This is a genomic window from uncultured Gulosibacter sp., assembly GCF_963509965.1.
GTDB lineage: Bacteria > Actinomycetota > Actinomycetes > Actinomycetales > Microbacteriaceae > Gulosibacter.
Window position 1 is genome coordinate 115,343 of sequence record NZ_CAUPDE010000001.1, and the last position, 230,686, is coordinate 346,028.

The following is a 230,686-nucleotide window of genomic DNA, read 5'->3' on the forward strand; positions in this document are numbered from 1 at the left end:
TTTACGCCATCGGTGACCGCTGCACTCACGGCGATATCTCGCTATCGGAAGGTTTTGTCGAGGGGTGTGAACTCGAGTGCTGGGCACACGGTTCTCGTTTCTCGCTGACCACCGGCTGGCCACAAAACCTCCCGGCATTCGAGCCGGTACCGGTTTTCGAGATCAAGCTCGAAAACGATGACATCTTGATTGACCCGACTCCGATCTACAAGGAGAAGAAATAAATGCCTCAGCTTGTTATTGAAAACCTGCACGTTAGCGTCGAAACCGACCAGGGTCCGAAGGAAATCCTGCGCGGTGTGAACCTCACCATTAACTCGGGTGAGGTCCACGCCGTGATGGGGCCGAACGGCTCTGGTAAGTCGACTCTCGCGGCAACTATCGCCGGTCACCCGAGCTACGAGGTGACCGAGGGTTCGATCACCCTCGACGGCGAAGATGTGCTCGAAATGTCGGTTGATGAGCGCGCTAAAGCCGGTCTGTTCCTCGCGATGCAGTACCCGGTCGAGATCCCCGGCGTGACGCTGTCAAACTTCCTGCGCACCGCCAAGACCGCTGTAGATGGCGAAGCTCCCGCGATCCGCTCGTGGATGAAGACCGTGAAGGGCACGATGGAAGAACTGCGTATCGGCGACGAGTTCCTCGCCCGTAACGTGAACGAGGGCTTCTCTGGCGGTGAGAAGAAACGCGCTGAGATTCTGCAGCTGCGCCTGCTCAACCCCAAGTTCGCGATCCTCGACGAGACCGACTCGGGTCTCGACGTTGACGCGCTGCGAATCGTTTCGGAGGGCGTCAACAGTGCAAAGGAAGAGACCAACCTCGGTGTGCTGCTGATCACGCACTACACTCGCATCCTGCGCTACATCAAGCCCGACTTCGTGCACGTCTTCGTGAACGGTCGCATGGTTGAAGAGGGCGGGCCGGAGCTTGCCGAACGACTCGAAGAAGAGGGCTACGACCGCTACCTAGCTGGCCCCGGCAGCAACTAGTCGCTGGCCCCGGTAACTGGCCAGCCCGCAGCCGGCTGCCGGGGCACATCCGGGTTCTGAGAAACGGAGACAAGATGGCACTGATCACGCTGGAGCCAGCGCGATACGACGAAATCGAAGAGGCACTCAAGGATGTTGTCGACCCCGAGCTGGGCGTCAATATCGTTGATCTCGGGCTCATCTACGACCTGCACTGGGAGGATGAGCTGGATGCACTAATCATTTCTATGACGCTCACCTCGGCCGGCTGCCCGCTCACCGATGTGATTGAAGACGACACCGCCAAAGCGCTCGATGGGGTCGTGGAGCGGTTCAAGATCAACTGGGTGTGGATGCCGCCGTGGGGCCCCGAGAAGATCACCGAGGACGGGCGCGAAATGATGCGTGCGCTCGGTTTCAATATCTAGCCCGGTTGGGGTTTAGCGCCAGCATTGATATGGGCGGATGCAGCACCGATTTATGGTGCCGCATCCGCCCATTTTGTTGTTCGGAGTCGGGGTCGAGTTACTTGAGGTATTCGACCTCGATAAAAACGACATCGCTATCGCCACGGTTTTCGTTCTCGTGCTCCGAGCCGGCATCTCGCCCGTACGCTGTGCCGGGTTGCAACACCGCCTCGATGAGTTCGCCGTCGGCGGTGGTGACGTGCATCAGATTGTCGCTCAGCGGAATGACCACGTAGTCATGTTCGTGGCGATGCATCGGAATCGTGCCGCCAGGTTGAATGGTCCATTTGGTGGCGCGGAATCGATCATTTTCGAAGACAATCTCGCTCTGGCTTTTCATAGCATCATCCTAGTGCTGTGACGCGGCGCGACAAGGGGCAAATTAGCTGTTCGCGTCGCGCTCAACGGCGCGTACGAGTCGCCATACCAGCGGCAGTAGGGCGGCAGCGAGCAACCATTTCACGATGCCGCCAATGATGAACGGCGTGACTCCATACTGCATTGCCAGTGCGAAGGTCATGTCAACGCCCTTCTGCTCGAGTATGAGCCACATGTAGGGCACGCCGAAAATGAACGGGACCAGGCTCGCCCCAAAGAACGCGAGCAGTGACAGCAGTGGTCGGCGGTCCCAATTGTGCTGCGCGAGCCAACCAACAAGGGCCGCAGCGAAAACGAACCCAATGATGAACCCGAACGATTCGGTGGCGACACTAGCGATACCGCCCGAGAACCCAGCGAATACCGGCAGACCGGCAAGACCTGCGACGAGGTAGGTGAGCAGAGCCGCCGCACCACGCCAAGCACCCAGCGTGGCGCCGACGAGCATCACGCCGAGGGTTTGGCCGGTGATCGGCACCGGCCACATGGGAATTTCAACTTGAGCAAGGAGTGCAACGAGTGTGGCGCCGGCGCCGATGAGTGCGATATTCGCGACGACGGAGCGCTTGTCGACCAGGTGGTCGGCGAGCACGGTACCGGTGGTGGGGGATAGTGATGGTGCATTCGTGGTCATCGCCAGGTCTCCTTGCATCGAAATGTGATTGATGGCGTGGTTTCATTGAGCGGTTGAACACCGTTCAACAACTTGAACAGTGTTCAAGATAGCCAGTGAAGGGAATCGACGCAATGACCAAGCTCACCAGCGAGTCGGTGCTGGAAGTCGCGATGCAGCGGCTGCAAGCGTACGGGCTGTCGGGGCTGTCAATGCGCGGCATCGCCACTGAGCTCGAGGTGCAACCCGGTGCGCTGTACTGGCACTTTGCTAATAAACAGGCGATGGTGGCGGGGGTGTGCGACCTGCTGGTGGCGCCGCTAGCCACGCAACAGTTCGGTGACCCGGTGGCTGCCGGGTTGGCTATTCGTGAATGTCTGGTTTCGGTACCAGATGGAGCCGAGATGGTGGCGAGCAGTATCGCCTTTGGCCTCGGCGCCGAAGCTGCCTACACCTGTCTGCTCGATGCCTGTGCAGTCGCCGGCCACACGGAGGCGCTCGCTTCTACGGCCCTGCATCTCGTGCTGGGCGAGGTGCAGCATGAACAGCAGCGGGCCCAGGCGGTGGCCCACGGTATTGACATCGGCGCAGAATCGGTGCGCGCCAGTGCCGAAACGCTGAGTGCCGGGTTGCAGGCGCTTTTCGGCACTAGTGCAGCGCAGCGTAAATAGCATGCTATTCCTGATCGAGCAGCAATTGCATTGCCGCAACGCGTGGCTCAAGACACAGCATCAGGTCGGTAACTGCCTGGGGTGAGCGAAGCGAGACGTCTAGGGCGCGCTCAACTCGGCTGAGTCGGTAGCGCACGGTATTTGGGTGCACATACAGGTGATCGGCTGCTGTCGACACTTCCATATCGCTCGCGAGATAGACGACCAGTGTGTGCAGCAACTCAGCCTGATTGTCGAAGGCGCGCAGGATGCGCCGACGGCGGGCGGTGAGCTCACCACGGCCCGCTTCCGCCGCAATCCACTGGCGTAGTGGAAGCCGCGAATAATGTACGGGATGGTGCGCAGCGGCCTCGCTATCGAGTGATTCGTGACGCGCAACACCGAAATCTGCCGCAACTCGCTGGGCGAGTTCTGCTTCGCGTAGCGCCCGAGGCACATCTGTAAGGGCCGAGTGCGTGGCCGAAACTCCCAAGAAATGGTTGCGGCCAAGCTCCTCGAGCCATGCCTGAGCATCCGGGGTATCGGCAAGTAGGGCGTGAAACTCTTCGTCGCTCGCTGCCGAGACGAGATGATTGGCAAATAGCACGCCAAACTCACTACCACCCACGCGGGTGATGTGCTCATGGACGGCGCGCGCGGCATCCGCCTGCGGCGATGACGGCGCACCAACCACCAGCATGAATGGTGCATACGCCACGAATCCAAACTCAACCAGTCGCGGCCAGAAACGTGATTCTCGGTCGCGGGCGATTCCCTGCCCGAGGGTGCTCAATAGTTCGGCCCGTTCACGGATACGTGCGGAGTCAAGTCCATGCAACGCTGCGAGCACGGCAGTTATAGCGGTGCTGGCGATGAGCCTGGTTGCGTCGTCAATCGCACGATCATCGAGAGCGGCGAGCACGAGCACATGCGCGGCGGCGTGACTTCCGGTGATGATCGGATGCAGCTGCCAGCGCCCCACCCGCAGGCGCAGATCAGTGCCGGAGCTCGAGAGCAGCTCGTCGTGCAGATGTGGAAGGAGTGATTCCCAGATCAGCCGCGCGGGTGCGTGACCGACCGCCGCCCGCATTTCGCCAACGGCATTGAACAGCACCACCGAGGTGCCAGTTCGCTGCGATATACGCTGCAGCACGCTTGGTAGCTGGTGGCGATCGGGCAGGTGCGAAAGGGTTTCGTGCAGCCAGTCGAGTGAGAGTGCGGCAGGCATGAAAATGAACCTCTTTCAACTCGGCATGGGGGCGGGGAATTGGCTGAGTGAACGCTGAAAATACAGGGCGTTCATCTCCATCGCTGACCAGCCCGTTTTTCGAGTTCTTGTAGATACTACAAGTGCATCCGGTGCGAATCTGGACTTTCCGCAATAGATTTTTCGAAACGGCCAATCCAAGCTTGTCGACAAGTTCAACGACGAACCCCCTGGAGGAAGCAATGACGCAACTTCGAGTCGCCGTCGACGTGGGTGGCACGTTCACCGACGTATGCATTTTCGACGAAGACGAAAAGACAATGAGGGTAACCAAGGTGCCCTCAACCCCGCACGACCCCATGATCGCCGTTATGAACGGCGTCAAACGGGCCGAGATCAATCTCGCGGATGTCGAGCTGTTCTCGCACGGTACGACCGTCGCGACCAACGCCCTCATTACCCGCAACTTCCCACAGGCCGCACTGGTCACCACCACCGGCTTCCGGGATGTGATTGAAATCCGTGACGGCACCAAAGATGATCTCTGGGACGCCTACCGCGACGTACCCGGCCCGTACATCCGCCGCCGTGACCGCTTCGAAGTAACCGAGCGCATCGACTACCGAGGAGAGATCCTCACCCCGCTCGATGAAGACGAGGCTCGCAAGCTGGCGGCACTGCTACGCAAGCGCGGCACCAAGACCATCGCCGTGTGCTTCGTGAATTCGTTCGCCAACGCCGCCAACGAGATCCGGATGCGGGAAATTCTTGAAGAAGAAATTCCCGATGCCACCATCTCGACATCAGCGGAGATTCTCCCCGAGATGTTTGAGTACAACCGGTTCAATACCGCGGTGGCTAACGCGGTGCTGGCGCCGCTGGTATCTGGCTATGTGAACCGGCTCGAAAAGCAACTCAGCGACGGCGGCTACCAGGGCGACCTGCTGCTGCTGCACTCTGGCGGCGGCTCGATGACTCCGCGCATGGTCGACCGGTTCCCGGTGCGGTTGGCCGCCTCAGGTATCGCCGCCGGTGCAATCTCGGCTCAGCACATCGCCTCACAGTGTGGCTACGCCAACGCGGTGAGCCTTGACATGGGCGGCACCTCAACCGACATCGCCATGGTCGCCGACGGTGAACTGCGCGTAACCCAGGAGTGGGAGGTCGAATACGGCCACCCGATCATCTTCCCCTCGATCGAGGTGCTCACGATCGGCGCCGGCGGTGGGTCACTTGCTCACATCGACGTCGCCGGTTCACTGCGCAACGGCCCCCAATCAGCCGGCGCCGACCCTGGCCCCGCCTGCTACAACACCGGCGGTGACCAGCCCACCAACACCGACGCCAACGTGGCGCTCGGACGCCTCGGCACCTCGCTCGCCGGTGGTGCGAAGTCACTGCAGCGCGACCTATCGATCGAAGCCATCAACCGGGTAATCGCCGAGCCGCTCGGGCTGTCACTCGAAGAGGCCGCCGAATCAATTCTCAAGGTCGCCAACGCCAATATGGCAGACGCCGTCCGGCTCATCTCGATTAGGCGAGGCTACGACCCGCGTGATTTCGCACTGCTCGCCTTCGGCGGTGCCGGTGCGCTGCACGGTGTGGACGTTGCCCGCGAGCTCAGCATCCCCACTGTTGTGGTACCACCGAACCCGGGTGTGACCTCAGCAATGGGCTGTCTGCTGGTCGATATTCAGCACGACCTGTCACAGATGCACACCGGTGCACTCTCGAATATCGCCACTGAAAAAATTGAAGATGTCTTCCGCCGCCTCGAAACCGAAGCACGTGACCGCCTGCGTCACGAAGGCGTCAGCGAAAGCGACACTGTGTTGCAACGACTGATCTCGATGCGATACGCAGGCCAGTGGCGCTCACTGGTCGTTCCGGTGGGCAACGGTCCCGACTTCCTCGACGCCGCGGTGGAGGCCTTCCACGAGCGTCACGAGCGGGAGTTCGCTTTCCGCAACGATGAGGCGCCCGTAGAAATCTATGAGGTACAGGTCAAGGCCGTCGGTAAAGTCAACAAGCCCTCGTTCGTTCCCGCCACCAAACAAGACACCGACGCTGGTGAGCCGGTTGAGGTGCGACCCGTCTACTTCGACGGTGAATGGATCGAAACCCCCGTGTACGACCGCGACAACATTCCTGCTGGCGCCCAATTCGAGGGCCCGGCCATTATTAACCAGCTTGACGCCACTACCGTCGTGCCGCCGAACACTCGCGCCGAGATTGATGAGTGGCTCAACATCCGCATCCACCTGGAGGGGAGCGCGAAATGACCACCAAGGTAAATACTGCCAGCCGCAAACTCGACCCGGTCACTTTTGAGGTGCTAAAGAATGCCTTCGCGACCGCAGTCGACCTGATGAGCGAACAGATTCTGCGCACCTGCTATTCGTTCGTGATCTACTCACGCGACTTCTCGTCGGCGCTGTGTGACGCACAGGGCAACACGGTAATGCAGGGTTCGGCCGATATCGCCGTGCACGTGGGCACACTGCACTTCCAGGGGCAGGCCGTGCTGCAGGAGTTCGGCGACGACATCCACCCCGGCGACGTGTTCATGATCAATGACCCTTACCGCGGTGGCACCCACTTCAACGATGTGTCGTTCGTGCGCCCCATCTTCGTGGACGGCGAAATCATCGCATTCTCGCAAAACAAGGGCCACTGGGCCGACATCGGCGGTGTGGTGCCAGGATCGTTCTACGTCAATGCCTCCGACCACTTTGGTGAGGGTGTACGCATCCCGCCGGTGCGAGTCTGGCGCAAGGGCGAGTTCTTGCACGATGTTGCACAGCTGATCGTTTCGAACACCCGCTCGCCCGAGGTCGCCATGGGTGACCTGCACGCGCAGTCGGAAGCAACCGCAGTGTGTGAGCGCGAGGTGCTCCGACTGGTCGACCGCTACGGTAAAGACACCGTGGTCGATGCCATGCAGGAGACCCAAGACTACGTCGAGCGCACCGTACTGGCTCGCATCGCCGAGCTGCCGAAGGGCACCTGGGAGACCGTCGACTACATCGACAATGACCCCTCGACGCCCGAAGGTATGATTCCGATCCGGATCAAGCTCACCGTCGACGACAAAGGGATCCACTACGACCTCAACGGCTCAGCCCCCGCCGTCGCCACGTTCTTGAACTCGGCCTACGGCACCACCCATTCATCGCTGTACTCGGGCACGAAGACCTTCTTCCCCGAAGTGCCGCTGAACTCGGGATTCTACCGTGCGGTCACGGCCGATATCGGCCCAGAAGGTACCGTCGTTAACGCCGGGTGGCCCAACGCGGTGACGGGCTTCTGCTCGGGCCCGCACGAGAAGATCATGAACGCGGTGTTCGAACTGTGGTCGCAGATCATGCCCGAGCGCGCAATGGCCTGCGCCTTCAACCTCGAATACCTGCTCGTTGGTGGCCGCGATGCACGCACCGAAACCAAGCCCTACTTCATGTGGTACGACTGGATGGCAGGCGGCTGGGGTGGCCGAGCAACTAAGGATGGCTCGGATGCCACCGCCCCGGTGTTCGGCGCGGGTCTGGCAGTGCAACCGCTTGAGGGTCAGGAACGACTCTCACCGGTACTCACCACCGAACACGCCATCCAGACCGACTCGGGTGGCCCCGGCAAGTTCCGCGGTGGATGCGGTATCCGCAAGGGCGGCGTGCTCACCGACGGTGAGTCGACGGTGATGAGCTACTGCTGCGACCGTTCACGCTCACTCACCTGGGGTATTGAGGGTGGTCTACCGTCGATTCCGCACGGTGTGTGGCTCAACCGCGGTAGCGACGACGAACGCTTCCTCGGCAGCGTCTTCTCATCCGTAGCGATCCAGCCCGGTGACCGTTTCGAGCGTCCCTCGGCCGGTGGTGGTGGTTTTGGTGACCCGCTCGAACGCGACCCCCAGCAAGTGCTCGACGACGTCATCGACGGTTACGTTTCGCTAGAACGTGCCGAGCGTGACTACGGTGTGGTGATTACCACGGGTGACATCGAACTCGACGAGTACTATCTCGACGAAGCTGGCACCGAAAAGGCACGTGAACACATTCGCGCTAACCGAGCGGAGTGGTTCACCGCCGATGCTGAAGAAATCGCCGCGGGGTACCGCAGCGGTGACATCGATATGCTCGACGTCATCCGCCGCTACGGTGTGATCCTCGACTGGGGAACTGGCGAGCTGCTCGCCCGCTCCACCGAACAGTTCCGCGAGTCGATGCGGCGGCGCAGTGTCGATCACTGGAGCTAACTGAACGCGCTTCTTAGGAAATCTGAAGTGGCGTCGCGGGTAGTGGTATCCCGCGACGCCACTTTTGCGTGTTCCGATGGCGGGAGGATCGTCCAATAGCCTCGACAGCTACCGGACGTTTAGAATTGGCAGGTTGTTTATCACCATCCAAGGAGCCTGCGCATGATTGCCGTGCACGATCTCGAGATCACCGTGGGCGCGCGCACCCTCATGAGCGAGGTCAACTTCCGGGTTGGAGCCGGCGACAAAGTTGGGCTTGTAGGGCGTAACGGTGCCGGCAAAACCACGCTGACAAAAGTGCTTGCCGGGTGGATTCAACCCAGCGACGGTCGCGTCGACCGCTCCGGCGAGATTGGCTATCTGCCTCAGGATCCACGTGCCGGTGATCCCGACCAAACCGCGCGTAACCGCATTCTGGATGCGCGTGGGCTCGGTGAGGTTCGTAGCCGACTTGCCGAGTCGGCAAAGCTGATTGCCGACGCAAAAAATGACGCCGACCGTGATCGATATATGCGCCGATATTCGCGACTTGAAGACGAGTTTGCGATGCTCGGCGGTTATGCAGCCGAGTCGGAGGCCGCGGCAATCGCATCGAACCTGTCACTACCAGATCGCATCCTCGATCAGCCGTTGCGAACACTCTCTGGTGGTCAGCGACGCCGCGTGGAACTTGCCCGCATCCTGTTTTCTGATGCCGGCACGATGATTCTCGACGAACCGACTAATCACCTCGACATCGACTCGGTGGTGTGGCTGCGCGAGTTCCTTAAGAGCTATCGAGGCGGGCTTATCGTCATCTCGCACGACGTCGAACTGATCGGCGAGACCGTGAATCGCGTGTTCTATCTCGACGCCAACCGGCAGCTCATCGATATCTACAACATGGGCTGGGCGAACTATCTCAAGCAGCGCGAGGCTGACGAAGAGCGACGGCGCAAAGAGCGTGCCAATATCGAAAAGAAAGCGACTGCGCTACAGCAGCAGGCGGCAAAGTTCGGGGCAAAAGCCACCAAGGCAGTTGCCGCACATCAGATGCAGCGCCGTGCCGAGCGGATGCTCGCAGGTCTCGAGGAGGTGCGCCAAACCGATCGCGTGGCAAACCTCCGGTTTCCTACTCCGGCCCCGGTGGGGAAGACCCCGATTCAGGCGAAAGGGCTGTCGAAATCGTACGGTTCGCTTGAAATTTTCACCGGCGTTGATTTCGCCATCGATCGTGGCTCGCGAGTGGTGGTGCTAGGGCTTAACGGTGCCGGTAAAACCACGCTACTGCGCATATTGGCGGGTGTGGATGAGCCCGACACTGGCGAGATTATTCAAGGTCACGGCCTAAAAATTGGCTACTACGCGCAGGAACACGAGACACTCGATACCCAGCGTTCGGTGCTCGAAAATATGATCTCGGTGTCGCAACACCTCACCGAGACTGAGGCGCGCAAGGTGCTCGGTTCGTTCCTGTTCACCGGCGACGATGTGCACAAGCCCGCCGGGGTATTGTCTGGTGGCGAAAAAACTCGGCTCGCACTGGCGATGCTGGTGGTTTCTAGTGCCAATGTGCTGATACTTGACGAACCGACAAACAACCTCGACCCGGCCTCCCGCGAACAGATTCTCGGGGCGCTGACACACTACGAGGGCGCCGTGATCCTGGTTTCGCATGATGAGGGGGCAGTGGCGGCGCTCAACCCCGAACGCGTACTGGTCATGCCCGAGGCAATTGAAGACCTCTGGAACTCCGACTATTTCGAACTCATCGGCATGAACTAGCAGTCGGCAGCTGCGTGACTCATTGCGGCGACACAATCGCAAGCGGTGTCGTTGTGTCAGTCAGTGGTGCAGCGCCTCGTCGATGATCGCATCCTCGATCTCAGCATCGCTGGGCCCGTGACGTTCGCGGCGACGCTGCGCGCGCACTCGCTCACGACGTTTGGCCGCCAGTACCCGCGGATCATCGGCGTTTCGTTCGCGGAACTCGGCCCGCACGCCATGGATCAACCCGACCGCCGCGATCACTGCGAAAATGATCCACTGCACTGCGTAACTGAGATGGTTACCCTCGGAGATTTCTGGTTTGGAGGTGAGTATCCCGGTTTCGGCGCCTCCGCTTTCGCTTCGCAGCAGGCCATAGGCTGCGGTGTAGACCTCACCATCAAGCTGCTCGGCAATCCCGGGCAGATAAACTGTTGGCACCTGTCCGGCTGGTGCCTCGCGTCCCGGGATTTGGGGTTCAGTTGGTTTCAGTCGTGCCGTCAACACGACCGGTCCCGACGGGGGGGTCGGGATGTGGTCTGGCAGGTCGCCGCGTTCGCCCGTGGGTAACCAGCCGCGGTCGACGATGAAAATCTTGCCCGTTTCGGTACGGAAGGGCGTCAAAATTTCGAAACCTGGTTGACGCTCATATGGACGGTTGCGCACCAGCAGCTGTTGATCGACGAGATATTCTCCGCGAACCGCTACCGGGAGCCACTCTTGCTGCGGGTCGAATGAGTCGAGCTGCGGAAGTGCTTGTTCGAGTGCCACCGGGTCGTGATCAAAGTTCGCGACCACTTTGTGATTCTCGCCAAGGCGCCAGTCACGGCGTTCAAACTGCCAGTGCGAAAGAAATCCGCAGGCGATCGCGAAGACAACCAGCAGCACGAAGTAGCTGATCCAGCGGCGCGATAGGAGGAAACGCCACCCACCGTGTGCACGATTCTCGGGCGATTCACTCACTCAATTGGCTCCTCATTGACCGGGTCATCAACCGCGTGCAACCGTACCGGGAAGCCGCGCGACTTCAGAAATCCCAGTAGAAACTCGAGGTGCTCGTCGCACGTCAACCAGATCTTGATTCGGTCTTCACTGTGGATGCGCGGGTTGCGCCACTCAATCCGCCTGGTGGCGGCTGCTTCACACTTGGCCCGTGAACAGGTGGCCTCGGGTGCAAACGCTTCCATGCCGATGCGCGTGCGAAGATCAAACTCACCGGAACTCATCATTGCGCTCCTGTCGTTGTTGCTGTTGCGAGTGCGCGGCTTCACGCCAGGCGTCCTGATTCACACTCGGACGGGTGGTGACCAACGGCTTATCTTCGGGGCTGGTCACTTTGCCGCGGCGACGTTGCCGAATATGGTTCGCGAACACTACGGCGATCCAGGGAAGCACGATGGCACCCGCTGCGAATGCCCAAATCATTGGGCCCCGTACAACCACCATGCCAATAACACAGAGCGTGCGAATCAACATGGTGATGGCATACTGACGCAAGCGCGACTCGCGCTCTTCATGCACAGAATCAGCCATCGAGGTGATAGTGGTCACCTGATCGCCCATGCGTATCCCCGCCTCCTGTCTATCAGTTCAGGATAGTCGGTTACCGCATAGGATGTCAGCGCTGAGGCGGAGAGTATCCGCTAGTTATTCTGCAACCACACGCCGAGCAAAGGAGCACTATGACGCAATCGCAAGTCGCACTCGTAACCGGTGGAAATCGTGGAATTGGTCGAGCAATCGCGGAGGATCTCATCGCGACGGGCTATCAGGTTGCCGTCACCTCGCGTTCGGGCGAGGGCGGCCCCGAGGGTGCGCTCACAGTGGCCGCCGATGTGACCGATAGTGCATCCGTTGACGCAGCTTTTACCCGTGTCGAACAAGAGCTGGGGCCGATTACCGTGGTGATTGCGAATGCCGGAATCACCCAAGACACGCTGTTGCTGCGGATGAGCGAAGACGACTTCGCGAGCGTGATTGACACGAATCTCACCGGTGCGTTCCGGGTGATTAAGCGCGCTGCCAAGGGGATGCTGCGAGCCAAGTTCGGTCGCGTGGTGCTGATCTCGTCGGTAGTGGGCCTATATGGCTCACCCGGCCAGATCAACTACGCCGCGTCGAAGGCAGGGCTGGTGGGCATCGCCCGTTCGCTGACGCGCGAACTTGGCAGCCGCGGGATTACCGCGAATGTGGTGGCACCCGGTTTCATCGAAACTGAAATGACCGCAGTGCTGCCAGAATCAACCCAGCAGCAATACCTGGCGTCAATTCCCGCAGGCCGGTTCGGTCGCGTGGATGAAATCGCCAAGACTGTCCGCTGGCTCGTATCCGACGACTCCGGTTATATTTCCGGCGCGGTCATCCCGGTTGATGGCGGCCTGGGGATGGGGCACTGACCGGGCACTCGCGCGAACGACACTCTTTTTGAGGAGCGTGAGCGTGCACTGCGTGAGGACTAGGGCAGTAGCGGGATGAGCTGAGAAAGGTCGCGATCGGGCATCGAGATCGATGCCTGTTCGCGCACCACCGGTTTGGCGTCGAAGGCCACCGATAGGCCCGCGACCGACATCATCCCGAGATCATTCGCACCGTCACCAACGGCGATGGTGCGCTGCGCCGGCACGCCGAGTGAGTTCGCCCACGACCGCAGGGTGAGCAGTTTTTGCTGCTTGCCGATGATCGTGCCCTCGACTTCACCGTTGAGCACGCCGTGCTCGTCGGCAGCGAAGCGGTTGGCGCGCCAAAGATCCAGCTGTAGATCGCGAGCGAGCTCGTCGAGCACCTCATGAAACCCGCCCGACACCGCCGCCACGCGGCCACCGCGTTCGTGTACCGCGCGCACCATCTCGGGCACGCCGGGGGTGACCGTGATGCGTTCACGCACCTTGGCGATTTCGCTCAGTGTCACTCCGCGCAGCAACGCTACCCGCTCGCGCAGCGATCCTGCAAAGTCGAGTTCGCCGCGCATGGCGCGTTCGGTTACTTCCGCGACGCGGTCGCGTACGCCGGCATAATCTGCGACGAGCTCGATCACCTCGTCGTTAATCAATGTCGAGTCAACATCGAGTACGACAAGGAACCGAGCACCGGGGGTGATGTCGCCGCTACCGACGACCGGATCGAGACGGAGTTGAGAAGTGGTCACCGTTCGATGATCGCATTCTTCGGCACCACTGTGATGCCGCTTTCGGTGACAGCAAATCCGCGAGCCTCATCCTGAGCGCGGTCAACGCCAACCTGGGCGCCATCACCGACAACGACGTTCTTGTCGAGGATCGCGCGACGCACCACCGCTCCCTCACTGACCACGACTCGGTCGAAAGTGACTGAATCTACCACTAGCGCACCGCTACGCACATTGGTCCAGGGGCCGAGTACCGAACGCTCGATATGAGCGCCCGAAATGACCGAACCGAGCGAAATGATCGAGTCGATCATGGTGCCGGTAGAGCCGCGGGCGTCGCGCACGAACTTCGCCGGCGGCGAGTTCAGCTGCTGCGACATGATGGGCCAGCGTTCGTTATAGAGGTTAAAAATCGGCAGTGTGGCAATGAGGTCCATGTGGGCGTCGTAGAACGAGTCGATCGTTCCCACATCGCGCCAGTAGTCACGGTCACGCGGGGTTGAACCGGGAACATCGTTGTTCTTAAAGTCGTAGACACCGCAATCGTCCTGGTCGACGAAGTAGGGGATGATGTCACCGCCCATATCGTGCCGCGACTCATCATCGAGCGAGTCGCGCGATACCGCTTCGACGAGCTTGTCAGCATCGAACACGTAGTTACCCATCGAAGCGAGAATCTCGTGCGGGCTGTCGGGCAGCCCCTCGCACTGTTCAGGCTTCTCGAGAAACTGCCGGATGCGCCACGGGTTTTCGGGGTCAACATCGATTACCCCAAACGACTTCGACATTTCGAGGGGCTGGCGAATCGCCGCAACCGTGGCACCAACGCCCGACTCGACGTGCTGCTGCACCATCTGCGCAAAGTCCATCCGGTAGACGTGGTCTGCGCCAACTACCACGACAATGTCGGGTTTTTCGTCGTGGATCAGGTTCAGTGACTGAAAAATTGCGTCAGCCGAGCCCGAGAACCAGTGTTTACCGCGACGCTGCTGCGCCGGCACGGTCGACACATACGAACCGAGAATGGCCGGTAGACGCCAGGTTTGCGAAACGTGACGGTCGAGCGAATGCGATTTGTACTGCGTGAGCACCACGATCTTGCTCAACCCCGAGTTGATCAGGTTCGCCAGCGCGAAGTCGATGAGACGATACTGTCCCGCGAACGGCACCGCGGGCTTTGCCCGGTCGGCCGTGAGCGGCATCAGGCGCTTGCCCTCGCCGCCAGCAAGTACGATTCCGAAGACCTTTTTCTGCGCCATTACCATGGGCTCACAATAGCTCAGTCAGGTAAGCAAATCTGACGAAAATTGGGAGGTTCTTTGGCGGTTGTGTTCACCCGATTCGCATAGTCTGGATACATGCGTGTTGACGTGATTTCTCGTGAGTACCCGCCGGCCGTCTACGGGGGAGCGGGGGTGCACGTCACTGAGCTCGTCAAGGCCATGCGACGCGATATTGACGTTGTCGTTCGCTGTTTCGGTGCCGAACGCGATGAGCCCAATACCTTCGCCTACGATGTTCCGGTCGACCTGCGTGAAGCCAATGCTGCGCTGGGGTTTCTCGGTACCGATCTGCGTATTGCCGCGGATGTGGCCGGTGCCGATATCGTCCACTCGCACACCTGGTATGCGAATCAAGCTGGCAATATTGCAAAGCTGCTGCACGGCATTCCGCACGTGATTTCAGCCCACTCACTCGAGCCGCTGCGCCCCTGGAAGGCCGAACAGCTCGGTGGCGGCTACCGACTGTCGAGCTGGATGGAGCGCGACGCCTACGCCAACGCCGATCGCATCATTGCCGTGTCAAACGGAATGCGTACCGACATTCTGCGCGCCTACCCGCAGCTGAACCCCGAACGGGTCGTGACGATTTACAACGGCATTGACACTTCAGTGTGGCAGCCGGTGAACGACCCCGACTATGTGCGCTCCCACGGCATTGACCCCGACCGACCCAGCGTAATTTTTGTCGGTCGCATCACACGCCAAAAGGGGCTGCCGTATTTGCTGCGGGCACTGCGTTCGCTACGCCCCGAGGTGCAGGTGGTGTTGTGCGCGGGTGCGCCTGACACCCCCGAGATCGAGCGTGAGGTGCGTGAGCTTGTCAACGAGCTGCGCACCCAGCGAGACGGGGTGTTCTGGATCTCAGAGCACCTACCCAAACAAAAGCTCATGGCGCTGCTCACGAACGCGGATGTGTTTGTTTGCCCGTCGATTTACGAACCTCTTGGGATCGTGAATCTTGAGGCGATGAGCTGCGGCACCGCCGTGGTTGGGTCGGGCACCGGCGGCATCCCCGAGGTGGTACAAGACGGGGTGACCGGCACCATTGTTCCGATCGACCAGGTCCAAGACGGCACCGGAACCCCGACCGACCCCGAGCGCTATGTCGCCGACCTGGCCGCCGCAATTAATGATCTGCTCGCCGATCCCGAACGCACCGCAGCCTATGGCCGTGCCGGTCGCGAGCGGGTCGAGGCCGAATTCACCTGGGAGCGGATCTCGCAGCAGACACAGCAGCTGTATCGCGAGATTCTCGAAGAGTCGGCGGTAGCGTAGCCATCATGAGCGAAGTGCTGCGATTTGAAAACGTCAGTGTTGTTCGTGACGGTAAGTCGATTCTCGACGGGGTCAGCTGGTCGGTTGATGAGGCAGACCGCTGGGTGATACTCGGCCCCAATGGGGCCGGAAAATCGACGCTCCTCATTCTGGCAGCCGGTTTTATGCATCCCACGCGCGGAAAGGTGACCGTTCTCGGCGAACAGCTCGGTCGCACCGATGTCACCGAGCTGCGCACCCGCGTGGGGCTCGCCGCATCCCGTCAGAGCCAGCTGCTTCCCGAGAACGAGACCGTGCTGAACTGCGTAATGACCGCGAGCTACGGCGTATCGGGCCGCTGGCGGGAAGAATACGACGAGATCGACTTGGCTCAGGCACATGCGGTGCTCGAGGCCTGGCAGCTCGATGGCCTTGCCGACCGCAAGTTCGGCACGCTTTCGGATGGCGAGCGTAAGCGCACGCTTATCGCTCGAGCGGTGATGGCCGACCCCGAGTTGCTGCTGCTCGACGAGCCGAGCGCGTCGCTCGATCTCGGTGCGCGGGAGGCGCTGCTGGCATCACTGCGCGAATACGCGGCCAGCGAGCTCTCGCCGGGAATCATCATGGTGACCCACCACGTCGAAGGAATTCCCGTGGGGGTTACGCACGCGCTACTGCTGCGCGACGGTAAAGTCGTGGCGGCCGGGCCACTGGCAGACACGCTTACCTCGCAGAACCTCACCACCACGTTTGGATTGCCGCTGCAGGTGATGGTGCAATCGGGCCGCTATTCGGCACGCGCCAGCTGAGATCGCCGCGGCAAATCAAAGTTTGGTGCGAAACGCGCCCGATTGGATGCTGGATTGCTGCGAGCCTGCGTGGTAAGCTCAATGCTTGGCTTGTCACGTCCGAGCGTCCACGTTGGCGCCTGTGGCGCAGTTACCTAGTTCAACCGTTTCCAGAAGAGGAACCCGATGAAGGCAGATATCCACCCGGACTACCACTACGTGGTGTTCAACGACCTCGCGTCGGGCGAGAAGTTTATCACCCGCTCGACCATCACGAGCGACAAGACCATCGAGTGGGAAGACGGCAACACCTACCCGGTGGTTGACGTCGAAATCTCGAGCGCATCGCACCCGTTCTACACCGGTAAGCAGCGCATCATGGACTCGGCCGGTCGCGTCGAAAAGTTCAAGAACCGCTACGCGAAGTTCGGCAAGAGCAACTAAGTTCGCTTACGCAAATGGCGGGCATCACTCTTGTGGTGCCCGCCATTTCGTATGTGCGGATGCGCACAGCGGCTAATCGAGAGCGCGCGTCGGCCAGCCGCGATCGGCCGTGAAATTCGCGTCGCGGGTGCGGCGCATATAGTCCTCAAAACTTGCCACCTGCGTCTGCGCCCACTCGCGCTGTTTTTCATGCAGCGTCGGCAGATCGACCAGGAGCTCATCGGGATAGCGCTGAGCCAGGGCCAGCGCGAGCCGGCCCGAGGCCACTGCATCAGCACTGGCATCGTGTGCGTCGAGCAGCTCAACGCCGTATTCAACAGCGGTATCGGTGAGCGTGCGTTTACCGCGCCGATAGCGGTCGACTGCCCGGTCGATCACTAGCGGATCAACCACCTGCGGGCCGAGCACCGGCGCATCCAGGCCGTGGCGGCGGCACTCGGCGGCAACCAGCGTCAGATCGAACGGTGCGTTGTACACCACCAGCGGCAGTTTGTTTCTGGCGATCCAATTGAGCGAATCACGGATGCGTTCCACAACATCACGTGCCGGTTCGCCGTTTTCTTGCGCCATCTCGGTTGAGATTCCGTGCACGTCCGCCGCCTGGTCCGGGATCGGCACGCCCGGGTCAGCGAGCCAATCCGAGCCACGCTCGACCTCGCCATTGGCGTCAATAATGCCCACGAACGCGGTGACAATGCGGTCGCTCAGCGGGTTCGTGCCGGTGGTTTCGGTGTCAAATACCGCGAGGCGTTCGGTCCAGCTCATGCCGCATCTCCGTCGTTTGCGCCGCCGAGTCCACGAATAATTGGGATGGCACTCGTTGCGGCGCTCACCGTGTCGGGTTCAGCCAGCAGCAGCCAATAGAACTGTTTTGACCCAAAAGTGAGTGTGATCGTGCCCTCATCCGAGACGGGTTCAAATTCCTGCCAACCAAAAATGTCGAATACTCGCCGGCCCTCATTACCGGGCAGCGAAATTGTTGCTTGGGTGGGAGTTTCGGCGAATGAAAACGCGCAGAGGATGCGCTCGGGTTTGTCTCCGCTGTGGGGGTGTTCGGGCTCTCCCGCATAGTCGCGTAAATAGGCCAGCACCGATTCGTGAGTGGTGTCGCGCACGTGCAGGTCACCAAGACCGAAGGCGGGATGCTGGCGGCGCACCTGCATGATGTTGCGCACCCAGCGCAACAGCGATGAGGGCTGTGCCATCTGCGCCTCAACATTGACGTGCTGGTAGTTGTAGACGAGCGACTGCACCACCGGGTGACGGAGTTTGCCCGGGTCGGCCGTCGAAAAGCCGGCATTGCGGTCGGGCGACCACTGCATCGGGGTGCGGGATGCATCCCGATCGGGAAGCCAAATATTGTCGCCCATCCCAATTTCGTCTCCGTAGTAGAGAATTGGTGAGCCCCTAAGCGACATCAAAATTGCGTTGGCGAGTTTGATTTCGCTGAGTGAGTTTTCAAGCAGTGGCGCGAGGCGTCGGCGGATTCCGACATTCGCTCGCATCCGCGGATCGTAGGCATACCAGCCGTACATGGTTTGGCGATATTCCTCATCCACCATTTCAAGGGTGAGCTCGTCGTGGTTGCGTAGGAACACACCCCAGGTGGCATCCCGGGGAATTTCGAGCTGCTCGCGCAACACCTCTTCGAGTTCGGCCTTGTATTGTGAGCGCAGCGCATAGAAGATGCGCGGCATAGTTGGGAAATCGAACGCCATGTGGCATTCGGGATCGTCGTCGGTGCCAAAATATTCGACCACCTCGTGCGGCCACTGGTTCGCTTCGGCGAGCAGCACGCGGCCGGGATATTCCTCGTCAACCATGGCGCGCAGCCGGCGTAGGAACTCGTGCGTCGCGGGTTCGCTTTCGCCGTTGCCCTCTTCGCTTTCGAAAAGGTAGGGAACCGCATCCAATCGAATACCGTCGACGCCGAGGTCGAGCCAGTAGCGAATTACGTCGAACACCTCTTGCTGTACGGCCTCGTTTTCGAAATTGAGGTCGGGCTGGTGCGAGAAGAACCGGTGGAAAAAATATTGGCGTCGCTCAGGATCGAAGGTCCAGTTCGACTCTTCGGTGTCAACAAAAATGATGCGGTAGTTTTCGTACTTCTCGTCGGTATCGCTCCACACGTAGTAGTCGCCATAGGGACCGTCGGGGTCTTGTCGCGATTGCTGGAACCATTCGTGCTGGTCGGAAGTGTGGTTGATCACGATGTCGATCAGCACGCGCATATTGCGGGCGTGTGCCTGTGTGACCAGTTCGCGGAAGTCGTCGAGGGTGCCGAAATCTTTGAGCACCTCGCGGTAGTCGGCGACGTCATAGCCGCCGTCGCGCAGCGGTGATTCATAAAACGGCGGCACCCAGATCACGTCGATGCCGAGCCACTGCAGATAGTCGAGTTTCGAGATCAGGCCCTGAAAATCACCAATGCCATCACCGTCTGAGTCGGCATAGGAGCCCACCAACACTTCGTAGAAAACGCCCCGTTTGTACCAGTTCTCGTCGCGCTGGAGCCCGGGCAGGAGGTCTGAGCCACCAAAACTCATCGCGTTTCTCCTCTCGGTTATTCGGCTAGCAACCCATACACTCTTTCACGATGAGCCTGCACAACCCCCTCGAACGGCGCCTGGCTGATATTCCGGTGCGTGAACAACACGTGACGGTTCGTGGCAGCGAAACTCGCGTGTGGACCTACGGCCCGGAAACTGCGGACCACACCGTGTTTTTGGTGCACGGCTTTCGCGGCACCCATCACGGCCTGCTATCGCTCGTGGCGGCGATGCCCGAAACTCGCTTTATCTCGCCTGATCTGCCCGGGTTTGGTGATTCTTCGCCGCTGCCGAGGCCGCACACACTGGATGCTTACGCCGAATGGCTACAGGATGCGCTCAATCAGCTCGATCCAGCTGGCACCGCGATTGTGCTCGGCCACTCGTTCGGGTCGCTGATCGTTGCGCGTCAGGTGCGGCGGTTGCGCGACCGCCGCATTGTGTTGGTGAATCCGATCAGCGAAAATGCCCTGCGCGGCCCCGAACGAATCGGAACCGCGATTGCGGTGGGCTACTACCGTTTGGGAGCGGTTTTGCCGGCACCGCTCGGTCAGGCATTGCTCTCGTCGCCGCTGATCACCCGCATCATGAGTGAGGTGATGGTGACCACGCATTCGTCTGGGCTGCGCCGCTGGATTCACCACCAGCATCACCGCTATTTTTCGCGGTTCACCGGGCGCGAGGTGCTGCTTGAAGCGTTCCAGGCCTCGGTTTCAGATGCGGTCAGCGCGCACGCGGCAGACTTCCCTCCCGGCACCCAGCTGGTGGTGGGGGAGCACGATGCAATTGCGCCGCTTGCGGCATCACGCCGGCTGCACGAAACGATACCGGGTTCGCAGCTGCACATTGTTGGTGGTGTGGGGCACCTTATTCACTATGAAGCCCCGCTGGCATTGGCTCGCATCCTGCGCGAGTGGCTCGGTTGATCGGGCCGCGGCCCGACGCGCGATAATTGCACGATGCACATCATCAGCGTTACCGAGCTCGATAGTTCGCAGCATCCAGGGCTCGACGACTATCTCAACCTGACCGATGTGGCTCTGCGCAAAAAACTTGAACCCGCCGGTGGCCTCTACCTGGCCGAATCAGAAAAAGTGATCACCCGGGCGATTGCAGCCGGTCACCGTCCGCGGTCACTACTGACGCAGCCAAAGTTTCTCGAGCAGGCCGAGCGATTGCTCGCGAACTGGCCCGAAACACCCGTGTACGTGGCCGCAGAAGAACTCCTCACCGAACTGACCGGCTATCGGATGCATCGCGGAGTGATCGCGGCAATGCATCGCCCCGCGCCCACCGATCCGGGCGAGCTATTGCAGAACGCGAGCACGGTGCTGGTGCTCGAAAATATTGTCGACCACACCAATGTTGGCGCGGCATTCCGCAATGCCGCCGCACTCGGTGCCGATGCGGTACTGGTCAGCGAAGAGTGTGCCGATCCGCTGTACCGACGCAGCGTTCGAGTTTCGATGGGGACGGTGCTGCAGATTCCATGGGCACGGCTGCCAAACTGGCAGCGAGCCGGTGACCTATTTCGCCGGCACCACTTTGAAACGGTGGCGCTGGCACTCGACCCGCAGGCGATTCCGATTCGTGAGTATGCGGCCAAGCGCGCGCCGCGAGTTGCCCTGATGCTCGGCACCGAGGGGCACGGGCTCAGCCGGGCGGCACTCCAAACCGCCGACCAAACGGTGATCATCCCGATGCAGCACGGCGTCGATTCACTGAACGTCGCGGCAACGAGCGCTGTCGCGCTCTACGCGCTGCTTAACGAAACATGAGATGTGTCGGTGGCACGGGCTACCGTAGTGGGGTGACTGAAGTGCAACCGTTCCGTATTGAAGACCTGCTGCCCGCATCCCTGCTGCAACAAATTCATGAGCGCGCCGCAGGAGTTGATCGAAAAAATGTTTTTCCCGATGAAGACCTCCGGGCGCTGAAAGACACGGGTTATTTGCGAATGCTCGTGCCGAGCGAGCTTGGCGGCGGGGGAGCGACGTTGCTGCAGGCAGCTCAGGCGCAAATGGAACTCGCCAAAGCCGCGCCCGCAACGGCACTGGCGGTCAATATGCACCTGATCACTACCGGTATCGCGCGTAACTTCTATCAGCGGGGTGATCACAGCCTCGACTGGCTCTCACGGGAGGCAGCGGCTGACGAAGTTTTCGGGCTTGCTATCTCTGAGCCGGGCAATGATGCGGTCACCTTCGACTCAACCGTGACGGCCGCTCCGCAGCCCGATGGTGGTTATTGCTTTACCGGCACCAAGATTTTTACCTCGCTTGCGCCAGTGTGGACCCGGCTGTGGGTGTTTGGCCGTGACGAGCACAACGAAGATCCGCGTGTGGTGCACGCCGTGCTGCGCCGTGAGGATGGTGGCACACGCAGCCACGATGACTGGGACACGCTTGGCATGCGCGGCACCCAATCGCACACCACGAGCCTCGAGCAGGCGTACGCCGCGCCTGAGCGCGTGGTGGGCTACGCCCCGGCAGGGCCAAACGCATCGCCGATTGTGTTCGGCATTTTCGCGAACTTCTTGCCGCTGATCGGTGCCTGCTATCTGGGCATGGGCGACCGGGCCGTTGAGCTTGCTGCCGAGGCCGCACACCGACGTCACAGCCGGGTCAACGATGCCCCCTATGCCGCCGACCCCGGCATCCGTGAACTCATTGCGCAGATGGGCACGCGGCAGCTGTCAGCTCGCCTACAGATCGAGTCGGTGTGCCGGTCGGTGGATGAACAGGAAGACCTGGGAGCGGAGTGGTTCCCGCGGCTGACGCTTGCGAAATACATCGGCACCCGTGCAGCCCGTGAAACCGGGACCGAGGCGCTCGAAGTGGTGGGCGGCAGCGCTTATCGTTCAGGACACGAACTGGGCAGGTTGTATCGCGATATCACCGCGGGAATATTCCAGCCCTCGCAAGACCGCGGGGTACGGGCGGGGATCGCCAACTGGGTGCTTGATGCAGCTGCCGAACGTCTAACAACCGAGCCACCGACACCTCGGGGCGGCCGCGAACAGGCATGACTCAGCCCACATTCGATTCACACTCGGCGGATGGAACACATCGGGCTGACGGCGAAGCGCAGCTTGGTAGCTATGCCGCCGAGCATCTATCACCATCGTTTCCCCGCCGCGCGCCTTGGGGCACCGCATCCAATTTGCGAGCCTGGCAGCAGGAGGCACTCGAGCAGTATTTCGCCACCGAGCCGCGCGATTTTCTCGCATCCGCAACGCCCGGAGCCGGGAAAACCACGTTCGCGCTGCGCTTGGCGAGCGAGCTGCTGCGCCGCGGCACAGTCAATCGCGTCATCGTGGTTTCGCCAACCGACCATTTAAAAACGCAGTGGGCGGCTTCAGCGGCGCGCGTGGGCATCCATCTCGACCCAAAATTTCGCAACTCGAGCGGCGCGCTTTCGCGTGACTATCACGGCGTTGCCGTGACCTATGCGCAGGTCGCGCTGAAGCCCTATGTGCATGAGCACCTGTGTTCTTCCGCACGGTCGCTGGTGATTTTGGACGAAGTGCACCACGGTGGCGATTCGCTTTCGTGGGGTGACGGGCTGCGCGACGCGTACCAGTATGCCGAGCGCCGGCTCTCACTCACCGGAACGCCGTTCCGCTCTGATACCGCGCCAATTCCGTTCGTGCGGTACGAGTCGGATGCTTCTGGTGTGCGGGTGTCGAAGGCCGACTACAACTACGGCTACGGTCGGGCCCTGCGTGACGGGGTCGTGCGGCCGGTGATGTTCATGTCGTACGCCGGGTCGATGAACTGGCGTGACACGAGCGGCGAACAGATGAGCGCCGGTCTTGCCGACGACAACACCAAAGACATCATTTCGCAGGCGTGGCGCACGGCTCTGGATCCCGAAGGCGACTGGATGCAGCAGGTGCTGCGAGCCGCAGATAGACGGCTTACCGAGGTGCGTGAGCAGGTTCCGGATGCGGGCGGCCTGGTAATTGCCACCGATCATCAGGCTGCCCGCGGCTATGCAAAACTGCTCGAATACATCACCGGCACCGCGCCGGCGCTGATTTTGAGCGATGATCCCGGAGCTTCTGCCCGCATCGATTCGTTCTCGGCAAACGGAAGCGAGCGGTGGATGGTGGCCGTGCGGATGGTTTCTGAGGGCGTCGACGTGCCCCGGCTCGCTGTCGGCGTGTATGCCACGAGCTCATCGACGCCGCTATTTTTTGCACAGGCGATCGGCCGCTTTGTGCGGGCGCGTCGCCGGGGCGAAACTGCCACCGTGTTTTTGCCGTCGGTGCCAAAGCTCTCGGCTCTGGCTCACGAACTCGAACTTGAGCGCGATCACGCGCTCGACCGTAAAGACGGCAGCGACAGCGACGATGCGCCCGGGATGACGCCAGAGGAGCGCGAACTGCGGGAGGCAGAGGCCGAAGATCGAGCCTCGGAAGAGCTCACCAAATACAAATTTGAAGCGCTGTCATCCGAAGCACAGTTCGACCGGGTGCTTTACGACGGCGGTGACTACGGATATGCGGCCGAAGTGGGGTCGCTGGAAGAGCTCGAATTTTTGGGTTTGCCGGGAATTTTGAACCACGATGAGGTCGCCGCGGTGCTTGAACAGCGCGCCCAGCGGCAGCATCGCATCCAGGATGCGCGTGCGCGGGGATCACTGAACGACGGTCACCAAACCGTGCAGCCGATGCACCGCTCGTTGAAAGAGCAGCGAAACCTGTTGCACTCGCTGGTGGGGCTCTACGCGCGACAATCAGGTCAGCCGCACGGGGCCATTCATTCGCAGCTGCGTGTCACCTGCGGGGGCCCTGCGGTGGGGCAGGCAACCGCCCACCAAATTCAACAGCGCATCGACTATCTGCGTCGCAAATTGCACTAGCTGGGCCAGTTGCACTGGCAAAGCCGGTGTCTCGCAACTGCTGCTGACCCGCGCGGGCGCGTGGGTTTCGATAACACCGGGAAAACAATGAGGCCGAACCGGATTTTTCCGATTCGGCCTTCCTGTGCGCGAAGGGGGACTTGAACTGACCTCGACCCCCTCGCACCGCGAATCTCGGCGGCCCGTTCTGCCGCATAAAAACAACGATCTACGGCATGTGCCCTGTGGATAACTCCACCGCGATACCCCGACCTACGGGTTGCTTAGCACTTTCGTTAGCACTCTCGCGGCCGTGGAAGCCATCGATTCTCACTTCAGTGACTCTCGCAGTGGGCCTAGGTGTTCTTCCCCGACACGTTGTGATCGTGTGAGGTAAGGCGAGGGCCTCCGGGGACGATGTGGGTTACCACACTCAGAACGTCGCCACGGAGGCCCTCGTGACTCACGCTAACGCGCCTTTGACGCCGGAGGGGCGTCGTCGTCTTGCTTCGCTGATCGTTGATGAGGGCTGGGCGGTGAGACGGGCGGCGGAGCGGTTCCAGTGCTCGCCGGCGACGGCGTCGAGGTGGTCTCGCCGGTATCGGGCGGGCTTGCCGCTGACGGATCGCAGCTCGCGCCCGCACCACTCGCCCAGTCGAGCGTTGCAGCATCTGGAACACAGGATCGTCAACCTGCGGTTCACGCGCCGCTGGGGACCGCATCGCATCGGCTACCACCTCGGAGTCCCTCGGTCGACGGTCGGGCGGGTGCTCGCCCGCTACCGGATGCCGCTGCTGGCGCATCTGGATCAGGGCACTGGGCTGCCGGTCCGTAAGCCAACACCGGTCCGCTACGAAAAGCAGACACCGGGCGAGCTGGTCCATGTCGACATCAAGAAACTCGGGATCATCCCGGACGCGGCGGCTGGCGCGTCCACGACCGCGATTCCGCTCAAGCCCGCCGCGTCGGCGTGGCATCTGATCGCGCGCCCCGTCAGGGCGCGTCCCCCTCCAGGGGATACGCGTTCCTACACCACGCAGTCGATGACTGCACCCGACTGGCCTATTCCGAACGCTTGCCCGACGAACGCAAGGACACCGCTGCCGGGTTCTGGGAGCGCGCAAACGCGTTCTTCGCCGAGCACGGCATCATCGTCACCGCAGTGATGACCGATAACGGTTCCTGCTACCGATCGCACACGTTCGCCGCCGCGCTCGGGCCACGGATCACGCACCGCCGCACCCGCCCGTTCCGACCACAAACTAACGGCAAGGTCGAACGCTTCAACCGCACCCTCGCCGCCGAATGGGCCTATGCACGGCCCTACCGATCCGAGATCGAACGCGAAGCCGCCTACGCGACCTGGCTCCATCACTACAATCACCACCGACCCCATACCGGACTCGCAGGCTCAGCCCCCGCCCAACGAGTTCACAACCTCACGGGGAAGAACACCTAGTACGGCGTAGCCGGCAGGCGTTTCGCAGCCGCGCCGGTAGACCAGAGATGCTCCCTGCCGGAATGCGTCGCGACGCGGACTCGTCTCATTGTGCATATCGATGTGCATGTTTCATGTACGATGATGACGTGAAGAAGAGCTGGCAGGTGTTCGCGCGCGACGTCGGCCGACTCGCCCGCGTACGCAAGGCGTGGATCATCGTGATCGGGGTTCTCATCACCCCGGCGCTGTACGCGTGGTTCAACATCAGCGCCTTCTGGGACCCGTATTCGAACACGGAGAACGTCAACGTCGCCGTGGCGAACCTCGATGAGGGCGCGACGTCCGATCTGACAGGTGCTGTCAATATCGGGGATCAGGTCGAGGAGCAGCTCAGGGGGAACGACGATCTCGGCTGGGACTTCATGACCGACGAGGAAGCCCTCGAGGCAGTCCAGCGCGGCGACGCGTATGCGGCGATCGTCATCCCAGCAAGCTTCAGCGAGGACCTCCTCAGCATCACGACCAGTGATTTCGCCCAACCGGCGCTGCAGTACTACGTCAACGAGAAATCCAGCGCTATCGCGCCGAAGATCACCGACGTCGGGGCCACGGAGCTGGACAGGCAGATCACGTCCGCCTTCGCCGAAGAGGTCGCGTCCGCCGCGAGCGAGGCGGTCAGGGACGCCGGCGACGATGCGCAGCAGCGACTGCTGAACGCACAGGATCGTGCACTGAACACCTTCGACAGCACGTCGCAGAGACTCGCCTCCGTACGGGAGAGCATCGACGATCTGCAGCAGGGGATCGACTCGTCCCGCGAGTCCCTCTCGTCGACCCGGCGAACGCTGGGCGACATCGACGCGACGCTGGGAGACGTGCAGCAGGCGATCGACGAGACGCAGGGGATCATCGCGGAGGCGCGGACCCAGGTGATCGACTTCACAGACGCAGCGACGGCCGCGTACCTGCAGGGTACGACTTTGCTCGCAGACGCCTCGTCGAGCGCGAACACCTCGGTCACGCAGCTGACTCAGAGCCTCGACGCCGCGGGTGTGCGGGTGGAAGCCGCAATCGAGGATCTGCAGGGGGTTCTGGAGTCGAACGAGGCGGCGATCGCCGAATTGCGGACGGTTCTCGACGACGCAAACCTCGATCCGGACACGGCGGAGCGGCTGTCCGGTGTGATCGAGGCCCTGGAAGAGCGCAACGCGGCCGATCAACAGCTCGTCTCAGAACTGTCTCAGCTCAGCTCCAGCGCGGCCGAGACCGTTCAGGCGCTTCAAGCGGCCGCGGATGCCGTGGACGGCGCCATGCAGGACACAAAGTCGGCCGCCGTCGACCTACGCGTGGCGCTCACCGAGAACCTGCCCGCGCTCAACAGCGCGATGTCGCAGTTGTCGGAGAGCGCCGGCGAGTTCTCGACCGCCGTGGGGTCGCAGCGTCGGGTGCTGGCGCAGGCGGGGGAACTGCTGCTCGAGGTTGATACACAGCTGGCGTCGACCTCGGTGGCGCTCGGCAGCTTCGACGACGACATCGCGAACATCGAGTCGAGCGTTCAGACGGCGCGCACCGACGTCGAGGCGCTCGTCGCCGCGTCGGAGTTGGGGGCGTTGAGCACCCTCACCGGTCTGGACCCCGACGACATCGCGCAGTTCATCGCCTCGCCGGTCGAGGTCGATGAGCAGATCCTCTTCCCGGTGTCGTCATACGGATCCGCGATGGCGGCCCTCTTCACGAACCTCTCGCTGTGGATCGGCTCCTTCGTGCTCATGGTGATCTTCAAGATTGAGGTCGACGCCGAGGGCGTCGAAGGCGTGAGCGTGCGCGAGGCCTATCTGGGGCGTTTCGGTCTGTTCGCAATGCTCGCCGTCGCCCAGGCGTTGATCGTCTCGATCGGCAATCTCATTATCGGTGTGCAAACGGCGAGCGCTGTTGCGTTCGTCGGCACGGCCGTGCTGATCGGGCTGGCCTACGTGAGCATCATCTACGCCCTGTGCGTCGCCTTCGGGCATGTCGGTCGGGGGCTGTGCATCCTGCTGGTGATCATGCAGATTCCCGGTGCGTCGGGCCTGTATCCGATCGAGATGATGCCGGACTTCTTCAGAGCCATCTATCCTCTTCTGCCCTTCTCGTACGGCATCGATGCCATGCGCGAGACGATCGCGGGCTTCTACGGCAACCACTACTGGCGGTTCATGGGCGCGCTCGCGGTGTTCGTCGCCCTCGCGTTCCTGCTCGGCCTCGTGTTGAGGCGTCGCCTGGCCAACCTCCACATCCTGTTCAACAAGGAGATCGCCTCGACCGACCTCCTGATCGGTGAGAAGGTGCAAGTCACCGGAACCGGTTACCGCCTGAGCCAGGTGATCCACGCGCTGTCGAACCGTCGGGAGTACCGCGACGAGCTCGCCCGTCGGGCCCGGCCGTTCACCCGGCACTATCCGACGCTGTTGCGGTTAACGCTTGTCGTGGGTCTTGCGGGTATACTGCTGCTGGCGGTCGTCGCATGGCTGTTCCCGGAGGCCAAGGCGCTTCTATTGGGGCTGTGGAGCCTGTGGTGCCTGCTCGTCATCGGGTTCCTAGTCGCCATCGAGTACGCCAAGCGGAGCTTCGCCCAGGCCTACGCGGTTGCGGCTCTGGAGGATGCCGAGCTGCGAGAGGTCGTCCTCGCCGGGGACGCCGGCCGCCTCTCGGAGGAATCGGCGCAGACATCGGCGCAGACATCGGCGCAGACAACGAGGATCGATGTGCCCGCGCAGACGCTCGAGATCGACGAGATCGATGAGGGAGATGCCCCCGCGGGGCCGGACGAGGAGGCCGATCTGCTCGACGAGATCTTCACCCTCGGCGAGCCCGCCGAACGGGACGAGCCGGATCCGGATGCGGAGACGACCGAACTCGATGTGGTCGACGAGCAGGACGAGACCGACCCCGCCGACGACGGCGAGGAGCGCGCGTGAGAGACATCTTCGCCCTGGCGCTCCGCGACATGCGTCATGCGACCCGGAACGTGATGGCCGGTATCGTCATCTTCGGCCTCGTCGTCATTCCTTCGCTCTTCACCTGGTTCAACGTAATCGCGACCTGGGATCCGTTCGACAACGCAAGCAATCTGAAAGTCGCCGTCGCGAGCACCGACGAGGGATACGAGAGTGACCTCGTGCCCATCCGCATCAACGTCGGCGAACAGGTGCTGTCGGAGTTGCGGGCGAACGACGACCTCGACTGGGTCATCACCGACGAAGAGGATGCGATCGACGGAACCAGGTCGGGCGACTACTACGCGGCGATCGTCCTCCCGCCGTCGTTCAGCACCGACATGATGACGTTCTATGTCGACGGCGCAGATCACACGGACATCGCGCTGTACACCAACGAGAAGAAGAACGCGTTGGCTCCGAAGATCACCGAGCAGGGCGCCGAGGGGGTCTCCTCCCAGATCACCCAGACACTCACACAGACGCTCAGCGAGATCGCCCTGGGCCTGATCTCCTCGGTCTCCGACTACCTCACGGACGCGGATACCCAGGCTGCTCTCACCCGCCTGGAAGCGCGTGTCGCGAACGTGTCCACGCAGCTGCGTTCCAGCGCGCAGACGGCGGACATGTTCACGGCGCTGATCGAGTCGAGCATTCCGGTGGTGAACAGTGCGTCGAGTCTGGTCGATGGCGCCGGCGACGCGTTCGACGACGCATCGAACGCGGTCGGCAGCGGGAGCAAGGCCGTGGACGAGCTCCGATCGACGCTGCGTACCGCGACGCAGTCGGTGACGCAGGCGCTCTCGGCGACCGCGTCGAGCTACGACACGGTGGGGGATCGCATCGATGACCTCTACTCCGAACTCGACACGCTCAGCGGAGAGCGTGTGACGGTGCTCGGGACCCTCGCCGATCGCGTACAGGACCAGATCGACCGGTATGAGTCCCTCCGCGACACCGTCGAGACGGACATCGCCCCCGCTCTGCCGGAGTCCGCACAGGGCAGCCTCGACGCGTTCGTCGACGCGCTCGACGATGCGATCGCACGTCAACAGGCGGTGCACGACCGTCTCGAACAGGCCGCGCGCGACGTCGAGGAGGGCAACGAATCTACGCAGAGCTCCCATCAGGAGATCAAGGAGGCGATCGCGGACGCCCAGAGCGCGATCGGGGACGCCCAGAGCGCCTACACGAACGGGTTGAAGCCGCAGCTGGACCAACTGTCGTCGACACTCGGAGACATCGGATCCGACATCTCCGAGTTGCGTGCGGACATCGACGAGATGTCATCGAGTCTTTCGGGTGCATCCGGTTCGGTGCTCTCGACGATGAACCGCGCGAAGACCGTGACGGAGGGGCTCTCCGACTCGCTCGACGACACTGCCGACAGATTCGACGAGATCGAACGGGCACTGGGCGACGCGGCCGACACCGGCGATCTGAGTGAGCTCAGCGAGATCATCGGCTCCGATCCTGGTATCCTCGCCGCGTCGCTGGCCGACCCCGTGCGCGTCGACCGCATCGCCGTCTTCCCGGTCGGGAGTTTCGGCGCGGCCATGGCTCCGCTGTACACGATCCTCGCCCTCTGGGTGGGCGCTCTGCTGATGACGGTGACGATCCGCGTCGACGTCAACAGCGAGACGCTTCCCGACCGTGCCGAGCTCACCCCGACGCGGAAGTACCTCGGAAGGTACGGCATCTTCGCGCTCGTCGGCCTCGCGCAGAGCACGCTTGTCACGCTCGGGCTCATCCTCTTCGTCAGGATCGAACCTGCGCATCCGCTTCTGATGATCCTGGCGGGTTGGGTCACCTCGCTCGTGTTCACGCTCATCGTCTACACGCTGGTGGTCGCCTTCGGCAACGCCGGGAAAGCATTGTCCGTGCTGCTGCTAGTCATCCAGATCTCTGGTTCGGGAGGAGCGTATCCTCTGGAGCTCGTGCCGGAGTGGTTCCAGAACATCAGTCCGTTCCTTCCCGCGACATACGCGATCGGAGCCATGCGATCGACCATCGCGGGCGTCTATGCAGCCGACTTCTGGATCTCACTCGGGATGCTTGCCCTGTTCGTACTTCCCGCGCTCCTCCTCGGGCTCGTTCTGCGACGTCCGCTGGTGGCCTACAACCGTGGCCTGACTGAGGCCCTCGAGTCGACGAAGCTAATGTGAGTGGCGATATGAGCGTTCACATGCCCACAGACGACTCTCCGTCGCCGAGCGCCACGCCGCCACCACGCACCCGCCGTCGCGACGCCGCCACCAACCACGAAGCGCTGCTCCACGCCGCACAGGCGGTTCTCGCCGAGAATCCGCACGCCTCGCTGGACGCGATCGCACACGCGGCGGGCCTGTCCCGGCGTGCACTCTACGGGCACTTCGCCGACCGTGAAAGCCTGCTGCGCGAAGTCATCGCCATCGGCGCGGAACGCTTCAACCTCATCGCCGAGGCCACCGCGGACACGGATCCGCGTATCGCCCTCGCCCGCATGGCCGCGCGTCTGTGGCACGAAGTCTCGACGGTGCGCGCCCTGGCGAACATCACGCTCGACGACCACCACGTCGCCGACACTGCTCGTGCTCTCGAGCCGCTGCGGCGTCGCGTCCGCGAGATCACCAACGACGGTGTCCGGTCGGGCGTCTTCCGTCAAGACATGACGCCAGAGGTGCTCGCCTTCCTCATCGAAGAAACGGCACGCTCCGTGCTGCGCGGACTCCGCCTCGAGACGCACGACGCGGGGGCCATCGTCGCCAAGGTCATCTTGAGCGTCGCCGGCTTGTCCTGGGCGGAGCAAGCGGAGCTCGACGGGGATGCCCAGCGAGTGCAAGCCGGAGGAGATTGATCGGTGGATGCGCGGGGAACTCGTGCTCACCGATGAGGGGCTGTTCAACTACTGGCAGCAGGAATGGGTGATCTGCACCGATCGCATCCACCATCTCGAAACCACCCTCGCGGGCATGACCGCCCCGAGCAGAGACGACCCCGAGAAGCCGAGTGCGCACCCCAAGACCATCGCCGCCTACCAGGAACGCCTAGAGACGGCAAGGAGCACCCTGTCATGACGAAAAATCCACAGTCCGCAGGGCAGGGCGGCGCGGATGAGAAGCAACAGCGGCGCTCCCGCTCGCGGCAGCCCGGCTCGATCCAGTCCTACGACACCGACACGGGGAAGCGGTGACGGTTCCAGATCTACGTCCTGAAAGACCCCGAATACCCCGAGATGGGATCGCGCAGGCTCACCCGCTCCGGGTTCACCAGCACCGACGAGGCCAACGACGCCTTGCAGGAAGCGCTCAAGCAGCGCAAGCAGAACGAGAAGTTCGGCAACAAAGTACCCACCGTCGGAACCTACGCGGATGAGTGGGTAGCGGGACTCAACCTCGCGGCGTCCACGATCACCGGGTACAAGAAGATCATCCGCAACCACATCCGCCCCAGCTCGGCACGATCCGGCTCGACAAACTCACCGCCACCCGCATCGCCCGCCACTACCGCGACCTCGAAGACCACGGCCGCAACGACGAATACGGCATAGGACAGCCCCTCTCAGCCAACAGCGTCCACAAGGTGCATGTCGTGCTCGGCGCGATCCTCGACGCTGCGATCGACGACGGGCACCTGACCGTGAACCCGGCGAAGAAGAAGCGCACGGTGAAACCCCCAAGACCCAGCGAGGTGCGGGCACAGAAACCAGAAATCGCCACCTGGACGGCCGAACAGTTGCAGACCTTCCTCGCTTGGAACCGCGACACGCTCGAAGACGAGCTGTTCACGCTATGGCGGCTGATCGCCTACACCGGCATGCGCTGCTCGGAAGCCCTTGCGCTCAGGTGGTCGGACATCAATACCAAGACCATGCGGATCAGCATCCGCCGCGCCGTCGATACTGACGACTGGACGAAGACCAAGACCACGAAAACCGGACAAGCCCGCGTCATCGACGTCGACGCCGAGACCCTGAAAGTGCTCGCCTCGTACAAGGTCGCTCGCACCGAACTCTCGTTCGAGCTGGCGAAAGCCGACGCCTATGTGTTCGGAGACGGCGACGGCAAGCTGCGCTCACCCGACGCCATGACCGGCCGCTGGGATCGCCGCTTGAAGTGGGCGACCGCGAAGTTCGACAGTCTGCACCGCGTCACGATCAAGGGGCTGCGTCAAACCCACGCCACGCTGCTGCTTGAACTCGGGGAACACCCCAAGGTCGTCCAAGAACGTCTAGGACACTCAACGATCACCACGGCGATGAACATCTACTCCCACGTCACCCCGTCCATGCAGAGGCCGGCAGTAGACCGCTTCGCCGCCCATCTTCGCTCGTAAGTAGCGTTGTGAGCCCCTACGCAGACGACTCGGAGTCCTCTGCGTTCGAGCCGATACGGTCTACTTTCTCCGAAACAACATGTGCGCGAGGAACTGGCACACCAACGCGGCAGGGATCAGGAGAGCTGCCCCAGCGGCGTAATCTTTCGCACGAAGCGGCTCGCCAGAGTAGCGAAGCTCCCGACGAGCGGACTCTGCGCCGGGCAACATGACCGGTAGCGCGGTTGCGACGCCAGCCGTGTACCGACGTTGCAGCACCGAAGCCAACAGGTGCGTACCGACGTGCGCCTGGAGGCCCGCGACCATCGCCCGATAGAACCGCGACTGCCCATTCGATACCGCGCCTCGGTGACAGGCGAGAGCGACGAGAACTGCCATCAACCCAACAGCCAGCCATGACTGACGCTGATCCATGCGCAACGCATTGATACCAGTCCGATTGGCCAAGACATCACAGGTACTCGGAAAAGCCAGAGCCTCCTCGACGTCGTGAACGGCCCACGCAATGAAGAGATGGGCGGGGCCATGAATGTGCATGCAATCACTCTACCCAGCGCGCTATTTCGAGGCCGGTCGGGCCCGCACGCCGCGAGGGCGCAGCGACATCGAGCCCCGTACAGACACTCCGTGCGCGGCCCGCCGTACTGGGCCTTAGCATTTTTTCTAGCACTTCAACACGAAATGACCCCCAACCCGAGAGATAAAATCCCAGGTCAGGAGCCAATTCATTCCTGTGCGCGAAGGGGGACTTGAACCCCCACGACCTAAAAGCGGTCACTAGCACCTCAAGCTAGCGCGTCTACCAATTCCGCCACCCGCGCAGGTGTCGTGTTGCGGCGCCAAGCGCCGCGGCACGAATGATCACTTTACTGCACGCGTTACGTAATGTGCAAGTCGAGGCTCTTGGATGCGACCAAAGCTCCTAGAGTGGTGCCATGACCGACCTCGAACACGACGCTACCGTGCGCACCGCTCAAGATTTGATCCGCATCGACACCACCAACTGGGGTAATGGTCGGGCGAGGGGAGAGCGCGAAGCCGCTGAGTATCTTGAGGAACGGCTCACGGCGCTGGGGAGCCGCGTACACGTGTTTGAGGCCGCACCGCGTCGCACGAGCATCGTGGCACGCATCCCCGGCCGTAATCCCGAGTTGCCGGCGCTGGTGGTACACGGCCACACCGATGTCGTGCCGGCAGATGCCGATGACTGGCAGGTCGACCCGTTCGCTGGTGAAATTCGTGACGGCATGCTGTGGGGGCGCGGAGCGGTCGACATGAAAAACGTCGATGCCATGATGATCACCGCCCTCGAACAGCTGCAGGCGTCCGGTGAACAGCCCGCTCGGGATCTGATTGTCGCGTTTTTTGCCGACGAAGAAGACGGCGGCAAACTGGGCGCCCACTGGCTGGTAGAACAGCATCCCGAACTCTTTACCGGCGCAACCCAGGCGATCAGCGAGGTCGGTGGCTATTCGATCAACGTCGATGGTCGCCGTGCCTATCTATTGCAAACCGGCGAAAAGGGGATGATTTGGGCCAGGCTGCAGGTGCGCCGCCGTCCGGGACACGGCTCTAAACACATTCATCGGGATGACAACGCGATTCAAGTACTCGCCGCAGCTATTGTGCGCCTGGCCGAGCACGAATGGCCGATGCATTTGGGGGACACGAGTCGAGAAATGGTCGCTGCCCTGTGCGAGCTGACCGGTGAGGATGCCGAGCGAATCGGTGCCGACCAGCTTGCGCTTCGCTGCGGGTCGGCTGCCGCCTGGCTCACGGCATCGCTACGAACCACCGCGAACCCCACGGTGCTTGAAGCAGGTAGCAAACAGAACGTTGTGCCAGCCACCGCAACCGTCACGCTAGATATTCGTCCGCTACCAGGCGACGAGGATGCGGTGCTCGAAAAATTGCAGCAGATCGTTGGCGACGATGTAGAGATCACCCTCGACTGGCGGTTCAACGGCGCCGAAGCGCCGTCGAAATCAGATCTGGTAACGGCTGCAACCCGGGCGCTGCGCAGATTTGACCCGGATGCTTTGGTGGTGCCCTATCTGCTTCCGGCAGGTACCGATAACAAATCACTCGCGCGTCTCGGCATCGACGGTTACGGTTTCGCACCGCTGCTACTGCCTGAAACGCTTGACTTCCCGGCGCTGTTTCACGGTATTGATGAGCGAGTACCACTTGGGTCGCTCGTGTTTGGCAGGGAAGTGCTCGCCGCATTCCTTCGTGATTTCGACAGTTCGCCGCTCTAACCGGCGCGCCGAAACGCGTGTGGGTGGTAGCGGCGTAAACTCGCTGCGTTCATGAGCAAATATTCACTGCTGACAGAAAGCGGGTCAATGAACTGGTTTGAGGCGTTTGTGCTGGCGGTGGTACAGGGGCTCACTGAGTTCTTGCCAATCTCATCCAGCGCTCACCTGCGCATCGTGGGTGAGTGGCTCGGTAGCGGTGACCCGGGCGCGACCTTCACCGCCATCATTCAGATCGGCACCGAAGCAGCCGTGCTCGTGTACTTCTGGAAAGACATTGTCAGAATCATTCAGCGCTGGTTCGGTTCACTGCGCGGAACAGTGCCCAAAAATGATCCGGATGCGCGAATGGGCTGGTGGATCATTCTCGGCTCAATTCCGATCGTTGTGCTGGGTGTGCTCTTCCAAGACCTGATCCGCAGCCAGTTCCGGTCGCTGTGGATAGTTGCCACCACACTGATTGTGTTCGGCATCATCCTGGGACTGGCAGATGTGCTCGGTAAGCGGCAGAAAAATCTCACCAACCTCGACGCTAAAGACGGCCTGGTCTATGGGTTTGCGCAGGCCCTCGCCCTTATCCCGGGCGTATCCCGCTCTGGTGGCACGATCACTGCCGGGCGGCTGCTCGGATACGACCGTGCGTCCGCTGCGCGCTACGCCTTTCTGCTCGCGATTCCGGCGGTGCTGGGTTCGGGGCTGTACGAACTCTACGGTGCGATGAAAGAGCCCACCGAAGTGAACGCGATCGAGTTCGGACCCACCGTGCTCGCCACGATCATCTCGTTTGCGGTCGGCTGGTTGGTGATCAAGTTCCTCATGAAGTGGGTTGAACAGCGCAGCTTTATGCCGTTTGTGCTCTACCGCATCGCGCTTGGAACACTGCTGATGGTGCTGCTCATCATCGGTGCACTCGACCCCCTGGCCGGGGCTCCGACCGGCTAGTGGTGCAGCGCACGAGTGCAGCGAATCAGTCGGCGACGAGCGCACACGATTCGAACTAGACTCGAATCGTGCAGTTCGTCAATTCTTGGCCTCGAGTGCAAGTTCCGCCGCTAGCGGGCGAGCGTGTTCCGGTGATGCTCTACGACGCCGTAGCCGACTCGGTGCGCGAAGTGGCACCCCCCGACGGGATTGCATCGCTGTATGTGTGTGGCATCACGCCCTACGACGCCACCCACCTGGGACACGCTGCCACCTATCTCGCGTTTGACACGCTCAATCGGGCACTGCGTCAGTCGGGCGCCGAGGTGCGCTTCGCCGAGAACATCACCGATGTTGACGATCCGCTACTTGAGCGTGCCGAGCGCGACCGGGTTGACTGGCAACAGCTTGCCCAATCACAGACCGATCTATTTCGATCGGATATGGAGCAGCTGCGCATTATTGCCCCCGATAGTTTTGTGCGGGTACAGGATGCGATATTCGAGATTGGGCAAGCTGTTGCGCAGCTGCTGGGCGATGGTTTCGCATATTCGGTACCAACCACAGACGCGGCCGATGACGATATTTATCTCGACTTGCAGGCCGTGCAGGCACGCACCCCGTACGAGATCGGCGCGATCAGTCATTTCTCGCCGGAGGAGCTGGCCGCCGCATTTGTCGAGTTTGGCGGCGACCCGAACCGGCCGGGTAAGCGCTGCCCGCTCGACCCGCTACTGTGGCGTGCTGCGCGCGTGAACGAACCCAGCTGGAAGGCTGCTGACGGTATTCCCCAGGGGCGACCCGGTTGGCATGTGGAATGCTCGGTCATCGCCACCGGCACACTTCCGGTTGCCACGCAGGGCGCGCTCATCACCATCCAGGGCGGTGGCCGCGACCTGCTGTATCCGCACCACGAAATGTCGGCAGCGCATGTTTCGGCACTCACGGGCCGTGAGTTTGCGGGTCATTTCACGCACGCCGGCCTCGTTGCATACCAGGGTGAGAAGATGTCAAAGTCGCTCGGCAACCTGGTGCTGGTGTCGAAACTCGTGGCCGAGGGGCACGATCCGATGGCCGTTCGACTGGCGGTGTTGGCGCATCACTACCGCAGCAGCTGGGAGTGGTTTACCGCCGATCTTGATGCTGCGCACTCGCGTCTGACGCGCTGGCGGGTAGCGGCACACCGCGCTGCGGCCGCTGATGTGGCAGCGGCCGCCCAGTCGACGCCTCGACGACAGTTGCGAACTGCCATCGCCAACGACCTCGACACGCCCGCCATGATCGAGATTGTAGATGCCTGGGCTGAGCAGGCACACCCACAGGCGGATGTGATCGAAGCGGTGGATGCGCTGCTCGGTGTACAACTATTACCCGGCAACTGAACCGTGCTGAGCCAGAATGCGCGGCAGACCAGACCTCGTGCGGCAGGGGATTAGTTGCGGTCGCTATCGCTGTCGTCACCAAAATCGCGACCGTCTGTGTGGTCGTCGCGATCATCCGCATCCGTCGACAGGAACGCTTCAAACTCGGCCGCGATTGCTTCACCGCTTGCCGCCTCAGAATCGACCATGTCTCGCGTCTGTTCGAGAAATTGCACGTACTGACCGAGGTCTTCGTCACGTTCCACGGCCTGTGTCACCCGAATCTCCCAGGCATCGGCCGCTTCCCGAAGCGCTTCGCGGTCAAAGTTGAATAGCAGCAGCCCTGATAGTTCTTCGGTCAGCGCCAGGGTGGCCTTCGCTGCAGGCAGGTCGGGTGCCTGCGCATAGTGCGGCACCGAGGCCCATAGCGCAACGCTGCGAATCCCCTCAGCTGAAGCAGCCTCGGCAAATACCGACAACACTCCCAGCGGCCCCTGGTAGCTCGATAGCTCGAACGAGTAGTGCAGGCGCAACTCGTCGTCGTCACAATAGGTGTGCACCTGGATATCGCGGGTGTGCGGAGTGTCAGCGAGCAGCGAACCCACCTGCACGATCGCAGTAATGCCCTCCGTGACACACAAATCGAGCAGCATTTCTACGTAGCTTTGCCACTGCAATGCTGGCTCGTCGCCAATCAACACATAGATGCCGTGGTCATCTTCAGGTCGCGGGCCATAAATCACCGTGTGCGGCCATTCGATGCGGCGCTTACCGTTGGTAATCGACACCCAGGGGCGGGTTGCCGAATAGTCGTAGAAGCGCTCATCATCGATACCGTCAACAATGTGATCGAGACCGAGGGTCTTGCGCACTTCAACCACCGCGTCTGAGGCGGCGTCTCCCGCGTCGCTCCAGCCACGCATTGCGCACACCAGCACGCGTTCTCCCTTGAAGAGGCGACCTACCGACATAGTTGAGTTGCTCCTGGAGGTTTTGACTACAGAATCAGATGCGCTGATGTGGGTTTCGGAACCGTAACCGTTCACGACTCAGCCCCGGCAGCACAGTATCGACAAGCCTACTTGCAGCTAGCCTTACAATGACCTCTTGTGACGACACGGCCAGAATCGAGCGCGAATCATCGCGGCACCGCAACACTCCAGGCGGTGCTTTGGGATATGGACGGCACGCTTATCGATAGCGAGGTGGAGTGGACTCGCGCCCAGTCGGCGCTGCTCGAGAAGTTTGGGTTGCCACCGCTGAGCCTCGAAGCCGAAGAACAATTCGTTGGGGTCGCGATTGAACAGGCAGCGCTACGCTTCCAAGAACTCGGTGTGCCGCTGTCAACTGTCGATATCGCGCGCGCTATCACCGAGGATGTTGCCGCCCGCGTCGCCGCCGGGGCCAGCTGGCGACCGGGAGTTGCGCAGTTACTTGCTGAACTGCAAGCGGCACAGATTCCGATGGCTGTGGTCACTAATTCGAGCCGAAGCATCGTCGACGCCATGCTCACACATCTGCCCGGGCACAGTTTTGCATCCATTGTCACTAGCGAACGGGTTGGCACCCCCAAACCACATCCCGAGCCCTATCAGCTGGCCGCCGCAGACCTGGGTATAGCAACCCGATTTGCGATCGCAATCGAAGACTCATCGACGGGTGTGACCAGCGCGCTTCGCGCCGGCTGTAACGTGCTGGCAGTTCCCCACGGTGTGAGTGTTCCAGACAGTGACCGCTATCACGTGCGACGAACACTTGCCGGTATAGGAATTGCCGAACTTGAGCAGCTGTTGCCCACTGCGAAGCACTGAGCTTCGACGACGCACCGCAGACTCAACGGTGCTTGCTCCGGTAGTCATAACGAATGAGGAAAATGACCGAGTCTCATCCAGATGAAGCCCTCGCAGGCAGCTTCGATGTGGTTTACCCACCCTCGGGGCCGCTGCGCGATGGTGAGCGCGTGCAACTGACCGGTCCGAAGGGCCGAATGAACACCATCTGGCTCGCTGCGGGTGAGCACTTTCATTCAACCAATGGCTCGATCGCACATGACGAACTCATTGGTGCTCCCGATGGCTCGGTAATCACTTCTACAACCGGCGATAGTTTCTTGGCATTGCGACCCCTGCTGGAAGACATCATTTTGTCGATGCCACGCGGCGCCGCGGTGATCTACCCGAAAGACGCCGTGCAGATCCTTGCGCGTGCTGATATCCGGCCCGGATTGCGGGTGGTTGAAGCCGGTGTCGGTTCGGGCGCCCTCTCACTGTGGCTCCTGCGAGCTCTTGCCGGCCGCGGTGAGTTGCTGAGCTTCGAGCGCCGCAATGATTTTGCGGATGTGGCACACGGCAATGTTGCCAGCTACTTCGGCGGTGCACCCGATAACTGGCAGATTCACCTCGGCGACCTCGGTGAGCAACTGCCGAGGCAGTGTCAACCCGCAAGCGTTGATCGCATTGTGCTCGATATGCTCGCACCCTGGGAGTGCCTGGATGCAGTCACCGAGGCGCTTGTGCCCGGTGGCGTACTCGTGTGTTACGTGGCCACCGCCACCCAGCTCTCGCGCACCGCCGAAGCAATCCGGGCCACCGGTGTGTACACCACTCCGAGCGCCGATGAGACGATGGTTCGCGGCTGGCACCTTGAGGGGCTTGCGGTGCGCCCCGAACATCGGATGGTTGGCCATACCGGCTTCTTGCTCACCGCACGCCGGCTTGCGCCCAACACCCAAACTCCGCGACAAGCGCCCCGGGTTAATAAAGCGGTTGGCTCGAGCGCCGATTGGGAAGCCTGGACTCCGTCGGATCCAAGCGAGTGGACCGAGCACGCGGTGGGCACCCGTACCGTGAGCGACAGGGTGTTGCGCAAACGCGCCCGCGAAGCGCAGCGCGCCGCCGCCCGGGCAATTGCGGCAGCGGCGATCGCCAATGGTGAAACGCCCTCCGCCGTAAACACAAGTGCTATGACCAAATCGGTGGCTGGCTCGACCTCAACAAGACCTGACACAATGACTAACGCCGCCATTCAAGCCAGCGGCGAATCGTATGAATCCACCACTGAGAACGGGGACAACCAGTGACCGGTAGCCCAAATCGTGCTATTCGAACAGCCACAGCGGCAACCATGATGCTCGCCGCTGTGTCGCTGGTGGGATGCTCGCAGATACCAGCCAGTGACAACGCCAGTGCCTGCATCCCCACTGATCGGTTCCCAGTAGAACGATCCGGGGACGGTTCCGGCCCGGTCATCACCGATAATGGTATCGCCACCTTCACGATCGACCTTTACGATGACAAAGGCCAGCTCGTTGCCGAAAACCAGGCGGTGCGCACCGATCCGGCAACCGGTGACCCTGCACCCGTACCGATGGCCGGACTCAACCCGAGTTTGAACGAGATGCTGCGCTGTGCCCAGGCCGGGCAGACCGTCAGCGCCGACATCCCAAACCGTGAGTTCTACGCTGCAGACGCCATTGCCAGCGGCCAGGTTTCGGGTGACGCTTCACAGCATCTAACCGTGCACGTGTCGAAGGTCTACCACTCGGCAGCTTCCGGACGTATCGCTCCACAGCGCAATGGCATCCCGGCAGTGGTAAACGCACCCGCCGGCGGACACGGCGTGACCATGCCGAAAGAGCCGGCACCCATCGACCGGCGCGTCGCTGAAACGATCTCTGGCTATGGCGAGCCGATACAGCAGGATGACCAGGTCGTCGTACAGTTGACGGCCTATACCTGGGGAACCGGTGAACCGCTGTTCGATAGCTGGAGCAATGTTTCAGAAGCAATGGTGCTTCCAGCCACTCCGGGTCAGGTCTACACGCTCGGAGATGCAATGGTTGGCCGACGCATCGGCACTCAGCTTGTTGTGGTGGTGCCTGCCGCCACACTTCAAGAAGAAGCAGGCGAAGGTCGCCAGCCACTCGGTTATGGAGACGCCGTGGTGTTTGTGGTTGATCTGCTCGGAAAGGTGTAGCGAATTGTCGAAACGGTATTCCGCTTTTCTCCGTCATTTTGGGCGTGTTGTTACCGGCTGTGCTGCCGCTGTGCTTGCGCTCTCTCTCAGCGCGTGTGGTGGTGCAGATGCCGGAGGTGAAGCTAACGGTACCGCCGCGGCGCAGGGCACTCCCGCCCTTGACTCGGCCACCTTTACGGGCAGTTTCGGCGAAGCCCCCGAAATGACCGCGGGTGACTTGACTAAGCTCACCGAACATGTTGAACGCAAGGTGCTCGTCGAGGGCGATGGTGCGCCGCTGACCGCAGACATGTACCCGGTGCTAAAGGTGGCTACCTTCGATTTTGGTAGCGGCGAACCCATCGGCGAGTACGCTTCGCTGCCGGTGCAGGGCACGCTCAGCGAGCTGCAGCTACCGCAGGCGATTCACGCGGGTCTGCTGAACACGCCTTCAGGTTCACGCATCGCCCTATTGCCACCGGTGACCGACACCGCACAGAAGCCGGGTGCGCAGCAGACCCCCGTGTACGTTATCGACGTCATCGCAGTCGAGAAAAACCAGGCGGCAGATGGCAAACCGGTTGAGAACACTATCGATTTCATTGAGGTGACTGAGGGCGATGACGGTTCACCTCAAGTGAAGATCGCCGCCGATGCCCCCAAACTTGATGAACAGCTCATCAGCACTGTGTTGCAGGGGGATGGCCCCGAAATCGGCGCCGGCGATGAGGTCGTGGTGCAGTATCGGGGTGTACTGCTTGACGGCACCGAGTTCGACTCGAGCTGGTCTCGTGCAGGTGCCCCCACCATGTTTTCGACCGACGGTGTGGTGACCGGATTCGCTGACGCACTCGTGGGGCAGCAGGTCGGTTCGCGAGTGGTGACTGTATTCCCGCCCGAACTCGGTTATGGTGACCAAGAATCGGGGTCGATCCCGGCGAACTCTCACCTCGTGTTTGTGGTCGATATCCTCGCGGTTTATCCGAAGACCGCTACCGAGGGATGATGAGCGTGGGGCGGTAATGTCAGACGCGGTCGCTCCAAACAGTCAGCGACATCTGCGCCTACTGATGTTGCTCAGCGGTGCCGCAACACCGCTGAGCAGCGAGGAGATTTTTAATGCGGTTGCGGGCTATCGTGCCGAAGCGGGTAAGCCGGCGGCTAGTGCGGATGCGCTCGAAAAACGGTTCGCACGCGACCGCGAATCGCTCGCAGCGCTGGGCTTTCCGGTAGTTACGGTGGTTGATCCCCAGGCTCCGGGCGACCGGACCCGGTGGCGTTTCTGCCTCGACCGCGAGTCGGTCACCGCTCAGGGTGCTGCGGCTTCACAAGACCCGGTGACGATTACCGCCGAACAGCTGCTGCTACTTGATGCCGCCTCACGAATCTGGCAAGAAGCGGGAGTTGCGGCCGATGCGCGTCGCGCCTACCTGAAGCTACTCGCCAGCAGCGGCGATAGCGATCCGGCAGTAGCCCAGCTGCCCCAAATCACCCATGTGCGACGCACCGGGGGTTCGTTCACGGCGCTGCGCGATTCGATCGCACAACGCCAAGATGTGCGGTTTCACTACGCAAAACCCGGCGCCACGCACGCAGAAGCACGTTTGGTTGCACCCCTGCAGCTGGTGCAGGTAGAGGGCCACTGGCTGTGCAATTGCTACGACTATCTGCGTCGCAGCGAACGCAACTTTCTGCTGCGTCGCATCGTCGGCGACGTGGAAGTGACCCGCCCCCGACAAACCACTCACGAAGCAACGACTGATCTTGCTGCCGAGCTGCGTGCCCTGGGGGAGCGGCAGGCCGTGACAATCACGGTCGCTGATGGGTCGCGAGCTCAGCAATCGCTGCAGCGACGGGCTCTCGAAGTGGCCGAGCATCCTGCTGGTGTCGTGCTTCGCGTCCCGAGCTGGGATCACGAGTTGCTCGCTGATGAGTTAGCCGCACTTGCCGCGGATATTCGGTTGATTGAGCCCGGGTCGCTGCGTGACCGGGTGCGGTCACGCCTTATGCGTGTTCTACAAACCCACAGCGACGGAGACGACAGTGGCGAAGTTTGATGCACTCACTGCAGCGGCTGTTCTAGAGCTGCTGCAGCGTCACGAGGCGGGGCTACCACTGCCCGAGCTGGCACGGCGAATCAACACCAGTGTCGATACCACCCGCAAACTCATCGACTATCTGTGGACGCTCGGTATTCCCGATCCGGATGGCTTTGAAGACCCGTACACAATGTTCGACTTCGACTACGACGACTACGAGCGTGACCACATCCGACTGACGCACAGTCCGGTGGCGACGTTTGAACTTCAACTGTCACCAATTGAGCGCACGACGGCGCTTTTGGGGCTCCTACAGCTGCAACCGTTCACTGATTTCACCCAGCACGAATCGATCACGCAGCTCGTACACAAGCTCGATCCGGCGCTCAACCTGCAACCCGATAGCGCGGTGACCGCCGAAGTCAGCGCCATTACCGCTGCCATCGCGCGAGGGCATCAATTGCGGCTGCAGTACCGGGCCGAATCGTCGAATCGGCTCACCGAACGCAGTGTTGATCCGCTGCGCATCGAAGCTCGAGACCGGTACGTCTACTTGAATGCCTGGTGCAATTGGCGCAATGAGCAACGGTGGTTTCGAGTTGACCGCATCGTGTCACTCACCGAACTTGAGAAACCGATCGCTCAACATTCCAAGCGCGTGCGCGAAACACCGCTCGTGGTGAACTCATCACAGCTGATCGACGTAGAGTTCGCTGCCACGCCGCTTGGGCTTGAAATACTTGCTCCCTACACGGTGTCATCGACGCGGGCACATGCAGCTGCAGATGGCCGCAGTCACCTCGTTGTCGGGATGCGCAACCCGCAGCTTGTCACACGGCTGGTGTGCGAAAACTCCGGCGAACTCGAGGTGCTTGGACCGGCAGATATTCGCCGGGCCGTGTTTGAGGCCGTTACCGAATTGCTGGCTTCCGAGGCTTTCGATACCGGCATGCCACTCGCACCCAGCGGCCACACTCGCGTAGACTGAGCAGACTATGGCCTGGTGGATGTGGCTTTTGATCTGGCTGGCGCTTGCGGCGCTGCTCATCACCGTGCTCTTTTTTAGCGGCCGGACGCTCGTGCGTGAGGCCATGGGAGTCGGAACTGAGGCGAACCGTCTCATCGACGCCGTCGCGGCACTCGACATTGCTGATGATGGGGCCGAAATAGAGCCTCCTCCCAACGCCATAGTGCGTGGCCGCGCCGCTGTGGCAGCTGAACGCCGAGCATTTGTCGCCAAACGTGATGCCCGACGAGAACGACGCCGGGAAGCTAGAATTGCCAGGGCGCGTGCACTCATCACCGCAGACGCGATGCAGTATGCATACCTAACCGAGTACAAACGGCGAGAGGCTTAGATCGACTATGTTCCAAGGATTGTCTGGCGCACATTTTCTGGTGCTGCTGATCATCATCCTGCTGCTGTTCGCCGCACCGAAACTTCCTTCGCTTGCCAAAAACCTCGGCCAGTCGATGCGCATCTTCAAGAAGGAAGTTCGCCAGATGCGCGATGATGACGCGCCCGCCGGTGGCACCGTCAACGACGAGGCCGACAAATCCGACAGCGACCGCAGCGGCGCAAGCGATAACACGCAGAACTAACGTTCGTGAGCGACACGGCGCGCAAAACGCGGCGGTCGGCATCCAAACGCCCGCACTATTCGCGTAAACGGAACCCCGAAGGCCGGATGAAACTGGCCGATCACCTCATTGAGTTCCGCAACCGATTCATTATCTGCCTGATCGCCATTGTGATCACGATGGTGGTCGGGTTCATCCTGTCGGAACCGGCGCTCGATCTGATCCGTCGGCCGATTCTCGAGATCGCGCAAGACCGCGGCGGTCGCGTATCAATCAACTTCACGAACGTCACCACCGGTTTCGATTTGCGTCTGCAGATGGCGCTCACTCTCGGCGTGGTGATGGCCTCACCGGTCTGGCTATACCAAGTGTGGATGTTCCTGATGCCCGGGTTGAAGAAAACCGAGCGGCGCTATGCGCTGGGATTCCTGGGCACCGGTATTCCGTTATTCCTTGCCGGTGTGGTGACGGGCCTGGCAATCCAGCCACGCATCGTGCAGGTGATGACGAGCTTTGTGCCGTTTGAAGACACCGTTTTTTACGATGCGAAGACGTACTACTCGTTTGTGCTGACACTGTGCCTCGCCGTTGGCATTGCCTATATTGTGCCGGTGCTGCTGGTGATGCTTAATCTTGCCGGGGTGATAACCGGTAAACAGATCTTGGCGGGCTGGCGCTGGGCGGTGTTGATTACCGCCCTCTTTGCTGCCATTGCCACTCCGGCTGCGGATGTGATCAGCATGCTGCTGCTGATGGTGCCGATGGTGCTGCTGTACTTCTTGGCGGCAGGAGTGGCCTCACTATTCGATCGTGCGCGCATGAATCGGCGCAAGAACGTCGAGGCTGAAATCGAGGCCGAGATCGCGGCCGGGGCGAGCCCGCTACCCGACCCCAAACCGACCGATATTGATGCCGCCAACAGTTCCAAATCGCAACCGGGTAGGTTCGAAGCGTGAACCTCAGCCCCTCCGAACGCTACGCTAGGGCCGCCGAGCGGGCCCGCTTCCCAGAAACCGAACTGTTTCGTTCGGGGCAGCGTTTCGATCTTGACGAGTTTCAGATAGCCGCCTGCCACAGCCTCGAATCCGGCAATTCGGTGCTCGTTGCCGCTCCCACCGGTGCCGGCAAAACCGTGGTCGCCGAGTTTGCGGTGTTTCTCACCATGCGTGACCCGCACGCGAAAATCTTCTACACCACCCCAATCAAGGCGCTGTCGAACCAGAAATATCAGGAACTCGTAGCCGAATATGGCCCCACCGAAGTCGGCCTACTCACCGGCGACACGAGCATCAACCCGCAAGCTCGCGTGGTGATCATGACCACCGAAGTGCTGCGTAACATGATCTATGTTGGCAGCGAGCTGCTCACCGACCTCGCCTATGTCGTCATGGACGAGGTGCACTACCTCGCCGACCGTTTCCGCGGCGCGGTGTGGGAAGAAGTCATCATTCATCTGCCGAGCGAAGTGCGCCTGGTTTCGCTGTCAGCGACGGTTTCGAATGCGGAAGAGTTTGGTGATTGGCTGCAAACGGTGCGCGGCGACACTGACGTGATTGTCTCGGAGCATCGCCCAACGCCGCTGTATCACCACGTGCTGGTCGGCTCACGATTGCATGACCTCTACGCCGAGGGAAGCGGCAAGAAGAAGCGGCGCGTGAATCCAGATCTGCTGCGAGCTGTCGGTGCATCACGCACACCGAGTAGTAGGCGCGGACACCGCCGCTTCGCGGCGAAGCTTGATCGCGGCCCCTTCGTTGAACTGCTTGATGAGGCGCAGCTGCTGCCGGCCATATTCTTCATTTTCTCACGGAATGGCTGTGATGATGCGGTTCGGCAGGTGTGCAGCTGGGGTATCCAGCTCACCACGCGCACCGAGCGTGACGAAATCCGCTGGATCATCGACGACTACACCCGCACACTTCTTGATGAAGATCTTGGTGTGCTCGGCTTTTACCAGTGGCGTGATGCGCTCGAGCGGGGTGTGGCTGCCCACCACGCCGGCATGCTACCGATTTTCAAAGAAGTGGTTGAGGTGCTCTTCCAGCGCAAGCTGCTGAAAGTGGTTTTCGCCACCGAAACGCTTGCCCTGGGCATCAATATGCCGGCACGCACCGTGGTACTTGAACGGCTCGAAAAGTTCAATGGTGTCTCCCGGGTACCGATCACCCCCGGCGAGTTCACGCAGCTGACTGGTCGCGCCGGCCGGCGAGGCATCGATGTAGAGGGGCACGCTATCGTTCAGTGGCGTGAGGGGATGCAACCAGAATCGGTTGCGGCGCTGGCCTCCAAACGCACCTACCCGCTCAACTCGTCGTTTCGCCCGACCTACAACATGACAGTGAATCTCATCAGCCAGTTCGGACGTGAACGAACGCGGCGGGTGCTCGAATCGTCATTCGCTCAGTTTCAGGCCGACCGCGCGGTGGTTGATCTTGCCCGCCGGGTGCGACAGCAACAGGATGCACTGGTCGGCTATGCCGAATCCATGCGTTGTGAACGTGGCGATTTCATGGCCTATTCGGCAATCCGTCGCGAGCTCACCGATGTTGAGCGCCAGAAAGTATTACCTGGCGACCACGGCGCTCGTGATGCACGCAGTAAGCGACTGGCCGAGTTGCGCGACCAGCTGCGCACACATCCCTGCCACCGCTGCCCAGAACGAGAACAGCATGCTCGCTGGGCCGAACGTTATTGGCGGCTCCGGCGCGACACCGAGCATCAGCTGCGCGAGATTGATCGCCGCACCGGTGCTGTTGCGCGCGTGTTTGACCGGCTCACCGAACTTCTCTTGCGCCGCGGCTATCTCGAATCAACCAGCGGCGCCGTCGGCGAGCCCACGATTATTACTGCCACCGTGCATGGCGAGCTTTTACGACGTATCTTCGGTGATCGTGACCTACTGGTGGCTGAATGCATTCGCCGTCAACTGTGGCTCAATCTGGATGCGCACCAGCTGGCGGCCATGTGCTGTGTGCTCACCTATGAGCCGCGGCGCGACGAGGTGAATCCGCCCGAGAGGCACCTCCCCAAAGGCGAGTTCCGCACGGCACTGGCACGCACAGAGTCGCTGTGGGAAGAGCTCGACGAGATCGAAGACGAACTCCACGTTCCTCGCACAATTCCCCTAGCGACCTCGCTCGCCAAGCCAATGTTCAAATGGTCAAACGGTGCACCGCTTGAGCGCGTACTCGAAGATGCCGAAATGTCGGCGGGTGATTTTGTGCGCTGGAGTAAACAAACACTCGATCTGCTCGACCAGATCGGCACCGTTGCCTCGGGGAGTCTGGCTCGCACCGCCCAGCAGGCAGCAGACCATGTTCGTCGCGGTATTGTCGCCTACACGGGGATGGAGCAGTAGTCAGCATCGTGTCAGCCGCCATGAAGTCACGATTCGTTGTGCCCACTGCCACGCCGCTCGCGTCTCTGTTCGCCGCCGCCTCCGCTGCACTGCTACTTGCCGCTGCTTTCCCCGAGCCGGGAGTGTGGGTGTTTGTGCTGCCGGCAATCATGCTCAGCTTGTGGTCGGTGCGGGGGCGTTCGATTGCGTCCGGCGCGGCGCTGGGATTTGTTACCGGCCTGCTGTTTTTCCTCGTACATGTTTCATGGACCAGCGAGTTTCTCGGCCCGGTACCGTGGATTGCGCTCTCGGTATTCATGGCTGCCTGGTGGGCGGCCGGCCACGCGCTGATCGCACTGCTATATCGACGCCGTCGCGGCCGAAACAGTGCGGTGACCAGTGCCGGTGTTGCTGGTTTGTGGATTGCAAGAGAGACTCTTGCCGCCACCGTGCCCTATGGCGGATTTGCCTGGGGACGCATCGCCCAATCGCAATCGGCCGCACCAAGTGTCGAATGGGTCTCATGGCTGGGGCTCGCAGGGCTGGGCTTCATCGTGGTCGCCTTCAGCGCGCTCACCGTCGAGCTGTGTATGCTGCCGACAACCTCCGAGCACAGCTTTGATGCGTTCGGTAAGCCCGTGCGGCAACCTACCGGTTGGGCGACGCGCGGCGCAGTTGTAGCGGTGCTGGGGCTGGTGATCGTTGCGCTACCGCAGTTTCCGCTGCCCCAGACGGGTTCGGTGCGGGTGCTGGCAGTGCAGGGAGATACGCCAGGCGCCAGCTACTTCATCCCGTCGAATCCTGGCGAGATCATGGATGCGCACGCCCGGGCAATGTCGCAGCTCCCGGAGGACATCAGGGTGGATGTGATTCTCTGGCCGGAAGGCTCGGTGGATATCAGCCCGTTTGAGTCGGCGCGAGCCGCGTCCTGGCTTAGCGAGCTATCGGCCTCGTACGATGCCCCGATCGTGGCAAATACCGTCACCCGCACCGGCGAATGGACCGACCCAGAAACCCGGTATTTCAACACCCAGTTCGTCTGGGGCGCCGATGGTGCCGACGCCCAGCAATATGACAAGGCGCATCCGATTCCTTTCGGTGAATATGTACCTCATCGCGAGTTTTATGCGCTGCTGGCGCCGGATCTTGTCAACCTCATTCAGCGTGAGTACACGCCGGGTTCCCGCCCCAATGTGTTGGTGGTGGCCGGGCACCGATACGGCGTGTTTATCTGCTACGACATCGTCGACGACCGCCTCGCCCGCGAGGCAATCGGAAACGGTGCTGAGGTGCTTTTGGCACCGACAAATAACGCTGACTTCGCCCGCACCCACGAATCAGCACAGCAGTTGGCGACCGCTCGGCTGCGCGCGGTTGAGTCTGGCCGCACGCTCGTACAGGCGTCCACGGTGGGCTGGAGTGCAGCCTACGCACCCGACGGCAGTGAACTGGTGACACTCGATTGGTACCAACCGGGAATTATGGTCGTGGATGCGCCCATCACTACCGGTGTGACGCCAGCGATCGCGCTCGGGCCGGCAGTTGAGCTCTTGGTTGGGGGAGTGGGGGTGGTACTCACCATCATGAGCAGGCCGCACCCAACCTACGCAGTTAAGCGCTCAGCGCGACGCCGCCCGCAACGCCATTAGTCGTACGAGCGAATCTGCGGCGCGTTTGCCGTGACGGCGTGGCCAGGAGACTTGGCGGCACTACTTCTTCTTTTTCTTCGCAGCCCTGGCTTCGGCTTCTTTCTCGGCGCGCGTCTGTGCCTGCGGGCGTCCTTCAATGTCGATAACTCGAGTGGGAGTTTCGCCGCTGCGTCCGGTGGTCTGTGGTGCTCCGGCGGTCGGTTCGCGCTGCTCGCGTGCCTTAGTGCCGCGTCGCTCGCGGAGATAGTCGAGGCGAACCTGCAGCACCTCTTCGAGGTCTTCTTTCGTGCGGCGCTCAAGCAGCATGTCCCAGTGGGTACGCTGCGGTTTCTGCTCCGGGGGGGTGTAGGGAACCTCATCACCATCGGCATCCAGCAGGCGGCCTTCATCACCGGTCTTCGGTGATTCCCACACTTCGGGAGCCTCGGCGTCGGCTGCAAAGGTGACGATAAAGCGCTCGCCGTTTTCGGTCTGATAGGTGCGCAGCTGGTGATCAACCAGCACCACACCCTCATCGCTCTGCAGGCTTTGCGCTCCCAGGCGCATTCCACGAAGACTGCGGTCTGCCATCGTTCCGGATCCTCTCCGCCTCAAATCATGCTTTGGATCACCCGATCTAATACGAAGCGATCCGACGTCCAAGCCTACCTGGCTTTCGCTCAATACCGGGTTAGCAAGGCGCAACCAGGATTGGCAACTGGCCCCACCTCCGATTTATTCCTGGGCACCGGCGCCGTCTTCGACCCGGTCGATTACCTGTCGCGCCAGAGCCGGCTGATCGGTGATGATGCCCGCGACCCCCACTACCAGTAGTCGCTGCATCAGTTCAGCATCGTTCACTGTCCACACGTGCACCTCCCTGGCATGCCTACGGTAAGCGTCCATAAGCCGAGGCGACACGAGACTTAACCCGCGCACCGCCGCCGGGATCTGCACTGCATCCGCACCATCAAGGGCACGGCGCAGCAGTCGCTTCGAACGAAGCGCCACTGCGATCACCGCTTGCATTACAGCCTGCTGACCGGTGCCGAAGAACGAGTCAGGAACGAGCGCGCGCAACGCATCAATTGTGCGCTGATCAAAAGACGTGAGCAGCACGCGGTGGCTGGCGCCAGTCTCACGGATGGCAGTAGCAGTGGCCGCGATCGCGGCGGGAGTTTTGACGTCAATATTGAAGCGGGTGCGTGGGAACTGTGCGAGCGCTTCCCCAAGTTCAAGAATATGGTGTGGGCCGCGGCGGCGTGACTGCAGCTGCGCGAGTGTGAGCGAGCTGATCACGGTTGGAGTGTCGTCCCAGCGAGCTAGAACGGGGTCGTGCCAGAGCACCGCGCGGTTATCGGCAGTGACGTGGATATCGGTTTCGAGCACGTCAGCACCGAGCTCGAGTGCCGAGTGAAAGGCTGCCGCAGTATTTTCGGGAGCCGTGGATGATTCGCCACGGTGAGCGATGACTCGCGGAGTTTGCTGATCAAAATAGTGCACGCCACCAGTGTGCCGCGGCCAGATGAGAGGTCGGTAGACTCCCGCTATGGAATCAATTGCGACCAATCCACTGGCCGGCCATAACGTTGCCGGAAAACGCGTACTTGTTACCGGCTCTTCGCGCGGTGTCGGCGCCGCCACCGCCCGCTATTTTGCGCAGGCTGGCGCGAGCGTGGTGATCAACTACCGAAACAAGGCAGCTCGTGCGGAAAAGCTCGTGGCCGAGTTTGCCGAGTACGAGGGTGACAGCTTCGCGGTAGGTGCTGATCTGACTGATGGCAACTCGGTGGCAGCGATGCTTGCCGAGGTGAAAGATCGACTCGGTGGCCTCGATATTCTCGTGTTGAACGCCTCAGGCGGTATGGAACAGAACATGGGTGCCGACTACGCGCTGCGGCTTAACCGTGACGCACAGGTTGGGATGCTCACCGCCGCCCGTGAGCTCATGGGTGCCGGCGGCAGGGTGGTTTTTGTCACCAGCCACCAGGCGCACTTCATCCGCACAACTCCAACGATGGAGGCCTATGTGCCGGTGGCCGAGTCGAAGCGCGCCGGTGAGGATGCGCTGCGTGAGTTGATCCCGTCGCTTGCCGAGCAGGGCATTGACTTCGTGGTCGTTTCGGGCGACATGATCGAGGGCACAATCACGGCAACGCTGCTGAACCGGCTTGAGCCTGGGGCGATCGAGGCGCGCCGGGAAACTGCCGGTCGGCTTTACAACGTCGCCGAGTTTGCTGCCGAGGTGGCGTTGGCCGCGGTTGAGCCGGTTCCGGCAGATCACACGCGCCTCGTCGGTGACGTGTCGAGCTTCAACGCCGAGTAGTTGCCGGCTATGCGGCTTTACTGAGCGCGTATTAGAAGCACCTCGACTGCTTGCGGTTGCCCGAATCAGTCGTCGCGGATGCGGCGTTCGATTCGGGCAACTGTTTTGTTATCGGCGAGGTACTCGCCCAGTGCGCCGAGGAACTCGCGCCAGCCATCACGACATTCAGCAATAATGCGGTGCGGGTCTTCGACCGAAGCGAATCCCTGTTCAACCACGCGCACACGGGTTTTGTGAGACAGCTGGGTCACGGTGATGGTGACCTCGGAGTGCACGCCGCGTGGCTGCGACAGCAGGGCAAGTTGGATCTGTTCGCCCTTCGACACACGCACGACTCTGCCGGTTGCCACACGCGGACGCTTCTTGCGTGGTCGGGGAGTTTGGAAGGATGCGCGCGCTCCTGAACGCTTGGGTAAATCGAGTGAGGGCCACCACTCGCTCGTGTAGCGGTGTTTGGTGATCACCGCCCAAACAATGTCGGCACTCACCGGAAATCGGGTGGAGATATCGACTGTCGGAGTGAAAGACATGACTATTCCAGTTGTGGAAATACGAACCGCCCCCGGTATTTCGGCCGGGGGCGGTGCAGCTTAGTGCCTGCGGCGGTTATTTGCGGCTGTGACCGATGACCTGCCATGGCAGGAAGAATGCGAGGCAGCTGAGGAAGATCCCGGCGAGGAAGATCAGCAGGCTTCCAACACCCTGATCTTCGTGGAATGCGAGTCCGAAGCAGAAGAGGCCGGCAGCAAAGATTGCCAGGCACAGGATGGTGAGGATCCAGCGCATGAATAACTCCCTAGTTGGCAAAGACCATAAATCGTGGCGCAAACGGCACTGAGAACACTCTACGCGATTTCGAGGGTGTGTGCGTCCGCCTCGCGTGTTTTTCGTCTGAAGTTGCGCTACGACCTACAGCACGGCGAACGAAGCGCACTGGCGAAGCCATACGCGCCGAAACAGCGTAACGAACTTGCTGGATGCGTCTCACGGTGCGCCCAAGACCACTGTTTGCGATCCGACGCGCTGTGCGGTGATGGAAGATTTGTGTTCCGACTGCACCCCGCCGACACTATCGCTATCGGAGTTCCGTGCTGACCGACCCGCCCACGGCTTGGTCCCGATCAGAAAAATGAGGAATCGCGAACAATGCCCGAGTACCGCACTGCACCCGCCAGCGTCCTCGCTCGTCGCGAGCACGTGCTGGCCGGCACTTACCGTCTCTTTTACGATGAGCCCGTCACGGTGGCACAGGCTCATGGCGTTCGCGTCACCGACGCCACCGGTGCGGAATATCTGGATGCCTATAACAATGTGCCGTGTATCGGACATTCCGATGCTGAAATTGCCGATGCGGTGCACGCCGAACTGCTGCGCGCCAACACGCACACCCGCTATGCCGATGAGGCAGTGGTGGCGTATTCCGAGGAGCTACTCAAGCATTTTCCACCGCGTCTCAATCGCGTGGCGTTCACCTGCTCTGGTAGTGAGGCGAATGATCTTGCCCTGCAACTGGCCAGGCACACAACTGGCGCAAGGGGCATCATTGTCACCGAGCATGCCTATCACGGCACCACTACGGCGGTGCGTGAGGTGTCTCCCAGTCTCGTCGGGGTTGAGGGCCTCGCCGACTGCGTTGTAGCGGTGCCAATTCCCCCGCAGGCGTCACCTCAGCGGCGCGCTGACGCCTTTGCGCAATCGGTCGCCGAGGCGATGGATGTTTTGGTCGCCCGCGCAGACGGGGTTGCGGCGCTGCTCGTCGATACTGCGGTGACAAGTGACGGCATTTACGCGCCGGCCGCGTTCATCGCAGAGGCTGCTGCACTCGTGCAGCAGCGCGGTGCACTCGTGATCGCAGACGAGGTGCAGGCGGGTTTCTGTCGCACGGGACGTTGGTGGGGCTTCGAACACGCCGGTATTGTGCCCGACCTCGTAACGCTTGGAAAACCCATGGCGAACGGTCTGCCGGTGGCCGGGGTTGTGGGATCGGCCGAGTTATTTGAGCAATTTGGGCGTGAGTTCCGCTATTTCAACACCTTTGCCGGTACGGCTGCACCGATTGCTGCAGCGAGTGTTGTTTTGCGTCGGCTTGAAGCGATGGATGCACCGGCCCGTGTCACCGGGCTCGGCGAGCAGCTGCGTTCGGGGCTGAGCCGCATCTTTGCTGATCATGGCATCCCGGTGGCGGTGCGCGGGGCCGGCTTGATGATTGGCGTCGATCTTGATCCAGCTGGTAATCGGCCGACTACTGCCAGTGCGCAGGTTCGAACACTCATCAATGAATTGCGGCGGCAGGGAGTGCTCTTCAGTCACACCGGCCGAAGTGGCGAGGTGCTGAAGATCCGCCCGCCACTGTGCATCCAGTCGAACGAGATTGACGAGATTCTCGCTACGGTTGACCGGGCACTGCACGTGCTTTCGGGGGATCGCGCATGAGTGGCGTACCGGCACCAGTGCTTACCATCGAGGAGCTGGTACCGCTGCTGTGGGGGGAGTATCGGCTCACTGTGCGGCAGCCGCGCTGGCTCGAAGGCGAATACGATCGCAATCTGCGTATCACCGACGACGCTGGGGCCTATTGGGTGGTGAAGATCAGTGATGCCTCGGCCGCGGCAGCGGTTGCCTGGCAGGAAACGCTGCTCACGCATGTCGAACAGCAGCAACTCGACTTCGCAGTACCGCGCATCTTGCCCACCCATACCGGTACCAGGCACCTCAAGTTTGCGACAGCCACCGGTCAGACCGCGATTATTCGTATCCTCAGCTGGGTCGATGGGTCGCTGCTGAGTGATGTGCCGCGGGTTTCACCGACACTGCTGCCATCAATTGGGGCGACTTGCGCGCAGCTGACCGGTGCATTCGATGGCCTGACACCCGAAGTGATGCCGCCTCGGCACCACTGGCTCATTGCCGATGCTCTCGACTCGTACGATTCGGTTCGGCCGCTGATCACCGGCCCGGCTGCCGATTTTGCCGCCGAACTTGATGTGATTCGCGATGCATTTGACCTGATCAAACCGGTATTTTCTGCTCTGCCACAGGGAGTTGTACATCAGGATCTGCACGATCAAAACCTGATGGTCAACCTCGAAGTCGGCCGGGTATGTGGCGTGATTGACTTCAATGACTCGTATCCCACGGCTCAGGTGGCAGATCTCATAGTCGCTGCCGCATACGGGATGCTCCGCCAGGCAGACCCAGTTGTTGCACTTGCTGAAGTCGTACGTGGCTATCGAGGGTTCCGCTCACTCGATGCCGATGAGTTGCGGGTGCTGGTGCCATCGGCGGCGATGCGGCTGGCAATCAATTGGCTTACCTGGGCTTCGCGTGGCGCGGCTGGGGGAGAGGGGTATGCGCAGACGCGCTCACTTCACACGAAGCCGACGCTCGAGCTGCTGCTTGCAGAAGGGATTCCCGCGGCGACGCAGCGGCTGGCGCGGTTACTGCAGACAGAAGCGGCATAGCGGACTCGTCACGCGGAGTGGCTCGCGAAAGAGCTACACAGACAGCGGGAATGCGTGACGATATTCAATATTTGGCTATATTATGTCATTCTAATTATGACCGGCACCGAAACTCACCGCGCAGCAGAAGCTGTGCCGTGGGTGATCACTGTTCGAACTGTAGCTGGGCAACAGTGGCAACCCGCAGTCGACTGTGAGGGTTAATGAAATTGCGCACCGAGCATCAACGCCGCTGGGCTGACCGAGCTGCCGCCAGCGATTCGGCAATTGCACCGCAGTGCGAGTCGGCCGCTGTCAAACAATCACACAGGAGCATTCCTGCGCGAGAAAGCGCATCCCAACCGCGTAGGCTGCTGGCGTTACCGGTAGCTACTGGCGTTACCGGTAAGCATGCAGGCAGAGCGATCTCACAGGTCACACCATACCCGACCACCAGCATGAGACGCCGATAATGTACATTATGTCATTTCAGCAATCATGATGCAGGCAAGTGTCACCACTCGCCCAGTGGCCGCACTCTCACCCATCCGGCTGAGTATCGTGGGAGCATGCGCTGGCCATTAGCAGTGACGACCACCAAATCTCGATGAGCTTCAGCTTGTTTCCAGCGCCCAGATCACAAGGTAGACGAGTGGATAATCGGAACAACTTCAACCTCGAGCACGATGATTCGAAAGCCGACACGACCGCGCTCGATCGGCCGTGCACTGAGCTGTGTGAAACCCTGCCGCTTCCCAGTGACGTTTTTAATGCTCAGCCCCGGGCGCTACCCGCGCTACCACCGCATGATTCCGTACCCCAAAAATCGGTTCCGCAGGCTCCGGCGTCGACAGCGGCCGATACGATTCCTACCATCTCCCCTCTACCCCAGCTGCCGCCGTTGCCAGGCAAGTCATCGTCCGACACCCCCACTCGGGCTGTCATGCGCCCGGCACAGCCACGCACTGCGTGGATAGCAATCGTCGCAACGGCCGCCGCAACCGCTCTCGTGGCGGGATCTGTTGGAGCATTCATCACCAGCCACCTGATTGGCGAACACGAAACTTCGGTGCAGCACGCTGCGCCGGCCACCACGCCGGGCGACTGGAGCTCGGTAGCGCAGCAAGTAGCGCCGTCAGTGGTCGCCATCCAGGTGGTTGACGGCGACTCTCGCGGCAGTCAAGGTTCAGGTGTCGTTTGGGACGACCATGGCCATATTGTCACGAACAACCACGTGGTTGAGGGCGCCGCAGCACATGGCGTGGTGGTGATTGTGGGGAGCAACACCTATGCGGCCAGCATTGTCGGTGGTGATGCCGCAACCGATATCGCGGTGCTCAAGCTTGACCGTGTGCCGGATGGAATCACCCCAATCGAACGCGGTGACTCAGACTCGCTTGCAGTGGGGCAAGACGTGGCTGCAATCGGTAATCCGCTTGGACTCTCGGGCTCGGTCACCACGGGTATCGTCTCGGCACTCAACCGGCCCATCGCCACGGGTGGCACCAATACTAAACCGGTAATCACCAACGCGATTCAGACCTCCGCGGCGCTCAACCCAGGCAACTCGGGCGGGGCACTCGTTGATCGCAATGGCCGGCTGATCGGTATCAACTCTGCGATTGCCAGTGTTGAAGCTACCGCCCCCGGGCAGCAGAGTGGGAATATCGGTATTGGCTTTGCAATACCGGTGTCTCTCACCGAGAACATTGCGGGTCAGCTCATCGACAGCGGCGAGGTAGCCCACGCCTTTTTGGGAACTGCCACCATCGACGGTGCGGTAAACCTTGACGGTGAACAACGACTCGGCGCCGAAGTGAAATCGCTTGTCGCGGACGGCCCCAGTGAGCACGCTGGCTTGCAGGTGGGTGATGTGATCGTCACGCTTGACGGGCAGGAAATCCTCGGTTCGCAACATCTGGTCGGCACGGTGCGCACGCTGAAAGTCGATCAACAGGTCACCATGCAGGTAGTGCGTGATGGTAAACAGATCGATCTCGACGTCACGCTCGGCGCTGCCCCCGATCTGTAGACCATCGCTAAAAAGTGAATTAACACATATCGCTACGAAAATGTCACCTTATGGTCGACTGTGCATCAGACTCGTCAACTAGTGTCAACCACATGACCCACGCCCAGTTAACTGTTCGAGACGGCTCACCCGCAGTTCGCCTTTCGGCCCAGTTCCCCATTCCGGCCGGCAAGCTGTGGGCACAGGCACTCACTCCGAAGGGGCTTGCTACGTGGTTCCCGTTTCGGATGGAGTTCACGCCTGAAATCGGTTCGAGTATCACCTTTACCGACACGAGCATCGACGCGCCCGCAAACTTTACCGGTGAGATCACGAATCTGCGCGACCCGGAAGAGTTCGCGTTCACATTTGGTGAACACAGTCATGTCACCTTGACGCTAAATAGCGACGGCAAAGAAACGACTTTCGCGATGGTTGAACGCCTCGCCAATGAGAACGAGGCTGCGCGCAATGCTGCAAGCTGGCATGCGGCAGTGTCGAAACTCGAGCGGCTGCACGGGGTCGACTCCCCCGAGCTTGACTGGCGCACCATCTACCACCGCTATGTCGACGAGGGGTTCCCCACCGGCGCTTCGGTGCCCGGCATCGACGAGACAACGCTCGTCTAATCCGCTGTCGCTTTGACGGCGAGTGAAGGTAGCACAACACCATGGCCTTGCGGCACATCATCTGGGATATGGGTGGCACACTCATTGATACCTATCCGAGTGTGGCGAATGCCCTCAGGGCAGTCATCCAGAAAGCTGTCGGTGCCGCACCCGACCAGCAGACACTCATGCTTCGGATGCGCGCGAGTTCAATTGCTGAAACCATTGCCTCGCTCGCGGCTGAATACGATATCGCGCGCTCGACACTCGAAGATGCTTACCGTGCACTAAAAGCATCGTGGCAACACGGCACCACTCCCCCGGTGATGCCAGCTGCGCAAGAACTCATTCAGCGCGTGCAGGCAGCAGGCGGCAAAAACATCGTCGTCACCCACCGCGACCGCGAAAGTGCCAGCACGCTCCTGGCCGGAACCGATCTGGTCATCGACGGCATGATCACGGTGTCCGATGGATTTGCGCGCAAACCCAACCCGGCGATGTTCCTTGCGGCGCTCGCACGCTTCGGACTTGCCCCGTCTGAGACGCTCGCGGTCGGTGACCGCATCATCGACATTATGGCTGCGCAGGCCGCAGGCTGCACAGCTGTGCTGCTTGCGCATCCCGGTGACCGCGTCCCTGATGTCGCAGCGAGCGGAACCAACCAACCGGTAAACCGCATCCACGCGCTAACCGACGCTATCGAGCTGATTCCCCTCAACTCAGCACACGCCCGCATGATTGCCGGACAGCCGTACCGCGCGGATGAGCCGACACTTGCGGCTGATCGGATGCGGGCCCGTACACTGTGCCAACAGTTGAACAGCCCACCACCGGAGGACGTTGCGTTGCGCGCAGAACTGCTCACAAAGTTGCTCGGGCGTAGCGGCGAGGTTGCTCTGCAGCCACCGTTCCAATGTGACTACGGCACAAATATTCGGTTTGGCGACGACTGCTTTGTCAACTTTGGTGGCATTTTTCTTGATGTCGCCTCGATCACCATCGGTAACCGAGTGCAATTCGGCCCGGGCGTGCAACTGCTGACCCCGACGCACCCACTCGATGCAGCTCAACGAGCCACCGGGATTGAGTCGGCCGCACCCATCACAATCGGCGACGATGTGTGGATCGGCGGTAATGTAACCGTCCTGGGCGGCGTCACGATCGGTGCACGCACCATCGTCGGCGCCGGATCGGTGGTGACGCGGCCACTGCCTGAAAACGTGATCGTGGCCGGAAATCCAGCGCGTATTCTGCGCCAGGTTCCGGCCGCCAGACTCGACCAGCCAGCACAGATGTAGACAGCTTCACGAAAGAACTGTCAGAATCCCCGGGCACGCAGCCCTCCCCTGATCGAACGCGCTAGCTCCAGTCATAGAACCCTTTGCCGCTTTTGCGTCCGAGTTCACCGCGTTCGACCATCTCGCGCAGTAACCGCGGCGGCGCGAACCGCTCCCCCAGCTGATCCGACAGATACTCGGCAATACCGAGGCGCACATCCAGTCCAATGATGTCGGTGCTCTTGAGCGGACCCAGCGGGTGCCGGCAACCAAGCTCCATGGCAGCATCGATATGCTCCGCGCAGGCAACGCCCTCTTCAACCATTCGGATCGCCTCGAGCGCGATGGCGACTTCAAGACGCGACGAGATGAACCCCGGCGAATCGTTCACCACTACCGGAGCTTTCGCGAGTTGTTCGACCCACTTTGGGGCAGCTTCGACAAGCTCCGAATCGGTTTTCGGCGCGATCACCACCTCGATGAGATTCGAGGCCGACACCGGATTAAAAAAGCGAAGCCCGAGAAAGCGTTCGGGGCGCTTGAGGTGCTCAGCTAAATCGGTGAGTGACAGCGATGAAGTGTTCGATGCCAGAACCGCCCGCTCATCGACTACTGCTTCGGCAGTGGCGAGTGCCTCGAGCTTCACGTCAAAGTCTTCGAACACGGCTTCAACGGTGAGTCGGCAGTCACGCAGCTGGTTATAGTCGAGCACCACCTGCAGTCGCCGCGTTACCTCATCGAGGTTTACGTCGGCAGCGCCAAGTTCAATCGACCTCGCTGCCAAACGTTCGATACGCTCACGTGCCGCCTGCAGTGCAATGGGTTCACGCTCGATTACCGTGACGCGACAACCTGCCATGAGGAATGCGTGGGCGATTCCAGCACCCATGCGGCCGCCGCCGATAACGCCAACGTGTTCGGGAATCCTGGTCAGATCTGACATGGTCACCGTTCCTGTGCGTTTGGATTTGCTTCGTCGGGTTTTCCCGGCGCTCGTGGTGTCGTCAGTGCCGCACGCCTGTCGAGGAAAGGGCATGCGCCGCCGGCCGCGGGTCGTGGCTGTCGTGCACCTCGGCGAGTGCGGTCACTCCGGATACGCGCGCCCGCCGAGAGTGTAAACCGGAACGCTCAGTTCAACGCTTTTGTCGCTTACCGGCAGCCCCCACAATGGCCATCACGATGACCGCACCAAGCGTCGCGAAGATCCACATGAAGGGGTTCCAAAATCCCCAATTTGCGTCACCCGGTAGCAGTAACCCGGCGAGGAAGCCGCCGAGGGCGGCACCCAATACACCCAGCACGAGTGTGAGCCACCACGGGTAGCGCTGCTTCATGATTGCAGAGGCAATTAGCCCGACGACTACACCAACAATGATCCAAGAGATGAATCCCAACTCGAACATGTGCAATACCTTTCGTGTCTGCGGCAGTAGGGCCAACCATTATCGCCGACAATCGCGAAATGAAGCTGATAGCCACTGCTCAATGCCCACGCAGGGCCGCAATTTCACGCCAGCGGGCAACATAGCGCGGCTGCAATTGCGAAAATGTGAAGCACACTCCAACCACCATCACCCAAGTAAAGAAGAGAAAGAGCTCCGATACGGTAACAGCTGGTAGGGCACTAATCACCAGCCCGCCACAGGCGCTGGCAAACGCATCCCCAATGCTCAGCCTAGTGACCTCACGCTCACCGAACATTCTGCTGCCGCCAGTGAGCGCGAGCATGATTCGGTAGCCAAGGGTGTACCCGGCAGCTATCGCAAACGACATCACCACCCACCCGAATAGAACCGGGATGAAACCAATCCGATGCAATTGGAAATCAAGCATTCCGGTGGCGAAGTAAAACAGGAAGAACGACAACAGCCAGGCGGTGAACGTCACCCAGAAAATAGGCTGCATCAGCTCGCCAGGTTCACCGCGCACCTCATAGGCTCGGATCCGGAAAACGTCATTTTGACGTTTGTGGCGATGAAAGAGTCTCACTCGCGCCCGCTGTAGTTCTGAGTGGCGCTCACGAAGCGTTCGAGCTGTGCAAGCGCGCGCCCCGACTCGATCGTTTCGCGAGCCACCGCAATTTTTGCAATCAGGCGGTCACGGATAGGATCTTCCACGCTGTCGGGGTTGCGGGCCAGATCGTAGGCCACCATGCCTGCAGCTGCATTGAGCAAGACAATGTCGAGCACAGCACCCGTAACATTTCCAGCGAGTGTCTCGCGGAAGATTTGCGCGTTGTCTTCTGGCGTGCCGCCGATAAGTTCCTGCATTCGGTAGGTGCCAAGACCGACATCGCGCGGATGGATATCATGCTCTGAAACATCGCCGCGGCACACCTCCCAGATACGCGAGTAACCGGTGACCGTCAACTCATCCAAGCCATCATCTCCGCGAAACACCAGTGCTGCCGCACCCCGGTTACGAAACACGCCGACAACCAGCGGAATACCCTCCCGCTTGGCGCATCCAACCGCGCTGGCCTCAGCTCGCGACGGGTTTGTGAGCGGGCCCAGATAGTTAAAGATGGTCGAAACCCCGAGCTGCTTGCGCACCGGAGCCACGTGACGGAAGCCGGGATGAAACAGCGGTGCCGCCAGGAAGGTCATCCCAGTTTCGTCGAACACTCGAGTGAGTTCATCGGAGTTATTACCGTGACGAGCCCCGAGTGCCGTGAGTACATCGGTCGCGCCCGACTTCGCTGATGCGGCGCCACCGCCATGTTTAATCACCGGTACGCCGGAACCGGCGATCACCATCGAGGCCATAGTCGAGACGTTGACGGTTCCGACCATGTCACCACCGGTGCCGACAATGTCGACAGCCCAGGGAGTAATTTCGATCGGGGCCGCGTTAGCCAGCACAGCGTCGCGAAAGCCGACGACCTCTTCTACGGTCTCGCCTTTCGCACGCAACGCAATCAACCAGCCGGCCAGCGAGGCTTGTGACACCTCACCGGTCATGATCTGTTCCATCGCCCAGGTGGCCTGGGCAACCGACAGGTCCTCACCGCGCAGTAGCGCCTCGATCATTTCTGGCCAAGTCTGAAGTTGCGTCATGCGCATCAGTGTACGCGCCGTTGCGAACGGCTCAGTGTCATGGTTCGCCGAGAAACACGCCGCACTATTCGTCCGCGCGCCGTGTGCGAACTTGGCCAAACTGAGAAATCGGTCATAATGGACAGGTGACTTCAGCAACAACCATCTCCGGCGCTCCGCGCGTCCATCGTCCAAACACCCTCGCGATCGGCACGATCGTCTGGCTTGGCTCGGAAGTTATGTTCTTCGCGGGCCTGTTCGCGATTTACTTCACGCTCCGCGCAATGGCGCCCGAGCAGTTTGCGGCCGGCCACGACGTGATGAACATTCCGTTCTCGACGGTCAACACGCTCATCCTGGTCTCCAGCTCGGTGACCTGTCAGTTCGGCGTTGCTGCCGCCGAACGTGGGCAGCGTCTGCGCGAGAATGGACGTCTCGGGGTGATCGAGTGGTTCTACATCACCGTGCTGCTCGGCTCAATCTTCGTTGGTGGTCAGGTGTTTGAGTACGCCACACTCGTCAGCGAAGGCTACGTATTCAACCTCAACCCGTTCACCAGCGCCTTCTACATGACCACCGGCTTCCACGGTCTCCACGTGATCGGCGGTCTATTCGCGTTCCTACTCACCATCGTGCGCATGTATGCCGTGCGCCGGATGGGCAAACGCGAAGCCTCGATGGCAATTGCAGTCTCGTACTACTGGCACTTCGTTGATGTTGTGTGGGTCGGGCTGTTCTTCGTCATCTACATCCTTCCGTTCATCTCTTAGTCGCCAGGAGAGCTCCACATGTCACTCGTCACTAAGAAGGCTGCGAAGAAGTCACGCAAGCGCAGCCGCCGCACCCCGCTCGCATCCGCAGCGCTGCTCGGCATCGGACTCCTGGTCGCCGGTAGCGCATACGCGGCCGTAGACACCGTCACCGCTGCTGAGGGCGACACCGCTGTCCCCCTCGACAGCGCCCAGACCATTGCAGCCGGTGAAGCACTGTTCAACGCCAACTGTGCCACCTGCCACGGTGTGAACGCAGTTGGCACCGAGAACGGCCCGAGCCTGATCGGTGTTGGCGCGGCGGCCGTCGACTTCCAGGTGGGTACCGGCCGGATGCCGATGCAGATGCACGGCCCCCAGGCACCCAAAAAAGACCCGCAGTTCGATGAGGTGCAGACCCATCAAATGGCTGCCTACGTCGCATCGCTCGCTCCCGGCCCCGACATTCCCAGCCGAAAGTGGCTAACCGAATCGGAGGCCGACATCGCTCACGGTGCCGAACTCTTCCGCATCAACTGCGCCATGTGCCACAACGTTGGTGCTGCCGGTGGTGCGCTCACCGAAGGTAAGTTTGCTCCCGAGCTACAGACCGTTGATCCGGTACACCTCTATGAAGCCATGGTTACCGGCCCTCAGAACATGCCGGTGTTTAACGATGCCAACCTCACCCCTGAGGACAAGCGCGACATTATCGCCTCGATCCGCTGGATGACCGACAACACCTCAGCGGTCGGTGGCTACAACCTCGGCGGTATCGGCCCGGTTGCTGAGGGTCTGTTCATCTGGATCTTCGGTATCGGTAGCGCCACCGCTGCTGCCATCTGGCTCACCTCGCGCCCCAATTAGGCACCGCGAATCCAATAACTTCTGATTTCTGCTGCACCTCCTTCTAGAAAGGGAATTCCTCATGGCTCAAGACGAACACGGCGGGGAGCTTCGCACCGCCCATTCGTCGGACCGGTCGGTGAGTTCGGGGGCCGCAATCCTGCCGGATAGCGAGTTCACGAACCCCGGACTGCCCGACCACCACGAGCGGGTAACCGACACGCACCCCAAGAAAGAAAAGACCGCTGAGCGGGTAATCACCATCCTGTTCTGGGTATCACTCGCTTCAGCGCTCTTTGCAACGGTTGCCTACTTCGCGTGGCCGATCGACCGGAACGACATCACCTCGGTTCGCGGTAACAACTTCTTCCTTGGGCTCGGCATCGCACTCAGCCTGCTGACGCTCGGTATCGGCACCGTTGCCTGGGCGAAGTACCTCATGAAAGACAATGAGATGGCCGAGGCACGGCACCCCATTGGTGCCAATCCCGCCACTCGCCAGCGCGTGAGCGAAATCTTCGCGCAGGCCGACGAAGAGTCGGGTTTCTCGCGCCGCAAGATGCTGCGCAACTCGCTCATCGGTGCACTGGTGGCACTGCCGCTGCCTGGCATCGTGATGCTGCGTGACTTCTACAACGCCAACAACGAGAAGCCGGTGAAACTGCTCCACCAGACACTCTGGGGCGAGGGTGTGCGCCTGGTTCGTGACCCCTCCGGCACACCGATCAAATGGGCAGACATCACCATCGGTTCGGCATTCCACGTGATCCCCGAAACGCTCATCGAGCTCGAGGAAAACCACGACCCGAACTTCTTGAACGAAAAGGCCAAGGCAGTTGTGCTGTTGATGCGTCTGCCTGAAGAGCGCCTGAAGATCGACCCAGCTCGCAAAGACTGGTCATTCAAGGGCATCGTCGCCTACTCGAAGGTCTGCACCCACGTGGGTTGCCCGGTGGCACTGTACGAGCAGCAGACGCATCACCTGCTGTGCCCCTGCCACCAGTCGCAATTCGATGTGACCGAGCACTGCAAGGTGATCTTCGGCCCTGCCGGCCGTCCGCTGCCGCAGCTGCCCATCGCGGTCGACGACGAGGGTTACCTCATCGCCACCAGCGACTTCCACGAACCTGTTGGACCGACTTTCTGGGAGCGTCGTAATGACTACAACGTATAGTTCGCCCGTGGCCGAGGGCTCCCGGCTGGCAAAGGCGTCAAACTGGATTGATGAACGCACCAGTATCTCGGGTGCCGTTAAGGAATTTGGTCGCAAGATCTTCCCTGACCACTGGTCGTTCATGCTCGGTGAGGTGGCGCTCTATAGCTTCATCGCCATCCTTATTTCGGGTACCTTCCTCACCTTCTTCTTCGACCCGTCAATGACACACATGGTCTACGACGGCCAGTATGTGCCGCTCAAGGGCATGGGCATGTCGGCAGCCATGGCCTCCACCCTCGACATTTCGTTCGACGTACGCGGTGGTCTGCTGATGCGCCAGGTGCACCACTGGGCTGCACTGCTATTCGTCGCTTCCACCATGATGCACATGGCCCGCGTGTTCTTCACCGGAGCTTTCCGTAAGCCGCGTGAGCTCAACTGGCTCATCGGTCTGGTGCTATGGATCATCGCCATGCTCGAGGGTTTCAGTGGTTACTCGCTCCCCGACGACCTGCTCTCGGGTAACGGTCTGCGCATCGTCGACGGCATGATCAAGGCGATCCCCGGTATCGGCACCTGGATGTCATTCTGGCTGTTTGGCGGCGAGTTCCCAGGCGACATGATCGTTGGCCGGCTGTACTCACTGCACATCATGATTCTCCCGGCGGCACTCATCGCGTTCCTAGCCATGCACCTGCTGTTGATGGTCGTGCACAAGCACACCCAGTGGCCCGGTGCTGGTCACACTGAAAAGAATGTGGTCGGTAACCCCGTGCTGCCTGTGTTCGCCGCAAAGGCAACCGGCTTCCTGTTTATCGTGATCGGCTTCATCTACCTGATCGCCACGTTCTTCCAGATCAACCCGATTTGGAACTATGGCCCCTACGACCCCTCACCGGTGTCGGCCGGCACCCAGCCTGACTGGTATATCGGGTTCGGTGACGGTGCGCTGCGTCTGATCCCGCCGGGTTGGGAGGTGCCACTGGGTAACTACACGCTGAGCCTTGCGATACTCGTGCCGTTCCTGCTGATGGGTATCTTCGTGATCGGTCTGTTTGTGTACCCGTTCATGGAGTCGTTCATCACCGGCGACAAGCGTGAGCACCACCTGCTCGACCGTCCGCGTAATGCTCCCACTCGCACTGCTCTCGGTGCTGCCTGGGTGAACTTCTATGCCACGATGTGGGCTGCTGCTTCGTCAGACCTCATCGCCACCCACTTCCACATGGCGATGGAGCACGTGATTCACTTCCTGCAGTTTTGGCTCATCGTTGGCTCGGTGATCGTGTTCATCGTGACCAAACGCTGGTGCCTCGCTCTGCAGCGTCGTGACCGTTCATTGGCGCTCCACGGTATTGAGTCGGGTCGAGTGATCCGTCTCCCCCATGGTGAGTTCCAAGAGGTCGAGGTGCCTCTTGAACCGCACGACCAGTGGCAGCTTGTCTCGTATGAGTCGTATGCGCCGATCATCGCGCAGCCCGACCCGAAGACCGGAAAGGTGCGTGCCGGACAGAAGCTTCGCGCCACCCTCTCGCGTTGGTTCTACAGCGACCGTGTTGAAGCGCCAACGGCGGCTGAGATCGAGGCGGCACGCGCTGCACACCACGGTGAGATTGAGCAGTAGCTTGAATCACACCTGATGGCGGGCGGGATACTTTCGGGTATCTCGCCCGCAGTCGTATCCGGTTCGACCAATCAGTGCCTAGCCTGAGACGGTGTAAATGAACTACTTGGTTCGATCTCCGGCTTTGTTCAGACGCCCGGTGGATGTCATCGTCAATTCGCACTTTTGTTCGGGGGTGCGGTATTGTTTCCGACAGCGGATCTGTAGCTCAGTTGGTAGAGCGCCACGTTTACACCGTGGATGTCGTCGGTTCGAGCCCGGCCGGATCCACCACTTCTTTTCAGGGCCTGCTCGGCTTGTCGAGGGGATCTTCTGGCCCGCTGAACACACCCGCTATCTCAACCAACGGTCGCCACCTGGAGGCGCTATGAGTTCCACCCCTATGCCGGATGCCGAACGCCTTACCTCTGGTGCAGACACCGATCGGTATCAGTACCAGCAGCCGATTGCGCAATATTCAGACGCGCAGTGGCAGCAGCCTGGTGGCCACTGGCAGTATCAAGGTGCTCCGGGCACCGGTTACCCTCCGCAGTATGGGCCCGGCAATCCCACCAACCAGCCGATGAACCCCTACCACATTCAACCTCCGTCGGGCGGGAACGAAACCTGCCTGGGCTGCGGTTCAATCGGCTGCTTTGTCGTGCTAATCCTGTTGACGATGATAGTTGTCGGGGTGGCAGGGAGTATATTTTTTGTGTTCGCAACGGGTGGATTTTAGGCTGATTCGATGGCTGCACCCGCAGTGCGTGGTCACCGGCGCGACCGTCGTGTGGGTTAACTGGTTTTCCCGCAGGGAAGATCGATGTCGATCGTGGTTCTCACCGAGTAGTCAGTGCCAGAGCGCACCTCGCCACTAACGCGCAATCCGGTCTCATCAAACCGAAACTCCAAACCCTCGGCCTCCGAACCCGCCCACGAATTGCCTTCCTCGGTCAGTAGCAGCAACCACCGATCACCAGCCTTCCCGTGACCGGCAGTCAAACTCGGATACTGTTCTTTCGAGTTAACCGGCGACGCGATCAACCACGGCTCGTCCATGCTCAGCTTGCACCGCACCGACCAGCCGCTGCGTGGTTGGTGACTCGTACCGTTCACGCTGACCCGACCCGCAGCGACCGCCGCCTCAGTCACCTCGTGATTTTTCACGGTCGGATCGGCTCCGGACACTTCCCTACCGCAACCGGTAAGTGCGCCCAGCGCCATAACAGCGATAACCACTGCGGCAACACGGTTGCGATGCATCACGATCCTTTCGCTGAGTCGATCCTGACAGTAGAGCCAGTTTAGTTCGCGGCATCTGCGGCTATGCGCACCCCCCGTTCGTGGTCATGGCGTGACCTCGATACGCCGGCCGCGCTAGCCGCCACCTGTTTGACCGCACCAGCTGCGGTGATCGCGAAACTGCGACGTAGGGCCGTGCCCGCAACCTCGTCAAACGCGGCAAAACGCCGAGCAACAAGCCCGTGCGGCCAGTGGTCACTCAGCCCGATAAGCTCACCTGCGGGGTCTATCTGCCCGAGCCAGGCTCGCAGTGTGGCCGCGGTATCACAACTGATAACGAGCAACCGCACACCGAGTCGCTGAGCGAACTCATGAAGTTCAGCGAGCTCACGCACTTCGGAACCACATACGGGAGTGAAGGCAGCCGGAACAAACACCAGCACAGACGGCTTCCCCGGTTCGAAAAGATTGACCGTATCGCCGCGGTGCGTGCGCACCAGTAATGGCGAAACGACACCGGTTGACTCAATCAACTCCATCTTGGTTGCGCCCACCTTTACAACGAAAAATGCAGGGTCTGTTTGTTGAATGTGGCTAAGCTTGCAGCCGCATACTCTCACAACAGCGAGAGACCCCGTCAACTCTGACTCCGCTTCATGAAAGAGGTCACCAGTGGCTGTACACACGCAGGATCCCTACTCGGAAGATTTTGTCGATACCGATCCGCAAGAAACGGCCGAGTGGAAAGAGTCGCTCGACGCGCTCATCGACGAGCGTGGTCACCAGCGCGGCCGCGACATCATGCTCGCACTGCTCGAGCGCTCCCGCGAACGCCTATTGGGCGTCCCGATGGTCCCGGTTACCGATTACGTCAACACCATCGCTCCCGGTGATGAACCCGACTTCCCCGGTGATGAACAGCTCGAACGCACCTACCGCCGCTGGATTCGATGGAATGCCGCGCTCACCGTCCAAAACTCCCAGGATCCGGGCATCGCCGTGGGGGGCCACATTTCGTCGTATGCCTCACAGGCGACACTGTACGAGGTGGGTCTCAACCACTTCTTCAAGGGCTACGACCACCCGGATGGCCCCGACCAGGTGTATTTCCAGGGTCACGCATCCCCCGGTAACTACGCGCGAGCATTCCTTGAGGGGCGGTTGACGTCCGAGCAGCTCAACGGATTCCGGCAGGAGGCTTCTAAGTTCCCCAACGGGCTTCCCTCCTATCCGCACCCGCGCCTAATGGAAGACTTTTGGCAATTCCCCACCGTGTCGATGGGTATCGGCCCGATGAATGCCATCTGGCAGGCGAACTTCAACAAATACCTCACCAATCGCGGCATCAAAGATGTTTCGGGTTCGCATGTGTGGGCGTTCCTCGGTGACGGCGAGCTCGACGAACCCGAGTCGCGCGGCCAGCTGCAATTCGCCGCAAACAATGAGCTCGACAACCTCACCTTTGTCATCAACTGCAACCTGCAGCGCCTCGACGGCCCTGTTCGCGGTAACGGCAAGATCATTCAGGAGCTCGAATCGTTCTTCCGCGGAGCCGGTTGGAACGTGATCAAGGTGATCTGGGGTCGTGAATGGGATGATCTGCTTGCCCGTGACGAGCACGGAGCCCTGCGCCGGCTCATGAACGTCACTCCTGACGGTGACTTCCAGACTTACAAGGCCGAGTCGGGCAAGTTCGTTCGCGATAACTTCTTCGCTCGTGATCCGCTCGCCCTCAAACTCGTCGAGAACTACACCGACGACCAGGTGTGGGGTCTCAAGCGCGGTGGCCATGATTACCGCAAGATGTACGCCGCCTACAAGGCAGCACTCGAGCACAAGGGACAGCCCACGGTCATCCTTGCCCACACCATTAAGGGCTACGGACTGGGCACCCACTTCGAGGGGCGCAACGCCACGCACCAGATGAAGAAGCTCACCATCGATGACCTCAAGCGGTTCCGCGATGGTATGCAGATTCCGATTTCCGATGCCGAGCTCGAGCGCGACATCTACGATGTGCCGTTCTACCGACCCGACGACAACGATCCCGCGCTCGAGTACATGATTGAGCGCAGGCGCGCCCTGGGTGGCCCCATTCCCGAGCGCCGCTCAAAGTACACCCAGATCGACCTGCCCGACGACAGCACCTATGCGATCACCAAGAAGGGCTCGGGACACCAGGAGATCGCCAGCACGATGGGCTTCGTGCGCCTACTCAAAGACCTCATGCGTTCCGGTGAGTTTGGACGCCGAATCGTGCCGATCATCCCGGATGAAGCCCGCACCTTTGGTCTTGACTCGTTCTTCCCCACGGCGAAGATCTACAACCCGCGAGGACAGCACTACATCGCGGTCGACCGCGAACTGCTGCTTGCGTATCGCGAGTCGCCGCAGGGCCAGCTTATGCACGTGGGCATTAACGAGGATGGTGCCACCTCGGCGATGATCGCTTCGGGCACGTCATACTCGTCGCACGGTGAGATCACGATCCCGATCTACATGTTCTACTCAATGTTCGGTTTCCAGCGCACCGGCGATGTGTTCTGGGCGGCAGCCGACCAGTTGACCCGTGGCTTCATCATCGGTGCCACTGCCGGTCGCACTACGCTCACCGGCGAAGGCCTGCAGCATATGGACGGCCACTCACACCTACTCGCGTACACCAACCCGGCAGTGGTTAGCTACGACCCGGCCTACGTGTACGAGATCGGGCACATTATGCGCGACGGTATCGAGCGCATGTATGGCGGCCAGCACCCCGACCCGAACGTCATGTACTACATCACCATGTACAACGAGCCGATGCTGCAGCCGGCCGAACCTGAAAACCTTGACGTTGAAGGTCTGTTGAAGGGGATCTACTACCTCAACACGCCGCTGCGCGGCGATGGCCCCGAAGCCCAGCTTATGGCCTCTGGTGTTGCGGTGCCGTGGGCGCTGCACGCTCAGCAGTTACTGAGCGATGACTGGGGTGTGCGCGCACACGTTTGGTCGGTCACCAGCTGGAGCGAGCTGCGACGCGACGGCCTGGCTGCCGAGGAGTACAACTGGACTCACCCCAACGAACCCCGGCGTGTTCCCTACCTCACCGATAAGCTCTCGAACTCGAACGGTGTGTTCTTGGGTGTGAGTGACTACAACCACTCGCTCCCAGATATGATTCGTCCGTTCATCCCGGGCGACTATGTCACACTCGGTGCCGATGGCTTCGGTATTTCCGATACGCGTCCCGCGGCACGCCGCTACTACAAGATCGATTCGCACTCGATCGTCGTGCGTGTGCTTGCCGAGCTTGCTCGACGCGGCGAGGTTGACCCCTCGCTCGTGCAGCAGGCGATTGATCGCTACGACCTGCACAATCCCGCTGCTGGCCAGTCGGGCACTGCCGGTGGCGACGCTTAGTAGCGCACTGTCTGCGAGCTCCTGGTTCGAGAGCGCAGCTGGTTGATCATCGATTGACGATCTCGCCGGTGGTGGGGATGCTGACCACTTCCCCACCACCGGCTCGGCACATGACTGAACTCACTCAAGAAAAACAAGCTGCCATCACCTGGCTACGCAGCATCACCGGCGACCTCAGCACGACGGTGCACAAGCGTATGGAGCAGCAATTGCCGTGGTTTCTCGAAATGCCCCCGGGGCGCCGCTCGGCAGTGGGCCTAGTGGCACAATCGGGGATTGCCTCGTTCGTGCAGTGGTTTGAAAATCCCGGCACCGCCACCTGGGTTGCCCGTGATGTGTTCGACTCAGCGCCGCGTGAGCTACTGCGATCGGTCAGCCTGCAGCAGACCCTACAGCTAATCCACGTGGTGGTGGATGTTTTTGAAGAGCGAACTCTGAATGCGCCACAATCAATCCGCGAGGGTGTGTTGCGCTACTCACGTGATGTCGCATTCGCTGCCGCCGACGTGTACGCCCGCGCTGCCGAAGCTCGTGGTCTGTGGGATGCGCGGCTGGAAGCGCTGGTGGTCGATTCAATCCTCACTGGCGAGCACGATAGCGAACTGCCGAGCCGCGTCGCCGCTCTCGGCTGGCACGGACATGGCGAAGTCGCCGTGCTAGTCGGCACCACGCCGCGCCAGATTGAGGTGGATCAACTGCGGCGCACAGCCCGCCATAACCAGGCAGATCTACTGGTGGGCGTGCAGGGAAGCCGACTCGTGGTGGTGATGGGTAGATCTCAACCAACCAGCGAGATGGAAACTGAACCGGTACCGTTTTTGCAGATCGCCCAGGCGCTCGAACCGGGCTTCGGTGAGGGGCGGCTCGTGCTCGGGCCCGAAGTTCCCTCGGTAGTGCAGGCCTCGCGCAGCGCCCGTGCCGCACTGGCAGGGTTTTCGATTGTAGAGGCCTATCGCCGCAGCGAGCGACCGATGCTCGCCGACGATCTTCTGCCCGAGCGGGCGCTGGCCGGTGACTCGCTCGCACGCCAGACCCTGGTGCAGAACCTCTATCGGCCGTTGGCCGATCATCAATCAGATCTATTGCTGACGCTGTGGTGTTATCTCGACAATGGCCGCTCACTTGAAGCAACCGCACGTGAGCTATTCGTGCATCCGAATACTGTGCGCTACCGGCTTAAGCGCATCACTGATCTCATCGGCTGGGATGCCACTGGTGCCCGCGAGGCGCTAGTGATGCAGTGCGCCCTCATCCTCGGGCAGATCGCCGATTCGGGCACTGCCGAAACCCACCGGCCGGTTGCCCGCCATCCGCGAGGAGAGCGATAGGCCGCTGCCGCCAGCCACTGGGCGGTCACGACCGCGATTTTGTAGCCACCCACGAAGTTTCTGCGAGATTCTTGAACCAAACCACCAAGCAATTGCCCAGATTCCTGGAAAAATAGTCACTATGACCATTGCCGTGACATTCCCCGGCCAGGGTTCCCAGAAGCCGGGCTTCCTCGAACCCTGGCTTGATGAACCGCAACACCGCGAAACTCTCGAGGTCGTCAGCGACGCGATAGACATCGACCTCATCAAGCACGGCACCGAATCTGATGCGGAAACTCTCCGCGACACGGCGATCGCCCAGCCGCTCATCGTCGCTGCCGGCATCCTGGTGTGGGATGCCCTGACCGCTCGTTTTACCGATCGACTCAACGGGGTCGTGGTTGCGGGACACTCAGTTGGTGAAATCTCGGCTGCCTACGCTGCCGGCGTGTTCGATGCGGCAACTGCCGTGCGGTTCGTTGCTCGCCGGGCTGAGCTGATGGCAGCGGATGCGGCAAGCACGCCCACTGGTATGGCGGCAGTACTTGGCGGTGAACCCGATCAGATTGTCGCCCAGCTTGAGCGGCACGGTGCCGCAGCCGCAAACTTCAACGGCGGCGGCCAAATCGTTGCCGCCGGATCTCCCGAGGCACTCGCCGCTGTGCAAGCCGAGCCACCCGCGGGAAGCCGCGTGATCCCGCTCAAAGTTGCTGGCGCTTTCCACACGCACTATATGAATCGTGCTCACGAAACACTCGCTACCGAGATCGAACAGTTCGCCGCTAGCGACCCGCAACGTGCGCTACTCACCAATTTTGATGGCACGCGCGTCAACTCTGGTACCCGCTTCCGCCAGCTACTGGTCGACCAGGTGAACCAGCCGGTGCGGTGGGATCGGTGCATGAATACCCTCAGCGGGCTCGGGGTCACCGGCCTTGTTGAAGCGCCACCCAGCGGCACACTCGTGGGACTTGCCAAACGCGGTATGCGCGGCACCCCCACGGTCGCATTGGCTTCACCGGGCGACCTCGACGCAGTTGCAGCACTGCTCGACTCCGCCGCCGAGTGATCGACAGCTTTACGAAAGGATCGTTCCGAATGAGCGCACCAACCCTGAAACAGGCCGTTGGTCACCCCTACACCCAGATTCTCGGTATCGGCGCCTACCGCGGCGATACCGCCGTCGACAACCACGAGCTTGCCGGGCCGATTGACTCGAGCGACGAGTGGATTCAACAGCGCACCGGCATCATCACCCGCTCCCGTGAACGCGGCGGTAAGAACGTTATCGACATGGGCGTGATCGCCGCTCGCGAAGCAATTGACCGGACCGGTATCGACCCCGACCAGATCGGCGCGGTGATTGTCGCAACAATCACCAATGTGATGCAGACCCCCGCTGCAGCCACGCGAATTTGTGCCGAGGTGGGTGCCGGGGATGCCGCCGCCTACGATATTTCGGCCGGTTGCGCCGGCTATTGCTACGGCATTGCGCAGGCTGATGCGCTGATTCGCTCGGGAGTGGCCGACTATGTGCTCGTGGTGGGCTCTGAGAAGCTCAGTGACATCATCGAACCGACTGACCGCTCCATCTCGTTCCTGCTTGGTGATGGTGCCGGCGCTGCCGTGGTTGGCCCCGCAGATTCACCCGGCATCTCGAAGTCGGTGCTTGGATCAGACGGCAGCAAATGGGATGCCGTGGCGATGAGCGGCGAGTTGATGGCCTACCGGCGCGGTGAGGCTGAATGGCCCTATTTGCGCCAGGATGGCCGCACAGTTTTCCGCTGGGCCGTTTGGGAGATGGCCAATGTTGCCCGCCAGGCACTGGATGCCGCGGGCATCTCATCGTCGGATCTTGCCGCGTTTATTCCACACCAGGCCAATATGCGCATCATTGACGAGTTTGCCAAGCAGCTCGAGGTGCCCGAGAGCGTCGTGATTGCCCGCGATATCGCCACCACCGGCAATACCTCAGCCGCATCCATCCCCCTGGCTACACACGCGCTGCTGCAAGAGCATCCGGAACTTTCTGGAGGACTCGCGCTGCAGATTGGTTTCGGTGCCGGCCTTGCCTATGCTGCACAAGTGGTACGTCTTCCATGACGCACCACAGCTGGCATCGCACCCGGGCAACAGCTTAAATTGCTCAACGAACCCCTGTCCCGGCCGCGTCGCGAATAGACTGGCACGGCCACAATTCCATCAAGTAAGGAGAACCCCATGGCCTTCTCGAACGAAGAGATCCTCGCTGGCCTCGCCGAGCTCGTTAACGAAGAGACCGGTATTGCAGCCGACACTGTGACCGCTGAAAAGTCGTTCACTGACGACCTCGACATCGACTCGATTTCGATGATGACCATCGTTGTGAACGCTGAAGAGAAGTTCGACGTGAAGATCCCCGATGCTGAGGTCGAGAACCTCAAGACCGTCCAGGACGCTGTCGACTTCATCGCCGCTGCGCAGTCGAAGTAGTTTTCTGCTCGGATGTGGTTGATCGCCACGGACTCGGTCGACCACATCCAGCACCGGCGGGCAAGCGCTCGTTTCCAAAAGTCCGGCTTCCATTCGATGCTGCGCAGCTGCGGCATCGTTGAGTGAATGAAAGCAACGAATGAGTAAGAAGATCGTCATCACCGGCCTCGGTGCGTTCTCGCCGCTTGGCGCCACTGCAGCTGATAGCTGGGAGGCACTGCTTCGTGGCGGCTCCGGTGCGCGCACTATCCAACCCAGGGGCGTATTCGAATCAATTGAGCTTCCCGTAACTTTCGCTGCCACCGTCGCCCACGACCCTGCCGAACACCTCGAACGGGTGATTGCCCGCCGTCTCGATCCCTCGAGTCAGTATGCGCTCATTGCCGGCCGCGAAGCATTCGCCGATGCCGGACTCAGCGACGACGCAGTCGAGCCGGAGCGCCTGCTCGTCGATTGGGCGACCGGTATCGGCGGCGTGTGGTCACTGCTCGATGCCTGGGACACACTGCGTGAGCGCGGCGCTCGGCGCGTAATGCCGCTGACCGTGCCCATGCTCATGCCCAATGCTGCCGGGGCCGCCATTGGTATGCACCTCAACGCTCGCGCCGGTATTCGCACCGCGGTTTCGGCCTGTGCGTCAAGCACCGAGTCGATTATTCAGGCTTATGACCACCTGCAGCAGGGGCTGGCCGATGTTGTCATCGCTGGCGGTTCCGAAGCGGCAATCCACCCGCTACCGGTCGCCGCGTTTGCCGCCATGCAGGCGCTGTCGAAACGCAACGACCAACCCGAGGCTGCCTCGCGACCCTACGACATCGATCGTGATGGGTTCGTGCTCGGGGAGGGGGCTGCGGCGCTCATCCTCGAAACCGAGGAGCATGCCCGAGCGCGCGGCGCGAAGATCTACGCTGAGGTTGCCGGCGGCGGCATTACTGCAGATGCTTACCACATCACCGCACCCGAGCCCGAGGGCCTGGGCGCTTCACGGGCGATTCAACAGGCGCTGCGGCAGGCGGGTGCAGGCCCCGAGGATGTGGCACACATTAATGCCCACGCCACCTCAACGCCTGTTGGAGATATTGCCGAATACAACGCGTTCAAACGCGTGCTCGGTGCCCGCGTTGATGAGGTACCGGTTTCGGCAACCAAGGCTGCCACCGGGCACCTGCTCGGTGGGGCCGGCGCGATTGAGGCCCTCTTCACCGCCAAGGCGCTCTCGGAGAGCCTGCTGCCGCCCACCATCAACCTCGACAACCAAGACCCTGAGATCGGTCTCGACGTCGTTACGAGCCCGCGCGAGGTGACTGTCGAGAGCGGTTCGTTGGCGATATCGACCTCGTTCGGATTTGGCGGACATAACGCCGTGCTTGCACTGCGCAAGGTCTAGCAGCAATCTTCCGCATGCTCTCGTGCACAGCAGTGGCTCCCACCGTATTCGGCGGGAGCCACCGAGCTTTTGACTGCGGTGCGTCTCGACCACTCGTTATCAAGTACGCAGGCGCGGCACTTTGTGCCGACGCAGCGTCATTCGGCTAACTAACCCGATGCATCCACACCACCGGGCTGTCGTCACCGGCGATCCGGAACGGCTCGAGCTCTTCGTCCCAGGCCTGCCCCATCGCTAGCCGCAGTTCGCGATGCAGTTCGGTAGCGTTACCACCGGCTACCTCCAGCGCGTATCGGATGCGTTCTTCAGGCACCACAACATTGCCAGCAGCATCGGTTTGAACAAAGAAGATTCCGAGCCCGGGTGTGTGCATCCAGCGGCCACCATCGACGCCATCGCTGGGTTCTTCGGTCACCTCAAAGCGCAGATGTTCCCAGCCGCGCAGCTCAGAAGCAATCTTGGCGCCGGTACCCACCGGCCCTTCCCAGGCGTATTCGGCACGCAGGGTGCCGCTGATTACCGGTTGTGCGATCCACGGCATGGTGGTGGGCACACCGGTGGCGCGGCCGAGCCCCCATTCAACGTGCTGGCACAGCGCGCGCGGCGCGGAGTGCACGTAGAGCACACCGCGAGTGTTCGGTGCAGTCATGTTTCCTCCAGTTTCACGGTTGGTACGTCTTCCCCTACGACCATTCCGTGACTGCAAGAATTCGATCAGCACCTGTATGAAGTTGTCGACACGCTCACGCCGGAACGTTTCTGCTGTCACCGGAATTATGCCTGACGCTACCCCCGAATGACAAGGCTGTAATCCATTCGCTCGGCGTGTTGCCAGGCGATAGCGAAAAGTGGCCGGATGCCCCCGCTGCTGGATGCATCCGGCCACCTATCGGTGTGCTTGCGTTATGAGCGCGGGAACTGCACGAGCCCCATTTCAGCAGGCGAGCGCAACAGCGTGTGCTGCGGAACAGCGCGCACAGTGAAACCGAACTTGCCAGGCACATCAAACGGTACCTGCGCGACCCAGCGTCCCGGTTCGCCCTCCTCATCGCGGGTCATCGGCAGTGCCTGCGGTTTGTCGAGGTCACCAGACTCGTCTACCTCGCCAATCAGCACCTCGACACGAACGTCCTGTTCCTGCAGCTCACCCAGCTCGACGTGAGCGCTCAGCTGCACGTTGCCACCGGTGATCGGTTGCTCAGTCTCGTTGCGCACATCCCGCACCACCACCTTCGGCCAGGCCTCACGCACCCGCTGCTGCCATTCAGCAAATTGCCGCGGGGCCGAAAGGTCGCGAACGGCACGCGATGAACGCCCGGCGGGTATATACAGCTCGGTGCAGTAGTCGCGCACCATCCGCTCTGCGGTCACCTGCGGACCGACTTCCGACATTGAGGTGCGAACGCGGCTGACCCATTCCTTCGGCAGGCCGGTCGCGTCGCGATCAAAGAACATGGGCGCGATCTCAAACTCGATGAGGTCGTAGAGCGCTTCTGATTCGAGCAGGTCGCGCTGACGCTGGTCATCGGTGGGCACATCGGGAATGGTCCAACCGTAGCGGTCATCACGCAGCTCATCCCACCAGCCGTCGGAGGTCGACAGCGTGAGGCAGCCGTTCATAACGGCCTTCATCCCCGAGGTGCCCGATGCTTCCTGCGGGCGGATGGGGTTATTCAGCCAAATATCGCTACCGGCAACCAGGAACTTGGCCATGGTCACGTCGTAGTCGGGCAGGAATACGAAACGATCACGCACACCGGCCTCATCGGCAAAGCGGATAAGTTCCTGGAGCAGCTGCTTACCACCCATATCGGCGGGGTGCGCCTTACCGGCGATGATGAACTGCACGGGACGGTCGGCGTTGGTGAGAATGCGACGTAGACGCTCGGGGTTCTGCAGCATCAGCGTCAAACGCTTATAGGTCGACACGCGGCGGGCAAAACCGATGGTGAGCGCGTTGGGGTCGAGCATCGAACGCGTCCAGCCAAGCTCGGCCTCTTCAGCACCTCGAGCGAGCCACGACTGGCGCACCAGGCGACGAGCTCGGGTAACCAAGTCGGCACGCAACTCGTTACGGATGCGCCACAGCTCTTGGTCACCGACAGCGTCGGCTTCGTGCCAGTGGTTTGCAGTGGCAAGTTCGCGGCCACCGCTCATGGCAGCAACCACCGACTTCATTGAGCCACGGGTCCAGGTTTGCGAGTGTACGCCGTTGGTGATCGAGGTGATCGGCACCTCGTCAATGTCGAAGTTCGGGTAGAGGTTGCGGAACATGCTGCGCGAAACCGCGCCGTGCAGCTTAGCCACGCCATTGGCGTACTGCACCAGGCGCAAACCGAGATGCGCCATGTTGAAACGCGAAGGGTCTTCATCCGCGCCGAGTTCGAGGATACGGTGCACCGGCACTCCCCCGGCCACCAGTTCACTGGTGCCATGATCATTACCCTGCAGGTATCGCTGCACGAGATGCAGATCGAAGCGGTCGATACCGGCCGGGACGGGTGTGTGAGTGGTGAAGATTGTCGAGGCACGCACCGCTGCCAGGGCGGTTTCGAACGATTCGCCCTGCACCATGATCTGCCCGATCCGCTCCACGCCGAGAAAACCTGCGTGGCCCTCGTTCATGTGGTACACGTCGGGATGCGGCTGACCCGAGAGTTCACAGAAGCGCTGCACGGCACGCACACCGCCAACACCGAGCACGAGCTCTTGTTTGATGCGGTGCTCAACATCGCCGCCGTAGAGACGGTCGGTGATTGATCGGAAGTCTTCGGGGTTGGTGTCGATGTTGGTATCGAGCAGCAGCAGTGTTGCATTACCAACCACGACCTTCCACACGGCTACGTCGACCATGCGATTTTCGGGGAACTGAATGCCCACGTGCAGCTGCTTGCCCCGCTCGTCGAGCACGGGTGCTACTGCGAGGCCCTCGGTGGGGTGGGTGGTGTAGTTCTCTTGCTGCCACCCCTCACGCGAGAGAGTCTGTGAGAAGTAGCCGTAGGTGTAAAGCAGGCCGATACCGATGACCGGGGCGCCCAGGTCGGAGGCTGATTTCATGTGGTCGCCCGAGAGCACTCCGAGACCGCCCGAGTAGATCGGTAGCGACTGGGCGATACCGAACTCCATCGAAAAGTAGGCGACGGTGGTGTTGGCGTCTTCGGTGCCGCGGGTCTGCTTGGCGTACCAGCGGTCTTGTTCGAGGTAGCTTTCGAGCTCTTCGAGCTCTTGCTCCATGCGGTGCAGGAAATCGGCGTCGGTGGAAAGTTCGCGAAGCCGCGACGCGGGCAACCGCTGCAGCAGCTGGATGGGGTTGTGCCCGGTCTCACGCCACAGGTGGTCGTCGATTGAACGGAACAGTCGTTCCGACTGTGGCCGCCAGGTCCACCGGAGATTCATGGCGATAGTTTCGAGGGGTTTGAGCGCTTCGGGAAGCACGCTCTGGACGTCAAGAGAATTGAATGCCTTCACACCTGTCAGGGTAGCTAATCAAGTAAACGGCGGGTGGGCAGTCGGCGGCCAGTTGCTGAACACTCCAGGACGATCGGTGCGCCGCACGCTGATCCAAGCCCGAGTCGGTTACCGCGAAAGCTGTGGTGTTGTCTGGCGGGCATCCGGAACACCGTCAAAGAAGCTGGTGGGGTGGACGGGACTTGAACCCGTGACCGATGGATTATGAGTCCACTGCTCTGACCTGCTGAGCTACCACCCCGTGGACGTGACCATATTACGCGGTCACATCGATTTGCGTACCGGCTATGGCCGCACGTGACCGTCTCCGTGCACGAGCCACTTGGTGGTGGTGAGTTCGGTGAGCCCCATCGGGCCGCGCGCGTGGAGTTTCTGGGTCGAGATGCCCAGTTCGGCTCCCAGTCCGAACATTCCACCGTCGGTGAAGCGCGTGGATGCATTCACCATTACCACCGCGGCGTCCACCTCGGCGGTGAATCGTTCGCTTGCGGCGAGCGATTCGGTAATGATGCATTCGGTGTGCCCAGACGAGTAGCTGCGGATATGCTCGATCGCCTCGTCGATAGTGTCGACCATGCGCACGGCGAGCTCATAGTCGAGGTATTCAGTTTCCCAGTCGGTTTCGGTAGCCGCCGCAACATTCGCGCCGCCGGGGATGAGATTGCGGATCGGGTCATCGGCGTGCAGACTGACGTCGCGTTCGGTGAGTGCGGCATACATGCTCGGCACAAATGCCTCAGCCACATCCGCGTGCACCAGCAGTGTCTCAACCGCATTACACACCCCCACCCGCTGGGTTTTAGCATTGACCACAATTTCCAGCGCGCGTTCAAGATCGGCACTGGCATCCACATAGATGTGCACATTGCCGGTACCGGTCTCGATTGTCGGCACGGTCGACTGTTCTACCACCGTGCGAATCAATCCCGCTCCCCCTCGTGGCACCAGCACGTCTACGAGCCCGCGAGCACGCATCAGCACCACACCGCCCTCGCGACCGTAATCGTCTACGCTCTGCACAAGCTCACGGGGCAGATTGACCTGTTCGAGCGCATCGCCCAGCACTCGCACAATAACCCGGTTTGATTCCAGCGCCGCCGAACCGCCACGCAGCACGACAGCGTTGCCCGACTTCAGCGCGAGACCGGCCGCATCAACCGTGACATTCGGGCGTGCCTCATAGATCATGCCGACCACACCCATCGGTACGCGCTGCTGACGCAGTCGGATACCGTTTGCGAGCGTCGAACCACGCACAATTTCACCAACCGGATCGGGCAGCGCCGCCACTTCGCGCAGTGCAGTGGCAATGCTCGCCACCCGCTCGCCGGTGAGTTCGAGTCGATCGAGCAGTCCGGCGCTCATACCGCTATCGCGGCCGCGCTCCAGATCGAGCGCGTTCGCGGCGATGATTTCGTCGCTAGCGGCAATCAATGCGTCGGCGCAAGCGAGTAGCGCGGCGTCTTTGGTAGTGCGGGTGGCTGTGGCGAGCGATCGAGCGGCGATCTTTGCCTGCTTGGCGATTTTGAGCACGTGCTGCTCGATCTCGTTAGCGGTCAGATCGGTTTCGGATGCGGCGGCGTTGGCGGTCATATCAGGAGTCTAGCCATACCGGCCGCCGATGCTGCTATTGCGTTGTGTGCTGATTCCGGCCGACGATGACCATGTCGTCACGGTGCACGATGGCGCGCACTTTTCGCACCCCGCGCTGCTGGCTGAGTTCACCGCTTGAGCGGCCGAGCATCTCTGGCAGTTCTTCGGCGTCATAAGCGATGATGCCGTGCGCTACGGGTTCACGATCTTCAGTAATCACTTCGATGGGGTCGCCCGCGCTGAATGCGCCTTCAACCCCTCGAATACCGGCCGCAAGCAGCGATGCGCCCCGTTCGCGCAGTGCCTCGGCAGCACCCTGATCGATAATGAGCCGCCCGTTGAGCCCGGCAGCGTGTTCGAGCCAAGCTTTGCGGCGACTGGAGCGCCCCGCCTGCGGCACAAACCAGGTGCCCACTTCCTCGCCATCAATAAGTGCGCGATGTGCATTAGCAGCGGTGGTGAGCATCACGCCAATACCCGAGCTCGTGGCAATCTCGGTTGACTGCAACTTGGTGATCATGCCGCCGGTGCCGAATGACGAACCGCGACCGGTGACCTTCACCTCGCTCAGTGCACTCAGGTCGCTTACTAGCGGGATGCGCTTCGCCCCGGCCGTCACCGGCGGGGCATCGTAGAGGCCGTCGACATCGGTGAGCAGCACCAGTGCATCCGCGTGCACGATCTGTGCGACGAGCGCAGCGAGTCGGTCATTGTCGCCAAAGCGCAGTTCGCTGGTGGCAAGTGCGTCGTTTTCGTTGACGATCGGCACCGCGCCAAGCTCGAGCAGTCGCTCCATTACCTGCACCACGTTGCGGTGCCGGTCACGGCTGACGGTGTCGCCGGCGGTCATCAGAATCTGCCCCACCGTGATGTCATAGGCCCCAAACGCGTCGGTGTAGTGCGCCATTAGCGCCGACTGCCCCACGGCTGAAGCGGCCTGTGCAGCTGCCACCTCGGTGGGCCTGGCATCAAGCCCCAGCGGCATAAACCCGGCGGCAATACCACCCGAGGTCACCAGCACCACCTGTGTGCCACGCTCCCAAACTTGGGCCAACACATCCACAAGCTTGCGCAGTGCGGGAATGTTGAGTCGCCCGTCGGGGCGGGCCAGCGATGACGAACCGATTTTGACGACCAGTCGCTGGGCCCGTTGCAAAAGTGAGCGGTCGGCCGCTGAGGTGTCGGCTGCAGCTGAGGACTGGTGGAGATGGGAGCGCTGGACGGTCACGCCTCTATTGTGCCGTGTCGCGCCGCACCGTTGGAATCGAACCGGTTACCGCCTCCACCACGTTATCGAGTGAGTGGTCCTGTTCGTTTGCCGAATCTTTTGCCACATCGTCGGCGCTTTCGCCGCGGTAGAGCCGCTCGAACAACGTCATGGTGGCGTCGATATCGTGCATATCGACCAGGTCGTACCCGGCGCGCCCCAGTGCTACGCGCTGCTCATGCGGTGCATCCAGAACCCGCTGCAGCGCTGCCGCGCAAGCATCAACATCGTTCGGCGGGAAGAGGTAGCCGTTCACGCCGTCGTGCACCAGATGCGGTAGCGCCATCGCGTTCGCAGCGACAACCGGAAGACCCGATGCCATCGCCTCCATCGTCGCGATTGATTGCAGCTCGGCCGTCGAAGCGATCGCGAACACTGTGGCGTCACGATAGATGCCGCGCAGCTGATCGTCAGATATCCGGCCGTGGAACACGACCTGGTCGGCGACACCCTGCTCTTTGGCGAGACGTTCGAGAGCGTTGCGCAGATCACCGTCGCCAACGATATCGAAGCGCAGTTCGGCGCGGCCCGGCAGTTTCGCGAATGCCCTAATGAGCACATCAATGCGTTTTTCGCCGGTTACTCTCCCCACAAACACGATGCGTTTAACCGGCTTCTCGTTCCAATCGGCGGTGTAGTCACTCTTGCGCAACCCGCACGAAATGGCCAGCACATGACCAATGCCACCGTTTGATTCGAGGAAGTCGGCGGCGCGGCGAGTGGGGGTGGTGAGCGCATCAGTGGCGGCGTAGGTTTTACGGGCATCGGCCCACCAAATCTTGGAGCCAAGCCGCTGTAGCGGCTTGATCAGCATCGTGTGTTCGAGCAGATTCTCGAGCATGAGGTGGTTGGTGCCGATAACACGCAGATTCGGATAGGCGCGGGCTTCACGCACGACGGCTCGGCCGAGCACCACCGCCGACTGGTAGTGCACCACATCGGGTTGAATCTCGGCGAGTTTCTTACGCATCCAGTGCCGCGCCCGCCAGGGCTTCACATAGCGCAGCCAATCGTGAGGCCACCAGCGGTCGGAGGGCAGGCGGTGCACGGTGAACGTCTGGCCGTCATAGGTTTCTTGACCGGTGCCGTGGTAACGGTCGGCCGAGGGAACCACCACATGCACCTCGTGCCCTCGCGCAGCCATCCCCGCGGCAAGATTCACCGTGAACTTTGCCGCACCGTTGATGTTTGGCGGGAAAGTGTCGGCGGCGATCAGCAGCCGTAGTGGCTTGTGTTCTTCATCCCGGTGCTCGCGCTGCGCAGAAGCTGCGCCACTGTCTGGAGTTTCGGGACTGGTTGGTGCTGCGGGGCTGGTGGGCACTGGGTCGGTCCTTGTCTGGTTACGGTCGCCAGTTGATCTTAGTTCACCCGTGACACCGCACGGCATCGCACCCAAGTAGCAAAGTAATCTGTCGCTATGACAATTTTTCCCATCCAGATCTATGGCGAACCGGTGCTGCACCACGATGCCGAACCCATCACCGAGATTGATGATGGGGTGCGGCAGCTGGTTGCCGACATGTTCGAGACCATGGATGCGGCACCGGGCGTCGGGCTTGCCGGCCCCCAGGTAGGTGTGAATAAGCGGCTTTTTGTCTATGCCTGGGAAGAGCCGGGACTCTCGGTGCGAGATGTGGCCATCAACCCCGAGTTGTGGCTTTCGCCGCTTGTACCCGAGTCGCTCGACGAGGTTGATCCCGACACAGAATCTGAAGGCTGCCTTTCGTTTCCTGGTGAACGATTTCCACTACGCCGTTCACATCGGGTGTTCATGCGCGCAACCAATCTCGACGGTGAGCGATACGAGCTCAAAGCGGAGGGCTGGCTGGCGCGAATCCTGCAGCACGAGCATGATCACCTCAATGGCGTGATCTACATCGACCGGCTGCACGGCAATGATTGGCGAATGGCACAGAAGATCATGCGTAAACGCCGCTGGGGCGTACCCGGCTGCTCGTGGCTGCCCGGGATTGACAATCTCGAGGATTAAGTCCGCCACCACTGGCATCACGCACACCCGGCTGTGAATGGGCTTCACGTCGGGGGATTTTAGGGCTTGTATTTGCACCTCTCACTGCTATGGTGACCGCAACCTCGACAACGTTGTCGCCGGTTACCGAACGCGAAGGAGGCGTATGCCGCTTTACGAATTCAGGTGTCCTGATCGCCACGTATCTGTGGCGCTGCTGCCAATGTCAACCACGACTCGCGAGCGAGAATGCCCCGATTGTGGCGCTGTCGCCCAGCGTCGCGTGAGCGCTCCGGCAGTGTTTACCGCGAACCGCGCGGCGGTTTCAGCCATTGATGCAGCCAAGCGGAGCGCGCACGAACCGCAGGTGGTGTCGGCGCTGCCTAATAGCGGTGTGAAAGCGCCCGCGCGCCTGACACAGAATCCTGTACACCGCGGGCTTCCCCGCCCTTAGCCCATCCCCTTCTCTACAGAATCCGCTCGCTCAAAGGAGAGACATGCCGAAGAATCTGTTCCCCCTCGACTCATCCAAAACCTTCCCAAACCAAGACGTCGTTGGCCACAACCGCTGGCACCCGGATATCCCGGCAGCGGTGACCGTGAACCCGGGAGATTCGTTCCGGATTGACTGCCGTGAGTGGTTTGACGGTCACATCAAAAATGATGACAGCGCCGAAGATATTCTCACCGCACCGGTCAGTAAGGTGCACGCGCTATCTGGCCCGTTCCATGTGAAGGGCGCCAAACCAGGTGACCTGCTCATTGTCGATATCCTCGATATCGGCGCCATTCCCCAGGAAGAGGGGCCACTGGCGGGCCAGGGCTGGGGCTACACCGGTATTTTCGCGAAGAATAACGGCGGTAGCTTCCTGGTCGACCAGTTTCCCGATGCGTATAAGGCCGTGTGGGATTTCAACGGCCAGACCGCAACCTCGCGTCACATTCCCGGTGTCTCGTTCACTGGGATTATCCACCCCGGCCTGATGGGCACGGCACCATCGCATGAGCTGTTGGCGAAGTGGAATCAGCGTGAGGGTGACCTCATCGCCACTGATCCGAACCGCCTGCCACCGCTGGCGTTGCCGCCCGAACCGCAGGATGCGATATTGGGCAGCCTCACCGGTGCCGATTACGACCGCGTAGCTGCCGAGGGCGCCCGCACCGCTCCCCCGCGTGAAAACGGCGGTAACCAAGACATTAAGAACCTGTCGAAGGGCACGCGAGTGTTCTACCCCGTGTATGTGGAGGGAGCGAACTTCTCAGTTGGTGACCTGCACTTCTCGCAGGGTGACGGTGAAATCACCTTCTGCGGTGGTATCGAGATGGGCGGCTATATCGACGTCCACGTCGACGTCATCCCGGGTGGTATGGACAAATACAACGTGAAAGAGAACGCCATCTTTATGCCGGGTAATGTCGAACCGCGCTACAGTGAGTGGCTCTCGTTCTCGGGTACCTCAGTCACGCTCGATGGTGAGCAGCGCTATCTCGACTCGCAGCTCGCCTACCAGCGTGCCTGCCTGCACGCGATCGATTACCTGACCACGTTTGGTTGGACGCCCGAGCAGGTGTATCTGCTGCTCGGTGCCGCACCGATCGAGGGACGCTTGTCCGGTGTTGTTGACATTCCGAACTCGTGCGCGACGGTGTACATCCCAACCGCGATCTTCGACATTGATGTGCGTCCGAGCGCTGGCGACATCCCGAAGATTGACCCCGGTATTGGGGCGCCAACCGCGGCAAATCGCTAGCGGCGTTTGAGTCGTGCACCACGAAGCGGCCCCGATGTGCACTCGCACCGGGGCCGCTTTAGGTGTTCGCGTTATTCCGCAGTCGGTTCGTCTGCGGCGTTAGGCGCTGTCTCTTCCGCCGCGGTCTCGGCTGCCGTGGCTCCGTCACGGTCGAGGTGTGCGCCAGCTCGCTGGTGCACACTTGCGCCTGCCGCTCCGAGCAGATCGTCAATTGTGCCCTGGGCAGTAGTGGCATGGGCGGATGCACTGCCCTCGGCCAGACCGCGCCCCACAGCGCGCCCCTGGATGACTTCGGCGAGGTCGAGACCGGTCGCTGCCTTGACTCGCTCGAGCACGCTTGCCAGCGCCAGCCCGCTCTCGTCGGCGAACTGTTCGCCGGCGCTGCCGGCACCACCAACGACGGTGATCGAGCCGATGCGTTCGTAGCCCTTCGCAAATTCGGTCATCAGCAGTGGCAGCTGCTCGAGTGCGCGCTGGGCGAGCAGCGCATCCTGGTTCTCACGCAGTGCTTCAGCTTCTGCCTTAATCTCGGCAGCCTTTGCTTCACCAGCGAGACGGATTGCGTCGGCATCTGCTTCGGCACGCAATCGCACCGCCTTCGCCTCCTGTGCGGCGACGGCAGCATCCGCCTCCGCTTGCTTCATGCGTTCGAACGCCTCGGCCTGAGCGGCCTGCTCGCGGCGGTACTTCTCGGCGTCGGCGACACGCTTCACGTCAGCATCAAGCTCGGCCTGACGGTTCTCGGCACGCTGCTGCAGCACGCGCTGCTCAGCTTCTGCCTTGGCGAGCGCTTCTGCCTGTTCTGCTTCGGCACGGGCCTTACCCACCTGAGCATCGGCATTGGCGCGGTTCGATTCGAGTGCCGTCTGCTCAACGAGGTTCTTCTCTTCGTTGGCGATTTGCTCCTTGGCGATGGCGCGTTCAGCGTTGGTCTGTGCAATCTCGGCCGCCTGGCGCTTTGCTTCAATTTCCGGAGCACCGAGCGAGGCGATATAGCCGACCCCGTCGGTGATGCCGCGGATCTGGAAAGAGTCGAGCACCAGACCCTGCTTTTCGAGCTCGGGAGTAACGATGCCCGCGATCTCTTCCGAGAACTTCTTGCGGTCGCGCATGAGACTAACCACGGTTTGCTGAGCGATGATGCCGCGCAGCACACCCTCGAGCTGGTCTCGGGTGAAATTTTCGATCGCCTTGTCCTGCGAGGCAAATCGCTGGGCAGCCTTACGGACCTGGTCGGGTTCGCTGCCAATCTTGACGAGTGCCACCGCTTCAACCGAGAGCGTCACATTGTCTTCGCTCTGCGCTTCGGCGCGCATGCTCACCTGGCGTGAACGCAGCGAGATGACTTCGTGTCGCTGTGTGAGCGGATTCACGAGCGCCTTGCCGTTGACAATGACCGACACCGGTGCCTGTCCCCCGGCTGCTCTCCGCTGCGTCTTCCCCGACACCACCAGCGCTTCGTCAGCGCGGGCAACCTTGATCCAGGCACGCATGGCAAACATCATCAGCAGGCCGCCGAAGAGCAGCACCACGAACACGACAACGATGGCGACCAACAAGCCGCCAGTGAGAAGCAATTCCATGTCGCCATATTATCGCGATGGCCGTGTCTGCCGACTCCACCGCAAGGCTGAACCTGCGGCTCTGCTCAGAAAGAAGCGAGGCCCTCACTCCGATGAGTCAGAGCCTCAGTGGCTCCCCGAGTTGGACTCGAACCAACAACCTGCCGGTTAACAGCCGGCTGCTCTGCCATTGAGCTATCGGGGAAGGCAACCACGCCAGATTAGCATGCCCGCTAAGACAAGTGAAATCACCTCGAAACGGCGTGTCGAGGCAACCCTGGCTGACATTCAGCGCAGCCCGAAACGCCGAGATCCACGCCTGCGGCGGATGGCCGCGTGTTGTTGAGCAATAGACCCTGTCGAGCTGAGACTAATAACCACGCACCGGGTCGGCGATACCGACAAACTCGCCGGTGTTGAGGAATGCGTCCACGTTCAACCGAACACGTTCGGCAAATAGCGGCGCAACCTGCTCGGGAGTATCAGCGGTGTGCGGCGTGATCAAACAGCGATCGTTCTGCCACAGCGGATGCTCGGCAGGCAGCGGCTCGGGATCGGTCACGTCAAGCCCGGCACCATAAATCTCGCCCGCATCCAGTGCTGCGGACAGCGCATCACTATCAACCAGCGGCCCACGGCCAACGTTCACCAGCACCGCCGTCGATTTCATCGCGCGCAGTCGCTCAGCGTTAATCATGTGGCGAGTTTCGTCGGTGTTTGGCGCGGCAAGCATCACCACATCCGCATCCGGCAGCACCTCGTCAAGCTCGGCAAAGGTGATCGTGCGGTCGGCACCGGGCACTTCGCCGGCACTGCGGCGCACAACTGTTGTCGTGCATCCAAATGGTGCGATCTGGTCGAGATAGGTGAGTGCAATGCCACCCGCCCCAACAATGACAACATTGTTGCCGTACAGCGACAACCCACCGTTTTTACCCCACTCGGTGGCCCGCGCCCGCTGCACCACCAGCCGCTGCATCGCCAGTGTCATCATCAGTGCATGTTCAGCCACCGGCTGCGAGTAGGCGCCCTTCGCCGAGGTGAAAATCACACCGCGTTCGGCATGCGGTACGATCCGCTTCGCGTAGGCGTCGATGCCAGCAAACGGTAGCTGCACCCAGCCGATATTCGGATGCTGTTCGAGCGTCTCAACGAGTGTGTCGACATTGCTGTATGACGTGTAGACGATGCCACGGGTTTCGTCGCTCAGCGGCCCAACAGTGCCGCCAGCCGCCGTAATCGCAGCATTCTCGTTCTGTTCACGTCCGCGTACCGGCAGCACGGCAATCGGTCCAGGTTCGGGCCGCTGGTTGTCGGGCAGCACGGTGGGCGCCACTGCGATACGGGCAGCGTGCTGTTGGGTATCAGCAGATGAGGTCACAATTACTCCTTAACGCTTCCAGTCTCGGATGCCGATTCGCTCTCGGTTTCGGCGGGGAAAAAGCGAGCAAACTCTGGACGGTTTTCGATGAGCTGTTCGCGGGCTGCTTCCTGCGCGCGCTCGCGCTCATCTTCAGCGCTGAGCTCAACGAACAGCCCCTCGACCACTCGCTCGGCGGCAGCGACCGTTTCTTTGCTGACGAGCCCCGGCAGGGGTGCCCGCGAGAACTCGCGTGCGTCGCGCAACCGGCGCAAATACCCGTCGGCCGAGCTGCCTAGCGCCACATCAATATCTCCCTGGGCAAGAACCGTTCCCTCGTCCACAACCAAAATGTTTCGGGTGAGCCGTTCGATTGTGGCCAGGTCGTTGCTGATCACGATCATGGTGAGTGCCCGCGCACGATTAAGCCGCTCCAGCAGTGAGAAAAGTGCCGGACGGGCGATAATGTCGATCCCCTGAGCGGGTTCGTCAACGATCAGCACTGCAGGCTCAACAATGAGCGCTTTAGCGAATGCCACCCGCTGACGCTGACCCCGCGACAGTTCGTGCGGATAGCGGTTGAGTACGCCCAGCTCGAGATCCACCGCGTCGATGAGCATGGCCGCCGCACGCCCCAGCGAAGCACGATCAAAGTTGCGATCGCGGCTAAGAATCGGTTCGGCAATGTTCTCGGCAACGGTGAGATCAACACGCAACTCATTCCCTGAATCTTGCGCGAGGTAGCCAATATCCAGACTCAAGCGGCGCAGATCGTCCGCGCTCGGATGACGCAGGTCGATACCCGCCACCTGGGCGCTGCCGCCCGAAATCCAGGGCCAATCAGGGTTGCGCCCCAATAGACCGCGACCGCACAGCACTCGTCCGAGTGCTGTCTTACCGCTTCCTGCGGTGCCGACGATACCGAGAATCTCACCGCGTGCGAGCTCAAACGACACCCCCGAGAGCACGCGCTGTGATGCGTTCGCACGCCTTGGGCCATAAGAAACTGACAGGTCATCGGCGATGATTGCCGTTCCGGTAGCTGCCTGAGTTGCCATGACTCGACCCTACCGGGCGCCGGTCACCTTGACCCTCAGCGAATCAACATCCGACTCTGCCGAACACCTGACAGTGTTGCTACTGCTGTTCGGCAAGCGCCCGTAGATCGCGCTTACGCTGTTCGAGTTGCACAAGCTGTTCACTCAGCTGCCGGTGCTGCTGCGGATCATCATCAATATCAGTGCGCTGCAACTCACCCATCAGTTCAGCCTTACGACGCAGCAGATCTCGCTCCACGAGTGCCGCCGCAACCGAACGCACATAGGCGGTGAGTTGCTCCTCGCCCGCCCCTGCCGGAATCGGAGCCATTGTGAGTTCGGCAACCAGTGGCAAGAAAGTACTCGGCACCTCCTGCTGCACCTGCGGCACCCAATTCGCGGTGCCGAGACTGCCGCGCGTGGCCACAATCGCGTCGCGCACGGTCTGCAGTGATGCATCCGAAAAATCAGCTGCCAAAACCGCGTCGATCTGCGCCTCGGCAAGCAGTCGCGGGTACTGTAATAGCGCGGCGAGCGCATCGCGTTCGAGGCGTGTCATTGGGTCGTTTGGAAGATCCCGCAGCCGCACAGTGGGAAGTGCGTACTCCCCCGACGGCCCCATGCCCGGCTCGAGAGCGCCCCCGTACGGATCGTTTGAGCGAGCGCCACTGTGCCGTGAAGCGGTACGCACCGCCCGCTCGACCACGTGCATGTCCATCCCCAGCCAACCGGCAAGCTGGCGCACATACTCGGGTTGCAGCGCCCGGTCACGAATCCCCGCCACAATCGGGGCTGCCTCACGAAGCGCCGCTACTCGGCCCTCAGCGGTGCGCAGCGAATGCCGCCGCAGCTGCTGCCGAATCACGAACTCGTACATCGGTTGCGGTTCGTCGATGAGTTCACGCACCGCGGCCTCGCCGTGCGTGAGCCGCAGATCGCACGGATCAAGACCGTCCGGCGCAACCGCCACAAACGTTTGCGCCACGAAGCGGTTTTCTTCGGCGAAAGCACGCATCGCGGCCTTACGGCCGGCTTCATCCGGGTCGAAGTTAAAAATCACCCGACCACGGTTTGATTCGTCATCCATGATCCGACGCAGGATCTTGATGTGCTCCACCCCAAACGCCGTGCCACAGGTGGCTACCGCGGTCGTGACACCGGCCAAGTGTGCGGCCATCACATCGGTATATCCCTCCACGACAACCACCTCATGTTGTCGGGCAATATCCCGTTTGGCAAGGTCGAGCCCGTACAGCACCTGGGCTTTGTGATAAATGTCGGTTTCGGGCGTGTTGAGGTATTTGGGCCCTTTATCATCTTCACGCAGTCGGCGCGCACCAAACCCGAGCGTCTTACCCGAGGTGTCGCGAATCGGCCAGACGAGCCTCCCGCGAAACCGGTCGTAGCTTGAACCGCGATCGTTTGTTGCCACAAGCCCCGCACCGCGCAGCTCGTCGATCGAGAATCCCTCTCCACGCAGTTGCTTTGTCAGCGCATCCCACGAGTTAGGGGCGTAACCAACACCGAATCGCGCAGCTGCTTGCGGGTCGAATCCTCGCTTCCCCAAAAAATCGCGCGCGCACTGTGCCTCAGGGCTGCCGAGCTGGCGTTGGAAAAATCGTTCGGCTGCCGCATTGGCTTCCAATAGTCGCACCCGGGTGGAGTGGTCGGTGCTCGGGCCTGCGCCCTCCTCATAGGTGAGCTGATAGCCGATCCTGCCCGCGAGCCGTTCCACCGCCTCTACGAAGGTGACGTGGTCCATCTTCTGTAGGAAGGTGTAGACATCGCCTGACTCACCGCATCCGAAACAGTGATAGAAACCCAGCTGCGGCCGCACATGAAACGACGGCGTGCGCTCGTCGTGAAACGGGCACAAGCCCTTCTTCGAACCGACACCGGCGGATTTTAACGTGACGTAGTCGCCGACAATGTCCTCGATGTTCGTCCGGGCACGAACCTGCTCGATATCGGCTTTGCTGATGCGAGCCATACGCGCCAGTTTAGATGGTGGTTTCGACTGCGCCGCCGGTAATGGCTGCGTGTAGGGCCAGGGCTGCCTGATCGGTGAGCGAGGCGACCTGATCGACAACCACTCGGCGACGCTCGTGATCGTTGGCGGCCGCGCGCCATGCCTCACCAAAGGTCGGTTCGAGATACCGGTCGCCGGTGCGCCACAGCTGTTCGAGCAGCTCGTGCAGCAGTTCGCGTTGCCGTGCATAAACCGGTTGGCGCACCGGTAGCGACATCACAAAACCCGCAACCGCTCCCTTGAGCAGCGCTATTTCAGCGGCGATTGTTCGCGGAATCACCACATCGGCCTGGTAGCGCAACAGTCGAGCCTCGGAATCATAGGCCGCGAGCGTCGCGTTGATGGCCGATTGTGCAAAACGGCCAATCAGCTGCGAGGTGAGATTTTTCAGTGCCGCACTGGCCGCCATCGAGCCGTCGAATCGATGCACCCAGTAGGGTTGCCCCACCAGCCGGTCAAGTGCCTGGCCAAGTTCGTCGGCACTGTATTTACCGCCCGACCAGTCTTCGGCACTAAACAGAATCGCGTCACGATTCTCGCTCAGCTCCAGCTCGTGAATTGGCAGATAGCCGGCCACAACCGCGTCTTCGAGGTCGTGCACCGAGTAGGCGATATCGTCACTGAGATCCATCACTTGGGCTTCGATGCATTTGCGTTCGCCGGGCGCTCCGGCTCGCAGCCACGTGAATACCTCGAGGTCGTCGTCATAGACCCCAAATTTACTGGTACCGCGCCGCTCGGCCGCCTCGCGATCCCACGGATACTTGCAGCTGGCATCGAGGCAGGCGCGGGTGAGGTTCAGGCCGAAACTGCGCCCGTTCACGATCACCTTCGGTTCGAGTCGCGCGATCAATCGGAGTGATTGCGCGTTGCCTTCAAACCCGCCGATTGCGGTCGACCATTCGGCCAGTGCACGTTCACCGTTGTGACCGAACGGCGGGTGACCGATGTCGTGAGCAAGGCAAGCAGTATCAACCACATCTGGATCGAGTGCCAGCGAGCTGGCGATCTCGCGCCCCACCTGCGCCACCTCGAGCGAGTGCGTGAGCCGGTTGCGCGCAAAGTCGAGACCAGTTGTCGGTGAGAGCACCTGGGTTTTCTGCGCCAGTCGACGCAGCCCCGAAGAGTGCAGGATACGTGCTCGGTCGCGAGCGAACTCGGTGCGCCGACGGTCTTCGTGATGCTCGGGATGGAAGCGGGCCTGAGCGTGTTCGTCATAACCGGTTTCGGGGCCGGCCAATGGGATGCGTGGCATCGTTACCCTCCCGAGTCATCCAGTTCGGCGTCGGCGAGTCCGCAACGCTCCGCATCGGCCAGTAGCGGTGATGCCAGCCAGCCGTCGGGAAGATGTGCTCGGCGAGCTCGCCCGGCTCGGCCACGCTGACCGGTGGCGCTCTTACCGGGCCACGGTTCATCCGGTAACTGTGCCACTAGCTCACCCAGCTCGGTCAGCGAATCGATCAACGCAAATTCGCGTCGCACCTCACCACCAACCGGATAGCCCTTGAAATACCAGGCAACATGTTTGCGAAAATCGCGGCAGCCACGGAATTCATCCTCAAAAAACTCCACCAGCAGCTCAGCGTGACGAATCATCGCTTCGCCAACTTCTCGCAGCCCCGGCCGGATGCGTTCGGGGCTCCCCGCCAGCGCCGCCTGCAGATCGCCAAACAGCCACGGCCGCCCCAGCACGCCACGGCCCACCATGATCCCGTCGCAGCAGGTTTCGGCCATCATGCGCACACCGTCTTCGGCTTCGAAAATATCGCCGTTACCCAGCACCGGAATCGAGGTGATGTGCTGTTTTAACGTCGCGATCGCCTCCCAATCAGCCTTACCCGAGTACTGCTGCACGAGCGTGCGACCGTGAAGAGTGACAGCCTGCATCCCGCTATCTTCGGCAATCTTGGCGGCGGTGAGATAGGTGAGGTGTTCGTCATCAATCCCTTTGCGGATCTTCACCGTCACCGGGATATTGCCGGCCCGCTTGACTGCTTCGCGGCAAATCGACGCAAAAAGATCCTGTTTCCACGGCAGCGCCGAACCGCCGCCCTTGCGAGTCACCTTCGGCACCGGGCAACCAAAGTTCAGGTCGATGTGATCAACCCGGTTCTCATCCACAAGCTGTTGGACGGCGCGCCCCACGGTTACGGGATCGACGCCGTACAGCTGAATCGAACGCAGCTTTTCGCTGGGATGGTGACGAATCAACCGCATCGTGGTCGGGTTGCGCTCAACGAGTGCCCGGGTGGTCACCATTTCGGTGACATAGAGCCCCGCGCCGTATTCCTGACACAATCGCCGAAACGCCTCATTGGTGATACCCGCCATAGGTGCAAGCACCACCGGTGAGGCAAGCTCAAGCGGCCCGATGCGTAACGGCCGGGCTGAAAACTCCGTGGTTTCGGCACTCAACGTGGCTAGCAACCCCGCAGCCGCTCAGCCAGGTAGCCGTAAAGTTCATCGATGCCAACGCGCTCCTGCGCCATCGTGTCGCGTTCCCGAACGGTCACCGCGCGGTCGTCGAGCGAGTCGAAATCGACAGTGACACAGTACGGGGTGCCGATCTCATCATTGCGGCGATAGCGACGACCGATCGCACCAGCATCATCAAAGTCGATGTTCCAGTTACCGGTGCGCAGCTGCTGCGCCACCTCACGGGCCAGCGGAGTGAGCTTCTCATTTCGTGACAGCGGCAGCACGGCTGCCTTCACCGGCGCTAGACGCGGATCGAGCTTGAGCACAGTGCGCTTGTCGACACCGCCCTTCGAGTTCGGGGCCTCGTCTTCGGTGTACGAGTCGATGAGGAAGGCCATGAGTGAGCGGGTGAGACCGAACGACGGTTCGATGACAAACGGCGTGTACCGTTCACCGGCCGCCTGGTCGAAGTAGGCGAGCTCGGTGCCCGAAGCCTTCGAGTGCGAACCGAGATCGAAGTCGGTGCGATTGGCCACGCCCATCAGCTCGCCCCACTCGCTACTTTGGAAACCAAAGCGGTATTCGAAGTCGATGGTGCGGGCGCTGTAGTGCGCACGCTCGTCTTCTGGTACGTCGAATTGGCGCATGTTCTCGGGGTTGATGCCAAGATCAATGAACCAGTTCCAGCAGGCCTCCACCCACTGGTCGAACTGTGAGGCTGCGTCCTCGGGCTTGACGAAGTATTCGATCTCCATCTGTTCGAACTCACGAGTGCGGAAGATGAAGTTCCCCGGCGTGATTTCGTTACGGAATGACTTACCCACCTGGGCAATACCGAACGGCGGTTTGCGGCGGGCGGTGGTCACCACATTGTTGAAGTTGACGAAAATACCCTGTGCGGTTTCAGGGCGCAGGTAGTGGAGGCCCTCTTCGTCATCGACCGGGCCGAGATATGTTTTCATCAGCCCCGAGAAGTTGCGTGGTTCGGTCCAGTTACCGGGCTGGCCGGTTTCGGGGTCACGAATATCGGCAAGCCCGTTCTCGGGTTCGTGGCCGTGCTTGGCAACATATGCCTCGATGAGGTGGTCCATGCGGTAACGCTTATGGGTGTGCAGCGACTCAACCAGCGGGTCGGTGAAAGTTTCGACGTGGCCCGAGGCCTGCCACACGGCGGTGGGCAGGATAATCGACGAGTCGAGGCCCACCATATCGCCACGGCCGCGCACAAAAGCACGCCACCACTGCTGCTTGATGTTTTCTTTCAGCTCCACACCGAGCGGGCCGTAGTCCCACGCCGACCTAGATCCGCCGTAGATCTCGCCCGACTGATAAACGAATCCACGTCGTTTTGCGAGCGCAATGATCTGGTCGAGTTTCGATGCCGCCATGGTGTGGTGTCTCTCCTGAGCTGTGGCCGGGCGCCGCCGGATGCGGTGCCGGAATCGGCTCTCGTTATCCTAGCTGGCGGCGGCGTGGCCAGCCGCCATCACTCGCTCGTGAGCCGCACATCTCCGACAGGATTCTCGCCCGCAAACTCGGGCTTTCGGGCCACAATACTGGCGGCTTCTTGGCGTGCTGGCTGCTCGGTGGCCAGATGCTGCAGTTCGTTCGGGATGGGCCTGCCGAGTTTGGTCATCACCTGCGCCCACAGCTTGCCCGCGCGGTACGACGAACGCACCAGTGGGCCGGCCATCACAGCCTCGAAACCCAGCTCACGCGCATAATTGGCGAGATCGATGAACTCCTGCGGTTTCACCCACCGATCAATCGGATGATGCAGGCTGCTCGGTCGCAGGTACTGCGTGAGTGTGAGGATATTGACCGAGTGGTCGCGCAGATCCCGCATCGTAGCCTCGATCTCGCCACGCTGTTCACCCATGCCAAGAATGAGGTTCGATTTTGTCACCATGCCGAGTTCGCTAGCACGAGCGAGCATCTGCAGCGATCGCTCATATCGAAACGCTGGCCGAATTTGCTTGAAGATGCGCGGCACAGTTTCGAGGTTGTGCGCAAACACCTCTGGTGCCGCGTCACAAACCGCCTTGATTGGGGCATCGCCACCGCGGAAATCGTCTACCAGTAGCTCCACTCCCGTACCCGGGCTGAGCTGACGAATCTGCCGGCAAGTTTCAGCAAAAAGCCACGATGCTCCATCTTCGAGATCGTCGCGGGCGACCCCCGTCACCGTTGCGTAGCGCAATCCCAGCTCACGCACTGATTCGGCGACCCGACGCGGCTCATCACGGTCGTAGCCGGCGGGTTTTCCGGTGGCAATCTGGCAGAAATCGCAGCGCCGGGTGCAGTGGTCACCACCGATTAGGAAAGTCGCTTCGCGGTCTTGCCAACACTCGTAGATATTCGGACAGCCGGCCTCCTCACACACTGTGTGAAGCCCTCCACTGCGGGCGATATTGCGAACTTCCTGGTACTGCTCACCCACTGCCGCGGTGGTGCGGATCCAGTCGGGTTTGCGTTCGATGGGGGTCTGTTGGTTCTGCGCCTCGATGCGCAGCAGCTTACGGCCATGCGGCTCGATTCGCCCGAGGTTCGTCGCGCTCATGCGATGTCCTTTGTTGGGGCACGGAATCGTGCCAATTGAGTTTCAAGGTGCGGTATCAATCGAGCCGCAACTTCTTCGAGGGTCTGTTCGATCCCGAGATCCCGCATCGACACCACACCCGCATCACGAATACCGCAGGGCACGATTCGGCCGAAGCCGTCCAGGTTGGTGGTGACATTGAGTGCCAGCCCGTGCATGGTGGTGCGGCGGCTAAAGCGCACCCCGATCGCACAGATTTTGCGATCAAACTCCCCGGGCCGCTGAATCCACACGCCGGTGCGACCATCGATGCGGTCGCTTTCGATTCCGTATTCAGCAAGCAGATTAATCACCGATTGCTCGAGTGCGCGCACATAGGCAACCACGTCTTGACGACCATGCACGTTAATGATCGGGTACACAACTAGCTGTCCCGGACCGTGATACGTAACCGATCCTCCGCGATCGATCTGCACCACCGGCACACTTGCATCTGGAATATCTTCCGATTTGGTGCGACTGCCCGCCGTGTACACGGGTTCGAACTCGATGAGCATGAGCGTATCCGGGGCTGTGCCAGCAGCGACGCATTCGTGCAGATCTCGCTGCCGGGCATCCACCATCGCGTAGTCGCTGCGGCCTTCGCTCAAGAGATTCTCAATCTGCACAAGACTCGACCCTAACCGCGTCGAGGCGGAAAACCCTGACCGTCTACTCGGTTTCGGGCTGATCTACCGCGCCACCAAAACGTCGATCACGCCCCGCGTACTGTTCGATGGCCCGCCAAAGATGCTCGCGAGTGAAATCGGGCCAGAGCGTATCGATAAACACGAACTCGGCATAGGCAGACTGCCACAGCAAAAAGTTCGAGGTGCGCTGTTCCCCAGAAGTGCGCACGAACAGGTCGACATCCGGTAACTGCGGCAAGTAGAGGTGCTTCTGCACCGTCCGCTCGGTAATACGGTCGGGATTGATTCTCCCCGCGGCGGCATCGGCGGCGATGGCGCGCATCGCGTCAGTGAGTTCAACCCGACCACCGTAGTTGATGCACATGTTGAGAGTCATGCGGGTGTTGCTGCGGGTCAGCCGTTCAGCCGCGCGCAGATCGCTAATCACGCTGCGCCACAGTTTTGGTTCACGCCCGGCCCACTGCACCCGCACGCCCCACTCATTGAGTTGATTGCGCTGCCGGCGCAGCACCTGCCGATTAAAGCCCATCAAAAACCGCACCTCTTCGGCCGCACGCTTCCAATTCTCGGTTGAAAAGGCATACACCGACAGGTGCTTCACCCCAACCTGCAGGGCCCCGGCAACCACGTCCAAAAGCGCTTGCTCGCCAGCTCGGTGCCCCTCAGTACGAGGTAGTCCCTGGCGATTTGCCCAGCGGCCGTTACCGTCCATCACAAGCGCCACATGCGCGGGCACCTCGGCCGCAGTGAACTCTGGTGGATAAACGCCTGTCCAGTCAACGGGCTTATACACGGATGTAGTGGGAAATGACTCGTTCATCGGTTCCTCAATTGTTCTTGAGCCAAGCCTAGTTTGGGCCGTGCCGTCGAGCAGCATCAGCGATTCTCGTGGCCCGCAAACTGTGTTCGAGATGATGCTCGGCGTAGGCGATGACCACGTCGCCCGCGCGCTCACGCACCACCGTGCCGGAAGCCAACTGCACGCGACGATTTCCTGCAAGCAGGGCCCACAGGTGTCGCATCACCTCGATATCGACGGTCACGGTGGCCCCCACCGCAATTGCGCAGCTGTCGCACACAGCACCACCGGCCGCAAACGAGATGCGAGCGTGCGGGCCGGGCACGTTGCAGCGCGCACACTCGTTGAAGCTCGGCTGCCAGCCGGCAAGTGCGAGCGAACGCAGCAGATATCCGTCCATCACCAGCTGCGCCGGAAGCTCATGTGCGGCTAGATCACGCAAGGTTCCCACCAGCAGCACCCACTGATCTGGCGCTGGAGTTTCGGTGAGCATTTGCAGTGCCGCCTCGGCCACCACCGCGGCAGCGGTGTACGTCTCATAGTCGGCAACAACCTTCGCGGCGAAAGGATGCACGGTCACCGCCTGGGTGACCGTTTCAAGGCCGCTGCGTCTACGGAGATTGCGGGCATACAGTTGCACATCAACAACATTGAAAGGTTCAAGCCGGGCCCCAAACTTAGATGAGGTGCGACGCACTCCGCGGGCGACCGCACGCACCATTCCCCGTTCGCGACCAAATAGAGTAATAATGCGGTCAGCCTCACCCAGAGGCGCCGCCCGCAGCACCACGACCTCATCCGCATACACCGGCATCTAACCAGTATCGCCCGTGGTCGTCGCGGCCGAGTAAGCCGCGCCCGATTTGCCCGCCATAGCCTGCCACTCACTGCGAGTGCCCCAACCGAACGGAAGACTGGTTTGCAACCGAATCTCTTGCACGAGCTGCCAGCGATTCCGCTGTGGCTCGACCTCACGGCGGTAGCTTTCGGTGCGCTTTCTGCCTCGGCTACCGCTGAGAGACTGCAGCGACGGGGGCGGCGAATCGACTGGCTGGGGGTCGCTATCCTCGGCGTTTCAGTTGGTCTCGGTGGCGGTTTCATGCGCGACCTGCTGCTGGGCGTACCGCCAGCCACCATCCAAAACAATTGGTATGTGCTCACCGCCGCGCTCGCGGCGCTGTGCGGTATGTGGTTGTCGCACGCACTCAAGCGCATCAATATGGTCGTCACCGTACTCGACGCAATGTCGCTTGGCGTGTTTGCTGTCGTTGGCACCTCGAAGGCAATCGGTTACGGGGTCGAACCGCTACCGGCGATCATGATCGGCACGGTGGCCGCCGCTGGTGGGGGCGCCGTGCGTGATCTCCTGCTGCAGGTACCGGTGGGCGTGTTGTACGCGGGCACGTTCTATGCCGCTGCTGCGTTCTTCGGCGCCGCCTCGTATGTTGCGCTCGATCTGCTGGGTGTTACGAGCGTTGCCGGCATGATCGTGTGTTTTGCGGTGACCGTCGCGATCCGGATGGCCAGTGTGTGGTGGGGGCTATCGCTTCCCGAACAAATGGCACTGCGACTACCTCAGCGAGCACGGGAGCACGGTCGCAATCGGGTGCTGCTGCGTGGGTGCAAACACGGCTCGACACCTTCCACGCGACCAATCACGACCACCGAATCGGTGCGTAAACGAAAGCACCGCCCCAAGACCGACTAAATGCGCCTGCCGACTGCCGTTCATGCAGTGTCTGCGTGCAATGCTGTCGATGGCGAGCGGTTGTGCTGGAACGGTAGAACCAGCACAACCGCTCGGTGGTCGAGGGCTATGCCGTTGTTTTCACCTCGACTACGCCGTCACGAATCGCGCGGTTCATACCCGAAACGATCGCTTTGAGCGACGAGGTTGAGATGTCTGGATCGATGCCCACACCCCAAAGGCGCGTGTCACCGATTTCGATCTCAACGTATGCCGCCGCAAGCGCGTCGCCAGATGCCGACAGGGTGTGCTCGACGTAGTCAAACAGGCGAACGCCATAGCCGCGCTCGTTGACCGCGTTCAAGAAGGCATTAATCGGGCCGTTACCGCTGGCGGTCACAACACGGGTTTCGTCACCGTTGCGGAGCTTGACGTCCAGCTGCGTGGTTCCGTCCATCTCGGTCGAGGTGCGGGTGCCAAAAATTTCAATCTGGCCCCAACGCTGGTCGGCAGTCTCGCTGGGCAGGTATTCGTCTTGGAAGATCTTCCAAATCTCGGCTGCCGAAACTTCGCCGCCCTCGGTATCGGTACGCTGCTGCACGAGCTGCGAGAACTCAATCTGCAGCCTGCGCGGCAGGTCGAGGTTGTGGTGCTCTTTCAGCAGATAGGCCACACCTCCCTTACCCGACTGCGAGTTGACGCGGATAACCGCTTCGTAGGTTCGACCCAGATCGTGCGGGTCGACCGGCAGGTAGGGAACCTGCCATTCGATCTCGTTGACGGACTTGCCCTCGGCTTCGGCTCGGGCTTCGATCGCTTCGAACCCCTTCTTGATGGCGTCTTGGTGCGACCCAGAAAATGCCGTATACACGAGGTCACCGCCCCAGGGCGTGCGCTCACCAACACGCAACTGGTTGCAGTATTCGACCGTGCGACGAATCTCATCGATATTGCTGAAGTCGATCTGCGGGTCGATACCCTGCGTGAACAGGTTCACGCCCAGGGTCACCAGGTCGACGTTACCGGTGCGCTCACCATTACCGAACAGACACCCCTCGATACGATCGGCTCCCGCGAGGTATCCGAGTTCGGCAGCGGCAACAGCGGTGCCTCGGTCGTTGTGCGGATGCAGTGACAGTAGAATCGAGTCACGGCGAGCGAGGTGACGGTTCATCCACTCGATCGAGTCGGCGTACACGTTCGGAGTGGCCATCTCGACGGTTGCCGGCAGGTTGATGATCATCTTGTGCTCGGGGGTGGGGTCGAACGCTTCGATCACCGCGTTGCAGACCTCAACGGCGTAATCGAGTTCGGTGCCGGTATAGCTTTCTGGCGAGTATTCCCAGTAAATGTCGGTGCCCTCGGCCAGGTGCGCAAAGCGCTGACACATGCGCACCCCCTCGAGCGCGATCTGTTTAACTCCCTCGCGGTCTTGTCGGAAGACCACTTCGCGCTGCAGCGCCGAAGTCGAGTTGTAGAGGTGCACGATGGCGCGCTTTGCGCCCCGCAGCGATTCAAAGGTGCGCTTGACCAGGTGTTCGCGGGCCTGGGTGAGCACCTGGATGGTGACATCGTCTGGAATCAGGTCTTCATCGATCAGCTGGCGGATGAAGTCGTAGTCGGTCTGGCTTGCCGACGGAAAACCGACCTCGATCTCTTTGTATCCCATCCGAACGAGTAGTTCGAACATGACCTTCTTACGTTCGGGCGACATCGGATCGATAAGCGCCTGGTTACCATCACGCAGGTCAACCGCGCACCAGCGGGGAGCCTCGGTGATCACTCGGTCGGGCCAAGTGCGATCAGGCAGGGTGACTCCGAACTGATCGTGGTACGAACGATAACGATGCACTGGCATCGTTGATGGTTGCTGAAAGTTCTGCATTTTTCACTCTCTGCACTGCCGACACGGATACCGACAGCGACTTCTCTTTCGCCGGCACCTGTAGGGCGTCAGTTAACTCGCTCCAGATGCATCTGGCTGGTTCTGTTTCCGATTGCTGTTCAAACTGGCCTAAGCCAACGACACACTCCGCGACGAGGAAGGCTTAGTTACTAAGCCTCGTCGCGGCAACGAAGAAGAAGGGTGCCGTTTCGGAACATGTCGCCATCCTAGCACTGCTGTGGCCGGGCCCACCCGCGAGGGATCTAGAGCAGGCCGTGTTCGTAGGCGTACACCACCAGCTGCACGCGGTCACGCAGCGATAGTTTCGCGAGGATGCGCGAAATATGCGTCTTAACGGTCGCTTCCGAGAGAAACTCTTTCGCGGCAATTTCACTATTCGACATGCCTTTGGCTGCCAGAAAGAACATTTCTCGTTCGCGCTCGGTGAGTGTGGCGAACTCTTCGGGTTCGCCACCGAGACGGCCCGGTGCCTGCGAAAATCGGCGGATGAGGTCGGCGGTCGCCTGTGCCGCGAACACTTCTGAACCCGAGTGCACGGTGCGGATAGCTGCCAGGAGAAACTCTGGATCAGCGTCTTTGAGCACAAATCCGGATGCACCAACGGCAACGGCCCGCACCACCGCTTTGTCGAGATCAAAGGTGGTCAGTACGAGCACCCGGGTATCGAGCCCACGCGCGACAATCTGCTGGGTTGCTTCGATGCCGTCCATATTTGGCATTCGCACATCCATCAGCAGCACATCCGGCTTCACCGTCGCAGCCAGCCGAATCGCCTCGATCCCATCACCGGCCTCACCAACGAATTTCATATCGGGCTGACTCTCAATCAGCATCCGAATACCACCGCGGAAAAGCTGCTGGTCGTCAACGAGCGCAACAGTAATTGGGGTTCCCGAAACGGGAGTCGAGGTGGTCACGTGGTTCTCCGTCCTGATCGGTACGCCGAAATATCCACGTTCATTTTCGCATGCCGACCCGCTACCTTGCAGTCGAGCCGCCTCGCTAGCGATTGTTTGTGGTGTGTTTGGGTGGTGCCTGCCGCTCGAGCGACGCCGAGATCGTGGGGGCGGCAAATCTCGAGGTTAAGTCACGGTTATCGGTGACCAGACTGGCTCCCTGGAATGGTACTCGTGCGCGCACCACGAATTGATTTCTTTCGGTACCCGCACTCACCAGTCCACCAATCACCAGGATGCGTTCGCGCATCCCGATCAATCCGTGGCCGGCACCCGAGAGCCTCGGTGCGCGAGTGGTGAGGTCATTGCGCACCGTAATGTCGAGGGCACTACCCCAGTCGAGTTGCACCGTGGTTGGTTTGCGACCGTCCCCATACTTGAGCGAGTTGGTGAGTGCTTCCTGGATGAGTCGGTACACCGCAAGCTGTGTTGCCGCGCCGAGCGACCCGCGCTGACCGGTCTCAGAAATGGTGACCTGCAAACCGGCGGTGCGTAGCCGTTCGATGAGACTGTCGAGATCGGCCATCGATTGTTGCGGGCCGCTCGGTTGCGTGTGGCGTAGCTGAGCCAACAGCGCTCGCACTTCGACAAGCGCCGAGCGCGCCGTATCGGCAATAGTGCCGAGCACCTGCGCCGACTTTGCGGGGTCGGTCTTGGCCAGGTAGCGAGCGCCGTCAGCCTGGGCCACCACCACCGCGAGCGAGTGAGCCACCACATCGTGCATATCGCGTGCAATCTGGTGTCGCTCTTGCTCGACCACAAGTTTTTCGCGGCTGCGCTCATATTCGAGTTCTACCAGCTGTGCTGCGTGGGCTGTTTCGCGGCTGAACACCTGCACCCGCTGCACGAGACCCGCGAGCCAGAACATTCCGGCAACGGCAGTAATTGGCAGCCCCAGGTACAGCAGCGACTGCACAAACTCACCGAAGTCGCCGATACCCCGGCCGGTGAAATTGCCAATCAAGATGAGGTCGGAACGCGGGAACATGGCCAGGTGCAGCGCATAGATGATCGGATAGGTAACCGATGCCAGCGCACTCGTCACAAATCCGCGGCGGTAGGCTTGCGCCGCGCAGGTGTAGTAGACCATCAACAGGCCTATGTCGTTACCGTGCGGAGGCGCACCGGTAACGAGCTTGACCAAGAAACCGATCGACACGATCGTGAACGCGATCTCGGGCGAGATTCTCCGCAGCAGCATTCCGGCTGTAAAAAACGGCCAGGTGGCGGCCACTGCCCAGTCGAAATAGAAGCTCCAGTCGCTACTGAGCACAAACGGGAAGCCCACGGTGAGCATCAATGCGAGACCGACCACAAGATCGGTGATCCATACCTCCCGCGGTTGTGGTCGGATATAGGCGCGCAGATAATCAATCATGATGTTCAGCAGCCACCATGGTTAAAAGCCGAGTTTGCCGAGCTGTTTTGCGTCGCGCTGCCAATTGTTCGCGACTTTCACGTGCAGTTGCACGCGCACTTTCTCGCCCGCAATGGCCGAAATCTGTTTCGCTGCGCGTTGCCGCACACGCTTGAGGCGACTGGCTCGGTGACCGATCACAATCCCCTTTTGGCTCTCACGTTCGACAAACAGGCTCGCATACAGCTCGAGTGCGCCGTCCTCGTCCTCGTCAATATCGTCAATCAGCACGGCAATTGAGTGCGGTAGTTCCTCGTGCACACCCTCGAGCGCGGCTTCGCGAATCAGTTCTGCCGCCCGCTGCTCAAATGTCTCCTCAGTGATCATGTCATCGGGGTATAGCTGCGGTGACTCTGGCATGGCAGCCAGCAGCTCTCCGACGAGCGGTTCGAGATTGAAATGCTCGAGCGACGATACCGGCACAATCGCATCCCAATCGCGCAGTTCTGAAACGGCCACGAGTTGTGCACCGACTTTTGCTTTTGCGACCGTGTCACATTTGGTCACAATCGCTATCTTGCGCGCCTGTTTCGCGGTATTGAGCTGTTCGTTAATGAATCGGTCACCGGGACCAATTGGTTCGCCCGCGGGTACACAAAAGCCGATCACGTCTACGTCGGGGAGCACTTGTTCAACCAGGTCGTTAAGGCGCTGCCCCAGTAGGGTGCGGGGTCGATGAATACCGGGAGTGTCGACGATGATGAGCTGCCCGTTGGGACGGTGCACGATGCCCCGCACCGTGCGCCGGGTGGTCTGCGGTTTCGATGAGGTGATGACAATCTTCTCACCCACTAGCGCATTAGTCAGCGTTGACTTTCCCACGTTCGGACGGCCAACAAAAGTGACGAACCCAGCCCGATACGCCTCGGGATTTGTTTCAGTCATAGCCCCACTCTCTGTCTGAGTTAGCAATCACTTCGGGTTGCGATGCTCGCACGCCGCGGGTGGTTCGGTGGTTATCGGTCAATTATGCGCCGAGTTCACCACTTCGCGGGTGTCGGGTGCGGCGCGGCTCGGTGGTGCCATATCCCTCATCAAGCACGTGCTCGAGCGAATCAGGCAGCTCGCCATACTCGTCGGCAGCGTCAGGGTCACCCACTGAGCGCACCAGCACGGTCGTCACGCGCCGCCGGCGACCGCTCCGCTCAGCGCGCAGCTCGAGCCCGTGCGTCACCACCGTATCGCCAGGCTCAGGCACTTTGCCGAGTTCTTTACCCAGCAGCCCACCCACCGAATCAACATCGTCATCCTCAAGCTCAATGTCGAATAGCTCCCCCAGCTCGCCGGTAGACATGCGTGAGGGCACTCGCAGCGACCCATCCGCAACCAACTCTGTCTCATCACCACCGCGGTCGTACTCATCGTCTATATCGCCAACGATTTCTTCGATCAGGTCTTCCATTGACACCAGCCCCGCTACCCCGCCATATTCGTCAATCACGATGGCGAAGTGCACGCTCTCGCGGCGCATACGCTGCAACAGGTCGTCGGCGGGCAGCGACTCGGGCACGATTAGCGCCGGTCGCAGATGCTCGGTAATCCCGGCATTACGGTCGCCCTGTTCGTCAAGCAGATAGCGCGACAGGTCTTTCTGATAGGCGATACCGCGCACATCGTCACCGTCGCGGCCAATCACCGGAACTCGTGAAAACCCGGCGTTAAACATAATCTCGAGGGCTTCGGCCACGGTTGATTCCGCATCCACCGAGACCATATCGGTGCGAGCCACCATGAGTTCGCGCGTGTAGTGATCACCAAAGGTAACCACTGAGTGGATGAGTTCACGATCATCTTCATCAAACACCGCAAGTTCGGTGGCTTCATCAACCATCGACAGCAACTGTTCTTCCGAGGTGAGCCGGCCCGCGCGCGCCGGCCGGCCGGGGGTAACCGCATCACCGATGGTGACCAGCAGGTCGGCAATCGGCCCCACCACCACTCGACAGCCGCGAATCAGCCAAGCGGTGAATCGCAAAGTAGCTTCGGGATGTGCCCGACCGATTGACCGCGGGCTTGAGCCGGTCACTACAAACCCAACCACGAGCATCACGGCGCTCGCGAGCACGAACGCCACGAGATCGTCATCGAGCGCCCTTGCCACCGCGATAGCCACGGCGACGCCGGCCATTGTCTCAAGCGCGACTCGAGTGAACACAATTGCTGTTGCATGCGCGCCAATATCGGTGGCGACGTGCTGGGCCGCTCCGGGGCGGCGCTGTAGTTCAGCAACCTCTTCAATATCTGAACGCGAAAGTGAGCCAAGCGCGGCCTCGGCTGCTGACAGCGTGGCGGTGACGGGAACCACCGCAACTGCGATCGCTGCGATCAGTATCCAGATCACCGGCGGTGCCCTCCCCGCCGCTCCGATTCGGCGAAACTAGCGAGCAGCTCTGCCTGTAGCGCAAACATTTCGCGATGTTCTTCTGGCTCGGCGTGATCAAAACCCAGCAGATGCAAGGTGCCGTGGGTCACCAGCAACAAAATCTCATCGATCGGGGTGACCCGGTGCTCAAGCGCCTGCGCTTGCGCTACCTGCGGGCACACCACCACATCTCCCAGCAGCCCCGGCGGGGTGCGACGCTCAATCGATCCGGGCCGCAACTCGTCCATCGGAAAACTCAGCACATCTGTGGGACCGGGTTCGTTCATCCACTGCACGTGCAGCTCTTCCATCGGGCCCACATCAACAAAAACAATATTGAGTTCGGCATCGGGATGGATAAAGAGCCTGTCGAGCACATGCGTGGCGAGCCGCAAAATCAGTGCCTCGTCAACGGCCATATTTGATTCATTGTTGATTTCGATACTCATCGCTAGTTCTTTCGCCGCGAACGCTGAGCGGCGGTACGCTGCTGCCGCGTATCCCATGCCGTGTAGGCATCAACGATCTCACCGACAAGCGTGTGTCGCACCACGTCCTCGCTCGTGAGCCGAGCAAAGTGCACATCCTCGATATTTCCAAGCACCGATGAGGCATGTTTGAGGCCTGAGGCACCGCCAGGTAGGTCGATCTGCGTGATGTCGCCGGTGACCACCATCTTCGACCCAAAGCCCAGCCTCGTGAGGAACATCTTCATTTGTTCTGGAGTGGTGTTTTGTGCCTCATCCAGAATGACAAACGCATCGTTGAGTGTGCGCCCACGCATATAAGCCAGTGGCGCCACCTCAACAACGTTGGTGGCCATGAGTTTCACCACAAGATCGGGGTCAAGCATTTCTTGCAGAGCATCAAAGAGCGGCCGCAGATAGGGGTCGATCTTGTCGTTGAGCGTGCCGGGCAAAAAACCAAGCCGCTCCCCCGCCTCAACCGCCGGTCGGGTGAGAATCAACCGCGCTACCTCCTTGCGCTGCAACGCTTGCACGGCTTTGGCCATTGCCAAATAGGTCTTCCCCGTGCCCGCCGGCCCAATACCGAAGGTGATGGTGTGCTCGTCAATCGCGTCAACATAGCGCTTTTGCCCCAGTGTTTTGGGGCGAATCGTCTTTCCGCGCGAAGAAACAATAGCCTCACCAAGCACCTGTGCTGGGGCCGGTGCGCCCGGAGTCGCCAACAGCTTCGCGCTGCGAGACACCTGCTCGGGCTCTACCGGAATACCTTGACGGGCCAATTCGAGCAGCTCGTCAACGAGCTGTTGGGCGGCTTTTACCTCGTCTTCGGCGCCGCGAAAGGTGAGTTCGTTACCGCGGGCCAACACGGTAACTCGAGGGTGTTCACGTTCGACCGTTTTCAGCAAACGGTCGCCGGGGCCGAGCAGCTGCACCATTGGCACACTCTCAACCACCACTGTTCGTTCGATAAGTTCTTCTTCGCGCGTGGTGAATCGCTGATTCGCAGAATTAGGCAAGTGATCCCTCTTCAAGGCCACCGGCGAGCACATGCGCGTGCACGTGGAACACGGTCTGCCCACCGCCGGCACCGGTGTTGAATACAAGTCGAAAGTCACCATCCGCGTGTTCGGTGGCGATCTGTTTGGCAACCGTAACCACGTGCGCAAGCAGCTGCGCATCGCCGCTGGCGAGTTCGGTTACGTCACGGTACTGTTCGGTTTTTGGCACCACGAGCACGTGCAGCGGCGCCTGCGGAGCAATGTCGCGGAACGCGATCACCCGATCGTCTTCAAACACGATGTCGCTGGGGATTTCGCGCTGGATAATTCGAGTAAAAATGCTGGGCTGGGTCATGGCTTCGAGTCTAGTTGGCTCCGCCATATGAACCGCAGAACGCCGATCTCGAAAGCCATTACCAGTGGCCAAGTTTGACCTGTAACACCGCGATAGCGGCCGGACCAGCCGTTGAGCTGCGTAGCACTTCATTGCCGAGACGAACTCGCTGCGCGCCAAACTGTGTAAACTCATCGAGTTCGTGCGGCTCAATACCACCCTCGGGGCCCACGACGAGCACGACATCGTCGCCGGTGCAATCAATCTCGCTCAGCCGTTTTTCAGCTCGCGGATCGAGCACGAACACCTGTGCAGCAGGCATCCGCTGCATGAGTTGCGGCACGCTCACTGCAAGTTCGGCAACGGCAGGTAGTCGTGATGCCAGTGATTGCTTCGCGGCCTCGCGGCAGATACTCGCCCAGCGATCTCGCTGCCGGGCCACCTTCTCACCACGCCACTGCGAAACCGAGCGGTGCGCCTGCCACGGTGTTACCGAACTGACACCGAGTTCTACCGCGGCCTGCACCGCCATCTCGTCACGGCCGCCTTTGGCAAGCGCTTGCACCAGGTGGATGCGCGGATTCGGCTCAGCGTCCCGCGTCACCTCGAGCACGTGCACTTCGAAAGCGCTTGGCGACACGGCAATAGTTTCACACACCGCGCGCATGCCCTGCCCGTTCAACAGTTCAATCTGTTCACCCACCCGCAGGCGCGCTACTTTCACCGCGTGTCGCGCCTCATCACCGTCAACGGTGATTTGCTCGCCGGCAGCGGTATCGGCGAGCCACTCCACCAGATACGCGTGTGCCATTAGCGCCCGAATCGTTCCCGCATCTTCGAGAACAAACCGTGTTTCGTGGCTGCGAGTTTAGGTTTGGCTGAATTGCGGTCGCGTTCGGCAAACTCGCGCAGCAGCTGCTTTTGTCGGCCATCGAGCTTCGTCGGAGTGATCACCTGCACGGTTACCTTCACATCACCGCGCTGGGTCGATTGTAGGCGGGTGATGCCGCGCCCAGCCACGGTGAGCACCTCGCCCGACTGTACTCCGGCGGGGATATCGAGTTCGATATCCCCGCCGAGTCCCGGCAGCGTAACGTGCGCGCCGAGCACCGCGTCAACCATGCCCACTTCGAGCAGGCATTCGAGATCGTCGTCCGAACGATGCCAAACCTCATGATCGCGAACCCGAATCTCAAGATACAGATCGGCATTGGTGCCACCCGCGGGGCCTGCCTCCCCCTGACCGGGAAGCCGGATACGCAGACCAGAGTCAACGCCCGCGGGAACATCAACCGGAATCGTGGTGCGCGCCCGCACTCGACCCTGGCCGTGGCAGGTGTTGCAGTGTTTGTCGATCACCGTGCCGTAGCCGTGGCAGGTGCCGCACGGTGAGGCGGTGATCACCGGCCCGAGCACCGAACGCACCTGGCGGCGCACCTCACCGGCACCGCCACATTCTGAACAGGTCTTCGGTGACACGCCGTCGGCGCAGCAGGTCCCGTCACAATCGGGGCAGCGTTCAGCGGTGTTGACCTCAATATCGCGGTGCGTGCCAAACATCACCTCGTGCAGGTCGAGATCGACGTGCACCAGCGCATCCTGTCCGCGCTGCGCACGCGACCGCGGACCGCGACCACCCGCTGCACCACCAAAGAAAGCGTCGAAAATATCACCAAAGCCGAAGCCGCCGCCGGCGCTCGGTCCGGCATCGTACTGTCGCCGGCGCTGCGGGTCACCGAGCGTGTCGTAGGCCGCGGTTACATCCTTGAACTTCTCGGCAGCTTCTGGTGACGGGTTCACATCGGGATGCAGCTGCCGCGCAAGCTTGCGATAGGCCCTCTTGATTTCGTCCTGGCTCGCATCACGGGCAACACCGAGGGTTTCGTAGAAATCTGCCAAGTTAAACGGCTCCTCATAACTGTGGTTGAAAGGGGGTGCAACGTTCGGTCTACAGTGCGGAGCGGATCAATCGTGGATGTCGTCGATCAGCCGCGAGAGATATCGGGCAACCGCACGCACCGCGGCAATATTGTTTGAGTAGTCCATTCGTGTTGGGCCCAGAAGTCCCACGCGCGCCGCACCACCCTCCGCTCGATACTGGGTCGCTACCACGCTCGCCTCTTCAAGCGTGGCGTCTTCATGTTCGTGACCGATAGATACCGCCACCTCGCGGTCGTTGATATCGAGTTCGGTGAATAGGCGAAGCAGCACCACCTGCTCTTCGATAGCTTCCAAAAGCGGCAGGATGGTCGAAAAGTCTCGTTCTGAACGTGCCAGGTTTGCGGCACCCGCGATCACTAGGCGGTGATGCTGATTCGCCAGCACCTGGTCAACGAGTGCGGCGGCCAGCGGGGTGCCCGCTGCCACATCTTCAGGTGTGAGAAACTCATCGGGGTTGCGCAGCAGCGCCGCCGCATCCCGGAGCGGTTTGCCCACCAGCTGTTCGTTGAATCGATCCCGCAACCGAGTAAGCAGCTCGGCAGTGGCGGGCGCGGGCAGTTCGGTAATACGCTGCTCGACGCGACCGCTATCGGTAATCAGCACCGTGAGCACCCGCCGCTCGTGCAGCGGCACGAGCTCAATACGGTGCACATCAGTGTTTAACAGCGACGGCAGGTGTCCAATGGCAACCGATCCCGTGAGCTGAGCGAGCATTCGCACCGATCGGTCAAGCAATTGCTCGGGGTCGAGAGTGCCGGCCATAAATTGCGAAATCGCCCGACGTTGCGCCGGTGATAGCGGGCGCACCTCGGCCAACCGGTCAACGAACACGCGGTACCCCTTGTCGGTCGGGATACGTCCCGACGAGGTGTGCGGGGCCGTGATGAGTTCAGCCTCTTCGAGCACCGACATATCGTTTCGAATCGTTGCCGCCGACACATTAAATCCGTGCCGATCAACAATCCGTTGCGACCCTACCGGTTCGCTGGTGGCCACATAGTCCCCGACAATTGCGCGCAGCACCTCGAGGCTCCGCTCGGTAATCATCAGTTCACCACCGTTCTGAGTTTGCACTCCAACACGTTGACTGCCAATTGTACGCCGCCAGATGGGTACATTGGCCGTTTCGCTGCCCGCGTAACTGACAACTGGGCTCGCTGCTCGACACACTGCTCGTGTTAGCTGTAACGAAACCGATCCGCAGCGGAAGGACAATTCAAGATGACTTCGACTCCCGACCAGTCGCAGCCCGGCAACGGCTCCCAGCCGCAGACCCCCTACGGCGTCGGCCAGCACGGTCAGCCGGGTCAACCGCCATCGACGAACCCCAATACCTCGCTCATCTGGGGCCACCTGTTGAACCTCGTCTCGGTGATCGGCCCGCTCGTGTACTGGCTCGCAACGCGCGAAACCAGTGAAGCTCACGACCGCGAGGGGAAAGAGGCCCTCAATTGGGGCATCACCGTGACAATCGCCTCGATTGCCTGCGGCATACTCTCCGTCATCCCGGTTATCGGCGGGATCATAGGCGGCATCCTGCTCAGTGCCGTGTGGCTAATCAATGTCATCTTCGCGATCTACGCGACCATTGAAACCAGCAACAACGGCGGCTACCGCTACCCGTTCACATTGAACCTCGTGCAGTAGTCACCGCACACTTCACAAAGTGGGTCGCGAACTCGACAGTTCGCAACCCATTTTTGTGTATTTCACCCCATCATTATGAGTAATGGCACGAGTATGTCTAGGCGAGGGTGCGCGCCACCACGTCTGCCAGCAGCCGTCCGCGCAGCGTCAGTACGATCCGGCCCCGCATCGCCGCCGCCGCATCCACCAACCCATCAGCAATGAGTTCTGGCACGCGCGAACGGTCAGGTAGCTCGATAACCGGCAACCCCTCGCGCAACCGGGTACGTAGCAGCACCCGCTCAAGGGTGCGTTCTTGCGCGCCGAGCACCTCCCTACCCTGAGCGGGTGAGACTCCCGCTGTGAGCCGGTCACCATATGCGGCCGGGTGCTTCACGTTCCAAAACCTTACTCCGTCAACGTGGCTGTGCGCGCCGGGCCCGAAACCCCACCAATCGGTGTCGTGCCAGTAGGCCAGATTATGTCGCGACGGATGTTTACCGCCGAGCGACCAGTTTGAGATCTCGTACCATTCGAATCCGGCCTCGCCCAATCGCGCATCAGCGAGTTCATACATATCGGCCTGCAGATCATCGCTAACCGGGGCGAGTTCGCCGCAGCGGATGCGCCGAGCCAGGGCCGTGCCGGGCTCCACGATGAGCGCATACGCAGAAATGTGGGTGGGTTCTAGGGCAATTGCCGCCTTCAGCGAACACTCCCAATCGGTGAGTGTTTCTCCGGGGGCACCGTAGATGAGGTCGACCGAGGTTTCCAATCCGGCCGCTTTCGCCGCTGCCACCACCTCGGGCACCCGTTCGGGTGTGTGCGTGCGATCGAGCGTTGCGAGCACGCTCGGCACAGCCGACTGCATTCCAAAACTCACCCGGGTTACACCGCCAGCGCGCAGTGCGGCAAGTTTTTCGGCATCCACGGTGTCGGGATTCGCTTCGACGGTCACCTCGGCATCCGAAGCAATGCCAAACGTGTCGCGCAGCGCCCACAGCACAGCAATCAGATCGTCGGCGGGTAGGAGTGTCGGTGTACCGCCGCCGAAAAAGACGGTCGAAAGCGGTTCGTGATGTCCCGCGCGTTTCAGCACACCGTGCGCCAGTGCGATCTCGCGTAGCACCGAATCAGCGTAGTTACCGCGACTCACCGAACCGAGCTCTTCAGCGGTGTAGGTGTTGAAATCACAGTAGCCGCAGCGCACCCGACAAAACGGAATATGCACATAGGCACCGAACTGGCGACCCGCCGACACTGATTCTAGCGGTAGCGCACCGTCGGCGGGTACCGGTTCTCCCACCGGCGGCGAGCTAGGGGGCAACGCGACCGTTCTTGTCGAAGGCCTCGGCCGTTACCGGCATCAGTTCGCGCCAGAACGATTCCATTTTTTCGGCCACCATCTCGATCTCTCGCTGTGGGAATGACGGGAACGTTGAGTCGTCTCGCTTGGTGCGCAGCGAGAGAAAGTTCATCAACGAACGCGAGTTCATGGTGACGTACATGCTCGAGTAGATGTTCACTGGCAATACCGAACGGGCCACCTCGCGTGCAACCCCTGCCGCAAGCATCCGCTGATACGACTCATACGAACGGATAGACGACTCGCGAATTTCGAGTTCTACCAGCTCGTGCTGTTCGGGGGTGCCGGGAAAGAATTCGTACTTACCGGGGCGCCCCTCCTGCACGAGCATACGGTCGCGGTTCGGCACGTAAAACACCGGACGCAGCTGCCGATAGCGGCCCGACTCTTCGTTATAGCTTGCCATCCGGTGTCGTTGAAACTCACGGAACACAAAAATTGGCGCGGAAACATAGAACGTCATTGAGTTGTGCTCGAACGGAGTGCCGTGCCGGTCGCGCATCAAAAAGTTAATGAGCCCGAGGTCACGTTTGGCGAGCTCTCCCGATTCCGTGGCCTGCGCATCAGTTACCAGGGTCTGCTCACCCACCGTCGAGACGCGGGCCGAGTACAGCACATCGCTATCACTTGCCTGGGCACGAACCAACTCAACAGTTACATCATCACGGAATTCAATCGCGTCACTCACGCCCACAGCCTACCCTGCCTGTTGGCGCTCGGCATGCTCCAAGCTGATCGCCTGCCGCATTGCGGCACGGGCACGATGCGAGTCACCCGCCGCTCGGTAGGCGAGCGAAAGCCGTGCCCACGCAGCCCACGCTTGTGGAGTTGCCTCTACCTCGTTCTTCCACCGTTCGAAGTCAGCATCGGCAGCTTGACGTACCACACGCCCGCTGGGGCGCTTTGGCAGGTCGTCTTCGGGCAGTTCATGGGCCTCGGCCAGCTGTTGCAACAAACGATTTCCTTGCATCGCAAACAGCAAATCGCGCGCGACAAACACCGCACCAAACAGCGGAAAAACGATAAGCGCCGCACCCATAATGATCGCGACAGGGTCGCCCGAGGTTAGGAGCCCCCAGGAGATTCCGACAACCACAACCAGATATAGAGCGGTGAGTAGCGTGACAAATAGTACGCCCCACATGGCCGGTGGCCAACGTTTCATTGGGCGTCGCTCCCCCGCGCGTCACGGCCATTAAGCCCCAGCAGTTGTTCGAGCCCGACGGTTACTCCGCGCACCTGAGGCGCAGCGTGCAGCGCCCTAGTAATGCCGTAGGCATAGGCGTCGGCTGAGAGGGTTTCATGGCGGATCTCGAGCGTTTCACCCACACCGCCGAAGATCACACGCTGGTCGGCAACAACCCCACGCAATCGTAACGAGTGAATGGGCACTCCGGCGACCACTTCGCCCCGAGCCCGCTGCTGCACAAACGGTGGCGCAAGCGGTGTTTGGCGTGCGTGAGCAATTGCCTCGGCGGTACGCACCGCGGTGCCCGAGGGCGAGTCAATTTTGCCATCGTGATGTGACTCAATGATTTCCACCGATTCAAAGAGCTTCGCCGCCACTATCGCAAGCTGAGTGCCAAGCACCGACCCGATCGAAAAATTGGGCACGATAATAACGCCTCGGTCGGCTGGCAAGCGCGATTCGAGTTCGGCAATGCGATCACTATTCCAGCCGCTGGTGCCGACAACCACGTTACTGCCGTGGTGCACTGCAAAATCGACCACGCGGCGGGATACCTCATAGTTCGTAACATCAATCACCACGTCGGCGCCGAGCATCTCATCGAGGTCACTTGAGCTATCAAGCTGCGCGTGCAGCGCAAACTCGTCGCTCTGTGCAATCAGGTCGCTGATCAGCCGCCCCATCCGTCCGGTGGCGCCGGTAATGGCAATTGAAATGGTCATGTTTTTTAGCCTAGGCCCTCACTACCTGCCGCACGGCGCACTCGACAGCACCACTAGATAGCCGGAAACCACGACAGTCCGGTTCGCTCCGTCGGCGGCAGATGAGACACGTCCCCAAATAGCACCAGCTCACTCGGTTTTCCGCTGCGCAGGCGAATCACCGTCAGCGCGCAATTACCGGTGCCGAGCGCGAGCCAGCGCCATTTGGGAAGCTCCAGGGTGCGGCGCACAAACTCACCGATGACAAAATTGTGAGTCACCAGCAGCGTGTGCCGGTCTTCTCCCGAGCGAGTCAACCAGGTTTCGGCAGCATCATGCATCTGCGCTTCCCCTGCCTCGATATCTTCCTCGCTGACCCCCGAGAAGAAAGTTTCATAAACCTCGGGTGCGCCCTCACCCGATGAAGGGATGCAGTCAAACAGCAGATTTGAGCGCTCGATCGCTGGCCCCTGCGTGTAGTTGTCTAAGATCGCGGCGGTCTCCACCGCGCGTTCCAGTGGCGAGGTAAACGCCTCATCAAAGGGCACCTGCCGCAACCGGGCGCCGAGCGCGTGGGCCTGACTCTGACCGCGCGGCGACAGCGGACCTTCATCTATGCCGAACTCGGCATTCTCCTGCTGCCCGTGACGAACCAGATACAGGTAGTGGCTCATAGTGTCTGCTCCAAACGAGTTCTTGCGGCCGCTGCGAGCGGACCGATCACCGACACCGTGCACAGATTTGCAACCAAATCTTGGGCGAGGGCCTGCACCTCTTCGCGCGTCACCGTTTCGAGCCGGGCCACCGCAACATCGAGGTCGCCAAACTCGCCGAGCACCGTTTCGGCGCGGCCCAGCCGATGCATCCGGGTGACATTTGATTCGAGTGCCAGCGCGCCGGCACCGGCGCCGGATGACACAGCATCGGCTAGCTCACTTTCACTCACCCCGTCATCGGCAATTCGCTGCAGCTCGGCAACGGCCACATCCACTGCCTCAGCGGCTCGGTCGGGACGGCATCCCACGTAAACACCGCCAATACCGGCATCGGTGTGCCCGGCGCAAAATGAATGCACCGCGTAAGCAAGCCCGCGCTTCTCGCGAACTTCTTGAAACAACCGTGAGGCCATACCGCCACCGAGTATGTGGTGCAACATCGCATTGGCGGTGCGGCGCTCATCGGTGGCGTGGATGCTGGCTCCAGCGATCACGATATTGGTCTGTTCGAGCGCGCGGTCGATATGCGTGAACCCGCCAGCCGGGCGCACGAGCGCCCCGCTACGACGCGCCACCGGCGACTGCCCGGTAGCAGACGACCATCCACCCGCTTCGAGCCCGGCAGTAAGAATCTCGAGAGCATGATCATGATCGACACGTCCGGCGATGGCGACAACGAGCCGGTGCGGCTCATAGTTGCGGCGATAGAAGTCGTAGACCTCATCGCGATTCACGGCCGAGATCGAATCGACGGTGCCAGCAATCGGGCGGCCGAGGGGATGCTCACCAAAGTGGGTGGCCCACGCCGTGTTCCAGAGCACATCAATGGGGTCGTCGTCGCTCATCGCGATCTCTTCGAGGATCACCCCGCGCTCGGTGGCAAACTCTGTCGCATCCAGCAGCGATGAGGTGATCATATCGGCGAGCACGGTCAGCGCCATCGGCAGATCGTGATCGCGCACCCGGGCGTGATAGTAGGTCTGTTCGCGCGATGTGGCCGCGTTAAAGTCACCGCCGACACGTTCAAACTCGGCAGCCACATCACGTGCGGTACGGCTGGGGGTGCCTTTAAACAGGAGGTGTTCGAGGAAGTGGCTTGAACCATACTCGGCACCCGATTCATCGCGAGAGCCAAGCGGAACAAAAAATCCGACCGTTGCCGAGGCAGCACCTGGCACATCTTCGGTGATGAGTCGCAGGCCGTTCTGCAGCACCGATCGACGCAGCCGGGCACCACCGGCAACCTCGGTGTCGATTTCGGGAAGCGAGAGCGGGAGTTCAATGGGCGTAGTCATGATGATCGGCGATCAGCCTACCCGCAGCCCTCGACATTCGCCCCATACATCTCCAGGATTCATAGATTCCCGCGTGGCAGCGTAAGCCTCAGGTATTACCGACCATTTATGACTGCGAGGTATGACGTGACTCTTCCCACCAGTAACCCTTATGAGCAGCTCCCCCAGGTAGCCAAACTGCAGGTGTCGGCAGGCTTCGCCGATGGCGACACGCTTCCCATGACTCATGTGGGTGCTACCCACGGTGGGTCCGAACGCTCACCTGAGCTGCGCTGGCAGGCCGTGCCCGGGGCAAAAAGCTACACCGTCACCTGTTACGACCCCGACGCACCCACCATGTCGGGTTTCTGGCACTGGGTGGTGTACAACATCCCCGCCGACTGTCACGAGCTGCCTGAAAACGCGGGCACCGGCGACCTTGCCGACCTGCCCGCAGGTACGAGCCTCGGCTTTAACGAGGCGCTCAGCCGCGAGTACATCGGTGCAGCTCCCCCGGCCGGTCACGGGCCGCACCGCTATTTCTTTACGGTGCAGGCGCTCAACACCCGGCTTGATCTACCCGCTGACCTGACCGCGGCTCGAGTGCACTTCATGCTCCGCGAGCACGTCATTGCCCGCGGCCACGTGATGGCGGTGTTTGAGCAGCCCGCTCAGTAGCCCTAAGTGCAACAAACTGCACCCCACCGATCCTAATGATCGATGGGGTGCAGTTCAGTGAGTAGCGGCTACGCCCCTGGCGTCGCCCGTCTCGTTTACTACTGTGCCGAATCTTCGGTTTCGGCCTTGTTGTCGGCTTCATCCTCGTCGAGCACCGGTTCGAGCGAAAGCTTGCCGCGATTATCGATCTTGGTGACGCGCACAAGCAGCTTTTGCCCCACCGAGAGCACCGACTCAACGTCGTCGATGCGCTTACCGCCGGCGAGCTTACGAACCTCAGAGATGTGCAGCAGGCCGTCTTTACCGGGCAGCAGCGAGATGAAGGCGCCGAACGAGGCAATCTTCACGACAGTGCCGAGATACTGTTCGCCAACCTCGGGAGTTTGCGGGTTGGCAATCTGGTTCACGGCATCGCGTGCAGCCTCAGCCGAGGGGCCGTCGGTTGCGCCGATAAAGACGGTACCGTCATCTTCGATCGAAATCTCAGCACCGGTGTCTTCCTGAATCTGGTTGATGACCTTACCCTTGGGGCCGATCACCTCGCCGATCTTGTCGACCGGGATCTTCACGGAGATGATGCGCGGTGCGGTGGGGGCCATCTCGTCTGGCTCATCGATCACGGCATTGATTGCCTGATCGAGGATCTGGATGCGAGCGTCGTGCGCCTGCTGCAGTGCTGCATCAAGCACCTCACTGGGGATACCGTCGAGCTTGGTGTCAAGCTGCAGGGCAGTAATGAACTCGGCGGTACCGGCAACTTTGAAGTCCATGTCGCCGAGTGCATCCTCGGCACCGAGGATGTCGGTGAGCGCCTGGTACTTCATCTGGCCGTCGACCTCTGCTGACACTAGCCCCATCGCGATTCCGGCAACCGTAGCGCGCAGCGGCACACCGGCGTTCAGCAGCGAAAGGGTTGAAGCGCACACCGATCCCATCGAGGTCGAGCCGTTCGACCCGAGGGCTTCTGACACCTGGCGGATGGCGTACGGGAACTCTTCGCGAGCGGGAAGCACCGCGATTAGCGCCTTCTCGGCAAGGTTGCCGTGACCGATTTCGCGTCGCTTCGGTGACCCCACCCGACCAGTCTCTCCGGTCGAATAGGGCGGGAAGTTGTAGTGGTGCATGTAACGCTTGCTCTCAACGGGCGAGAGCGAGTCAATCTGCTGCTCCATCTTGAGCATGTTCAACGTGGTGACCCCGAGAATCTGAGTCTCGCCGCGCTGGAAGATTGCCGAGCCGTGCACGCGCGGAACCACGTCAACTTCGGCATCGAGCTGGCGAATATCGGCGACGCCGCGGCCATCCATGCGCACTCCCTCGGCAAGGATGCGGCCACGCACCACGTCTTTGGTAACGCTCTTGTAGGCCGCCGAAACCTGTTCGAGCGAGCCCTCAGGCAGCTGTTCAGCCTCAACCTTGGCCGCGATGGCTTCTTTGACACGCTCCTTGAGCGCGTCGTCAGCGTCCTGACGCGCGATCTTTTCGGCAATCTGGTAAACGTCACGCAGCTCAACCTCGGCGAGCGCACGCACCTCATCGAGCACCTCTGGGGTGTAGGCCGGGAAGGTCGGGTACTCGGCAACCTGCTTATTCACCTGGTCGGCAACCTGTTGCTGGGCGCGGACGAGCTGGGCGATAAACGGCTTTGAAGCCTCCAGACCCTGCGCCACAACGCGCTCGTCGGGTTTCTGTGCGCCAGCCTTAATGAGGTCCCAGGCATTGTCGGTGGCCTGTGCCTCAACGGTCATGATGGCGATGTCTTCACTGCCGTCCTTGCGGGTGATCAAGCGTCCTGCCACAGTCAGCTCAAATACGGCTTCGTTCAGCTGCGAGTGCTTCGGGAAAGCCACCCACTGACCGTCGATCAGCGCGATCCGCACCGCACCAATCGGACCCGAGAACGGGACACCTGAGATCTGCGACGACATCGACGCCGCGTTTACCGCGAGCACATCATAGGTTTCGTCGGGTGCGATCGAGAGCACAGTGACCACGATCTGCACCTCGTTGCGCAGACCGTCGATGAATGACGGTCGCATCGGGCGGTCGATCAGGCGACACGCCAGAATCGCCTCGGTCGAGGGCCGACCCTCACGGCGGAAGAACGAACCGGGAATCGCGCCTTTCGCATAGGCACGCTCTTCAACATCAACTGTTAGCGGGAAGAAGTCGAAGTGATCTTTCGGCTGCTTCGAAACGCTCGTGGCTGACAGCAGCATGGTTTCGCCGTCGAGATAGGCCACTGCCGATCCCTGCGCCTGCTGGGCAAGACGGCCGGTTTCAAAGCGGATGGTACGAGTGCCGAACTTACCGTTATCAATCACGGTCTCGGCGAACTTGATTTCGGGACCCTCCAAGGTCTCCTCCTTCTGTCGCCCGCACAGTGTTGCCGTATCTCAACACCGGTCGGTGCTGAGCATCCCGCGCTGACCATCAGTAACCAAGTTCTGGAATCGGTACCAGCCCTCCGCCACCGACAATCAGCCGCGTAGGCACTGTGCGGATGGATACGGACTGACCCAGTCTACCGCGAGAAACGGCAAAACTGCCGGTGTACCGGGTAAACGTGAGTCGCCGCACAAAATTTGCGGCGGCTCAACGCCGGTGCGTCAACGATCATGAACTAGCTGCGGGCAGCATCCAGACCGCGCTGTAAATCGGTGATCAGATCAACGACTGGTTCAATCCCAACCGAGATACGCACCAACCCGTCGCTGATCCCGGCCGCCTGCCTGGCTTCGGAGGTCATGGCCGCATGGGTCATCGTTGCCGGATGCGCCACGAGCGATTCGGTACCGCCGAGCGACTCGGCAAGACTGAATAGCTGCAGTGCGTCAACAAATCTGCGTACCGCGTCGATTCCACCGTCGAGTTCGAGCGACAACATGGCGCCGAAGCCACGCTGCTGCCGAGCCGCGAGTTCATGCTGTGGATGCGCTGCAAGCCCCGGAAAATTGATGCGCTTGATTGCCGGGTGATTGGCGATTGCTGCGACAATCTCCTCTGCATTGCGCTGATGGCGTTCAACACGCAACTCGAGCGTACGCAGCCCCCGCAGCACTTGATGCGCATCGACCGGCGATGCGGTAACACCGAGCACATTGCCCCACCAATCAAATAGTTCGGCGTGCTCGGCCGTTTTTGCAACCACCGCCCCCTGCACCACGTCCGAGTGGCCGTTGAGGTACTTGGTCACCGAGTGCACAACAACATCGACCCCGAACTCAAACGGCTGCTGCAACAGCGGAGTGAGGAATGTATTGTCAGCTACCACGAGCGACTCGGCAGCGTGGGCGGCAGCCGTTACGGCCCGCAAATCGGTAAGCCGCAGCAGCGGGTTTGACGGCGTCTCAAGCCATACGAGCTGGGGTCGCAGCTGCTGCAACCGAGTGGCAGCAGCATCGGGGTCGGTGAAATCTACGGGTTTGAAGCGATAAAGCCCCTTACTTGCCAGCTGTTCAAACTGCCGCCATGAACCGCCATAACAGTCGTGCGGATAGGCCACCGTGTCGCCTGCGCGCAGCAGTGCAACGAGGGGAAGCAGCACTGCCGCCATACCGGTGGCGACAACAGTAGCGCCGGCACCGCCTTCAAGTTTTGCGATCGCCTCTCCCAGCAGTGCACGGGTCGGATTGCCCGATCGGGTGTAGTCAAACTTCCGGGGTTCGCCGAGCGCGGCGAATGCGTAGTTGGTCGAGCTGTACACCGGGGGCACGACAGCTCCGTAGTTGCGGTCGGTTTCAATTCCAGCCCGTACGGCCTGGGTTAGCGCGGTTGGCTCGGTCACTATTCGCCTCTTTCATATCTTCCAAAGCCGGCGGTTTCGGTGCCGACAGGGTGAGGCGAACCTATTTGAGGATGCGCGACAGGCGCCACTGCGGCGCAGTAGTGCGTCACACGGCGCCATATCGCGTCATATTGCAGCTCGGGCCGGTGGGTGCCGACCCGAGCTGCGCAGGTTTAGGGGTGCACGTTCGGGAACTCACCCGCGGGCTGTTCACCCTGGTCGTAAATTTCGCGCGGCGAACCGACAATCTTTGGATCGGGTTCACCAACCACACGAATGTCTTTGCCCGGATAGTCAAATAGTGATAACACGTGACGCATAGCTTCAAGCCGCGCACGCTTCTTATCGTTCGACTTCACCACGGTCCAGGGCGACTCAGCCGTGTCGGTGTAGAAGAACATTGCCTCTTTAGCATCGGTGTAGTCGTCCCATTTATCGAGCGATGCGAGGTCGGTCGGTGAGAGTTTCCATTGGCGCACCGGGTCATCACGGCGCGAGGCGAAGCGTGACAGCTGCTCGGCACGTCCCACCGAGAACCAGAACTTGATGACGTGGATACCCGAGTTCACCAGCATCCGTTCAAACTCGGGTGCTGAACGAGTGAACTCAAGGTACTCGGTGGGAGTGCAATAACCCATCACGCGCTCAACACCGGCACGGTTATACCAAGACCGGTCGAATAGCACGATTTCGCCACCCGAGGGCAAGTGCTCGACGTAGCGCTGGAAGTACCACTGGGTCGCTTCTTTTTCGGTGGGTTTCTCGAGTGCCACAGTGCGGGCGCCACGCGGGTTGAGGTGTTCCATGAAACGCTTAATCGCGCCACCCTTACCGGCCGCATCGCGTCCCTCAAAAATAATGATGATCTTTTGCCCGGTTTCTTTCACCCAGGTCTGCAATTTGAGCAGTTCGATCTGCAGCAACCGCTTCTGACGTTCGTAGACACGACGGGTCAGTTTCTTGTCGTATGGGTACCCCTGGCGCCATGCATCCGGGTCGGCACTGCTGTGGCCGCGCAGTTCGCGCAACTCGTCAACCTCGTCGGCCATATCAGGAAGACCTGCCTGATCGAGGCGATAGGTGGATGCATCGTCGGCTCGCAGCGAATCGAGCGTGGTGAAAGTAGTGGCCCGCTTTGCAGCCGCTCCGGCTGCAGCCTTCTTGTCGTGGCTCGGTTTGCTGCCCGAGGTGGACTTGGTGTTGGGCTCTTGATCCTGACTCATACCCCTAATTTTATGCCGTTCATAACCGGTCTGGAAATCGCCCACCTCGAGCAAACAACTGTGCCCCACCGATTCACCGGTGGGGCACAGCGAAACAGACTCGTTTTGCGACTAGCGGCGCAGCCCCAGACGCTCAATGAGCGAACGATAGCGCTCAATGTCGACATCGGCAAGATAGCTGAGCAGGCGACGACGCTGACCAACCATCAGCAACAGGCCACGTCGCGAGTGGTGGTCGTGTTTGTGGAATTTGAGGTGCTCGGTGAGTTCTTTGATACGCGCGGTCAGCAGTGCAACCTGCACCTCGGGGCTGCCCGTGTCGCCCTCGTGGGTGGCGTATTCGGTAATGATTTCGTTCTTCTTCTGGGCATCCAGCGCCATGGGCATCCCCTTCGTTCGCTGCGCGGCGCGCCTCACCCGTTGTGGGCGCTCTCTCTTTCCGCGGCCGGTTACACGGCAACCTCACCACTATACCCAGCAATCGCAATTGCACACAAATATCGACACTGGCAGCTCACCCGTGGTCGAGTATGAATGGGCCGGCACGCATATGCGAGCCGGCCCATTCATCGAAACAAACAACTACTTCACGCCGAGCAGGTCGATCACAAAAACCAGCGTGCGACCCGAGAGCGGGTGACCACCGCCATTGCCGTAGGCGAGCTGCGGCGGGCAGATAAGCTTACGGCGACCGCCGACACGCATGCCGGGGATACCTTCTTGCCAACCTTTCACGAGCATCGCGAGCGGAAATTCGATCGGTTCGCCACGCGACCACGACGAGTCAAACTCGGCACCTGATTCGTAATCGACACCGAGATAGTGCACGTTGACAATGCCACCGGCCTTGGCCTCGTCACCGTCACCAACAGTGATGTCTTCGATAACGAGTTCGGTGGGTGCTGGCCCCTCGGGCATATCAACTTCTGGCTTCTGCAGTTCAGTCATGCTTCGATGCAACCACACTTGTTTGGGCCGCACCTGCGTGACGCTGCTGCTGCGCACTATTGAGCACCTCGCGGTGCCGGCGAGTTGCCTCAAGAAGAGCCTGTTCGAGCGGCCGCCGCAGTGGATCTCGCTTATCGATCGCGGCGTGTTCGCGCGCGAATGCGAGTCGGGTTGCGCTGCGAATGAATCCGCGCATTGCGTCGGCGACATGCGTTGGTTGTTTGCGCGCCCAGCGAAGCGCTGCGCGGCGTGTCTTCCAATCGGTGATCATCCGCACCTCTTCGACGGTAAACCAGCCCGCTCGCCGATACTCATCGATCCGGCGCCGCAGCACTGCCACATCCCGATCTTGCAGGCGCATCAGTAGCCACACCACCACCCCAAAAAGTGGTACCTGCACGAGCAGGTAGTAGATCACCCACGAGAGCGGGTTATCGGGTTCGATGCCAAGCAGCGGCAGCACCAGCACGGCACCACCGTTCCACAGCGCGTGCAGTCCTATCGCCAGGAACAGCCCGACAGCACCGGCCACGAAAAACCGCCACAGCTCGTGATGGCGCGCCGCCCACCCCATTGCGAGACCGAACACTCCGGTAAACAGCACATGGGCAAACGGTGAGAGGATGCATCGCACCACCAGCATCCACATAAACTCGGTACCGATTGCCTCGCTCGAGGCGAAGTAAATAATGTTCTCAGTGAAGGCGAACCCGGCACCAATCATGGCCGCATAGATGAACCCATCAAGCGGGCCACTCAGCTCTCGGCGCGCGATGAACAGGATCAGCAGCACCCCGAGTGATTTCATGGCTTCCTCGAGCACTGGTGCCTGCACGAGCAGTGAAAACACCGCCTGTTGAAGTTGTTCGGTGGCGTAATTTTCGGCCACATCCACCAAGAAGTTACCGGTGAGCAGCGTCCCTGCTACCGCCGCCCCTGCCCCGTAAAGTGCCATGAGTGCAAGCAGCAGTGGTGGCTCGGGTTCCCAGCGGTCAAGGTAGGCAACTCCTGCCAGCACCAATGAGAGCGGGATAAGCGCGGGCAGCACCATGATGAGCGCGTTGACCTGCCAGGTCGACAGCAACCAACCGAGTGTGATGAGAGCAATCAACACCAATAGTGCCAACGCAATCAGCCAAGCTAGCGGCACCAATCGCGCACGGTTGCGAACTCGTCGAAGCCGTTCATCGAGTTGCATCGAACGGTCGCTGAGCTGTTGCGCGGGCATTTCTGGGGCATTCTCCTCATCGGCGGGACCGGCATCGTCCGGCTTGCTGCGGCTCACCGCATTGGCAGCATCAGGCGTGCTGCCGAATGCGTTCTAGCGTAGACCGAGCCGCCGGTATTCTCCCTGACGACTCGCACTCAGCCGACACAAGCAATCCCAAGCTAGATTTGCTGCATGGGCAACAAACGATATGTGAGCGTGCGGAGAGTTTTGTTCGTGACCGGGCTGGGTGCTGGTTATGTGCTCGGCGCACGTGCCGGGCGACAGCGCTACGAACAGATTGTCAGTCTCACCAAACGACTAGCCACCTCTGCTCCGGCACAGCGAGCTGGCGATTTTGCTCGCGAGAAGCTCGATAGCGCTTCTGAAAGCATTGCCCGGTTCACCGGTCAGCTCGAAGAAAAATCACGAGAGATCCCCGGCAAGTTGGTGCACACTGCAGAGTCGCTGCGCGCCGATCTGAAGCGCCGCGCCGCAGGGCTCAGCGACAGCATCGACGACGCCCAGGCACAGCGATTGCTCGATGCGGCCGAGCGGCACGCGGATGCGATTGACGAACTCGAGAGCGAAGAAGACTCGATGATCGACACAGCTAACGCTGACGAACGGAACCTCAACCAGCCGTAGATTGTGGCTGCGGCGACCGCAAGTTTGGCACGGCAGCAGACACCTACGGCGCGGGCCTCTCGAACTATTCGAGAGGCCCGCGCCGTGTCCGGTGGAGGGCTACCGATTAGGCCACTTCGATGCGATCAAGATCGACCATGTCGAGCGAATCGATCTGCCGCTCGAGTTCGGCAACCTCCTCATCGCTGAGCAGCTTGCGGTCACCGAGGGTTGGAATCTTGCCGGCAAGCTGCTCAGCCTGCAGCAACTGTTCGACCTGCTCACGAGTGAGCAAACCCTCTTCAACGGCAATATCAGCAACCGATTCGCCGGTGCGCTGGGCGCGCTTGGCGATCTTCGACGCCGCAGAGTATCCAATGACCGGGTTGAGCGCCGTAACGAGACCGATATTGGCGCGCACCTGGCTCTCGGTGTGCTCACTGTTCGCGGTGATGCCGTTGACACAGTTCACGCGCAGCGTGCGCAGAGCGCGACGTAGCCAGGTCGAGTTCTGCATTAGCGTGTGCAGCATGACCGGCTCGAATGCGTTCAGCTGCAGCTGACCGGCCTCGACCGCCATTGACACGGTGACGTCGTTACCGGCGACAACATACGCAACCTGGCTGACTGCCTCGGGAATAACCGGGTTGACCTTACCGGGCATGATCGATGAACCGGCCTGGCGTGCGGGCAGGTTGATCTCGTTGAAACCGGCCTGCGGGCCAGACGAGAGCAGGCGCAGGTCGTTACAGATCTTTGAGAGCTTCATGGCGGCACGCTTCATTACGCTCGAAACCGACATGAACACACCAGTGTCGCTGGTGGCCTCGATGAGGTCACTTGCGCCGCAAATATCGTCGCGTCCGGTGATTTTACGCAAGTGCGGAACCACTGCGGCGGCGTAATCGGGGTGCGCGTTAATACCGGTACCGATCGCGGTGCCACCGAGGTTGAGCTCGAGAACAAGCTTCTGAACCTCAATGAGGCGGTCAATATCTTCGCTAATGGTGGTCGCCCAGCCGTGGAACTCTTGGCCGAGGGTCATCGGCACCGCATCCTGCATCTGGGTGCGTCCCACCTTGAGGATGTGGCTGAACTCGATGCTCTTCTTGAGGAATGCGTCCTGCAGCAGGTGGTACTCGGCCACAAGGTTCTGCATCGAGTGCACGATGCCGATTTTCACCGACGAGGGATAGGCGTCGTTGGTCGACTGCGCCATGTTGACGTGATCGTTGGGCGAGATGTACTGGTATTCGCCCTTCTTGTGACCGGCCAACTCGAGAGCGCGGTTGGCGATCACCTCGTTCGCATTCATATTCGAGCTGGTGCCAGCGCCACCCTGAATAACACCCACCACGAATTGGTCATGCAGCTTGCCGTCGATGATCTCCTGGCAGGCGGCATCGATGTACTTACCGATTTCAGGGTCGAGCTGACCGATTTCAACGTTCGCTCGACAGGCAGCCTGCTTCACCTGAGCGAGCGCCACGATGAAGTCGGGGTACACGCCAATTTTGCGTCGAGCGATATCGAAGTTTTCGACCGCGCGTGCGGTGTTGACACCGTAGTACGCGTCAGCCGGGATCTTCATCTCACCGATCGAATCTTGTTCGATGCGGTAGTCCTGAGCGTCAACCATTGACCGCGACCTTTCCTCTGTCGAAGCTGTAGCCGCTACGATGCGGCCATTTGTCCCCTCAGCCTATCGCAAGATGAACCGCATTCGTTTTACGTTCGCACAGAGTTTGCTGGTAGTCGTGGTGCATGCCCGCAGCTGTGCCGGTCAGCGGCTGCGCAAAGCATCGAGCATCAGTCCAACCAGCGCATCTGCCTGTAGGTCGTCGGAGTGCACGAGGTCTTCATCGCTACCGTCAAGTGCTCGCGCGGCGAGCCCCTGCTTCGAGTCGATGAGCTCGGCCACATGCGCGTCGATCGTCTGCGAGGCGATGATGCGCCAAGCGGTGACCGGTGTTTCCTGTCCGATTCGGTGCACCCGGTCGATCGCCTGCGTCTGTTCGGCAGCCGTCCAGCTCAGCTCAGCCAACACCACGTCGCTGGCCACCTGTAGGTTGATCCCCACGCCGGCCGCGAGCAGTGAGCACACCACGATCTTCACCTCGGGATCGGTCTGAAAAGCCTTCACTGCACGGTCGCGAGCTAGCTGCGATTGCTCACCGCGAATCGACACGGTGCGAATTCCCTCGGCTGCAAATGCTGCTTCGGCACGGTCGAGTGCTTCGACATGCTTGGCGAAGTACACGACCTTGCCCACCGAGTGCGCCAGCTGGGCCGTGTACTGGGCCGACAGCTCTGATTTGGCCACCCCGATGCGGTGCAACATCGCGAAAATCGAGTCTCCGGCGCTTGATGCCTTCGATTCCTGCACCTCGTGGTGAGCCACCATCTGCAACCGTTTGAGATCGATCGTTTCGGGAGGCAGATCACTCGCGGCTAGGATGCGCGCGTACCGAGCCAGCAGCCGCTCCACCAGCGCCGCCTCGGCCTTGCGAATCGACGATCCTTCTTCACCATCGAGCTCGATCGGCATATCAATAATGCGCTTGGAGGGCAGCGATTTGGCCACATCAACTTTGCGACGACGAACGATTCCGAGGTCAATTACCGTGCGTCGCGCCGCAGCCATGAAACCAGGGTCGCATGGGACCAGGTTCGTTGCATCGAGTCGGTCAAGCAGCTCCTGTGCAGGCCGATACTCCCCCACCTGCCCTGGAATCTCTTCAATCCAACCCAGAAAATGCCAGATCGATTTGAAATCTTCCACCGAATTGATCAGTGGCGTACCGGTGAGTGCCATGAGCAGCGGCTTGTCACCCGGAATCTGGGTGCGTAGCGTGTTCGCCAACTGCGTTACCAGGCGCGAGCGTTGCGAGGTGGGGTTCTTGATGAAATGCGCCTCATCAACCACCATGCCGCGCAACCCGAGTTGTTGCAGCCAACCCACGTGCCGGTCAAGAATCTCGTAGTTGATGATGAACACGTCCGCGAAGGCATCGACATGCTCACCATCGCCCGAGATCACCGTGGCACGGCGGCCGGGAGTCCAACGCGCAACCTCCTGCGCCCAGTTAGTTTTCACCACGTTAGGCACCACGCACAAAAGCGGATAGGCCCCGGCTACCGAGGCTGCGAGAACCGACTGCGCGGTCTTCCCCAAACCGGGTTCGTCAGCGAGCAGAAACTCTCGATGCCCCAGCCGCACCGCCTCGACTAGCTGCGCCTGGTGCGGCATTAGCGCGCGCCCGGCGGGTGCTACCCGGTCGAATCGCGGTGGATCGGGCAGCTCCATCGAGGCAGCCCCGCCACCAGCACCTGTTTCAAAGGCCTTCAGGATGGGATCGATCACTTCCCAATCGTGAAGCTGTGAGTAGTGGCTTGGTGACGGTGCGAGGTTTTCGAGTTTGGGTTCGAGGAAGGGCTGCGAGCGCACGCGAGCTTTCACCCCAACCGGCATAACCTGTCGCTCGCGTAGTTTCTCGGGTACCACCGCGCCGGTGACGGGCACATCTGGTTCGTCATCCACAACCATGTCGATTCCGCCGGCAAAGAGCATCTGTTTGCGCATCGCCCGAGCCTGGGGTGTGGTGGCCGTTTCAGCTTGCAGCAGCCTGATGAGTGAAGTGTCGCGAGCGGCAGTTTTCGCCATGATTGCGGCCAGACCATCAAGTCGCTTCATCGCGTCATTGCGTTCGGCATCGCTGATGGTTTGATCGGCCTTCAAACGCGCCCGCTCTTCACGCATCAGTAGCGCAACCACCTGAAACTTGGTGCGATTTGTGGCCGACACGTGTCCGCGCATCACCGCAGCCTCGACCTCGCGAACGGCTCTTGCAAGTTGGGGGATCACACCGGTGTTGTCAACTGCGGCTCGCTTTCGACGTGCACCGTACTGCCCGCGGTGGGTATTCGACACCATGACTCCTTCACTGGCCAGGGGTGTGTGCTGCTGGCGGTTCCGATCACAGAAACTGATCGGGCGAATACATCAACGAATCGAACGGTCATCTCAGATCGATTCGAGCGCGGACGCTGAGTGTCCAGATGCTCAACCGTCGCAGGCGCACGGTTCATTCTAGCCGCACAGGCGCGGTCAGATGCAATAATGAACCGCGTGACCGCCAATACCGCCGACCCTTCCCAGCCATCAAGCTCGCAGCCGTTCTCCCGTCCGCCCGCAAAACTCAGCGGCGACTGGAGCGCGCACATTGCGACCACGCTTGACCGGCTCACCTTCATGCTAGCCGGCCTCGACAGGCAGGCATGGGATGCACCGAGCCACTGTGCACAGTGGCGTGTGCGCGATGTGGTCGGCCATATCCTCTGGCGCCTGGGCTCGAATAGTCGACAGCTGGTCAGTAGTGGCCTGGGGGCGGCACTCACCAGCGCGTTCAAACCAAACTCGGCAATAGCAAAGATCGCAATCGAAGTTGGTGCAGCACCCGAGGCCGAGTTGCTATCGGGCCTCGAGGCACTGTCTGCCGACAAGATGGCCGGTATCGGTCGCAGCACCGTTGTTGAACTCACCGAAGCGGTGGTACACGCCTATGACATCACCGATGCCCTCCAGCTACCGCTGCGGTTGAGCCCGCGCTCTACTAGCGCGGTGGCGCTATCGCGGCTGCGCGTTGGTGGCCGCAACGCGAAAATCGCCCGCAAGCGCTCACTGCGCGCTATTGATGCTGGCTGGCAGATCGGAAACGGCCCGGCGCTTGACGCCACGGCGCAAGAAATCATCATGCATCTTTTCGGCCGCACGCAGCTGGCGCCCGACCAGCAACCAGCACAGTAGCCCCAGCAGCAGCCAGCACCGCTGTCGCTCAGCGACCCGCCGTAAAGTGCCGGGTCTCAAGTGTTTCGGCCCGCATCCGCAACCGGGTGCGAGTCTCAGCAACATCGTGGCTCATCCGCTCAATGAGCGCATCCAGGCTGGGAAACTTTTCCATCCCTCGAATCCGCTGCACAAACGCGATATCCACCGACTCGCCATACAGGTCAAGATCCACGTCCAATAGATGCGCTTCGACCTGACGCTGCGGCACACCCTCGAAAGTGGGGTTATTCCCCACCGATACGGCAGTGGGGTACACCTTGCCGCCAACGCGAAACCAACCGGCGTACACACCGTCAGCCGGGATCAGTCCCTCAACTGTGGCGGGATCGAGATTCGCGGTGGGGAACCCAAGCTCGCGGCCGCGTTTTGCCCCGTGCACCACAGTGCCCGACACCACGTGATAGCGGCCGAGCATCTGTGTTGCCAGTTCGACATCGCCCGCGCTCAGGGCCTCACGCAGCCATGTGGATGAGGCTCGCCGCCCGGTGGGGCCCGGGATATCGTCTGGGATGATCACCTCGAAACCGCGTTGCCGTCCCATTCGCTGCAGCAGCTCAGCGTCGCCCGCTCCCCCGCTGCCAAAACGGAAGTCACGGCCAACGATCAGCAATTTGGTCTCGAGCTGGTTGATGAGCACACGCTCGGTAAACTCTTCTGGCGATAGCTTCGCTAGTTCGCGCGTAAACGGCAAAACGACCGTGGCGTCCACACCGAAAGCTGCCATCTGCTCGAGCTGCTGCCGTGGTGACAAAATCGGCGCCGGACAGCGCTCGGGGGCGAAAAGCGCCAACGGATGCCGATCGAAAGTTACCACCACCGCGTGCAGGCCGCGCCGATCGGATTCGCGCCGCACGAGCTCTAGTAGCGTTTGGTGGCCGCGGTGCACACCATCAAACTTGCCAATCGTCACCGCCGCGGGACGCATCGTGGCGGGAAAATCATCAGGTTCGTAAATGGTGATCATGTCGTCGACGGCTTCATTCGGGTTGCTGGGCGTGATTCGAGATAGGCAGCACCAATAAGTGGCAAGACAAAAGGAATGTACAGGTAACCGCGACCAAATCCACTCCAAACGGTATCGGCGGGAAAATACTCGGGATGCACAGCCGAAAGTGTGCCCACCGCCAGCACTCCAACAAGCTCAAACCCCACCGCTGCGGCGGCAATAGCCTGCCAGATGCGGTTGCGATGTGCCAACGCAATAGCGATTCCAGCAAGCAGATACACCGCCGCGGCAACCGCGCTTAGCGTATAGGCAACCGGTGCCACGTCGAAGTCGCGCACAATTTGGACGACGCTGCGGCCAGTTGCCCCCACAAACAGCACGATATACACGGCAACCAGCACCGGCGACGCCTGTTCGGGGCGACGCGACTTTCGCGGCTCGCCGATGCTCGTGGATTTCGGAAGCGCACCCAACGTTATTACTCCCTATCCCAATAGTGGCGCGTTTCCGAGCCAAATCTGCTGCATTCGGAACACCATTACCGAAACCGAAAGCGCCGCGATCCCCAGCACCGCATTCGCCCATCGACCGCGGTCGATGAGTGCCCACAGGATGCCGCCGAGTGGGAAAATCACCAGCGCCACCTGATACATCCAAAACTCGAGTCCATCGCCAAGGCAGGCGTTACCCCACAGCGGTGTGACGATTGCCAACACCAGCTGCACAATCGCCAACAGTGCGACGAGCGCCACCGATCCGGCGGTGAAATCGCCCGGGGGTTGATTGCGAAAGGCCTGCACCAGGCAGATGATGCCCGCAAGAGTTCCAATCCCAAACTGTAGCCAGGTATACCACTCAATCATGCAGTGCCTCCATTACGTTCGGGAAAGTTCATCAGGGTCTTCGTGCGCCCACCACGGATTTCTACCAGACCAATGGCATCTCCTGCGTCGGTGAGTGCGGCCACCGGTGTGCCTACCGGAAGTTCAGCGACTGAAAGCGTTGACAGTGGCTGATCGACCATGGGGCGTGGGGCAATAACGGTTGCGGGAGCCGGGATACGCTGCCCGTTACGCAGTGCTCGACCTCGGTCGGCGTCGCAGCGCAACTGTGGAAAACGCCGAATCATCAGTTCGGTCGGTGACAGGAGTGCTGCCTGCAATCGTCGCGATTGTTCGGCTTCAGCTTCACTGTTAGTTGCGGGACGTTTGGCAGCGATTTCAACCGCGTCGTCAACATGCAACTCACCCACGCTAGCGCGTCGCAGAAAACACAGATGCGCCGGAACTCCAAGTGCCCGCCCCAGGTCTCGACCGAGCGCCCGAATATAGGTGCCCGACGAACATGAAACCCGAACATCCACATCCACAATCGTGCGGCCGTCGACCTGGCCGTGAGCAATGCGACGCACTTCAAGCTCGTGAATCGTGACTCGACGCGGGGCCAATTCGACCTGTTCACCATCACGAACTCGCCGGTAGGCGGGTTTGCCGTTAACTTTGATGGCCGATACCGCGCTTGGCACCTGATCAATCTCGCCGATGAACTGCGGCACCACGCCCTGCACCTCGGCGGGCGTAATTGCCGAGACCGCTTCGCTACCGGCCACTTCAGTGATCTCGCCATCAGCATCCTCGGTATCAGTGGCAACGCCGAGTCTGATGGTCGCTTCATACTCTTTGTCGTCGCCAACGAGATAGGTGAGCAGGCGAGTCGCATGCCCCACCCCCACCAGTAGTAATCCGGTTGCTGCGGGATCGAGTGTGCCAGCGTGACCGACCTTGCGGGTGCCCAAAGCCCGGCGAACTCGAGCTACGACATCGTGGCTGGTGATACCGGCCGGCTTGTCAATAAGCAGCAGGCCGTGCGGGCCGGTTGGTGACGAAGACATACTGCCAAAGAGTCTACCGGCAGGCGTGGTGAAGCAGGCGATACGAACTGCATCTGGACAGGCCGGTAGGCTGGCCGGGTGCGAACGAGTGTTATCGGTGTTGGTGCGGTGGGTGGTGCTCTGGCGGCGTTACTCGATCGTGCCGGGCACGAGGTCACCGCAATCGCCCGACCGCAAGGCGCGGCGGCTGCAAGCATCGCACGCGATGGTTTGCGTTTGAGCGGCGCGCGCGGCAGGCACCTCGCCCGTGTCTGGGTTGCCGATGAGTTGCCCGACGATACCGAGCTGGTGATCGTGGCTACCCGCAGCTATCAAACCGAGCAGGCGCTGCGTCACCATGCCCGGAAGCTAGGCCCTGCTGGATCGCTTTCGAGCGTTCCAGTGGTGATCGTCCAGAACGGCCTCGACGGTCCACAACGCGCCGTCACTGCACTCGATCGCGCAGACACTGGCGGCGTATTCGGTGCCCTGGCAATGTTTGCTGCCACCCATCGAGCGCCCGGTGACATTGTGCTTACCGGTGACGGCGCTGTGCGCCTGGCTCCCGTTCACGCCCGGCAGTTCGCCATGGCTGAAAAGCTCGCCGCGGTGATTGACGATGCTTTTCCCACGCTCGCGCTGCCGCAGCTGGGCCCGGCGCTCTGGAGCAAGCTACTTGTCAATCAGGTGAATGCGCTCCCTGCCATAACCGGGAAGAGCGTGCAGTTGAGCTGCCGTCACCCGGTCACATCCACCCTCTTGGCGCGCTCTCTCACCGAAACCGTCGCAGTGGCCGATGCACGCGGCGTGCGGTTCATCAATATGGGCATCCTTGCACCGGCCCACGCGCGCATGATCCGAGCCGGTAATGCGCTGAGCGTGGTTCGTTCACGACTGGCCACGGCATTCGGTGTGCGCCCGAACCCGGCGTCGACGCTGCAGGCAATCCGGCGGGGCCAGCCCACCGAGATCGATGATCTGAACGGTGCGGTGGTTCGGGCCGCAGCCGAGGTGCGAGTAGCTGTGCCAGTGAACAGTGCACTCACCACGCTCGTACACGAGGTGAGCCACACTGGTCGGCATCTCACGGTCACCCAGCTGCAACGTCGAATCGAACTGTTCACTGGCCACGGCATTGTGCCGCCACCCGAAACGCTACCCTGCAGTGATGACCGATAACCCGCTAGTAACCGCAGTGGTCGACTGGTATCGCACCGATCACCGGTCGTTCCCGTGGCGAGACACCGATGTCACGCCCTGGGGCATTCTGGTGAGCGAGGTCATGTCGCACCAAACACAAATGTCGCGGGTGGTGCCGCGCTGGCGGGAGTTTATGCACCGCTGGCCCACACCGGCTGCGGCAGCATCAGCATCGGATGCACAGATCTTGCGGGTTTGGGACCGCCTCGGCTATCCGCGTCGAGCACTGGCGCTGCGCCAGTGCGCTATCGCCATCGTTGAGCGGCACGGCGGCCGAGTGCCAGCCGATCGTGAGGCGCTACAGGCACTTGCCGGTATTGGCCCCTACACGTCGGCGGCAGTGTGTTCGTTTGCGTTTGGGATGCGGGTGCCGGTAGTCGACACGAATGTGCGCCGGGTGATTGCTCGCGCCGTACACGGCGATGAGGTTGCCTGGCGTCCGCACGCTCGCCGTGACGAGAACGAGATGGTGGCGCTTCTACCCCGCGCGGCTGAAGACGTGCAGCCTTGGAACGCCGGGGCTATGGAGCTGGGTGCCACGATTTGCAGGCAACGAAAACCCGATTGCGCGCGCTGTCCCATCGCCGAGCTGTGTCAGTGGCGCGGTGCCGGCTATCCAGCACTGCCCGCCGCCGAGTTTGAGCGACGGCAGGTTCGGCAGGCGAAATTTGTCGGTAGCAATCGTCAGCGTCGCGGCCGAGTCATGGCGGTCGCGCGCGGTTCGCACGGTGGCCTCGCAGTCGACCAGCTCTGGGAGCGCATCCTGCTCGACACCGATTTTCGGGCACCGTCAAAGCCCGCAGAACTTTTGGTTGAACGCGAGCAGCATCTGGCAGCATTAGACTCGCTGATCGCTGAGGGGATGCTGGAGCAGCGTAACAATTGGCTCTCGCTTCCGGGTGATCCGGGCCCCCAAAATGACGAGTGCCCCGTTCACTCGAATGAGTGACGGGGCACTGCCAGAGGTTCGAAACTGTTACTCGGTTTCGGCCTCGCTATTGCGGTAGGGGTCAGACTCACCGGCGAACGACTTGCCCTCGCGTTCACGAGCCACCCGCTCATCGGCCTCACGTGCCTGCGCGAGTAGGTCATCAATGCGGCCAGCGTTTTCGGGAAGCGCATCGAGAACAAACTCAATGCTGGGGGTGAGTCGGGTGTTGAGCTGTCGGCCAATCTCTGAACGAATCATGCCGGTTGCCGACTTCAACGCTGCAGCGGTGCCCTTTTGTTCTTCTTCGGTGCCGTACACCGTGTAGAAGATCGTGGCGTGCTGCAGATCGCCGGTGACTCGCACATCCGTGACGGTGACAAAACCCAGACGCGGATCTTTCACTCCCCGCTCGAGGGTCTGCGCCACCAGGACGTGGATGCGTTCAGCGAGTCGAGCTGCACGTGGATTCTCAGTCACGGGGTTTCTCCACCATCTCAATTGTCTCGATCTCGTCGCCGACCTGGATATCGTCGAACTTACCGAGACCGATACCGCACTCAAAGCCCTCACGAACTTCGGTGACATCGTCCTTGAAGCGGCGCAGCGATTCGATAGCCAGACCGTCTGCCACCACAACACCCTCGCGAATGATGCGCGCCTTGGCGTTGCGGGTGATCGTGCCCGATTGCACCATACAGCCCGCGATATTGCCCCACTTGGATGAGCGGAAGATCTCGCGAATTTCGGCGACACCCGACTGGACTTCTTCGTACTCCGGCTCGAGCATGCCGCGCAGCGACTTCTCGATGTCTTCGATCGCCTGGTAGATGACCGAGTAGAACCGAATGTCAACGCCCTCACGGGCTGCGCGTTCGCGAGCCTTGGCATCGGGACGCACGTTGAAGCCGATGATCACCGCGTTGTCGACGGTGGCCAGCGATACATCCGACTCGGATATCGCGCCCACTGCACGGTGAATGATGCGCAGCTGCACCGAATCGTCGATCTCGATCTTGAGCAGCGAGTCTTCGAGCGCTTCGACGGCACCCGACACGTCGCCCTTGAGGATGAGATTGAGCGACTGTACCTTGCCTTCTTCGAGCGCACGCGTGAAGTCTTCCAGCGACATCCGTTTGCGGGCCTTGGCCAGCTGAGCGTTTCGCTCGGCCGCCTCACGCTTCTCGGCAATCTGGCGAGCGGTGCGGTCGTCTTCGGTCACGATAAACGTGTCACCGGCGCGCGGCACCGAGCTGAGCCCCTGCACCTGCACCGGCCGCGAAGGGCCGGCTGCCTCGACGTCATTGCCGTTCTCGTCGAGCATGGCTCGCACACGTCCGTACGCGGTACCGGCCACGATCGAGTCGCCCACGCGCAGCGTGCCCGACTGGATCAGCACGGTTGCCACCGAACCACGACCGCGGTCGAGCTTCGCTTCGATAGCGGTACCACGGGCGTCACGGTTGGGGTTCGCACGCAGGTCGAGCGCAGCGTCAGCGGTCAGTAGCACGGCGTCGATCAGCTCAGAGATGTTTTCGCCCTTCTTCGCTGAAACATCCACAAACATGGTGTCGCCACCGTAGTCTTCGGCCACCAGACCATACTCGGTCAGCTGCGAGCGCACCTTCTGCGGGTTGGCGCCGTCAACGTCGATCTTGTTGACCGCCACGACGATAGGCACGCCGGCGGCCTGTGCGTGGTTCAACGCTTCAATGGTCTGCGGCATGATACCGTCGTCGGCAGCAACCACCAGGATCGCAATATCGGTGACATTCGCTCCACGAGCCCGCATCGCGGTAAACGCCTCGTGACCGGGCGTGTCGATGAAGGTGATCGCACGGCGGACGCCCTCGTGCATGCCGGCGACCTGGTAGGCACCGATGTGCTGGGTGATGCCGCCGGCTTCGCTGGCGCCAACGTCGGCGCGACGGATCGCGTCGAGCAGCGCAGTTTTACCGTGGTCAACGTGTCCCATCACGGTCACCACCGGCGGACGCGGCTCCATATCTTCTTCATCTTCGATCTCTTCGGCCTCGAGGTCGATGTCGAACTGTTCGAGCAGCTCACGGTCTTCGTCTTCGGGCGAAACGATCTCGATACGGTAGCCGAGCTCTTCGCCCAGCACCTCGAAGGTTGCCTCGTCGAGCGATTCGGTTGCCGTTGCCATCTCACCGAGGTGGAACAGCACGGTTACCAGGTCGCCGGGCGATGCCTCAATCTTGTCGGCGAAGTCGGCGATCGAGGCGCCGCGACGCAGCCGGATGCGAGTCTCACCGTCACCGTGTGGAACTTTCACGCCACCAATAGTGGGCGCTTCCCGCATCTCGTACTCGGCGCGTTTGGCCCGTTTCGACTTGCGCGACTTCGATTTGCCACCGCCGCGACCGAAAGCACCCGCGGTGCCACCGCGCCGACCGCCGCCACCACCTGGACGGCCGCCCGGACGACCTCCGAAGCCACCACCGGGGCCACCGCTGCGGCCGCCACCGCGACCGCCGCCACCGGGGCGACCGACCTGCTGCGGTTTTTCACCGGGCAACACGCGGGGCTGACCGGGTCGCGGAGCCTGCATACCGGCAGCGTGCATCCCCGGACGCGGACGGTTACCGCCGCGGTTGCCGGGCTTAGCGCTGAACGGGTTGTTCCCCGGACGCGGCGATCCCTGCTTACTCGAGAAGGGATTGTTTCCCGGACGCGGGCCGCGCGGACGCGGCATATTGTTCGGGCCGGGTTTAGGGGCGTTAGCCGCACCGGGCTTGGGCGCTCCGGGTTTCGGCGCTGACGCAGGCTTCGCGGCTGCGCCAGGCTTCGGCGCACTAGCTGCAGGCCTTGCAGCGGGTTTTGCGCTCGGCTTCGGGTCTGCCGGTGTGGGCGTGGGCGTTACCCTCGAACGGGTGGGGCGGGCGGCTGCACCCGGCCCCGGCGTCGGTGTGGGTTTGACGCCCGAACGCTGCGGCCGAGCACCGGGGGTTGGGGTGGGTTTCACACCCGAACGCGGAGCCGGTTTTGGTGCCGCGGGCTTGGCAGTTTTACTCGCCGCCGCTGAGCGCTTCGAAGCAGCGGCAGAGCTCGGCTTTGCTGCCGGTTTAGCCGCCGGAGTCGCTGACTTGGCGGCGGGTTTGGCATCTTTCTTGTCGACCGCTGCCTCACCGTCGGCCTGTGCCGCGCGCCGCGCGAGCTCATCGCGCAGCCGGCGCGCGACGGGCGGCTCAACGCTGGAAGATGCGGTTTTTACAAACTCGCCCATCTCCTGCAGCGTCTGCAGGGCGACTTTCGATTCGACGCCCATCTCGGCGGCGATCTCATGTACGCGTGGTTTTGCCACTGTTCTCCTTCACCGGGTCTGATCCCCGGTGGGGAGCAGACCGTTTAACGTCGGTTGTGTCTCATCGTGAGCCACTCATGACTTGTCCATGGTCCGTTCAACCTTTGCTGTCGCGCCGTCGGCTGATTCCGACGACAGTTGACTGACGTACGCACGCAGTTCGTGGTCGTCGAGAGCGTTCACTCGCAGTGCACGCCGCCAGGCGCGCTGGTCAAGTGCTGCTCTCGCACATTCCGCGGATGGATGCAACCAGGCGCCTCTTCCCGGAGCCGAAGCTGATGTGTCTACCACCAGCCGATTCTCGACCACCACCACTCGCGTGAGTGCAGATCTTGGGGCGCACGATCGGCATCCAATACACGTTCGCACCCAACCCATACTACCCCTCGGTGCTGGATATTTCCGGACACCGGGCGTAGCGATGGTGCTACTCGTCGTCTTCGAGGATACTATCGGGCTGAATATCGATGCGCGCACCGGTCAGCTTGGCGGCTAACCGCGCATTCTGTCCCTCTTTTCCGATGGCGAGCGAGAGCTGGAAATCAGGCACGAGGGCTCGCACAGCCTTCGCTTTCTCATCGAGCACGAACGCACTCGAAACCTTGGCCGGGCTGAGCGCGCTCGCCACAAAGGTTGCCAGATCGGGACTGTAGTCGACAATGTCGATCTTCTCGCCGGCAAGCTCGTTTGTGACCGCGCGTACCCGAGCACCGAGCTCACCGATGCAGGCACCCTTGGCATTAATCCCGGGCTGGTTGGCGCGCACTGCGATCTTGCTTCTGTGCCCGGCTTCGCGGGCCACCGACACGATATCGACCATGCCGCTGGATATTTCCGGCACCTCCAGCTCGAAGAGTTTACGCACCAGCGCCGGGTGTGTGCGCGACACCGTGATCTGCGGGCCGCGCTTTCCGGCACCGCGCTCAACCCTGGTGATGAACACGCGCATCCGGTGCCCGTGCGGATAGTTCTCACCCGGCACCTGTTCTTCTGGCGGCAGAATACCTTCGACCGTGCCCAGATCAACGTGGATCATGTTGGGGTTCGGTCCCTGCTGAACAACGCCGGCGACGATGTCACCCTCGCGAGCCCGGAACTCACCGAACACCCGATCATCGCCGATATCGCGCATCCGCTGCGTGATGACCTGTTTGGCAGCTGTTGCCGCGATCCGGCCAAAATCTTCGGGATGCTCAATCGCCTCGCCGATGACATTGCCCTCATCGTCGAGTTCGGGAACGAACACATTAATCTCACCGGTCTGCCGGTCAAGCTGCACACGCGCCCCCTTGGGCGGCTCAATACCGAGCTCCTGAGTCGCATGCTTTTGGTAGGCCATCAGGATGGCCTGCTCAATAATGCCGGCCAGCTCTGCCTGGGGAATTTCCCGCTCTGCCTCGAGCAGCCGCAGCACTGCGAGATCGATCTTCATGTGTTCGCTCCCCTATTCAAATATGTTTCTTGTGAACCGCCTATGCTACCCGACGCCGTTCAAGCAGCGACGAGATTACCTCATCGGCGGGCAGTTCAATGCGCTCATTGGTGCGACGGTTCCAGAGCTCAACGAGGCCCTCGCCCGCTTTCTTACCCGCGATGATGATCCACGGCATCCCCAGCAGCTCAGCGTCACCGAACTTTACACCCGGTGAGGTTTTGGGCCGATCGTCGACGAGCACGTCGAGCCCGGCGGCATCTGCTTCAGCGGCCAGTTTTTCGGCGAGTTCTAACGGGACCTCACCCTTACCGGTGGCCACAATCTGCACGTCGAAAGGTGCCACCGACTCGGGCCAGATCAGGCCTTGATCATCGTGGTTCTGTTCGGCAATCAGCGCCAGGTTACGGGTGACACCAATTCCGTACGAGCCCATGGTCACCGTGACCAGCTTGCCGTTGGGGTCAAGCACTTTCAGCCCGAGCGCTTCAGCATATTTGCGCCCCAGCTGGAACACGTGACCGATTTCGGTGCCGCGCTGCGTGGTGATGACCCCCGCCCCGCCGGGAGCCGGGTCGCCATCGCGCACCTCGGCCGCTTCAATGCGTCCATCGCACTTGAAGTCGCGACCAAACACCAGCGAGGCGACATGGTGCTCGGCGCGGTTGGCTCCAACGATCCAGTTCGATCCCTCACCGATACGCGAATCGACAAAATACGGGATGCCGGTGATCGACTCGGCGCCGAAGAACTGTTCGCCGTCTCGCCACGGGCCGATAAAGCCCTTCACAATGTCGGGATGTGCGGCAAAGTCGGCCTCATTCGCAGGCTCAACCTCGCGAGGCTGAAAGGCAACCTCAAGGCGTTTCATATCGACCTCGCGGTCGCCCTCGAGCGCGATCACGGCGAGCTCGCGAGCGCCATCGTGGTCGACGAGTGCGACAACGATGTGTTTCAGCATGTCGCCGGCAACCCATTGACGTCCATCGGGGTGCGGGTAGTTCGCATTTGCCCAGTCGACGAGCGAGTCGATTGTGCTCGCGCCCGGGGTGGCCACCACCTGCGGTGCCGCATCCCCGCTGGGGTCGCGTGTCGGCGCCGCAGTGGCCCTGTAGGCCTCAACGTTTGCCGCATAGCTACCATCTTCATTGCGCACGAAGATGTCTTCACCAACCGGGGTGGGGTGCAAAAACTCTTCCGACTTTGAACCGCCCATCGCACCCGAGTCGGCGGCCACGATGACGTATTCGAGCCCGAGCCGCTGAAAAATGCGCTCATAGGCGTCGCGCTGACGCTGGTAGCTTTCGTCGAGTCCGGCGTCTGAATAGTCGAACGAGTAGGCGTCCTTCATGGTGAACTCACGGCCACGCAGGATGCCAGCGCGCGGACGAGCCTCGTCGCGGTACTTGTCTTGAATCTGGTAGATCGTCAGGGGCAGGTCTTTGTACGACGAGTAGAGATCTTTCACCACGAGGGTGAACGCTTCTTCGTGCGTCGGCGCCAGCACCATCGGCACATCCTTGCGGTCGGTTAGCCGGAACATACCGTCGCCGTAGTCGTCCAAGCGTCCGGTGGCCGCGTACAGTTCGGCCGGCAGCAACGCCGGAAACAGCATCTCTTGGGCTCCGGCAGCGGTCATCTCTTCGCGCACGATGCGTTCAACATTGCGCCGCACCCGCAACCCCAGCGGTAACCAGGCGAAAACGCCCGGGGCCTGACGGCGGATATAACCGGCACGCACGAGCAGTTTGTGGCTCGCGACTTCGGCATCTGCAGGATCATCGCGCAGGGTGCGCACGAACAGCGTAGAAAGACGTTCAATCACGGGTGTAATGCTACCCGCAGCCGTGAGCACCCACCGCAATCACTACCAGGGTTTATCGGCGCCGCCGCCGAAGTAATCGCCGTCGAGTTCGTCTTCACGCTGATCACGATTCTTTTCGAGGTCTTGCTCGATCTCGTCAAGCGAATCCGGTTTCGGGTCGCCTGGCTGCGGTTTGTCGTTACCGCCCTCCTCATTCGGTTGGGGCTGGGGTGGCGACTGTTGTTCGAGGCGGCGAATTTTTTCGCGGATGCGCGGTTCGCTCTCGCTCATCGATCCGGCCGCGGTCGAGTCGACGCAGGTGGGATCAGCCTCGGTGATCGCGGCGAGTGCTTCGACGTACCGTGCGTGGGCGTTTTCGAGATCTGACTTGAAATAGGCGTCATCACCCTGCGATTCAATGGTGATCGCCAGGTTGGCGCGAATCGGGCACTGTTCTCGAGGCGGCGCCAGATTCAATGAGCGTTCAAACGCCTCGCGCGCTTGGTCGTAGGCTTTCGCTCCCAAAAGGCTCGTTCCGGTGTTGTAGTCGGCTTTCCACGTTTCAACGACATTGAGCCAGTGCAGCTGCGAGGCCGTATTGAGCGCCCCCTCAAAGTCGCCGTGGGCATATTGCTCGGTCACCACATTCGCGACGATATGCTGCGCAATCAATTTGCACCCGGCAAACCCCATCAAGGCTGCCAACGGCACCGCCACCAACACAAAGATGCGCCGCTGACGCCGCCGCCGACGCTCGGCCGCAACTTGACGTTCGCGACGTTCGGCATCGCTCTCCCGCAGCTTGGTAAGCGCCGCCACGCGACGATCAAACTCGGTCTGTTCGTCGGCATCTTGCGTGCCGTTTTCGCGAGTCATTCGGCCACCACCTTCGCTGCTGCAAGTTCGCGCTGCTGACGCACCAGCCAGCCGCACTCCACAAGCATCCACCCGGCCGCTACCAGCGCAAACACCCAGTACACCGGGAAGGTCGTCACTCCCCCGCGCTGTGCCGCACCTTCGCCGCGCTCCGGGTGGATATCCGCTGCCTGCGGTTCACTGTCAGCGTCACGATGCTGATACTCCACGCCCAGATCGTCGGCGATGTCTTGCAGATTGTCCTCGTCAATTTTTGAAATACCGTCTTGGCCGTAGCGATCACGAATATATTCGCCCCGGCTATAGGGGTCGGAGTCACGCATCCGGCCACCGTTTTCAGTACCGTAACCAAACACTTTCCCGCCCTGGATCAGATCGGCTGAGCCACGGTACCGTTCGGGTGTGGTGTCAGAGGTGATCTCCCCATCACCGAGGTAATAGACCACCCGCAGCCGTTCGGGGTTGTAGTCGATCGAGTTCATGAGCACCTGCCGCAGCTGCTCAGCTCCGGCTCCGATAGATGATCCCTGGCTGCGAGCCGATGCCTGCGGCTGCGCCAATCGCACCGCCTGCTGGAGCGCGGTTGTATCGGTGGTAAATGGCAGTCGGTACTGGGCTTTGCTGTCGAATGTGATCAGTGCAAACCGAGCGCCGGCATGCTGCAACGCCAGTTGTTCAATATCGCTGCGCATCCCGACAAGGCGCGGTTCATTGCCGTTCCAGTCTTCGGCACCTGCCGAACCACTCAGGTCGACCACGAACACCACATCGAGTTCGGTGTTGGCGGCGCTGGTCGCCACCGACCCCACACCCGGCCGCAGCGCCGCAATGACCACCGCACACACCAGTAGCAGCCGCCCGATCCACATGCCGCGGTTATCTTTCGGGGCCGTGCACATCCCCAGCAGCACCAGGGCAACAATTGCGGCACCAATCACCAACAGCAGCAGCGGATGCACGAGCGGATTGAAGGTCATAGTCGCGACCTCCAGACAATCGTTAGATAGATCGCCGTACCCCCGATCAGCAACCACAGCCACAGCTCGGGCCGGTCGGTGACGATCAGCTGCGGCGCTCCGCGGATGAGGCTCGTCTGCTCTGAGGTAATGGTGTCGACAATAGTGTCAACCTGGGTGCCATCGGTGAGCGGGAAATACGTGCCGCCATTGTTCTCGAGTGAGATGCGGTATTCCTCCGCGTAGGCATCCTGATGTTCACTCGCATCAAGCCCGTACACCGAAATCGAATTGTGGCGTGCATATTGCAGCGCCTCGGGAAGCGTCACGGTCTGAGCGCCGTTCACCTGGTTGTCGGTGGCAAGAATGATCGAACGCGAGCGGCCGTCACTGATCGGTTCTTCCTCGTCGGAAGGCGCAGCCCCTTCAAATTGCATCACGCACGCTGCCAACCCGTCACCCACGAGCGAAGCACCGGGCCGTTCAAGTGTGCCGCTATGGATGAGCTCAGAGTAGCTGCCGAGCTCCATCGCGTCGCGCATCTGCTCGAGCTGTTCTTTCACGAATGCGTAGTCGTCGGTGAGCGGAAAAATTGGCACTGCTGACGAGTTCCACACCACCAACGACATGCGTTCACCATCAAACCCCGGCAGCATCTCGAGGTAGCGGTCGATCACCTTGGCGTCGTAGTCGACCATCGAGCCCGAAACATCCAGGCACAGCACAATGTCGCGGTTGTATTTCTCGGGCGTCACCACGTTCGTGTACACCCAGCGCGCACCGCCGATCGTCGCAACCGTGAGCGCGAGCACTGCCGTAACAAGCCCCACCCAAACCCGCTTGGATGCACGCCGCACCGCAACGCCATACTCGGGCAGCTGGGTCAGCCGCGATGAGTTCGCAATCGGGGTACCGTTTTGCCGACGGACAGGCTTGTGTAGCTGCTGGCCGATAACCACGACCACCAGCAGTGCTAACGCGACGATCGGCACCCACCACAGCACTAGTGACATCCCGACATCACCTGCCTTGCGGCGCGCACCGATTCATCAAAGTTTTCGGGCGGTTCGGCGGCAAACACCGCCGGATAAAACTTAGCCACTGCCTCGGCGGTGCCCCGCAGGGACGACTGCTGCAGCTGCGTCAGCGTCATCTTATCGGCGGGGATGCCACTGGTGGCGGCGACATACTTTCGCACTGTTCGTGAGAGCGCTTCAGTGGCCTCACGCTGACCGAGCTTGCCGTTTCGCGCTCGGTGTTCAATCGCATCTACCTGCTGTCGCAATTGCTCACTCAGCGTCGCAAGATCGGTCGGGGGTGTTTCAACCTGCTGCCGTAGCCGTGTTTTACGGCGGGTTAATAGCGCCGTCCCGGCGAAGTAAGCGACGATCAGTGCTAGTAGCAGCAACCCCAGCACCAGCCACACCGGTGAATATCCGGTAGGTGGCATCGGTGGGCTCGGTGCGGGCCAGTCACCATCTGGTTTCAGCAGTGGCACCGCTGCGAAGTTCAGTGCAAAACTAGTGCCGGTCATACTGCCTCGTTTTCAACATCTCAAGCAGTTTCGATGCCAGCTCATCACGCCGTTCAACACGCGTGTGTGAGGCGCCGCCTCGCCGCAGCAGCCCCAACAGCCGCTCATCTCGGCGCTCACTGGCACGTGATACCGCAGCTTCAAGCTCACTATTACCCCGCAGCATTCGCGGCAGCACCCACTCGCCTGACACATCAAAACTTCCCTGCCGCCGAGCGTTCTCCAGCCCCAGCGGGTGGGCATCCGCCAATTCAATCCACAGCAGCTCGTGCTGGTAGCTCAACGTAGCGATCAGCTCTTCCAGTTCGGCACTCATCGCCACCTCGTCAGCAACCACGACCAGCAGCGACCTTCGCCGCTCGCGGTCGCGCACCTGCCGCAGTAGCGAAAGCGGGTCGCTTTCGGCGGCATCGAAGCCACCATCACTGTGGATACGTTCGAGCAGCCGCTCAAGCGCACCTTCACCCACACGGAATGGGAACCGATCACTGTGCTGTGCATCCACAATCAGCGCGCCAACCTCGTCACCGTGCTGGAGCGCCAGCCAACCCAAAATCCCCACCGCTTCGACGGCAAGATCAGCTTTCCTTTCGCCGGCAGCAGATACAGCGCCGAGGTTCCGGCCACCGGTAACCGCAAACAGCAGCCGGTGTCGGCGTTCGGCGCCGTACCGCCGCACCATGACCGAGCTGTGCCGAGCACTGGCCCGCCAATCGATATCGCCCACCTCATCGCCAAACTGGTATTCACGCAGGTCGTCAAAATCGAGGCTGCGTCCCCGATGCATTGACGCGTACTGGCCTTCAAGCAGATGCGCCACCGGGCGGCGGGCACGAACATAGAGCCGTGATTTCACACGGCTCAGCAGCGATTGCGAACTCGATTGCACGGGCACTACGGAGTCCGAATTGCGCCGAGTACCGCATCAACGTAGTGGTCGGCTGTCACACCGGTGGCTGCCGCCTCATAGCTGAGCACGAGCCGGTGTCGGAGCACCCGCGGCGCAATCGAACGCACATGCTCGGGAAGCACCTGCGCGCTGCCCTCGATCAGTGCCAGGGCGCGAGCGCCGGCACTCAGTGCGATAGCCGCACGCGGCGACACCCCCACTTCGAGCAGTCGAGCAAGCTCGGGCGGCAGATACTGTTCGATGTGACGGGTTACATAGGTGATCGACACGATATATTCGGTGATCGCCGGATCGATATACACGCGCTTGACGAGTTCTTGTAGCTGCTGCACGTCGTCGAGCGTGGCAACCGGTTTTGGTTCGGCCGTGAACCGCCCCTCGTCAATGCGGCGCAGCACTTCAGCCTCTTCAGCGGGCGTCGGGTAGTCGAGCACGTCTTTCAGCATGAACCGGTCGAGTTGGGCTTCGGCAAGCACATAGGTGCCCTCCTGCTCGATCGGGTTCTGGGTGGCAATCACCATGAATGGTTTTGGTAGCGGATATTCTTCGCCGCCGATGGTGGTTTGTCGCTCTTGCATCGACTCGAGCATCGCCGATTGGGTTTTCGCGCTCGAACGGTTAATTTCATCAAGCAGCACGATATTGGCATGCACCGGCCCCAGCTGGGTGCGAAACTCGCCAGTGCGGGCATCGTAAATCTGGCTGCCGATGATGTCGCTGGGCAGCAGATCGGGCGTGCATTGGATGCGATTGAAGCTCCCATCAACTGCCGCGGCAATCGTTTCGGCAGCCGTGGTTTTTGCCAGCCCCGGCACCGACTCGAGCAGCACATGACCTCCGCAGATCAGACCCACCAGCAGCGATTCACCAAGTCGTCGTTGACCGACGACCTTGTCTGAGAAAGCCACGGCGATTCGCGAGATCGTTTCGGATGCTTCCGACAGGTCGGCCTCAGTGAGCGGATCGGCCGCGGGCTGCCGGTCGGGCTGTGCCAGCTGTTGTGGCGGCAACATCGGCAACGGTTGATTCAGCTGTTGTGACACCTGCGTTCCCTGCGGCACCGGCTGCGGCTGCCCCCAGCCAGGCCGGTCCGGTGACGAATGCCCGTACGAGCCGTAGGTCTGCGGTGCCACACCCGCATGTGCCTGCTGCCCTGCCGCCTGGGTTGGCTGCCCCTGCCACTGTTGTAGGTGTGCGGCTGTATAGGGCGGGTAAGCGTTAGCGGAACGATCAGAGGGCGAATGCATATGCCCCAGGTTACGCGATGATTTCTGGTGCGCCTTCAGCCCCTGGTGGCATTTCAGCGGCGATACGCTCAGCCTCTGCGATGAGGGTCGCTACGATCTCCGACTCGGGCACGGTCTTGATGACCTCACCCTTGATGAAGATCTGCCCCTTACCGTTGCCCGAAGCCACACCGAGGTCGGCTTCGCGTGCCTCTCCGGGACCGTTCACAATGCATCCCATCACCGCAACACGAATCGGCACGGTGAGATGTTTGAGGCCCTCTTCAACCGAGTTCGCGAGCGTGTACACGTCAACCTGGGCGCGACCGCACGACGGGCAAGAAACAATCTCGAGTTTGCGTTCACGAAGGTTCAGTGAGCGCAGAATTGCCAGCCCCACCTTCACCTCTTCAACCGGCGGCGCCGAAAGCGAAACACGAATCGTGTCGCCGATGCCATCGCCCAGCAACGACCCGAACGCCACGGCCGATTTGATGGTGCCCTGGAAGGCAGGCCCGGCCTCGGTGACGCCAAGGTGCAGCGGCCAATCGCCGCGTTCTGAAAGCATCCGGTAGGCCTTCACCATAACCACCGGGTCGTTGTGCTTGACCGAGATACCAAAATCTTGGAAACCGTGCTCTTCGAACAGGCCCGCTTCCCACACCGCCGACTCAACGAGCGCTTCAGCGGTAGGTCGGCCATATTTCTGCAGCAGTGATGGCTCGAGCGAACCAGCGTTTACACCGATGCGCAGCGCCACACCGGCATCCGAAGCGGCTTTGGCGATCTCGCCAACCCGGTCATCGAACTTGCGGATATTGCCGGGGTTCACCCGCACACCGGCACAACCGGCATCAATTGCCTGGAACACGTAGTTGGGCTGGAAGTGAATATCGGCGATCACCGGAATCGGGCTCTTCTTCGCGATGATCGGCAGGGCTTCGGCATCGTCCCGGCTGGGCACGGCCACCCGCACGATATCGCAGCCGGCTGCCGTCAGCTCGGCGATCTGCTGCAAAGTGGCGTTGATATCGGTGGTCGGTGTGGTGGTCATCGACTGCACCGTGATGGGTGCGTCACCACCGACATACAGCGAACCGAGCTTCACCTTGCGCGTTTTGCGGCGCGGGGTGATGACTTCGGGGACCTTGGGCATACCGAGATTTACTGCAGACACGCTACGAGTTTACGACGGGGTTGGCTGGCAGAGTGCACCAACTCGGTTTGCCCCTCACGAACACTACTTAAACAGCCTGATGGGATTGACGATATCGGTGAAAATAAATAGCGCACCAATCAGCATCAGCAGCCCTGCCACCACGATCGTGACCGGCAGCAGCTTCGCCGAGTCGAACGGTGCCGGCTCGGGTCGGCGAAGCACCCGCGCCCACCACTTGCGCAGCCCATCCCACAGCGCCGCGGCAATGTGGCCACCGTCTAGCGGCGGCAGCGGAATCAGGTTCATCAGCCCAAGCGCAACGTTTACCGCACCAACCATGCCAATCATGGTGGCAGCGCGATCGGCAATCGAAACATCGTGCAGCTGGGCAATCTGACCGGTGATGACCCCAACGCCGACCACGCTGACGGGACCGTTGGGATCGCGTTCGGCGCCGAGAAAACCCGCCTGGAACATCTCAACCACCCGCTGCGGCATGGTGATAATCACGTTCACCACCGCACGCGACTGCTGCACAAACATTTCACCGGCGTAGAGGGGCGACTCGTGCACCTGCTCGAATTGCGAACCGAAGCCCACAAAGCCGACCGTTTCGAGCATCGGTTTACCGGAGTCGTCTTTCACCTGGCTGCCGGTGACCTCGTCGAAAACGTAGCGTTGCGTGGGTTCGGGATGCAACACGGCCTGGTGAGTTGCCCCCTCGCGTTGATACACCAGCTCGAGGTCATTGCCCGCCGACACACGAATGATCTGCTGCACGTGCTCCCAAGAACGAAGCTGCTCGCCGTCAAGCGACACGAGCGTGTCGCCCGGACGCAGTCCGGCTGCATACGCGGGCGAGGGGGTGTCGCAGGAATTCGGATCAGCGGTGTCTTCTTGCCCGGCGGGAACCACGCAGCGATACACCGACTCAAGCGTCAACGACGGCTGGTTCACACCGAAGCCGGTGGCGACGATCATGAAGCAGATGATGGCTATGACGAAGTTCATGAGCGGCCCGCCGAACATCACCAGCAGCCGCTGCCACACCGGCAACCGGTAAAACGCACGATGCTCCTGGCCAGGCGGAATAGTCTCGGCAGATGCCTGACGACCATCCTCAATGAACTGCGAAAGAATCCCGGTGCCGCGGGCCTTAGCCCGTTCACCGGGTGCCGGCGGATACATGCCGATCATCTGCACGTATCCACCCAGCGGAATCGCCTTCACCCCGTATTCGGTCTCACCGCGTTTTGTCGACCAAATTGTCGGCCCGAACCCAACCATGTACTGAGTGGTCAGCACGTTGAAGCGCTTCGCGAAATACAGATGCCCGCATTCGTGCAACGCAATCGACAGCGCGATACCGACGATCGCGATGAGGATCCCAATAATGAACGCAACGACATCAATCACAGCGTTCAACCTTAGACCGCAATGAGCCGGGTCGCCTCGGCACGCGCCCAGCGTTCAGTTTCGGCCAGCGACTCGCGAGTGATCTCACCGGTTGTTGGTTGATAACCGTCAACAACCCGGGCAACCGTGTCAACGATGTCGAGAAATCCGAGCGCACCATCGTGGAATGCATCCACACACACCTCGTTCGCCGCATTAAACACCGCCGGGTATCCCCCACCAGCCTCGCCCACGCGCGCCGCAAGCTGAAGAGCCGGAAATGTTTCGTGATCTGGTGCGTCAAAGCTCCAGGTGTGCGCGCGGGTGAAATCAACCGGCTCCACCACCCCCGGCACCCTGGTGGGCCATTCGAGCGATAGGGCGATCGGCAACCGCATATCGGGATTCGACACCTGCGCCAGAATCGATCCGTCGACATACTCGACCATTGAGTGAATCATCGACTGTGGATGCACCACCACATCGATCTGCGAAAAAGGAATATCGAACAGCACATGTGCCTCGATAACTTCCAAGCCCTTGTTCACGAGGGTCGCCGAGTTGGTGGTCACCACCCGGCCCATATCCCAGGTTGGGTGAGCAAGGGCCTGTGCCGGGGTGACCTCACGCAGCTGTGCCCGCGTCTTGCCACGGAACGGGCCACCGGATGCTGTGAGAATGAGCCGGCGCACCTCGGCCACGCTACCACTGTTCAGACACTGCGCCAGAGCCGAGTGCTCGGAGTCAACCGGCACGATCTGGCCCGGTTTGGCGAGCTTCCGCACCAGTGGCGCTCCGACGATGAGCGACTCTTTATTGGCAAGTGCGAGCGTGCGACCGGTTTCGAGCGCTGCCAGCGTCGGCCCGAGCCCAACCGAGCCGGTGATACCGTTCACCACAACATCGGCGGCTACATCGCGCACCAGCTGCTCGGCGGCCGCAGCCCCCAGCGCGGTCTGCGCGGCGGGCACATTGAACTGTGCCGCCTGCTCGGCGAGCTGCTCGGCGTTGCGTCCGGCACTAAGCCCGACCACTTTGAACCGGTCGGGGTTCGCTCGCACAATGTCGAGGGTTTGGGTGCCGATTGAGCCGGTTGATCCCAGCACCACTACACGACGCAACTGTTCAGTCATGACTCATACGTTAGCGTCGCCGAAGCCGTAGCATGGCTGACAGTGCGCGCTCGCGGTGGCGACATTTCGTGCAATCCTGCCGCCGCAACGCACGTTCTTTACAGTAGCGAATGAGCCTGAGGAGGCGGTGCCGCGGTGGGACGTCCGGGAACTTTCAAGGCAACGGATGCGGTAGAGCTGGCGACGGTTTCGCGCGGTGGATTTATTGAGTCGCGGCACGTGGGTTCAGCCGCCGTGGTTGACGGTGAGGGCGAGCCGATTGCGTTGCTCGGCAATACTGCGGCGCCGATATTTCCGCGCTCGACCATGAAGTTTCTGCAAGCGCTGGCGGCGCTAGATGTGGGCGCGCCGCTTGACGGCGAACATCTGGCCATTGCCTGTGCGAGCCACTCCGGCACTCCCCTGCATGTGGCGCTCGTGCGGGATATTCTTGGCCGTGCGCGTCTGGATGAGACCGCGCTGCAATGCCCGCCGTCATGGCCCGCCGATCGGGCTGCTCGTGATGCACTGATCCGCTCGGGCGAACCGAACGCGCCGATCTATATGGAGTGTTCGGGCAAGCACGCCGCGTTTCTCGCCGCCTGTCGCGAGGCCGGGTGGCCCACCGATAACTATCTCGACCCGGAGCATCCCCTGCAGCGTCGCATAACCGAAACCGTGGGGCGCTTTGGTGGCGAACGCATCGACCACACCTCGGTTGATGGCTGCGGTGCACCGGTGCACACGATGTCGCTGCTCGCTCTGGCCCGCAGTATGGCCCGGTTTGCCACCGCACAGGAGTCATCACCGTTCGCCATCTTCCGCCACGCGGCGCAGATCCGTGACGCGGTCATTACTCACCCCACCGCGATGTCGGGCGCTGGTCGCCCCGACTCGGTGCTGATCGAGCAGCTTGGCATCATGGCGAAGTTTGGTGCCGAGGGCGTGTATGTCGCCGCCACCCGTGACGGAGTTTCGGTGGCCCTCAAGTACCTCGACGGCACCGGTCGCGGAGCACCGCTAGTGGCGCTGCAGTTGCTCGTAGCAGCCGGTGCTATTCAGCCTCGACAGGCCGAGCGGGTGCTGCCGCACCTCGGGTTGGAGGTGCACGGCGGTGGTCGCGTGGTCGGACATGTAAATATCGGCGCTGGTGTTCCAATCGAACTTCCCACGCACTAGTCTGTCCTCGTCGTGGCCCGGGTTGCGACAGTTGTTGCTTCACACCAATCGATGTCACAGAACTGCCAGGGAACACCTTCGTGCAAGCGCACGCGACGGAACGTCCCATCAGGGGTACGCCACAGCGCGTATTCGTGCGCATCAAGAATCGGTGGCGGCAACGGATCATCGCGCAGTAGTGTTCGCCACTGTGCCGGGTCAACACCGATTGCGAGTATCGGCAACTGTTGTGATTCTCGAGCGAGCGCTCCGTAGGTGCCCTGCCACTGTTCGGGGTCACCGACCAGTATCTGGGCGCCGCTGACCACTCGCACCTGCCCCGCCGGTGCGCTTGGCACAGCAGCACCGGGTTTTGGCACCCCGCCAACGTCATGACCAGCGTCCGTGAACCACTGCGTCAAACGGTGCACATTGCGCGCCACCACGATGCAGCCGGTTGCTGGCACTTCAAAGGGGCTGTGCCGCAGCACGGGTGCGTGCCGCTGTAGTTCGGCATCTCCCTGGCAGCTGTGCACCTGCACCAGCAGGTCGCGCCATCTTCCACGGCCTGCAATGAAGCGGCCATTGAAGTGACGGGCTTCGCCACCGTTGAGCAGCCATTCCTGCTTGGCGTGGGTGGGCAGCCGCAGCACTGCGCTCATGAGCGCGCTCAACCGCTGCAGCGACCCGCTGAGCCGGGTGCTGGCGAGCACCACGCTGCGGGTGCCCGGTTGCCGTATCAGGCGAGTGATGCGTTCGAGCAGTTCGGTGCGATGTGGTTCTTCCAGCTGCTGTTCAAGCGCATCCAGATCATCGATCAACAAGAGGTCACCGGCTCCACTGGCGGCTGGCAGTTCGGCCAGCAGTTCGAAGACGGTCTCGGCGTTATCTCCCACCCAGCGCACCGGGCGCTGTGCTGCGATTGCCGCCCGCGCCATACTCGCCAAAGCAGTCGATTTCCCCGACTTCGGGGCACCCACAATCCAGGTGTGATCTCCCGGTTTCGGCAGTGCAAGTTGCCATTGTCGCTGCCGATCGGGGTCGTCAGCGGTCGCCCACGTGCTGCCGTGTTGCGGGATGTTGTCACCCAACGCCGGTTGCCAGGGGCGCATGATCTCGGGTAGGCGGGAGCTGCGTCGGCGATGGTTTTCGCGTGCCGCGATCTCGGCGATATCGGTCGTGGTCGCACGGGCCACCTGGGCGGTTCCAACACTTCCACTACCGATGCGATACAGGATGCGGCCGCGCGGGGTGATCGGCAGTTCGGCAGCGTCTTCGATGCCCAGCAGGGTGCGTGAGTCGATAGCCTGTTCAACTCGCAGGCTCAGCCGCAGCGCACAATTGGCAAGCAATGATTCGCGAAACACCCCCGTGGGCCGCTGTGTGCACAGCACCAGGTGAATACCGAGACTGCGGCCACGTGAACCAATATCGGCGAATACCTCGGCTAACTGCGGATAGTCAGCCACGAGCGCCTGATACTCGTCAACAAACACCACTAGGCGTGCAATCTGCCCCTGCGCATCCGAAATATCACGCACTTCCAGCTGCCGCAAACGGTGTTCGCGTCGACGCAACTCCGCCTGCAGGCTGGCAAGCACGCGTAACGCTTCACCCTCGTCGAGGTCGGTGACGATTCCCATGCAGTGCGGCAATTGCTGCACCACATCAAAGGTTGCCCCGCCCTTGAAGTCGAGACAGAGAAACTGGCAGGTGTCGGCGCTGTATCTATCGGCGAGCGCGGTCACCCAAGACACCAGCAACTCGCTTTTACCCGAACCGGTGGTGCCGCCGATTACCGCGTGGGGCCCATCGCGCACGAGGTCGATCACCAGCGGCCCAGCTGCCGCGGTGGCGAATTGTGCGGCGAGCTCATTGATACTCGGCTCAGCACCGCTGCCACACAGGATGGGCGCAAGGTCACAACTGTCGGGCACAGCCGCCTGACGCTCCGCTACCTGACGCTGCGCCGGCACCACAACCGCTTGCAACCACTGACGAAGTTCGAGTACGCCGAGCGTTTCGGCCTGCGCTGCAACCCGCTTGCCGTCTGGCCACTGCACAACCGCGCTACCGTCTGCACGCACCGTCACACTCACCGCATCCGGTAGCGCGCCAATTGCCGCGATAATGACCGGTTCGGATTCGCCTGCTCGATAGTGCCGCTGCCAGTTCACCCGCGCACCCCAGCTGCGCAGCTGCTGCGCCAGCGGTTCAAAAGCTTCACCCGCCAGGTTAATGGTTTGGCCAGGGTCGTGATGAGCGCGCTGCAGAATGAGCGCATAGGCAGTGCCATACATGACCGCTTCCGCCCCGGTCACTGCAATTACCGGCTCAGTCACCGGGAGCGGTACGCCCGAGAGCTGTCCAGCGGCGCGGCGTACCCGATCGCAATCGGGGTCTGCCTGATTGCCACCCTCAATACGCAGTTCGCTCGGTACCGTGGTGGTGCCCACTACCACGGCACCTTCGACGTTGGGCAGTAGGCCACCGGCAAGTAAATCACGCGCCAGCGGATGCGCGACTCGGGCGCGTGCGCGAAGTCGTTGGTGCGCGGCCTCAATCTCTGCCTCGACAAGCTCGAGTTCGGCAGCAAACTCGGCTCGTTTGCGCCGCATCCGACGCCTGCCACCAATTTTGCGGTCGAAGGCCTGTGCCACGATGAGCACCGGCCCGAAGAGCATGAACATGAGCAGATACGGGCTGCCGATCACAAGAAAGAGTGTGAGCCCCAGCACCATCGGTGCGATCATTGCGACGGCAGGAAATTGCTGCGGCTCGGGCGGCACCGGTGCGTTCGGTAGTCGGATGGGGGCCTCGATCGCAGCCGCCGGAGTTTCAGCGATCATTGCCTCGGCTCCACCCGTACGGGGGTGTTGCAAAGCCGAATAAGTTTCGGGGTTCTTCTGCTCGAAGTGAGCCACTCGGTGATGCGCACGAGTCGTAGCTGTTGGTGACACGGTCATCCAAGCGGTTCGTTATCGATCAGCTCGTGCAGCTCAGCATCCCGCACCCCACCCATGCAACCGGTGCTGCCGATCCATCCCGGGATCACCCCACGCGCACACAGATCATCGATTTCGATGGCCAGTGGATGGGCCTGCTCCTGTCGTAGCACCTGCCGGGTGTAGTATTCGGCAGCGGTAAGGTTGCCAGTTGCCCAGTGGGTCCAGGCCAGCACCGCCAACACATCTACGCAACGGTCACGATCAAGATGCGCCGCCAACTGTCGCAATAGGCGAATCGCACGCTCACAGCGATCAAGATCTACCGCTTCGATCGCCACCCGATCAATGGCTGCCTGCAAGAAATCGCGAGCGTCCAACCATTGCGCCATCTGGTCACTCTCGCGCACCTGGTAGTCGCGGACGCATGGGAATCCCCGAGTCCACCAACCTTCGAGCGCCGCCGCTCCCGGACGCTGAACAGCCCGATCATGAGCGGCTGCAGTGTGGTGTAGGTACACCGCTAACAGTTCGTTCACGGCCTCCGGGCCGTATCCGATGTGGTGTAAGAGCAGGCCCGTCAAGGCAGCCGAGCGCAGAGCGCTAATCACCACCGCCAGCCGCAGCACATACTCATCGAGCTCTGCAATCGATGCGGCCAGTTCGAGATCGTCCCAGGTTTCGAGCAATTCGAAAGGATGCAGTCGCGGCATGACTTCATCAACCATGTGCAGTAGTCGCGCGAGCTCATCTCGGGCTTCGACAGCTGCGGGTTCGATTTGCAGCCGTGCGGTTGGTGATTGCGCCAATCGTGCGTAGTCGTGTTGCAGGCTTTCGATTGTGCCGCTTCGCGCACCGTCATACTCACACCAGCCATCGGATGCGTGAACGAGCACGGTCGTCACCTCGATTGTGGTCACATCACAGACCGCGATCATTGCCGCAATCAGCTTTGCATAAGGGGTTTCGTGCTGCCTCAGCGGCTGGCCCGTATAGATCGCAATCACAACGTTGGTGATGTCATGGAAGCGGGTGAGGTTTGCGGCGACCGCTGCCGCGTAGATTTCATATTCGTGCTCGTGTTTGGGCAGGTCAATGCGCATCAGGGCGCCACCGTGTTGCTCGGTAAATGGCAGCACCACCAGCGATTCGACGGGCATAAACCCACACAGTTCGGGAATTGTCGTCAGAATTTCAACGGGGTTGCGAAGGGTTCGTGTGTTGCTGTTCATGGCAGCAAAGCTAAGTCTGCCGCGCGGTGTGCAACGACGAAAAAGAGGTCTCTGGGGATAGTCGCCTCTGCATGCGCCTGTGGAAACTTAACAGCGGGACCGGCCGTAACCGATCCCGCTGCCAAGCAGCCACTAGAAACTCAGCGTGCTGTTAGTCACCCTACTGCGGGTTCTGCGGCTGCGAACCGTAGGGCTGCTGGCCCGGAGTGCCGGGCTGTTGGCCGTAACCCGCCTGGCCGTAACCCGCCTGGCCGTAGCCGGGCTGTGCGTAGCCGCCGGCCTGGCCATAGGCCGGTTGCCCCGGGTAGCCGGCGGCTTGGATCCCGCGGTTTGCCTCGGCCGCGCTCGGGCCGCAGACAAGTCCACCGCGCAGGCCCTGCCACTTACTGCTGTCGAAGGCGAGCACCGCGTACCAAATGATTGGCAAGAAGATGTACAGCACGATCCAGACATCATCTTTTCCGAAGCCCTGACCGATGCGGTAGGCGGCCATGATGACGAATACCAACGCGACGATGTTCCCGATCGGCAGAAGCATCAGCAGCGCGATCCACCCGGGATAGGCACCGGCCTCGAGGAAGACCCACATGTTGTAGAGCGGTACCCAGGCTTTCCATCCCTCGATGCCCATCTTGCCGTAGATTTTCATCAGCAACAGCGAGGTAACCGCGTAGGCGATCGCACCAAACAGCAACATGATAAGGAATACGACCCACAGCCCGTCCGTCGACGACGATGATCGGTAAGAGTAGCTCGCAAACAGCTGCTGCAGCGTCGGCGAGGCCGCCAGCGGCGAGATGTCGAATAGGTTCACTGAATCCTCCTCATTGGATACTTGGACGTGCCAAGTCTAGAGGTGGCAGCCCACCGAATGCGAAACGCCGCTCACGAAGTCACTAGCAGGTACGCACCACTATGCGTACTCGCTGCTCGGCTACCGGTTCTACGATGTAGTCGGGGGCGAGCGTCTCGCCCAGCTGATCGAGTGTTGTGACAGCATCATCGCAGCGTTCGGCGAGTTTGCGCACGAGTAAACCTTTGGCACGCTTATTAAAGTGGTTGAGAGAACGAAACTCGCCGTTTGGGAGCGCTTCAACCACATCTGCCCAGGCGACGTTATCGCGTCGGGCGGGTAACGGCCCGAGTGTCACGTAGCCCTTTGAGCGCAGATCGAGAATCGGGCCCGGATGCGCAGCCAGATAGTTCGTCACTGCAGCCGCCCAGCGTTCGCGCAGTGACGGGCCGGGAAGTTTCGAGTTGTATGACAGTCGATATGCCGCAATCTCAGCTCCGGCAGCCACGGGGCCGTACAGGGCCGAATGGATCAGCGCGTGCGCGTCGAGCCACTGCTTAGCGGCGTCGCTGAGCGAATCGGCATCAAGCGCGTCATAGAGCACCCCCGTATACCGCAGCGTCGCTGGTTTGCGATCGGGGTCGCGCAGTTGACGGTTGCGAGAGAGTTCTTTCTCGGCCTGGCGTGCCGAAATTTTTAGTGCTTTTGCTGCGGCTTCGGCATCGCCCGAGCTCAGGGCGATGAGGTCATCGCGAACGCGCTCGCCGATGGCGCGCAACTGTGGGTCGTCGGGCCGGAGGTTTGTGGAAAGGCGGCTACCGCCGTCCGATTTGGTTTCAGACGGCGGTAGCAGCAGGAGCAGTTTCGAGGTCACTCGGTAACGAGCGCCTCTCCGGCGATTACCGTGACCTGGTCGCCGGCAACCGACAGGAACCCGTCGTCTGCCTGCGCCGTAATCTCGGTGCCGTCAACTGCTTTCACCCGCACCTCGCCCTGCGCGAGGGCGGCAAGCATCGGGGTGTGACCGGGAAGGATTCCGATCGACCCCTCGGTGGTGAAAGCCGAGACCATGGTTGCCTCGCCCTCCCACACCTGCTCGGTGGCGTTGGTGACGTTGACGTGCAGCGTATTCGATGCGGTCGCCATCGGCTAGCCCAGTTCTTTCTGCAGCTCGGCGTACTTCTCGAGCACATCTTCGATCGGCCCCACGTTGTAGAAGCACTGTTCGGGGATGTGGTCGAAATCGCCACGGCAAATCGCGTCGAATGCCTCGATAGTGTCCTTGACGGGCACGGTCGAGCCTTCAACACCGGTGAACTGAATCGCGGTGTAGGTGTTCTGCGACAGGTACTGCTGGATACGCCGTGCGCGTGCCACAGTGATCTTGTCTTCTTCCGAGAGCTCGTCGACACCGAGGATGGCGATGATCTCTTGAAGTTCCTTGTTCTTCTGGAGGATCTTCTTCACCGTGGTGGCGACGCGGTAGTGCTCTTCACCCACGTACTGCGGGTCGAGGATACGGCTAGTTGAGGCCAGCGGGTCGACCGCGGGGTACAGACCACGCGAGGCAATCGCACGCGAAAGCTCGGTGGTCGCGTCGAGGTGAGCGAAGGTGGTTGCCGGCGCCGGGTCGGTGTAGTCGTCGGCGGGCACGTAAATGGCCTGCATCGAGGTGATGGCGTGACCGCGCGTCGAGGTGATGCGCTCCTGGAGGATACCCATTTCATCGGCGAGGTTGGGCTGGTAGCCCACTGCCGAGGGCATGCGACCCAGCAGGGTCGACACCTCCGAACCGGCCTGGGTGAAACGGAAGATGTTGTCGATGAACAGCAGCACGTCCTGCTGCTGAACGTCGCGGAAGTATTCCGCCATGGTCAGGCCGGTCAGCGCAATGCGCAGACGGGTCCCCGGCGGTTCATCCATCTGGCCGAACACCAGGGCGGTCTTGTCGAGCACGCCGGCTTCTTCCATTTCGAAGATGAGGTCGTTACCCTCACGGGTTCGCTCACCGACACCGGCGAACACCGACACACCACCGTGGTCGCGTGCCACACGGGTGATCATTTCCTGGATCAGAACGGTCTTGCCAACACCGGCACCACCGAACAGACCGATCTTTCCACCCTGCACGTAGGGGGTGAGCAGGTCGATAACCTTAATACCGGTCTCGAACATCTCGGTCTTCGACTCGAGCTGGTCAAATGCTGGCGGGTCACGGTGGATGGGCCAACGTTCAGTGATCTCGTAGGGTTCGGTGATCATCGAGTCGTTAAGCACGTCACCGGTGACGTTGAACACCTTGCCCTTGGTGACATCGCCAACGGGCACCGAGATGGGTGCGCCGGTGTCAACAACTTCCTGACCGCGGACGAGACCGTCGGTAGGCTTCATTGCGATGGCACGAACCATATCGTCGCCGAGGTGCTGTGCCACCTCGAGCGTGAGCTTGAAGGGCTTGTCTCCCATGCTCACCTCGGTGGTGAGCGCGTTGTAGATGCCGGGCATCGCGTCGTGCGGGAACTCGATGTCGACCACCGGGCCCGTAACGCGAGCGATGCGCCCGACGCCGGCAGGTGCCGTGCCTGCAGGCTGCTCGTACGTCGCATTCGTCGTCATGTGCATTCCTTTTTCTTCGTGGTTGGCGCGGATTACGAAGCGAGCGCGTCCGCGCCGCTCACGATCTCGGTAATCTGCTGCGTAATTTCGGCCTGACGCGCGTTGTTCGCCAGACGCGTGTAGTCACGCACCAGTTCTTTTGCGTTGTCGGATGCAGACTTCATTGCCCGCTGACGTGCGGCCTGCTCGGAAGCGGCCGAGTGCAGCATGGCATTGAAAAGTCGCGCTTCGATGTAGACGGGCAGCAGCGCATCCAGCACTGCCTCCGGCGTGGGTTCGAACTCGTAAAGCGGATAGAGCTCTTCGTTCTGAGGCTCCTCGCCACCCTCCACGACCTCGAGGGGTAGCAGCCGAACCACGGTGGGGTCCTGGCGCACCATGTTGATGAAGCGGTTATAGATGAAGTGAATTTCCTCTACGCCGCCATCCTCATACGAGGCCGTGAATCGGTTCACCAGTTCTTCGCCGATTTCTTTTGCGGTGGTGAACTCTGGTTTTTCAGTCGAGCCGGTCCACTCGCGATCAAAGCCGCGATCACGGAACGTGAAGTATCCAACAGCCTTACGGCCGACGAGGTAGTAGACAACTTCCTTACCCTGCTCGCGGAGCAGGGTAGTGAGTTCCTCCGCCTCTTTCAGCACATTGTGTGAGAAAGCACCGTTAAGGCCGCGGTCGCTGGTGAAGAGCACGATTGCCGCACGGCGAATCTGCTCGGGCTCGGTGAGTAGCACGTGGTCGATGTCTTCGGCGTAGGTAGCCGCCGCCGACACCGCCTGCGTGACTGCGCGGGTGTACGGGTTCGAAGCTTCCATGCGGGCGCGCGCCTTGTTGATGCGCGAGGTCGCGATGAGCTCCATGGCACTCGTGACCTTTTGCATCGTCTGGGCCGATTTGATCTTCGCCCGATATTCGCGAAGCTGTGCTCCCATGGTTCTCCTGGTCTCTCAGTAACCCGGGCGGCGCCTAGCGGCGCTTCCCGGTAACGATCTGCTCCTGATTGACGTCTTCCTCATCGGTGGCGTCAAACTCCTCGGTTCCAACCGAGAACAGCGGCTTACCGTCCGACTTCTGGAAGGTCTTCGAGAACTCGTCGATGGCCGACTCCATAGCCGACTTGGTTTCGTCTTCAAGCTTGCCGCTGTTGCGCAGGTCGTCGAGCACCGAAGTGTTGCGCTTGAGGTAGTCGAGCATCTCGGCCTCGAAGCGCTGCACGTCTTCGACGGGGACCTCATCGAGTTTGCCGTTAGTGCCGGCCCAGATCGAGACGACCTGTTCTTCGATGGGGAATGGCGAGTACTGTGCCTGGCGCAGAAGCTCGGTGAGTCGGGCACCACGCTCAAGCTGACGCTTGGTTGCTGCGTCGAGGTCGGATGCGAACATCGAGAAGGCTGCGAGGTCGCGGTACTGGGCCAGCTCGAGCTTGAGGGTACCCGATACCTTCTTAATGTGCTTGCGCTGTGCGGCACCACCGACACGCGACACCGAGATACCCACGTCAACAGCGGGGCGCTGGTTGGCGAGGAAGAGGTCAGACTGCAAGAAGATCTGACCGTCGGTGATCGAAATCACGTTGGTGGGGATGTATGCCGAAACGTCGTTTGCCTTTGTCTCGATGATCGGCAGACCGGTCATCGAGCCGGCGCCGAGCTCATCCGAGAGCTTCGCGCAACGCTCGAGCAGACGCGAGTGGAGGTAGAAGACGTCACCGGGGTAGGCTTCACGGCCCGGCGGACGACGCAGCAGCAGCGAAACTGCTCGGTAGGCTTCGGCCTGCTTCGACAGGTCGTCAAACACGATGAGCACGTGCTTGCCGTTGTACATCCAGTGTTGGCCGATTGCCGAACCCGTGTAGGCCGAGAGGTACTTGAAACCGGCCGGGTCGGATGCGGGCGAAGCGACGATGGTGGTGTACTCCAGAGCGCCTGCCTCTTCGAGCGCACCACGCACGGCGGCAATGGTTGAACCCTTCTGACCGATGGCGACGTAGATGCACCGAACCTGCTTAGTCGGGTCGCCCGACTCCCAGTTCGCCTTCTGGTTGATGATCGCGTCGATTGCGATAGCGGTCTTACCGGTCTGGCGGTCGCCGATGATGAGCTGACGCTGGCCGCGACCAACGGGGATCATCGCGTCGATGGCCTTGATACCGGTCTCGAGCGGTTCGTGCACCGACTTGCGATCCATAACGCCAGGGGCTTGGAGCTCGAGGGCGCGGCGGCCTTCGATACCGGTGATTTCGCCGAGGCCGTCGATTGGTTGACCCAACGGGTCGACCACGCGGCCGAGGTATCCCTCGCCCACCGGCACCGAGAGCACCTCGCCAGTGCGGGTAACTTCCATACCCTCGACGATGCCGCCGAAGGGGCCGAGCACGATAGCGCCGATTACGTCTTCTTCGAGGTTCTGCGCGAGACCGAGCGTACCGTCGGCGAAGCGAATGAGCTCGTTCGCCATGACCGAGGGCAGACCCTCGATACGCGCGATACCGTCAGCAGCGCTGATCACCGTGCCGACTTCGGTCGCCGTCGCACCCTGCGGACGGTACGAGTTCGCGAATTCGCTGAGCGCGACGCGGATCTCGTCCGGATTGATCGTAAGTTCTGACATTTTCTTCCCTTGTCGTCGGGGCTGAGCCCCTAGGTTCTTCCCATGTTGTGGGGGCTGAGCCCCTCGGCTGTAACCGTTCGCTACGCGAGTTGGAGGCGCAGGTCGTGGATCCGCGCCGCGGCGGTGTCGTCGATGACCTCGTCACCAAGTTCCACGCGCACACCGCCGATTACCGAGGGGTCGATGACCTGGTTGATGGCGACAGTGCGACCGAAGCGGGCAGAAAGACCTGCTTCGAGGCGTTCAAGCTGTGCCGATCCGAGCGGGCGAGCAGTTGTCACCGTTGCCACCTGGCGATTGGCTTGGTCGGCAACAGCGGCAATCGCCCGCTGCACAAAGCGACGCGGGCGGTGACCACCGGGGTTGCGCACGAGCGAACGCAGGATGCGCAGCGTGTCTTTGCCGAGTCGGTTGCCGAACAGTCGTTCCACCAGCTGAACTTTGGCTTCGGGGCTACCCAGGCGCGAGCCGAGCGTGAGCTCAAGCTCGCCGCTGGAGCTCACCGTGTCGCTGAAGCTATTCAGTTCGCTGACGAGCTGGGCATGATTCGACGTGGCCTGCGCGACCGCGCGAATCGCGGCTTCTTGCACCGCGGCGGTGAAATCATCGCCGTTATCCCAGCGCTGCGCCACCGCGGTATCGAGCACGCGCTTCGCGCCCACCTCAAGACCGGGAAAAGCGCGCGCCACGAGCGCTGATTTGGCCACAGCATCTGCGCCACGAGCCGCGAGGTCGCCGGCAAGCTCACGAACACTCGCGAGTGTGTCGGCCACGTCGAACAGCTGCCGGGCAGCAGCGACATCGCCGGGGCCAAAGCCGTCGACCTCGCGCTTGATGGCAACGAGGGCCTGATTGCTGGTCGTAGCCATTAGTTGGTCGTTCCCGCCTTCTGGTCGAGGTCGTTGAGGAACCGGTCGACGTAGGCGCTCGAACGCTGGTCGTCAGAGAGGTTCTCGCCAACCACACCCGAAGCGAGGTCGAGGGCGAGCGCACCCACTTCCTGACGCAGCGAGACCACTGCGGCCTGACGCTCGGCCTCAATCTGGTCTTTTGCTGATTTCGTCATGCGGTCGAGTTCGACCTGGGTCTCCTGCTTCTTCTCGGCCTTGATGGCCTCGCCCTCGGCACGTGCCTTTTCGCGGATTTCAGCCGCTTCGGTGCGAGCTTCGGCCAGGAGCTGCTCGTACTCATCTTTGCGAGCGTCAGCCTCGGCCTGCACGGCCGCTGCTTTCTCAATTCCACCTTCAATCTTGGCGGCACGCTCGTCGAGAGCAGAGTTCAGCTTGGGAAGGACGAACTTCCAAAAGAAAAGCAGGAGCACCACGAGCACGACGATCGACCAGAAGATGTCGTATGCCGCCGGGATCAGCAGGTCCGGCTGCCAGCCGAACTTCTCGCCGTTCTCGGCTGCGAGAATGTTGTCGTAGTTCATGATGCTCACTCCGGAATCGTCTTAGGCGCCGAAGATGAAGGGGGTGGCGATACCGATGAATGCGAGCACCTCGGCGAATGCGATACCGAGGAACATCGTGGTCTGCAGGCGGCCGGCCATCTCGGGCTGGCGAGCCATCGCTTCAACGGTCTTACCGGCGATGATGCCGATACCGACGCCGGGGCCGATGGTTGCGAGGCCGTAGCCGACGGTAGCGATGTTGCCGTTGATCTCGGCGAGAGTGGTGGTGTCCACTAGGGTTTCCTTCCGGTTGGGCGAGGAGGCCGGTTGACCTCGACGTCTTACTGGTGATTAGGGGATCAGGGGTTTTTATTCGTTCGCGAACGCTAGTGCGATTTCGCGACCGAAAGCTGGATATAGCTGGTGGTCAGCAGCGCGAACACGTAGGCCTGCAGCACCGAGACCAGCAGCTCCATGAGGGTCATGATGAACGAGCCGGCGAGTGTGAACACACCCATCACGCTCCACATGTTCATAAGACCGACAAAGAACGCGGTGGCCGAGAAGGTGATGACCAGCAGCAGGTGACCAACCATCAGGTTGAGCATGAGTCGCAGGGCGAGCGATACCGGGCGCACCAGGAAGGTGTTCACCAGCTCAATCGGGGTGAGCAGGATGTAGAGCGGCCAGGGCACACCTGCCGGGAACAACGCGTTGCGCAGGAAGGTCAGACCGCCAGCCTCGCGGAAGCCTGCGTAGATAAAGACCACATAGGTGGTGAGTGCCAGCACGAGCGGCATACCGAGCAGACCGTTACCCGAAATATTGAGAAACGGAATCGCGGTGGTCAGGTTCATGAAAAGGATGCCGAAGAACAGCGTGAGAATGTACGGCAGGTACTTTTTACCGATGCGTTCGCCGAGCATGTCGTAAACGATTTCGTCGCGAACGTAGCCAACAGCGAGTTCGATGATCGACTGGCCGCGCGAGGGAACCACCTTCGGTTTCCGCAGTGCGAGCCAGAACAGGAGCATGAGCACGACAACAGCAATCAGTCGCACCATAATGACGCGGTTGATTTCGAAGATCGTGCCATCAAACAGCAGTGCCGGTGGAAAGAATTCTTCCTGAACGGTCGGTGCGCAGTACTGGCCCTCAGGGCAGTCACCTGCGGCAACGAGGATGCCGGTCAGATTCAGGGCAGTCGGGAACAGCGCGATCTCCTGTCACTGGGCGCGAGCCGGTCGGGCTCGCGAAGGCTGGCAAGGCGGTGTCGAACTGTGCGATTTGTACGATTCGAACCGACCGTCCAACTCTATCAGGAAATGCTCGGTTTCGAAGCGCCGTTGGCCGCCCGTGTTGGTGAAGGGTTGGCAAACCATTCGCAGTTTTTAGCTACTCACCAGGCAGTTTGACATCACTCATTGAGCCGAGACGACTGCTGGCAACCACCAGCATGTCAATCACCAGGTGACCGATGATGGCAGCTACCATGCACGACCACAGCATCCAGTCGTGAGTGAAGTCGAGCTGCTTCACGATAGCGAGCACACCGAGGAATACCAGCAGTTTCAAAATCCAGGCCCCGAGGATCACGCCCATGAACATCACCGCGTCGAAACGAGCGGCCAGGATCACCGAAATCACCGTCACACCCGTGAACAGCAGCGTCAACAAGGCAGCAATCACCGCCGACCATACCCCGGCCCAACCGGCGACAAACCAGCCGACAATGCCGCCCACCAACGCGATAGCCGCGGTGAGCACGAGCGACCACCGCAACACGCGTTTCATCACCGGCACGCTGGCGGGTTGATTGGCTGAGGTCATGAATCTTTCTCCTTGATATCTGGGGTAGAGACAGTTTCTGAGACAGTGGAGGTGTCGAACTCGGCAGCTTCAGAATCGAGTTCGAGGAGCTTTTCGGATGCCGGCATCGAAACCCCCGACTCGGATTCTTCAGCTAAGAGCCTACGGATTCGATTGCGCAACGCCAGCGGTGCCGCTTGGGCGCGTCGCACACGATCCGACTCCGACTCACCCAATGCATCCAGCGGATCAAATTCATCATCGTCGTCACCGTATGGAGACAGTTGCGCCATTTTCTCAAGCCGTTTTCGTCGGCTGGCAATTGGCGACACGGTAATCGCGATGCACAGTGCCAGGCCGACTATCAGGAAGGTTCCCCACGTCCAAGGATTCGGTGCAATAAACGCGATCAGTGCGGTCACCGCAATCACACTCGCCCAGGCATAGAACACCAGCACCGCGCGGCGCTGGGTATGGCCCATATCGAGCAGTCGATGATGCAGGTGTTTACGGTCGGCACTGAATGGCGATTTACCCGCGGCGAGCCGGCGGATGACCGCCATTGTGAAGTCGACAATGGGCACGATCAGCACCGCAAAGGGGAAGATCAGCGGCATGAAGGCTGGAAAAAGTTCGTTTCGGTTGATCGCAACCGGATCGACTTCACCGGTGACAGCGATCGTGGAGGATGCCATCAGTAGCCCCACAAGCAGTGCTCCGCCATCGCCCATGAACATTTTGGACGGGTTCCAGTTCCAAGGCAGAAAACCCAAACAGGCCCCCACCAAGATCGCCGACAGGAGCGCCCCCAAACCAAACCTGCTAGTTTGCAGTTCTTCGGTGAGTAGGTACGCATAAACCAGGAACACACCGTTGGCGATGATGGTGACCCCGGCTACCAGTCCGTCGAGCCCATCGATGAAGTTCACCGCGTTCATCACCAACACGACGGCCAGCACCGAAACCAGCACCGACAGCCACTGGGATGGCACGAGCACTCCCCCGATAGGCAGCGTCGTGATTGCCACTCCCGAAAACGCCAGCACCACGCCGCCGATGATTTGCACACCGAGCTTCAGCATCCAGTCGAGATCAACAAAGTCGTCGATCACACCCATAACCACGATGATGGTGGCGGCACCGATGATGCCCCACATGCGGTCGGGTGCGGCATAGACGATGTCGAACCAGCTGATCTGTGAGGCGATGGCGAGTGAAACCAGCACGGCAATGAACATGCCGATACCACCCAACCTGGGTTTCGGTTTGCTGTGCACATCGCGGGCTCGAACCGGTGGGTACCACTCGTGGCGCATCGCGAGTCGATAAGTACCACCACAGGCTAGGAAAGACACCGCGGCGGTAATGACGATGATCAGCGCATAGAAACGCACGCTGGCTGTGCCCTATGCCTCGGGGGCCGGAGACGCTGCTTCCGACGGCTTGAAGGCTGGCAACGATCTGGTGTTCGCCTGCCGCTCAGCTCCGACAGCTGATCCGTCCGTGTCTGGTTCGGGTGCCAACAGGTCGCCCAGACGCTCAGCGAGCAGCTCACGCGTCAACGCACCCTGCCGTACGATACGCGCGGGCTGTGGTGGATTTTCACACAGCCCGGTTGCGTCGACAATGGTCGAGGCCACTCCCCCAACCTCGCCGGCATCCAGAAAGATATTCACCGCATCCGACAGCTGCACCGCAGCGGCTTCGGCCGTGGCCGGCGCTGGCCCGCCGTGCTTATTCGCACTCGAGACGGCAAGCGGCCCGGTTTCACGCAGCAGTTCGAGAGCAAGCGGATGGTCGGGGATGCGCAGCGCGACCGTGCCGTGAGTGTCACCCAGGTCCCATTGCAGGCTTGATTGGGCCGGCAGAATCACCGTGAGTGGCCCGGGCGCAAACTCTTCGAACAGTTCGGCCACCTGCTGCGGAATCTGCTCGGCAAGTGCCTGGAGCGCTGCCGTTGAAGCCACGAGCACCGGTGGCGGGGCCTGCCGGGTGCGTTCTTTTGCCGCCAGCAACGCCGCCACCGCATCGGGGTTGAAGGCATCGGCCGCGATGCCGTACACCGTGTCGGTGGGCATGACGATGACCTCTCCTCGACCGAGCGCCATGCGCGCCTCGCGCATACCCGAAAGCAGTTGCTCGGGCTGCGATAGGTCAAATACTTCCGACATGATGACGCTAGTCTAACCGCGACTTCGCCGAGGTGATGCGCTCGCGCCCCGTGAGATCGCGGTGAGTTTGCGACCGCTGCAGCCCGGCCGCGGCAAACAGTTCGCGCACTCGCTCGCCCTGCCGTTCGGTGTGTTCAACAATAATCGCTCCGCCCGGCCGCAATAGTCGCGCCGCCTCATCGGCCAGTTGCCGAATATCGTCGAGTCCGTCAGGGCCGGAATACAGCGCGGTCTCGGGGTCAAACAGTCGTACCTCTGGGTCGTGTGGAACTTCCCGCTCGGGGACATAGGGCGGGTTTGTTACCAACAAATCCACCGAGTTGTTGGCGAGTTCTGTAAGCAGCTGGTGCCAATCACCAAAATGCATCCTCACACTCGGGGCGATCGAGCTGACGTTTCGGCGCAACCACGGCCAGGCGTGCGGTGACGCTTCGACCGCCGTCACCCTGGCATCCGGAAGTTCTGTCGCAATGGCAATAGCAATCGCTCCCGATCCCGACCCCAGATCGTAAATTACTGGCACGTTATTAGAGCCGCGGGCGGTATCGACAGCGAGTGTTACGAGCGTTTCGGTTTCGGGACGCGGAATAAACACTCCCGGCCCCACAGCAAGTTCGTGCCCATAAAATCCGGCGGTGCCGGTGAGATATTGCAGCGGGATGCGCCGGCTCCGCTGTCGGATAAAACCCCGAATGCGCTGCAACTGCACCGCAGTGGGTCGGCGGTCAAGCAAGCGAGCCAGTTCAAGATCGCCCCGGCTGCATTCAAGCGCCGCGGCTATGGTGATCTCGGCTTCTTCTGGTGCAAGACCCGCGGCAACGAGCGTTGACCGAGCTTGAGAAATGAGTTCGGCAATGGCCGGGGTGGCGTCGGAAGAGCTCATGGGCATATTCTCGCAGTCGCAGCAGCTGCGTGATCGTCGCAACGTGACTTCGCGTGACATTCCACACGCGAAAAACAGTTCTGTTTGCAACCATAATGGGAACACAAAAGAAAGGTCACCCCATGGCAGCGATCTATCGCGACATTACCGAGACCATCGGCGGTACTCCGCTGGTACGGCTTAACCGCGTCAACGAGACCGACGCGAATATTCTGGCCAAACTTGAGTTTTTCAACCCCGCATCGAGCGTGAAAGACCGTCTCGCCTGGGGCATTGTCCGAGCGGCAGAACGCTCCGGCCAGTTGCAGCCGGGTGGCACCATTATCGAGGGAACTTCGGGCAATACCGGTATCGCCCTGGCGGCGATCGGCGCTGCTCGCGGCTACCGCGTAATTATCGCGATGCCCGAAACCATGTCGGTTGAACGCCGCCAGATTATGCGCGCCTTCGGCGCCGAGCTCGTACTCACCCCCGGCCCCGAGGGTATGCGTGGTGCGGTGGCAAAGGCGCAGCAGCTGCATGACGAAATCGACGGCTCGATTCTTGCTAACCAGTTCGAGAACGAGGCGAACGCCGAGATTCACCGCGAAACTACCGCCGAAGAAATCTGGAATGATACCGACGGCGAGGTTGATGTCGTGGTTGCCGGAGTGGGCACCGGGGGCACTATCACCGGTGTGGCGCAGGTATTGAAACAGCGCAAGCCGCAGGTACGCATCGTCGCCGTCGAGCCGGCCGACTCACCGCTTCTGAGCGAGGGCAAGGCAGGCCCGCACAAGATTCAGGGTATCGGTGCGAATTTCGTGCCCGAGGTGCTCGACCGTGAACTCATCGATGAGGTCATCCCGGTATCGCTGGAAGATTCGGTGCGCATCTCGCGCGATGCGGCCGTGCGTGAAGGTATTTTTGCCGGTATTTCTGCCGGTGCGAATCTCTGGGCCGCCCTGCAGGTGGCAGCTCGCCCCGAGCATGCTGGCAAAAACATTGTGGTGATCGTGCCCGACACTGGTGAGCGCTACCTGTCGAGCGTACTGTTCGACGATCTTCGCGCATCAAGTGAAAGCTAAACATGTCGATTTCTCCCCGCTGCCCGTGCACCGCAGCACCCCGTCATTCGCGCATCGATGAGTTTTTTCGACGTGTGCGCGAAGACATTTTCGCGGTGCAGCGGGCAGACCCGGCAGCGCGCAGCAAGCTGTCGATTGTCGTTAACTATTCGGGTCTGCACGCGTTATGGCTGCATCGTGCCGCTCACGCACTGTGGCGCCTACCCGGTGGCAAGCTTCCGGCTCGGATGCTCTCGCAGTTCTCGCGATTTCTCACCGGGGTCGAGATTCACCCGGCAGCTCGCATCGGCCGCAGACTCTTCATCGACCACGGTATGGGGGTTGTGATAGGTGAGACCGCCGAGATAGGCGACGACTGCGTCATCTATCACGGGGTAACTCTTGGTGGCGTATCAACCAAGCAGGTCAAACGCCACCCCACTATCGGTGATCGGGTGCTGATCGGCGCCGGGGCGAAGCTGCTCGGCCCAATCACGATCGGTGACGACTGTCGGGTGGGCGCCAATGCGGTGGTGAATCGGAATGCACCCGCGAACTCGCTCGTGGTGGGTATCCCGGCAAAGCCTCGCCCGCTCAAGCCCCGCAGCCACAGCGAGCACCGCCCGATCGTGCCCGACTCGTGGGTTATCTAGCGAGGCTGCCAGCAAGCGCGTGCAGCGCGCAAAAACACCAGTGGCCACGGTTCCGCATGGTTCCATGGCCACTATGTTCTGTGTTCAGCGGGTGTGCATCGCTAGGCGTCTTCCTGCCCCGATAGGGATGCCAGGCGAGCCTCCTCATCAGCGTGAATTGCCGATTCGATAACCGGCCCGAGCGCTCCATCCATCACCTGGTCGAGGTTGTATGCCTTGTACCCGGTGCGGTGATCGGCGATGCGGTTTTCGGGAAAGTTGTAGGTGCGGATACGTTCCGAACGGTCCATCGAGCGGATCTGTGAGGCGCGCATCCCCGCTTCAGCCTCAGCGAGCTCCTCCTGTTGTTTGGCAAGCAGTCGAGCCTGCAGCACGCGCATAGCGGCGGCCCGGTTCTGGATCTGCGACTTCTCGTTCTGCATCGAAACCACAATGCCGGTGGGCAGGTGGGTGATGCGCACTGCCGAGTCGGTGGTGTTCACCGATTGACCGCCAGGGCCCGATGATCGATAGACGTCAATCTTCAGGTCGTTGGGGTCGATGTTGATTTCTTCGGGCTCGTCAACTTCGGGGAACACCAGCACACCGGTGGTCGAGGTGTGAATGCGGCCCTGCGACTCGGTGGCAGGCACGCGCTGCACACGGTGCACGCCACCTTCATATTTGAGCGACGCCCACACACCATCGGCCGGCTCATTCGAGGTGGATTTAATTGCGACTTGCACCGACTTGTAGCCGCCAAGATCCGACTCGGCTTTGTCGAGCAGTTCGACCTTCCAGCCGCGACCTTCGGCATAGTGCGTGTACATGCGCAGCAGGTCGGCAGCAAATAGCGCCGACTCTTCGCCACCTTCGCCGCCCTTGATCTCCATGATTACGTCACGGCCATCATCCGGGTCGCGTGGGATGAGTAGACGCCGCAGCTTCTCGTGCTGCTCGTCAAGCTGCTGCGAGATGGCCTCGGCCTCATCAGCAAACATTTCGTCTTCGCGGGCAAGCTCGTTCGCGGCTTCAAGATCGTCGTGTAGCGATGACAGCTTGTCGTCGGCGGCGAGAATCTGCGAGAGTTCGGCGTAGCGCCGGTTGACCTTCTTCGCGCGGGCCGGATTGGCGTGCAGTTCGGGGTCGGCGAGTTGTTCCTGTAGCTCGGCGTGTTCGTCGCGCAGCAGGCCTACCGATTCAGCAAATTCATTCGGGGTGCTCATGCACGCACCGCCAGACTTGCTTCGCGGCTCACCGCGGCGACAAACTCTTCGTTCGTAGCAGTGGATGAAAGCCGTTCAAGCACCGATTCAAGCGACACCTGGGCATCGTCACCGAGGGCGCGGCGAATCTTCCACGTGGCCGCGAGCTCGGCGTCACTCAGCAGGTCTTCTTCGTGCAGTGTCGACGACTGCTGGATATCAACAGCCGGGAAGATGCGCTTATCGGCGATGGCCCGCGACAAACGCAGTTCCATATTTGCGGTGCCCGCGAACTCTTCGAGGATGACCTCGTCGGTGCGAGAACCGGTTTCGACCATCGCGGTGGCGAGGATCGTCAGCGAACCACCGTTTTCGACATTGCGGGCTGCACCAAAAAAGGTCTTCGGCAGATACAGCGCTGAGGCATCCACGCCGCCATCGATGATGCGCCCCGAACCGGGTGCGGCGATGTTGTAAGCGCGGCACAGCTGCGTGAGCGAGTCGAGCAGCACCACCACGTCGAGACCGAGCTCGACCAGACGCTTGGCACGCTCGATGGCGAGCTCGGCGATGGTGGTGTGGTTTTCAGCTGGCATATCAAAGGTCGACGACACGACCTCGCCGTTAATCATGCGCTCGAGTCGCGTGACCTCCTCAGGCCGCTCGCCCACCAGCACGAGCATCAGGTGCGCATCCGATTCGTTTTGCGCCACGGCGCTTGCGACGCGTTCGAGCATGATCGACTTTCCCGACTTCGGCGGCGCCACGATGATGCCGCGAGTTCCCTTACCGATCGGGGCAAACAGGTCGACCATTCGCTGTGCGGCGTGACCGCCGGGGGTTTCGAGTCGGAGCCGGTCAACCGGATACAGCGGCGTGAGTGTGTCGAATTCGGGACGCTTCGAGCTCTGTTCGGGAGTCTGGCCGTTAATCGTGTCGATCTTTGCCAGCGCGTTATATTTCTGGCGCCCACCCTGGTGTTCACCCTCCCGCGGCTGACGAATCGCGCCCACAATAGCGTCGCCCTTGCGCAGACCGTATTTTTTTACCTGGCCCAGCGAGACATACACGTCGTTGGCACCGGGAAGATAACCCGAGGTGCGCACGAACGCGTAGTTGTCGAGCACGTCGAGGATGCCCGCGATTGGCAGCAGCACATCGTCTGGTGCGATCTCTGGGTCGGCGTCGTCGCGACGGTTGCGGCTGCGTTGGCGCTGCTGGTTCTGGTTCGAGTCATCGTTGCGATTACGGCTACGGCTGCGGCTGCGCTTACGACCGTTACCAGCATGTTCCTGCTGTTTGTCGGCGTCGCTTTCAGCCTCGCCACCCGAGTCGTCATCACGTGCCGGTGGCAGCACGATGTCGTCGAGTGTCTGCGGGCTCGATGCGTCATCACCCTTCGATGACTTCGAGGTGTCGCCATCACCGGCATCACTTTGGTTGCGTTTCTTTGATTTATTCGACTTCGATTTCTTCCGACCCCGGTCGCCGCCGTTGCCGTCCTTCGCTTCGTTTTCGGCAGGCTTGTTCGCCTCGGCCTTGTTTTGCTTCGCGTCGGCAGCTGGCTGCTCAGCCGCGTCGGCTGTGTCGGGCTTGTTATCGTGCCCAGAGTGGTCGGTACGGCCGCGCTGATTCTCTGATTCGGTCTCGGCAGCGACCGTTACGCGACGGCGTGGCTGACGGGTTGAAGTCGGCTCGGCGTCGGCGCTGTGCGGCCCGGTTTTCTCGTTACCCGCTGCGGCCGCGGACTGGCTTGCAGAGCTCTGGCTCGTGTCTGGCTGGCTTTCGCCGCGCGCTTTTTCGATTACTTCAATCAGCTGGCTTTTACGCAGCCGGGCGGCACCCTTAATGCCCATTTCGGCGGCAAGTGCCTGCAAATCAGCAACTCGCATTGAGGTCAGTGCGCGTGTCTGAGTTTCGTTGTGTTCAGTCATGTGTTGGTGTTCTCGTCCTGTTATGAGGAAATGCGAGTCGGTACTCGAATGGAACGCGTCAAAGCGCCACCGGACAGATCGTCCGCAAGAACTGCGGTATCGGCCTCGCGATCAGATGTTTCGACATTCGCAACCGCTGCCGCAAGCGGCAGGGGTTACGCACCCACCGACGATGTCGTGAGATTCGAAACTACGTCTACTGTAGCACCCAGCGTGTCTACGGCGGTCATAATTGCCTGCCAGCGAGTGTCCTGTCGCTCACTCGCAATACGCTCCGCAACCAGTCTGTCGGCCGGGTCGTTGCATATCACCAGCACGCTCGGCCCAGCTCCCGAGACCACCGCCGGCAGCCTCGCTGCCCGCAGCTGGTCAATCAGAAGTTTCGTTTTCGGCATGGCCGAAGCGCGGTAGCTCTGGTGAAGACGGTCTTCGGTGGCGTCGAGCAACACCTCGGGGCTCTGCGTGAGCGCCGCAACCAGCAGCGCCGAACGCGAGAGATTAAAGATCGCATCGGCGTGCGGCACCTGATCGGGCTGCAGCGAGCGCGCCACGGCGGTCGACATGGTTTCTTCGGGAACCAGCACCACCAGCGACACACCGCGGTCGACCGCAAGCTGCTTCGAACGCGGCTCACCTTCGGAGTCGATCCACGCGATCGTCAACCCACCAAACAGGCAGGGCGCAACATTGTCGGGATGTCCCTCAAGCTCGGTTGCGATGTTGAGCAGCTGATCTTCGGTGACGGTGACCTGATCGGCCACGAGACCGGCTGCAGCACACACGCCGGCAACAATCGCGGCGCCGGATGATCCGAGCCCCCGACCGTGCGGGATCGTGTTGTGGGCCCGCAACCGCAGGCCCGGGTGTGCAAAGCCAAGCCGGTCAAGTGCCGTATAGATCGAACGCACCACGAGGTGGCGCTCATCCAGTGGCACGTCGCCCTCGCCAACACCGGTGACCTGGATATCAATTTCACCGGCCGGTAGTGCCTGCACCTCTACCTCGTCATAGCGCGCGAGCGCCAATCCGAGGGTGTCGAAGCCGGGGCCGAGGTTGGCGCTGGTGGCGGGTACTCGCACCGCTACGGTGCGCCCCTGCGTAACCCGGTTCATGCGCGCATACCGAGCATTTCGGCAACCGCTGCGGTGTCGGCATCAACAACCGTCGGGGTGACGTCGTTGCCGTTGAGGTCGCGCAGCGCCCACTGCGGGTCTTTCAAACCGTGACCGGTGACGGTGAGCACACAGCGTGAACCGGCGGGGATATTGCCCTTGGCGGATTCAGACAGCAGGCCAGCCACTGAGATCGCTGAGGCAGGTTCTACGAACACACCGGTTTCTGCGGCGAGGATGCGCTGCGCGGCGAGAATTTCGTTGTCGTCAAACATGCCGAAAAAGCCGTCAGTTTCGTCGCGTGCCTCGAGTGCCAATCGCCACGATGCAGGGTTTCCGATGCGGATCGCTGAGGCGATCGTCTCGGGATCGGTGACGATCTCACCGCGCACAATGGGTGCGGATCCCGAGGCCTGGAATCCAAACATCCGCGGCAGCTTGGTTGATTTACCGGCCTCACGGTATTCGCGGTAGCCGCGCGTGTAGGCGGTGTAGTTACCCGCGTTCCCAACCGGAATGAAGTGGAAGTCGGGAGCGTCACCGAGCACGTCGATAATCTCGAACGAAGCGGTCTTCTGCCCCTCAATACGGTCGTTATTGACCGAGTTAACCAGGTGCACCGGGTAGTGCTCGTCGAGTTCGCGGGCGATGCGCAGGCAGTCGTCAAAGTTGCCGCGCACCTGCAGCAGTTCGGCACCATGGATGATCGCCTGCGACAGCTTACCCATCGCAATCTTGCCCTCGGGCACCAACACGGCCGACTTAATCCCGGCATATCCCGCATAGGCCGCGGCCGAAGCTGAGGTGTTTCCGGTGGAGGCGCAGACCACTACTTTCGCGCCGTGTTCGACTGCCTTCGATACCGCCATGGTCATACCGCGGTCTTTGAACGAACCGGTGGGATTCATCCCCTCAAACTTCACGTACACATCCGCGCCACTGCGACGCGAAAGTGAAGGCGACGGGATGAGCGGCGTACCGCCCTCCCCTAGTGTGACGATCGGCGTGGCGTCGCTCACATCGAGGTACTCAGCGTATTCGCGGATAACTCCCTGCCATTGCTTGGCCATGTCTTTTCCTCACCGCGCTATTCAGTAGCGCTCATTTAAATTTGCCGCTCGTTGCGGTTGGGGTGGGCTGGCTATTCGCCCTCAACCCGAAGTACGCCGGCAACCCGGTCGACTGTCGGCATCTGCTCCAGTGATTCGACCAGCGCGCCCAAAGCTCCCTCGGGTGCGCGATGCGTACCGATTACCAGCGTAGCGCTCGAATCGTCATCCTCGCCCGGCTGCTGCGTGAGGGTCGCCACCGACACACCGTGTTCGTTGAAGCACTGGGCGATTTCGGCAAGCACGCCACGTTCGTCATTCACTTGCAACGAGATCTGATAGGCGGTTTCGATTGCGCTGATATCAATCACCGGCAGATCGGCGGCCATCGATTCTCCGAGCCCGGGGCCGCCCATCAGGTGACGGCGGGCCGCCGAGATCAGGTCGCCGAGCACCGCCGACGCGGTCTGCACTCCCCCGGCGCCGGCACCGTAAAACATCAGCGGGCCAGCCGCCGCTGCCTCAACGAAAATAGCGTTATTGCCGCCGTGCACGCTCGCCAGTGGGTGGTGTTTCGGAACGAGTGCGGGATACACGCGAGCTGAAACTCGTTCGGTATCGCCGTCGACGATGCGTTCACAGATAGCCAGCAATTTCACCACATAGCCGGCAGCGTCGGCATCAGCGATCTGCTTCGCGGAGACCTCGGTGATGCCCTCGCGGTACACCTCGTCAACCGGCACCTGGGTGTGGAAACCAATTGATGCGAGAATCGCGGCCTTCTGCTGCGCGTCATAGCCGCCGATATCAGCGGTGGGGTCGGCCTCGGCGTAACCGAGCTCGGTGGCGATCTCAAGCGAACGTGCGAAGCTGTCACCGCTGGTGTGCATCCGGTCGAGAATGAAGTTGGTGGTACCGTTCACGATGCCGAGGATCCGGTCAATCCGATCACCAGCGAGGTTCTCACGCAGCGGTCGGATGATCGGAATCGCGCCACCGACGGCGGCCTCATAGTAGAGCTGCGCGCCAACCCGCTCGGCGAGGCCAAATAGTTCGCTACCGTGATGCGCGAGCAGCGCCTTGTTGGCGGTGATGACATCGGCACCCGACTCGAGCGCCAGCTTGATCAGTTCGCGGGCCGGTTCGATACCACCCATGAGCTCCACCACAATCTCTGATTGCAGGATGAGTTCACGCGCGTTGTCAGTGAACAGCTCTTTCGGTAGGTCGGTGTCGCGCGGGGCAGCAACATCACGAACCGCGATGCCCACCAATTCGAGTTCAGCACCACCGGTGCGCTGGGCAAACTCTTCCCGCTGCTCGAGCAGCAGGCGAGCCACCTGGCTACCAACAGAACCGGCGCCAAGCAGGGCAACTTTCACCGTGCGGTTGCTAATCATGGGTGTTCCTCCGAGGTCGATGCGGTGTCGGCCGCGAGCAGGTCTTCGATGGTGATGCGGCGCACTAGCGTGCGTGACTTACCGTCACGCACCGCCACCATGGCGGGGCGATCAAAGTAGTTGTAGTGGCTTGCCATGGCGAAGCAATAGGCACCGGTGGCGGGCACAGCGAGAATATCTCCGTAGCTGACGTCGCCGGGCAAATAGTCGGCGTACACGACGATATCGCCCGATTCGCAGTGGCTGCCAACCACGCGCACGAGCTGCAGTGGCGCATCCGATTCGCGGGTGGCCAAACGCACGCAGTAGTCGGCACGGTACATGGCGGGGCGGGCGTTATCGCTCATACCGCCATCCACCGACACATATCGGCGCACAGCCGGACTGCCACACTCATCGCTGACTGTCACATCCTTGGTGACGCCCACCCGATAGAGTGTGACACCCGCCGGCCCGGCGATCGAGCGGCCCGGCTCAAATGTCACAAGCGGCAGATCAGTGCCGGTGTCTTCGCAGGCACGCGCCACCTCGGCGGCGATACCACGTGCAAGCTCGGTCAGTGGCAGCGGCCGGTCGCTCGGCAGATAGGCGATCCCAAAACCGCCACCGAGGTTCACTTCGGGCACCGGGCCACCATCGAGCAGTTCGGCGCGCAAGCGCATGAGCCGGTCGGCGGCGGCGCCGAAACCCTCAGCCGAGTAGATCGATGAGCCGATATGTGAGTGCAGGCCGCGAAACTCGAGCGCCTCGTGTGCCCGAATCTTTGCGACTGCCTCGGTTGCGCTCGCGATCGTGATACCGAACTTCTGGTCTTCGTGGCTCGTGGCGAGATACGAGTGTGTATCCGCATGAATACCCGAGTTGATGCGCAGCAGCACCGCCTGCCGTTTTCCAAGCTCCGCAGCCACACTGGCGAGCCGGTCAATCTCGACAAACGAGTCGATAATCACCGTGCCAACGCCCACCTCAACCGCGCGAGCGAGCAGCGCATCCGACTTGTTATTACCGTGCAGACCGATCGTCTCGGGGTTGATTCCGGCCGCCAGCGCCACCTCAAGCTCACCCGCCGAGGCCACGTCCAGCCCCAGTCCGGCCTGCTGCATCCAGCGGGCAATATCGACGCTCAAAAGCGCCTTCGATGCGTAGTGCAGCTGCACCTGAGCGCCAATAGCGTTGAAAGCCTCAGTGAATGCTGTCAGGGCGGCTGCGGCCCGCGCACGGAGGTCTTCTTCGTCGATGACATACAGGGGTGAGCCGTGTCGCTCAAGCAGCTCAGACGCGCGCACACCACCGATGGTCAGCTCGCCTGCCGCATCACGCTCGGCGGTCGCCGGCCAAACACCCGTGTTGAGTTCGCGCGCGACCGCCGGGTCTAGCCACTGCGGGGCGAGGGGGTTTACCGCGTCAGACTCTGAAAAGCACACCCGACAATCTTAGCCAGAGCAAAGCGCGCCCTCGTCTGCAGTGACTGATTGCGTAATGTGGCCGGTGGGCGGTGGCACGCTAGCACGAGCTTTCGCCACTGTCAGCACCAAAGCGCGCAAATCGTCCAATCGGCAGGGTGCCACCGGGAACCGCCTCGATCAGTTCGCGAGTGTAGTCGGTAGTAGGGCTGCCGAAGATATCGTCGGCCGATCCCTGCTCCACAACGCGTCCCTGCTGCATCACCACGATATCGTCGGCGTTCTCGCGCACTACCGCTAGGTCGTGCGTGATGAACAGGTACGACAGCGAGAGTTCTTGCTGCAGTTCGTTGAGCAACCGAAGAATCTGGTCTTGCACCAGCACGTCGAGCGCCGATACTGCCTCGTCGAGCACGATCACTTCGGGTCGCAGTGCCAGAGCACGCGCAATTGCCACACGCTGGCGCTGACCGCCCGAAAGTTCGTGCGGGTAGCGGCGCATCGCAGATTTTGGAAGCGCCACCATATCGAGTAACTCGCCCACGAGCTTTTCCCGTGCGGCACGACCTCCGCCCACCCGGTGCGTGCGCAGTGGCTCATCGATCACCCGAAACACCGAGTAGGTGGGGTCGAGTGAACCGTAGGGGTTCTGGAAGACCACCTGCATGCGCCGGCGCATCGCCAACGTTGCTGTGCGAGACATCTTGGTGATGTCTTGGCCGTCGAACAGGATGCTGCCACTGGTTGGTTCGAGCAGTTTCAGCACCATATTCGCCACGGTTGATTTACCAGAACCTGATTCACCAACCACCGCGAGCGTTGACCCTCTGCGCAGTTTGAACGACACATCGTCAACGGCTCGAAAGACCCTGTTTTTTGCTCCCCGTATGGGGAACTCCTTGACGAGATTGTTCACCTCGATCACGGCATTTTTTTCACCGTGCACATCGATTGCTTCGGTGAGGGCGATGGGGTCGATGCCCTTCTGCACGGCCCGGATGCGCGCGCTAGACAGCGACGGCGCCGCATCGACCAGGCGCTGCGTGTAAGGATGCTGCGGGTCGGTGAGGATCTCGAGGCTCGGACCCGACTCCACCACGCGGCCGCGGTGCATCACCACCAGATGCGAGGCGCGTTCGGCAGCCAGTCCGAGGTCGTGCGTGATGAAGAGCACCGCAGTGCCGCGCGAGTCGGTGAGCGTTTCGAGATGATCGAGGATGCGGCGCTGCACCGTCACATCGAGCGCGCTGGTCGGTTCATCCGCAATCAGCAGTTTCGGGTCGGCGGCCAGACCGATTGCGATCAGCGCGCGTTGACGCATCCCGCCCGAAAACTCGTGCGGAAACTGGCGTGCGCGACTTGCGGCATCGGGCAGTCCCGCTTCGCCCAGCACTTCTACCGCGCGCTTTTTCGCCTGTGCTGGGGCGGTGCCATTGGCTACCAGCGCCTCCTCCACCTGGGTGCCGATACGCCACACCGGGTTGAGGTTCGACATTGGGTCTTGCGGGATCATGCCGATCTCGCTCCCCCGCATCGCCACCAGCTGCTGTTTGGTCAGATGCGTGATGTCGCGTCCGTTGAACTCGATTGAACCGCCTACCACTCGGCCGGTTCCTGGCAGCAGTCCGATGATGGCGGCGGCCAGGGTTGATTTGCCCGAACCCGATTCGCCCACAATCGCCACCGACTGGCCCGGATAGATAGTGAGGTTCGCTTTCCGAACCGCGGCGACAGTGCCGGTGGATGATTGGAACGCGACCTCGAGATCGGTGAGCTGCAGTAGTGGTGTCTCGGTCATCGTTTCACCGACTTCGGGTTGAGCGCATCGCGCACCACGTCGCCCATCATGATGAAGCTGAGCACGGTGAGCGCCAATGCAATTGACGGGAAGAAAAGCACCATCGGGTCGGTGCGAATCGAGGTCTGTGCCTTGGCGATATCGCCGCCCCACGAGACCACATCCGGTGGCAGCCCCAGACCGAGGAACGACAGTGTCGCTTCGGCAACAATGAACGTGCCCAGTGCCACGGTTGCGTAGACAATGATTGGTGCGGCGGCGTTCGGGAGCACATGCCCGACAAGGATGCGCCACTCAGGTACACCGATAGCGCGGGCGGCCGAAACGTATTCACCATTTTTGGTTTCGAGCACCGCGCCGCGAGTGATGCGGGCAATCTGCGGCCAACCGAAGGCCGCTAGCACCACCGCCACCATAACGACGTTGCGCGCATCCTTAAACATCTGCATGAACACGATGGCGCCTAGCACGAACGGCACCGCAAAGAAAATGTCGGTGAGTCGTGACAGTAGCGAGTCGAGCCAGCCGCCAATGTAACCGGCGAGCGCTCCGAACACCACACCAATGACAGTGACGATTGCGGTCGAGAGCAGACCCACCGCCACTGAGGTGCTGGTGCCGTGCACGATGCGCGACATGATGTCGCATCCCTGCCGATCGAAACCGAGCGGATGCGCGCCGCTCGGATCGCCCAGTGAGTTGCTGAGTTCACAGAAGCGTGGGTCGGCGGGGGCAAAAACACTCGGCATGAGCGCAACGATCACCACGACGGCGATGATGGTGCTTGACAACCAGAACAGCGGCCGTCGACGCATGATGTGCCAGGCTTCGCCGAGCATCGACCGGGGCGCCGACTCGTCTTGTACCGCGTCGACGGCCCCCAAACCGGTTTCATCGGTTTCGGCGACCCAGCGCTGTTGGCCCGGTCGCGGCCCATTCGAGTTCGATTGTAGATCATTCATAGCGGATCCTCGGGTCGAGTGCGGCGTAGAGCAGGTCGACGATCAGGTTGGCCAGGATGTATACGAGCACCAGCACGGTTGTAAAGGAGACCACCGTTGTGGTTTCGCCCTTGAGGATGGCCTGGTAGAGCGTGCCGCCGACACCATTAATCGAGAAGATTCCTTCGGTGACGATTGCTCCGGCCATGAGCGCTCCAAGGTCACCACCAAGGAAGGTGGCTACTGGAATCAGCGAGTTACGCAGCACGTGTCGACCGAAGACTTTGTGTTCGGGAAGGCCCTTTGCGCGTGCGGTTCGCACGAAGTCGCTGGAGAGGTTTTCTGACACAGTCTGTCGGGTGAGTCGCAGCACATAGGCAAATGACACCGAGCCCAACACAATCGCCGGCATGAGCAGCGATTGAAAGTTTGGTGAGCCACCCACTGTGGTTGGCAGCCACCCAAGTTTCACGCCGATGAAAAACTGCAGCACAAAACCCACAACGAAGGTGGGAACGGCGATGAGCACGAGTGAGAGCACAAGCAGTGTTGAGTCGAATACACCGCCCTTGCGCAGACCCGCAATCATGCCGAATGCCACGCCGAAGACACCCTCGAATATGAGGGCCATGACCGCAAGTACTGCGGTCACCGGGAAGGCTTTTGCCATGACTTCAATGACGGGGCGCTGGCTGAACGTTTCGCCGAAGTCGAGCGTGAAAATGCCCTTGAGGTAGAGCAAATATTGCATGAAGAACGGCTCATCCAGGTGGTACTGGGCCCGGATACGAGCCTCAGCTGCCGGGGAGAGTCCGCGGTCGCCGCCGAGCGCTTGAACCGGGTCACCTGGCATGAGGTGTACCAGCGCGAAGATCAAGAATGTCGCGCCGAAAAATACCGGAATGATTTGGAGCAGTCGTCTGCCGAGATATCGGAGCATGTTTCGCGTCCTCTGGCACCGGAGCGGGGCCGGTTTCGTGACCGGCCCCACTCTTCAGTAGGCTATGCCTGCTAGTTCTTCGTAATCTCGTAGTAAACCGGCACCGAGTTCCAGCCGAACTTGACGTTCGAGACCGACTCGCTCCAGCCGCCGACCACGTTCGAGTACCACAGCGGGATTGACGGGAGGTCTTCCAGCAGGATCGTCTGGGCCTGCTCGAAGTGCTTGTTGGCTTCGTCTACCGAAGTTGCTTTGGCGCCTTCAGCCAGCAGCTTGTCGAACTCGAGGTTCGAGTAGTCGGTGTCGTTTGAACCGGCACCGGTTGCGTACAGCGGCGCGAGGAAGTTGTACAGACCCGGGTAGTCGGCCTGCCAACCGGTGCGGAAGGCGTTCTTGATCGAACGGTCGTTGACTTCCTGGCGTAGCTCCTTGAAGGCCGCATAGGGCTTACCCTTGGCCTCGATACCGAGATTGTTCGAAAGCTGGTTGGTCACTGCTTCGACCCAGGCCTGGTGTCCGCCGTCCGAGTTGTAACCGATTTCGAGCGTGCCACTCCACGGTGAGATCTTGTCGGCCTCAGCCCACAGTTCCTTCGCCTTTTCGGGGTTGAATTTCAGCACCTCGTTACCCGGAAGGCTGTCGCTCCAGCCATCAATTACCGGTGAGGTGAAGTCGCTCGCTGGAGTACGAGTGCCAGAGAACACTACGTCGGTGACCTCTTCACGGTTGATTGCCATCGAAATTGCTTGGCGACGCAGCTTGCCCTCCTCACCGGTGAAGTGATCGATGTTCGGGATGGTGACCGACTGGAACACCGCACTGGGCTGGTTCACCGAGCGACCGGCGAGTTCGTCTTCGTAGGTGCCGAAGGCCGAGTCAGGCAGCGCGTCAAGCACGTCGAGGTTGTTAGCGAGCAGGTCGTTGTAGGCAGCATCCTGGGTGGCGTAGAAGACGATCGAGATACCACCGTTCTTGGGAGTGCGAGGACCCTCGTAGTTGGGGTTTGGCACGAGGTCAACCTTGACGTTGTGCTCCCAACCGTCCTTAGCAAGCATGTAGGGGCCTGAGGCCAGCGGAGCGTTACCGTATGCCTCGAGGTCGTCGAATGCGACATCAGGCAGCGGCGCAAATGCCGAGTATCCCAGCCGCAGACCGAAGTCTGAGGTGGGTTCTTTGAGTTTGACGGTGAAGGTGTGCTCGTCAACCTTCTGCAGGCCCGAAAGTTCAGGCACATCCTTGCCTTCGTCTGCCGAGTAGCCCTCGATCGGTTCGAAAAAGTAGCCCGAAAGGTGACCGTTCTTCGGGTTCGCACCGTAGTTCCATGCCTTAATGAAGTTGTCGGCCTTGATTTCGGTGTCGTCCGAGAACTTCTGACCGGGCTTAATCTTGATGGTCCACTCGCTGGCATCCTCGTTGGGAGTGATCGACTCAGCCAATTCGTTCTGCACTGCACCATCAACGTCGTAGTACACGAGCGTTGCGTTGATGAGGTCGAGGATCTTACCGCCACCGACCTCATTGGTCATAGTGGGGATCAGAATGTTCTCGGGTTCGGTGCCGTTGGTGGTGACGATGGCTTCCGGGTTACCGGCGCCGCCGCTGCCCTCCGGTGCCCCGCCGCCAGAACCAGCGCAGCCGGCAAGCAACAACGAGGCAGCCAGAATTCCAGCCGTCGTTGCCAGGATACGGTTCTTTTTCACTTGTTCCTCCTTGAGCAAGTGTGCGAGCCATGACCACGGCTCTGCTCCAATGCGCCTTGTCGGCGCAACCAGTTTTGGTCGGCAATATGATAGGCCAATTCTTCAGGGCCATACCAAATTGACAGTGCTGCCACCGTGTTGCAGTAACTATTTGCGACAGCTACCGAGCTCGGTAAATGACTCTTCAGCCGCGGTAAATCCGCGCTTCGTGCGCACCCCGATAACAAGACCCTCCGCGGACACATCCACATTGGTAATTTCCAGCAGTTCGGGAATGTACCTGGCAACGCAGGCATCGAAGCTGACCAATTGTTCCTGGGTGTCGATCTGGCTGTTGAAGTGGCCGGACTGAAACTGCAAGTCGGTCGCCTCGATGCGGATGTGTCCGCCCGCACGGATCCGCACCCGCGCATCCACCACCACCGCAATCCGGCGACCGAACACATCAATGTCGGTGGCGTAGCTCAGTGTGCCGTTCGAGAACTTCAGATCGTTAATTGTGATGCCCGCGGTCTGCGCCGCCTCCTGCAACAGCCGGTTGACTTCGGTGGCACTGAGGTGAATCTCGCCCTCGAGCGATTCAATCCGCACCGGGTCACCCAGCCGAATGCCGGTGGCCTCACCGTTCACCTGACCGCGCACATCCCCAACCATCAGGTCAGAAGTCGACAGGTCTAGCTGCGACAGTCGCATGGTCGCAAGCTCGCACAGCACACAAGCGCTTCTGGGGCTTGCCTGGATGTGTGCGCTCACGCCCTGCGGCAAGGCTTCGGCGATCTTCTCCGCGGCAATCCGCCCCACAAGCGCGCGGGCTACCAGCTCTGCTAACACCAGCACCAGCGCGAGACTCGCCGCGGCAATCGCCAACACCCGGCGACGATGTCGCCGGCGACTCGCCGGGTTTGCGGTGATGGATGCGGTCACGCTACATCCGCTCGGGAGCGGTCACTCCCAGCAGCTCGAGACCGTTCGCCAACACCTGCTGAGCGGCGAGATTAAGCATCAGCCGGCTCGAGTGCACCGCCTCAACGGGTGCATCACCCTGCGGAATTACGCGGCAGTTGTCATACCAGCGGTTGTAGGCAGCAGCAAGATCTTCGAGATAGCGGCTGATGCGATGCGGTTCACGCTCGGCGGCCGCAAATGCCACCAGTCGCGGGAACTCACGCAGCTGCCCGAGCAGTTCGTTTTCGGTGGGGTGGCTGAGCGTCGCCGGATCGAACGCGTCGGTGGTAACCCCGGCCGCGGCGGCGTTACGGGCCACCGCGCAGGTGCGCGCATGGGCATACTGCACGTAATACACCGGGTTGTCATTCGAACGCGACACCAGCAGGTCGAGGTCGATGTCGATCGACGAGTTGGTGGATGAACGCACCAGCGAGTAGCGGGCGGCGTCAACGCCCACCGCATCCACCAGATCGTCAAGGGTGACAATCGTGCCGGCGCGTTTCGACATGCGCACCGGCTCGCCGTCACGCACCAGGTTCACCAGCTGACCGATGAGGATCTGCATGTTGACATTCGCGGTGTCGCCGAACGCCTGTGCCATTGCCATCATCCGGCCCACATAGCCGTGGTGGTCGGCACCGAGCATGTAGATGCACTCGTCGAAGCCGCGGTCGCGTTTGTTGAGGTAGTAGCCAATATCGCCGGCAAAATAGGTGGGCTCGCCGTTCGAGCGCACCACCACGCGGTCTTTATCGTCACCGAAGTCGGTAGAGCGAAGCCACACCGCCCCGTCCTGCTCAAAAATATTGCCCAGCTCACGCAGTTTTGCGACAGCGCGTTCGACTGAGCCGTCTTCATGCACCGAGTCTTCGTGGAAGAACACATCAAAATCGACTCGGAACTCGTGCAGCTTCTGCTTGATCTCATCAAACATGAGCGCCACACCGTGTTCGCGGAACACTTCCTGTTCGGCGTCGCGGTCGGCGGCAGCGGCCAGCTCGTCGGCGTGTTCGGAGGCAACCTGAGCAGCGATTTCACTGATATAGGCGCCGCCGTAACCGTCTTCGGGGGCAGGTTCACCGTGGTGGGCGGCCAGCAGCGATTTGGCAAAGCGGTCGATTTGTGCGCCGTGGTCGTTGAAGTAGTATTCGCGGGTCACATCGGCGCCGGCGGCGGTCATAACGCGCGCCAGTGCATCCCCCACCGCTGCCCAGCGAGCGCCGCCGAGGTGGATGGGGCCAGTCGGGTTCGCCGAAACAAACTCGAGGTTGATCTTACGGCCGGCAAGGCCGTCACTGGTGCCGTAGCGGGCACCCGCCTCGACAATCTGCGCCGCGATCACGCCGGCGGCAGCCTCGTCGAGGGTGATGTTAATGAATCCGGGGCCGGCAACACTCACCGATTTGACCGCTGGGTTCGTTTCGAGGGCAGCCGCGATTTCTTGCGCCAGCTCACGCGGATTCGATCCAACTCGTTTCGCAAACCGCATGGCGATATTCGAGGCCCAATCACCGTGTTCACGGTTACGGGGGCGTTCAAGCTTGAGGTCGTCAGCGGTAAGTTCGAGTTCGCGGCCCGCTTCACGGCTGTCGAGCGCCGTGCGTGCAGCGGCAGCGAGGGCTTCGCTCAGGGTCAAATCGGTCATGGTTCTCTATCGTAAGCCCGCCGCGCGACACTTGCTGGTATGCTTACCCCTTGTCCGCCTCCGTAGCTCAGTGGATAGAGCGCCGGTTTCCGGTACCGTAGGTCGCAGGTTCGACTCCTGTCGGGGGCGCCACACACTTTGGTCTCGAACCATCACGTCTGATGGTTCGAGACCGTTTGCGTTCCGACAGACCCGCAGCGACCTGGCAAACTACGATTCAGGGGCCAGTTCTTCCCGCAGCGCGACAAGTGCCCGCAGTAGTTTCGGCAATTCGGATGCATCTGAGTTGGGGGCTTCAGGATGCCACTGCACCGCAAACTGAGGCAGCGTTTCGTGCTCAATCGCCTCAATCACGCCGTCGTCGGCACGGCCAACCACGCGCATCCCCTCACCGACCTGGGCGACGGCCTGGTGGTGTGATGATTCGATGGCCGCAACCCGCGTGCCGAGTGCGTTCCCGACCACTGAGTTGGCTTCGAGTGCAACCGGATGCGGCACAAACTCGTCTTCACGCGGCCCCGGCGGGAAGCGATGCCCACCCGAGTTTTCTAGGTGCTGGATGAGTGTGCCCCCGTGAGCCACGTTGAGTAGCTGCAGACCCCGGCAAATGCCGAACACCGGCTTGGAATCGGTTGCGGCCTGCCCGATCAATGCCACAGTGCGCTTGTCGGCAAGGGTCACGTGGTGACCGCGCTCGGGATAGTCGCTATTGCCGCCGTAGAGCGCCGGGTCTACATCGTCACCGCCCATGATGACAATTGCGTCGGCGGCCCGATATGCGGCCTCAATCTCCTCCTCGCTATGGTCAGCAATCGGCAGCCGGTACGGTTCGTAGCCCATATCGATGGCGGTTGCTACCACTTGCCGGGTGAGCACTTCGAGCGATGCGGTGAACTTTCTGTCAGGGCGGAGCATCGTTGCTTCCACCACCAGAAGTTGAACTGGTTGCATGAGGATGGTTCTATCATGCCGCGGTCACTGTCGCCAATCAGACCGTTTCACCCGATCAAACGCCTGTGCGCCCCGGTGAACCACCGAGGCGCACAGCTCAAAGTTGTTATGCGAACAGCTCGTACAACCTGCACGAACCGGAACCGGCTAGTTATTCGCCCGATCCCGCTCATACTGCGCGAACGCAGCGGCCAGTCGATCCAAAAACTCATCGACTTCTCGGGGGTCGTACCCCGCGGTGAATCGGGTTGATTCGAACTTCACATCCTCAACCTGTGATGCGGTTAGCGAGTGCGCCGCGGCTTCACCGGTCTCGTAGCGGTAAAGCGCCTCTGCGGCACGGTCGAGGAAACTGTCGACCTCAAATTGGTCGTAGCCGACAGCGTATTTGGTTGCACGGAACTGCTCGTTGATCACATCTTCACTGCGCATGAGGTTGCTCCTGCTCTGCAATTATGGACGAAAAGTTCCGCGCACATCGTATCGAACATCGGGCCGTATGCCGAAACGTTCTTTGATGTGGGTGCCGGTAAGCTGCCAGCGCCCGTTCCACACTATTCGAGGAGCTCGCTCATGCTGCGTCTGATTTCCCGACTGATCGAGCCCGTGTTCATCAACTCGCCACTCTCGCGCCTGGGCTGCAATATCGCCACGGCGATCGGCTTGATGTGGGCTGCCCCACTTTCGACCGGCGCCATTACCCGGCACGGCGATCTCATTGTGTGCCAGGGCCTGCCTCGCTGGGCGTTTCGTCGCGGTGGCGTGTGCGTGGGGCGCGTGTTCATCACCCGCGGCGCCACCTCACCGGCGGTGATCCGACACGAGCTGGTGCACGTTGCACAGTGGCGCAAATACGGTCTGCTTTTCCCAGTGCTCTACGCCCTTGCCGGTAGCGATCCGCTTCGTAACCGGTTCGAGATCGAAGCCGGCCTCGCCGACGGCGGCTATGTGCGCCGATGAACCCGGCCCGCCTGAGGTCGCTGCCGTGCGTTAAAGCGCCGCAGCCGGCGGAACCCGCAGTTGCCACTGCAGTTCACGCTCAAGCTGATGCCCAAATTGCAGCAGTGTGCGTTCATCGCCCGGTCTGCCAATCGCCTGCACACCGTATGGCAACTCGGCGGGCTGCTCGCCGCTCAGCACCGCGGCACTTGCCGCTGCGCGACTCTGCCGCACCGGTAGGCTGATTGCCGGCAGGCCACAAGCATTGAGATACGAGGTGAACGGCGTGTACTGGCACTGCTGTTCAAAGTTGCGTTCGCCATCGGTTTGGTCGTACCAGCCCAGCGGCCGCGGTGCCATCGCCATCGCCGGAGTGAGCACAAGGTCGTAGGGCGCATAGTCGGCGATGATCTGCTGTTCGAATCGCGCCAGCGCATCCAGCGCCCACACCACTTCTGCCACGCTCACCTGCTGACTGCGCTCATACAACCACTTGGTGAGCGTCTCGATCTGCCCGCTGGCAACCACCCCGGCAGGCACCTGAGATGCGCCGGCCTGCCAAATCGTGCGGAACGCCGCGAAATACTCGGGAAACGGTCGCGGCTCCACAGCTTCGACGCGGTGGCCAAGCCGTTCGGCCAACCGGATCGTTTCTTCAAGTGTGATCGCGGCTTCTTCTGCCACCTCGATGTGATAGTCGGTTGCCCATGGTGACCAGCTATTAAACCCGATACGAAGCGGTTTGAGTGGTGCATCCAGGATGTCGCGGTAGGCGGCTTCTCCGTTGGGAGCGACGGTGGCGAACGGGTGACCTGTGTGCCCCCGCATCCCGTCGAAAAGTAGCGCCGCATCCGCCACCGAACGTGCCAGCGGGCCGGCAACCACGAGCCCCGCCAGCGATTCCTGCCCCGACGCTGCAGGAACCCTGCCCCGTGATGGTTTAAGGCCCACGAGCCCGCAGGCAGCAGCAGGGATGCGCACTGAACCGCCGCCGTCACTTCCCGGTGCAAATGGCAGCATCCGTGCCGCTACGGCAACCGCTGCGCCGCCGCTTGAACCGCCGGGCCCGAGATCGGTCTGCCAAGGGTTACGGGCCACCCTGGATGCATCGCCATCGACGTCGGCGAACAGCTCGTTTTCGGTGTACGAGGCAAAACCAAACTCGGGCGTGTTGCTCTTTCCCAGCGACACTCCCCCGGCACCGTCCATCGTTTCGATCAGCGGATGCGATGCCGTTGCCACGTTGTGTCGCAGCGCCCGCGACCCGAAAGTGGTGACCACCCCGGCGCGATCAACCAGGTCTTTATCGGCGAAGGGTAGTCCCCACAGTGGTAGTTCGTGGCTGCGGGTGGCCCCGCGACTGTGCTCATCGTCGAGGGTTGCGGCTCGTTCGCGCGCCGCATCTGCCGTGACTGTGGTGAACGCACGCAGTTTTGGGTTGAGCACTTCGATGCGCGCGAGGTAGTGATTGGTGAGCTCTACGCAGCTGAGTTCGCCTCGAGCGATCAGCTGACGCTGCTCACTGGCGGATAGATCGTGAAGTTCGCTCATACCGCCACCCTATAAGTGTCGGATGCATGCATCCTGCCGCCCCGACATCCCAACCCCGCTGCCCAGCCCTTGCTGCATCCCTGCCCCTGCAGCCCCGCCCTGCCGCGTCCCGAGCCTGCCGCATTCCCGCCCTGCCGCGTCCCGAGCCTGCTGCGTCCCCAGCCTGCTGAGTCCCCAGCCTGCTGATTTTTGTTTCCTGACTGCATCCTCACAACAGAATTTTGTTTCCTGACTGCATCCAGCCGCGGAAGTTTGTTTCCTGGCTGCAAACCCGGTACGTATTGGTGCCATTTGCCCAGAAAACACTTTTTCTGCAGCCAGGAAACAGAAATCAGGAAACAAAATTCTGAGGCCAGGAAACAGGAAACAAAAATCGTCGCGCAACGCAGGGCGGGGCGGGGCGGCGCAGCGTGAGGTGGGCCGGGTGACGTGGGCAGGGCAGGGCGGGGCGGGGCGGAGCAGGGCGGGGCAACGCAGGGCAAGGCCGATGCGCGGCAGCTGCCAGGCACAGTGTGTCGGTCGGAGGCTATGGTCCAGGTGTGTCGGCGGGCAGCGGCTGCGTCTCGTCGACGCGCCAATCGATCGGTGCCGCTGCCTGCTGCACCAGCATTTCGTTGGCGCGCGAGAACGGCCGCGATCCGAAAAATCCACGGGATGCAGAAAGGGGTGATGGATGCGCCGACTCAATTGCAGGCACACCAGGCATGAACTGTCGGCAGCGCCGGGCATCATTGCCCCACAGAATCGCCACCAGCGGGCCACCCCGATGCGCGAGCGCTCGAATCGCACACTCAGTCACTGCCTCCCAACCACGGCCACGATGCGAAGCCGGTTTACCCGGCTGCACCGTTAGCGAGCGATTGAGCAGCATCACGCCCTGCTGCGCCCACCGCGACAGATCGCCATGTTCACAAGGCGCAATACCGAGATCATCCTCGAGTTCGCGATAGATGTTTTGCAGCGAACGCGGAATCGGCCGCACCTCGCGGTCGACCGCAAAACTCAATCCGATTGCGTGCCCGGGTGTGGGATACGGATCTTGCCCGACAATCAGCACCCGCACACCGGCCATCGGTTGTTCAAACGCGCGCAACACCCGATTACCGGGGGGAAAATATCCGCGCCGCGCGGCATTTTCGGCCCGCAAGAAGTCACCCATGGCGGCAATGTTGTTCGCCACCGGTGCCAGTGCTGGCACCCAATCGGATGCAATCAGGCCGCGCTCCGCAAGTTCGTCCAGTCGCATCCCGCTCATGCCACGTCCGAAGCTCGCATCGAGGTGAACATCACCCGTTCATCGTCCCGCTGAAACTGCCATATCGTCCCGCTGCCTCGCACAGCAAGGCTTCCCGCTGCCACCTCGATAGCCGTGCCAGAGTCAATTGCCACGATACGGTCGACGATGTTCGCTTCGACGGCTGCTGCTGCAAGCCCCACACGTCCGGATCCAATAGCATCCGGAATAACCGTGATGTCGATCAGCCCAATTCCCTCAGCGAACTCGATCTCGGCCGTTTCAAGAGCGGGCGCGACTGGCACGCCACCAACGGCGTTTCCGCCAATCCAGGCGATATCGCTCGCAAGCGCGGCCCCGGCGTCGATGCCGAAGTAGGCCGCTCCCCCGTGCACCAGGCGTCGCATATCCACCACGCGATGCTGCAGTGCGTTCAGCAGCAGACCGGGGTTGTCACCCGACACGACGATGATGTCGCAGGTGAGCAGTTCGCTGCCATCAACTGGTGCTGTGGGGACTGTCGCATCGAGCGCGAGTTCGAAGCCGATCGTGAACCGTTGCTGCAGCCGCTCGCGCAGCTCGGCGTGGTTAATGCCGCCGGCAGTAATGAGTGCGAGTTGACGGTGACTCTCACCGGTCACCTTGATGAAGCGCTGGATGAGGGGTTCGATTTCGGTGAGCAGGCCGCCACCACAGACCAAGATTGTCACCCCACCACCATAGTTTGTTGCTTCCAGCAGCGGCGGGATGCGTGACGACAGCCGTGCGGGGATGCGCGGCGACCGGTTACGCGACGGTTGGTTTCGGCTTGCCCACGGCTTTTCGACACTTTGTGACACACAATTCGCGAACCGTTCCCCACTCACCGACACTGGTGGCAGCACAACCAGCGCTCGCCAGCAATGAGTCGCTCGTGAGCGAACCGCGCCAAGAACTCAATTTGAAGGAAACGGCCCATGACGCAACGTTTTGAAACCCTCCAGATACACGCCGGCACCCAGGTCGATCCGGCTACCAACGCGGTAGTGACACCGATCTACCAGACCACCGCATACCAGTTCAATGACGCCGACCACGCGGCTGGTGTATTCGCGCTGACCGAACCCGGCAATATCTACACTCGCATTACTAACCCCACCACCGCCGTGCTCGAAGAGCGTGTCGCGGCTCTCGAAGGTGGTACCGGTGCGCTGGCGGTTTCATCAGGGCAGGCTGCCGAACTGTTTGCCATCCTGAACATTGCCCGTGCCGGTGACCACATCGTGTCGTCGACCACTATCTACGGCGGCACGTACAACCTGTTTAAGTACACACTGGCCAAGCAGGGCATCGAGGTCACCTTCGTGCTCGACCAGAACAACCCCGACGAGTGGCGTGCTGCCACCCGCCCTAACACGAAGGCTTTCTTCGCCGAGTCGATCGGCAACCCCTCGGTGAACTACCTCGATATTGAGCTGATTGCGAGCACCGCCCACGAGCAGGGTCTGCCGCTGATCGTCGACAACACGGTTGCCACGCCCTACCTGATTCGGCCTTTTGAGCACGGTGCCGATATCGTGCTGCACTCGGCAACGAAGTACCTTGGCGGGCACGGTGCGGTGCTCGGCGGTGTGCTTGTTGATGGCGGTAGCTATAAGTGGTCGGAAAACGCCGACCGTTTCCCCGATCTCACCGAGCCCGACCCCTCGTATAACGGCATCAGCTATACCGGTGCTGTGGGTGACGAGCTAGCGTACATCACTAAGGCACGCACCCAGCTGTTGCGTGATATCGGTGCAGCTATCGCTCCCGCGTCGGCGTGGCAGATTATCCAGGGAATTGAGACTCTCTCGCTTCGGATGGAGCGTCACACTCAGAACGCTCTGGCGGTGGCTGAGTGGCTCAGCGAGCACCCGCAGGTGGTCAGCGTCAACTATGCGGGCCTGGCAGACAGCCCGTGGCACGACCTCGCGTTGAAGTACGCGCCGCTGGGTGCGGGTGCGCTGCTCTCATTTGAACTTGCTGGTGGACGCGACGCGGGACGTCGCCTGGTTGAGTCGATGAAGCTGTTCAAGCACGTGGTGAACATTGGTGATGTGCGTTCGATTGTCACCCACCCGGCATCGACCACGCACAGTCAGCTCACTCCCGAGCAGCAGCTTGAAAGCGGCATTGCACCGGGGCTCGTGCGGCTTTCGATCGGCATCGAACACGTTGATGACTTGATCGCTGACCTCGATCAGGCCATCAATATCGCCACGCAGGCGTAGCCGAGGCGGTTGCGAGTGCTGAGGGTGCCGGCCCCGTGGGTCGGCACCCTTTGTTATATGAGGGGCTAGGCTGAATTAGGTGCAGTGGAGTGATGTGGATGTACAGCCGATGCGTCAGGGCGCCAATCGGCCCGGCATGCTTCGTCCACCCGCAACCGGTGCGTGGCGCGAAGGCGATCACCCCGGTGAGCGCAAATTCGCGCAACTGGGCACGTTCGAGTTTGAGCACGGCGGCAGCGTGCAGTTGCGCATGGCCTATGAAAGCTGGGGCGAGCTGAACGCGGCCCGTGATAACGCGATTCTGGTATTGCACGCGCTCACCGGCGACTCGCATGTAGACGGTGCCCGCGGCCCCGGTCACGCGACGGCCGGATGGTGGCCGGGCCTGATCGGCGAGGGTGCCACAATCGACACCGACTGCTGGTTTGTGCTGGCGCCGAATATGCTCGGTAGCTGTCAGGGAACGACTGGGCCTGCGGCTATTGGCCCGGATGGACGTGAGTATGCGGCCCGTTTCCCTGTGACCACGGTGCGTGACCAGGTTCGGGCTGCGGCGACACTGGCCGATCACCTGGGCATTGAGCGTTTTGCTGCGGTTATTGGCGGCTCAATGGGTGGGATGCAGGCAATCGAGTGGGGTGTGAGCTACCCCGAGCGGGTGGCCCGGTTGGCTGTGCTTTCGGCACCTCCCGCTATTGACGCCACTGCGATCGCGCTCAACCGGCTGCAGATTGATGCCATCCAACTCGACCCTGCTTGGCGGGGCGGTGACTATTACGATGCCGGCCCTGGTGAGGGTTCGTGGCGTGGTCTTGCGTTGGCGCGCCGACTGGCGATGCTGAGTTACCGTTCGGCCACTGAGCTTGATGACCGGTTCGGCCGTTCGTGGCAGTCGTCGCTATCTCCAAGCGATGACGGTGGCCGCTATTCGGTGGAGTCGTACCTCGATTTTCACGGCAACCGGTTTACGCGCCGCTTCGACGCCAATAGTTACATCACCCTCGCGAATGCGATGAACTCGCACGATATTGGTCGTGGCCGCGGCGGGGTAGAGGCGGCTCTGCAGCGCGCCACTATGCCGACACTCGTGGTGGCGATCTCAACCGACTCGCTATTCGTTCCCGCCACTCAGCATCGCATTGCTGCGGGGCTACCGAATTCGATCACCGGTGAGCGGGCGCTCGAGATTGATTCGCCCTACGGCCACGATGGCTTCCTGCTAGAAATTAATGCTGTGGGTCGGGCGCTGCGTGAACTGCTCGATACCAGTGCCAGCTAGCTGTTTTTGGGCTTGGTGAAGGCGCCGCGCCCCAGGTGCGCGAGCGACCACACCATGAGCCCGGCCACCAGGAGGTTGCGCACCAGCAGTGTGAAAGCTCCCGCTTTCATCCCGTCAACAATCTGCCAGTAATACCAGGGGTACACCAGCTGGGTTAGCAGCGCGATCGACAGCGCCACGATCGACAGCGGCAAAAAGCGTCGTCCGTCCCATACGAGACCAAAAATGATCACCGGCGCGAGCCAGGTAATGAATTGGGGCGAACCCACCTTGTTGACCACGATGAACGTGGCCACTGCCCCGAGGGTGAGTGTCGGCAGTCGGGTGGCAATTCCCATCCCCTGTTTCTTGGCGAGCACAGCCAGCCCCATCAGCACCAGCATCATTATGAACATCAGCGGGGTTAGCAGGTCGCCGACGAGTTTCGTTCCCGGCCCCTCGATCTCTTGCGTAAGGATCTGTTGCGAGAACTCATTCTTGTAGTAGACCAGGCCAAGTGCGTGCACCATCAGGAAGAAGCTGGCCGCGGTTGATTCCAGCTGCAGGCCACGATCTCCCTGACCGCTCACAAAGCTCAGCGCGTGCGGGATCGCATCGATTCCACCGATTGCGAGCACGCCCAGCATCACGCTCACACACACCACGATCGCGCCGAGCACGAGCATCCAGCGGCGCCGGATAGCAACGAATGCCGAGGCGAACAGCGCTGCGGGCCACACTTTGGTCCAGGCACCGATTGTGATGAGTGCGCCGGCGAGCGCCGGACGGGTCATCACCAGGCTCAACGCGATAATCGCGATCGGCACGGTGATCGCGTCAATTCGCCCGAATGCGATCGTGCCCAGTAGCAGCAGAAAAATTGTCCACCACCAGGCGGCGAGGCGGCGGGGCCCGGCGAGGCGGCCGTGCGGGTTACGGGTGAGCCACCACAGTGCGAGTGAGTCGAGGGCGATGACTATTCCCATCCAGGCGTACATATATCCGCCGCGGCCACCGAATAGATCGGCCAGCCACATGGGGATGAGTGACACTACCGGATAGACGTAGTCGCTGTGGATACCGGGAATATCTCCGGCAACTGCCTGGTCAATCCAGCCGCGATACACGATCGTGACGTCATTGAACGGGCCGGATGGATGCCAGGTGGCTTGCCACGCGTAAAACACGTGCGTTGCCAGGAATACGACCCACATGACGGTGAGTTCTACACGCATCGACCACCAACTGGGACGGGGAATCTTCCGCAGCCCGTTCGAGTAGCGCGGGTGTTGCGCGCGGGTGGCGATCACGGTGTTCACTTGGCCAGCACCGCCGCCACCACGTTGGGGATGGCCACTGCCACATCCGAGGCGAGGATCGGGCCGCCGAGAGGACCGTGGTCGAGCATCAGCGCGGGCGCGTGCACGCTCGTGGGCGGGGTTTCGAGCCCGGCAGCGCGCTGCGACGCCAGCCATCCGGCGCGGGCGTGCACCCATGCAGCAGCGGCCACCACCTGAGGGTGTTTGGGTTCGAGCCGCTGCGCGTGGCGGGTTGCCAGCAGGGTGCCGATCACACCGGCGAGCACATCGCCGGTGCCGGCGGTAGCCAGCCACGAGTTCGGGGTGCGCACGCGCAGGCGCTCATCACCGCTGACAATATAGGTGTGCCGTCCCTTAAGCAGCACCGTGCAGCCGAGCAGCTCGGATGCCAGCACCGCGGCTTCACCCTCAGAGGCGGCGATTTCTTCGGCGCTCATATTGGCCAGGTCGAGGCGTTTGAGCAGTGCCGAAAGTTCGCGGGCGTGCGGGGTGATTATCAGGTTTTCGTGTCCGGGTTCGACCAGAGTGAGCCCCCCGGCATCAACGACGATGGGAGTACCCGCGGCGAGTGCTGAGCGGTAGAGTGCGGCGCGTTCGTCTTCACGCGCATCCGGAATACCCGACCCAATTACCAGCGCGCCGAAACTACCCAGGCCGTGCACCACTTCGGGGCGCACCGCGAGCACGGCGGCCGCCACTGAGGCCGGACCCGAGTAGCGCACCAGGCCGGCACCGCTGCGGCAGGCTGCCTGGGCGGTGAGCACGGCGGCACCCGGGTACGTGACTGACCCGGTTGCCAGCAGCACCACGCCCCGCGAGTATTTGTTGTCATGATCGGTGGGTGCATGTATGCAGGCACGCACCTCACCGGCAGTCACCGAATGCCAGCGCTCCGGTTCGCCATCTGTCTTTTCAGTCATGGCCTGGCCAACGCTTTTGCCGCTATCGGTATCGAGCGCCGGATGGTCACCTGAAGCACCGGCAGAGAAGTCGTTGAGGTCATGAGTCACGCGCGCAAGCTTAACCTGCTCGTCCATTTGCTGCGACTTTGGTTCCAATCTGCGTTCGACCGGTTCTGGTTTAGGGGTGTCGCGCGGTGGCGTCACGCACTTCGCCGACAAGTTCTTCGATAATGTCTTCGAGGAAAAGCACCCCCGTAATCGTGCCGTCTTTTTCGACCACGCGCACGAGGTGTTTGCCTGCTCTGCGCATCGAGGCAAGCGCATCCTCGAGCTCGGTGCCGGTGTACACCGACACCAGGGGGCGCAGAAGCTTTTCGGGAGTTGGCTGCTCATAAGCGGCGTCGGTGGCAAGTTTGAGTACGTCTTTTAGGTGCACGTACGCCACCGGGCGCCCCGCAGCATCTGCCACGACGTAACGCGAATAACCGTATTCGGCGACTGCCTGCTGCAGTTGGTGCGGCGTGAATCCCGGCGGCAGCAGCACCATTTTGTCGAGTGGTACCGCCACTTCACCGACCTGTTTGGTGGTGAACTCGAACATATTTGCCAGTGTGCCGGCCTCGTCGGTGAGCACCCCTTCGCGGGTTGATTGCTCAACAATTCCGGCCACTTGATCGAACGTGAACGCGCTGGTGGCCTCGGCTTTGGGGGTGACTCCGCACATCCGCAGCACGAGGTTGGCGATCTCGTTGAGCATCCAGATCACGGGCTTGAAAACGCGGGCGAAGAACACCAGCGGCGGCGCCAACACGAGTACGGCGCGGTCGGGAATCGAAAACGATAGGTTCTTCGGCACCATCTCACCGAACACGACATGCAGATAGGTCACCAAAAGCAGCACGATCACGAATGCCACGGTGTTGACCACCTCGGGCGACATGCCGGTGGCGTTCATCGGCACCGCGAGCAGGTGGTGCAGTGCCGGTTCTGACACGTTGAGAATCAGTAGCGAACACACCGTGATACCCAGCTGTGAGGTGGCGAGCATGAGTGTTGCGTGTTCCATCGCCCACAGCGCGGTCTGGGCCGCTTTCGATCCCTGTTCGGCGCGCGGTTCAATCTGCGAGCGACGCGCGGTGATGACGGCGAACTCGGCACCAACGAAGAACGCATTGAAGACCAGCAACACAACCAGCCAGACAATGCCCATCAGGTCGTTCATCACTTCTCACCACCCTCATGGTCACCGGAGCGTTCACGGCGCAGCCGATCTTCGTTCGATTCGTATGCGCCATTGGGCACAAATCGCACCTGGTCGATGCGTCGGCCATCGAGCTGCTCCACGATCAGCGTGCCCACCGGAATGTCGACCCGGTCACCGAGTTCGGGGATGCGGCCGAGCACCGACATGATGAATCCGCCGACGGTTTCGTATGGTCCGTCCTCATCGATGTCAATATTCAGCCGGTCGCGCAATTCGTCGGGTCGCAGCAGCCCGTCAAACAGGATGCGGTCGCGGCGGCGGATGATATCGGCGCGTCGAACATCATGTTCATCGACAAGGTCGCCAACGATTTCTTCCACCAGATCTTCCAGGGTGGCAATTCCTGCGGTGCCGCCGTATTCATCCAGCACAATACCCATCTGATAGCCGTCGGTGCGCAGTTCAGCTAGCAACAGGTCGAGTGAAATCGATTCGGGCACCATTGGCACATCGGCCTTGATCGCCCCCACCGGCACCGATTCGCGTCGTTCACGAGGCACGGCCATCGCATATTTCACATGCGCAACCCCAACAACATCGTCGATATCTTCGCCGATCACCGGGAAGCGTGAGTGCCCCGTTTCGATAGCGAGCGTAATCAGCTCTGACACCGGGGCATCCACCCCAATCACGTTGAGTCGCGGGCGCGGGGTCATCACATCAGATGCGGTGTGTTCACTGAAGCGCAGGGTTCGGTTGAGCAGCGTCGCTTTATCGGTGTCGAGCACACCCACCAGGGCACTGCGCCGCACGAGACTCGACAGTTCTTCGGCTGTGCGCGCCCCCGAGAGCTCTTCTTTGGGTTCAACGCCGAACGAACGAATGATGGCGTTGGCCGAGTTGTTGAGCAGCGCCACAAACGGTCGGAACACGGTGGTGAACGCCAGCTGCAGCGGCACCACAAGTTTCGCCAGCTGCAGCGGCAGGGCGAGCGCAAAGTTTTTCGGTATCAGTTCACCGATCACCATTGACAGCACGGTCGCGACAATCATGGCGACGATGGTGCCGACGCTGCTAACCCACTCCTGCGAAAGACCCATCCCCAGCAGCCCGTCGGCCAGCAGCGCACTGATGGCCGGCTCCATGGTGTAGCCGGTCAGCAGAGTGGTGAGGGTGATGCCCAGCTGGGCACTCGACAGATGCGTTGAGGTTTCTTTGAGCGCCGAAATAACGGGTTGCAGGCGCCGTTCGCCGGCCGCCTGACGGTTTTCGAGTTCGTGTCGGTCGAGATTTACGAGTGTGAACTCGGTGGCAACAAAAACACCGGTACCCACGCAGAGCAGCAGGCCAAAGGCCAGCAATAACCATTCCATTTGGCGAGCAGTTTACCTGGCACAGCTGTGCGAATGTCGGCGGGTGTCGCTACCAGCTCACCGGCAGCGCCTTACCTTCTTCATAGCCGGCGGCAGATTGGATGCCCACCTTGGCTCGGTCGTGAAACTCAGGCAGGCTGCGGGCACCAGCGTAGGTGCAGCTCGAGCGCACCCCGGTGGTGATCATGTCGACAAGATCGTCGATGCTGGGGCGCTCGGGGTCAATCAAAATCTTCGAGTTTGAGATGCCCTCAGCGAATAGTCGTTTTCGGGCGCGCTCATAGGCGGCAAGGTCGGCAAATCGGCCTTCGACAGCGCGAGTTGAGGCCATGCCGAACGATTCTTTGTAGCGTGCACCACGCTCATCCGTGAGCACCTTGCCCGGTGCTTCGATGGTGCCCGCGAACCATGATCCGACCATCACCGCGCTCGCTCCCGCCGCAAGCGCCAGGGCCACATCGCGCGGATAGCGCACTCCCCCGTCAGCCCACACATGTGCACCGTGTTGTGCGGCCACTTCGGCACACTCGAGCACCGCCGAGAACTGTGGGCGCCCCACAGCGGTCATCATCCGCGTGGTGCACATGGCACCGGGCCCCACCCCGACCTTGACGATATTGGCGCCGGCTCGAACAAGGTCACGAGCACCCGCGCCCGAGACAATATTGCCTGCCACCAGTGGCACACCGATTTCAGCTTCGCGCACTTTTTCGAGCGCCTGCAACATGCTGTCCTGATGCCCGTGGGCGGTGTCGAGCACGAGCACATCGGCACCTGCTTCACGAAGTGTTCGGGCTCGGCCCACCACATCACCGCGCAGCCCCAGTGCTGCAGCCACCCGCAGTCGCCCGGCTTCATCGACCGCCGGCGGGTAGATTGTGGTGCGCAGTGCATCCGTTTGCGATAGTCCACCCACCAGTTCGCCGTGGCGGCGCACCGCGACAAACCGGTGCCCGTTGCGCTCCAGCAGTTCGAACGCTTCGCGCGGATCGGCAAGCTCACTCGCTTCCATCTCGGGTGCGGCGAGGTGCTCAAGGTCTCCCACTCGAGCGTCCTCGGGCATGGGTTCGAAGGCCGCCGCGTCAACGATCGCGACAATACTTCCGCCGCGCACAATTCCCACCGGTGTGTCTGCAACCGGTGGCACTGTTGCCAGCAGTTCGGCAACAGTTGCATCCGCCGAGATCTCGAACGGCGCTGCCCAGCCAGTAGCCTGCTGTTTCACCCAGTGCAGCTGTTCGCTCACCTCGTTCTCGGTTAGGTCTTGTGGCAGCACCCCCAACCCGCCTCGTCGAGCCAACGCCGCAGCAAGACGCTTGCCGGTAACCGCATTCATATTGCTGGCCACCAGCGGAATACGCATTCCCGTACCGTCGACCGTGCTGAGATCCACTCCGAGCCGCGAACCCACATCACTGCGCGAAGGAACCAGGAAGACATCCGAGTAGGTCAGGTCGTACTGAGGTTGGGTGCCATAGAACTGCATGCACCTATGGTAAGAGCCAAGTCTTCGGCAACAGACCAGAGCACAACAGCAGCCAATTCGATTCACCTGTAAAGAAGCTGTACCTCGACGTCAAGAAGAACCGTTAGGCTTGCCCATTGAACAGGGGCCGACGGCGGCTTACCGGCGTTGGCGCTTCACCATCCACGAGTGCAGAAAAGGCGGCGATTTTCGCGTGTCGACTCCCACCTCTGGCTCCGCAGGCCAGTCCATGAGCAACTTCGGCGTAAACGACTGGCTTGTCGCCGAAATGTATGCCAAGTTCAAGGACGACCGAAATAGCGTGGATGAAGCCTGGTGGCCAACGCTCGAACGCTATGCTCAGTCGCAGCAGGGTCAGCAAGCCACACCGACAGCAAAGCCCGTAACTAAATCGGCAGCCTCCTCCACCGCTGCACCGGCCACTGCCACAAAGCCTTCCGGCAGCAAATCGGGTGCCAAAACCACCGGCCGTCCGGCACAGAGCCGCAAGGTGCCAGCCGATGCGCCCAAGGGTGTTAAAGATGCTGAGCCCGAGCGTGAGCCCACCATCGAGCCGCTGAGGGGCATGTCGAAAGCCATTGCGAAAAACATGGACGTGTCGCTCGAGATCCCCACGGCAACGAGCTACCGTGAGATCCCCGCGAAGCTGATGATCGACAATCGCATCGTCATTAACAATCACCTGCGCCGCACCCGCGGCGGCAAGGTGTCGTTCACACATCTGCTCGGTTTTGCACTCGTGCAGGCGCTCAAGAAGTTCCCGTCGCAGAACGTCTACTACGACATCGTTGACGGTAAACCCTCGGTGGTGACACCGGCACACATCAATCTCGGTATCGCCATCGATGTCGAAAACCGTGACGGCAGCCGTGGCCTAGTGGTGCCGAGCATCAAACAGGCTGAACGGATGAACTTCCGTGAGTTTCTCGAGGCCTACGAGATGCTCATCAAGCGTGGTCGCGAGGGGAAGCTCACCGCCGCCGATCACGCCGGTGCCACCATTTCGCTCACCAATCCAGGTGGTATTGGCACAGTGCAATCGTCGCCGCGGCTTACCAAGGGTCAAGGATGCATCATTGGTGCCGGTGCGCTCGACTACCCCGCCGCGTTCCAGGGAATGGCGCAGGAGACGCTCAACGACTTGGCCGTGTCGAAACGCATCACCGTCTCGTCAACCTACGACCACCGGGTCATCCAGGGCGCCGGTTCGGGTGAGTTCTTGAAGATTGTTGCCGAGCACCTCACCGGCGGCCACAACTTTTACGAGAGCGTGTTCTCGGCGCTGCGCATCCCCTACCGCCCGATTCAGTGGTCGAAGGATGTGCATGTCGATCTGGCCGCGAATATCAACAAGACCGCTCGTGTGCAGCAGGTCATCAACATGTACCGGGTGCGCGGTCACCTCATGGCCGAGATCGATCCGCTCGAGTACGTGCAGCGTTCACATCCCGACCTCGAGATCGAGTCGCACGGTCTGACATTCTGGGACCTCGAGCGTGAGTTCGTCACCGCCGGGTTTGGTTCGAAGCGCACTATGAAACTGCGCGATATTCTCGGCATCCTGCGCGACACCTACTGCCGCACCACCGGTATCGAATACATGCATATCGACGATCCCGAGCAGCGCCAGTGGTTCCAAGACAAGCTCGAACATCCCTATATCCCGCCGACGCACGACGAGCAGCTGCGCATCCTCACGAAGCTCAACCAGGCCGAAGCCTTTGAAACGTTCTTGCAAACCAAGTACGTCGGCCAGAAACGCTTCTCACTCGAAGGTTCGGAATCGGTGATCGCGCTGCTCGACCAGATCGCGTCTGACTCGATCGACGACGATATTCGCGAGCTCGCCATCGGCATGGCCCACCGCGGCCGCCTGAACGTGCTCACGAACATCGCCGGGAAAACCTACGACCAGATGTTCCGCGAGTTTGAGGGATCGGTTCCGGGCAAGGTTGCGGGTACTGGCGATGTGAAATATCACCTCGGTATCGAAGGCACCTACACCTCCCCCGAGGGCAAAGAACTGCCCGTGTATCTCGCCGCGAACCCGTCGCACCTCGAGGCCGTCAACGGTGTGCTCGAGGGGATTGTGCGCGGCAAACAAGACCGCGATCCAGACGGCGTGTACCCCGTGCTCCCGGTGCTCATTCACGGTGATGCGGCGATGTCGGGCCAGGGCATCGTGTATGAAACCCTGCAGATGTCGAAACTGCGCGCCTACCGCACTGGTGGCACCGTGCACATCATCATTAACAACCAGGTTGGTTTCACCACCACCGCGCAGGATGGCCGCAGCTCGCGTTACGCATCCGATGTGGCCAAGGCGATTGACGCGCCGGTATTGCATGTTAATGGTGACGATCCCGAAGCGGTGGTGCGCGTGGCACAGCTCGCGTTCCAGTATCGCCAGAAGTTCAACAGCGATGTGGTGATCGATCTCGTTTCGTATCGTCGCCGCGGCCACAACGAGGGTGATGACCCGTCGATGACGCAGCCGCTGATGTACGACCTCATTGAACGCAAGCGCTCGGTGCGGAAGATCTATGCCGACAACCTCATGGGCCGTGGCGACATCACGCAAGAAGAATACGACCGCGCCCAGGCCGACTTCCATGCCGAGCTCGAGCGCGCGTTCGCTGAAACGCACAATGTGCACACCGAGGCGATTACCGCCACCGAGCTCGCCACGGTTGGTTCGCGTGAAGAGCGCCAGCACTCGGTTCCGGTAACCACCGCGATTTCGAGCGATGTGATTGAGCGCATCGGTGATGCCCATCAGGATGTGCCCGAAGGGTTTACTGTGCATCGCAAGCTGCAGCGTGTGCTTGACAGCCGCTACAAGATGTCGCGTGAGGGTGGCATCGACTGGGCCTTTGGTGAGCTGCTGGCGCTTGGATCGCTGCTCATGGAGGGCACACCGGTGCGGATGAGCGGCCAGGATTCTCGCCGGGGTACGTTCGCGCAGCGGCACGCCCTGCTGCACGACCGGCTAACCGACCAGAACTGGATGCCGCTGCAAAACCTCAGTGACGATCAAGCCCGTTTCTCGGTGTATGACTCGCTGCTTTCGGAATACGCGGTGATGGGCTTCGAGTATGGCTATTCGGTAGAGCGTCCTGATTCGCTCGTGCTGTGGGAGGGCCAGTTTGGTGATTTCGCCAATGGCGCTCAGACCGTAATTGACGAGTTTATCGCTGCCGGCGAGCAGAAGTGGGAGCAGCGTTCGAGCGTTGTGCTGCTGCTGCCACACGGTTACGAGGGTCAGGGCCCTGACCATTCGTCGGGTCGTATTGAACGTTTCTTGACGCTGTGCGCACAAGACAATATGACGGTGGCACAGCCCTCGACACCGGCGAACTACGCTCATCTGCTGCGTCTGCAGGCCTACCAGCGTCCGCGTAAGCCGCTGATCGTATTCACACCGAAGTCAATGCTGCGGCTGCGCGGGGCCACCTCGTCGCTTGAAGAGTTCACGAAGGGGCACTTCCAGCCGGTGCTCGACGACGGGCGCGAGCTTGATGGCGCAGCGGTGAAGCGCATCGTGTTGCACTCGGGCAAGCTGCACTACGAGTTCGCGCAGCAGCTCGCCAAGCGCGAAGACAGTTCGATCACGCTGGTGCGGTTGGAGCGCTACTACCCGCTACCGCTTGACGAGCTGCAGGAGGTCATCGCGAAGTATCCGAACGCCGAGCTCGTCTGGGCACAGGATGAACCGGCCAACCAGGGTGCGTGGCCGTTCCTGCAGCGGGTGCTGTTCCCGAAGCTCGACCGCGAGGTGCGTCTGGTTTCGCGGCCGCCGGCGTCGGCTCCTTCGGTGGGCACAATGAAGCTGCACACCGAGCAGCAGGCCGAATTGCTGGCGCAGGCACTCGACTAACCTGCTTGCCTCGTCGTTGGGGCCGGGTCGTTCAGCAGCTGTTGGGCGACCCGGCCCCAACTTTTTGGAGCATGCGATGAGTTTTCGTTTCGCAGGTGTCGCTGGTGAAGGGCTGCTCGCCCCACACGGCTATTGAGCCGGACGCAAAATGGCGGAGCCACGTTTGTGGCTCCGCCATTTTTAGCGTGAGTTAGCGACTCAGCTCAGCGGCGTTATCGCTGCTCGGTTTAGTGCTCCGAAAACCGCCTGCGAATGGTGAGCAGTGCCGCACCTGCCAGCATCAGCAGTGTGGCGGTCGTGAACGCGGTGGTAGCGCCGCTGGCACCGGTGCTGGCCAGACCACCCGAGTTGTTGGCACCGTCTGCTCCTGTTCCAGCAGTCTTGCCGATGTCGCCCGGAGTGCCCGGCTTGCCAGGCTGGCTCGGGGTTTCGTCCGGGGTGTTGTCTGGGGTCTGGGTCGGTGCCCCCGTCGGGCCTGGGCCCGCAGTCGGATCCGTGGTCGGTTCCTCGGTCGGGTCCGTGGTCGGTTCCTCCGTCGGTTCCGTGGTGGGCTCCTCGGTAGGTTCCGGAGCCGGGGTCTCGGTCGGTTCCGCGGTCGGTTCCGGAGCCGGGGTCTTAGTCGGTTCCCCGGTCGGCCCCTCGGTCGGTTCCGGAGTCGATCCCTCGGTCGGTTCCGGAGTCGATCCCTCGGTCGGGTCCGGAGTCGGAGTCTCAGTCGGTTCCACAGTCGGATCCGGAGTCGGTTCTTCGGTCGGTTCCGTGGTCGGTCCCTCGGTCGGGTCCGGAGTCTCAGTCGGTTCCGGAGCCGGGGTCTCGCAGCTGCACTTGGTACCTACGCGCAACTTGCGCGGCTGCGGATCCTTAACCACCGTCTCGGTGACTTCAGGCTCGCCGACTGGCTCGCCGTTTTCGAGCTTCCAGATCTTGGTGACTTCCTTCTCGCCGAAGGCACCAGCCTGGTCCTCGACAACCTTGCCAACCTCGAGATTCGGGTCATACTCGATGAGGGTATCGAACGGGGTCTTCTCGGTGTGTGTATCGGTGAGTTCGGTCTGATTCTTGGCCGGACCAACCTCGACGATATGCTTCACCGGGTCGCTGATCTTCTCAGAGGAGTCCTCCTTGGTGATCTCACCGTTTTCGGTGTTCACCGTGACGGTGTGTTTGACCTCGCCCTGTCTGCCTTCCTGCACAACCTTGGTTTCACCGGGCTGCAGGTCGGGGTTGACGCGCACCTCGACTTCAAACGGAGTCATTTCGACCCACTCGATGGTCGTGGAGGCAGGCTTACCCTTGGTGCCGACCTTGACAATCTTGTTGACCGGCTCGGTCACACGCTGGGTTTCGGTCTTGGTGTCAACAACCTTCGAGTTTTCGATGGTTTGGATTGTGGTGACCTTGTCTTTACCCAGCTGGCCTTCCTGAACAGTTTCCTGCTTGCCGGCTGCCATCGTTTCGTCAAAGACGATTTCCGTGTCGAACGGCACATCGACCACGTACTCGGTAGTGTGAGTGCCCTCGGTCTTCGTCCCAACGCGGATGATCTGCTCGGTTGGTTCCTTGGTGCGTTCAGAGGTCACGACTGGGTCGCCCGAAGGCTTGCCGTCCACGAGCTTCTGAGTCGAGGTCTCAACCTCGGTACCGACTTCACCCTTCTGGTCAACAACCTGCTTGCCGGCCTCGAGGGTGTCGTCGAAGACAACCTTGGTGTCGAACGGAATCGGCTTTTCGGTCTTGGTCACGAGTTCGCTCGGAGCAATGCCAGGGCCGTACTCGACGATGCGCTTGACAGGCTCCTTGGTGGTCTCTTCCTCGACGACCTCAGCCTGATCGCCCGAAGCAGTGAACTTAGCGGTGAAGGTCTTCTCGCCGTTCTCACCTTCCTGAACAACCCGGGTTTCACCAGGCTTCAGTTCGGGGTTCTCGCGAACCTCGGTCGGGTACGGGATTGGAACCGTCCAGGTGACTTCCTTGGCGCTCTCGGCAGGCTTGGTGCCGATAACGACGACCTCGTTGACTGGCTCCTTGGTGCGTTCCCACGTGCCGTCCGCGTTCATCTTCTCCGCGCCTGGCACACCCTTGGTTTCAACCTTGTAGGTGCCGGCAGGGATGGTGTCGTCGTACTTGTACTCGACCTTGAACGGAACCTCGCGCTTCGGAACGTCAATGACGTTCACGGTAGCGGTGGTGTTGTCCTTCGAGCCGTCCTCGTAGGTCACGATGACCGGGACGTCGATCTTGTCGTCCGGCTTAGCGGTTTCCGGCGCGGTCGAAATGACGTTGCCCTTGTCGTCCAAGCCAACGATCCAGTCGCCGTGAGGGGTCTTCACCTTGTAGGTCGGGTTGCCGAATTCGTTGCTCTCACCCGTGGCTTCGAGGCCCTTGCCCTTCGGATCAATCGTGAACGGCTTGTCCGCATCAAGGTTGATCTCTGCAGGCTTCTCGACGCCAATCGCCGAGGTAGCCGTGCCACCCGGGTAGACAGTCTGGGACGGTACAACCGGCTCAGACTCCCAGGCGTTGGTCAGCTTCACCACGGTGGTAACTGGCACCAGCGGGGTGGAGCCGTCCGGAGTGGTCACAGTGACGTTGATGGTCTTCTTATCACCCGGCTTGGAGTTTGCTGGCGGGGTGGAAGACACGACACCGGTGTTCGGGTCGATGGTGTACTTCCAGCCGTCAACTTCCTGCTCAGTGATCGGGGCACCGTTCTCATCGGTACCGAAGGAGAACTTGGAGCCCTTAGGAGCATCCTGTACCTGGTGGTTCACAGCCTGGTTCGGGCCAGTCGACTCCACAGAGTAGGTCGGGATGTGATCGCTCTTCAGAACAACCACCGTTCCCTTGACTTCCTGCGGCTTGTCAGCGTTGTCGTAGTAGGCAAGAACCGGGACGTTCAGCATGTAACCTTCAGGCGCAGTCCGTGGGATGGTCGTGGTGATTTCACCAGTGTTCTCGTCAATCTTGACGGTCCACGTGCCGCTGTCATCGGTGACCGTCATCTGGGTCTTACCGTCTGGGAAGGTGTAGCGCTTCGGCGCTTCGTCGGTCGTGTTACCGCTCAGGCCACGTTCCGGGAGCGTCGGCTTGAGCGAGACCTTCGCAGTCTGCTTATTGGTGACCGTGTCGTAGGTCGGGATCTTGATGTCCACGATCGCCTGGAACTGGGTCTCGATCTCGTCCGTGGTCTGGTCCGGGTAGGCTGCCTTGACCTTCGGGGTGATGATCGTGCCCGGTGCGACGGTGTCGTCCGCCTTCGCGGTGACCTTGCCGGTCTCGTCGACGGTTACGGTCCAGCCCTCAGGCACAGTGGACTCGTCGATCTCGAACTTGGCCGGGTGGACCGGCTTGTAGCCCTTCATGATCGACTTGGTGCCCACCTGGGCGGTGAGTTCTTCACCGATGTGGCCCTTGGTCAGGCTGGGGCGCACGAGGTCAGTGACCTGGGTATTATTCGGGTCAACAACCACGAGCAGTTCAAGCTTGTCGACAGAACCGTTGGAGTACTCCACCGTAACTACGGGGCGCGCGAAGGTGCCCGGACGCGGGTTTTCCGGAGCGGTGACGGTGACGTTGTAGTTCTCGTCCATCTCGACGGTCCAGCCCTCGTAGACGTATTTCTCGTCCAGGGTGACCCGGGCCTCGTAACCGCCGTCAGCCTTCTTCTTCGCCAGGTCCTTGATCAGGTCAGGGGTCTGAGTGAAGGTGACCTTCTGCGGCTCGGTAGCCAGCGGGCCGGTCGGGCTGTCGACGCCGGAGATGATCGTGGCGTCGGTCTTGTCGTACTTCGGGGAGTGGTGCTCGGTGTCGTCCAAGGAGAACGCCTTGGAGTCGATGACGTTCGCCTTGTTGTAGCGGGTCAGCGAGTTCGAGCTGTCGAATGCTCCATCATGTTCGAGCCACTCATCCTTGCTCTTAGCTGCAGCCTTGAGCTGGTCCACGCTGCGCGGCTTTGCCAGAACAGAGAAGTTGACGTTCTTATCGGTAGCCAGGTCGGTACCGCGGTACTCAGGCCACGTGAAGAAGATGTCACCGTTGTCCGCGATACGCAGAAGCTTCTCGCCGCCGGAGACTGCTGGGTCGGTGGTGCCGATGAACTGGCCGTTGCCGTCGTAGGCTTCCACGACCATGCGGGACATGGAATCGTCCGTGCCGCCGTTCACAACAGCAGGAACGTTGATCTTACCGACCTTGGTTTCTGCACCTGCAACGATGACGTGCTTCTCAAAGTTCTCCCACGAGACCGTGATCGGGTTACATTCGATGTTCTCGCTCGGCCACGGATTCACGATGGCCGTAAAGGCTGCATTGCTTCCCCGTGTGGCCCTTGGATCTTTAGGATTTTCCTGCTTATAGTCGCCCTGCCAGGCGTAACGCACCGGGTTCGCGACAGTGGCCTCAGCGAACTGCTTGACTTTCGCATCGGTCAGTTCCGCATTGAGGTTCAGGTTTCGCTGTCGGCCGGAAGCAGAAATATCAAGGATTTCGTCGGCCTTGTGCGTGACTACCTTGTCAACAAAGGTCTGACCGGCGCCCATAGAGGGAACCTGTCCCGCATCGAGGTACGCACCCATGAGGCCTGAATTGGAGAAGCTCCAATCGGCGAACGTGCGGTCCTTCGAGTTATCGAAGGCCACGCTCAATCCCCACCGGGTTTTCGAGGGGCTGCTCCCGCTTGGTTCCAAGGTGTTCCAGCTGAAACCAGCCTGGCTGCCATTCTCAGAGTTCTCCGAGACAACACACGAACCGGCCGGCAGGTCGGAGGCCTTCTGAGCGTCCTTCTCTACCGCGCCGATCTTATCGCGGATGCCGCCGGAGAGCTCCGCCGCCGCGGCTGGCTCAACCGTGGTGAAGTTTGAGACGGCAACAAGCGCGCCACCCGTCAAAGCTAAAACCGATAGCGCAGCAATACTCGAGCGCGATATGCGCTTCAAAGCTGCCTTATTGGGTGAAATATGCATCCTCATCCCCTAAGTGGAGTCGTGCAGTGCCTTATGCCAGCAGTCCGGTCACTAACATATCCACACTAGTCGGAAACACAGCGTTCGACCAGGATTCATTCAGCCAAGTATTGTTGCCGGCGCGCACTGGCCGCCCAACACTAGCCGCGCTCGAGCGCCGACCGAATGCGCTCGCGTAGCTGCTCAGGAGCGATCTCCTCACAGCATGCCCGCCGAACCACCTCGGTAATCATCAACTGCACCTGCGCCTCCTCTGAACAGTCGACGCAGTGACACAGGTGCTCGCGAATCGCCGCCGCATCACACTCGTTGAACTCGCGGCGAAGAAACTCTTCCATCGACTCCCGCGCCTTTGCACAGCCACAATCGCCCACTGTTACTCCCCCTCCTCAAGTCCAATTCCGTATTCGGCGGCATACTCACGCAGCCGCTCTCGCAGCATCCGCCGTCCCCGATGCAACCGGCTCATGACCGTGCCCACGGGCGTGTCCATCACCTCGGCGATTTCGCGATACGTAAATCCCTCCACATCGGCCAGTAGCACCACGCTGCGGTAGTTGTCGGGAAGGTCTGCCAGCGCATCCGTCACCGAGCTCGCCGGCAAATTGTCGAGCGCCTCGGCCTCAGCCGAACGCGAAGACTGCTGCGGAGCCGTATACGACTCGGCACCCGAAAGCTGCCAATCTTCAAGCTCTTCAAGCGGATTCGCATACGGCGTGCGTTTCGCCTGCCGGTACTGATTGATGTACAGATTCGTTTGGATGCGGTAAAGCCAGGCACGAATATTCGACCCCGGCGTGAACTTGTCGAACGCGGCGTAGGCCTTCGTGAACGTTTCTTGTACGAGGTCTTGCGCATCGGCGGGATTGCGGGTCATCCGCATGGCGTGACCGTACAGCTGATCAAGCAGCGGCAGCGCCTCAGCTTGAAAGCGCGCGCGCAGCTCGGCAGCGCGGCCACTAGTGCTCGACACGTCAGCGCCCGCGGGCTCGGCAGCGGGCCTAACCTCTTCGGCCGGCTCGGTCGACTCATTGGGGGCAGGGTGTGTCATCACCCCCGAGTCTACGAGCACCCGCGAATCCACGCGCCCTCCCCCACTTTTTTGAGCACTTGTCGGTACTCTCAATAACTGATGGAGATCTTCAAATATTCCGGACCCACCTTTGACCTCTACGGCGAAGAGTGGAGCGACTCGCTCATTCTCGACGATGGGCCGTGGCCCGCACCCACCGCATCCGGCCCACTCGACGCGCGCGTGACCGTGCCCGGCTCAAAATCGATCACGAACCGAGAACTCGTGCTGTCGGCGCTCGCCGACGAGCCATCACTGCTGCGCCGGCCGCTGCACGCCCGCGACACCTCGCTCATGGTGGATGCGCTGCGGGCGCTCGGTACCGACATTGAAGAGGTGGCGAACGCCGAAAACCCGTTCGGCCCCGATCTGCGCATCACCCCCACCGAAGAGCTTGAGGGCGGCGTATCGATAGAATGCGGGCTCGCCGGCACAGTGATGCGCTTTGTGCCGCCGGTGGCGGCGCTGGCGCTCGGACCGGTGAACTTTGACGGCGACGAAACCGCCCACAAGCGCCCCATGTCGGGCGTGATTGAGGGGCTCGAAAAACTCGGTGTTGAGGTGCGCGATGACGGTAAACGTCGCCTGCCATTTTCGATCTATGGCGCCGGCAAAGTCAGCGGTGGCGATCTCGAAATCGATGCCAGCGCATCCAGCCAGTTTGTTTCGGGGCTGCTGCTTGCGGCACCACGGTTCACGAACGGGCTCACCCTGCGTCACACCGGCGAACAGGTGCCGTCACTTCCCCACATTGAAATGACCCTTGCCGCGCTACGGGCACGCGGGGTCGATGCATCCAGCCCCGAACCGAATGTGTGGCGCGTGGCACCCGGCCCGATTGCCGGGCGTGAGCTGACCATCGAGCCTGATCTGTCGAACGCGGCGCCGTTTTTGCTGGCAACGATTGTCACCGGCGGCGCGGTGTGCGTGCCCGATTGGCCCGAAACATCAACCCAGCTCGGCGATCTGCTGATTGCAGTGCTGCGCCAGCTCGGCGCCGAGGTGGAGCTGCGCGACGGCACGCTGTATTGCAGCGCCGAGGTGTCGCGCCGACCTGAGTCGTTTGAATTTGATTTTTCGGATGCGGGCGGCGAGCTGGCACCAAATATTGCGGCGATCTGTGCGCTGCTGCCGGGCACCTCGCAGCTGCGCGGCATCGGGCATTTGCGCGGGCACGAAACCGACCGGGTGGCGGCGCTGGCCGCCGAGCTGCAGCGCGTAGGAGCGACCGTGGTCGAACACGATGACCGGCTAGAGATCACCGGCGGCGAACTGCACGGCGCCACCTGGGGTTGCTATGAAGATCACCGCATGGCCACCACCGGTGCACTGATCGGACTTGTCACCGAGGGCATCGAGCTTGACGATGTGCGGTGCACCTCAAAAACACTGCCGCAATTTGTGGCGATGTGGAACGCGATGCTCACCGGCACCACACCGGGGCCCGAAGAAGAGCCGCCGACGTCGTTCATCTCGCTATCGCTGTAGCCGAGGAGTAGTACGCAATGGCAGGTTGGCAGCGTACCGATGCCTACGACAAGTACGGCCGCTATAGCGAAGACGATGTGCGCATCCGCGCCGACCGTCGCGGCGCCCGGCCGCGCACCAAACAGCGCCCCGCGCATGAGGATGCCATCGAGGGGTTCGTATTTGCGGTGGATCGCGGGCGTTACAGCTGCCTGGTAGACGTGGGCCAGCGCGGCGAACGCGAGGTGATCGCGGCGCGGGCGCGTGAGCTCGGCCGCAAAGCCATCGTCGTTGGCGACCGGGTGGCGCTCGTGGGTGATGTGTCGGGTGATGCCGGCACGCTGGCGCGGATTGTGCGCATTAATGAACGTTCGACGCTGCTGCGGCGCTCGGCAGATGACAGCGACGAGGTTGAGCGCGTGATCGTCGCGAACACCGACCAGATGTGCATCGTCGTGGCGGCGGCGCAGCCCGAACCGCGCCCGCGGCTGATCGACCGCTATCTCGTGGCCGCCTATGACGCCGGGGTTTCGCCGCTGCTGGTGATCACAAAAACCGATCTCGCCCCGGCGAATGAGTTGCGTGCACTCGTCGAGCCGCTTGAGGTGCCGGTGTTTGAATCGCGGCCCGGCGATGAGACGGTGCTTGAGCAGCTGGAGGCAGCGTTCGATGGACATACGACGGTGCTCGTTGGACATTCGGGTGTTGGGAAGTCGACGCTCGTGAACGCGCTCGTGCCGCACGCGAACCGCGCCACCGGACACGTGAATGCGGTGACCGGCCGGGGCCGGCACACATCGTCGTCGTCGGTGGCGATGCGCATCGGTGGCGGTTGGGTAATTGATACGCCGGGTGTGCGTTCGTTTGGGCTGGGGCATGTGCGCGATGACGCGGTGTTCCGGGCGTTTCCGCGGCTGGCCGCGGTTGTGGCCGAGTGCCCGCGCGGCTGCACGCATCTGGGTGACGCGCCCGACTGCGAGCTGGATGCCGCGATGGCCGATGGCCGCTTGGATGCTGTTGGTTATCGCCGGGTGGCGTCGCTGCGGCGGCTGCTGGTGTCGATGTCGGCGTAGGGCTGAGCGTGGGCGATACTGGTGGCATGGCCTACGAATTGCTCCACCCGATCACTGCCGATCTGCGTCTTGCCCGCCAGTTGGCGGATCTCGCCGATGAGGTTTCGATGCGGTTTTTCAACTCGCGCGATTTGGGCGTGTATTTGAAAGAAGACCGCACGCATGTCACCGATGGCGACCGTGAGGTGGAGCGCGTGATTCGTGAGAAGCTCGCGGATGCGCGGCCCTCGGATGCGTTCTTTGGAGAAGAGAGCGGCCGCGATGGTAATTCGCGGCGCCAGTGGGTGATTGACCCGATTGATGGCACCGCGAACTTCATGCGCGGGGTGCCGATTTGGGCGACGCTGATTGCGCTGGTGGTGGATGGTCACCCGCAGGTGGGAGTGGTGTCGGCGCCGGCGCTGAACCGCCGCTGGTGGGGTGCGGCCGGGCTCGGGGCGTATCTGGATGATGACCTGAGTGATTCGGACACCGCGACCGATCGGCGCATCGAGGTGTCGGGCATCACGAAGCTTTCGGAGGGCCAGATTAACTATGGCTCGCTGAAGTACTGGCAGGAGATTAATCGGGTTGAGCCGATTTTGGAGCTGAACGAGCGGGCCTGGCGGTCGCGCACGATCGGCGATTTTTGGCCGTATATGCTGGTGGCTGAGGGCGCGTTCGAGGCGTCGTGCGAGGTGGATCTCGCGCCATACGATATGGCGGCGCTGATCCCGATCATCGAAGAAGCCGGCGGCACCTTCACCTCGGTTGATGGTGAGCCGGGATGCTGGGGCAGCTCGGCGGTTGCCACCAACGGCCTCGTGCATGACGAAGTGCTGCAGGTGCTGCAGGGGCGGTAGCTGTGGGTTCGCGACTCGATGTGTTCGTCCGTTCAGGCAGCGGATGGGACATCTATTACGACCATTGGAGCGCTTATCGCATCGGTATGGATATTGCCGTCGATGGTTTTGAAAAGACGATGCGTCGCTTCCGTTGGTTGAAGCCATGGGATGTGTCGGGCCCAGAAGATTGGGACACTGCGAAGTGGATTGAGGGTTCTCTCGTTATCGATACGGTCGCACGAGTCGTGGTGTGGGCTGAGGAGGCTCAGGGCCTGTATCTACCGAGACTAATCAATTACCTCACTGAATACTCATGGCCGGAATGGACCGCGGTTTGGTCACCGGAAGATATTTACGGCACGCTTCGTGCTGTCGGGATAAACCCGACAGCTATGCTCGAGCCGAGTGACGAGGATCGCGAGCCCTGGGTAGTCGATGATTCTCTGTATCCATCGGCAGATGAGCGACGGTATGAGGTGCTCACTGTTCGGTTACCCTCGGGCGAATTAATTTCGTGGCCATCTGATTTTGATCTTGAACGAATCGCTCACTATGGGCCGCTTGTAATTGCGAAAGTTGCTCAGGACGTGTTTCGCCGTTTTACCGAGGGCAGGCTCTCAAGCCAAGAAATGGTACTACCTACGGAGCCTGAGTCGGGGGTGGTCGTCGACTACACGACGAAACATCTCCGCTGGTGGTCGCTATATAACGACCAGTTTCAAGTCATTCCATTCGATTTACATTGGCCCGGCTGGAAGGTCGAATCGTGTGGGGATGACTTTGCGTTGCAAGAGCAGCTGGTCGGCGCCCCGCTGCGTAACTGGCAAAGTGATGTAGCGAATTTTCGCCGAAAAATTGACCAGACCTTTGATGAGGCGACTCGAACCGATCCCAATCCGCTCGGAGACCTCCGCGCCAGTGACCGGCAGATCGCCGATTCGATGCCGACGCGCGACCTTTCGCGGGCGGCATTCCACCACCTGTTTAACCGTATCGAAAATATGCCGCTACCGGCTGCGCGGTTCATAGACAGGTTCGGAGTCATCCGCACACCGTCCGAGTGAACGATCACGCTGGATCAGGATTTCGAAACACCGCCGACAGTTCCTTGTGATTCGAGGAGATTGAGCAGATCTTCGAGCGGCGTCGCTGGTTTTAAAGCTCTGGGCATGCCCCCGCTTTACCGCCCAAAAGAGGTCCAGCCCACTCACGACAGATGTCGCGGCAGGCTGAACTATTCGTCACAGAATAGCACGTGTAGCATTGTGCAGCTAACTATGTCGTGTCTAAGGACTTTTTGGACAGGATGTCTAATGGCTTTTGGACGTCGGCGGCGGTGGAATATCCGGATGGCTATTCCATTGCACAAGCACAGTAAAGTCGCAGATTCGATCCCGTTCGTAACGGCGTTCGCCCTTCACACAGGGCAAGCGGGCGAGTCTATTCCCGGCGTGGTCGCACATCGAAACGATCGCTCAGCGTGACCTTCGCAGCCTCCGAAAGGTCGGCCAGCGCCTTGTTCTGGGCTGCCTTGTCGCCGGGGAAGGCCAGCGGCACAACGGCACGAGCGTCCACTGCCGCGAGGCGCTTGGACACCTTCACAAGATCGACATCGTTGTGAACGCGCCGGGCGTGCTCGCTCAACGTCTGATCGTTGCCGATCCGGTAGCGTTCATGCAGCGCGTCGGCCGTCGTCACAATCCAGCTCTGTGCTTGCGCCGGACTAAGGTTACGCACGTCGCGCGCCTCGTCCACCGCCTGCAGGGTCGCCGCCGCGCGCTCGACTCCCGCGGCCCCGCGAGAGTCGTAGAACACGAGGCCATCACGGTTCTGCACCGCAACGCGATCCACGGCATCGGATGCTGCCAGCTCCCGAACTGTCTCACGAACGTTCGCGGCCGCCTCATCATGCGCCCTGCTCGGCGTCCAACGCCCAGCACCGAAGTCCCTGACCTGTTCGACGTACCGCGAAACAGTGGCCGCCCGCGAAACCTCCAGCGGCACAGCGACAACACGTAGCTCCGTCTCATACCCGGCCGCCTTGAACGCCTCGAACTCGCGGCGCAACATCCCCGCGTCGCGCAACGTTGTCTCAACGACGGCGCTACTCCCCTGTTCGCGTAGATACTCGTTTGCCTTGCCGACCCACTGCCCCGACGCCTGGCTCGTGACATTGGGCATACGCAACGGGTCTTCCCTCATCAGCACTTCATAGTCCGGATGAAACTGGCGCAGCTCGTCACCGTTGACGACAACCGCGCCGGGAATCTGCCGCTGCATATCAGCCAGCACGCCACCCTTGCCTGCTCCCGGCTGTCCACCGACCGAAACGAAGCGTGGCGGTGCCGAGACTCCGGCACCGCCACGCTGGGGTTCGATGTAGTCGGGAATGACCCGTTGCTCAAACCGGGCCTGCAACTCGTGCGGGCTGAGCCGTTCGCTCATGCAGCGAACTCGGGAGCGTGAACCGGCATAGTCGCCCACAGCTCGCGCAGCTCCGCGCGCTTCGCCTCCACAGCGCTCTGACTGTGGGAGTCCACCGCGCGCACCTGACGGCGCAGCTCGATCCCGGCATTGCGCCAGTGCGCAGCACTAGCCGACTGGCCCGCCTCATCCGCCCAAGCGTTGTACCGGCCCCCGATCCTCGTCGCTAGCTCAAGCATGGCGTCGTAACTCATGGGATTGAAAACCTGTTCGGTAAGAGTCATCTTGCGCCTCCGATCCTGTACAGCCGGTGCGGCCACCGCGACCATCCTACCGCGGCGGCCAAAACGGTAAAGAGCAAGTTTTGGCCGCCGCGAGGTTTCGGCCCGAGTTATGATCGGTCGAGCGTCGGTGTGTCTCGCTCGCACGGTCGCTTCAACAGCTCGGAGACCTCCGCGCACCGTCCGAGTGAACAATCACCCTGGATGAGGATTCCGAAACACGGTCGACAGTTCCTCGATCAGCGCCTTCGTGTTCGGCGCGACCGCACGAATCTAACCGCCCAGCACGCAGTGCGCAATGAGGTGGTCGAGGCGACGCACATCGGTGCCCTTGCCCAGTTTGATCTTGATGTGGCCGGCGCGCGTCCACAGCTCAACCTCCGAATTAAAGTCAAGCCGGCCAGCGTTTTCGGTCGACCACATATTGATCGCCGTATAGGGAAGCGAATAGATTTCGACCTTCTTCCCGGTCATTCCCTGCGCATCCCGCACGATCAGCCGCTTATTGGTGAAAATCGCCGAGTCACGCATGGTTGCGTAGGCGGCGTACGGTTGCTCGCCTTCGACCAGCAGCGAGCTCACATCTTGCGGAACCGGTATCTCGCGCATAAATGTCCAAGACGCAACTACTGCAGCTTCCATGCTTACTCCTTATAGGCGAAGTCAATCACGCCAATATTTGTGGCGTGACCGCCGATTTTACCAGCACTCGAGGCTTGTTCAGCACCGCATCCAAGCCAAAACGACCAAGGCACAGAGCCCGCCCCAACCAAACAGTCGAGACGGGCTCTGCCCGGTCAATCAGCGCGCGGCGCTACTGCATTTCGCGGCGCTTCGCGGCAACCAGCGCGGCGCCGGCAACCAGCAGCAGCACGGCCATCATCGCCACGAGGCTCTGGTCAGCGGCACCGGTGGTGGCGAGCTGGCCCCCAGCGGCATCCTTACCCTTGCCCTGCCCATCGGCAGTCGGTGCGGGGCTACCAGGTGCGGCAGGCGCTTCAGTGCCCGGCTCCGCAGTTGGGCCCGGCTCCGCAGTGTCACCAGGATCTTCAGTCGCGCCCGCATCCGAACCAACAACCTCAATCGTCAGCGGATACTCGGTCTCCCCCGCCTTGATCACAATCACGTGCTCACCAGGCGCCAGGTCGGTCGGTACCTTGAAGGTCACGGCAGCCCGTCCCGTCTCGGGCAGCTGCGGCACGATCGTGTTGTCGACATCCGCGGTGCCAAGCACCGTGCCATCCTCAAGCGAAATCGAAGCGGTCTCAGGCTTCTCTTCATCCGCGGTCATCGACAGCGACGACAGGTTGACCGTCACCTCGGCGCCCTGCGTGAATGCAGGCAGCGCACCCACGCCAATCGAACGCTGCGAGTTGCTCACCTTCCATCCCGGCTTAGCCTTCAAAAACTCGATCGTCGCGGCCAGATCCTTGTAGCCCAGGTTTTTGAAATTCGCACCCTCGGCAAGCGCGGTGAATCCGTCGCCACCGGCCAGCAGGAACGTACCCGCAATCACGCGGTAGGTGCGGCTTTCGTCATTACGGTCAAGCAGCTCACCGTGGATGCGCACGCTCGTCACCTTCGAACCAATCGGCGCCTCGGGGTCGTAGGTGTACGCGATCGTGTCCGACAGGCCCAGCTGCAGCACGGGACGCGACGCCTCCTCGCCCTTCCACTGCTGCTCGAGCAGCTCATACACCTGCTTGGCGGTCAAATCCACCGTGCCCATATCGCCATCGAACGGCTGCGTCGACTGCGCCTCACCGCGAGTGATCACACCATCACCATCTGCATCCAGGTCGGCACGCACACCACCCGAGTTGATCAACCCAAAATCGGCGCCAAAGCCGTTCAACTGCGAAAACTCGTAGAAGCTTTGCGCGATCAGGTTCCCCGCCGACGACTCAGTGCCGCGGTTCTCATTACCCTGCTCGCTCGAGCCAAAACCGAAGTTCGTGGCGCGACGTGCCTTGCCCTCGATCGAACCCACCGGCTCCTTACCAAGCTCATCCGCCTGCGCCTGGTACTCCTCATACATGCTCTTGAACGGCTCAGCCGCACAATCAGCATCCGCCACCTTCTTCACCGAAAGCATCGAAGCCGCAGCCGAAACCACCTTGCCATCAGCATCAATGTCGAGATCAATCTGCCCGATCAGGTTGCCAAAATAACCCGGCTGCACTACCGGAGCACCCGACGCAGTTTCGCCGCTGTGCTCGACGTGCGAGTGCCCGGCCACGACCACATCCACATCGGCACCAACCCCGGCGGCGATCTTGTAGTCGTCGTGGATCAGCGCCACCACCACATCGGCCTCACCATTGGCGTCGTCGCCGTCTTTGAGTTCGGCGGCAACCTTGTCGACCGCGGCGACCGGGTCGGTGATGCTCAGCCCCGCAATTCCGTTGGGGTCAACGAGGGTGGGGAGGTCTTCGGGCGCGGCACCAACAAAGGCCACATCCACACCATTTTCGGTGCGCTTGATCACATACGGCGGCACGATCGCCGGGTCGAGGCCCTCAATATTGGCCGCCACATACGGGAAATCTGATTTGTCTTGCAGCCGGCCGGTGAGATCTGCCGTACCGCGATCGAGTTCGTGGTTACCGACGCTCGTCACGTCAAGCTGCATGGCGTTGAGCATCTCGAGCGTCGGCAGGTCGTCATTCACGGCCGAAATATAGGCGCTACCGCCCACATTGTCGCCATTGGATGCGAGCAGCACGTTGCCGGGGTTCGCATCCCGGATGCTGTTCACCTGACACATCATGTTCGGCACCTGCCCCAGGTAGCCGTGGAAGTCGGTCATGGTGAGCACCGTCACCTTCGACTGCGGAGCGTCCGCGTTTTCTTGTGCGATCGCCGGGGATGCAATCCCGGCAAAAGCGAGCGAAACGCCGACGATCGCGGTGATCGGGCGCGCGATGAAACCCTTCATGAGGCACAGAACCTTTCAGGCAATAGCCATGCAAAACCGAGCGGGAACAGCACGCAAGCTACCGCCCCGAAGTTACCGGCCAGCAAATAGCGGGTTGCCCACTACCCCGGCGCTTCGCTCGCGGCAAGCCGATCTATAACGCGCCGTTCGAAAACTCCCTGGCCACGCAAGAACCGGAACGGCGAAACCGCCTCCGGACGCCTCAGGCTCGGCGGCGGCGAGTCACCATCAACAACCCCATACCCGCCACAACAGTCACGGCCGCAAGCGCGACGGCGGGCACAATCTCTGCACCCGTGCGCGCCAGTGCTCCCCCAGCGTCCGATGGGGTACTTGCGTTATCGGTGCCGCCGGCGTTGTCGGTGCCGTCCGGTTGCGTCGGGTCGGCTGGCGCGTCCGTTGGATGTTCCGGTGCTGCTTCGTCGGTCGGCTGGCCGGTTGGTGAGTCGCTCGGCTGTTCGGTTGGCTCGGCCGGCTCCTCGGTTGGGCGCTCGGTCGGATCCTCCGGAGTTGGCTCATCCGTCGGTTCCTCACTCGGTTCCCCTGCCGGAGGTTCCGTGTCGCCTGGCTCTTCGGTGGCAGACTTCTTCTCGACCACAAACGTCAGCCGCTGAGTCTCAGCGGTAGCCTCCCCGCCATCGTGATTCGAGCCGGCGCTGCGGGCGCCCTGCTCGCCGTCACTGGACTGCTTGGCGCGGGCCGTCACATCGATCGTGTATGTGCCCGGCTTAGTGAACGCCCACGCGGTGTGCATGTGCGTGCCCGGAGGAAGCGGCACGTCGGAAGCCTTCTCGCTCGAAGCATACATCCGGTTGATAGCGCCCAGGTTCTCGGTGTACGCGAACCACTGACCGCCCTCAGGCGCGCTCACCGGGGTGAGCGTCATGGTTGCACCCTCGGGGTACTTGACGCGGTCCAGAGCCTCACTCGAGAAGCCCGGCCACACACGCCCAGGCTGCTGCCCCTGCGGCAAAACATACAACTCGCTGCCCTTCGGGCCGAGCACGTCATAGCTTTCATCGGCCAGCACGTTGCCCTCACGCTTGACCTTCGCGAGCTTGGTGACCTCCAGGGTCGTCGAGTTGATGGTTCGGAGCACGGACTCCTTGGCGTGCTGACGCGAATCATCACCCAACGCCACCGAGAGCTTTCCGTCCACCTCCATGGCGCGCAAGTCCACGTGGCCGTTGTTGATCGTCACAGGCGTGTCGAGGATCGCGCCGTCGGAGCCTTCGTTCCCGTCGTCGCCGCCGTCGTCGCCCGGCGCTGGCTCACCCGGCGCCGGCTCGTTGCTTTCGCCGACGCCGGAGAACTGCGTCTCAACCGTCTTACCGGCGCCGTTCACCTGGTCGAGGTCGATCACGTCCGTGTTGCCGATCGCAGCGCGCGGTTGCGGCTCCAACGTGAGGCGCAGCGAATAGCCGTCGCCTTTGCAGTATTCGCTGTCCGCCACGATGGTGCGGCGGCCCGGGCCACTCACGCCTTCAACGGGGCAGGTCGGCTCGTCGTAGCCTTCCTCATAGAAGCCACCCGTGACGTTATAGATCAGCGAATCATCCGCAGGCTTGGTGTCGATGGTGATGAGGTCGCCCTTGTCTTGCGGCCGCGCGGTGACGGACACGTCGCGCGAACCGACCGTGACCTCACCCTCCGAGAACTCGCCGGCCGGCACATCGGGGGTTTCATCCGGGAACTCGCCCGCATCCTGAGTGGTCACGGTTTTCTGCCCCGTGGCGGCGCTCAGCGGCGCGCTAATCCAGCGAGCGGCACCCTTGCTCGGCACGAACACGGCCTGGAAATTCGAGGTCTGCGAGCCGATCATCTCGCTCCACGTCGCAGTGCCGTTCTTGACCGGAACCTCGGCGAGGTGGTAGCCGTCGATGTAGAACACCACCGTACCCTCAGCCGCTTCAGTACCAGCGTTGAAGGTGAGGTCGGTGAGGTTCTTGTCGCCGTCGCGTTCACTTCCGGTGTGTGGGGCGATCGTGAACGTCGGCTTGGAAGCAGCGGCGCCTTCCGCCGCGCTACCCTCCACCGCATCGGCCGCTTCGTTGTACGCGGCGCGCACGTCGCCGAGCTTCTCATCAGCAGGGTTGGTCCCGCCTACCCGCCACACCAGCGTCGTGGGCTTGGAAGAGATGAAGCTGCCGTCGGTTGTGCGAGCGGTGGCGTCAAACGTGACCTCGTAGCGGCCCGGCTTGGTGAATGTTGTGATGTTGTGGGTGTGCGTGCCGGGGTCCAGCCAGACGGTGCGGGACACCTTGTCATGCGAGGAGAACAGGCGCGTCACCGGCAGGTTCCCGTACGTCGAGTGGTTGAACATCTCCATCTGGCCGGGGCCGTTGAAGCCGACCATTTCCAGCGCGAAGTTGCCGTCTTGGAACTGCTCGATAGGCACCGCGGTGTCCGCTCCGAAGCCCGACCAGATGGGGCTGTTGCCCGGCCCCGGAACCTGCGGCGCCATGTAGAGCAGCTGACCGTCCTCGCCAAGGAAGTCCAGGCGCGGGTCCGAGGTGATGGGGAACGTGTAGTTCTGGCTGCCGTCGTCGTTGTAACCGCGGCCCACCCAGTTGGCGGTGGTTTCGAGCGGAACGGTTTTCCCGTTGGCTTGCGAGTTGATCGCGAACGTGCCAGCTTGCTTGTTCCAGAAAACCTTAGGGGCGTCGATGTGGGCTTTCGTCTCTACACTGCGGTCGTCGTCTGGCCCGGCGTAGGCAGGGGCCGCACCGAGCGTCAGTGTTGCGGTGATGCTCAATGCGGTGGCGACAGTGGTTGCCGCGATGGCCGCTGCGGCGAGGGAGGCACGGGTTGCCCGGAGGACGCGCATGAACCGCTCCTTAGCTGGTGAAGACTCTGTTGCGAATGATGCGATTGCTGATGATTTTCGTATTGCTAATCATTCTCATTTGCAATCGTTGGTGGGACAACATTAGCGGATGCGCGGGCTCTGCGCCACATGAGCAACCATTCATGCGCGGCTGACATACCCGCCGTCCTGCCCTGCGACTCCCTCGGCGCTGTCCTGATGATGATCGTAGTGATGCACCCATTTCGAGGCGGTTGCTGGTGCGACGTGGAAACAATCAGCGGGAGGCGGATTGTCTAGCCCAGGTTTTTGACATTCGCCCCTCGGCCAACGCGGTAAATCCATCGGTACCGGCCAGCAAATAGCAGGTTGCCCACTACTCCGGCGCCTCGCCCGCGGCACGTTCGCGCGCATCCACCCGATAGTCGAGCCACGAAAACACCAGTGCCAAAACGCTCAGCGCCACCAGCACCACCATGCCCCACACATAGGCGTGCCGGTACGCATCCTCGCCCCCAGCCGCAGCGTCAACGGCTCCGCCCGGCGTTAGACCCGCAGCCGCCAACACCGCATAAAACACCGACGTCGCCACAGCGATACCCATCGCGTTACCAAGCCGCTGCCCCACCTGCATGAACGAACCGCCCACACCGGCCGCAGCCGGCGGCACATGTTTCATAGTGCGCATCTGGTTCGCCGACATCACCAAGCCCGGCCCAACACCGCCCACCGCGAGCATCGCGGTAAACAGCCACGGCGTGTACACCACCGGAGCGAACGCCCCGACCAACAACATCCCCAGCAACATCGCCACATAGATCAGCACGCCATAGAACACCATCCGCGCCGCCCAGGTAAACGTGTAGCGGCCAGCCCAGGCCGCAACCACTGCCGAAATCAACGCGTACGGAATCGAAAACGCACCCACGTTCACGGCCGCAAAGCCCAGCCCCTGCTGCGCATACAGCGTCATCAGCAAAAACATCGGCGGCATCACCGCAAACCACAGCGTCGAAATGATCACACCATTGCGATACGACGCCCACCGAAACAGCCCAAAGTCAATTACCGGATTGCGGCCAAGCGCCAAATACCGCCGCTCCCACCACACAAACACGGCGCCAACGACTGCCGCCGCCAGCAACAACCACCAGCGCTGCGGTGAATCAGCACTGGTGCCGGTGGTCAACACGAACGGCAACATCACCAGCAGCACCGTCGCCGCCATCAGTAGCACCCCGACCAGGTCGAGATCGCGGCTGGCTGCGCCCTTCGGATGCGCCTGCCGGCCCGGCAGCAGCCAGATCGCAAACGGCAAAATAATCAGCGCGATCGGCACGTTCATCCCAAACGTCCAACGCCAGCCGAGTTCCTCCCCCAGCATGCCGATGAACAGCCCACCGATAGTGGGGCCAAATGCGGTACCGAGCCCAATCGAGGCACCAAAAATACCGAACGCCTTACCGCGCTCGCGCCCCTGAAAAAGGTTCTGGATCAGGCCGATCACCTGCGGCATGAGCATCCCGGCCGCAACACCCTGCACGAGGCGCGCCACCACCAGCGCGGTCGCATCCCACGCCAAAGCACACAGCAGGCTCGCGATCGTGAACGTCCCCAGCCCGATCACGAACATCGCCTTGCGATTCCACAGGTCACCGAGCCGCCCCGAAGGCACCAGCAAAATACCGAACGCGAGCACATATCCGGCCACAATCAGCTGCGCCTGCGAGCTAGTCGCGCCGAGGGTGTGCTCAATCGGGGTCAGCGTGACGTTGACCTTCACCAGGTCGAGAATGATCGCAATAGCCACCGCGACGCACACCGCAAACGCGGGCCAATTATTCGCGGCGGCAGGGGTATCAGTAGGTTTGGGATGCACTGCGCCAGCCTACTCCCTCGCGCAGTAGTGGAGCGCTCGCCGGCGTTTGTTTCAGTGTTACCGGCCCGCCGACCTACACCTCACGCCCGACGCTAAACCTCACGCGCGACGCGGCCGCAGCGATCAGCAACCCACTCGAGCGCGAGCTCATAGCCGAGCGTGCCAGCACCGGCGATCACCGCATCCGCAACCCCCGACACAAACGAGTGGTGGCGAAACTCCTCACGCCGATGAATGTTTGAAATATGCACCTCGACCGTGGGCAGTTCAGCAAATTCGAGCGCATCCCGAATCGCCACCGAAGTGTGCGTATAGGCCGCCGGATTAATCACAATCGCAGCCATCGACTCGCGCGCCTGCTGAATCAATTCGACTAGCTCGCCCTCGTGGTTCGACTGCGCAAACGTCAGTTGCAGCCCCAGCAGCTCGGCGCGGCGACGGCAACGGGCTTCAACATCCGCCAGCGTTTCGGCGCCATAGATCTCGGGCTGCCGTTTACCGAGCGTATTGAGATTTGGTCCGTTCAGCACCAGCACACGCGCGTTGTCAGTCATGCTTCGATGCTAGTCGCCGCTGCCCCGGTGTTGCGGTAACCGGGGCAGCGGCGACTGAATTATGGATGCTGGCGCTTGTGAATGTTGGCTGGCTACTTACCGTCGCCCACCGCGGCGGCAAGCTCACGTACCTTTTCTTGTTTCGCTTTGTAGTAAGCCTCAATCGATGCCGGGGTGTCACCCATCGAAGCCGGCGGGTTGTCGCCATCCTTCGCACGCCACGCGTTCACGAGCGCTTCCTCGGCTGCATACTGCGCACCGGATGCTTCCTTGAGCAGTTTTTCTTCATCCGGATACATCGGCTTGCCAACCTCGGCAACCGGCTCGGTTTTGCGCAGATAGTCGGTGTAGGCCTTCGACTTTTTCGCAGCCTCGCGGAACGGCTCCACCGATTCGCTACACACCTGCGCAAAATCATCCGCGAAGCACTGCTTTTCAAACAGATCCGCGAGCGTGTTGTAGTAGTCGGTGTACATCGAGTCGATCACATCCGCGTACTTGGTGCGGGTGTCCTTGTGGTAGAGGTCGCGGCAGCCCTCAGGCGCGGTGCACTTCCACTCAACCTTGCCGTCATCCGACACGATCGTGCCACCGTTTTCTACCGTGATGGTCTTCGGCAGATCCTTATCGCCGATATCGCGCAGCTTCTGGTTGGCGTCGAGGTAGGGGCCGAGGTTGCCACACAGCGACTCCATCGAGCTGAGCAGCTTGTCGCTCTCGTCGAGGAACTCGGTGGCCTTCGCGCGCTCCTTACCGCTGAGATCAGCCGACTTCTTTTCGGCCTTCTTGTACGCCTCGGATGCACGCGCACCCTCGTCCTTCGGCAGCTCGGGGGCCTTGGTGTCGGCGAGCTTCTGGCGCGCATCCTTCGAGGCCTGCACATCACTGCACACGGCTTCAAACTGCTTCTTTTGGTCGGCGCTCATGACAAAAATCGACTCGCGCTTGCCGCCGGCCACCTTCGCAAAATCTTCTGGGCCGGATGCAGCCGCCAGCGCATCCTCGCCCCACGACTGCTCGTAGGCTTTGACCTTTTCGTTGAACTCCTGTGCGAGTTCATCGCCACGCTGCTGGTTTTGCAGGTGCAGGTAAAGCGGCACGAGCACCGCCGCAGCGATGGCGAGCACCGCGATAATCGCGATCGTGACGATCAGCCCCGTGCGGCGCTTCTTCTTGCCACCGGCCGGTGCCGTTGCAGCGTCAGCCTGATGCGATTTTGATTTGCGACGACGGCGCTTTTTGTCGCCCGGTTCGCTGTGGTGCGGTTCTTGTTCGTCGCCAGGATGCATCGGCACCGGCCCGGCGTTCTGGAACGGCGCCGGGGCGCCGCCCGCGAGATACGGGGCCTGCTGGTAGTCACCCTGCTGGCCGTATTGCTGGTTGTAGGGCTGCTGTTCTTGAGGTGCCCCGCCGTAGGGCTGCTGTGTGAACGAGGCCTGGGTGAACTCGGGCCCGTCCTGGTTTTCGGGCTGCGAGCTGTAGGGCTGGCTGTACTGGTCTGCGCCGCCGTAAGTTTGGGCACCGTATGACTGCGCGCCATAAGTTTGGTTGCCGTCCGGGTGGATGCCGTCTGCTTGGGTGTCATTCGGGTGAGGACCTACCACCTGTTCGCTACCGAACTCATCACGCTGGAAGACCTCGGTGGGCTGGTCATTGGCGGATTTGTCTGCATTCTGCTGCTCGGATGCTGATGCAAACGCGTCGCTTTGGAACGCCTGCGTGTCATAGGCACGGGTAGCGTTTTCGTCGGATTCGCTGCCGAAGTTCACGACCGGATCCGCTGCCGCCTCGGGCTCGTCGGGAGTGTTGTGCTGCTCGTGTGTTTCCGGCTGAGCTGCTGCATCCTGCTGCTGCGCCTGTGCTGGAACGTCGCCGAACTGGAAGTTCAGTTCTGGCTGGTCGCTGTGCTCGGGCTGCTGGCCTTCCTCAGGCTGAAGTGGCTGCTCGCCTTGCTGCTGCTCTGGCTGCTCAGGATGCACGACTTCTTGGTCCCGCAGCTCTGGTTGTTCGGGCTGCTGGCTTTCCTCTGCGAGTTCTTGCTGGTTTTCCTGCTCCGGCTGGTGACCTTCCTCAGGCAGCTCTTGTCGCTCGAGCTGGTCTTGCTGCTCCGGCTGCTGGGACAGTTCAACCGGGGCGTTTTTTTCGCCCGCAGCTGCCGCATCCTCGCGACCCGCCGCAGCAAAGCCGGCACCAAAAGCACCCAGATCAGGTAGCGACGGCATCTGGTCAGATGCTCCCTCGTTGCCATTCGCAGCAGACTCGGGAGGCGTCACCACAGGATTATCAGCGGGCGAGCCAGTCGCAGCCTGGTCATCCTGCCACTGAACCGCACCCCAGGTCGAGCCGAGCTGCTCGGGTTGCTGCGGGTCATCGGGGCGACCACCGCCGCCATTAAAGCCATCGTTCGCACTCATGCTCTCAAGAGTAGTGGTTGTGCCGCTCTCGGCCATGTTCAGCGCAAAATCTCACTCGCCAAGATGACCCGCTGCACGCATCCAGGTTGACCATGATCTGTCGACACCGCACGCAAATCGCGCTACAATTGGGCAGTTCAGAGCAATCTGAACCACAACTCAATAGCGTTGATGCTGTCAGCGCAGCCGCGGGGATGATCGGTTTCGACATTGCTTGCGAAACTGCGTGAAGCGGGTCGAGGACGCGGGGTTATCTCGTTAACGCCCCTCGCAACCAATAAGTGCCAATAACAAGCGCACTGACTTCGCCCTCGCTGCCTAGAGCGCGAGCCCGAGTCCGTCAGCCTAGACTTTGCGTTCGGTCTAGTTCCTGGCGTCGTTGAGAACGCTTGCCGCGAAGCTGCGTCGCAGGGTTTCGTGGGACTTTAACTGTGACTGGGTTTGTCAGCCAGGCCGTTCGTCGCTAGGGCTGGAACCGAGTAACACGTCAGACGAACTGCACCCGGAGAAGCCGCAGGCTCACAGCGATGGACGGGGGTTCAATTCCCCCCATCTCCACGAACGGCCCCTTGGGGTGCCGACTTCCGCTTGTTTATGCGGTTTTCGGTTTCCCAGGGGGCCGCTTTATGTATCAACCAATGTATTACTTTTTCCCGGTGTTTTTAGCTGCCCGGCAGGCGTTGAACTCTTCTCTGACACCAACGCGCATCACCTCACCCGCTTCCTCGCCAAATGACCCTGTCTTCACACCCGGCCTCCATCCTCCTCACTCACCCCACCTCCACACCAAATGACCCTGTCCCTCACCCCACCTCCACACCAAGTGACCCTGTTATCGGCGAAGTCATCGGGAAATGACCCTGTTACCGGCAAATGACCCTGCAGTAGGAGGGTCATTTCGCAGTTAGAGGGTCATTTGCTTGGTTCAGGGGCGGTCCCTGGTTCCAGTCTCCATCTCCCCAGACCTCACCGCACCGGGCACCACCCCGCCACACCCCTCACCCAGCCCGTTTCCACGGCAAGTGACCCTGTTACCGGCAAATGACCCTCCTACAGCAGGGTCATTTCGCAGTTAGAGGGTCATTTGCCGAGTGCAGGGGCTGGATGCAGGGGCTGGATGCAGGGGTGACGCCTCGAGCAGAGGTGGTGCTTGGTCTCGGAATCCCGCTCGTCATGCCTCAACTCCTCGCCCAGACTTCCCGCCCATGCTCCACCAATGCCCAGCCTCCACAACCCACCTCCAAACCAAGTGACCCTGTTAGTGGCAAATGACCCTGCAGTGGGAGGGTCATTTCGCAGTTAGAGGGTCATTTGCCGAGAGGGGCGCAAACAGCGGCCGCGTTTTGACAAGGCTCGGGGCACTGTCTACACGGCCGCGGCACCCGGCCGCCGTTCCGCATCCCCGTGCGCCAGCCGCACGCATCCAAGCAGCAAACTCCCCCGCACAAACGACGCGAATTCGCCCGAAAAATCCAGTGTCGGCACGGGAAAATATAGGTGGCGGCTGAACACCACAAATGCGACCGCCACCATCCAAAGGAAGAAGGGCAGATCACATGTCACGCACCTACGTCATCACCGGTTCGGCCTCGGGCATTGGCGCCGCAACCGCACAGATCCTCCGCGACCGCGGCGAAAA

General features: G+C 61.3%; 204 protein-coding genes, 5 tRNA genes, 1 other RNA gene and 1 pseudogene (2 of these 211 cut by a window edge). 78 read left to right on the plus strand and 133 right to left on the minus strand.

Annotated elements, in window-relative coordinates; genetic code table 11:
* The 3 genes from RQ865_RS00530 to RQ865_RS00540 form a co-directional block, all read left to right on the plus strand.
* On the plus strand, positions 1–224 hold the 3' portion of the coding sequence (locus RQ865_RS00530; protein ID WP_311476563.1) for a non-heme iron oxygenase ferredoxin subunit. The gene continues 109 nt to the left of window position 1, outside the view; 224 of the gene's 333 nt are visible here — the last part of the coding sequence; its start codon lies beyond the left edge, outside the window; the stop codon is at positions 222–224.
* Positions 225–989 (plus strand): Fe-S cluster assembly ATPase SufC, encoded by a 765-nt coding sequence (sufC, locus tag RQ865_RS00535; protein WP_311476565.1) that lies wholly within the window; start codon positions 225–227, stop codon positions 987–989.
* A gap of 74 nt (positions 990–1,063) precedes the next feature.
* A complete protein-coding gene (locus RQ865_RS00540; protein WP_311476567.1) occupies positions 1,064–1,396 on the plus strand; it encodes a metal-sulfur cluster assembly factor in 333 nt (110 codons plus the stop codon).
* A 97-nt stretch (positions 1,397–1,493) separates the two neighbouring features.
* Here the strand turns inward: RQ865_RS00540 and RQ865_RS00545 are convergent, their stop codons facing one another.
* Entirely contained in the window at positions 1,494–1,775 is a 282-nt protein-coding gene (locus tag RQ865_RS00545) for a cupin domain-containing protein (RefSeq protein WP_311476569.1), read from the minus strand.
* Positions 1,776–1,817: 42 nt separating this feature from the next.
* A complete protein-coding gene (locus RQ865_RS00550) occupies positions 1,818–2,447 on the minus strand; it encodes a biotin transporter BioY (protein ID WP_311476570.1) in 630 nt (209 codons plus the stop codon).
* A 113-nt stretch (positions 2,448–2,560) separates the two neighbouring features.
* On the opposite strand from RQ865_RS00550, the gene RQ865_RS00555 reads away from it, so the two are divergent.
* Positions 2,561–3,097 (plus strand): TetR family transcriptional regulator, encoded by a 537-nt coding sequence (locus RQ865_RS00555; RefSeq protein ID WP_311476572.1) that lies wholly within the window; start codon positions 2,561–2,563, stop codon positions 3,095–3,097.
* A 4-nt stretch (positions 3,098–3,101) separates the two neighbouring features.
* On the opposite strand, the gene RQ865_RS00560 is transcribed toward RQ865_RS00555, so the two are convergent.
* Positions 3,102–4,304, minus strand: a complete 1,203-nt coding sequence (locus RQ865_RS00560; protein ID WP_311476574.1) for a helix-turn-helix domain-containing protein — start codon at positions 4,302–4,304, stop codon at positions 3,102–3,104.
* Between the two features lie 221 nt (positions 4,305–4,525).
* Between RQ865_RS00560 and RQ865_RS00565 the strand changes: the two genes are divergently transcribed.
* The 3 genes from RQ865_RS00565 (at position 4,526) to abc-f (ending at position 10,299) form a co-directional block, all read left to right on the plus strand.
* Positions 4,526–6,565, plus strand: coding sequence for a hydantoinase/oxoprolinase family protein (locus tag RQ865_RS00565; protein WP_311476575.1), 2,040 nt, complete (start codon positions 4,526–4,528; stop codon positions 6,563–6,565).
* Positions 6,562–8,535, plus strand: a complete 1,974-nt coding sequence (locus tag RQ865_RS00570; RefSeq protein ID WP_311476577.1) for a hydantoinase B/oxoprolinase family protein — start codon at positions 6,562–6,564, stop codon at positions 8,533–8,535. The genes RQ865_RS00565 and RQ865_RS00570 overlap by 4 nt, the downstream gene beginning before the upstream one ends.
* Before the next feature lie 162 nt (positions 8,536–8,697).
* Positions 8,698–10,299 carry a ribosomal protection-like ABC-F family protein gene (gene abc-f, locus RQ865_RS00575; RefSeq protein WP_311476578.1) on the plus strand — a complete coding sequence of 534 codons (1,602 nt, stop codon included), beginning with the start codon at positions 8,698–8,700 and terminating at the stop codon, positions 10,297–10,299.
* A gap of 60 nt (positions 10,300–10,359) precedes the next feature.
* On the opposite strand, the gene RQ865_RS00580 is transcribed toward abc-f, so the two are convergent.
* Genes RQ865_RS00580 through RQ865_RS00590 form a run of 3 tightly spaced genes read right to left on the minus strand, consistent with a single transcriptional unit; the run spans position 10,360 to position 11,814 of the window.
* Positions 10,360–11,244 carry an SURF1 family protein gene (locus tag RQ865_RS00580; protein ID WP_311476579.1) on the minus strand — a complete coding sequence of 295 codons (885 nt, stop codon included), beginning with the start codon at positions 11,242–11,244 and terminating at the stop codon, positions 10,360–10,362.
* Positions 11,241–11,510 (minus strand): hypothetical protein, encoded by a 270-nt coding sequence (locus tag RQ865_RS00585; RefSeq protein ID WP_399521785.1) that lies wholly within the window; start codon positions 11,508–11,510, stop codon positions 11,241–11,243. Before RQ865_RS00585 ends, RQ865_RS00580 begins: the two co-directional genes overlap by 4 nt.
* Positions 11,494–11,814, minus strand: a complete 321-nt coding sequence (locus tag RQ865_RS00590) for a DUF3099 domain-containing protein (RefSeq protein WP_311476581.1) — start codon at positions 11,812–11,814, stop codon at positions 11,494–11,496. Before RQ865_RS00590 ends, RQ865_RS00585 begins: the two co-directional genes overlap by 17 nt.
* A gap of 149 nt (positions 11,815–11,963) precedes the next feature.
* Here RQ865_RS00590 and RQ865_RS00595 point away from each other — a divergent pair, with 149 nt between their 5' ends.
* Positions 11,964–12,677 (plus strand): beta-ketoacyl-ACP reductase, encoded by a 714-nt coding sequence (locus RQ865_RS00595; protein ID WP_311476583.1) that lies wholly within the window; start codon positions 11,964–11,966, stop codon positions 12,675–12,677.
* A gap of 59 nt (positions 12,678–12,736) precedes the next feature.
* On the opposite strand, the gene serB is transcribed toward RQ865_RS00595, so the two are convergent.
* On the minus strand, positions 12,737–13,426 hold the full coding sequence (serB, locus tag RQ865_RS00600; RefSeq protein ID WP_311476585.1) for a phosphoserine phosphatase SerB: 690 nt from the start codon (positions 13,424–13,426) through the stop codon (positions 12,737–12,739).
* Complete coding sequence (glgC, locus tag RQ865_RS00605; RefSeq protein WP_311476587.1) at positions 13,423–14,664, minus strand: glucose-1-phosphate adenylyltransferase; 1,242 nt, start codon at positions 14,662–14,664, stop codon at positions 13,423–13,425. Before glgC ends, serB begins: the two co-directional genes overlap by 4 nt.
* A gap of 99 nt (positions 14,665–14,763) precedes the next feature.
* Between glgC and glgA the strand changes: the two genes are divergently transcribed.
* The 3 genes from glgA (at position 14,764) to RQ865_RS00620 (ending at position 17,174) form a co-directional block, all read left to right on the plus strand.
* The gene (gene glgA / locus RQ865_RS00610) at positions 14,764–15,963 is read left to right on the plus strand and encodes a glycogen synthase (protein WP_311476589.1); all 1,200 of its coding nucleotides are present in this window, start codon (positions 14,764–14,766) and stop codon (positions 15,961–15,963) included.
* A gap of 5 nt (positions 15,964–15,968) precedes the next feature.
* A complete protein-coding gene (locus RQ865_RS00615; protein WP_311476591.1) occupies positions 15,969–16,751 on the plus strand; it encodes an ABC transporter ATP-binding protein in 783 nt (260 codons plus the stop codon).
* A gap of 165 nt (positions 16,752–16,916) precedes the next feature.
* A complete protein-coding gene (locus tag RQ865_RS00620) occupies positions 16,917–17,174 on the plus strand; it encodes a type B 50S ribosomal protein L31 (RefSeq protein WP_201516986.1) in 258 nt (85 codons plus the stop codon).
* 72 nt (positions 17,175–17,246) lie between these two features.
* On the opposite strand, the gene RQ865_RS00625 is transcribed toward RQ865_RS00620, so the two are convergent.
* Together RQ865_RS00625 and treS are read right to left on the minus strand one after the other, a co-directional pair.
* Positions 17,247–17,939: an exonuclease domain-containing protein gene (locus RQ865_RS00625; protein WP_311476593.1), complete on the minus strand. Its 693-nt coding sequence runs from the start codon at positions 17,937–17,939 to the stop codon at positions 17,247–17,249.
* Positions 17,936–19,720 (minus strand): maltose alpha-D-glucosyltransferase, encoded by a 1,785-nt coding sequence (gene treS, locus RQ865_RS00630; protein WP_311476595.1) that lies wholly within the window; start codon positions 19,718–19,720, stop codon positions 17,936–17,938. Before treS ends, RQ865_RS00625 begins: the two co-directional genes overlap by 4 nt.
* A gap of 50 nt (positions 19,721–19,770) precedes the next feature.
* Between treS and RQ865_RS00635 the strand changes: the two genes are divergently transcribed.
* The 11 genes and pseudogenes from RQ865_RS00635 to RQ865_RS00685 all read left to right on the plus strand — a co-directional run bounded on the left by RQ865_RS00635 (position 19,771) and on the right by RQ865_RS00685 (position 33,298).
* Positions 19,771–20,649 carry an alpha/beta fold hydrolase gene (locus RQ865_RS00635; RefSeq protein ID WP_311476597.1) on the plus strand — a complete coding sequence of 293 codons (879 nt, stop codon included), beginning with the start codon at positions 19,771–19,773 and terminating at the stop codon, positions 20,647–20,649.
* 33 nt (positions 20,650–20,682) lie between these two features.
* A complete protein-coding gene (locus RQ865_RS00640; RefSeq protein ID WP_311476599.1) occupies positions 20,683–21,501 on the plus strand; it encodes an RNA methyltransferase in 819 nt (272 codons plus the stop codon).
* 32 nt (positions 21,502–21,533) lie between these two features.
* Entirely contained in the window at positions 21,534–22,751 is a 1,218-nt protein-coding gene (locus RQ865_RS00645) for an acyl-CoA dehydrogenase family protein (RefSeq protein ID WP_311476601.1), read from the plus strand.
* Positions 22,748–24,589: a DEAD/DEAH box helicase gene (locus RQ865_RS00650; protein ID WP_311476603.1), complete on the plus strand. Its 1,842-nt coding sequence runs from the start codon at positions 22,748–22,750 to the stop codon at positions 24,587–24,589. The genes RQ865_RS00645 and RQ865_RS00650 overlap by 4 nt, the downstream gene beginning before the upstream one ends.
* 437 nt (positions 24,590–25,026) lie before the next feature.
* Positions 25,027–26,027 (plus strand): annotated as a pseudogene (locus RQ865_RS00655) (IS481 family transposase).
* Between the two features lie 128 nt (positions 26,028–26,155).
* A complete protein-coding gene (locus tag RQ865_RS00660) occupies positions 26,156–28,966 on the plus strand; it encodes a YhgE/Pip domain-containing protein (protein ID WP_311476604.1) in 2,811 nt (936 codons plus the stop codon).
* The gene (locus RQ865_RS00665) at positions 28,963–31,149 is read left to right on the plus strand and encodes a YhgE/Pip domain-containing protein (RefSeq protein ID WP_311476606.1); all 2,187 of its coding nucleotides are present in this window, start codon (positions 28,963–28,965) and stop codon (positions 31,147–31,149) included. The genes RQ865_RS00660 and RQ865_RS00665 overlap by 4 nt, the downstream gene beginning before the upstream one ends.
* A 20-nt stretch (positions 31,150–31,169) precedes the next feature.
* Positions 31,170–31,820 carry a helix-turn-helix domain-containing protein gene (locus RQ865_RS00670; RefSeq protein WP_311476607.1) on the plus strand — a complete coding sequence of 217 codons (651 nt, stop codon included), beginning with the start codon at positions 31,170–31,172 and terminating at the stop codon, positions 31,818–31,820.
* A 7-nt stretch (positions 31,821–31,827) separates the two neighbouring features.
* A complete protein-coding gene (locus RQ865_RS00675) occupies positions 31,828–32,040 on the plus strand; it encodes a hypothetical protein (protein WP_311476609.1) in 213 nt (70 codons plus the stop codon).
* Between the two features lie 158 nt (positions 32,041–32,198).
* The gene (locus RQ865_RS00680; protein WP_311476611.1) at positions 32,199–32,513 is read left to right on the plus strand and encodes a hypothetical protein; all 315 of its coding nucleotides are present in this window, start codon (positions 32,199–32,201) and stop codon (positions 32,511–32,513) included.
* 41 nt (positions 32,514–32,554) lie between these two features.
* Positions 32,555–33,298 carry a site-specific integrase gene (locus tag RQ865_RS00685; protein ID WP_311476613.1) on the plus strand — a complete coding sequence of 248 codons (744 nt, stop codon included), beginning with the start codon at positions 32,555–32,557 and terminating at the stop codon, positions 33,296–33,298.
* A gap of 60 nt (positions 33,299–33,358) precedes the next feature.
* Here RQ865_RS00685 and RQ865_RS00690 read toward each other — a convergent pair whose 3' ends face one another.
* Positions 33,359–33,835 carry an HXXEE domain-containing protein gene (locus tag RQ865_RS00690; RefSeq protein WP_311476614.1) on the minus strand — a complete coding sequence of 159 codons (477 nt, stop codon included), beginning with the start codon at positions 33,833–33,835 and terminating at the stop codon, positions 33,359–33,361.
* 197 nt (positions 33,836–34,032) lie between these two features.
* Positions 34,033–34,119: transfer RNA gene (locus tag RQ865_RS00695), tRNA-Leu, on the minus strand.
* Positions 34,120–34,233: 114 nt separating this feature from the next.
* Between RQ865_RS00695 and RQ865_RS00700 the strand changes: the two genes are divergently transcribed.
* The 3 genes from RQ865_RS00700 (at position 34,234) to mshC (ending at position 37,856) form a co-directional block, all read left to right on the plus strand.
* The gene (locus RQ865_RS00700; RefSeq protein ID WP_311476615.1) at positions 34,234–35,556 is read left to right on the plus strand and encodes a M20/M25/M40 family metallo-hydrolase; all 1,323 of its coding nucleotides are present in this window, start codon (positions 34,234–34,236) and stop codon (positions 35,554–35,556) included.
* An 87-nt stretch (positions 35,557–35,643) separates the two neighbouring features.
* Positions 35,644–36,495, plus strand: coding sequence for an undecaprenyl-diphosphate phosphatase (locus RQ865_RS00705; protein WP_311477032.1), 852 nt, complete (start codon positions 35,644–35,646; stop codon positions 36,493–36,495).
* Positions 36,496–36,563: 68 nt separating this feature from the next.
* The gene (mshC, locus tag RQ865_RS00710; RefSeq protein WP_311476616.1) at positions 36,564–37,856 is read left to right on the plus strand and encodes a cysteine--1-D-myo-inosityl 2-amino-2-deoxy-alpha-D-glucopyranoside ligase; all 1,293 of its coding nucleotides are present in this window, start codon (positions 36,564–36,566) and stop codon (positions 37,854–37,856) included.
* Positions 37,857–37,906: 50 nt separating this feature from the next.
* Here mshC and RQ865_RS00715 read toward each other — a convergent pair whose 3' ends face one another.
* Positions 37,907–38,806: a PAC2 family protein gene (locus tag RQ865_RS00715; protein WP_311476618.1), complete on the minus strand. Its 900-nt coding sequence runs from the start codon at positions 38,804–38,806 to the stop codon at positions 37,907–37,909.
* Positions 38,807–38,944: 138 nt separating this feature from the next.
* On the opposite strand from RQ865_RS00715, the gene RQ865_RS00720 reads away from it, so the two are divergent.
* From RQ865_RS00720 to lnt, 11 genes are all read left to right on the plus strand, one after another.
* Positions 38,945–39,646 carry an HAD family phosphatase gene (locus RQ865_RS00720; RefSeq protein WP_311476620.1) on the plus strand — a complete coding sequence of 234 codons (702 nt, stop codon included), beginning with the start codon at positions 38,945–38,947 and terminating at the stop codon, positions 39,644–39,646.
* 62 nt (positions 39,647–39,708) lie between these two features.
* Positions 39,709–40,914, plus strand: a complete 1,206-nt coding sequence (locus RQ865_RS00725) for a tRNA (adenine-N1)-methyltransferase (RefSeq protein WP_311476622.1) — start codon at positions 39,709–39,711, stop codon at positions 40,912–40,914.
* Positions 40,915–40,958: 44 nt separating this feature from the next.
* Positions 40,959–41,810, plus strand: coding sequence for a hypothetical protein (locus RQ865_RS00730; protein WP_311476624.1), 852 nt, complete (start codon positions 40,959–40,961; stop codon positions 41,808–41,810).
* Between the two features lie 70 nt (positions 41,811–41,880).
* On the plus strand, positions 41,881–42,795 hold the full coding sequence (locus tag RQ865_RS00735; RefSeq protein ID WP_311476626.1) for an FKBP-type peptidyl-prolyl cis-trans isomerase: 915 nt from the start codon (positions 41,881–41,883) through the stop codon (positions 42,793–42,795).
* 16 nt (positions 42,796–42,811) lie between these two features.
* Positions 42,812–43,846, plus strand: coding sequence for a WYL domain-containing protein (locus RQ865_RS00740; protein ID WP_311476627.1), 1,035 nt, complete (start codon positions 42,812–42,814; stop codon positions 43,844–43,846).
* Positions 43,833–44,816 carry a WYL domain-containing protein gene (locus tag RQ865_RS00745; protein WP_311476628.1) on the plus strand — a complete coding sequence of 328 codons (984 nt, stop codon included), beginning with the start codon at positions 43,833–43,835 and terminating at the stop codon, positions 44,814–44,816. The genes RQ865_RS00740 and RQ865_RS00745 overlap by 14 nt, the downstream gene beginning before the upstream one ends.
* Before the next feature lie 7 nt (positions 44,817–44,823).
* On the plus strand, positions 44,824–45,186 hold the full coding sequence (locus tag RQ865_RS00750; RefSeq protein ID WP_311476631.1) for a hypothetical protein: 363 nt from the start codon (positions 44,824–44,826) through the stop codon (positions 45,184–45,186).
* Positions 45,187–45,205: 19 nt separating this feature from the next.
* Positions 45,206–45,430 carry a twin-arginine translocase TatA/TatE family subunit gene (locus RQ865_RS00755; protein WP_311476632.1) on the plus strand — a complete coding sequence of 75 codons (225 nt, stop codon included), beginning with the start codon at positions 45,206–45,208 and terminating at the stop codon, positions 45,428–45,430.
* Positions 45,431–45,435: 5 nt separating this feature from the next.
* The gene (gene tatC / locus RQ865_RS00760) at positions 45,436–46,365 is read left to right on the plus strand and encodes a twin-arginine translocase subunit TatC (RefSeq protein WP_311476633.1); all 930 of its coding nucleotides are present in this window, start codon (positions 45,436–45,438) and stop codon (positions 46,363–46,365) included.
* Entirely contained in the window at positions 46,362–48,767 is a 2,406-nt protein-coding gene (locus RQ865_RS00765; RefSeq protein ID WP_311476634.1) for a DEAD/DEAH box helicase, read from the plus strand. The genes tatC and RQ865_RS00765 overlap by 4 nt, the downstream gene beginning before the upstream one ends.
* Before the next feature lie 20 nt (positions 48,768–48,787).
* Positions 48,788–50,395 (plus strand): apolipoprotein N-acyltransferase, encoded by a 1,608-nt coding sequence (lnt, locus tag RQ865_RS00770; protein WP_311476636.1) that lies wholly within the window; start codon positions 48,788–48,790, stop codon positions 50,393–50,395.
* A 60-nt stretch (positions 50,396–50,455) separates the two neighbouring features.
* Here the strand turns inward: lnt and RQ865_RS00775 are convergent, their stop codons facing one another.
* Together RQ865_RS00775 and RQ865_RS00780 are read right to left on the minus strand one after the other, a co-directional pair.
* On the minus strand, positions 50,456–50,965 hold the full coding sequence (locus RQ865_RS00775) for an RNA polymerase-binding protein RbpA (RefSeq protein WP_311476638.1): 510 nt from the start codon (positions 50,963–50,965) through the stop codon (positions 50,456–50,458).
* 144 nt (positions 50,966–51,109) lie between these two features.
* A complete protein-coding gene (locus RQ865_RS00780; protein WP_311476639.1) occupies positions 51,110–51,877 on the minus strand; it encodes a glycerophosphodiester phosphodiesterase family protein in 768 nt (255 codons plus the stop codon).
* 46 nt (positions 51,878–51,923) lie between these two features.
* On the opposite strand from RQ865_RS00780, the gene RQ865_RS00785 reads away from it, so the two are divergent.
* Positions 51,924–52,700, plus strand: coding sequence for an SDR family oxidoreductase (locus RQ865_RS00785; RefSeq protein ID WP_311476641.1), 777 nt, complete (start codon positions 51,924–51,926; stop codon positions 52,698–52,700).
* Positions 52,701–52,765: 65 nt separating this feature from the next.
* Here RQ865_RS00785 and RQ865_RS00790 read toward each other — a convergent pair whose 3' ends face one another.
* Together RQ865_RS00790 and RQ865_RS00795 are read right to left on the minus strand one after the other, a co-directional pair.
* Positions 52,766–53,230 carry an SRPBCC domain-containing protein gene (locus RQ865_RS00790; protein WP_311476642.1) on the minus strand — a complete coding sequence of 155 codons (465 nt, stop codon included), beginning with the start codon at positions 53,228–53,230 and terminating at the stop codon, positions 52,766–52,768.
* A gap of 76 nt (positions 53,231–53,306) precedes the next feature.
* On the minus strand, positions 53,307–53,486 hold the full coding sequence (locus tag RQ865_RS00795) for a hypothetical protein (protein ID WP_311476644.1): 180 nt from the start codon (positions 53,484–53,486) through the stop codon (positions 53,307–53,309).
* A 360-nt stretch (positions 53,487–53,846) separates the two neighbouring features.
* Between RQ865_RS00795 and RQ865_RS00800 the strand changes: the two genes are divergently transcribed.
* The 5 genes from RQ865_RS00800 (at position 53,847) to RQ865_RS00820 (ending at position 60,057) form a co-directional block, all read left to right on the plus strand.
* Positions 53,847–55,133, plus strand: coding sequence for an aminotransferase class III-fold pyridoxal phosphate-dependent enzyme (locus RQ865_RS00800; protein ID WP_311476646.1), 1,287 nt, complete (start codon positions 53,847–53,849; stop codon positions 55,131–55,133).
* Positions 55,130–56,161: a phosphotransferase gene (locus tag RQ865_RS00805; protein ID WP_311476647.1), complete on the plus strand. Its 1,032-nt coding sequence runs from the start codon at positions 55,130–55,132 to the stop codon at positions 56,159–56,161. The genes RQ865_RS00800 and RQ865_RS00805 overlap by 4 nt, the downstream gene beginning before the upstream one ends.
* 988 nt (positions 56,162–57,149) lie before the next feature.
* The gene (locus tag RQ865_RS00810) at positions 57,150–58,172 is read left to right on the plus strand and encodes a S1C family serine protease (protein WP_399521786.1); all 1,023 of its coding nucleotides are present in this window, start codon (positions 57,150–57,152) and stop codon (positions 58,170–58,172) included.
* Between the two features lie 92 nt (positions 58,173–58,264).
* On the plus strand, positions 58,265–58,780 hold the full coding sequence (locus RQ865_RS00815; protein ID WP_311476649.1) for an SRPBCC domain-containing protein: 516 nt from the start codon (positions 58,265–58,267) through the stop codon (positions 58,778–58,780).
* Between the two features lie 41 nt (positions 58,781–58,821).
* The gene (locus RQ865_RS00820) at positions 58,822–60,057 is read left to right on the plus strand and encodes an HAD-IA family hydrolase (RefSeq protein ID WP_311476651.1); all 1,236 of its coding nucleotides are present in this window, start codon (positions 58,822–58,824) and stop codon (positions 60,055–60,057) included.
* Positions 60,058–60,118: 61 nt separating this feature from the next.
* On the opposite strand, the gene RQ865_RS00825 is transcribed toward RQ865_RS00820, so the two are convergent.
* The 4 genes from RQ865_RS00825 to trpD all read right to left on the minus strand — a co-directional run bounded on the left by RQ865_RS00825 (position 60,119) and on the right by trpD (position 63,092).
* On the minus strand, positions 60,119–60,979 hold the full coding sequence (locus RQ865_RS00825) for a 3-hydroxyacyl-CoA dehydrogenase family protein (protein WP_311476653.1): 861 nt from the start codon (positions 60,977–60,979) through the stop codon (positions 60,119–60,121).
* Between the two features lie 190 nt (positions 60,980–61,169).
* Complete coding sequence (locus tag RQ865_RS00830; RefSeq protein ID WP_311476655.1) at positions 61,170–61,439, minus strand: GlsB/YeaQ/YmgE family stress response membrane protein; 270 nt, start codon at positions 61,437–61,439, stop codon at positions 61,170–61,172.
* A 79-nt stretch (positions 61,440–61,518) separates the two neighbouring features.
* Positions 61,519–62,025, minus strand: coding sequence for a hypothetical protein (locus RQ865_RS00835; protein WP_311476656.1), 507 nt, complete (start codon positions 62,023–62,025; stop codon positions 61,519–61,521).
* The gene (gene trpD / locus RQ865_RS00840; protein ID WP_311476658.1) at positions 62,022–63,092 is read right to left on the minus strand and encodes an anthranilate phosphoribosyltransferase; all 1,071 of its coding nucleotides are present in this window, start codon (positions 63,090–63,092) and stop codon (positions 62,022–62,024) included. Before trpD ends, RQ865_RS00835 begins: the two co-directional genes overlap by 4 nt.
* Before the next feature lie 125 nt (positions 63,093–63,217).
* Here trpD and RQ865_RS00845 point away from each other — a divergent pair, with 125 nt between their 5' ends.
* The 6 genes from RQ865_RS00845 to RQ865_RS00870 all read left to right on the plus strand — a co-directional run bounded on the left by RQ865_RS00845 (position 63,218) and on the right by RQ865_RS00870 (position 68,164).
* A complete protein-coding gene (locus tag RQ865_RS00845) occupies positions 63,218–63,841 on the plus strand; it encodes a heme-copper oxidase subunit III (RefSeq protein WP_311476660.1) in 624 nt (207 codons plus the stop codon).
* An 18-nt stretch (positions 63,842–63,859) separates the two neighbouring features.
* Positions 63,860–64,687: a cytochrome c gene (locus RQ865_RS00850; RefSeq protein WP_311476661.1), complete on the plus strand. Its 828-nt coding sequence runs from the start codon at positions 63,860–63,862 to the stop codon at positions 64,685–64,687.
* Positions 64,688–64,748: 61 nt separating this feature from the next.
* The gene (locus RQ865_RS00855; RefSeq protein WP_311476662.1) at positions 64,749–65,840 is read left to right on the plus strand and encodes a Rieske 2Fe-2S domain-containing protein; all 1,092 of its coding nucleotides are present in this window, start codon (positions 64,749–64,751) and stop codon (positions 65,838–65,840) included.
* Positions 65,824–67,446: a cytochrome bc complex cytochrome b subunit gene (locus RQ865_RS00860; protein ID WP_311476664.1), complete on the plus strand. Its 1,623-nt coding sequence runs from the start codon at positions 65,824–65,826 to the stop codon at positions 67,444–67,446. Before RQ865_RS00855 ends, RQ865_RS00860 begins: the two co-directional genes overlap by 17 nt.
* A gap of 197 nt (positions 67,447–67,643) precedes the next feature.
* Positions 67,644–67,719: transfer RNA gene (locus RQ865_RS00865), tRNA-Val, on the plus strand.
* A 94-nt stretch (positions 67,720–67,813) separates the two neighbouring features.
* On the plus strand, positions 67,814–68,164 hold the full coding sequence (locus RQ865_RS00870; RefSeq protein WP_311476666.1) for a hypothetical protein: 351 nt from the start codon (positions 67,814–67,816) through the stop codon (positions 68,162–68,164).
* 56 nt (positions 68,165–68,220) lie between these two features.
* Here the strand turns inward: RQ865_RS00870 and RQ865_RS00875 are convergent, their stop codons facing one another.
* On the minus strand, positions 68,221–68,688 hold the full coding sequence (locus tag RQ865_RS00875; protein ID WP_311476667.1) for a hypothetical protein: 468 nt from the start codon (positions 68,686–68,688) through the stop codon (positions 68,221–68,223).
* Between the two features lie 41 nt (positions 68,689–68,729).
* A complete protein-coding gene (locus RQ865_RS00880) occupies positions 68,730–69,206 on the minus strand; it encodes a redoxin domain-containing protein (protein ID WP_311476668.1) in 477 nt (158 codons plus the stop codon).
* Positions 69,207–69,339: 133 nt separating this feature from the next.
* Between RQ865_RS00880 and aceE the strand changes: the two genes are divergently transcribed.
* The 6 genes from aceE (at position 69,340) to RQ865_RS00910 (ending at position 77,238) form a co-directional block, all read left to right on the plus strand.
* Positions 69,340–72,069: a pyruvate dehydrogenase (acetyl-transferring), homodimeric type gene (gene aceE / locus RQ865_RS00885; protein WP_311476669.1), complete on the plus strand. Its 2,730-nt coding sequence runs from the start codon at positions 69,340–69,342 to the stop codon at positions 72,067–72,069.
* Between the two features lie 110 nt (positions 72,070–72,179).
* Complete coding sequence (locus RQ865_RS00890) at positions 72,180–73,397, plus strand: helix-turn-helix domain-containing protein (RefSeq protein WP_311476671.1); 1,218 nt, start codon at positions 72,180–72,182, stop codon at positions 73,395–73,397.
* 121 nt (positions 73,398–73,518) lie between these two features.
* Positions 73,519–74,448, plus strand: a complete 930-nt coding sequence (locus RQ865_RS00895; RefSeq protein WP_311476673.1) for an ACP S-malonyltransferase — start codon at positions 73,519–73,521, stop codon at positions 74,446–74,448.
* Between the two features lie 29 nt (positions 74,449–74,477).
* On the plus strand, positions 74,478–75,482 hold the full coding sequence (locus RQ865_RS00900) for a beta-ketoacyl-ACP synthase III (protein WP_311476675.1): 1,005 nt from the start codon (positions 74,478–74,480) through the stop codon (positions 75,480–75,482).
* Between the two features lie 117 nt (positions 75,483–75,599).
* Positions 75,600–75,851 (plus strand): acyl carrier protein, encoded by a 252-nt coding sequence (locus RQ865_RS00905; protein ID WP_311476677.1) that lies wholly within the window; start codon positions 75,600–75,602, stop codon positions 75,849–75,851.
* 139 nt (positions 75,852–75,990) lie between these two features.
* A complete protein-coding gene (locus RQ865_RS00910; protein ID WP_311476679.1) occupies positions 75,991–77,238 on the plus strand; it encodes a beta-ketoacyl-[acyl-carrier-protein] synthase family protein in 1,248 nt (415 codons plus the stop codon).
* Between the two features lie 145 nt (positions 77,239–77,383).
* On the opposite strand, the gene RQ865_RS00915 is transcribed toward RQ865_RS00910, so the two are convergent.
* The 6 genes from RQ865_RS00915 to RQ865_RS00940 all read right to left on the minus strand — a co-directional run bounded on the left by RQ865_RS00915 (position 77,384) and on the right by RQ865_RS00940 (position 84,887).
* Positions 77,384–77,887 carry a DUF3145 domain-containing protein gene (locus RQ865_RS00915; RefSeq protein ID WP_311476681.1) on the minus strand — a complete coding sequence of 168 codons (504 nt, stop codon included), beginning with the start codon at positions 77,885–77,887 and terminating at the stop codon, positions 77,384–77,386.
* A 254-nt stretch (positions 77,888–78,141) separates the two neighbouring features.
* Positions 78,142–80,706, minus strand: coding sequence for an alpha-glucan family phosphorylase (gene glgP / locus RQ865_RS00920; RefSeq protein ID WP_311476682.1), 2,565 nt, complete (start codon positions 80,704–80,706; stop codon positions 78,142–78,144).
* A 164-nt stretch (positions 80,707–80,870) separates the two neighbouring features.
* A tRNA-Ile gene (locus tag RQ865_RS00925) sits at positions 80,871–80,947 on the minus strand.
* A gap of 44 nt (positions 80,948–80,991) precedes the next feature.
* The gene (locus tag RQ865_RS00930; RefSeq protein WP_311476684.1) at positions 80,992–82,299 is read right to left on the minus strand and encodes a glutamate-5-semialdehyde dehydrogenase; all 1,308 of its coding nucleotides are present in this window, start codon (positions 82,297–82,299) and stop codon (positions 80,992–80,994) included.
* 34 nt (positions 82,300–82,333) lie between these two features.
* Positions 82,334–83,527 (minus strand): glutamate 5-kinase, encoded by a 1,194-nt coding sequence (gene proB / locus RQ865_RS00935; protein ID WP_311476685.1) that lies wholly within the window; start codon positions 83,525–83,527, stop codon positions 82,334–82,336.
* A gap of 4 nt (positions 83,528–83,531) precedes the next feature.
* Positions 83,532–84,887, minus strand: coding sequence for a glycosyltransferase (locus RQ865_RS00940; protein WP_311476686.1), 1,356 nt, complete (start codon positions 84,885–84,887; stop codon positions 83,532–83,534).
* A gap of 96 nt (positions 84,888–84,983) precedes the next feature.
* Here RQ865_RS00940 and def point away from each other — a divergent pair, with 96 nt between their 5' ends.
* From def to fmdA, 3 genes are all read left to right on the plus strand, one after another.
* Positions 84,984–85,556, plus strand: a complete 573-nt coding sequence (def, locus tag RQ865_RS00945) for a peptide deformylase (protein ID WP_311476687.1) — start codon at positions 84,984–84,986, stop codon at positions 85,554–85,556.
* Between the two features lie 145 nt (positions 85,557–85,701).
* On the plus strand, positions 85,702–85,989 hold the full coding sequence (locus RQ865_RS09795; protein WP_399521787.1) for an FmdB family zinc ribbon protein: 288 nt from the start codon (positions 85,702–85,704) through the stop codon (positions 85,987–85,989).
* A 43-nt stretch (positions 85,990–86,032) separates the two neighbouring features.
* Positions 86,033–87,286 (plus strand): formamidase, encoded by a 1,254-nt coding sequence (gene fmdA, locus RQ865_RS00950; RefSeq protein ID WP_311476689.1) that lies wholly within the window; start codon positions 86,033–86,035, stop codon positions 87,284–87,286.
* A 71-nt stretch (positions 87,287–87,357) separates the two neighbouring features.
* Here fmdA and RQ865_RS00955 read toward each other — a convergent pair whose 3' ends face one another.
* From RQ865_RS00955 to recO, 12 genes are all read right to left on the minus strand, one after another.
* Positions 87,358–88,869 (minus strand): SPFH domain-containing protein, encoded by a 1,512-nt coding sequence (locus RQ865_RS00955; protein ID WP_311476691.1) that lies wholly within the window; start codon positions 88,867–88,869, stop codon positions 87,358–87,360.
* Between the two features lie 109 nt (positions 88,870–88,978).
* Positions 88,979–89,053 (minus strand) — tRNA-Asn (locus RQ865_RS00960).
* Between the two features lie 165 nt (positions 89,054–89,218).
* Positions 89,219–90,229, minus strand: coding sequence for a D-isomer specific 2-hydroxyacid dehydrogenase family protein (locus RQ865_RS00965; RefSeq protein WP_311476694.1), 1,011 nt, complete (start codon positions 90,227–90,229; stop codon positions 89,219–89,221).
* Between the two features lie 2 nt (positions 90,230–90,231).
* The gene (locus tag RQ865_RS00970) at positions 90,232–91,266 is read right to left on the minus strand and encodes an ATP-binding cassette domain-containing protein (protein ID WP_311476696.1); all 1,035 of its coding nucleotides are present in this window, start codon (positions 91,264–91,266) and stop codon (positions 90,232–90,234) included.
* 79 nt (positions 91,267–91,345) lie between these two features.
* On the minus strand, positions 91,346–93,235 hold the full coding sequence (gene dnaG, locus RQ865_RS00975; protein WP_311476698.1) for a DNA primase: 1,890 nt from the start codon (positions 93,233–93,235) through the stop codon (positions 91,346–91,348).
* Between the two features lie 10 nt (positions 93,236–93,245).
* A complete protein-coding gene (locus tag RQ865_RS00980) occupies positions 93,246–94,529 on the minus strand; it encodes a deoxyguanosinetriphosphate triphosphohydrolase (RefSeq protein WP_311476700.1) in 1,284 nt (427 codons plus the stop codon).
* 2 nt (positions 94,530–94,531) lie between these two features.
* Positions 94,532–95,689, minus strand: coding sequence for a tRNA dihydrouridine synthase DusB (gene dusB, locus RQ865_RS00985; protein WP_311476702.1), 1,158 nt, complete (start codon positions 95,687–95,689; stop codon positions 94,532–94,534).
* A gap of 5 nt (positions 95,690–95,694) precedes the next feature.
* Positions 95,695–97,080 carry a glycine--tRNA ligase gene (locus RQ865_RS00990; RefSeq protein ID WP_311476703.1) on the minus strand — a complete coding sequence of 462 codons (1,386 nt, stop codon included), beginning with the start codon at positions 97,078–97,080 and terminating at the stop codon, positions 95,695–95,697.
* Positions 97,081–97,178: 98 nt separating this feature from the next.
* Entirely contained in the window at positions 97,179–98,252 is a 1,074-nt protein-coding gene (gene lipA, locus RQ865_RS00995) for a lipoyl synthase (RefSeq protein WP_311476704.1), read from the minus strand.
* Positions 98,249–98,962 (minus strand): lipoyl(octanoyl) transferase LipB, encoded by a 714-nt coding sequence (gene lipB / locus RQ865_RS01000; protein ID WP_311477036.1) that lies wholly within the window; start codon positions 98,960–98,962, stop codon positions 98,249–98,251. The genes lipA and lipB overlap by 4 nt, the downstream gene beginning before the upstream one ends.
* Entirely contained in the window at positions 98,943–99,740 is a 798-nt protein-coding gene (locus tag RQ865_RS01005) for an isoprenyl transferase (RefSeq protein ID WP_311476705.1), read from the minus strand. The genes lipB and RQ865_RS01005 overlap by 20 nt, the downstream gene beginning before the upstream one ends.
* Before the next feature lie 28 nt (positions 99,741–99,768).
* A complete protein-coding gene (gene recO / locus RQ865_RS01010) occupies positions 99,769–100,533 on the minus strand; it encodes a DNA repair protein RecO (protein WP_311476706.1) in 765 nt (254 codons plus the stop codon).
* 105 nt (positions 100,534–100,638) lie between these two features.
* Here recO and RQ865_RS01015 point away from each other — a divergent pair, with 105 nt between their 5' ends.
* Positions 100,639–101,427: a TRIC cation channel family protein gene (locus tag RQ865_RS01015; protein WP_311476713.1), complete on the plus strand. Its 789-nt coding sequence runs from the start codon at positions 100,639–100,641 to the stop codon at positions 101,425–101,427.
* Positions 101,428–101,533: 106 nt separating this feature from the next.
* Here RQ865_RS01015 and leuA read toward each other — a convergent pair whose 3' ends face one another.
* The 11 genes from leuA to hrcA form a co-directional block, all read right to left on the minus strand.
* Positions 101,534–103,291, minus strand: a complete 1,758-nt coding sequence (gene leuA, locus RQ865_RS01020) for a 2-isopropylmalate synthase (RefSeq protein WP_311476715.1) — start codon at positions 103,289–103,291, stop codon at positions 101,534–101,536.
* A gap of 263 nt (positions 103,292–103,554) precedes the next feature.
* The gene (locus RQ865_RS01025) at positions 103,555–104,229 is read right to left on the minus strand and encodes a response regulator transcription factor (RefSeq protein ID WP_311476716.1); all 675 of its coding nucleotides are present in this window, start codon (positions 104,227–104,229) and stop codon (positions 103,555–103,557) included.
* 85 nt (positions 104,230–104,314) lie between these two features.
* Positions 104,315–105,646, minus strand: a complete 1,332-nt coding sequence (locus RQ865_RS01030; RefSeq protein WP_311476717.1) for a histidine kinase — start codon at positions 105,644–105,646, stop codon at positions 104,315–104,317.
* Between the two features lie 21 nt (positions 105,647–105,667).
* Positions 105,668–106,570, minus strand: a complete 903-nt coding sequence (gene era, locus RQ865_RS01035) for a GTPase Era (RefSeq protein WP_311476718.1) — start codon at positions 106,568–106,570, stop codon at positions 105,668–105,670.
* Positions 106,571–106,652: 82 nt separating this feature from the next.
* The gene (locus tag RQ865_RS01040) at positions 106,653–108,026 is read right to left on the minus strand and encodes a hemolysin family protein (protein WP_311476720.1); all 1,374 of its coding nucleotides are present in this window, start codon (positions 108,024–108,026) and stop codon (positions 106,653–106,655) included.
* Entirely contained in the window at positions 108,023–108,496 is a 474-nt protein-coding gene (ybeY, locus tag RQ865_RS01045) for an rRNA maturation RNase YbeY (protein WP_311476721.1), read from the minus strand. Before ybeY ends, RQ865_RS01040 begins: the two co-directional genes overlap by 4 nt.
* 2 nt (positions 108,497–108,498) lie before the next feature.
* Positions 108,499–109,449 carry a PhoH family protein gene (locus RQ865_RS01050; protein ID WP_311477038.1) on the minus strand — a complete coding sequence of 317 codons (951 nt, stop codon included), beginning with the start codon at positions 109,447–109,449 and terminating at the stop codon, positions 108,499–108,501.
* A gap of 73 nt (positions 109,450–109,522) precedes the next feature.
* Positions 109,523–109,867: a histidine triad nucleotide-binding protein gene (locus RQ865_RS01055; RefSeq protein WP_311476723.1), complete on the minus strand. Its 345-nt coding sequence runs from the start codon at positions 109,865–109,867 to the stop codon at positions 109,523–109,525.
* Positions 109,868–109,925: 58 nt separating this feature from the next.
* Positions 109,926–110,657, minus strand: a complete 732-nt coding sequence (locus tag RQ865_RS01060; protein ID WP_311476725.1) for a 16S rRNA (uracil(1498)-N(3))-methyltransferase — start codon at positions 110,655–110,657, stop codon at positions 109,926–109,928.
* Positions 110,657–111,745, minus strand: coding sequence for a molecular chaperone DnaJ (gene dnaJ / locus RQ865_RS01065; RefSeq protein WP_311476726.1), 1,089 nt, complete (start codon positions 111,743–111,745; stop codon positions 110,657–110,659). Before dnaJ ends, RQ865_RS01060 begins: the two co-directional genes overlap by 1 nt.
* 66 nt (positions 111,746–111,811) lie before the next feature.
* Complete coding sequence (hrcA, locus tag RQ865_RS01070; protein WP_311477040.1) at positions 111,812–112,834, minus strand: heat-inducible transcriptional repressor HrcA; 1,023 nt, start codon at positions 112,832–112,834, stop codon at positions 111,812–111,814.
* Between the two features lie 174 nt (positions 112,835–113,008).
* On the opposite strand from hrcA, the gene RQ865_RS01075 reads away from it, so the two are divergent.
* A complete protein-coding gene (locus RQ865_RS01075) occupies positions 113,009–113,434 on the plus strand; it encodes a DUF4870 domain-containing protein (protein WP_311476727.1) in 426 nt (141 codons plus the stop codon).
* 97 nt (positions 113,435–113,531) lie between these two features.
* On the opposite strand, the gene hemW is transcribed toward RQ865_RS01075, so the two are convergent.
* From hemW to RQ865_RS01105, 6 genes are read right to left on the minus strand one after another with little or no spacing between them, the layout of a single operon-like run.
* The gene (gene hemW / locus RQ865_RS01080) at positions 113,532–114,719 is read right to left on the minus strand and encodes a radical SAM family heme chaperone HemW (RefSeq protein WP_311476728.1); all 1,188 of its coding nucleotides are present in this window, start codon (positions 114,717–114,719) and stop codon (positions 113,532–113,534) included.
* A gap of 10 nt (positions 114,720–114,729) precedes the next feature.
* Positions 114,730–115,467: an FAD-dependent thymidylate synthase gene (thyX, locus tag RQ865_RS01085; RefSeq protein ID WP_311476730.1), complete on the minus strand. Its 738-nt coding sequence runs from the start codon at positions 115,465–115,467 to the stop codon at positions 114,730–114,732.
* A 9-nt stretch (positions 115,468–115,476) separates the two neighbouring features.
* Entirely contained in the window at positions 115,477–115,944 is a 468-nt protein-coding gene (locus tag RQ865_RS01090) for a hypothetical protein (protein WP_311476732.1), read from the minus strand.
* A complete protein-coding gene (gene dapB, locus RQ865_RS01095) occupies positions 115,941–116,690 on the minus strand; it encodes a 4-hydroxy-tetrahydrodipicolinate reductase (RefSeq protein WP_311476733.1) in 750 nt (249 codons plus the stop codon). Before dapB ends, RQ865_RS01090 begins: the two co-directional genes overlap by 4 nt.
* Before the next feature lie 53 nt (positions 116,691–116,743).
* Positions 116,744–117,343: a histidine phosphatase family protein gene (locus tag RQ865_RS01100; RefSeq protein WP_311476735.1), complete on the minus strand. Its 600-nt coding sequence runs from the start codon at positions 117,341–117,343 to the stop codon at positions 116,744–116,746.
* On the minus strand, positions 117,340–118,680 hold the full coding sequence (locus RQ865_RS01105) for a pitrilysin family protein (protein ID WP_311476737.1): 1,341 nt from the start codon (positions 118,678–118,680) through the stop codon (positions 117,340–117,342). The genes RQ865_RS01100 and RQ865_RS01105 overlap by 4 nt, the downstream gene beginning before the upstream one ends.
* 108 nt (positions 118,681–118,788) lie before the next feature.
* Here RQ865_RS01105 and RQ865_RS01110 point away from each other — a divergent pair, with 108 nt between their 5' ends.
* Positions 118,789–119,337 (plus strand): YbhB/YbcL family Raf kinase inhibitor-like protein, encoded by a 549-nt coding sequence (locus RQ865_RS01110; protein WP_311476740.1) that lies wholly within the window; start codon positions 118,789–118,791, stop codon positions 119,335–119,337.
* Between the two features lie 98 nt (positions 119,338–119,435).
* Here the strand turns inward: RQ865_RS01110 and RQ865_RS01115 are convergent, their stop codons facing one another.
* From RQ865_RS01115 to RQ865_RS01140, 6 genes are all read right to left on the minus strand, one after another.
* The gene (locus RQ865_RS01115; RefSeq protein WP_311476742.1) at positions 119,436–121,694 is read right to left on the minus strand and encodes a polyribonucleotide nucleotidyltransferase; all 2,259 of its coding nucleotides are present in this window, start codon (positions 121,692–121,694) and stop codon (positions 119,436–119,438) included.
* A 266-nt stretch (positions 121,695–121,960) separates the two neighbouring features.
* On the minus strand, positions 121,961–123,124 hold the full coding sequence (gene metB / locus RQ865_RS01120; RefSeq protein ID WP_311476744.1) for a cystathionine gamma-synthase: 1,164 nt from the start codon (positions 123,122–123,124) through the stop codon (positions 121,961–121,963).
* A gap of 173 nt (positions 123,125–123,297) precedes the next feature.
* Positions 123,298–124,347 (minus strand): polyphosphate kinase 2, encoded by a 1,050-nt coding sequence (ppk2, locus tag RQ865_RS01125; protein WP_399521788.1) that lies wholly within the window; start codon positions 124,345–124,347, stop codon positions 123,298–123,300.
* A 111-nt stretch (positions 124,348–124,458) separates the two neighbouring features.
* The gene (gene rpsO / locus RQ865_RS01130) at positions 124,459–124,728 is read right to left on the minus strand and encodes a 30S ribosomal protein S15 (RefSeq protein WP_311476745.1); all 270 of its coding nucleotides are present in this window, start codon (positions 124,726–124,728) and stop codon (positions 124,459–124,461) included.
* A gap of 201 nt (positions 124,729–124,929) precedes the next feature.
* A complete protein-coding gene (locus tag RQ865_RS01135; RefSeq protein WP_311476750.1) occupies positions 124,930–125,295 on the minus strand; it encodes an FKBP-type peptidyl-prolyl cis-trans isomerase in 366 nt (121 codons plus the stop codon).
* Positions 125,288–126,523: a PrsW family intramembrane metalloprotease gene (locus RQ865_RS01140; RefSeq protein ID WP_311476751.1), complete on the minus strand. Its 1,236-nt coding sequence runs from the start codon at positions 126,521–126,523 to the stop codon at positions 125,288–125,290. Before RQ865_RS01140 ends, RQ865_RS01135 begins: the two co-directional genes overlap by 8 nt.
* 174 nt (positions 126,524–126,697) lie before the next feature.
* Between RQ865_RS01140 and RQ865_RS01145 the strand changes: the two genes are divergently transcribed.
* Complete coding sequence (locus RQ865_RS01145; RefSeq protein WP_311476753.1) at positions 126,698–127,150, plus strand: hypothetical protein; 453 nt, start codon at positions 126,698–126,700, stop codon at positions 127,148–127,150.
* 106 nt (positions 127,151–127,256) lie between these two features.
* Here the strand turns inward: RQ865_RS01145 and RQ865_RS01150 are convergent, their stop codons facing one another.
* Together RQ865_RS01150 and RQ865_RS01155 are read right to left on the minus strand one after the other, a co-directional pair.
* Positions 127,257–128,768 (minus strand): aspartate ammonia-lyase, encoded by a 1,512-nt coding sequence (locus RQ865_RS01150; protein WP_311476754.1) that lies wholly within the window; start codon positions 128,766–128,768, stop codon positions 127,257–127,259.
* Positions 128,769–128,912: 144 nt separating this feature from the next.
* Positions 128,913–131,063 carry a DEAD/DEAH box helicase gene (locus tag RQ865_RS01155; RefSeq protein ID WP_311476756.1) on the minus strand — a complete coding sequence of 717 codons (2,151 nt, stop codon included), beginning with the start codon at positions 131,061–131,063 and terminating at the stop codon, positions 128,913–128,915.
* A 195-nt stretch (positions 131,064–131,258) separates the two neighbouring features.
* Here RQ865_RS01155 and RQ865_RS01160 point away from each other — a divergent pair, with 195 nt between their 5' ends.
* The gene (locus RQ865_RS01160) at positions 131,259–131,936 is read left to right on the plus strand and encodes a maleylpyruvate isomerase family mycothiol-dependent enzyme (RefSeq protein WP_311476758.1); all 678 of its coding nucleotides are present in this window, start codon (positions 131,259–131,261) and stop codon (positions 131,934–131,936) included.
* 28 nt (positions 131,937–131,964) lie between these two features.
* Here RQ865_RS01160 and RQ865_RS01165 read toward each other — a convergent pair whose 3' ends face one another.
* Genes RQ865_RS01165 through truB form a run of 4 tightly spaced genes read right to left on the minus strand, consistent with a single transcriptional unit; the run spans position 131,965 to position 134,815 of the window.
* Positions 131,965–132,942, minus strand: a complete 978-nt coding sequence (locus RQ865_RS01165; RefSeq protein WP_311476760.1) for a bifunctional riboflavin kinase/FAD synthetase — start codon at positions 132,940–132,942, stop codon at positions 131,965–131,967.
* Positions 132,939–133,397 carry a hypothetical protein gene (locus tag RQ865_RS01170; protein WP_311476762.1) on the minus strand — a complete coding sequence of 153 codons (459 nt, stop codon included), beginning with the start codon at positions 133,395–133,397 and terminating at the stop codon, positions 132,939–132,941. The genes RQ865_RS01165 and RQ865_RS01170 overlap by 4 nt, the downstream gene beginning before the upstream one ends.
* 12 nt (positions 133,398–133,409) lie before the next feature.
* Positions 133,410–133,787, minus strand: coding sequence for a hypothetical protein (locus tag RQ865_RS01175; RefSeq protein ID WP_311476764.1), 378 nt, complete (start codon positions 133,785–133,787; stop codon positions 133,410–133,412).
* Complete coding sequence (truB, locus tag RQ865_RS01180; RefSeq protein ID WP_311476766.1) at positions 133,784–134,815, minus strand: tRNA pseudouridine(55) synthase TruB; 1,032 nt, start codon at positions 134,813–134,815, stop codon at positions 133,784–133,786. Before truB ends, RQ865_RS01175 begins: the two co-directional genes overlap by 4 nt.
* A 78-nt stretch (positions 134,816–134,893) precedes the next feature.
* Between truB and RQ865_RS01185 the strand changes: the two genes are divergently transcribed.
* The gene (locus tag RQ865_RS01185; protein WP_311476767.1) at positions 134,894–135,973 is read left to right on the plus strand and encodes a 2-dehydropantoate 2-reductase; all 1,080 of its coding nucleotides are present in this window, start codon (positions 134,894–134,896) and stop codon (positions 135,971–135,973) included.
* Positions 135,963–136,943: an A/G-specific adenine glycosylase gene (locus RQ865_RS01190; protein WP_311476769.1), complete on the plus strand. Its 981-nt coding sequence runs from the start codon at positions 135,963–135,965 to the stop codon at positions 136,941–136,943. Before RQ865_RS01185 ends, RQ865_RS01190 begins: the two co-directional genes overlap by 11 nt.
* Positions 136,944–136,970: 27 nt before the next feature.
* Here RQ865_RS01190 and rbfA read toward each other — a convergent pair whose 3' ends face one another.
* The 14 genes from rbfA to dxr form a co-directional block, all read right to left on the minus strand.
* Positions 136,971–137,402, minus strand: a complete 432-nt coding sequence (gene rbfA, locus RQ865_RS01195; protein ID WP_311476770.1) for a 30S ribosome-binding factor RbfA — start codon at positions 137,400–137,402, stop codon at positions 136,971–136,973.
* On the minus strand, positions 137,395–140,247 hold the full coding sequence (infB, locus tag RQ865_RS01200; protein ID WP_311476772.1) for a translation initiation factor IF-2: 2,853 nt from the start codon (positions 140,245–140,247) through the stop codon (positions 137,395–137,397). The genes rbfA and infB overlap by 8 nt, the downstream gene beginning before the upstream one ends.
* Before the next feature lie 75 nt (positions 140,248–140,322).
* Positions 140,323–140,625 (minus strand): YlxR family protein, encoded by a 303-nt coding sequence (locus RQ865_RS01205; RefSeq protein WP_311476774.1) that lies wholly within the window; start codon positions 140,623–140,625, stop codon positions 140,323–140,325.
* 49 nt (positions 140,626–140,674) lie between these two features.
* Positions 140,675–141,679: a transcription termination factor NusA gene (gene nusA / locus RQ865_RS01210; RefSeq protein WP_311476776.1), complete on the minus strand. Its 1,005-nt coding sequence runs from the start codon at positions 141,677–141,679 to the stop codon at positions 140,675–140,677.
* A gap of 40 nt (positions 141,680–141,719) precedes the next feature.
* Complete coding sequence (locus RQ865_RS01215; RefSeq protein WP_311476777.1) at positions 141,720–143,504, minus strand: proline--tRNA ligase; 1,785 nt, start codon at positions 143,502–143,504, stop codon at positions 141,720–141,722.
* Between the two features lie 42 nt (positions 143,505–143,546).
* On the minus strand, positions 143,547–144,359 hold the full coding sequence (locus tag RQ865_RS01220; protein WP_311476778.1) for a hypothetical protein: 813 nt from the start codon (positions 144,357–144,359) through the stop codon (positions 143,547–143,549).
* A complete protein-coding gene (locus RQ865_RS01225; protein ID WP_311476780.1) occupies positions 144,356–145,336 on the minus strand; it encodes a vWA domain-containing protein in 981 nt (326 codons plus the stop codon). The genes RQ865_RS01220 and RQ865_RS01225 overlap by 4 nt, the downstream gene beginning before the upstream one ends.
* Positions 145,333–146,328, minus strand: coding sequence for a VWA domain-containing protein (locus tag RQ865_RS01230; RefSeq protein WP_311476781.1), 996 nt, complete (start codon positions 146,326–146,328; stop codon positions 145,333–145,335). The genes RQ865_RS01225 and RQ865_RS01230 overlap by 4 nt, the downstream gene beginning before the upstream one ends.
* A complete protein-coding gene (locus RQ865_RS01235) occupies positions 146,319–146,849 on the minus strand; it encodes a hypothetical protein (RefSeq protein WP_311476782.1) in 531 nt (176 codons plus the stop codon). The genes RQ865_RS01230 and RQ865_RS01235 overlap by 10 nt, the downstream gene beginning before the upstream one ends.
* Positions 146,836–147,744: a DUF58 domain-containing protein gene (locus RQ865_RS01240; protein WP_311476783.1), complete on the minus strand. Its 909-nt coding sequence runs from the start codon at positions 147,742–147,744 to the stop codon at positions 146,836–146,838. The genes RQ865_RS01235 and RQ865_RS01240 overlap by 14 nt, the downstream gene beginning before the upstream one ends.
* Complete coding sequence (locus RQ865_RS01245) at positions 147,744–148,772, minus strand: AAA family ATPase (protein WP_311477044.1); 1,029 nt, start codon at positions 148,770–148,772, stop codon at positions 147,744–147,746. The genes RQ865_RS01240 and RQ865_RS01245 overlap by 1 nt, the downstream gene beginning before the upstream one ends.
* 244 nt (positions 148,773–149,016) lie before the next feature.
* Positions 149,017–150,162 carry a flavodoxin-dependent (E)-4-hydroxy-3-methylbut-2-enyl-diphosphate synthase gene (gene ispG / locus RQ865_RS01250; RefSeq protein WP_311476784.1) on the minus strand — a complete coding sequence of 382 codons (1,146 nt, stop codon included), beginning with the start codon at positions 150,160–150,162 and terminating at the stop codon, positions 149,017–149,019.
* 63 nt (positions 150,163–150,225) lie between these two features.
* Positions 150,226–151,560: a site-2 protease family protein gene (locus RQ865_RS01255; protein ID WP_311476786.1), complete on the minus strand. Its 1,335-nt coding sequence runs from the start codon at positions 151,558–151,560 to the stop codon at positions 150,226–150,228.
* 11 nt (positions 151,561–151,571) lie between these two features.
* Positions 151,572–152,672 carry a 1-deoxy-D-xylulose-5-phosphate reductoisomerase gene (dxr, locus tag RQ865_RS01260; protein ID WP_311476787.1) on the minus strand — a complete coding sequence of 367 codons (1,101 nt, stop codon included), beginning with the start codon at positions 152,670–152,672 and terminating at the stop codon, positions 151,572–151,574.
* Positions 152,673–152,807: 135 nt separating this feature from the next.
* On the opposite strand from dxr, the gene RQ865_RS01265 reads away from it, so the two are divergent.
* Positions 152,808–153,830: an asparaginase gene (locus tag RQ865_RS01265; protein WP_311476788.1), complete on the plus strand. Its 1,023-nt coding sequence runs from the start codon at positions 152,808–152,810 to the stop codon at positions 153,828–153,830.
* On the opposite strand, the gene RQ865_RS01270 is transcribed toward RQ865_RS01265, so the two are convergent.
* The 16 genes from RQ865_RS01270 to prmC form a co-directional block, all read right to left on the minus strand.
* Entirely contained in the window at positions 153,827–156,658 is a 2,832-nt protein-coding gene (locus RQ865_RS01270; RefSeq protein ID WP_311476789.1) for an FtsK/SpoIIIE domain-containing protein, read from the minus strand. The two genes, RQ865_RS01265 and RQ865_RS01270, sit on opposite strands and share 4 nt — an antisense overlap.
* A gap of 113 nt (positions 156,659–156,771) precedes the next feature.
* Positions 156,772–157,986: a DUF4192 family protein gene (locus RQ865_RS01275; RefSeq protein WP_311476791.1), complete on the minus strand. Its 1,215-nt coding sequence runs from the start codon at positions 157,984–157,986 to the stop codon at positions 156,772–156,774.
* A gap of 160 nt (positions 157,987–158,146) precedes the next feature.
* The gene (locus RQ865_RS01280) at positions 158,147–158,800 is read right to left on the minus strand and encodes a DUF5684 domain-containing protein (RefSeq protein ID WP_311476793.1); all 654 of its coding nucleotides are present in this window, start codon (positions 158,798–158,800) and stop codon (positions 158,147–158,149) included.
* An 82-nt stretch (positions 158,801–158,882) separates the two neighbouring features.
* A complete protein-coding gene (locus RQ865_RS01285) occupies positions 158,883–159,653 on the minus strand; it encodes a peroxide stress protein YaaA (protein ID WP_311476795.1) in 771 nt (256 codons plus the stop codon).
* Positions 159,650–159,925: a F0F1 ATP synthase subunit epsilon gene (locus RQ865_RS01290; protein ID WP_311476796.1), complete on the minus strand. Its 276-nt coding sequence runs from the start codon at positions 159,923–159,925 to the stop codon at positions 159,650–159,652. Before RQ865_RS01290 ends, RQ865_RS01285 begins: the two co-directional genes overlap by 4 nt.
* Positions 159,926–159,928: 3 nt before the next feature.
* The gene (gene atpD, locus RQ865_RS01295; protein ID WP_311476797.1) at positions 159,929–161,395 is read right to left on the minus strand and encodes a F0F1 ATP synthase subunit beta; all 1,467 of its coding nucleotides are present in this window, start codon (positions 161,393–161,395) and stop codon (positions 159,929–159,931) included.
* A gap of 32 nt (positions 161,396–161,427) precedes the next feature.
* The gene (locus tag RQ865_RS01300) at positions 161,428–162,324 is read right to left on the minus strand and encodes a F0F1 ATP synthase subunit gamma (protein ID WP_311476799.1); all 897 of its coding nucleotides are present in this window, start codon (positions 162,322–162,324) and stop codon (positions 161,428–161,430) included.
* A gap of 34 nt (positions 162,325–162,358) precedes the next feature.
* Positions 162,359–164,002 (minus strand): F0F1 ATP synthase subunit alpha, encoded by a 1,644-nt coding sequence (gene atpA, locus RQ865_RS01305; protein WP_311476801.1) that lies wholly within the window; start codon positions 164,000–164,002, stop codon positions 162,359–162,361.
* An 80-nt stretch (positions 164,003–164,082) separates the two neighbouring features.
* A complete protein-coding gene (atpH, locus tag RQ865_RS01310) occupies positions 164,083–164,871 on the minus strand; it encodes an ATP synthase F1 subunit delta (RefSeq protein ID WP_311476803.1) in 789 nt (262 codons plus the stop codon).
* Positions 164,871–165,434, minus strand: a complete 564-nt coding sequence (locus RQ865_RS01315) for a F0F1 ATP synthase subunit B (protein WP_311477047.1) — start codon at positions 165,432–165,434, stop codon at positions 164,871–164,873. Before RQ865_RS01315 ends, atpH begins: the two co-directional genes overlap by 1 nt.
* 21 nt (positions 165,435–165,455) lie before the next feature.
* A complete protein-coding gene (gene atpE / locus RQ865_RS01320; RefSeq protein ID WP_201517123.1) occupies positions 165,456–165,689 on the minus strand; it encodes an ATP synthase F0 subunit C in 234 nt (77 codons plus the stop codon).
* Positions 165,690–165,781: 92 nt separating this feature from the next.
* Entirely contained in the window at positions 165,782–166,615 is an 834-nt protein-coding gene (atpB, locus tag RQ865_RS01325) for a F0F1 ATP synthase subunit A (RefSeq protein WP_311477048.1), read from the minus strand.
* A 175-nt stretch (positions 166,616–166,790) separates the two neighbouring features.
* The gene (locus tag RQ865_RS01330; RefSeq protein WP_311476805.1) at positions 166,791–167,225 is read right to left on the minus strand and encodes a hypothetical protein; all 435 of its coding nucleotides are present in this window, start codon (positions 167,223–167,225) and stop codon (positions 166,791–166,793) included.
* Positions 167,222–168,598, minus strand: a complete 1,377-nt coding sequence (locus RQ865_RS01335; RefSeq protein ID WP_311476807.1) for an MraY family glycosyltransferase — start codon at positions 168,596–168,598, stop codon at positions 167,222–167,224. Before RQ865_RS01335 ends, RQ865_RS01330 begins: the two co-directional genes overlap by 4 nt.
* 12 nt (positions 168,599–168,610) lie before the next feature.
* Positions 168,611–169,375, minus strand: a complete 765-nt coding sequence (locus tag RQ865_RS01340) for an L-threonylcarbamoyladenylate synthase (RefSeq protein ID WP_311476808.1) — start codon at positions 169,373–169,375, stop codon at positions 168,611–168,613.
* Between the two features lie 7 nt (positions 169,376–169,382).
* Positions 169,383–170,258 (minus strand): peptide chain release factor N(5)-glutamine methyltransferase, encoded by an 876-nt coding sequence (gene prmC, locus RQ865_RS01345; protein ID WP_311476810.1) that lies wholly within the window; start codon positions 170,256–170,258, stop codon positions 169,383–169,385.
* A 122-nt stretch (positions 170,259–170,380) separates the two neighbouring features.
* On the opposite strand from prmC, the gene cysK reads away from it, so the two are divergent.
* Together cysK and epsC are read left to right on the plus strand one after the other, a co-directional pair.
* Entirely contained in the window at positions 170,381–171,325 is a 945-nt protein-coding gene (gene cysK / locus RQ865_RS01350) for a cysteine synthase A (protein ID WP_311476812.1), read from the plus strand.
* A 2-nt stretch (positions 171,326–171,327) separates the two neighbouring features.
* Entirely contained in the window at positions 171,328–171,957 is a 630-nt protein-coding gene (epsC, locus tag RQ865_RS01355) for a serine O-acetyltransferase EpsC (protein ID WP_311476814.1), read from the plus strand.
* A gap of 101 nt (positions 171,958–172,058) precedes the next feature.
* Here the strand turns inward: epsC and prfA are convergent, their stop codons facing one another.
* The 12 genes from prfA to argS all read right to left on the minus strand — a co-directional run bounded on the left by prfA (position 172,059) and on the right by argS (position 188,011).
* Positions 172,059–173,162, minus strand: coding sequence for a peptide chain release factor 1 (prfA, locus tag RQ865_RS01360; RefSeq protein ID WP_311476816.1), 1,104 nt, complete (start codon positions 173,160–173,162; stop codon positions 172,059–172,061).
* A complete protein-coding gene (rho, locus tag RQ865_RS01365; RefSeq protein ID WP_311476817.1) occupies positions 173,159–175,075 on the minus strand; it encodes a transcription termination factor Rho in 1,917 nt (638 codons plus the stop codon). The genes prfA and rho overlap by 4 nt, the downstream gene beginning before the upstream one ends.
* Positions 175,076–175,230: 155 nt before the next feature.
* The gene (gene thrB, locus RQ865_RS01370; RefSeq protein WP_311476819.1) at positions 175,231–176,187 is read right to left on the minus strand and encodes a homoserine kinase; all 957 of its coding nucleotides are present in this window, start codon (positions 176,185–176,187) and stop codon (positions 175,231–175,233) included.
* On the minus strand, positions 176,184–177,257 hold the full coding sequence (thrC, locus tag RQ865_RS01375; protein WP_311476820.1) for a threonine synthase: 1,074 nt from the start codon (positions 177,255–177,257) through the stop codon (positions 176,184–176,186). Before thrC ends, thrB begins: the two co-directional genes overlap by 4 nt.
* A gap of 71 nt (positions 177,258–177,328) precedes the next feature.
* Entirely contained in the window at positions 177,329–178,636 is a 1,308-nt protein-coding gene (locus RQ865_RS01380; protein ID WP_311476822.1) for a homoserine dehydrogenase, read from the minus strand.
* Positions 178,633–180,060 (minus strand): diaminopimelate decarboxylase, encoded by a 1,428-nt coding sequence (gene lysA, locus RQ865_RS01385; RefSeq protein WP_311476824.1) that lies wholly within the window; start codon positions 180,058–180,060, stop codon positions 178,633–178,635. The genes RQ865_RS01380 and lysA overlap by 4 nt, the downstream gene beginning before the upstream one ends.
* 79 nt (positions 180,061–180,139) lie before the next feature.
* Positions 180,140–181,837, minus strand: a complete 1,698-nt coding sequence (locus RQ865_RS01390) for an ABC transporter ATP-binding protein (RefSeq protein ID WP_311476825.1) — start codon at positions 181,835–181,837, stop codon at positions 180,140–180,142.
* Positions 181,834–182,799, minus strand: a complete 966-nt coding sequence (locus RQ865_RS01395) for an ABC transporter permease (protein ID WP_311476827.1) — start codon at positions 182,797–182,799, stop codon at positions 181,834–181,836. The genes RQ865_RS01390 and RQ865_RS01395 overlap by 4 nt, the downstream gene beginning before the upstream one ends.
* The gene (locus tag RQ865_RS01400) at positions 182,792–183,718 is read right to left on the minus strand and encodes an ABC transporter permease (protein ID WP_311476829.1); all 927 of its coding nucleotides are present in this window, start codon (positions 183,716–183,718) and stop codon (positions 182,792–182,794) included. The genes RQ865_RS01395 and RQ865_RS01400 overlap by 8 nt, the downstream gene beginning before the upstream one ends.
* 71 nt (positions 183,719–183,789) lie before the next feature.
* Positions 183,790–185,418 (minus strand): ABC transporter substrate-binding protein, encoded by a 1,629-nt coding sequence (locus RQ865_RS01405; protein ID WP_311476831.1) that lies wholly within the window; start codon positions 185,416–185,418, stop codon positions 183,790–183,792.
* Positions 185,419–185,565: 147 nt separating this feature from the next.
* Positions 185,566–186,342 (minus strand): LmeA family phospholipid-binding protein, encoded by a 777-nt coding sequence (locus tag RQ865_RS01410; protein WP_311476832.1) that lies wholly within the window; start codon positions 186,340–186,342, stop codon positions 185,566–185,568.
* Between the two features lies 1 nt (position 186,343).
* Positions 186,344–188,011: an arginine--tRNA ligase gene (argS, locus tag RQ865_RS01415; RefSeq protein ID WP_311476835.1), complete on the minus strand. Its 1,668-nt coding sequence runs from the start codon at positions 188,009–188,011 to the stop codon at positions 186,344–186,346.
* Between the two features lie 56 nt (positions 188,012–188,067).
* On the opposite strand from argS, the gene RQ865_RS01420 reads away from it, so the two are divergent.
* Positions 188,068–188,143: transfer RNA gene (locus tag RQ865_RS01420), tRNA-Arg, on the plus strand.
* 78 nt (positions 188,144–188,221) lie between these two features.
* Here RQ865_RS01420 and RQ865_RS01425 read toward each other — a convergent pair.
* The gene (locus RQ865_RS01425; protein ID WP_311476836.1) at positions 188,222–188,962 is read right to left on the minus strand and encodes a gamma-glutamyl-gamma-aminobutyrate hydrolase family protein; all 741 of its coding nucleotides are present in this window, start codon (positions 188,960–188,962) and stop codon (positions 188,222–188,224) included.
* Positions 188,963–189,109: 147 nt separating this feature from the next.
* A complete protein-coding gene (locus tag RQ865_RS01430; protein WP_311476838.1) occupies positions 189,110–189,394 on the minus strand; it encodes a DivIVA domain-containing protein in 285 nt (94 codons plus the stop codon).
* A gap of 141 nt (positions 189,395–189,535) precedes the next feature.
* Between RQ865_RS01430 and RQ865_RS01435 the strand changes: the two genes are divergently transcribed.
* Positions 189,536–189,922, plus strand: coding sequence for a Fe-S oxidoreductase (locus tag RQ865_RS01435; protein WP_311476839.1), 387 nt, complete (start codon positions 189,536–189,538; stop codon positions 189,920–189,922).
* A 30-nt stretch (positions 189,923–189,952) separates the two neighbouring features.
* On the opposite strand, the gene RQ865_RS01440 is transcribed toward RQ865_RS01435, so the two are convergent.
* The 3 genes from RQ865_RS01440 to RQ865_RS01450 form a co-directional block, all read right to left on the minus strand.
* Entirely contained in the window at positions 189,953–191,452 is a 1,500-nt protein-coding gene (locus tag RQ865_RS01440) for an amidase (RefSeq protein ID WP_311476841.1), read from the minus strand.
* Between the two features lie 526 nt (positions 191,453–191,978).
* Positions 191,979–192,707, minus strand: a complete 729-nt coding sequence (locus RQ865_RS01445; RefSeq protein ID WP_399521789.1) for a uracil-DNA glycosylase — start codon at positions 192,705–192,707, stop codon at positions 191,979–191,981.
* Positions 192,704–193,525: a Type 1 glutamine amidotransferase-like domain-containing protein gene (locus tag RQ865_RS01450; RefSeq protein WP_311476842.1), complete on the minus strand. Its 822-nt coding sequence runs from the start codon at positions 193,523–193,525 to the stop codon at positions 192,704–192,706. Before RQ865_RS01450 ends, RQ865_RS01445 begins: the two co-directional genes overlap by 4 nt.
* 117 nt (positions 193,526–193,642) lie before the next feature.
* On the opposite strand from RQ865_RS01450, the gene RQ865_RS01455 reads away from it, so the two are divergent.
* Both RQ865_RS01455 and RQ865_RS01460 read left to right on the plus strand, forming a co-directional pair.
* Positions 193,643–194,935 (plus strand): bifunctional o-acetylhomoserine/o-acetylserine sulfhydrylase, encoded by a 1,293-nt coding sequence (locus RQ865_RS01455; protein ID WP_311476844.1) that lies wholly within the window; start codon positions 193,643–193,645, stop codon positions 194,933–194,935.
* Positions 194,936–195,014: 79 nt separating this feature from the next.
* Positions 195,015–196,214, plus strand: coding sequence for a homoserine O-acetyltransferase (locus RQ865_RS01460; RefSeq protein ID WP_399521790.1), 1,200 nt, complete (start codon positions 195,015–195,017; stop codon positions 196,212–196,214).
* On the opposite strand, the gene RQ865_RS01465 is transcribed toward RQ865_RS01460, so the two are convergent.
* Genes RQ865_RS01465 through RQ865_RS01485 form a run of 5 tightly spaced genes read right to left on the minus strand, consistent with a single transcriptional unit; the run spans position 196,211 to position 202,477 of the window.
* Positions 196,211–197,512, minus strand: a complete 1,302-nt coding sequence (locus RQ865_RS01465) for a glycosyltransferase family 87 protein (protein ID WP_311476845.1) — start codon at positions 197,510–197,512, stop codon at positions 196,211–196,213. The two genes, RQ865_RS01460 and RQ865_RS01465, sit on opposite strands and share 4 nt — an antisense overlap.
* A complete protein-coding gene (locus RQ865_RS01470) occupies positions 197,509–198,549 on the minus strand; it encodes an ADP/ATP-dependent (S)-NAD(P)H-hydrate dehydratase (protein ID WP_311476846.1) in 1,041 nt (346 codons plus the stop codon). Before RQ865_RS01470 ends, RQ865_RS01465 begins: the two co-directional genes overlap by 4 nt.
* A gap of 43 nt (positions 198,550–198,592) precedes the next feature.
* Complete coding sequence (locus RQ865_RS01475; RefSeq protein ID WP_311476848.1) at positions 198,593–199,636, minus strand: hemolysin family protein; 1,044 nt, start codon at positions 199,634–199,636, stop codon at positions 198,593–198,595.
* On the minus strand, positions 199,636–200,991 hold the full coding sequence (locus tag RQ865_RS01480) for a hemolysin family protein (protein WP_311476850.1): 1,356 nt from the start codon (positions 200,989–200,991) through the stop codon (positions 199,636–199,638). Before RQ865_RS01480 ends, RQ865_RS01475 begins: the two co-directional genes overlap by 1 nt.
* 49 nt (positions 200,992–201,040) lie before the next feature.
* Positions 201,041–202,477 (minus strand): GuaB1 family IMP dehydrogenase-related protein, encoded by a 1,437-nt coding sequence (locus RQ865_RS01485; RefSeq protein WP_311476852.1) that lies wholly within the window; start codon positions 202,475–202,477, stop codon positions 201,041–201,043.
* 229 nt (positions 202,478–202,706) lie between these two features.
* Here RQ865_RS01485 and RQ865_RS01490 point away from each other — a divergent pair, with 229 nt between their 5' ends.
* Entirely contained in the window at positions 202,707–206,354 is a 3,648-nt protein-coding gene (locus RQ865_RS01490) for a multifunctional oxoglutarate decarboxylase/oxoglutarate dehydrogenase thiamine pyrophosphate-binding subunit/dihydrolipoyllysine-residue succinyltransferase subunit (RefSeq protein ID WP_311476854.1), read from the plus strand.
* Positions 206,355–206,581: 227 nt separating this feature from the next.
* On the opposite strand, the gene RQ865_RS01495 is transcribed toward RQ865_RS01490, so the two are convergent.
* The 3 genes from RQ865_RS01495 to RQ865_RS01505 form a co-directional block, all read right to left on the minus strand.
* Positions 206,582–211,315: a G5 domain-containing protein gene (locus RQ865_RS01495; protein WP_311476856.1), complete on the minus strand. Its 4,734-nt coding sequence runs from the start codon at positions 211,313–211,315 to the stop codon at positions 206,582–206,584.
* 140 nt (positions 211,316–211,455) lie between these two features.
* Complete coding sequence (locus RQ865_RS01500) at positions 211,456–211,653, minus strand: alpha-ketoglutarate decarboxylase (protein ID WP_311476858.1); 198 nt, start codon at positions 211,651–211,653, stop codon at positions 211,456–211,458.
* Positions 211,654–211,691: 38 nt separating this feature from the next.
* On the minus strand, positions 211,692–212,366 hold the full coding sequence (locus RQ865_RS01505) for a sigma-70 family RNA polymerase sigma factor (protein ID WP_311476859.1): 675 nt from the start codon (positions 212,364–212,366) through the stop codon (positions 211,692–211,694).
* A gap of 81 nt (positions 212,367–212,447) precedes the next feature.
* Between RQ865_RS01505 and aroA the strand changes: the two genes are divergently transcribed.
* From aroA to RQ865_RS01525, 4 genes are read left to right on the plus strand one after another with little or no spacing between them, the layout of a single operon-like run.
* Positions 212,448–213,875: a 3-phosphoshikimate 1-carboxyvinyltransferase gene (gene aroA / locus RQ865_RS01510; RefSeq protein WP_311476861.1), complete on the plus strand. Its 1,428-nt coding sequence runs from the start codon at positions 212,448–212,450 to the stop codon at positions 213,873–213,875.
* Between the two features lie 17 nt (positions 213,876–213,892).
* Positions 213,893–214,927: a ribosome small subunit-dependent GTPase A gene (rsgA, locus tag RQ865_RS01515; RefSeq protein ID WP_311476863.1), complete on the plus strand. Its 1,035-nt coding sequence runs from the start codon at positions 213,893–213,895 to the stop codon at positions 214,925–214,927.
* 26 nt (positions 214,928–214,953) lie between these two features.
* Positions 214,954–215,769, plus strand: coding sequence for an inositol monophosphatase family protein (locus RQ865_RS01520; protein WP_311476865.1), 816 nt, complete (start codon positions 214,954–214,956; stop codon positions 215,767–215,769).
* Positions 215,770–215,771: 2 nt separating this feature from the next.
* Positions 215,772–216,815, plus strand: a complete 1,044-nt coding sequence (locus RQ865_RS01525; protein ID WP_311476867.1) for a hypothetical protein — start codon at positions 215,772–215,774, stop codon at positions 216,813–216,815.
* Between the two features lie 376 nt (positions 216,816–217,191).
* Here the strand turns inward: RQ865_RS01525 and RQ865_RS01530 are convergent, their stop codons facing one another.
* The 8 genes from RQ865_RS01530 to RQ865_RS01565 all read right to left on the minus strand — a co-directional run bounded on the left by RQ865_RS01530 (position 217,192) and on the right by RQ865_RS01565 (position 229,047).
* Positions 217,192–218,196 carry a zeta toxin family protein gene (locus RQ865_RS01530; protein ID WP_311476868.1) on the minus strand — a complete coding sequence of 335 codons (1,005 nt, stop codon included), beginning with the start codon at positions 218,194–218,196 and terminating at the stop codon, positions 217,192–217,194.
* Positions 218,193–218,459, minus strand: a complete 267-nt coding sequence (locus RQ865_RS01535; RefSeq protein ID WP_311476869.1) for a hypothetical protein — start codon at positions 218,457–218,459, stop codon at positions 218,193–218,195. The genes RQ865_RS01530 and RQ865_RS01535 overlap by 4 nt, the downstream gene beginning before the upstream one ends.
* A gap of 270 nt (positions 218,460–218,729) precedes the next feature.
* Complete coding sequence (locus RQ865_RS01540; protein ID WP_201521499.1) at positions 218,730–219,098, minus strand: PH domain-containing protein; 369 nt, start codon at positions 219,096–219,098, stop codon at positions 218,730–218,732.
* A gap of 172 nt (positions 219,099–219,270) precedes the next feature.
* Positions 219,271–221,394 carry a bifunctional UDP-sugar hydrolase/5'-nucleotidase gene (locus RQ865_RS01545; protein ID WP_311476872.1) on the minus strand — a complete coding sequence of 708 codons (2,124 nt, stop codon included), beginning with the start codon at positions 221,392–221,394 and terminating at the stop codon, positions 219,271–219,273.
* 202 nt (positions 221,395–221,596) lie between these two features.
* Complete coding sequence (locus RQ865_RS01550) at positions 221,597–224,221, minus strand: choice-of-anchor M domain-containing protein (protein WP_311476874.1); 2,625 nt, start codon at positions 224,219–224,221, stop codon at positions 221,597–221,599.
* 355 nt (positions 224,222–224,576) lie between these two features.
* Positions 224,577–226,079 carry an MFS transporter gene (locus RQ865_RS01555; protein WP_311476875.1) on the minus strand — a complete coding sequence of 501 codons (1,503 nt, stop codon included), beginning with the start codon at positions 226,077–226,079 and terminating at the stop codon, positions 224,577–224,579.
* 92 nt (positions 226,080–226,171) lie between these two features.
* Positions 226,172–226,633 (minus strand): type II 3-dehydroquinate dehydratase, encoded by a 462-nt coding sequence (gene aroQ, locus RQ865_RS01560; RefSeq protein WP_201613992.1) that lies wholly within the window; start codon positions 226,631–226,633, stop codon positions 226,172–226,174.
* A 92-nt stretch (positions 226,634–226,725) separates the two neighbouring features.
* Positions 226,726–229,047, minus strand: a complete 2,322-nt coding sequence (locus RQ865_RS01565) for a hypothetical protein (RefSeq protein WP_311476879.1) — start codon at positions 229,045–229,047, stop codon at positions 226,726–226,728.
* A gap of 190 nt (positions 229,048–229,237) precedes the next feature.
* Between RQ865_RS01565 and ssrA the strand changes: the two genes are divergently transcribed.
* Both ssrA and RQ865_RS01575 read left to right on the plus strand, forming a co-directional pair.
* Positions 229,238–229,608, plus strand: a transfer-messenger RNA (tmRNA) gene (ssrA, locus tag RQ865_RS01570).
* Positions 229,609–230,603: 995 nt separating this feature from the next.
* Positions 230,604–230,686, plus strand: partial view of an SDR family oxidoreductase gene (locus RQ865_RS01575; RefSeq protein WP_311476881.1) — the beginning only. It continues 721 nt past the right edge of the window; the window shows 83 of its 804 coding nt (coding positions 1–83); its start codon is at positions 230,604–230,606; the stop codon falls past the right edge of the window.

Coding starts and splice junctions, on each gene's coding strand:
- sufC (WP_311476565.1), top strand. CDS start 225: ATGCCTCAGCTTGTTATTGAAAACCTGCACGTTAGCGTCGAAACCGAC.
- RQ865_RS00540 (WP_311476567.1), top strand. CDS start 1,064: ATGGCACTGATCACGCTGGAGCCAGCGCGATACGACGAAATCGAAGAG.
- RQ865_RS00545 (WP_311476569.1), bottom strand. CDS start 1,775: ATGAAAAGCCAGAGCGAGATTGTCTTCGAAAATGATCGATTCCGCGCC.
- RQ865_RS00550 (WP_311476570.1), bottom strand. CDS start 2,447: ATGACCACGAATGCACCATCACTATCCCCCACCACCGGTACCGTGCTC.
- RQ865_RS00555 (WP_311476572.1), top strand. CDS start 2,561: ATGACCAAGCTCACCAGCGAGTCGGTGCTGGAAGTCGCGATGCAGCGG.
- RQ865_RS00560 (WP_311476574.1), bottom strand. CDS start 4,304: ATGCCTGCCGCACTCTCACTCGACTGGCTGCACGAAACCCTTTCGCAC.
- RQ865_RS00565 (WP_311476575.1), top strand. CDS start 4,526: ATGACGCAACTTCGAGTCGCCGTCGACGTGGGTGGCACGTTCACCGAC.
- RQ865_RS00570 (WP_311476577.1), top strand. CDS start 6,562: ATGACCACCAAGGTAAATACTGCCAGCCGCAAACTCGACCCGGTCACT.
- abc-f (WP_311476578.1), top strand. CDS start 8,698: ATGATTGCCGTGCACGATCTCGAGATCACCGTGGGCGCGCGCACCCTC.
- RQ865_RS00585 (WP_399521785.1), bottom strand. CDS start 11,510: ATGATGAGTTCCGGTGAGTTTGATCTTCGCACGCGCATCGGCATGGAA.
- RQ865_RS00590 (WP_311476581.1), bottom strand. CDS start 11,814: ATGGCTGATTCTGTGCATGAAGAGCGCGAGTCGCGCTTGCGTCAGTAT.
- RQ865_RS00595 (WP_311476583.1), top strand. CDS start 11,964: ATGACGCAATCGCAAGTCGCACTCGTAACCGGTGGAAATCGTGGAATT.
- glgC (WP_311476587.1), bottom strand. CDS start 14,664: ATGGCGCAGAAAAAGGTCTTCGGAATCGTACTTGCTGGCGGCGAGGGC.
- glgA (WP_311476589.1), top strand. CDS start 14,764: ATGCGTGTTGACGTGATTTCTCGTGAGTACCCGCCGGCCGTCTACGGG.
- RQ865_RS00615 (WP_311476591.1), top strand. CDS start 15,969: ATGAGCGAAGTGCTGCGATTTGAAAACGTCAGTGTTGTTCGTGACGGT.
- RQ865_RS00620 (WP_201516986.1), top strand. CDS start 16,917: ATGAAGGCAGATATCCACCCGGACTACCACTACGTGGTGTTCAACGAC.
- RQ865_RS00625 (WP_311476593.1), bottom strand. CDS start 17,939: ATGAGCTGGACCGAACGCCTCGCGGTATTTGACACCGAAACCACCGGC.
- treS (WP_311476595.1), bottom strand. CDS start 19,720: ATGAGTTTTGGTGGCTCAGACCTCCTGCCCGGGCTCCAGCGCGACGAG.
- RQ865_RS00635 (WP_311476597.1), top strand. CDS start 19,771: ATGAGCCTGCACAACCCCCTCGAACGGCGCCTGGCTGATATTCCGGTG.
- RQ865_RS00640 (WP_311476599.1), top strand. CDS start 20,683: ATGCACATCATCAGCGTTACCGAGCTCGATAGTTCGCAGCATCCAGGG.
- RQ865_RS00650 (WP_311476603.1), top strand. CDS start 22,748: ATGACTCAGCCCACATTCGATTCACACTCGGCGGATGGAACACATCGG.
- RQ865_RS00670 (WP_311476607.1), top strand. CDS start 31,170: ATGCCCACAGACGACTCTCCGTCGCCGAGCGCCACGCCGCCACCACGC.
- RQ865_RS00675 (WP_311476609.1), top strand. CDS start 31,828: ATGCGCGGGGAACTCGTGCTCACCGATGAGGGGCTGTTCAACTACTGG.
- RQ865_RS00680 (WP_311476611.1), top strand. CDS start 32,199: ATGGGATCGCGCAGGCTCACCCGCTCCGGGTTCACCAGCACCGACGAG.
- RQ865_RS00690 (WP_311476614.1), bottom strand. CDS start 33,835: ATGCACATTCATGGCCCCGCCCATCTCTTCATTGCGTGGGCCGTTCAC.
- RQ865_RS00700 (WP_311476615.1), top strand. CDS start 34,234: ATGACCGACCTCGAACACGACGCTACCGTGCGCACCGCTCAAGATTTG.
- RQ865_RS00705 (WP_311477032.1), top strand. CDS start 35,644: ATGAACTGGTTTGAGGCGTTTGTGCTGGCGGTGGTACAGGGGCTCACT.
- RQ865_RS00715 (WP_311476618.1), bottom strand. CDS start 38,806: ATGTCGGTAGGTCGCCTCTTCAAGGGAGAACGCGTGCTGGTGTGCGCA.
- RQ865_RS00725 (WP_311476622.1), top strand. CDS start 39,709: ATGACCGAGTCTCATCCAGATGAAGCCCTCGCAGGCAGCTTCGATGTG.
- RQ865_RS00730 (WP_311476624.1), top strand. CDS start 40,959: ATGATGCTCGCCGCTGTGTCGCTGGTGGGATGCTCGCAGATACCAGCC.
- RQ865_RS00740 (WP_311476627.1), top strand. CDS start 42,812: ATGTCAGACGCGGTCGCTCCAAACAGTCAGCGACATCTGCGCCTACTG.
- RQ865_RS00750 (WP_311476631.1), top strand. CDS start 44,824: ATGGCCTGGTGGATGTGGCTTTTGATCTGGCTGGCGCTTGCGGCGCTG.
- lnt (WP_311476636.1), top strand. CDS start 48,788: ATGAAGTCACGATTCGTTGTGCCCACTGCCACGCCGCTCGCGTCTCTG.
- RQ865_RS00775 (WP_311476638.1), bottom strand. CDS start 50,965: ATGGCAGACCGCAGTCTTCGTGGAATGCGCCTGGGAGCGCAAAGCCTG.
- RQ865_RS00785 (WP_311476641.1), top strand. CDS start 51,924: ATGGAATCAATTGCGACCAATCCACTGGCCGGCCATAACGTTGCCGGA.
- RQ865_RS00790 (WP_311476642.1), bottom strand. CDS start 53,230: ATGTCTTTCACTCCGACAGTCGATATCTCCACCCGATTTCCGGTGAGT.
- RQ865_RS00795 (WP_311476644.1), bottom strand. CDS start 53,486: ATGCGCTGGATCCTCACCATCCTGTGCCTGGCAATCTTTGCTGCCGGC.
- RQ865_RS00800 (WP_311476646.1), top strand. CDS start 53,847: ATGCCCGAGTACCGCACTGCACCCGCCAGCGTCCTCGCTCGTCGCGAG.
- RQ865_RS00805 (WP_311476647.1), top strand. CDS start 55,130: ATGAGTGGCGTACCGGCACCAGTGCTTACCATCGAGGAGCTGGTACCG.
- RQ865_RS00815 (WP_311476649.1), top strand. CDS start 58,265: ATGACCCACGCCCAGTTAACTGTTCGAGACGGCTCACCCGCAGTTCGC.
- RQ865_RS00820 (WP_311476651.1), top strand. CDS start 58,822: ATGGCCTTGCGGCACATCATCTGGGATATGGGTGGCACACTCATTGAT.
- RQ865_RS00825 (WP_311476653.1), bottom strand. CDS start 60,979: ATGTCAGATCTGACCAGGATTCCCGAACACGTTGGCGTTATCGGCGGC.
- RQ865_RS00830 (WP_311476655.1), bottom strand. CDS start 61,439: ATGTTCGAGTTGGGATTCATCTCTTGGATCATTGTTGGTGTAGTCGTC.
- trpD (WP_311476658.1), bottom strand. CDS start 63,092: ATGACGCAACTTCAGACTTGGCCAGAAATGATCGAGGCGCTACTGCGC.
- RQ865_RS00850 (WP_311476661.1), top strand. CDS start 63,860: ATGTCACTCGTCACTAAGAAGGCTGCGAAGAAGTCACGCAAGCGCAGC.
- RQ865_RS00855 (WP_311476662.1), top strand. CDS start 64,749: ATGGCTCAAGACGAACACGGCGGGGAGCTTCGCACCGCCCATTCGTCG.
- RQ865_RS00860 (WP_311476664.1), top strand. CDS start 65,824: ATGACTACAACGTATAGTTCGCCCGTGGCCGAGGGCTCCCGGCTGGCA.
- RQ865_RS00870 (WP_311476666.1), top strand. CDS start 67,814: ATGAGTTCCACCCCTATGCCGGATGCCGAACGCCTTACCTCTGGTGCA.
- RQ865_RS00875 (WP_311476667.1), bottom strand. CDS start 68,688: ATGCATCGCAACCGTGTTGCCGCAGTGGTTATCGCTGTTATGGCGCTG.
- RQ865_RS00880 (WP_311476668.1), bottom strand. CDS start 69,206: ATGGAGTTGATTGAGTCAACCGGTGTCGTTTCGCCATTACTGGTGCGC.
- RQ865_RS00890 (WP_311476671.1), top strand. CDS start 72,180: ATGACTGAACTCACTCAAGAAAAACAAGCTGCCATCACCTGGCTACGC.
- RQ865_RS00895 (WP_311476673.1), top strand. CDS start 73,519: ATGACCATTGCCGTGACATTCCCCGGCCAGGGTTCCCAGAAGCCGGGC.
- RQ865_RS00900 (WP_311476675.1), top strand. CDS start 74,478: ATGAGCGCACCAACCCTGAAACAGGCCGTTGGTCACCCCTACACCCAG.
- RQ865_RS00905 (WP_311476677.1), top strand. CDS start 75,600: ATGGCCTTCTCGAACGAAGAGATCCTCGCTGGCCTCGCCGAGCTCGTT.
- RQ865_RS00910 (WP_311476679.1), top strand. CDS start 75,991: ATGAGTAAGAAGATCGTCATCACCGGCCTCGGTGCGTTCTCGCCGCTT.
- RQ865_RS00915 (WP_311476681.1), bottom strand. CDS start 77,887: ATGACTGCACCGAACACTCGCGGTGTGCTCTACGTGCACTCCGCGCCG.
- RQ865_RS00930 (WP_311476684.1), bottom strand. CDS start 82,299: ATGACCGCCAACGCCGCCGCATCCGAAACCGATCTGACCGCTAACGAG.
- def (WP_311476687.1), top strand. CDS start 84,984: ATGACAATTTTTCCCATCCAGATCTATGGCGAACCGGTGCTGCACCAC.
- RQ865_RS09795 (WP_399521787.1), top strand. CDS start 85,702: ATGCCGCTTTACGAATTCAGGTGTCCTGATCGCCACGTATCTGTGGCG.
- fmdA (WP_311476689.1), top strand. CDS start 86,033: ATGCCGAAGAATCTGTTCCCCCTCGACTCATCCAAAACCTTCCCAAAC.
- RQ865_RS00955 (WP_311476691.1), bottom strand. CDS start 88,869: ATGGAATTGCTTCTCACTGGCGGCTTGTTGGTCGCCATCGTTGTCGTG.
- RQ865_RS00970 (WP_311476696.1), bottom strand. CDS start 91,266: ATGGCAACTCAGGCAGCTACCGGAACGGCAATCATCGCCGATGACCTG.
- dnaG (WP_311476698.1), bottom strand. CDS start 93,235: ATGGCTCGCATCAGCAAAGCCGATATCGAGCAGGTTCGTGCCCGGACG.
- RQ865_RS00980 (WP_311476700.1), bottom strand. CDS start 94,529: ATGCCACGCATCCCATTGGCCGGCCCCGAAACCGGTTATGACGAACAC.
- RQ865_RS00990 (WP_311476703.1), bottom strand. CDS start 97,080: ATGGCGGCATCGAAACTCGACCAGATCATTGCGCTCGCAAAACGACGT.
- lipA (WP_311476704.1), bottom strand. CDS start 98,252: ATGAGCGCGACGAACCTCGGGCGAATCGAGCCGCATGGCCGTAAGCTG.
- RQ865_RS01005 (WP_311476705.1), bottom strand. CDS start 99,740: ATGAACGAGTCATTTCCCACTACATCCGTGTATAAGCCCGTTGACTGG.
- recO (WP_311476706.1), bottom strand. CDS start 100,533: ATGCCGGTGTATGCGGATGAGGTCGTGGTGCTGCGGGCGGCGCCTCTG.
- leuA (WP_311476715.1), bottom strand. CDS start 103,291: ATGCAGAACTTTCAGCAACCATCAACGATGCCAGTGCATCGTTATCGT.
- RQ865_RS01030 (WP_311476717.1), bottom strand. CDS start 105,646: ATGATTGATTATCTGCGCGCCTATATCCGACCACAACCGCGGGAGGTA.
- era (WP_311476718.1), bottom strand. CDS start 106,570: ATGACTGAAACAAATCCCGAGGCGTATCGGGCTGGGTTCGTCACTTTT.
- ybeY (WP_311476721.1), bottom strand. CDS start 108,496: ATGAGTATCGAAATCAACAATGAATCAAATATGGCCGTTGACGAGGCA.
- RQ865_RS01050 (WP_311477038.1), bottom strand. CDS start 109,449: ATGGTGCAGCTGCTCGGCCCCGGCGACCGTTTGCTGAAAACGGTCGAA.
- RQ865_RS01055 (WP_311476723.1), bottom strand. CDS start 109,867: ATGACCCAGCCCAGCATTTTTACTCGAATTATCCAGCGCGAAATCCCC.
- RQ865_RS01060 (WP_311476725.1), bottom strand. CDS start 110,657: ATGGCACACGCGTATCTGGTGGAGTGGCTCGCCGATACCGCTGCCGGC.
- hrcA (WP_311477040.1), bottom strand. CDS start 112,834: ATGATTACCGAGCGGAGCCTCGAGGTGCTGCGCGCAATTGTCGGGGAC.
- RQ865_RS01075 (WP_311476727.1), top strand. CDS start 113,009: ATGACTTCGACTCCCGACCAGTCGCAGCCCGGCAACGGCTCCCAGCCG.
- RQ865_RS01090 (WP_311476732.1), bottom strand. CDS start 115,944: ATGAAACGTTGGCCACCGGCCATGTGGGGCGTACTATTTGTCACGCTA.
- dapB (WP_311476733.1), bottom strand. CDS start 116,690: ATGACCATTTCAATTGCCATTACCGGCGCCACCGGACGGATGGGGCGG.
- RQ865_RS01100 (WP_311476735.1), bottom strand. CDS start 117,343: ATGAGCCACTACCTGTATCTGGTTCGTCACGGGCAGCAGGAGAATGCC.
- RQ865_RS01105 (WP_311476737.1), bottom strand. CDS start 118,680: ATGACTACGCCCATTGAACTCCCGCTCTCGCTTCCCGAAATCGACACC.
- RQ865_RS01110 (WP_311476740.1), top strand. CDS start 118,789: ATGACTGCGAGGTATGACGTGACTCTTCCCACCAGTAACCCTTATGAG.
- ppk2 (WP_399521788.1), bottom strand. CDS start 124,347: ATGAGTCAGGATCAAGAGCCCAACACCAAGTCCACCTCGGGCAGCAAA.
- rpsO (WP_311476745.1), bottom strand. CDS start 124,728: ATGGCGCTGGATGCCCAGAAGAAGAACGAAATCATTACCGAATACGCC.
- RQ865_RS01135 (WP_311476750.1), bottom strand. CDS start 125,295: ATGACTGAACTGCAGAAGCCAGAAGTTGATATGCCCGAGGGGCCAGCA.
- RQ865_RS01140 (WP_311476751.1), bottom strand. CDS start 126,523: ATGCCCGCGCAACAGCTCAGCGACCGTTCGATGCAACTCGATGAACGG.
- RQ865_RS01145 (WP_311476753.1), top strand. CDS start 126,698: ATGGGCAACAAACGATATGTGAGCGTGCGGAGAGTTTTGTTCGTGACC.
- RQ865_RS01150 (WP_311476754.1), bottom strand. CDS start 128,768: ATGGTTGACGCTCAGGACTACCGCATCGAACAAGATTCGATCGGTGAG.
- RQ865_RS01155 (WP_311476756.1), bottom strand. CDS start 131,063: ATGGTGTCGAATACCCACCGCGGGCAGTACGGTGCACGTCGAAAGCGA.
- RQ865_RS01165 (WP_311476760.1), bottom strand. CDS start 132,942: ATGATCACCATTTACGAACCTGATGATTTTCCCGCCACGATGCGTCCC.
- RQ865_RS01175 (WP_311476764.1), bottom strand. CDS start 133,787: ATGATTGAGTGGTATACCTGGCTACAGTTTGGGATTGGAACTCTTGCG.
- truB (WP_311476766.1), bottom strand. CDS start 134,815: ATGTCTTCGTCACCAACCGGCCCGCACGGCCTGCTGCTTATTGACAAG.
- RQ865_RS01190 (WP_311476769.1), top strand. CDS start 135,963: ATGACCGATAACCCGCTAGTAACCGCAGTGGTCGACTGGTATCGCACC.
- RQ865_RS01205 (WP_311476774.1), bottom strand. CDS start 140,625: ATGGGTTGGGTGCGAACGTGTATTGGATGCCGATCGTGCGCCCCAAGA.
- nusA (WP_311476776.1), bottom strand. CDS start 141,679: ATGAAGATCGATCTCGCAGTGCTGCGGCTGCTCGAGGCAGAGCGGGAA.
- RQ865_RS01220 (WP_311476778.1), bottom strand. CDS start 144,359: ATGACTCGCGAAAACGGCACGCAAGATGCCGACGAACAGACCGAGTTT.
- RQ865_RS01225 (WP_311476780.1), bottom strand. CDS start 145,336: ATGACCTTCAATCCGCTCGTGCATCCGCTGCTGCTGTTGGTGATTGGT.
- RQ865_RS01230 (WP_311476781.1), bottom strand. CDS start 146,328: ATGTCACTAGTGCTGTGGTGGGTGCCGATCGTCGCGTTAGCACTGCTG.
- RQ865_RS01235 (WP_311476782.1), bottom strand. CDS start 146,849: ATGACCGGCACTAGTTTTGCACTGAACTTCGCAGCGGTGCCACTGCTG.
- RQ865_RS01245 (WP_311477044.1), bottom strand. CDS start 148,772: ATGTTGCCGCCACAACAGCTGGCACAGCCCGACCGGCAGCCCGCGGCC.
- dxr (WP_311476787.1), bottom strand. CDS start 152,672: ATGACTGAACAGTTGCGTCGTGTAGTGGTGCTGGGATCAACCGGCTCA.
- RQ865_RS01270 (WP_311476789.1), bottom strand. CDS start 156,658: ATGATCGCTGAAACTCCGGCGGCTGCGATCGAGGCCCCCATCCGACTA.
- RQ865_RS01275 (WP_311476791.1), bottom strand. CDS start 157,986: ATGAACAGCAACACACGAACCCTTCGCAACCCCGTTGAAATTCTGACG.
- RQ865_RS01290 (WP_311476796.1), bottom strand. CDS start 159,925: ATGGCGACCGCATCGAATACGCTGCACGTCAACGTCACCAACGCCACC.
- atpD (WP_311476797.1), bottom strand. CDS start 161,395: ATGACGACGAATGCGACGTACGAGCAGCCTGCAGGCACGGCACCTGCC.
- RQ865_RS01300 (WP_311476799.1), bottom strand. CDS start 162,324: ATGGGAGCACAGCTTCGCGAATATCGGGCGAAGATCAAATCGGCCCAG.
- atpA (WP_311476801.1), bottom strand. CDS start 164,002: ATGTCAGAACTTACGATCAATCCGGACGAGATCCGCGTCGCGCTCAGC.
- atpH (WP_311476803.1), bottom strand. CDS start 164,871: ATGGCTACGACCAGCAATCAGGCCCTCGTTGCCATCAAGCGCGAGGTC.
- RQ865_RS01315 (WP_311477047.1), bottom strand. CDS start 165,434: ATGAACTACGACAACATTCTCGCAGCCGAGAACGGCGAGAAGTTCGGC.
- RQ865_RS01330 (WP_311476805.1), bottom strand. CDS start 167,225: ATGACCTCAGCCAATCAACCCGCCAGCGTGCCGGTGATGAAACGCGTG.
- RQ865_RS01340 (WP_311476808.1), bottom strand. CDS start 169,375: ATGTCGGAAGTATTTGACCTATCGCAGCCCGAGCAACTGCTTTCGGGT.
- prmC (WP_311476810.1), bottom strand. CDS start 170,258: ATGAGCTCTTCCGACGCCACCCCGGCCATTGCCGAACTCATTTCTCAA.
- cysK (WP_311476812.1), top strand. CDS start 170,381: ATGGCAGCGATCTATCGCGACATTACCGAGACCATCGGCGGTACTCCG.
- epsC (WP_311476814.1), top strand. CDS start 171,328: ATGTCGATTTCTCCCCGCTGCCCGTGCACCGCAGCACCCCGTCATTCG.
- prfA (WP_311476816.1), bottom strand. CDS start 173,162: ATGAGCACCCCGAATGAATTTGCTGAATCGGTAGGCCTGCTGCGCGAC.
- rho (WP_311476817.1), bottom strand. CDS start 175,075: ATGACTGAACACAACGAAACTCAGACACGCGCACTGACCTCAATGCGA.
- thrB (WP_311476819.1), bottom strand. CDS start 176,187: ATGAACCGGGTTACGCAGGGGCGCACCGTAGCGGTGCGAGTACCCGCC.
- thrC (WP_311476820.1), bottom strand. CDS start 177,257: ATGGCCAAGCAATGGCAGGGAGTTATCCGCGAATACGCTGAGTACCTC.
- RQ865_RS01380 (WP_311476822.1), bottom strand. CDS start 178,636: ATGATTAGCAACCGCACGGTGAAAGTTGCCCTGCTTGGCGCCGGTTCT.
- RQ865_RS01390 (WP_311476825.1), bottom strand. CDS start 181,837: ATGACCGAGACACCACTACTGCAGCTCACCGATCTCGAGGTCGCGTTC.
- RQ865_RS01395 (WP_311476827.1), bottom strand. CDS start 182,799: ATGAATGATCTACAATCGAACTCGAATGGGCCGCGACCGGGCCAACAG.
- RQ865_RS01400 (WP_311476829.1), bottom strand. CDS start 183,718: ATGCTCCGATATCTCGGCAGACGACTGCTCCAAATCATTCCGGTATTT.
- argS (WP_311476835.1), bottom strand. CDS start 188,011: ATGACCGATTTGACCCTGAGCGAAGCCCTCGCTGCCGCTGCACGCACG.
- RQ865_RS01425 (WP_311476836.1), bottom strand. CDS start 188,962: ATGCAACCAGTTCAACTTCTGGTGGTGGAAGCAACGATGCTCCGCCCT.
- RQ865_RS01430 (WP_311476838.1), bottom strand. CDS start 189,394: ATGCGCAGTGAAGATGTGATCAACGAGCAGTTCCGTGCAACCAAATAC.
- RQ865_RS01435 (WP_311476839.1), top strand. CDS start 189,536: ATGCTGCGTCTGATTTCCCGACTGATCGAGCCCGTGTTCATCAACTCG.
- RQ865_RS01440 (WP_311476841.1), bottom strand. CDS start 191,452: ATGAGCGAACTTCACGATCTATCCGCCAGTGAGCAGCGTCAGCTGATC.
- RQ865_RS01445 (WP_399521789.1), bottom strand. CDS start 192,707: ATGAGCGGGATGCGACTGGACGAACTTGCGGAGCGCGGCCTGATTGCA.
- RQ865_RS01455 (WP_311476844.1), top strand. CDS start 193,643: ATGACGCAACGTTTTGAAACCCTCCAGATACACGCCGGCACCCAGGTC.
- RQ865_RS01470 (WP_311476846.1), bottom strand. CDS start 198,549: ATGGACGAGCAGGTTAAGCTTGCGCGCGTGACTCATGACCTCAACGAC.
- RQ865_RS01475 (WP_311476848.1), bottom strand. CDS start 199,636: ATGAACGACCTGATGGGCATTGTCTGGCTGGTTGTGTTGCTGGTCTTC.
- RQ865_RS01480 (WP_311476850.1), bottom strand. CDS start 200,991: ATGGAATGGTTATTGCTGGCCTTTGGCCTGCTGCTCTGCGTGGGTACC.
- RQ865_RS01485 (WP_311476852.1), bottom strand. CDS start 202,477: ATGCAGTTCTATGGCACCCAACCTCAGTACGACCTGACCTACTCGGAT.
- RQ865_RS01490 (WP_311476854.1), top strand. CDS start 202,707: ATGAGCAACTTCGGCGTAAACGACTGGCTTGTCGCCGAAATGTATGCC.
- RQ865_RS01495 (WP_311476856.1), bottom strand. CDS start 211,315: ATGCATATTTCACCCAATAAGGCAGCTTTGAAGCGCATATCGCGCTCG.
- RQ865_RS01500 (WP_311476858.1), bottom strand. CDS start 211,653: ATGGAAGAGTTTCTTCGCCGCGAGTTCAACGAGTGTGATGCGGCGGCG.
- RQ865_RS01505 (WP_311476859.1), bottom strand. CDS start 212,366: ATGACACACCCTGCCCCCAATGAGTCGACCGAGCCGGCCGAAGAGGTT.
- aroA (WP_311476861.1), top strand. CDS start 212,448: ATGGAGATCTTCAAATATTCCGGACCCACCTTTGACCTCTACGGCGAA.
- rsgA (WP_311476863.1), top strand. CDS start 213,893: ATGGCAGGTTGGCAGCGTACCGATGCCTACGACAAGTACGGCCGCTAT.
- RQ865_RS01520 (WP_311476865.1), top strand. CDS start 214,954: ATGGCCTACGAATTGCTCCACCCGATCACTGCCGATCTGCGTCTTGCC.
- RQ865_RS01530 (WP_311476868.1), bottom strand. CDS start 218,196: ATGAGCGAACGGCTCAGCCCGCACGAGTTGCAGGCCCGGTTTGAGCAA.
- RQ865_RS01535 (WP_311476869.1), bottom strand. CDS start 218,459: ATGACTCTTACCGAACAGGTTTTCAATCCCATGAGTTACGACGCCATG.
- RQ865_RS01540 (WP_201521499.1), bottom strand. CDS start 219,098: ATGGAAGCTGCAGTAGTTGCGTCTTGGACATTTATGCGCGAGATACCG.
- RQ865_RS01545 (WP_311476872.1), bottom strand. CDS start 221,394: ATGAAGGGTTTCATCGCGCGCCCGATCACCGCGATCGTCGGCGTTTCG.
- RQ865_RS01550 (WP_311476874.1), bottom strand. CDS start 224,221: ATGCGCGTCCTCCGGGCAACCCGTGCCTCCCTCGCCGCAGCGGCCATC.
- aroQ (WP_201613992.1), bottom strand. CDS start 226,633: ATGACTGACAACGCGCGTGTGCTGGTGCTGAACGGACCAAATCTCAAT.
- RQ865_RS01565 (WP_311476879.1), bottom strand. CDS start 229,047: ATGAGTGCGAACGATGGCTTTAATGGCGGCGGTGGTCGCCCCGATGAC.